General features: G+C 68.4%; 195 protein-coding genes, 3 tRNA genes, 8 pseudogenes and 1 riboswitch (2 of these 207 cut by a window edge). Of the genes and pseudogenes, 92 read left to right on the forward strand and 114 right to left on the reverse strand.

Annotation, left to right across the window (positions count from 1 at the left end):
- On the forward strand, positions 1-1099 hold the 3' portion of the coding sequence (locus tag CCO03_RS12970; RefSeq protein WP_087281674.1) for a citrate synthase. The gene continues 197 nt to the left of window position 1, outside the view; the window shows 1099 of its 1296 coding nt (coding positions 198-1296); the start codon falls outside the window, past its left edge; its stop codon occupies positions 1097-1099.
- Between the two features lie 558 nt (positions 1100-1657).
- Here CCO03_RS12970 and CCO03_RS12975 read toward each other — a convergent pair.
- From CCO03_RS12975 to CCO03_RS12985, 3 genes are all read right to left on the reverse strand, one after another.
- Positions 1658-2665: a D-2-hydroxyacid dehydrogenase family protein gene (locus CCO03_RS12975; RefSeq protein ID WP_087281676.1), complete on the reverse strand. Its 1008-nt coding sequence runs from the start codon at positions 2663-2665 to the stop codon at positions 1658-1660.
- 220 nt (positions 2666-2885) lie between these two features.
- The gene (locus tag CCO03_RS12980; RefSeq protein WP_087281678.1) at positions 2886-4433 is read right to left on the reverse strand and encodes a GTPase/DUF3482 domain-containing protein; all 1548 of its coding nucleotides are present in this window, start codon (positions 4431-4433) and stop codon (positions 2886-2888) included.
- The gene (locus CCO03_RS12985; protein WP_157667678.1) at positions 4430-5896 is read right to left on the reverse strand and encodes a DUF2868 domain-containing protein; all 1467 of its coding nucleotides are present in this window, start codon (positions 5894-5896) and stop codon (positions 4430-4432) included. The genes CCO03_RS12980 and CCO03_RS12985 overlap by 4 nt, the downstream gene beginning before the upstream one ends.
- 576 nt (positions 5897-6472) lie before the next feature.
- Between CCO03_RS12985 and CCO03_RS20180 the strand changes: the two are divergent.
- Positions 6473-6646 (forward strand): annotated as a pseudogene (locus tag CCO03_RS20180) (acyl-CoA dehydrogenase family protein); the annotation flags it as partial.
- A gap of 402 nt (positions 6647-7048) precedes the next feature.
- On the opposite strand, the gene ppa reads toward CCO03_RS20180, so the two are convergent.
- The gene (gene ppa / locus CCO03_RS12995) at positions 7049-7576 is read right to left on the reverse strand and encodes an inorganic diphosphatase (RefSeq protein WP_087281686.1); all 528 of its coding nucleotides are present in this window, start codon (positions 7574-7576) and stop codon (positions 7049-7051) included.
- Positions 7577-7850: 274 nt separating this feature from the next.
- Here ppa and CCO03_RS13000 point away from each other — a divergent pair, with 274 nt between their 5' ends.
- From CCO03_RS13000 to CCO03_RS13010, 3 genes are read left to right on the forward strand one after another with little or no spacing between them, the layout of a single operon-like run.
- Positions 7851-8423 (forward strand): DUF3455 domain-containing protein, encoded by a 573-nt coding sequence (locus CCO03_RS13000; protein ID WP_087281688.1) that lies wholly within the window; start codon positions 7851-7853, stop codon positions 8421-8423.
- Positions 8424-8483: 60 nt separating this feature from the next.
- On the forward strand, positions 8484-9062 hold the full coding sequence (locus CCO03_RS13005) for a sigma-70 family RNA polymerase sigma factor (protein WP_087281690.1): 579 nt from the start codon (positions 8484-8486) through the stop codon (positions 9060-9062).
- On the forward strand, positions 9059-9799 hold the full coding sequence (locus CCO03_RS13010) for an anti-sigma factor (RefSeq protein WP_087281692.1): 741 nt from the start codon (positions 9059-9061) through the stop codon (positions 9797-9799). The genes CCO03_RS13005 and CCO03_RS13010 overlap by 4 nt, the downstream gene beginning before the upstream one ends.
- Before the next feature lie 49 nt (positions 9800-9848).
- Here the strand turns inward: CCO03_RS13010 and CCO03_RS13015 are convergent, their stop codons facing one another.
- The 3 genes from CCO03_RS13015 to CCO03_RS13025 form a co-directional block, all read right to left on the reverse strand.
- Positions 9849-10388 (reverse strand): methylated-DNA--[protein]-cysteine S-methyltransferase, encoded by a 540-nt coding sequence (locus CCO03_RS13015; protein ID WP_087284668.1) that lies wholly within the window; start codon positions 10386-10388, stop codon positions 9849-9851.
- Positions 10389-10792: 404 nt separating this feature from the next.
- The gene (locus CCO03_RS13020; RefSeq protein ID WP_157667679.1) at positions 10793-11569 is read right to left on the reverse strand and encodes a BPSS1780 family membrane protein; all 777 of its coding nucleotides are present in this window, start codon (positions 11567-11569) and stop codon (positions 10793-10795) included.
- Between the two features lie 7 nt (positions 11570-11576).
- Positions 11577-12578: a homoserine kinase gene (locus CCO03_RS13025; RefSeq protein ID WP_087281696.1), complete on the reverse strand. Its 1002-nt coding sequence runs from the start codon at positions 12576-12578 to the stop codon at positions 11577-11579.
- Positions 12579-12844: 266 nt separating this feature from the next.
- On the opposite strand from CCO03_RS13025, the gene phaP reads away from it, so the two are divergent.
- A complete protein-coding gene (gene phaP, locus CCO03_RS13030) occupies positions 12845-13411 on the forward strand; it encodes a TIGR01841 family phasin (protein ID WP_418236025.1) in 567 nt (188 codons plus the stop codon).
- Between the two features lie 626 nt (positions 13412-14037).
- On the opposite strand, the gene CCO03_RS13035 is transcribed toward phaP, so the two are convergent.
- From CCO03_RS13035 to CCO03_RS13045, 3 genes are read right to left on the reverse strand one after another with little or no spacing between them, the layout of a single operon-like run.
- Positions 14038-15105 carry an HlyD family secretion protein gene (locus tag CCO03_RS13035; protein WP_087281700.1) on the reverse strand — a complete coding sequence of 356 codons (1068 nt, stop codon included), beginning with the start codon at positions 15103-15105 and terminating at the stop codon, positions 14038-14040.
- A 24-nt stretch (positions 15106-15129) separates the two neighbouring features.
- Positions 15130-16779 carry an MFS transporter gene (locus CCO03_RS13040; protein ID WP_236903801.1) on the reverse strand — a complete coding sequence of 550 codons (1650 nt, stop codon included), beginning with the start codon at positions 16777-16779 and terminating at the stop codon, positions 15130-15132.
- A complete protein-coding gene (locus CCO03_RS13045) occupies positions 16776-18314 on the reverse strand; it encodes an efflux transporter outer membrane subunit (protein WP_087281702.1) in 1539 nt (512 codons plus the stop codon). Before CCO03_RS13045 ends, CCO03_RS13040 begins: the two co-directional genes overlap by 4 nt.
- A gap of 204 nt (positions 18315-18518) precedes the next feature.
- Here CCO03_RS13045 and CCO03_RS13050 point away from each other — a divergent pair, with 204 nt between their 5' ends.
- From CCO03_RS13050 to CCO03_RS13085, 8 genes and pseudogenes are all read left to right on the forward strand, one after another.
- Positions 18519-19178, forward strand: coding sequence for a TetR/AcrR family transcriptional regulator (locus CCO03_RS13050; protein ID WP_087284672.1), 660 nt, complete (start codon positions 18519-18521; stop codon positions 19176-19178).
- Between the two features lie 166 nt (positions 19179-19344).
- Positions 19345-20388 (forward strand): extracellular solute-binding protein, encoded by a 1044-nt coding sequence (locus tag CCO03_RS13055; RefSeq protein WP_087281703.1) that lies wholly within the window; start codon positions 19345-19347, stop codon positions 20386-20388.
- Between the two features lie 531 nt (positions 20389-20919).
- Positions 20920-21537, forward strand: a complete 618-nt coding sequence (locus tag CCO03_RS13060; RefSeq protein WP_087281705.1) for a CDP-alcohol phosphatidyltransferase family protein — start codon at positions 20920-20922, stop codon at positions 21535-21537.
- Between the two features lie 91 nt (positions 21538-21628).
- Positions 21629-23596 (forward strand): bifunctional alpha/beta hydrolase/class I SAM-dependent methyltransferase, encoded by a 1968-nt coding sequence (locus CCO03_RS13065; RefSeq protein ID WP_236904142.1) that lies wholly within the window; start codon positions 21629-21631, stop codon positions 23594-23596.
- Positions 23593-25041, forward strand: a complete 1449-nt coding sequence (locus CCO03_RS13070) for a phosphatase PAP2/dual specificity phosphatase family protein (protein WP_087281707.1) — start codon at positions 23593-23595, stop codon at positions 25039-25041. The genes CCO03_RS13065 and CCO03_RS13070 overlap by 4 nt, the downstream gene beginning before the upstream one ends.
- A complete protein-coding gene (locus CCO03_RS13075; protein ID WP_205690299.1) occupies positions 25038-25535 on the forward strand; it encodes a hypothetical protein in 498 nt (165 codons plus the stop codon). The genes CCO03_RS13070 and CCO03_RS13075 overlap by 4 nt, the downstream gene beginning before the upstream one ends.
- Positions 25532-26215: pseudogene (locus CCO03_RS13080) on the forward strand (lysophospholipid acyltransferase family protein); the annotation flags it as partial. The gene CCO03_RS13075 and the pseudogene CCO03_RS13080, both read left to right, overlap by 4 nt.
- A 206-nt stretch (positions 26216-26421) precedes the next feature.
- Positions 26422-27375, forward strand: coding sequence for a phosphatidate cytidylyltransferase (locus tag CCO03_RS13085; RefSeq protein ID WP_087281711.1), 954 nt, complete (start codon positions 26422-26424; stop codon positions 27373-27375).
- 10 nt (positions 27376-27385) lie between these two features.
- Here the strand turns inward: CCO03_RS13085 and CCO03_RS13090 are convergent, their stop codons facing one another.
- Positions 27386-28933, reverse strand: a complete 1548-nt coding sequence (locus tag CCO03_RS13090; RefSeq protein ID WP_087281713.1) for a phospholipase D family protein — start codon at positions 28931-28933, stop codon at positions 27386-27388.
- 326 nt (positions 28934-29259) lie between these two features.
- Positions 29260-31698 carry an acyl-CoA dehydrogenase family protein gene (locus tag CCO03_RS13095; RefSeq protein ID WP_087281715.1) on the reverse strand — a complete coding sequence of 813 codons (2439 nt, stop codon included), beginning with the start codon at positions 31696-31698 and terminating at the stop codon, positions 29260-29262.
- Between the two features lie 693 nt (positions 31699-32391).
- On the opposite strand from CCO03_RS13095, the gene CCO03_RS13100 reads away from it, so the two are divergent.
- Entirely contained in the window at positions 32392-33282 is an 891-nt protein-coding gene (locus tag CCO03_RS13100; protein ID WP_418236026.1) for a peptidoglycan DD-metalloendopeptidase family protein, read from the forward strand.
- A gap of 305 nt (positions 33283-33587) precedes the next feature.
- Here the strand turns inward: CCO03_RS13100 and CCO03_RS13105 are convergent, their stop codons facing one another.
- The 14 genes from CCO03_RS13105 to CCO03_RS13170 form a co-directional block, all read right to left on the reverse strand.
- Entirely contained in the window at positions 33588-34889 is a 1302-nt protein-coding gene (locus CCO03_RS13105) for a sugar transporter (RefSeq protein WP_087281719.1), read from the reverse strand.
- 203 nt (positions 34890-35092) lie between these two features.
- Positions 35093-35437 carry a YqcC family protein gene (locus CCO03_RS13110; RefSeq protein WP_087281721.1) on the reverse strand — a complete coding sequence of 115 codons (345 nt, stop codon included), beginning with the start codon at positions 35435-35437 and terminating at the stop codon, positions 35093-35095.
- Positions 35438-35544: 107 nt separating this feature from the next.
- Positions 35545-35619: transfer RNA gene (locus tag CCO03_RS13115), tRNA-Val, on the reverse strand.
- A 103-nt stretch (positions 35620-35722) separates the two neighbouring features.
- Positions 35723-35797 (reverse strand) — tRNA-Val (locus CCO03_RS13120).
- A 149-nt stretch (positions 35798-35946) separates the two neighbouring features.
- Positions 35947-36663, reverse strand: a complete 717-nt coding sequence (gene dnaQ / locus CCO03_RS13125; protein WP_087281723.1) for a DNA polymerase III subunit epsilon — start codon at positions 36661-36663, stop codon at positions 35947-35949.
- Between the two features lie 34 nt (positions 36664-36697).
- The gene (gene fdx, locus CCO03_RS13130) at positions 36698-37036 is read right to left on the reverse strand and encodes an ISC system 2Fe-2S type ferredoxin (protein WP_087281725.1); all 339 of its coding nucleotides are present in this window, start codon (positions 37034-37036) and stop codon (positions 36698-36700) included.
- A gap of 13 nt (positions 37037-37049) precedes the next feature.
- A complete protein-coding gene (gene hscA / locus CCO03_RS13135) occupies positions 37050-38921 on the reverse strand; it encodes a Fe-S protein assembly chaperone HscA (RefSeq protein WP_087281727.1) in 1872 nt (623 codons plus the stop codon).
- Between the two features lie 140 nt (positions 38922-39061).
- Positions 39062-39592, reverse strand: a complete 531-nt coding sequence (gene hscB, locus CCO03_RS13140; RefSeq protein WP_087281729.1) for a Fe-S protein assembly co-chaperone HscB — start codon at positions 39590-39592, stop codon at positions 39062-39064.
- A 33-nt stretch (positions 39593-39625) separates the two neighbouring features.
- Positions 39626-39862: a hypothetical protein gene (locus CCO03_RS13145; RefSeq protein WP_087281731.1), complete on the reverse strand. Its 237-nt coding sequence runs from the start codon at positions 39860-39862 to the stop codon at positions 39626-39628.
- Positions 39855-40178, reverse strand: coding sequence for an iron-sulfur cluster assembly protein IscA (gene iscA / locus CCO03_RS13150; RefSeq protein WP_087281733.1), 324 nt, complete (start codon positions 40176-40178; stop codon positions 39855-39857). Before iscA ends, CCO03_RS13145 begins: the two co-directional genes overlap by 8 nt.
- Positions 40179-40300: 122 nt before the next feature.
- A complete protein-coding gene (iscU, locus tag CCO03_RS13155; protein WP_087281735.1) occupies positions 40301-40690 on the reverse strand; it encodes a Fe-S cluster assembly scaffold IscU in 390 nt (129 codons plus the stop codon).
- 107 nt (positions 40691-40797) lie between these two features.
- On the reverse strand, positions 40798-42018 hold the full coding sequence (locus tag CCO03_RS13160; RefSeq protein ID WP_087281737.1) for an IscS subfamily cysteine desulfurase: 1221 nt from the start codon (positions 42016-42018) through the stop codon (positions 40798-40800).
- A gap of 70 nt (positions 42019-42088) precedes the next feature.
- Positions 42089-42616, reverse strand: a complete 528-nt coding sequence (gene iscR, locus CCO03_RS13165) for a Fe-S cluster assembly transcriptional regulator IscR (RefSeq protein WP_087281739.1) — start codon at positions 42614-42616, stop codon at positions 42089-42091.
- Positions 42617-43098: 482 nt separating this feature from the next.
- Positions 43099-43932: a metallophosphoesterase gene (locus CCO03_RS13170; protein WP_087281742.1), complete on the reverse strand. Its 834-nt coding sequence runs from the start codon at positions 43930-43932 to the stop codon at positions 43099-43101.
- Positions 43933-44237: 305 nt separating this feature from the next.
- On the opposite strand from CCO03_RS13170, the gene CCO03_RS13175 reads away from it, so the two are divergent.
- The 3 genes from CCO03_RS13175 (at position 44238) to CCO03_RS13185 (ending at position 47254) form a co-directional block, all read left to right on the forward strand.
- On the forward strand, positions 44238-44762 hold the full coding sequence (locus CCO03_RS13175; RefSeq protein WP_087281744.1) for an FKBP-type peptidyl-prolyl cis-trans isomerase: 525 nt from the start codon (positions 44238-44240) through the stop codon (positions 44760-44762).
- Between the two features lie 230 nt (positions 44763-44992).
- Positions 44993-46198 carry a lytic murein transglycosylase gene (locus CCO03_RS13180; protein ID WP_236903804.1) on the forward strand — a complete coding sequence of 402 codons (1206 nt, stop codon included), beginning with the start codon at positions 44993-44995 and terminating at the stop codon, positions 46196-46198.
- 177 nt (positions 46199-46375) lie between these two features.
- A complete protein-coding gene (locus CCO03_RS13185; protein WP_205690407.1) occupies positions 46376-47254 on the forward strand; it encodes an EamA family transporter in 879 nt (292 codons plus the stop codon).
- Between the two features lie 243 nt (positions 47255-47497).
- On the opposite strand, the gene CCO03_RS13190 is transcribed toward CCO03_RS13185, so the two are convergent.
- The 3 genes from CCO03_RS13190 to CCO03_RS13200 all read right to left on the reverse strand — a co-directional run bounded on the left by CCO03_RS13190 (position 47498) and on the right by CCO03_RS13200 (position 49794).
- On the reverse strand, positions 47498-48814 hold the full coding sequence (locus CCO03_RS13190; RefSeq protein WP_087281751.1) for a beta-ketoacyl-[acyl-carrier-protein] synthase family protein: 1317 nt from the start codon (positions 48812-48814) through the stop codon (positions 47498-47500).
- Between the two features lie 5 nt (positions 48815-48819).
- Complete coding sequence (locus CCO03_RS13195; protein ID WP_087281753.1) at positions 48820-49074, reverse strand: acyl carrier protein; 255 nt, start codon at positions 49072-49074, stop codon at positions 48820-48822.
- A 72-nt stretch (positions 49075-49146) separates the two neighbouring features.
- The gene (locus tag CCO03_RS13200; protein WP_236903807.1) at positions 49147-49794 is read right to left on the reverse strand and encodes a phosphatase PAP2 family protein; all 648 of its coding nucleotides are present in this window, start codon (positions 49792-49794) and stop codon (positions 49147-49149) included.
- Positions 49795-50133: 339 nt separating this feature from the next.
- Here CCO03_RS13200 and CCO03_RS20445 point away from each other — a divergent pair.
- The 4 genes and pseudogenes from CCO03_RS20445 to cbiB all read left to right on the forward strand — a co-directional run.
- Positions 50134-50901, forward strand: a pseudogene (locus CCO03_RS20445) (ABC transporter ATP-binding protein); the annotation flags it as partial.
- A gap of 517 nt (positions 50902-51418) precedes the next feature.
- Positions 51419-51988, forward strand: coding sequence for a cob(I)yrinic acid a,c-diamide adenosyltransferase (cobO, locus tag CCO03_RS13210; RefSeq protein WP_087281759.1), 570 nt, complete (start codon positions 51419-51421; stop codon positions 51986-51988).
- A 327-nt stretch (positions 51989-52315) separates the two neighbouring features.
- Positions 52316-52888: pseudogene (gene bluB / locus CCO03_RS20450) on the forward strand (5,6-dimethylbenzimidazole synthase); the annotation flags it as partial.
- Between the two features lie 329 nt (positions 52889-53217).
- Complete coding sequence (cbiB, locus tag CCO03_RS13220) at positions 53218-54369, forward strand: adenosylcobinamide-phosphate synthase CbiB (RefSeq protein WP_087281763.1); 1152 nt, start codon at positions 53218-53220, stop codon at positions 54367-54369.
- A gap of 557 nt (positions 54370-54926) precedes the next feature.
- Here cbiB and CCO03_RS13225 read toward each other — a convergent pair.
- Both CCO03_RS13225 and CCO03_RS20460 read right to left on the reverse strand, forming a co-directional pair.
- Entirely contained in the window at positions 54927-55232 is a 306-nt protein-coding gene (locus CCO03_RS13225) for a YkvA family protein (protein WP_087281765.1), read from the reverse strand.
- A gap of 265 nt (positions 55233-55497) precedes the next feature.
- Positions 55498-55689 carry a hypothetical protein gene (locus tag CCO03_RS20460; RefSeq protein ID WP_236903810.1) on the reverse strand — a complete coding sequence of 64 codons (192 nt, stop codon included), beginning with the start codon at positions 55687-55689 and terminating at the stop codon, positions 55498-55500.
- A 124-nt stretch (positions 55690-55813) separates the two neighbouring features.
- On the opposite strand from CCO03_RS20460, the gene coaBC reads away from it, so the two are divergent.
- The 5 genes and pseudogenes from coaBC (at position 55814) to CCO03_RS13250 (ending at position 59952) form a co-directional block, all read left to right on the forward strand.
- The gene (gene coaBC / locus CCO03_RS13235; protein ID WP_087281767.1) at positions 55814-57028 is read left to right on the forward strand and encodes a bifunctional phosphopantothenoylcysteine decarboxylase/phosphopantothenate--cysteine ligase CoaBC; all 1215 of its coding nucleotides are present in this window, start codon (positions 55814-55816) and stop codon (positions 57026-57028) included.
- 399 nt (positions 57029-57427) lie between these two features.
- Positions 57428-58186, forward strand: coding sequence for a glutathione S-transferase family protein (locus tag CCO03_RS13240; RefSeq protein WP_087281769.1), 759 nt, complete (start codon positions 57428-57430; stop codon positions 58184-58186).
- A gap of 224 nt (positions 58187-58410) precedes the next feature.
- A pseudogene (locus CCO03_RS20465) lies at positions 58411-58473 on the forward strand (urease subunit beta); the annotation flags it as partial.
- Positions 58474-58716: 243 nt separating this feature from the next.
- Positions 58717-59166: a dUTP diphosphatase gene (dut, locus tag CCO03_RS20470; RefSeq protein WP_169717504.1), complete on the forward strand. Its 450-nt coding sequence runs from the start codon at positions 58717-58719 to the stop codon at positions 59164-59166.
- Between the two features lie 291 nt (positions 59167-59457).
- Positions 59458-59952 carry an outer membrane lipoprotein gene (locus CCO03_RS13250; RefSeq protein ID WP_087281773.1) on the forward strand — a complete coding sequence of 165 codons (495 nt, stop codon included), beginning with the start codon at positions 59458-59460 and terminating at the stop codon, positions 59950-59952.
- Between the two features lie 137 nt (positions 59953-60089).
- Here CCO03_RS13250 and pgsA read toward each other — a convergent pair whose 3' ends face one another.
- From pgsA to cydD, 3 genes are all read right to left on the reverse strand, one after another.
- Positions 60090-60650, reverse strand: a complete 561-nt coding sequence (gene pgsA / locus CCO03_RS13255; protein WP_087281775.1) for a CDP-diacylglycerol--glycerol-3-phosphate 3-phosphatidyltransferase — start codon at positions 60648-60650, stop codon at positions 60090-60092.
- Positions 60651-61103: 453 nt separating this feature from the next.
- The gene (locus tag CCO03_RS20190) at positions 61104-62957 is read right to left on the reverse strand and encodes an amino acid ABC transporter ATP-binding/permease protein (protein WP_205690301.1); all 1854 of its coding nucleotides are present in this window, start codon (positions 62955-62957) and stop codon (positions 61104-61106) included.
- Positions 62954-64978 (reverse strand): thiol reductant ABC exporter subunit CydD, encoded by a 2025-nt coding sequence (gene cydD / locus CCO03_RS13265; RefSeq protein ID WP_205690302.1) that lies wholly within the window; start codon positions 64976-64978, stop codon positions 62954-62956. The genes CCO03_RS20190 and cydD overlap by 4 nt, the downstream gene beginning before the upstream one ends.
- A gap of 201 nt (positions 64979-65179) precedes the next feature.
- Between cydD and CCO03_RS13270 the strand changes: the two genes are divergently transcribed.
- The 3 genes from CCO03_RS13270 to cydX are packed head-to-tail and all read left to right on the forward strand — an operon-like array spanning position 65180 to position 68057.
- On the forward strand, positions 65180-66766 hold the full coding sequence (locus CCO03_RS13270) for a cytochrome ubiquinol oxidase subunit I (RefSeq protein ID WP_087281777.1): 1587 nt from the start codon (positions 65180-65182) through the stop codon (positions 66764-66766).
- Between the two features lie 18 nt (positions 66767-66784).
- Positions 66785-67936, forward strand: a complete 1152-nt coding sequence (cydB, locus tag CCO03_RS13275) for a cytochrome d ubiquinol oxidase subunit II (protein WP_087281779.1) — start codon at positions 66785-66787, stop codon at positions 67934-67936.
- A 16-nt stretch (positions 67937-67952) separates the two neighbouring features.
- Positions 67953-68057 (forward strand): cytochrome bd-I oxidase subunit CydX, encoded by a 105-nt coding sequence (gene cydX, locus CCO03_RS13280; protein WP_087281781.1) that lies wholly within the window; start codon positions 67953-67955, stop codon positions 68055-68057.
- A gap of 160 nt (positions 68058-68217) precedes the next feature.
- Here cydX and ehuA read toward each other — a convergent pair whose 3' ends face one another.
- The 14 genes from ehuA to CCO03_RS13350 all read right to left on the reverse strand — a co-directional run bounded on the left by ehuA (position 68218) and on the right by CCO03_RS13350 (position 83911).
- On the reverse strand, positions 68218-69033 hold the full coding sequence (ehuA, locus tag CCO03_RS13285) for an ectoine/hydroxyectoine ABC transporter ATP-binding protein EhuA (RefSeq protein ID WP_087281783.1): 816 nt from the start codon (positions 69031-69033) through the stop codon (positions 68218-68220).
- On the reverse strand, positions 69030-69716 hold the full coding sequence (gene ehuD, locus CCO03_RS13290; RefSeq protein ID WP_087281785.1) for an ectoine/hydroxyectoine ABC transporter permease subunit EhuD: 687 nt from the start codon (positions 69714-69716) through the stop codon (positions 69030-69032). The genes ehuA and ehuD overlap by 4 nt, the downstream gene beginning before the upstream one ends.
- Before the next feature lie 2 nt (positions 69717-69718).
- On the reverse strand, positions 69719-70372 hold the full coding sequence (gene ehuC, locus CCO03_RS13295; protein WP_087284679.1) for an ectoine/hydroxyectoine ABC transporter permease subunit EhuC: 654 nt from the start codon (positions 70370-70372) through the stop codon (positions 69719-69721).
- 143 nt (positions 70373-70515) lie between these two features.
- A complete protein-coding gene (gene ehuB / locus CCO03_RS13300) occupies positions 70516-71388 on the reverse strand; it encodes an ectoine/hydroxyectoine ABC transporter substrate-binding protein EhuB (RefSeq protein ID WP_236903812.1) in 873 nt (290 codons plus the stop codon).
- Positions 71385-72332 carry an ectoine hydroxylase gene (thpD, locus tag CCO03_RS13305; protein ID WP_087281787.1) on the reverse strand — a complete coding sequence of 316 codons (948 nt, stop codon included), beginning with the start codon at positions 72330-72332 and terminating at the stop codon, positions 71385-71387. The genes ehuB and thpD overlap by 4 nt, the downstream gene beginning before the upstream one ends.
- A 23-nt stretch (positions 72333-72355) precedes the next feature.
- Positions 72356-72745, reverse strand: a complete 390-nt coding sequence (locus tag CCO03_RS13310) for an ectoine synthase (protein ID WP_087281789.1) — start codon at positions 72743-72745, stop codon at positions 72356-72358.
- A 98-nt stretch (positions 72746-72843) separates the two neighbouring features.
- Positions 72844-74112, reverse strand: a complete 1269-nt coding sequence (ectB, locus tag CCO03_RS13315; RefSeq protein WP_087281791.1) for a diaminobutyrate--2-oxoglutarate transaminase — start codon at positions 74110-74112, stop codon at positions 72844-72846.
- 107 nt (positions 74113-74219) lie between these two features.
- Positions 74220-74738: a diaminobutyrate acetyltransferase gene (ectA, locus tag CCO03_RS13320; RefSeq protein ID WP_087281794.1), complete on the reverse strand. Its 519-nt coding sequence runs from the start codon at positions 74736-74738 to the stop codon at positions 74220-74222.
- A gap of 516 nt (positions 74739-75254) precedes the next feature.
- Positions 75255-76997 (reverse strand): acetyl/propionyl/methylcrotonyl-CoA carboxylase subunit alpha, encoded by a 1743-nt coding sequence (locus CCO03_RS13325; RefSeq protein ID WP_087281796.1) that lies wholly within the window; start codon positions 76995-76997, stop codon positions 75255-75257.
- Positions 76998-77447: 450 nt separating this feature from the next.
- Positions 77448-79082, reverse strand: a complete 1635-nt coding sequence (locus CCO03_RS13330; RefSeq protein WP_087284683.1) for a 5-oxoprolinase subunit B/C family protein — start codon at positions 79080-79082, stop codon at positions 77448-77450.
- Positions 79083-79180: 98 nt separating this feature from the next.
- Positions 79181-79987 carry a putative hydro-lyase gene (locus tag CCO03_RS13335; protein WP_087281799.1) on the reverse strand — a complete coding sequence of 269 codons (807 nt, stop codon included), beginning with the start codon at positions 79985-79987 and terminating at the stop codon, positions 79181-79183.
- Positions 79988-80134: 147 nt separating this feature from the next.
- Positions 80135-80893: a LamB/YcsF family protein gene (locus CCO03_RS13340; RefSeq protein WP_087281800.1), complete on the reverse strand. Its 759-nt coding sequence runs from the start codon at positions 80891-80893 to the stop codon at positions 80135-80137.
- A gap of 38 nt (positions 80894-80931) precedes the next feature.
- Positions 80932-82185, reverse strand: coding sequence for an NRAMP family divalent metal transporter (locus tag CCO03_RS13345; RefSeq protein WP_087284685.1), 1254 nt, complete (start codon positions 82183-82185; stop codon positions 80932-80934).
- Between the two features lie 1093 nt (positions 82186-83278).
- Entirely contained in the window at positions 83279-83911 is a 633-nt protein-coding gene (locus CCO03_RS13350; protein WP_087281802.1) for a response regulator, read from the reverse strand.
- An 83-nt stretch (positions 83912-83994) separates the two neighbouring features.
- Between CCO03_RS13350 and CCO03_RS13355 the strand changes: the two genes are divergently transcribed.
- A complete protein-coding gene (locus tag CCO03_RS13355; RefSeq protein WP_087281804.1) occupies positions 83995-85404 on the forward strand; it encodes a sensor histidine kinase in 1410 nt (469 codons plus the stop codon).
- A gap of 74 nt (positions 85405-85478) precedes the next feature.
- On the forward strand, positions 85479-86825 hold the full coding sequence (argA, locus tag CCO03_RS13360) for an amino-acid N-acetyltransferase (RefSeq protein ID WP_087281806.1): 1347 nt from the start codon (positions 85479-85481) through the stop codon (positions 86823-86825).
- A gap of 326 nt (positions 86826-87151) precedes the next feature.
- Here the strand turns inward: argA and dcd are convergent, their stop codons facing one another.
- Positions 87152-87721, reverse strand: coding sequence for a dCTP deaminase (gene dcd, locus CCO03_RS13365; protein WP_087281808.1), 570 nt, complete (start codon positions 87719-87721; stop codon positions 87152-87154).
- A gap of 275 nt (positions 87722-87996) precedes the next feature.
- On the opposite strand from dcd, the gene CCO03_RS13370 reads away from it, so the two are divergent.
- The 5 genes from CCO03_RS13370 (at position 87997) to CCO03_RS13390 (ending at position 92506) form a co-directional block, all read left to right on the forward strand.
- On the forward strand, positions 87997-88674 hold the full coding sequence (locus CCO03_RS13370) for a hypothetical protein (RefSeq protein WP_087281810.1): 678 nt from the start codon (positions 87997-87999) through the stop codon (positions 88672-88674).
- A 172-nt stretch (positions 88675-88846) separates the two neighbouring features.
- The gene (locus CCO03_RS13375) at positions 88847-89227 is read left to right on the forward strand and encodes a VOC family protein (RefSeq protein WP_087281812.1); all 381 of its coding nucleotides are present in this window, start codon (positions 88847-88849) and stop codon (positions 89225-89227) included.
- A 690-nt stretch (positions 89228-89917) separates the two neighbouring features.
- Positions 89918-90979 (forward strand): tRNA lysidine(34) synthetase TilS, encoded by a 1062-nt coding sequence (gene tilS, locus CCO03_RS13380; protein WP_236904144.1) that lies wholly within the window; start codon positions 89918-89920, stop codon positions 90977-90979.
- 124 nt (positions 90980-91103) lie between these two features.
- A complete protein-coding gene (locus tag CCO03_RS13385; RefSeq protein ID WP_087281814.1) occupies positions 91104-92372 on the forward strand; it encodes an aspartate kinase in 1269 nt (422 codons plus the stop codon).
- Between the two features lie 41 nt (positions 92373-92413).
- Positions 92414-92506 (forward strand) — tRNA-Ser (locus tag CCO03_RS13390).
- Positions 92507-92695: 189 nt separating this feature from the next.
- On the opposite strand, the gene CCO03_RS13395 is transcribed toward CCO03_RS13390, so the two are convergent.
- The 5 genes from CCO03_RS13395 to CCO03_RS13415 form a co-directional block, all read right to left on the reverse strand.
- Positions 92696-92860, reverse strand: a complete 165-nt coding sequence (locus tag CCO03_RS13395) for an integrase core domain-containing protein (RefSeq protein ID WP_236903813.1) — start codon at positions 92858-92860, stop codon at positions 92696-92698.
- A 350-nt stretch (positions 92861-93210) separates the two neighbouring features.
- Positions 93211-94188 (reverse strand): oligopeptide/dipeptide ABC transporter ATP-binding protein, encoded by a 978-nt coding sequence (locus CCO03_RS13400; RefSeq protein WP_087281816.1) that lies wholly within the window; start codon positions 94186-94188, stop codon positions 93211-93213.
- On the reverse strand, positions 94181-95179 hold the full coding sequence (locus CCO03_RS13405; protein ID WP_205690303.1) for an ABC transporter ATP-binding protein: 999 nt from the start codon (positions 95177-95179) through the stop codon (positions 94181-94183). Before CCO03_RS13405 ends, CCO03_RS13400 begins: the two co-directional genes overlap by 8 nt.
- Positions 95176-95985: an ABC transporter permease gene (locus CCO03_RS13410; RefSeq protein ID WP_087281818.1), complete on the reverse strand. Its 810-nt coding sequence runs from the start codon at positions 95983-95985 to the stop codon at positions 95176-95178. Before CCO03_RS13410 ends, CCO03_RS13405 begins: the two co-directional genes overlap by 4 nt.
- An 11-nt stretch (positions 95986-95996) precedes the next feature.
- Positions 95997-96974, reverse strand: coding sequence for an ABC transporter permease (locus tag CCO03_RS13415; RefSeq protein WP_087281820.1), 978 nt, complete (start codon positions 96972-96974; stop codon positions 95997-95999).
- Positions 96975-97274: 300 nt separating this feature from the next.
- On the opposite strand from CCO03_RS13415, the gene CCO03_RS13420 reads away from it, so the two are divergent.
- Positions 97275-98768, forward strand: coding sequence for an ABC transporter substrate-binding protein (locus CCO03_RS13420; RefSeq protein ID WP_157667681.1), 1494 nt, complete (start codon positions 97275-97277; stop codon positions 98766-98768).
- A gap of 7 nt (positions 98769-98775) precedes the next feature.
- On the opposite strand, the gene CCO03_RS13425 is transcribed toward CCO03_RS13420, so the two are convergent.
- Together CCO03_RS13425 and CCO03_RS20690 are read right to left on the reverse strand one after the other, a co-directional pair.
- Entirely contained in the window at positions 98776-99456 is a 681-nt protein-coding gene (locus CCO03_RS13425) for a TetR/AcrR family transcriptional regulator (protein WP_157667682.1), read from the reverse strand.
- A 10-nt stretch (positions 99457-99466) separates the two neighbouring features.
- Positions 99467-100583: pseudogene (locus CCO03_RS20690) on the reverse strand (CaiB/BaiF CoA transferase family protein).
- 166 nt (positions 100584-100749) lie between these two features.
- On the opposite strand from CCO03_RS20690, the gene CCO03_RS13435 reads away from it, so the two are divergent.
- The 9 genes from CCO03_RS13435 (at position 100750) to CCO03_RS13475 (ending at position 110321) form a co-directional block, all read left to right on the forward strand.
- Complete coding sequence (locus CCO03_RS13435) at positions 100750-101127, forward strand: Zn-ribbon domain-containing OB-fold protein (protein WP_087281825.1); 378 nt, start codon at positions 100750-100752, stop codon at positions 101125-101127.
- A complete protein-coding gene (locus CCO03_RS13440; RefSeq protein WP_087281827.1) occupies positions 101124-102266 on the forward strand; it encodes a thiolase family protein in 1143 nt (380 codons plus the stop codon). The genes CCO03_RS13435 and CCO03_RS13440 overlap by 4 nt, the downstream gene beginning before the upstream one ends.
- Before the next feature lie 18 nt (positions 102267-102284).
- Positions 102285-103430: an acyl-CoA dehydrogenase family protein gene (locus tag CCO03_RS13445; protein WP_087281829.1), complete on the forward strand. Its 1146-nt coding sequence runs from the start codon at positions 102285-102287 to the stop codon at positions 103428-103430.
- A gap of 18 nt (positions 103431-103448) precedes the next feature.
- Positions 103449-104978 carry a class I adenylate-forming enzyme family protein gene (locus tag CCO03_RS13450; protein ID WP_087281831.1) on the forward strand — a complete coding sequence of 510 codons (1530 nt, stop codon included), beginning with the start codon at positions 103449-103451 and terminating at the stop codon, positions 104976-104978.
- The gene (locus CCO03_RS13455) at positions 104975-105778 is read left to right on the forward strand and encodes an SDR family NAD(P)-dependent oxidoreductase (protein ID WP_087281833.1); all 804 of its coding nucleotides are present in this window, start codon (positions 104975-104977) and stop codon (positions 105776-105778) included. Before CCO03_RS13450 ends, CCO03_RS13455 begins: the two co-directional genes overlap by 4 nt.
- 66 nt (positions 105779-105844) lie before the next feature.
- Complete coding sequence (locus CCO03_RS13460) at positions 105845-106615, forward strand: crotonase/enoyl-CoA hydratase family protein (protein WP_087281835.1); 771 nt, start codon at positions 105845-105847, stop codon at positions 106613-106615.
- A gap of 36 nt (positions 106616-106651) precedes the next feature.
- Positions 106652-107626, forward strand: a complete 975-nt coding sequence (locus tag CCO03_RS13465; RefSeq protein ID WP_087281837.1) for a Bug family tripartite tricarboxylate transporter substrate binding protein — start codon at positions 106652-106654, stop codon at positions 107624-107626.
- A gap of 147 nt (positions 107627-107773) precedes the next feature.
- Complete coding sequence (locus CCO03_RS13470; protein ID WP_087281839.1) at positions 107774-108739, forward strand: NAD(P)H-dependent flavin oxidoreductase; 966 nt, start codon at positions 107774-107776, stop codon at positions 108737-108739.
- A gap of 28 nt (positions 108740-108767) precedes the next feature.
- Entirely contained in the window at positions 108768-110321 is a 1554-nt protein-coding gene (locus tag CCO03_RS13475; protein ID WP_087281841.1) for a class I adenylate-forming enzyme family protein, read from the forward strand.
- Between the two features lie 398 nt (positions 110322-110719).
- On the opposite strand, the gene CCO03_RS19825 is transcribed toward CCO03_RS13475, so the two are convergent.
- The 4 genes from CCO03_RS19825 to CCO03_RS13500 all read right to left on the reverse strand — a co-directional run bounded on the left by CCO03_RS19825 (position 110720) and on the right by CCO03_RS13500 (position 113073).
- Entirely contained in the window at positions 110720-111130 is a 411-nt protein-coding gene (locus CCO03_RS19825) for a hypothetical protein (RefSeq protein WP_157667683.1), read from the reverse strand.
- 84 nt (positions 111131-111214) lie between these two features.
- Positions 111215-112543 (reverse strand): M16 family metallopeptidase, encoded by a 1329-nt coding sequence (locus CCO03_RS13490; RefSeq protein WP_087281847.1) that lies wholly within the window; start codon positions 112541-112543, stop codon positions 111215-111217.
- Between the two features lie 3 nt (positions 112544-112546).
- Positions 112547-112798, reverse strand: coding sequence for a helix-turn-helix domain-containing protein (locus CCO03_RS13495; RefSeq protein WP_087281849.1), 252 nt, complete (start codon positions 112796-112798; stop codon positions 112547-112549).
- A 92-nt stretch (positions 112799-112890) separates the two neighbouring features.
- Positions 112891-113073 carry a helix-turn-helix domain-containing protein gene (locus CCO03_RS13500; protein ID WP_087284689.1) on the reverse strand — a complete coding sequence of 61 codons (183 nt, stop codon included), beginning with the start codon at positions 113071-113073 and terminating at the stop codon, positions 112891-112893.
- A gap of 128 nt (positions 113074-113201) precedes the next feature.
- Here CCO03_RS13500 and CCO03_RS13505 point away from each other — a divergent pair, with 128 nt between their 5' ends.
- The 3 genes from CCO03_RS13505 (at position 113202) to CCO03_RS13515 (ending at position 115022) form a co-directional block, all read left to right on the forward strand.
- Complete coding sequence (locus CCO03_RS13505; RefSeq protein WP_157667684.1) at positions 113202-113978, forward strand: hypothetical protein; 777 nt, start codon at positions 113202-113204, stop codon at positions 113976-113978.
- Between the two features lie 74 nt (positions 113979-114052).
- Positions 114053-114496, forward strand: a complete 444-nt coding sequence (locus CCO03_RS13510) for a hypothetical protein (protein ID WP_087281853.1) — start codon at positions 114053-114055, stop codon at positions 114494-114496.
- Between the two features lie 154 nt (positions 114497-114650).
- Entirely contained in the window at positions 114651-115022 is a 372-nt protein-coding gene (locus CCO03_RS13515; RefSeq protein WP_157667686.1) for a hypothetical protein, read from the forward strand.
- Between the two features lie 121 nt (positions 115023-115143).
- Here the strand turns inward: CCO03_RS13515 and CCO03_RS13520 are convergent, their stop codons facing one another.
- From CCO03_RS13520 to CCO03_RS13540, 5 genes are all read right to left on the reverse strand, one after another.
- Positions 115144-117552: a DNA polymerase II gene (locus CCO03_RS13520; RefSeq protein ID WP_087281857.1), complete on the reverse strand. Its 2409-nt coding sequence runs from the start codon at positions 117550-117552 to the stop codon at positions 115144-115146.
- 145 nt (positions 117553-117697) lie between these two features.
- On the reverse strand, positions 117698-118354 hold the full coding sequence (locus CCO03_RS13525) for a GIY-YIG nuclease family protein (RefSeq protein WP_087281859.1): 657 nt from the start codon (positions 118352-118354) through the stop codon (positions 117698-117700).
- 2 nt (positions 118355-118356) lie between these two features.
- On the reverse strand, positions 118357-119259 hold the full coding sequence (locus CCO03_RS13530; protein ID WP_087281862.1) for a plasmid recombination protein: 903 nt from the start codon (positions 119257-119259) through the stop codon (positions 118357-118359).
- Positions 119256-119456 (reverse strand): helix-turn-helix transcriptional regulator, encoded by a 201-nt coding sequence (locus CCO03_RS13535; protein ID WP_087281864.1) that lies wholly within the window; start codon positions 119454-119456, stop codon positions 119256-119258. The genes CCO03_RS13530 and CCO03_RS13535 overlap by 4 nt, the downstream gene beginning before the upstream one ends.
- Before the next feature lie 453 nt (positions 119457-119909).
- On the reverse strand, positions 119910-121178 hold the full coding sequence (locus CCO03_RS13540) for a tyrosine-type recombinase/integrase (RefSeq protein WP_087281866.1): 1269 nt from the start codon (positions 121176-121178) through the stop codon (positions 119910-119912).
- 417 nt (positions 121179-121595) lie between these two features.
- Here CCO03_RS13540 and CCO03_RS13545 point away from each other — a divergent pair, with 417 nt between their 5' ends.
- The 3 genes from CCO03_RS13545 (at position 121596) to CCO03_RS13560 (ending at position 124663) form a co-directional block, all read left to right on the forward strand.
- Positions 121596-123050 carry a SulP family inorganic anion transporter gene (locus CCO03_RS13545; protein WP_087281868.1) on the forward strand — a complete coding sequence of 485 codons (1455 nt, stop codon included), beginning with the start codon at positions 121596-121598 and terminating at the stop codon, positions 123048-123050.
- A gap of 462 nt (positions 123051-123512) precedes the next feature.
- Entirely contained in the window at positions 123513-123743 is a 231-nt protein-coding gene (locus CCO03_RS13550) for a hypothetical protein (protein ID WP_087281870.1), read from the forward strand.
- Positions 123740-124663 carry a DNA/RNA non-specific endonuclease gene (locus CCO03_RS13560; RefSeq protein ID WP_236903819.1) on the forward strand — a complete coding sequence of 308 codons (924 nt, stop codon included), beginning with the start codon at positions 123740-123742 and terminating at the stop codon, positions 124661-124663. The genes CCO03_RS13550 and CCO03_RS13560 overlap by 4 nt, the downstream gene beginning before the upstream one ends.
- Before the next feature lie 516 nt (positions 124664-125179).
- Here the strand turns inward: CCO03_RS13560 and rlmB are convergent.
- The 9 genes from rlmB to ndk form a co-directional block, all read right to left on the reverse strand.
- A complete protein-coding gene (rlmB, locus tag CCO03_RS13565) occupies positions 125180-125917 on the reverse strand; it encodes a 23S rRNA (guanosine(2251)-2'-O)-methyltransferase RlmB (protein WP_087281876.1) in 738 nt (245 codons plus the stop codon).
- A 226-nt stretch (positions 125918-126143) separates the two neighbouring features.
- The gene (gene bamB, locus CCO03_RS13570) at positions 126144-127259 is read right to left on the reverse strand and encodes an outer membrane protein assembly factor BamB (protein WP_418236062.1); all 1116 of its coding nucleotides are present in this window, start codon (positions 127257-127259) and stop codon (positions 126144-126146) included.
- Positions 127260-127282: 23 nt separating this feature from the next.
- Complete coding sequence (locus CCO03_RS13575; RefSeq protein ID WP_087281880.1) at positions 127283-127987, reverse strand: YfgM family protein; 705 nt, start codon at positions 127985-127987, stop codon at positions 127283-127285.
- Positions 127988-128046: 59 nt separating this feature from the next.
- The gene (hisS, locus tag CCO03_RS13580) at positions 128047-129360 is read right to left on the reverse strand and encodes a histidine--tRNA ligase (protein ID WP_087281882.1); all 1314 of its coding nucleotides are present in this window, start codon (positions 129358-129360) and stop codon (positions 128047-128049) included.
- A gap of 538 nt (positions 129361-129898) precedes the next feature.
- A complete protein-coding gene (gene ispG, locus CCO03_RS13585) occupies positions 129899-131191 on the reverse strand; it encodes a flavodoxin-dependent (E)-4-hydroxy-3-methylbut-2-enyl-diphosphate synthase (RefSeq protein ID WP_087281884.1) in 1293 nt (430 codons plus the stop codon).
- Positions 131191-132090, reverse strand: coding sequence for a helix-turn-helix domain-containing protein (locus CCO03_RS13590; protein WP_087281886.1), 900 nt, complete (start codon positions 132088-132090; stop codon positions 131191-131193). Before CCO03_RS13590 ends, ispG begins: the two co-directional genes overlap by 1 nt.
- Positions 132083-132943 (reverse strand): tetratricopeptide repeat protein, encoded by an 861-nt coding sequence (locus CCO03_RS13595; RefSeq protein ID WP_087281888.1) that lies wholly within the window; start codon positions 132941-132943, stop codon positions 132083-132085. Before CCO03_RS13595 ends, CCO03_RS13590 begins: the two co-directional genes overlap by 8 nt.
- A gap of 37 nt (positions 132944-132980) precedes the next feature.
- Positions 132981-134183, reverse strand: a complete 1203-nt coding sequence (rlmN, locus tag CCO03_RS13600) for a 23S rRNA (adenine(2503)-C(2))-methyltransferase RlmN (protein ID WP_087281890.1) — start codon at positions 134181-134183, stop codon at positions 132981-132983.
- 36 nt (positions 134184-134219) lie between these two features.
- Complete coding sequence (gene ndk, locus CCO03_RS13605; protein ID WP_087281892.1) at positions 134220-134648, reverse strand: nucleoside-diphosphate kinase; 429 nt, start codon at positions 134646-134648, stop codon at positions 134220-134222.
- Positions 134649-134892: 244 nt separating this feature from the next.
- Here ndk and CCO03_RS19830 point away from each other — a divergent pair, with 244 nt between their 5' ends.
- Positions 134893-135078, forward strand: coding sequence for a hypothetical protein (locus tag CCO03_RS19830; RefSeq protein WP_157667687.1), 186 nt, complete (start codon positions 134893-134895; stop codon positions 135076-135078).
- 312 nt (positions 135079-135390) lie between these two features.
- Here CCO03_RS19830 and CCO03_RS13610 read toward each other — a convergent pair whose 3' ends face one another.
- Positions 135391-136302 (reverse strand): LysR family transcriptional regulator, encoded by a 912-nt coding sequence (locus CCO03_RS13610; protein WP_087281894.1) that lies wholly within the window; start codon positions 136300-136302, stop codon positions 135391-135393.
- Between the two features lie 100 nt (positions 136303-136402).
- Here CCO03_RS13610 and CCO03_RS13615 point away from each other — a divergent pair, with 100 nt between their 5' ends.
- The 4 genes and pseudogenes from CCO03_RS13615 (at position 136403) to CCO03_RS13630 (ending at position 141297) form a co-directional block, all read left to right on the forward strand.
- Positions 136403-138121 carry an acyl-CoA dehydrogenase family protein gene (locus CCO03_RS13615; RefSeq protein WP_087281896.1) on the forward strand — a complete coding sequence of 573 codons (1719 nt, stop codon included), beginning with the start codon at positions 136403-136405 and terminating at the stop codon, positions 138119-138121.
- A 266-nt stretch (positions 138122-138387) separates the two neighbouring features.
- Positions 138388-139383: a Bug family tripartite tricarboxylate transporter substrate binding protein gene (locus tag CCO03_RS13620; protein WP_087281897.1), complete on the forward strand. Its 996-nt coding sequence runs from the start codon at positions 138388-138390 to the stop codon at positions 139381-139383.
- 167 nt (positions 139384-139550) lie between these two features.
- Positions 139551-139994 (forward strand): PaaI family thioesterase, encoded by a 444-nt coding sequence (locus CCO03_RS13625; RefSeq protein WP_087281900.1) that lies wholly within the window; start codon positions 139551-139553, stop codon positions 139992-139994.
- Positions 139995-140131: 137 nt separating this feature from the next.
- Positions 140132-141297, forward strand: a pseudogene (locus tag CCO03_RS13630) (CaiB/BaiF CoA transferase family protein).
- Between the two features lie 476 nt (positions 141298-141773).
- Here CCO03_RS13630 and CCO03_RS13635 read toward each other — a convergent pair.
- Positions 141774-142112 carry a hypothetical protein gene (locus CCO03_RS13635; protein ID WP_087281902.1) on the reverse strand — a complete coding sequence of 113 codons (339 nt, stop codon included), beginning with the start codon at positions 142110-142112 and terminating at the stop codon, positions 141774-141776.
- A gap of 194 nt (positions 142113-142306) precedes the next feature.
- Here CCO03_RS13635 and CCO03_RS13640 point away from each other — a divergent pair, with 194 nt between their 5' ends.
- From CCO03_RS13640 to CCO03_RS13655, 3 genes are all read left to right on the forward strand, one after another.
- Positions 142307-143221: a LysR family transcriptional regulator gene (locus CCO03_RS13640; protein WP_087281904.1), complete on the forward strand. Its 915-nt coding sequence runs from the start codon at positions 142307-142309 to the stop codon at positions 143219-143221.
- A 772-nt stretch (positions 143222-143993) separates the two neighbouring features.
- Complete coding sequence (locus tag CCO03_RS13650; RefSeq protein ID WP_087281906.1) at positions 143994-144311, forward strand: DMT family transporter; 318 nt, start codon at positions 143994-143996, stop codon at positions 144309-144311.
- Positions 144312-144488: 177 nt separating this feature from the next.
- Positions 144489-144983 (forward strand): lysozyme inhibitor LprI family protein, encoded by a 495-nt coding sequence (locus CCO03_RS13655; protein WP_087284691.1) that lies wholly within the window; start codon positions 144489-144491, stop codon positions 144981-144983.
- Positions 144984-145159: 176 nt separating this feature from the next.
- Here the strand turns inward: CCO03_RS13655 and CCO03_RS13660 are convergent, their stop codons facing one another.
- The 3 genes from CCO03_RS13660 to CCO03_RS13670 all read right to left on the reverse strand — a co-directional run bounded on the left by CCO03_RS13660 (position 145160) and on the right by CCO03_RS13670 (position 149192).
- Entirely contained in the window at positions 145160-145747 is a 588-nt protein-coding gene (locus CCO03_RS13660) for a PaaI family thioesterase (RefSeq protein ID WP_087281908.1), read from the reverse strand.
- A 67-nt stretch (positions 145748-145814) separates the two neighbouring features.
- On the reverse strand, positions 145815-146954 hold the full coding sequence (gene apbC, locus CCO03_RS13665) for an iron-sulfur cluster carrier protein ApbC (protein ID WP_087281910.1): 1140 nt from the start codon (positions 146952-146954) through the stop codon (positions 145815-145817).
- 87 nt (positions 146955-147041) lie between these two features.
- Entirely contained in the window at positions 147042-149192 is a 2151-nt protein-coding gene (locus CCO03_RS13670) for a DUF3344 domain-containing protein (RefSeq protein WP_087281912.1), read from the reverse strand.
- A gap of 129 nt (positions 149193-149321) precedes the next feature.
- Between CCO03_RS13670 and CCO03_RS13675 the strand changes: the two genes are divergently transcribed.
- Together CCO03_RS13675 and CCO03_RS13680 are read left to right on the forward strand one after the other, a co-directional pair.
- The gene (locus tag CCO03_RS13675) at positions 149322-150599 is read left to right on the forward strand and encodes a patatin-like phospholipase family protein (RefSeq protein ID WP_236903820.1); all 1278 of its coding nucleotides are present in this window, start codon (positions 149322-149324) and stop codon (positions 150597-150599) included.
- 474 nt (positions 150600-151073) lie between these two features.
- Positions 151074-152051, forward strand: a complete 978-nt coding sequence (locus tag CCO03_RS13680) for a cyclase family protein (RefSeq protein ID WP_087281914.1) — start codon at positions 151074-151076, stop codon at positions 152049-152051.
- Positions 152052-152300: 249 nt separating this feature from the next.
- Here the strand turns inward: CCO03_RS13680 and clpB are convergent, their stop codons facing one another.
- Complete coding sequence (gene clpB / locus CCO03_RS13685) at positions 152301-154895, reverse strand: ATP-dependent chaperone ClpB (protein WP_087281916.1); 2595 nt, start codon at positions 154893-154895, stop codon at positions 152301-152303.
- A 213-nt stretch (positions 154896-155108) separates the two neighbouring features.
- On the opposite strand from clpB, the gene CCO03_RS13690 reads away from it, so the two are divergent.
- The 3 genes from CCO03_RS13690 to CCO03_RS13700 all read left to right on the forward strand — a co-directional run bounded on the left by CCO03_RS13690 (position 155109) and on the right by CCO03_RS13700 (position 158113).
- Positions 155109-155465, forward strand: coding sequence for a glycine zipper domain-containing protein (locus tag CCO03_RS13690; protein ID WP_087281918.1), 357 nt, complete (start codon positions 155109-155111; stop codon positions 155463-155465).
- A gap of 117 nt (positions 155466-155582) precedes the next feature.
- Positions 155583-155897, forward strand: a complete 315-nt coding sequence (locus CCO03_RS13695) for a BON domain-containing protein (protein ID WP_205690304.1) — start codon at positions 155583-155585, stop codon at positions 155895-155897.
- A 524-nt stretch (positions 155898-156421) separates the two neighbouring features.
- Positions 156422-158113, forward strand: a complete 1692-nt coding sequence (locus CCO03_RS13700) for a SulP family inorganic anion transporter (protein WP_087281922.1) — start codon at positions 156422-156424, stop codon at positions 158111-158113.
- Positions 158114-158416: 303 nt separating this feature from the next.
- Here the strand turns inward: CCO03_RS13700 and folE are convergent, their stop codons facing one another.
- The 12 genes from folE to CCO03_RS13760 form a co-directional block, all read right to left on the reverse strand.
- Entirely contained in the window at positions 158417-159148 is a 732-nt protein-coding gene (folE, locus tag CCO03_RS13705; RefSeq protein ID WP_236903822.1) for a GTP cyclohydrolase I, read from the reverse strand.
- 248 nt (positions 159149-159396) lie between these two features.
- Positions 159397-160176 (reverse strand): endonuclease/exonuclease/phosphatase family protein, encoded by a 780-nt coding sequence (locus CCO03_RS13710; protein WP_169717471.1) that lies wholly within the window; start codon positions 160174-160176, stop codon positions 159397-159399.
- Positions 160177-160249: 73 nt separating this feature from the next.
- On the reverse strand, positions 160250-160564 hold the full coding sequence (locus CCO03_RS13715; protein ID WP_087281927.1) for a YqjK family protein: 315 nt from the start codon (positions 160562-160564) through the stop codon (positions 160250-160252).
- On the reverse strand, positions 160561-160932 hold the full coding sequence (locus CCO03_RS13720; protein ID WP_087281928.1) for a phage holin family protein: 372 nt from the start codon (positions 160930-160932) through the stop codon (positions 160561-160563). Before CCO03_RS13720 ends, CCO03_RS13715 begins: the two co-directional genes overlap by 4 nt.
- Before the next feature lie 93 nt (positions 160933-161025).
- Complete coding sequence (locus CCO03_RS13725; RefSeq protein ID WP_087281930.1) at positions 161026-161346, reverse strand: ElaB/YgaM/YqjD family protein; 321 nt, start codon at positions 161344-161346, stop codon at positions 161026-161028.
- A 232-nt stretch (positions 161347-161578) separates the two neighbouring features.
- Complete coding sequence (locus tag CCO03_RS13730) at positions 161579-162364, reverse strand: CsgG/HfaB family protein (RefSeq protein WP_418236063.1); 786 nt, start codon at positions 162362-162364, stop codon at positions 161579-161581.
- A 232-nt stretch (positions 162365-162596) separates the two neighbouring features.
- The gene (gene aspS, locus CCO03_RS13735) at positions 162597-164396 is read right to left on the reverse strand and encodes an aspartate--tRNA ligase (RefSeq protein WP_087281932.1); all 1800 of its coding nucleotides are present in this window, start codon (positions 164394-164396) and stop codon (positions 162597-162599) included.
- 51 nt (positions 164397-164447) lie between these two features.
- Positions 164448-164756 carry an FmdB family zinc ribbon protein gene (locus CCO03_RS13740; RefSeq protein WP_087281934.1) on the reverse strand — a complete coding sequence of 103 codons (309 nt, stop codon included), beginning with the start codon at positions 164754-164756 and terminating at the stop codon, positions 164448-164450.
- Positions 164757-164947: 191 nt separating this feature from the next.
- Positions 164948-166393: a high affinity choline transporter 1 gene (locus CCO03_RS13745; RefSeq protein WP_087284699.1), complete on the reverse strand. Its 1446-nt coding sequence runs from the start codon at positions 166391-166393 to the stop codon at positions 164948-164950.
- A gap of 522 nt (positions 166394-166915) precedes the next feature.
- On the reverse strand, positions 166916-167968 hold the full coding sequence (locus tag CCO03_RS13750) for a porin (protein WP_087281935.1): 1053 nt from the start codon (positions 167966-167968) through the stop codon (positions 166916-166918).
- 142 nt (positions 167969-168110) lie between these two features.
- Positions 168111-169313: a CaiB/BaiF CoA transferase family protein gene (locus CCO03_RS13755; RefSeq protein ID WP_087281937.1), complete on the reverse strand. Its 1203-nt coding sequence runs from the start codon at positions 169311-169313 to the stop codon at positions 168111-168113.
- An 8-nt stretch (positions 169314-169321) separates the two neighbouring features.
- Positions 169322-170287 (reverse strand): Bug family tripartite tricarboxylate transporter substrate binding protein, encoded by a 966-nt coding sequence (locus CCO03_RS13760; RefSeq protein WP_087281939.1) that lies wholly within the window; start codon positions 170285-170287, stop codon positions 169322-169324.
- Positions 170288-170381: 94 nt separating this feature from the next.
- On the opposite strand from CCO03_RS13760, the gene CCO03_RS13765 reads away from it, so the two are divergent.
- From CCO03_RS13765 to cobJ, 5 genes are all read left to right on the forward strand, one after another.
- A complete protein-coding gene (locus CCO03_RS13765) occupies positions 170382-171308 on the forward strand; it encodes a LysR family transcriptional regulator (RefSeq protein WP_169717472.1) in 927 nt (308 codons plus the stop codon).
- A gap of 225 nt (positions 171309-171533) precedes the next feature.
- Positions 171534-171761: riboswitch (cobalamin riboswitch) on the forward strand.
- Between the two features lie 76 nt (positions 171762-171837).
- Positions 171838-173151 carry a nitrite reductase gene (locus CCO03_RS13770; protein ID WP_169717473.1) on the forward strand — a complete coding sequence of 438 codons (1314 nt, stop codon included), beginning with the start codon at positions 171838-171840 and terminating at the stop codon, positions 173149-173151.
- Entirely contained in the window at positions 173141-173812 is a 672-nt protein-coding gene (locus CCO03_RS13775) for a precorrin-8X methylmutase (RefSeq protein WP_087281945.1), read from the forward strand. The genes CCO03_RS13770 and CCO03_RS13775 overlap by 11 nt, the downstream gene beginning before the upstream one ends.
- The gene (gene cobI, locus CCO03_RS13780) at positions 173809-174582 is read left to right on the forward strand and encodes a precorrin-2 C(20)-methyltransferase (protein WP_087281947.1); all 774 of its coding nucleotides are present in this window, start codon (positions 173809-173811) and stop codon (positions 174580-174582) included. Before CCO03_RS13775 ends, cobI begins: the two co-directional genes overlap by 4 nt.
- A 10-nt stretch (positions 174583-174592) precedes the next feature.
- Positions 174593-175366 (forward strand): precorrin-3B C(17)-methyltransferase, encoded by a 774-nt coding sequence (cobJ, locus tag CCO03_RS13785; protein ID WP_087281949.1) that lies wholly within the window; start codon positions 174593-174595, stop codon positions 175364-175366.
- Between the two features lie 55 nt (positions 175367-175421).
- Here the strand turns inward: cobJ and CCO03_RS13790 are convergent, their stop codons facing one another.
- Positions 175422-176156 (reverse strand): cobalt-precorrin-6A reductase, encoded by a 735-nt coding sequence (locus CCO03_RS13790; protein ID WP_087281951.1) that lies wholly within the window; start codon positions 176154-176156, stop codon positions 175422-175424.
- Between CCO03_RS13790 and cbiE the strand changes: the two genes are divergently transcribed.
- From cbiE to cobF, 4 genes are read left to right on the forward strand one after another with little or no spacing between them, the layout of a single operon-like run.
- Positions 176155-177363 (forward strand): precorrin-6y C5,15-methyltransferase (decarboxylating) subunit CbiE, encoded by a 1209-nt coding sequence (cbiE, locus tag CCO03_RS13795; protein ID WP_087281953.1) that lies wholly within the window; start codon positions 176155-176157, stop codon positions 177361-177363. The two genes, CCO03_RS13790 and cbiE, sit on opposite strands and share 2 nt — an antisense overlap.
- Positions 177351-178118 (forward strand): cobalamin biosynthesis protein, encoded by a 768-nt coding sequence (locus CCO03_RS13800; protein WP_157667688.1) that lies wholly within the window; start codon positions 177351-177353, stop codon positions 178116-178118. The genes cbiE and CCO03_RS13800 overlap by 13 nt, the downstream gene beginning before the upstream one ends.
- Before the next feature lie 19 nt (positions 178119-178137).
- A complete protein-coding gene (gene cobM / locus CCO03_RS13805; RefSeq protein ID WP_087284701.1) occupies positions 178138-178947 on the forward strand; it encodes a precorrin-4 C(11)-methyltransferase in 810 nt (269 codons plus the stop codon).
- Positions 178940-179734 carry a precorrin-6A synthase (deacetylating) gene (gene cobF / locus CCO03_RS13810; protein ID WP_087281957.1) on the forward strand — a complete coding sequence of 265 codons (795 nt, stop codon included), beginning with the start codon at positions 178940-178942 and terminating at the stop codon, positions 179732-179734. The genes cobM and cobF overlap by 8 nt, the downstream gene beginning before the upstream one ends.
- A gap of 88 nt (positions 179735-179822) precedes the next feature.
- Here cobF and CCO03_RS13815 read toward each other — a convergent pair whose 3' ends face one another.
- Complete coding sequence (locus CCO03_RS13815) at positions 179823-180263, reverse strand: PaaI family thioesterase (protein ID WP_087281959.1); 441 nt, start codon at positions 180261-180263, stop codon at positions 179823-179825.
- A 689-nt stretch (positions 180264-180952) separates the two neighbouring features.
- Here CCO03_RS13815 and CCO03_RS13820 point away from each other — a divergent pair.
- From CCO03_RS13820 to CCO03_RS13835, 3 genes and pseudogenes are all read left to right on the forward strand, one after another.
- A pseudogene (locus CCO03_RS13820) lies at positions 180953-181551 on the forward strand (flavodoxin family protein).
- Positions 181552-181665: 114 nt separating this feature from the next.
- Complete coding sequence (locus CCO03_RS13825; RefSeq protein WP_236903825.1) at positions 181666-183918, forward strand: ribonuclease catalytic domain-containing protein; 2253 nt, start codon at positions 181666-181668, stop codon at positions 183916-183918.
- Between the two features lie 51 nt (positions 183919-183969).
- Positions 183970-184710: a BON domain-containing protein gene (locus CCO03_RS13835; RefSeq protein ID WP_157667689.1), complete on the forward strand. Its 741-nt coding sequence runs from the start codon at positions 183970-183972 to the stop codon at positions 184708-184710.
- Positions 184711-185052: 342 nt separating this feature from the next.
- Here CCO03_RS13835 and uvrB read toward each other — a convergent pair whose 3' ends face one another.
- Positions 185053-187170, reverse strand: a complete 2118-nt coding sequence (gene uvrB / locus CCO03_RS13840) for an excinuclease ABC subunit UvrB (RefSeq protein WP_087281966.1) — start codon at positions 187168-187170, stop codon at positions 185053-185055.
- A 136-nt stretch (positions 187171-187306) separates the two neighbouring features.
- On the reverse strand, positions 187307-188257 hold the full coding sequence (locus tag CCO03_RS13845; protein ID WP_236903827.1) for an EamA family transporter: 951 nt from the start codon (positions 188255-188257) through the stop codon (positions 187307-187309).
- A 311-nt stretch (positions 188258-188568) separates the two neighbouring features.
- Here CCO03_RS13845 and CCO03_RS13850 point away from each other — a divergent pair, with 311 nt between their 5' ends.
- On the forward strand, positions 188569-189258 hold the full coding sequence (locus tag CCO03_RS13850) for a hypothetical protein (protein WP_087281970.1): 690 nt from the start codon (positions 188569-188571) through the stop codon (positions 189256-189258).
- 13 nt (positions 189259-189271) lie between these two features.
- Here CCO03_RS13850 and CCO03_RS13855 read toward each other — a convergent pair whose 3' ends face one another.
- From CCO03_RS13855 to CCO03_RS13875, 5 genes are all read right to left on the reverse strand, one after another.
- Complete coding sequence (locus CCO03_RS13855) at positions 189272-190606, reverse strand: MgtC/SapB family protein (RefSeq protein WP_236903829.1); 1335 nt, start codon at positions 190604-190606, stop codon at positions 189272-189274.
- A 129-nt stretch (positions 190607-190735) separates the two neighbouring features.
- Positions 190736-191851 carry an NAD(P)/FAD-dependent oxidoreductase gene (locus CCO03_RS13860; protein WP_087281972.1) on the reverse strand — a complete coding sequence of 372 codons (1116 nt, stop codon included), beginning with the start codon at positions 191849-191851 and terminating at the stop codon, positions 190736-190738.
- A gap of 129 nt (positions 191852-191980) precedes the next feature.
- Positions 191981-192169 carry an oxidoreductase-like domain-containing protein gene (locus tag CCO03_RS13865; RefSeq protein ID WP_087281974.1) on the reverse strand — a complete coding sequence of 63 codons (189 nt, stop codon included), beginning with the start codon at positions 192167-192169 and terminating at the stop codon, positions 191981-191983.
- Positions 192166-194310 (reverse strand): NAD-dependent DNA ligase LigA, encoded by a 2145-nt coding sequence (gene ligA / locus CCO03_RS13870; RefSeq protein ID WP_087281976.1) that lies wholly within the window; start codon positions 194308-194310, stop codon positions 192166-192168. The genes CCO03_RS13865 and ligA overlap by 4 nt, the downstream gene beginning before the upstream one ends.
- Positions 194311-194549: 239 nt before the next feature.
- Complete coding sequence (locus CCO03_RS13875; RefSeq protein WP_087281978.1) at positions 194550-195452, reverse strand: LysR substrate-binding domain-containing protein; 903 nt, start codon at positions 195450-195452, stop codon at positions 194550-194552.
- An 84-nt stretch (positions 195453-195536) separates the two neighbouring features.
- Here CCO03_RS13875 and CCO03_RS13880 point away from each other — a divergent pair, with 84 nt between their 5' ends.
- Together CCO03_RS13880 and CCO03_RS13885 are read left to right on the forward strand one after the other, a co-directional pair.
- Positions 195537-196766: a YeiH family protein gene (locus tag CCO03_RS13880; protein WP_236903832.1), complete on the forward strand. Its 1230-nt coding sequence runs from the start codon at positions 195537-195539 to the stop codon at positions 196764-196766.
- A 494-nt stretch (positions 196767-197260) separates the two neighbouring features.
- Entirely contained in the window at positions 197261-197914 is a 654-nt protein-coding gene (locus tag CCO03_RS13885) for a glycine zipper 2TM domain-containing protein (RefSeq protein WP_087281982.1), read from the forward strand.
- A 385-nt stretch (positions 197915-198299) separates the two neighbouring features.
- Here CCO03_RS13885 and icd read toward each other — a convergent pair whose 3' ends face one another.
- The 4 genes from icd to hemN all read right to left on the reverse strand — a co-directional run bounded on the left by icd (position 198300) and on the right by hemN (position 203835).
- Entirely contained in the window at positions 198300-199556 is a 1257-nt protein-coding gene (gene icd / locus CCO03_RS13890) for an NADP-dependent isocitrate dehydrogenase (protein ID WP_087281984.1), read from the reverse strand.
- A gap of 359 nt (positions 199557-199915) precedes the next feature.
- Positions 199916-200560: a glutathione S-transferase family protein gene (locus tag CCO03_RS13895; RefSeq protein WP_087281986.1), complete on the reverse strand. Its 645-nt coding sequence runs from the start codon at positions 200558-200560 to the stop codon at positions 199916-199918.
- 65 nt (positions 200561-200625) lie between these two features.
- Positions 200626-202224: a 23S rRNA (uracil(1939)-C(5))-methyltransferase RlmD gene (rlmD, locus tag CCO03_RS13900; RefSeq protein WP_236903833.1), complete on the reverse strand. Its 1599-nt coding sequence runs from the start codon at positions 202222-202224 to the stop codon at positions 200626-200628.
- 204 nt (positions 202225-202428) lie between these two features.
- Complete coding sequence (hemN, locus tag CCO03_RS13905; protein WP_236903836.1) at positions 202429-203835, reverse strand: oxygen-independent coproporphyrinogen III oxidase; 1407 nt, start codon at positions 203833-203835, stop codon at positions 202429-202431.
- Positions 203836-203984: 149 nt separating this feature from the next.
- Between hemN and CCO03_RS13910 the strand changes: the two genes are divergently transcribed.
- From CCO03_RS13910 to CCO03_RS13925, 4 genes are all read left to right on the forward strand, one after another.
- Complete coding sequence (locus CCO03_RS13910) at positions 203985-204701, forward strand: helix-turn-helix domain-containing protein (RefSeq protein ID WP_087281992.1); 717 nt, start codon at positions 203985-203987, stop codon at positions 204699-204701.
- Positions 204702-204932: 231 nt separating this feature from the next.
- Positions 204933-205556, forward strand: a complete 624-nt coding sequence (gene gmk / locus CCO03_RS13915; protein WP_087281994.1) for a guanylate kinase — start codon at positions 204933-204935, stop codon at positions 205554-205556.
- A 71-nt stretch (positions 205557-205627) separates the two neighbouring features.
- Positions 205628-205828, forward strand: a complete 201-nt coding sequence (rpoZ, locus tag CCO03_RS13920) for a DNA-directed RNA polymerase subunit omega (protein WP_087281996.1) — start codon at positions 205628-205630, stop codon at positions 205826-205828.
- A 100-nt stretch (positions 205829-205928) separates the two neighbouring features.
- Positions 205929-208196, forward strand: coding sequence for a RelA/SpoT family protein (locus tag CCO03_RS13925; protein ID WP_087281998.1), 2268 nt, complete (start codon positions 205929-205931; stop codon positions 208194-208196).
- Positions 208197-208409: 213 nt separating this feature from the next.
- Here the strand turns inward: CCO03_RS13925 and greB are convergent, their stop codons facing one another.
- Complete coding sequence (gene greB, locus CCO03_RS13930) at positions 208410-208976, reverse strand: transcription elongation factor GreB (protein ID WP_087282001.1); 567 nt, start codon at positions 208974-208976, stop codon at positions 208410-208412.
- A 308-nt stretch (positions 208977-209284) separates the two neighbouring features.
- On the opposite strand from greB, the gene CCO03_RS13935 reads away from it, so the two are divergent.
- On the forward strand, positions 209285-210982 hold the full coding sequence (locus CCO03_RS13935; protein ID WP_087282003.1) for an electron transfer flavoprotein-ubiquinone oxidoreductase: 1698 nt from the start codon (positions 209285-209287) through the stop codon (positions 210980-210982).
- A gap of 45 nt (positions 210983-211027) precedes the next feature.
- The gene (locus CCO03_RS20195; RefSeq protein ID WP_205690305.1) at positions 211028-211579 is read left to right on the forward strand and encodes an Imm51 family immunity protein; all 552 of its coding nucleotides are present in this window, start codon (positions 211028-211030) and stop codon (positions 211577-211579) included.
- A gap of 395 nt (positions 211580-211974) precedes the next feature.
- On the opposite strand, the gene typA is transcribed toward CCO03_RS20195, so the two are convergent.
- The 6 genes from typA to CCO03_RS13970 all read right to left on the reverse strand — a co-directional run bounded on the left by typA (position 211975) and on the right by CCO03_RS13970 (position 220893).
- Positions 211975-213801, reverse strand: a complete 1827-nt coding sequence (typA, locus tag CCO03_RS13945; protein ID WP_087282005.1) for a translational GTPase TypA — start codon at positions 213799-213801, stop codon at positions 211975-211977.
- A 306-nt stretch (positions 213802-214107) separates the two neighbouring features.
- The gene (truB, locus tag CCO03_RS13950; protein WP_087282007.1) at positions 214108-215238 is read right to left on the reverse strand and encodes a tRNA pseudouridine(55) synthase TruB; all 1131 of its coding nucleotides are present in this window, start codon (positions 215236-215238) and stop codon (positions 214108-214110) included.
- 2 nt (positions 215239-215240) lie between these two features.
- Positions 215241-215621, reverse strand: a complete 381-nt coding sequence (rbfA, locus tag CCO03_RS13955) for a 30S ribosome-binding factor RbfA (protein WP_087282009.1) — start codon at positions 215619-215621, stop codon at positions 215241-215243.
- A 178-nt stretch (positions 215622-215799) separates the two neighbouring features.
- Complete coding sequence (infB, locus tag CCO03_RS13960) at positions 215800-218706, reverse strand: translation initiation factor IF-2 (RefSeq protein WP_087282010.1); 2907 nt, start codon at positions 218704-218706, stop codon at positions 215800-215802.
- 18 nt (positions 218707-218724) lie between these two features.
- Positions 218725-220209 carry a transcription termination factor NusA gene (gene nusA, locus CCO03_RS13965; RefSeq protein ID WP_087282013.1) on the reverse strand — a complete coding sequence of 495 codons (1485 nt, stop codon included), beginning with the start codon at positions 220207-220209 and terminating at the stop codon, positions 218725-218727.
- 66 nt (positions 220210-220275) lie between these two features.
- Entirely contained in the window at positions 220276-220893 is a 618-nt protein-coding gene (locus tag CCO03_RS13970) for an LSm family protein (protein ID WP_087282015.1), read from the reverse strand.
- Positions 220894-221215: 322 nt separating this feature from the next.
- Here CCO03_RS13970 and CCO03_RS13975 point away from each other — a divergent pair, with 322 nt between their 5' ends.
- The 5 genes from CCO03_RS13975 to CCO03_RS20110 all read left to right on the forward strand — a co-directional run bounded on the left by CCO03_RS13975 (position 221216) and on the right by CCO03_RS20110 (position 225892).
- Entirely contained in the window at positions 221216-221497 is a 282-nt protein-coding gene (locus CCO03_RS13975; RefSeq protein WP_087282017.1) for a phosphopantetheine-binding protein, read from the forward strand.
- Positions 221498-221518: 21 nt separating this feature from the next.
- Positions 221519-222166 carry a COG4648 family protein gene (locus tag CCO03_RS13980; RefSeq protein ID WP_087282019.1) on the forward strand — a complete coding sequence of 216 codons (648 nt, stop codon included), beginning with the start codon at positions 221519-221521 and terminating at the stop codon, positions 222164-222166.
- Positions 222167-222196: 30 nt separating this feature from the next.
- A complete protein-coding gene (locus CCO03_RS13985) occupies positions 222197-223651 on the forward strand; it encodes an AMP-binding protein (protein WP_087282021.1) in 1455 nt (484 codons plus the stop codon).
- 1486 nt (positions 223652-225137) lie between these two features.
- Positions 225138-225263 carry a putative Ig domain-containing protein gene (locus tag CCO03_RS20490; protein ID WP_236904146.1) on the forward strand — a complete coding sequence of 42 codons (126 nt, stop codon included), beginning with the start codon at positions 225138-225140 and terminating at the stop codon, positions 225261-225263.
- On the forward strand, positions 225260-225892 hold the full coding sequence (locus CCO03_RS20110; RefSeq protein ID WP_169717475.1) for a putative Ig domain-containing protein: 633 nt from the start codon (positions 225260-225262) through the stop codon (positions 225890-225892). The genes CCO03_RS20490 and CCO03_RS20110 overlap by 4 nt, the downstream gene beginning before the upstream one ends.
- A gap of 242 nt (positions 225893-226134) precedes the next feature.
- Here the strand turns inward: CCO03_RS20110 and CCO03_RS13995 are convergent, their stop codons facing one another.
- Both CCO03_RS13995 and CCO03_RS14000 read right to left on the reverse strand, forming a co-directional pair.
- On the reverse strand, positions 226135-226887 hold the full coding sequence (locus tag CCO03_RS13995; protein WP_157667690.1) for a helix-turn-helix domain-containing protein: 753 nt from the start codon (positions 226885-226887) through the stop codon (positions 226135-226137).
- A gap of 221 nt (positions 226888-227108) precedes the next feature.
- A protein-coding gene (locus CCO03_RS14000; RefSeq protein WP_087282026.1) for an LssY C-terminal domain-containing protein crosses the window boundary here: on the reverse strand, positions 227109-227762 show its 3' portion. The gene runs 651 nt beyond the window's last position; only the last 654 of its 1305 coding nucleotides appear in the window; the start codon falls outside the window, past its right edge — the gene reads right to left on this strand; it ends in the stop codon at positions 227109-227111.

The following is a 227762-nucleotide window of genomic DNA, read 5'->3' on the forward strand; positions in this document are numbered from 1 at the left end:
CGACAAGGGCGAGCTGCTGTACCGCGGTTACCCCATCGAGCAACTGGCCACCCAGTGCGACTACCTGGAAACCTGTTACCTGCTGCTGAACGGCGAGCTGCCCACGCCCGAACAGAAGAAGGAATTCGACGACCGCGTGACCAAGCACACCATGGTCAACGAGCAGATGCAGTTCTTCCTGCGTGGTTTCCGTCGCGACGCCCACCCCATGGCCGTGCTGACGGGTCTGGTGGGCGGTCTGTCGGCCTTCTACCACGACAGCACCGACATCAACAACCCTGAGCACCGCGAGATCTCGGCCATCCGCCTGATCGCCAAGATGCCCACGCTGGTTGCCATGGCCTACAAGTACGGCGTCGGCCAGCCCTACATGTACCCGCAGAACGACCTGTCGTACGCCGGCAACTTCCTGCGCATGATGTTCGGCAACCCCTGCGAAGAGTACAAGGTGAACCCGGTCGTCGAAAAGGCGCTGGACCGCATCTTCATCCTGCACGCCGATCACGAGCAAAACGCCTCCACCTCCACGGTGCGCCTGTGCGGCTCCTCGGGCACCAACCCCTTCGCCGCCATTTCGGCCGGCGTGGCCTGCCTGTGGGGCCCGGCCCACGGCGGCGCCAACGAAGCCTGCCTGAACATGCTGGAAGACATCCAGCGCATGGGCGGCGTGGCCAAGGTCGGCGAGTTCATGGAGAAGGTCAAGGACAAGTCGAGCGGCGTGAAGCTGATGGGCTTTGGCCACCGCGTCTACAAGAACTACGACCCCCGCGCCAAGCTCATGCAGGAAACCTGCAACGAGGTGCTGGCCGAGCTGGGCCTGGAAAAGGACCCGCTGTTCGCCCTGGCCAAGCAGCTCGAGAAGATCGCTCTGGAAGACGACTACTTCGTGCAGCGCAAGCTCTACCCGAACGTGGACTTCTACTCGGGCATCGTGCAGCGCGCCATCGGCATCCCGGTGAACCTGTTCACCGGCATCTTCGCCCTGGCCCGCACCGTGGGCTGGATCGCCCAGCTGAACGAAATGATCAGCGATCCCGAGTACAAGATTGGCCGTCCGCGCCAGCTGTACACGGGCGCCGTCCGCCGCGACATCAAGTAAGGCGCGATGCGCAGGGCGTGCACCGCCCTGCCGAGTCCCCACAAGCAGGCCCAGGCCTGCTTTTTTCTTGGGCGCGCGTGGCGTGAGCCAGCGGCGTTGAACGCGGTGGTCTGCACATGCCGTGCGCCGCGTTGGTCCTGGCTCAATGGGATGCATGGCTGGCCGCAGCACCGACGCCGCGCTTCAGGCCTGGACTTGTCGAGCCCACGCGCCACTCACCTCAACATCCTGCCCTGCGATGCCAATCTGCATGCATGAAGGATTGGAGTATCCGCCTTTCTCCGTTTTTGATTGAACGAGTGTCAGCCCATACTCCAAGCCATGACCGATTTGTTTTCACACAGAGCAGGCGCGTGATCGCCGGTCTGTTCCATGCGCGCATCGACTGATCTCGGACCCAGGCCGCGGATCCGCCACGGAACGTGAGCGCGGTCTCAGATCAGCTTGAACGGCGGCCGTGCGGGCAATTCACTCGGGCTGAGTTCGCCTACACGCCGATCAACAGATCGCTGCCAGCCGCCGCGCACAGGCCATCGCGCAGTTGCCCGCCGCGTCGCCTCAACGCCGGTACTGCAGGGCCTCGGGGTTGGCCACCAGGCTGGGCTGGCCGTGGATGTAGTTCAGCACGTTGTCGAACGCGGTCTCGAAGTAGTACTCGTAGGTGTCCTGCTCGACAAAGCCGATGTGCGGCGTGCAGATGCAGTTTTCCATGCGCAGCAGTGCGTGGCCCTGCAGGATGGGCTCGGACTCGAACACGTCGATGGCGGCCAGGCCGGGACGCCCCCGGTTGAGCGCGCAGACCAGCGCATCGGGTTCGATGAGTTCGGCGCGCGAGGTGTTGATGAGCATGGCCGTGGGCTTCATCATGCCCAGGTCCTGCAGCGACACCACGCCTTGCGTGGCCTCGCTGAGCCGCAGGTGCAGCGAGAGGAAGTCGCAGTGTTCGAAAAACGCTTGCTTGGACGGCGCCGCCACATAGCCCTGGGATGCGGCGAGCTGGCGCGAGGCCTCGCTGCCCCAGACGACGACGTCCATGCCGAACGCGCGCCCGTACGAAGCCACGAGCTGACCGATGTGGCCAAAGCCCCAGATGCCCAGCACCCGGCCGCGCAGCAAGGTGCCCAGGCTGAAGTTGGGCGGCATGGAAGCCGCACGCATGCCCGACTGCTGCCACGCGCCATGCTTGAGGTTGCCCACATACTGGGGCAGCCGCTTGGCCGCTGCCATGAGCAAGGCCCAGGTCAGCTCGGCCGGCGCAAAAGGTGAACCCACGCCCTCGCTGACCACCACGCCCCGCTCGGTGCAGGCGGTCAGGTCGATGTGGCTGCCCGCCCGCCCCGTCTGCGAGATCATCTTGAGCCGGGGCAGCTTGTCGAGCAGGTTGCGCGTGATGTGGGTGCGCTCGCGGATCAGGACGATGATGTCGGCGTCTCGCAGGCGCACCGACAGCTGGCCCGTGCCCTTGACGGTGTTGGTGAAGACCTTCAGCGGATGGTCGGCCAATTTCTGTGCACACGCCAGCTTGCGCACGGCATCTTGATAGTCGTCCAGCACCACAATGTTCATGGGCCGAGATTGTGCCTGCTTTGCCCCAGGGGGTATGCGCGGCACGGGCGGTTGGCCCACGCTGCAGCCGCGGGTTGCAGACCGGCCATCGCGGCTTGGCGCGCCAGCCGGTGAGTCATCGCCGAGCTGCGCTGCTCATGGTTCGATTCAATTCAAATGACCAGTATCCGCCTGCTGCCGATGTATTCGAATCGGTAATGTGCGCATACTCCTGCCGCCATCACACCTTCGGTTGCAACCCGTGCTGCAGCCAGTCCGTCACGGCGTCGGCCAGCGCGTCGTCCGTCAGGCGCGCGGCCGAGCCCTGGGTCAGCGCCTGCGCCATGGCCGTGTGCAGCAGTTTGAGCAGCTCCCCCGCCCTGTCGCGCCCGGCCTGGGTGCGTGCGACGTCGCCGGCATCCCCCACGATCTGCGGCGTGGCGTTGGCGTGGCCGCGCGTGCCCAGTACGGCGATCAGCGCCAGCCAGCGCTGGGCCAGCAGGCACAAGGCCGCATCGTCCAGCCGCACCAGCTGCTCGCCCTGCAGGCGTTGGCGCAGCACGGTCCAGGCCGGCTTCCACCCCTGGCTGGCGATGCCCCCGACGGTGGCACCCAGCGCTGCGCCGGCGCCCAGCGACAGACCCGCCAGCGCGAGGTCGGCCGCCACTCCGACGGCCGCACCGATCGCCGCGCCGGTGCCCAGGCGCAGGCCCACCTGCTTGAGCACTTCGGGGTTGAACAGGTCGTCGGCCCACTCACCGGCCAGGTTGCCCAGCGCCGCCATGCGGGCGTCGCCGGCGTCAAACCCGTACAGGTCCAGCAAACGGGCCTGCGGGGCCTGCAGCGCCTGCATCACACGGCGCTGAAACCCGTCGAGGATGAGTTGCTTCTGGCGCGGCTGCTTCAGCGCCTCCACCGCCACCACCTCGCGCAGGCCGGCCAGCTCCAGCAGGCTGTGGGCGGCGATCTGACAGGCGGCGCGCTGGCGCAGCCCCGCTTCGTGCCGCAAGGCCTCGCGCACATGCGTCAGCTGCGCGCGCCGGGCCGGCAGCAGGCTGGCCAGGTCGGCGTACAGGGTCTGCTCGGCGCCAGCAAACGGGGCCACGGCGTCGAACACGGCGTGGGCATGCAGGCCGGCCTCGCGCAGGCTCTGCAGCCACTCGCCCGGCCGCGCGCCGGGCGCGCCCGCATGGTTCAGCACCGGGAAGATGGGCTTGGCACAGGCAACCAGCAAGCGGCACTCGGCCCGGTACTTGGGCAGCACGGGTTCGCGGCAGTCGATGACCAGCATGGCGGCATCGAGATCGGCCAGCATGGCCCGGATGACCTTGGCTTCCTGCTCGAACTCGCCCCGCGCCAGGGGCGATTGCAAGAAGGCTTGCAGGCGTTGCGCGGGGGTCGACGTGCCACCCGGGCGAGATACGGCAGACCCCATGGCGCCGGCGCCGACCGTGAGCGCATCGTGCGCACCATGGTCTGCCGCTGGCGAGGCGGGATCGGCCCGCGTGTCCCGCGCGGCACCGGGCTGCGGCTCGGTCAGGGCCGCCTCCAGCGCCACCGCATCCTCCAGTCCCGGCGTGTCCCAGTACTCGATCCAGGTCTTGCCCTGGACCACCAAGTCGACCGCCTCGGTCTGGCGCGTGGCCCCCGGCCGCGCCGACACCTCGCCGAAATCGCGCCGCCGCGTGAGCGTGCGCAGCAACGAGGTCTTGCCCGCGTTCGTGTGCCCCACCACCGCGATGCGCAGCGGCCCAGCGGCCGGTGCCGCGGCCAGGGGCTGGGCGTTCATGCGTCCTCCCCGGGGTTCAACAGGCCCACCGCCAGGCCCTCGGCCTGCAGCCAATCTGCCCAGCGCTGGATGTGCTGCGCCACCTCAGGCGCAGCCAGGCCCGGGGGCCAGCTCAGCCACAACCGCAGCTCGGCTGCCAAGGGCACCAGGCTGCGCAGCAGGCGCGCCACGCTGCGGTCGGGGCTGGCCGACCCCGCCACGGCGACGACCAGCCGGGGTCGGCCCAGGCCGGCCACCGCCGCCACGCAGGCCGCCGCCGATTCGGCGCTGCCGTCGCAATCGCCAGTCCACACCGGGGCGGGCAAGCTGGGCCAGCCGGCCGCACGCTGGGCCGCCTGCACCGCACGCCACAGGGCGGCGTCCTGGCTGTCCAGCCCGGGTTGCTCGTGCACCAGCAGCGCCCACCCCTGACCTGCGACGGCTGATGCCACCGGCGCCGCTGGCGCGGGCGAGGCATCGGCGTCGATCACACGCGACCCTTGCAGTCGGTTGAAACGCGCCAACGCCCACTGAAAACCGGCGTCGTCTTCAGGCAGGCGCACCCGCGCCAGGCGGCGGCGCAGCACGGCCCCGCACAGCCCGGCCAGCAGCACGCGTGGCAGCAGCCCGTAGACCAGCACGCACGCCATCAGCCACCAGGCCCACAGCCCGAGCGGTGCCCCGCCGGCCTGCGCCGCCCCGCTCGGGCTGGCTGCCCAGGCAGCAACGGTGGGCGTGGCCACGCCCAGCTGCGCCGGCAACCAGCCCAGGCCGTTGATCAAGGCCTGCTGCGCGCCCGGTGACAGGATGGTGGTCTCCACCACCGGCTGGTAGGCCCGAAACGCAAAGCCCGTCCCCATCACCAGCAAGATGAGCGCAAACCCCAGGGCCCAGGCACTGTGGCTCACCAGGCCGGTCAGCCAGGGCGTGGCCCGCGCCTGCCCCAGCGTGGCCCAGGTGCCGGCCAGCAAACGCTGCGCCGACGTGCCCAGGCGCGCGGCCCCCCAGGCCATGGCGCGCGGCACCCAGCCCCCCAGCAGCACGGGCGGCCCGCCCACCGAGCGGCTGGGCAGCACCACGCTGAGCAGCCACAGCAACAGCATCACCAGGTTCATGCCCAGCAGGCTGACCAGCGCCCCCAACAGGTTCACGCGCGTGCCTTCGCCCATCACCGCCGCCGACATGCCCCAGGCCAGCAGCACGACCACGGCCACCAGCGCCAGCCACACGCCCAGCCCCAGGCGACGCAGCTGCTGCCAGGCCTGCGGCAGCGCCAGCGCGTCACCCAGCCACCAGGCCCGCGCCAGCACCCGCTCCTGCGGGGTGCTGGCGGCGGCCGCGGCAGCCTGAACGGCCGCGTGGTCATCGAGCGGCTGCGCGGCATCCAGCGCATGCACGGCACGCGCCGTGGCCACGCGCTGCAACGCGCTGGCCGGCGGTGGCCAGGCGCCGTGCCCGAAGGCTACGGGATCAGTATGCGACATGAACGGTCAAAATTTCATCGGCAGTATGGTCTCATTGCCGTTTCATAAACAACAGGAACAGCACCATACTGCCTAACATGAGTCAACGGAATTGGCAGCAGACTACCATGAGCTGGACCAGCAACGGCGAGTTTCTCGGCGCATCCCTGAGCGAGCCCTGGGCCCGTCTCGCAGCGAGCCCTGCGGCGACGCCCGCGCCAAGGGGCCTCGGCCCGTCGAGCGGCGGATCCGCCGATGCGCCACGCGGACCCACGCATCGCCCCCTGCGCCCCTGCGCCCCTGCGCCCCAGCCCAGGCTGCCGGCCCGGGCCGTCACGGGTTGTTCCAGGCAGATCGTCCATGCGTCCGCCAAGGTCCGCCGCCCCGCAGGCCCTGCAGGGCCACCACCTGCAGGCTGCTCGTGCTCGCTGCCGGCTGGCCGGCACGTCGCGCGCGGCGCGCAGCAGGGCATTGGCCGCCTCGGCAAGGCGGCAGCCCGCCCTTGCTTGTCCGCCAGATAAGCACATGCGGAATTCGCAGTTCCCCTGCCATCCACCCTGGGCCAAGAATCGACGCTTTCCGCCACATGCCGCGCCCAGCCTGCTGCTGGACGTGGCCAGCGGCAGCGGCGTCTCCACCGCCGCGGCGCTGGACCGCCACTGGCGCAACCTCAAGGTCGTGGCCTCGCACAACCCGCGCCTCTACAAAGAGCGCATCCTGGGCGACCACTACCTCAACGGCACGGCCCTGCCGCAGGGCGCGTTCTTCTAGGCGGCCCACTGCGCGGCGGCCGGGCTCAGCCGCCACGCCACGTTGGTCTTGGGCAACGCGTTGCCGTTTCCTCCTGGTGCGGCGGCTCGACGCGACCGCGCGTTGCGGGTGGGCTCGGTCGCCGATGCAGCGGCTGCCGATGCAGCGGTCGCCGATGCAGCGGTCGCCGCGGCAGATGAACGGTCGCCCGGGCACGCACCTCGCCGGGCTTGGCAACTGCAAGCAAGCGATCGAGCCACTGGCCCGTTTCGTCGACCACGTCACCGCACTTGAACGCGCACGGCTTCTACGTCCGAAATCGCACCACACAAAGCAGTATGGCCTGGCTCCCGTTCAGTTTTAAACGGGAATCAGGCCATACTGCCATGCAGCTTGCCGATGCCTCACGGCATCGGCGTGGCATCACTTCTTGTAGGCCGCCAGACCGTCGGTGATTTCCTTGTGGGCGGCGTCCACGCCCACCCAGCCCGACACCTTGACCCACTTGCCGGGCTCCAGGTCCTTGTAGTGCTCGAAGAAGTGGCTGATCGCGTTCGTCAACATGGCCGGCACGTCTTCGGGGCGCTTCCAGTCCTTGTACATGGGGCACAGCTTGTCCGTGGGCACGGCCAGCAGCTTGGCGTCTTCGCCCGCCTCGTCGGTCATCTGCAGCATGCCCAGCGCGCGGCAGGCCACGACCGAACCCGGTTGCAGCGGGTGCGGCGTGATGACGAGCACGTCCACGGGGTCGCCGTCACCCGACAGGGTTTCGGGGATGTAGCCGTAGTTCGTCGGGTAGTGCATGGCCGTGGTCATGAAGCGGTCGACGAACAGCGCGCCCGACTCCTTGTCCACCTCGTACTTCACGGGGGCCGCATTGGCGGCGATTTCGATGATGACGTTGAACTGCTCCGGCGTCTTGGAGCCGGCGGGAACGTTTTTCAAAGACATGGAAGGCTTTCAGAGGAAGAAAACGTGACTGGCCAGCGCGCCACGGCCCTGGCCAAACCGGCGATTTTACGGCCGCCGCCCAGGCGGTCGCGGCGCCCGTCACGGACTGCCATCGCCGGCCCGTCGTCGGCGCAGCGCGGCACCCAGATCACGGGCTGAAAAAATATTCTTTCGCACGGTGCATCCAAACGAGGCCCTGGCGGGTAGTAGCGGTAGCAGCATAGAAGTGTCTGCTGCTCCAGCCTCTTCCACCAATCCATTTGGAGAAATCGACATGCAGACCCCTCGTTCCGTATCCCGCCCTGCCGCCGTGACCGCCGCTGTCGCAGCAGCCACCTTGCTCACCGCCTGTGGCTCGATGCACCAGCCGGCCAGCACGTATTCACAGACGTCGCTCCCCGCCGCCATCCAGGTTCCGGCCGGCAACAAGGTTGCGTGGGAAACCGTGGGGCGTGGTGACATCACCTACGAGTGCCGCGAGAAAGCCAACGCGCCTGGTCAGTCGGAATGGACCTTTGTTGGCCCCGAGGCAGTGTTGACGAACCGCGCGGGCAAGCAAGTCGGCCGGTACTACGGCCCTCCAGCGACCTGGGAAGCCAACGACGGCTCCAAGCTCACCGCCACTCAGGTGGCCGTGGCACCGTCTGGTGCAGGCCACCTGCCTTACCAGCTGGTGAAGGCCAATCCGGCCATGGGCAGCGGCGCGCTGGAAGGCGTGAGCTACATCCAGCGCGTTGCACTTCAAGGCGGTGTGGCGCCGGCGGACAAGCCCTGCACCGCCGCCACCAAAGGCCAGAAAACGGTGGTCAAGTACCAAGCCGACTACATCTTCTGGAAGCCCATCTGAGGTCGAAGCGCCCCAGATACACTGGGCAACGGACTTCGCGAAACTCCTCCAACTCATTACGTGCCGCCCGCAGCCACACACACCGACGAAGCGTTCGACCATGACGCGGCCTTGCACGCATGTGCACGCGGCGACCGCAACGCGCTGCGGCGCATTTATGAGGTGGAGGCGCGCTTTCTCCTCGGCGTGGCGCTGCGCATTGTCCGCGACCGTGCCGCGGCAGAAGACGTGCTTCACGATGCGTTCATCTCCATTTGGAGCCGATCGCCCAGCTTCGACGGCCGTCGTGGAAGTGGGCGGGGGTGGATCTACAGCGTTGTGCGGTATGCCGCACTCAATCGAGTGCGAGATGGCGCGCACGAGGTCGTGCAGGATGAATCTGTCCGTGAAGCCCACGATGCACAGGCCGCACTGGTCGCCTGGAACGAACGTGGCAGCGAATGGGAACGGCAAGCAACCCTGGGTCGCCTGGGACACTGTCTGGAGCAGTTGGACCCTGAGCGCCGCACCTGCTTGCTGCATGCCTACCTGGATGGCTGCAGCCACAGCGAGATTGCAACCCGGGTGCAGGCACCACTGGGAACGGTCAAGGCCTGGATTCAACGCGGACTGCGCGCCCTGAGGGAGTGCATGCAATGAGCGGCGACACGGATACCCCTTGGCCTATCGATGAGGGTCCCGAGAACGACCTGCAGGTGCAGGCCGGCGAGTACGTGTTGGGCACCCTCAGTGCGGTTCAGCGCCGCGCCGTCGAATCACGCCTTCCTTATGAACCTGAATTGCATGCCGCCGTGCAAGCGTGGGAGCAACGACTCCTGCCACTGACGCGCCTGGTTCCACCCCTTGAACCCTCCACAACGCTGTGGAGCCGCATCTCAAGCAGCATCCCTCCTGCTCGGTCAGAACCGCTCGCGCATCGCAGGGCATGGTGGCACTGGGACAGCCTCGCTCTCTGGCGCACGTTGGCTGCGGGCAGCTTCACCGCTGCCGCTTTGCTCGCAGCGGTGTTGCTGGTGCGAGAGGCATCTCCGCCTGCAGCTCCGCGTTACTTCGTCGTGCTGACAGCGCCGCAGAATCAGGCACCCGGCTGGGTGGTTCAAGCCCAAGCCGAAGGCCGTCTGCGCCTTGTGCCGCTGGGCAAAGGCGTGATCCCAGCAGAGAACTCCCTCCAGTTCTGGACCAAAGCAGACGGCTGGAGTGCCCCTGTGTCACTGGGGCTGGTCAAGCCGGGCGAGGCCATCGAGGTCCCTGTAGACCGGCTTCCTCCGTTGCAACCCAACCAGTTGTTTGAGCTCACCCTGGAGCCCAAGGGGGGCTCGCCGATCGGACGTCCCACAGGGCCTATCCAGTTCATCGGCCGAGCCGTACAAATCTAGGCCCACACCGCCAAGATGCTCGGCGCCATGGCGACGCAAGGCGCGCCCTTCAGGCGAACAGCGGCGCGTTGCCGCCTTCCAGGTCCAGCAGCACCCGCTTGATGGGCAGCCCGCCCCCGAAGCCGATCAGGCTGCCGTTGGCGCCGATCACGCGGTGGCACGGCACCACGATGGGGATGGGGTTGCGGCCATTGGCGGCGCCCACGGCGCGCACGGCCTTGGGGTTGTCCAGCCGATCGGCCAGGTCGCCATAGCTGCAGGTCTGCCCATACGGGATCGCGCACAGCGCCTGCCACACCTTCAGCTGGAAGGGCGTGCCGCTGGGTGTGAGCGGCAGCTCGAACGCGCGCAGGCGCCCCTCGAAGTAGGCCGCGAGCTGCGCCTGCGTGGCATCCAGCACGGGGTGGCGCGCATCACCCACGGCGTGCCAGGCAGGCCCGCGCGCCACGGGATGGCGGTTGACCTCGAACTCGATCGCCCACAGGCCGGCGTCGCTGGCCGCCAGCATGAGCGTGCCCACCGGGCTGGCGATGTGGCGGTAGGCGATGGCGCCGGGCGGCGTCGTCACGGGCGTGAAGGCAAGGGTCATGGCGGTGGGCAGTGGCACGGTGAGCACCGGCCATTCTGGCGCATTCGCGGGCGGCTGACGGGCTGCGCCACGCGCGCCGCTGGCCCGATTCGGACTCGCGAAACCGCCCCCCCGCAGAAAAAGGCCCGCGACACATGCCCGCCATGTGAACCCGATGCGCCCACTGCGCGAGGCGCCACTGGTGTGTGGATCGTGGGATGCATCGTGAAACCCGCCCAGTCGACATGGGCGGGTTTGACCAGCTTCACCGCCCTGCGGGCCGCAGTGCCCGTGTACCCCATGGCGCGACAGACGCCCACACGAGGCTGCCGCCAGCGCATTGCACGCGCTGACGTCAGCCCATCATGACACCAGCATCAACCCTTTGCCGTTTGCATGACATCGGCAACAGGCTCATACCCCCATCAACCGGGCCGTGGTGTGCTGGGCGGATGGCAATCGAGGAAGGCCTGGAACATGCCGCCCAGGCCGACGCAGCTGACCGCGGCCCAGATGGCAAAGGTCACGGGCACCACCAGGCCCGCGCCGCCCACCATCACCAGGATGAACTGCAGCAGGCTGCCCAGCGCCGAAAACGCCATGAACAGGCACAGCAGCCACAGCAGGTAGGCCGGCAGGCTGCGCACCATGGCCATGGCGCTGGTGCCCAGGGCCTGCAAGGTGGGGCTCTGGTTCCAGTACACCAGCGCGGCCGCGTGCATGAAGACCATGAGCAAGGGCACGTTGCCCACACCGACCATGAGCACCGCCGTCAACAGCTGCGAGTTGCCGCGGATGGCCTCGACGTTGGGCGTGCCGTCGGCGCTCATCAGCGCGTTCCAGTCCAGGCCCGAGAGCCACAGCACCGTCCACGTCAGCATGATGGCGCCATACAGCAGGCCCAGGCGCAGCATGTTGCGCCGGCGCACGGGCGCGCCGCGCAGGCCCTCGATCAGCAGCGCAGGCGATGGCGCGCGGCCGCCGCGCAGCTCGCCCACAGCGGCCAGCAGGCCAAAGCTGACGCAGGGCGTCAGCATCAGCGACAGCGGCAGGCCGACCAGCGGCAGGGCCGCCAGCAGCATCAGGCCCATGAAGCCGAGCAGGAACAGGCTGCCCAGCGCCATCGGACGGCGGAAGAAGCCCACGGCCCCCTCGCGCAGCCAGTACAGCCCCTGGCGCACGGGCACGGTTCGGTAGGTCATGGCCACCTCAGCTCAGGGTGTAAGGCCGGGCGACGCGCTCGCGCAGCACCCGTTCGAAATGCGCGGGATCGTGGGCCTTGAGCATGCTGGCCTCACGCGGCAGGTGAAAGTCCCACAGCCGCGAAATCCAGAAGCGCAGCGCACCGGCGCGCAGCAGCGCCGGCAGCAGCTGGCGCTCGCCCGCCGTGAGTGGACGCACGGCCTGGTAGGCGTCCAGCATGGCCTGGGCGCGCTCGGCATCGTGGGCCCCGGTGGGCCAGTCGATGGCCCAGTCGTTCAGGCACACGGCCAGGTCGAACAGCCAGGTGTCGCAGCCGGCGAAGTAGAAATCGAAGAAGCCCCCCAGCACCGGGGTCGCGTCCTCGCCCTGACGGGCCAGGTCGAAGATGGCGTTGTCGCGGAACAGGTCGGCGTGCACCGGGCCGCGCGGCAGGCCTTCGTAGGCGGCGCTCTGCGCCACGTGGTTCTGGTAGGCCAGCTCGGACTCGATCAGGCTGCGTTGGGCGTCATCGAGGTGCGGCAGCACCACCGGCACGGTCTCGTTCCACCAGGCCAGGCCGCGCAGGTTGGGCTGCTGGCGGTCGTAATCGGCCCCGGCCAGGTGCATGTGCGCCAGCGCTTCGCCCACCACCGCGCAGTGCGCCGCGGCGGGCGCCAGCACGCTTTTGCCCGGCAGGCGGTTGACCACGGCGGCCGGCTTGCCGGCCACGGTGTGCAGCAGCTCGTCCTCGCCCTTGCCCAGGCGCACGCCGGCCAGCTTGGCCTGCGGATCGGGCACGCGCACGCCGCGCTGGGCCAGGTGCTTCATCAGGTGCAGGTAAAACGGCAGCTGCGCGTGGGTCAGCCGCTCGAACAGCGTCAGCACCCACTCGCCCTGATCGGTCGTCAGGAAGTAGTTGGTGTTCTCGATGCCTCCTTCGATGCCCTGGAGTGCCACCACCTGACCCAGGCCCAGGTTGTGGGCAAGTTTTTGAGCTTGATCGACGGAAACTTCGGTGAAAACGGCCATGGGAGCGTGGGAGGAGAGAGCCTTCAGGCGCGATGCGCGCGGGCAAAGCCGCCATTGTGCATTGCTTCATCCCGGCGCCCGTGTGACCGCCCGCCCCAGCCTGGGCGCGCCGGGTGTGTTGCGAGGTTTCACAAAGTTACACATTTCATTGTGCATCGCAGCAAAACCCCTTGCACCGTCACACAGTGGGCCTACAATTCGAGTCATGTTGCAGTGCAACAAAAGAGCTGTACCGACCTCCCCGCCCCCTCCTTGAAGGAATGACCATGCTGACCCCCGAACAACTGCTTGCCCAACAAAAAGCCACCGTTGAAGCCCTGTTTGGTCTGACGACCAAGGCCTTCGAAGGCGTCGAGAAGCTCGTCGAGCTGAACGTGGCCGCCGCCAAGGCCGCCCTGAACGAATCGGCTTCGCACGCCCAGGCCGTGCTGAGCGTCAAGGACGCCCAGGAACTGCTGGCCCTGCAAGCCAGCGTGCTGCAGCCCCTGGCTGAGAAGACCGCCGCCTACAACCGTCACCTGTACGAAATCGCCTCGGGCGCCACAGCCGAAATCGGCAAGGCCTTCGAAGGCAAGGTCGCCGAATCGCAAGCCACCTTCGCCAACCTGGTGGACACCGCTGCCAAGAGCGCACCCGCTGGTTCGGAAACGGCTGTGGCCATGATGAAGAGCGCCGTCGCTGCCGCCAACAACGCCTACGAATCGGTGCAAAAGGCTGTGAAGCAAGCCTCCGACGTGGCCGAAGCCAACATCAACACGCTGGCCAACTCGGCGGTGAGCGCCGCCAAAACGGCCACCAGCACGGCCGACGCCGCTGTGGCCAAAAAGCGCTGATGCGCGGCGGGGTGACCCGCCTGACCAGTTGCCGCTGTTCTGACCGCGGCCCCCACCGAAGCCGGCCCTGTGCCGGCTTCGGCGTTGGTGGGCCAAGCTGCCGGCCTGCTTGGGATCAGCCCGTGTACCCGGGGCCACGCATGTCATTCAATGGGTGAACGCAGTATTCAGCCCTTGTCGTTTTCTGGTCAACGATACCAACCCTATACTGCGCCCAATTTCTGGGCGACGTCCCTTCTCTGCCTCATGACCCCGCCATCACACGCCTGAGGCGATCCGTCCGTCGCCTCGTCTGCAACGCCCAAACGGCTGCAGGTTCCTGCAGGCTCCCCGCCCAAGGCAAGGCACGCTGCTCGCGTGCTGCGCCAGACAGTCCCGTCGGCTGCGCCCACAACAGCTGGACGCGCCGGCGTACCCCTCTGTCACGCAGCACGCGTGTTGGCACGACAGGTCTGGGCCAACGAAAGCCCGCGAAGCCGCAGAACCCACCGACAGCCGGAGCCACCGGAAGACTTCAGCGCCGCCGCGCACCGATCAGGGACGAGCTGAACAGCATTCCCTGGTTGAACGCCCCTCCAGATTGGGACCCACAGTCCGCTGTCCGCCATCCGCCCCTCCACCTCACCTCACAACGCCGCTGCGGCATGGGCCTGGCCGGCACCGGCGGTGTCGATGCGGGGCCGCACCGACATGCCGACGCGCAGCTCGCGCAGGGCCTCCTGTCCGGGCTCCAGCGCAATGCGCACCGGCAGGCGCTGCACGATCTTGGTGAAGTTGCCGGTGGCGTTGTGCGGCGGCACGGCCGAAAAGCTCACGCCGCTCGCCGGCCCCAGGCTGTCGACGTGGCCGCGCAGGGACGTGTCCGGCAGCGCATCGACCTCGAGCGTCACGGGCTGCCCGACGCGCACGTGCGCCAGCTGCGTCTCGCGGAAGTTGGCTTCCACGTACAGGGCATCCAGCGGCACCAGCGTCAGCAGGGGCTCGCCCACGCGGGCATAGCCGCCAACCCGGGCGCGGCGCTGGGCCACGATGCCGGCCACCGGCGCGCGCAGCTCGGCGTACGAGAGTTGGAGTTCGGCCGCCGCCTGCTGGGCCTGTGCGGCCGACAGCGCTGCCCGCGCCTTGTCGAGGTCGGCACGCAGGATGGCGAGCTGTTGCCGCACCGAAGCCAGGGCGGCCACGTCGCGTTCGCGCGAGGCGCGATGAATGCCCCACTGCGCCTCGGCCTGCTGCTGCGCCTGCAAGGTGCCCGAGCCGTCCCGCGCCAGGTTGGCGAAGCGCTGCCGGTCGGCGTCGGCGAGCTTGAGCTGGGCGTCGTCGGCGGCAATCGCGGCCTGGGCCTGGGCGATCAGGCTGTGCTGCCGCTCCAGTTGCCCTTGCAGGCTGTCGATGGTGGCCTGGGCACCGGCCGCCTGCGCCTGGGCGCCGTCGACGGCGATGCGCAGATCGCGCGCATCGATGCGCACCAGCGGGTCGCCGGCGGCCACGCGCTGGTGGTCGGCCACGGCCACCTCGGCGATCACGCCACTGACCTGCGGCACGATGGCGGTGAAATCGGCTTGCACGTAGGCGTCGTCGGTGCGCTGCTCGGTCGCGGCCGATTCCGCGCGGTTGAGCACGAGGAAGGCGCCCACGCCCACGCAGGCGACGACGGCGCCAGCCAGGAGTCGGAAATGACGGGTGTTCAAAGTCATGGAAAGTCTCGAATCGGATGAAGGTCAACGCACGGCAGCGCCCGTGCCGGCGCCCACGCCAGCAAGAGGGCCTGCCAGAGCGACGGGTGCAGTGCCGGACGCGGCAGGCGGTTGGGGTGACGGGGATGGCGAAGGCAGGGTCGCCGTCGCGGGCGCCGGAATGCGCTGCAGGCACAGCACGCAGGGCACGAGCAGCACGGCGACGACGGCGAACAGCCGGTAGACATCGGCCGCCGCGAGGATGCTGGCCTGCTGGGCCACGGCGCCGGCCAGGGTGTGCCACGACTCCGCCTGCGGCAGGCCGGGCCGCAGCAACGCGGCGTGGTCCAGCAACACCTCGCCGTGGAACTGGGTGCGCAGCGTCATCAGCTGGTTGATGACCGCGCTGCCGAACACCGAGCCCAGGGCGCGCAGCGTGTTGATGATGCCCGAGACATAGGCGCCCTCCTGAGGCGCCACCACGCTGGTGCCCAGGAACAGCAGGGGCACCACGGCCAGCGGCTGGCCCACGGCCTGCAGCACCTCGGCCCACAGGAACTGGTCCACCCGCCACTCGCTGCTGACGCCCGAGCCCAGCCAGCAGGCCCCCGCGATGCACACCAGGCCCAGCACGAACAGGTGCCGCGCATCGACCCAGCGCTGGTAGAGCAGCAGCGCCACCACCGAGCCCAGCACCAGCTGGGGCAGGCCCACGATCAAGCCGATGGGGGCGATCTGCGCCATGCGAAAGCCCGGCCCGTGCGCCAGCACGTTCGCCGGCAGGGCCACGGCCGTGGACAAGGTGATCAACAGGCAGAAGAACACGGTGAACCCCAGGCCCAGGTTGCGCCGGCCCAGCAGCTGCAGCCGGACGAAGGGCGCGGGGTGGTGCCACTCGCTGAACAGGAACAGCGCGGTCAGCACCAGCCCGGACGCAAGCGCTGTGACGATCAGTGGCGACTGGAACCAGTCCAGCCGCACGCCCTGGTCCAGCCCCACCACCAGCAGGGCCAGGCCGGGTATGCCCACGGCCATGCCCAGCCAGTTGGCCTGCTTCAGGCGCGACAAGGCCGGCGGCATGGCCGGAACGCCCCAGCTCACCAGGGCCATGGCCACCAGCCCCAGCGGGATGACGTGCCAGTACACCCAGCGCCAGTCCTCCAGCCGGTCCACGCACAGCGCGGCCAGCCACAGCGCCACGTTGGGTGCGAACGTCGCCGTCATCGCATACAGCGCCAGGCCATGCAATCGGATCGCGGGGGGCAGAAAGCGCAGCGCCGACATCATCAGCAGCGGAATCAAGGCCCCCGCGAACAGCCCCTGTAGGGCCCGCAACGCCAGCAGCAGGTGCAGGTTGTGCACCAGCGGCAGCACCGCAGCCAGCAGCAGGGCCACGCCCAGGGCGCCGTTGTGCACGCGGCGCAGCGAGAAGGTGATGGCGAACCAGGTCGCGAACGGCATGGCTGCCAGCTCGCCGGCAAAGTACGCCGTGTTCAGCCACGCGGCATCGTCCGTGGCCAGACCCAGCGCGCCTTGCACGTCGGCCAGCACCAGCCCCGGCACGCGGTTGTTCAGCCCCGACACCATGGCCGCGAGCAGCACGCCCAGCAAGCCCGCCGCCAGGCGCGGGCCGAACACCGGCCCCGCTGCTGCGCCGCCCGCGGTGGCGGTGGCGTTCACCTGCGCCGCGCTCACGAGCGCACGTCCGGTTCAGCCGCGGGCACGGCTTGGGGGCTGCCCGCCTGCGCCGCGTCGGGCTGCAGCAGCTCGGGCGACCAACCGCCGCCCAACGCGCGGTACAGCCCCACCACGGACAGCGCCGACGCCGTGGCGCAGTCGGCCAGCGCGGCCTGGCTGCTCAGCAGCGAGCGCCGGGCCACCAGCACCGCGGTGAAGTCGGACACCCCTTCCTGATAGCCCTTCTGCGCCACGTCCAGGGCAACCTGGCTTTGCTGCTGCGCCTCGCGCAGCTTCACCTCGCGGGCGCGTTCGCTGGCATAGGCGCCCAGGGCGTCGTCGACTTCGTGCCAGGCGCGCAGCACCGTCTGCTGGTAGGCGATGGCCGCCAGCTGGTGGCGGGCCTCGCTCAGCGCCAGCTGGCTCTGCAGCCGCCCGCCCTGGAAGATCGGCAGGTGCAGCGTCGGCCCGACCGAAAACTGGCGCGAGGCCCAGCTGCCCAGGTCCGAGAGCTGGAACGCCTGCACGCCCAGGCTGCCACCCAGGCCGATGCGCGGGTAGAAGTCCGCCCGCGCCGCGCCGATGTCGGCTACGGCGGCCTGCAGCCGGGCGTTCGCCTGCAGGATGTCGGGGCGCGTGCGCGCCAGCTCGGACGACACGCCCACCGGCAGGCGAGCCGGCATCGCGGGCAGCGCGGCATCAACCAGCCGGTCGTTCAGCTCGCGCGGCGGCCAGCCCAGCAGCAAGGCCAGCGCGTTCATCAGGGTGTCGCGCTGGTGCTGCAGCTGCAGCAGGCTGGCCTCGATGCCCGCGAGGTCGGCGCGCGCCGCAGCGGCATCGAAGCGCGTGGCCACGCCATTGCGGGCCCGGCTCTCGGCCATGCGCAGCAGGTCCTGGGCAATGCGCTGGTTGTCCTGGGCGATGGCCGTCTGGGCCTGTGCGCCGCGCAGCAGCAGGTAGGTGCGCGCCACTTCGGCCGCCACCGACACGCGCACCGCTTCCTGCCCATAGGCCACGGCCTGCAGCTGCATGCGTGCCGAGGTTTCGACCTGCCGCAGGTGGCCCCACAGATCCAGCTCCCAGCCGGCCTGCAGGCCCAGCGTCCAGGTGCTGCTGCCCGCCGTGGGGGCACCCAGCCGGTGCAGGGGCGAGTGCTCGCTGAGGCCCGAGCGCGTGTAGCCGGCCGTCGCGGCCAGTTGCGGCGCCCGGTTGGCGCTGACCAGCCCGAGCTGCGCCCGGCTTTCATCGATGCGGGCCACGGCCGCGCGCAGGTCCAGGTTGCGGGTGCCGGCCTCGCCTTCCAGCGCGGTCAGCGTGGCGTCGTTGAACAGCCGCCACCAGGGTGACGGCGGCGCCGATGCGTCGAGCGCGGGCTGGGCGGCCACCGTCGCCGCGCGGGCCTGCAGCGCCGCGGTCGGGGTGTCGAGGTGGGGCGGGGGCAGCTGCGGATCGGTCATGCAGCCGGCCAGCAGCAACGGCACGAGCACCACCGACCACCGGCCTGGCGCAGGGGCGCCAGCTCGGTTGGGGTGAACCAGGGAATCAGTCGTCATGAAGGGGACGCAGGCGCAGCGGGGTGCCTGCTTGAATAAAACCGATCGGTACTATAACGGTTCAGCCTCATCCATGCAAGAGCACCATATCATTCATTAGCCCTTATCATAAGCACTGTGCGCTTGTTGATTTTGATAAAACCGTTCGGTATAGTCTCATCGACAGGCATGATTGCCGCTTTGCCCTGCCCGCCCCTGTCCGACATGCCGCCGCCCCCTGCCGACCCCTCCCCCAAATCGCTGGCCATCCTCGAGGCCGCCTCCCGCGTGTTCCTGGCGCACGGCTTCAGCGCCGCCACCACCGACATGATTCAGCGCGAGGCCAAGGTTTCCAAGGCCACGATGTACGCCTGCTTCCCGACCAAGGAGGCCTTGTTCGCCGCCGTCATCGAGCGCCAATGCGCGGGCACGCACCAGGCCGTCAGCGCCATCGCGGTGGTGCCCGGCAACTTGGCCAAGACGCTGACCGACATCGGCCTGGCCTACCTCCGGATCGTGCTGTCGCCCGAGGGGCTGGCGCTGCTGCGCGTGATCGTGGCCGACGCGCCGCGCTTTCCCGACCTGGCACGGCGCTTTCACCTGGCGGGGCCGCGGGTCATCATCGGCATGCTGGCCGAGCGGCTGGGCCAGGCGGCCCAGGCCGGCGAGGTCAACGTGCAGGCGGTGGGCATCGACGCGGCGGCCGCCCTGTTCATCAGCCTGGTGCGCGGCGAAGGCCAGCTGGAATGCCTGATGCACCCCGAATCGCACCCCTCGGCCGAACAACTGGACCGCTGGGTGCGGCTGGCGGTGACCACCTTCATGGCCGCTTTCGGCACGCCGGGCCGGGGGACCCAGGCCCCGGCATCGCCCGTCATGGCGTAAGGTCTTGCGGCACATTTGACTGCAGTATCCAGGCAATCCCGTTGCCCATAAAACGGTAATCGACCGATACTGACCACGATTCATCCAATGATCGGTGAAGTCACGAATGCGAACCACTCGCACCGCCCGTATCATCGCGACCCCGCCCCAAGCATGAAGGAGAGAGATGACACACCGCTTCGCCATCGCCGCGCTGGCCCTGGCCGCCCTGGGCTCGGCCCACGCCGCCGAGGACAAGGTCCTGAACCTCTATTCGGCGCGTCATTACGCGTCTGACGAGGCGCTCTACAACAACTTCACCCAGGCCACGGGCATCAAGATCAACCGCGTCGACGCCGACGACGCCGGCATCATCGCGCGCCTCAAGGCCGAGGGCAGCGCCTCTCCGGCCGACGTGATCCTGCTGGTCGACGCCGCCCGCCTGTGGCGCGGCGAGGAAGATGGCCTGTTCAAGCCCGTCAAGTCCGCCGTGCTCGAGGACAAGATCCCCGCCAACCTGCGCGCCGACGCCGTCGGCGACCAGGGCTCCCCCTGGTTCGGGCTGTCCACGCGCGCTCGCGTCATCGTCTACGACCCGGCCCGCGTGAAGGCCGGCGACGTCGACAGCTACGAAAAACTCGCCGATCCCAAGCTCAAGGGCATGCTCTGCATCCGCTCCGGCTCGCACCCCTACAACCTCAGCCTGTTCGGCGCCGTGCTGCAGCACATGGGCGCGCCCAAGACCGAAGACTGGCTCAAAGGCATGGTGGCCAACATGGCACGCGCGCCCAAGGGCGGCGACACCGACCAGATCAAGGGCGTGGCCTCGGGCGAATGCGGCGTGGCCGTGTCCAACAGCTACTACTTGGCCCGCCTCATGCGCTCGACCAAGCCCGAAGACCAGGCCGTGGTCAACAAGGTGAAGGTGGTGTTCCCCAACCAGGGCAGCTGGGGCACGCACGTGAACGTGGCCGGCGCCGCCGTGGCCAAGCACGCCAAGCACCCCGACAACGCCGTCAAGTTCCTGGAGTACCTGGTCAGCCCGCAAGCGCAGGACTACTTCGCCAACGGCAACAACGAATGGCCGGTGGTCAAGGGCATCGCCTTCAACAACCCGGCCCTGCAGCAGATGACGGGCGGCAGCTTCAAGAGCGAAACCATCCCCATCAGCGCCGTGGGCCGCAACCAGACCCAGGTGCAGCAGATGCTGGACCGCGTCGGCTTCAAGTGAGCGCCGCGCTGAACGCTTGACGGTTTGAGAGTATGGGCCGGTTGCCGATAAAAATTCATCGGAAGCCGGCCCATACTGCTTCATCCTCCCTACCCAGCCTCTCACGGACGTCGCTTCGCGCCGCCCAGCGAGCCGTGCGATGACCGGGCACCCCATCGCGTGTGCGGCCCCGCTTGCGCCTCCGCCGTTGGGTACAAAGAGCGCCTCGAGGTGATCGCGCGCAGCATGGCCCAATGGCCGCCTTGCACCGGCCGTCGAGCGCTGACCTCTGACCTGTCTGTCGTCCCTCGGCCCCGGCGATGGTGGTGAAGGTCGAGACGCGCCCTGCATCGCCTGCCCCCTGAGTGTTGCCACGCCAAGCCCCCAAGCCGTACCAGGCACACCGCCCGCCCACGCGCGGCCACGCGGTATCGCCTGGCAGCACCGGGCGGCGAGCCTGCCGCCACTTGCGACGCGCGCAGCGGCGGCCCGCGTTGCGGGCGCCTGGCCTGTGCACAATCGCTGGCATCGCAACCACGGCCTCGCGCTCCGGTGTCCATCTACCAACTCAAGCCCCGCTTCCAAGCCCTGCTGCGCCCCCTGGTGCAGCGGCTGGCCCAGGCGGGCGTCACCGCCAACCAGGTCACCGTGCTGGCCTGCGCCGTATCCGTTGCGCTGGGGCTGGGCCTGTACGCGGCGGCCGCGCCGGCCTGGGCCTATGGGCTGATTCCGCTGTGGATGCTGCTGCGCATGGCGCTCAACGCCGTCGACGGCATGCTGGCGCGCGAACACGGGCAACAAACGGCGCTGGGCGCCTTCCTCAACGAATTGACCGACGTGGTGTCGGACGCTGCGCTCTACCTGCCGTTTGCACTGGTAGCACCCTTCAGCGGGCTGTGGGTGGGCGTGGTGATCGTGCTCGCCGGCCTGTCCGAGTTCGCCGGCGCCCTGGGGCCCACAGTGGGCGCCTCGCGCCGCTACGACGGCCCGCTGGGCAAAAGCGACCGCGCGTTCGTCTTCGGCGCCCTGGGCCTGTACGTGGCGCTGGGCGGCCCGCTGCCCGGCTGGAGCAGCGCCCTGATGCCACTGCTGGCGGCCTTGATCGCCTGGACCACCGTGCGCCGCATCCGCCAGGCCCTGATCGAGGCCGCTTCCCATTCGCGTCGATGAATCCCCCGAGAAGGAGCCCCGCATGTTGACCCCCTCGTCTGCGTCAGCCGCTTCAACCGCCCCGGGCGCCACGCGCACCGCCGTCGTCAGCGTGGCGGCGCCACTCACCCAACGCCCGGTGGACGAGCTGCAGTTCAGCACGCACGACGGCGTGTCCCTGTTCTACCGCCACTGGCCGGCCACCTCGGGCCCGCGGCGCGGCGCCATCGTGCTGTTCCACCGCGGCCACGAGCATGGCGCGCGCATGGCGCACCTGGTCGATGAGCTGAACCTGCCCGACTTCGACCTGTTCGCCTGGGACGCGCGCGGCCATGGCCGCTCGCCGGGCCAGCGCGGACACAGCCCCAGCTTCGCCGATTCGGTGCGCGACGTGCAGACCTTCGTGGACCACATCGCCAACCGGCATGGCGTGGCCGAGGCGGACCAGTACATCGTCGCGCAGAGCGTGGGCGCGGTGCTGGTGTCGACCTGGGCGCACGACTACGCGCCCCGCGTGCGCGGCATGACGCTGGCCTCGCCGGCGTTCAAGGTCAAGCTGTACGTGCCGTTTGCGCGGCCTGGCCTGGCGCTCATGCACAAGCTGCGCGGGCTGTTCTTCGTCAACAGCTACGTGAAGCCCCAGTTCCTCACGCACGACGACGCGCGCATCGCCAGCTACCGCACCGACCCGCTCATCACGCGGCCCATCGCGGTCAACATCCTGCTCGAGCTGTACCAGGCGGCCGAACGCGTGGTGCAGGACGCCAACGCCATCGTGCTGCCCACGCAGCTGCTCATCTCGGGCGCCGACTGGGTGGTGCACCACGCGCCGCAGCACCGCTTCTTCGAGCGCCTGGGCAGCGCCGTGAAGGAGAAGATCGAGCTGCCCGGCTTTTTTCACGACACCCTGGGCGAGCGCGACCGCGCGCCGGCCGTGGCCCGTGTGCGCGCCTTCATCCTGCAGCAGTTCGATGCCCCGGCCCCGCCGGTCAACCTGCTGGATGCCGACCAGCACGGCGCCACGGCCGATGAGGCGCGCGCCCTGGCCGCACCGCTGCCGGCGCTGTCGCCGCGCGGCCTGTACTGGGGCGCCACGCGGGCCGGCCTCAAGCTGGGCGGCCTGTTGTCCGACGGGGTGAAGCTGGGCCACGAGACGGGCTTTGATTCAGGCAGCACGCTGGACTACGTCTACCGCAACCAGGCCGCCGGCGCACCGCTGGTGGGCCCGCTCATCGACCGCACCTACCTCGACTCGATCGGCTGGCGGGGCATCCGCCAACGCAAGCTGCACGTGGAAGCCCTGCTGCACGAGGCCATGCAACGCCTGCAGGCCGCCGGCCAAGCCGTGCGCGTGATGGACATCGCCGCAGGCCACGGCCGCTACGTGCTGGATGCGGTGGCCGGCAATCCGGTGGCGGGCAATCCCGTGGCCGGCAGTCCGGTGGCCGGCGGACCGGTCACCCCCGAGTCCATCCTGCTGCGCGACTACAGCGCGCTCAACGTGCAGGGCGGTCAGCGCCTGATCGCCGAGCGCGGCCTGCAAGGCCGCGCACGCTTCGAGCAGGCGGACGCCTTCGACCGCGCGAGCCTGGCCGCCGTCACGCCGCGTCCCACGCTGGCCGTGGTGTCCGGCCTGTACGAGCTCTTCCCCGACAACGCCCTGGTGCGCCGCTCGCTCGCCGGCGTGGCCGACGCCGTGGACGAAGGCGGCTACCTGGTCTACACCGGCCAGCCCTGGCATCCGCAGCTGGAGATGATCGCGCGCGCCCTCACCAGCCACCGGCGGGGCACGGGCGGCCCTTCGGGGGGTGAGCGGAAAGCGGGCGCTGCGGATCGGGATGGGATGCAAGGCGCAAAGCACAGCCATGGCGAGCATTTGCAACGCAGCAGCCCGCCCGAGCCCGCAGATGCCCGCGTCGCGACACCCCCCGAAGGGCCGCCCTTGGCCTGGGTCATGCGTCGGCGCACACAGGCCGAGATGGACCAGCTCGTCGCCGCCGCAGGCTTTCGCAAGCTCACCCAGCGCGTGGACCGCTGGGGCATCTTCACCGTGTCGCTGGCGGTGCGGGTGGCGTCATGACCCCGGGCGCGGTACCTCGGCGCCCCTGGCGACGCGCCGCCGCCTGGCTGGCGCTGCTCGGGCCGCTGTTCTACCTGAGCTACGGCCTGGCCAACTGGTGGGCCGGCACGCGCGCGCAGGTGCCCTCGGTCGTGTTCGACTGGGAACACGGCATGCCCTTCTGGGCCTGGACCATCTTTCCGTACTGGTCCATCAACGCCTTCTACGCGCTGTCGCTGTTCCTGGGCCGCACCAAGCACCTGGTCGACCGGCATGCGGCGCGCTTGCTCACGGCGCAGCTGATCGCCGTGACCTGCTTCGTGCTGTGGCCGCTGCATTTCAGCTTCGGCCAGCCCGAGGTCAGCGGCGCGCCGGCCTTTCTGTTCAACGCGCTGCGCGGCTTCGACCAGCCCTACAACCAGGCGCCCTCGCTGCACATCGCGCTGGCCGTGATCCTGTGGGACGGGTACCGGCGCCTGATTCACGCCCGCTGGGCGCGCGCGGTGCTGCATGTGTGGGCGCTGGCCATCTGCGGCTCGGTGCTGACCACCTACCAGCACCATTTCATCGACATCCCGACCGGCGCGTTGCTGGGCCTGCTGTGCGTGTGGCTGTGGCCACTGGAGCGCCGCGTGGCCCTGCCGCGCGCGTGGCGTCTGACGCAGGACGCCCGCCGGCGCGCGCTGGCCGGCGCGTATGCGGCGGCGGGTGTGCTGTTGCTGGTCGCCGCGCTGGCCCTGGGCCGGCACGGCATGCCGCTGGCGCTGTGGCTGGCCTGGCCTGCCGCCTCGCTGCTGCTGGTGGCGGCCTGCTACCTGGGCCTGGGCGCGCGTGGCCTGGCCATGGACCGCGACGGCCAGATGGCATGGGCCGCACGATGGTTGTACGCCCCCTACCGGCTGGGCGCCGCCCTCAACGCCCGGGCCTGGACGCGCAAGCTGCCCCTCGCTCAAGAGGTGCTGCCGGGCGTCTGGCTGGGCCGCCTGCCCAGCGCGGCCGAATGGCATGGCCATGGCAAGCCGCGCCTGGTCAGCCTGTGCGCCGAGCTGCAAGCGCCGCGTGCCGCGCGGCTGCAGCGCAAGGTGCGCGGCCTGCCGCTGCTCGACCTGGTCACCCCCACGCCGCTGCAGCTGCGCCACGCAGCCTTGCTGATCGAGGGCCAGCACCAGCGCATGCTGGCGGCGCGATGCGCAACACCCGCGCCCGGCGCCCAGCCTGTGGTGCCTGCGCCGGCGGTCTGGGTCTGTTGCGCCCTGGGGATGTCGCGCAGCGCCGTCAGCCTGATGGCCTGGCTGCTGCTCACCGGCCGCGCGGCCACCGTGGACGAGGCTGAACAGGCGCTGCGCGCGGCCCGGCCCGCCATCGTCCTCTCCGCCCCGCTGCGGGCCGCGCTGCAGGCCTTGCTGGACCCACCCACGGGTCCGGGGCGCCCATCAGCCTGGCCCGCTGCAGCAACACCGGCATGACGCCTGCAACGCCGCCCCTGCTGCCGAAGCCCCCGGCCCTGAGCGCCGACGAGCGCGCGCAGTGCGCCGCCTTGGCCGCCCTGCTGCACGCCAGCCGCGGGCTGGCCCACTGGGCGCTGACCCTGGGCGCCATCGCCCTGCTGCTCAGCCTGGCCATGCCGGTGCTGGCAGGCCCTAGCATCAGCGCATGGCAGCAGTACACCCTGATCCTCGTTGTGTTGCTATCGATCATCGAGCGATACCTCGCTTTTCGCCTTCACCTTGATGAGCGCCTGTTCACCCACCTGGCGCAGGGTCACATCGCCAGCCTGACCGCGCTGGACGAGGCGCTGGCCCGGCTGCGACTGCGGCCGCGCCCCGGCGTCACCCGCCCGCTGGACGAGCGCGTGGCCGGCACCCGGCGCTGGATGACACGCCACGCCGCGGTCGTCGGCCTGCAGTTCCTGGCCCTGCTCGCAGGGCTGATCCCCACCCTCATCCGCCCCTGGCCATGAGCCCATCAGACCCCAAGCCGCACCCGACGCTCCCCTCGACACCGCTGCGCCGCGCCGCCGCCGCGCTGGCGGTGCGCCTCATCCTGACCACGGCGCGGCTGCTCACCGGCGTGCGCGGCATCTGGGTGAACGCGGCGCCCAGCGCGCAGCAAACCCTGTACTTCGCCAACCACACCAGCCATGGCGACTTCGTGCTGCTGTGGGCGACGCTGCCGCGCGACCTGCGCGTGCTCACGCGACCGGTGGCAGGCCAGGACTACTGGCTGGCATCGCGCCTGCGCCAGTTCATCGGCCACGACGTGTTCCATGCGCTGATGATCCGCCGCGATGGTGGCCCTGGCGACAACCCGGTGCACGCCATGGCCGAGGCGCTGGCCGCGGGCGACTCGCTCATCATGTTTCCCGAAGGCACGCGCAACACCGGCGACGACACCCTGCTGCCCCTCAAGAGCGGGTTGTTCCACCTGGCCCGCGAATGCCCGCAGGTGCGCCTGGTGCCCGTGTGGATCGCCAACCTCAAGCGTGTGCTGCCCAAGGGCGCGCTGTTGCCGATTCCGCTGGCCTGCACCGTCACCTACGGCCCGCCGCTGACACTGCTGCCCGGTGAAGACAAGGCCAGCTTTCTGGCCCGTGCCCGCCACGCCATGCTGGCCCTGAGGCCGGAGTACGACCAAACTGACAACGCAATGCCAACGGCAATGGCCTCCAACTCCCTTCAAACCTCGCGCCACCTCAGCGATGCTGTGCCTGGCAATTCAACGGCCGCCGACGCCGCACCTGGCGATGTGACGCTTGCAGCTCCAGCGGCCCCCACCGGTGCCCAGCCCCTGCAGCTGGCCGCCGCGCCCGCGCCGGTGCCCGCGCCCGCATCCTCCCGAGGTCCCGCATGAACCTCAGCGACTTCCAGCGCGTGACGCTGCAGCTGTTTGGCGGCGTGGCCGGCGTGCTCATCCTGGCCTCGGCCATTGGCGCCCTGCTCAAGTGGCGCGTGGCTCAGGGCGCGCCGCACAGCGTCATCGACAACCTGAATGCCCGCGTGAAGGCCTGGTGGGTGATGGTGGCGGCCATCGGCCTGGCGTTCGCGCTGGGCAAAGGGGGCGTCATCGCGCTGTTCCTGCTCATCTCGTTCTACGCGCTGCGCGAGTTCATCACCCTGGCCTACACCCGCCGGGGCGACCACTATGCGATTGCGGCCGCTTTCTACATTGGCCTGCCTGTGCAATACCTGCTGGTGTGGATCGAGTGGTACGGCCTGTACTCGATCTTCATCCCCGTGTACGCCTTCCTGGTGCTGCCCATCCTGGCGGCCCTGGGCAGCGACACCACGCGCTTTCTCGAGCGCACGGCCAAGGTGCAATGGGGCCTGATGATCTGCGTGTTCTGCATCAGCCACGTGCCGGCGCTGCTCACGCTGCCCATCCCCGGCTTCCAGGGCCGCAACCTGCTGCTCATCGCCTTCCTCGTCATCGTCGTGCAGGGCAGCGACGTGCTGCAGTACGTCTGGGGCAAGCTGCTGGGCCGGCGCAAGGTCGCGCCCGAACTCTCGCCCTCCAAAACCTGGGAGGGCCTGATCGGCGGCGTGGCCAGTGCCACGCTGCTGGGCGCCGGGCTGTACTGGGCCACGCCCTTCACGCCGTGGCAGGCCGGCGCCATGGCCTTCCTGATCTGCCTCATGGGCTTTCTGGGCGGCCTGGTGATGTCGGCCATCAAGCGCGACCGCGGCGTCAAGGACTGGGGCACCATGATCGAAGGCCATGGCGGCATGCTGGACCGGCTGGACTCCGTGATCTTCGCCGCCCCCATCTTCTTCCACGTCGTGCGCTACGTCTGGGTGCCGTAGCGCGGCTCCGCTACAGCTGCGACTCGATCGGCAGCCAGCCGATGACGCGAGCCAGCGCGCGCTTGAACACGCTGGTCTCGGGGTCGTGGCGCCAGGTCTGCGTGCCGCCCACATCGGTCCAGCGCAGCGCGCCGTCGGCGGTCTGGCTCACGGCATAGCTGGTGGCCCGGGCTGCCGTGAACATGCGGGCCACGTCAGCCGCCAGCCCCGGGTCCTCGAACATCACGCCCATCTCGGTGTTCAACGAGGCCGAACGTGGATCGAAATTGAACGAGCCCACAAAGCCGCGTGCCTGGTCGATGACGAAGGCCTTGGTGTGCAGGCTGGCGCCGCTGGAGCCGGTCAGCTTGTCGTCGGCGCTGCGCGCGCCGGGCTTCAGCTCCCACAGCTGGACGCCCGCAGCCAGCAGCGGCGCGCGGTAGGCCTGGTAGCCGGCGTGCACGGCCGGTACGTCGTTGGCCGCCAGTGAATTCGTCAGGATGCCGACATCGACGCCGCGCGTGGCCATGCCGGTGAACAGCAGGGTGCCCGTGGTGCCCGGCACGAAGTATGGCGAGATCAGCCGCAGCTCGTGCCGGGTCGAGAACATCTTCTGCAGGATGTCGAACAGCAGCCAGTTCTCGGGCGCTCGCCGCGTCGCCACGGCCGAGGCCTTCTCGGGCGGGTCGGACAGCACGCGCAGGTCCGTCACCCACCGCCAGGCCTGCCCCGCCAGGCGCTGCGCGGTCTGGTTTGCGGGGTCCTGCATGGCCTGTTGGTACACGGTGCCCGCGCCGGCCGCACGCCATGCGGCGCGCGCAGCGGCCAGGTCGATGTCGGGCGCGCGCTCATGCAGCGCGGCCAGCGGAATCACGGCAGCGCTGTTCCAGAAGGTGTCGAAGATCTCGCTGGTCTGCGCGACGGCCGGGCCGACCATGAACAGGTCCGCGTCGTGAAAGTTCACATCGGCCGCGTCGAAGTACTCGTCGCCGATGTTGCGGCCGCCCACCAGCGTCACGCGGCCATCGACGGTCCAGGACTTGTTGTGCATGCGGCGGTTGAAGCTGACGAAGCGCAAGCCCATCTCCAGCGCACGCCGCCAGGCCGTGTCCCGGTTGCGCGCCGGGTTGAACAGCCGCACTTCGAGCATCGGGTGGGCGTCCATGGCCAACAGGCTCTCGTCCAGGTCCAGGCCGTTCATGTCGTCGATCAGCATGCGCACACGCACCCCGCGTTCGGCCGCCGACAGCAAGGCATCCTTGAGCAGGCGGCCGGTCAGGTCGTCGTGCCAGAGGTAGTACTGCACGTCGATGCTGCGCTCGGCCTCACGGGCCGTCACGGCCCGCGCCGCGAACGCCTGCAGGTTGTCGGTGATCAGCGTGGCGCCGGTCTGCGCGGGGCGCTCGGCCAGCCACGGTGCCACCTGGCGGTCGAGCCGGGTATCGGCCGCGGCAGCCGGCAGGGCCTGGCTCGCCGCGCCCACGGCACGCTGCGCGAACTGCCCCCAGGACCACAACGCGCCCAGCGACAGCACGACCACCAGCGCCACACCCACGGCGGCCCATTTCAAGATGCGCATGCAAGCCCTCCCCAGCTCGTTCAGCCCGGCGCATCATCGCATCCGCTTCAGGCTGCGCGCCCTGAAGGCCAGCAGATCACGTCATCACCCGGCTCTGGCCCAGCAGGCCGTCGCGCCCGCATCCATCCCAAGCGCATCACGCCATGTCAAACGATGAAGGGGTATGCATCTCATCCCGATGATTTTTGAACGGGACGTCATGCATACTGCCAATCAGCCAAGCCACAGACCTCAATCCGCGGCGCCCAGCGCCCCGCGATGCAGGCCATCCGCCGCGACCCGGTGGGCGGCCGTGCGCACGGGGCGCGGGCCGCGAGGCGGGGTCGTCAGACCCTCGCGCGCAACACGTCGGCCACGCGGCCGGCATGCCAGTCGGGCGAGCCCAGCTGCTGCACCAGCACCGTGGCGCGGCGGAAGTAGTGGCCGGCCGCCAGCTCTTCGGTGACGCCCATGGCGCCGTGCAGCTGCACGGTGCCCTCGCCCACCTCGGTGGCGGCCTGGCTGGCGACCAGCATCGTGGCCGACGCGGTGTAGGCACGCGGGCCGGCGTCGGCCGGCAGGTCACGCAGGGCGCGGCGGGTTTGCGCCATGGCCAGCGCGCGCAGGTTGTACATCTCGGTTACGCGGTGCTGCAGCACCTGGAAGGTGCCCAGCGGCTTGCCGAACTGCGTGCGCTGGCGCAGGTGCGCCAGGGTGTCTTCGATCATGCGCTCGCTGAGGCCCAGCACCTCGGCCGACAGCGCCAGCGTGGCCTGGTCCAGCAGCGCGTCGATCAAGCCCGCGGCCTGGCCGGCTTCGCCGATCAGGTCGCTGGCGGCCACGGACACGTTGTCGAAGGCCAGTTCGCTGGCGCAGGCGCCATCGATGGTCTTGAACGCGCGCTGGCGCACACCGGCGGCCTTCAGCGGCACCACGACCAGGGCCAGGCCAGCGGCCTCGTGGTCCTTGCCCGACACGCGGGCGCTGACCACCGCATGGCTGGCCCAGGGCGCAGCCAGCACCAGGGCTTTGCGGCCCGACAGGTGCCAGCTGCCATCGCCCTGGCGCACCAACCGGGTCTGCACCAGGTGGCGGTCACCGTGTGCGGCGGGCTCGCCATGTGCAAAAGCCACCATGGCCTGACCGGCGCCCACGCGGGCCAGCAGCTCGGCGTGGGCAGGCTGCTGGCTGGCCAACAGCGCGCCGCCGCCCAGCACCACCGAGGCCAGGTAGGCCTGCGCCTTCACGCCGCGGGCCAGCGAATACATCATCTGGCCATGGCCCAGCAGGCCGGCATCGATGCCGCCTTGCGCTTCGGGCCAGGCCACGCTCAGCGCGCCGAGCTCGCCCAGCTGCGCCCACCAGGCCGGCAGCGGCCAGCCGCCGGTTTCGGGCTGCGAGGCCGGCTCGCCACCGAGCTGCAGCTGATCGACCGTGGCGCCCTGGTTGGCCGTGCCCGGCCCGACCTGCAGCAGGCGACAGACCTGCGCATCGAGCATCACCAGCGCGTCGCGCAGATCGGCCTGGTCCTCGCCCAGCAGCTGGCCGTGCAGCAGGTTGACGTCGGTGGGCTTGAGGCCACCGGTTTCCAGGTCCTTCCAGACGATGCCGCGCTGCACCTCGTTCGAGCCGCCATAGATCGAGGCCGCGCGGTCGTTCAGGTAGGCCTTGGTGCCATAGATGGCGTCCTCGGGCACGTCCAGGCCATCGGCGCGGCCCTGGGCGTCTTCCTGGCTCAGGCTGGCGGCCATGGCCGGGCCACCGGCCTCGACCAGCAGCGAGGTGATCAGCTGGCGGCCCTGCGCGCCCAGCACCTTGCCCACCGAGGGCAGCAGCGGCGGCTCTTGCCCGGCCACGCTCGCGTCCAGCGCATCCAGGTCGGTGGCCTGCATCGCGTCCACCCCGGCAGCGGCGCGGGCGATGCGCATCCACAGCGCATCGGCGGCCCGCTGGGCAGCGGCATCGGTGCGCTCACCGAAGGCGAGCTGGGCGCGTGCCATCAGGCGTTCCAGGCGCACGCGCTGCGACGGGCTGCGCAGCCCGGACCGCTCGTGCACCAGCAGGTACTTGGCGACCGTCCAGCCCTGGTTTTCTTCACCCACCAGGGCCGACACGGGCACGCGCACGTCGTCGAAGAAGACCTGGTTCAGCTCGTGATCGCCCGACAGGCTGGGGATGGGACGAATCGTGATGCCGGGCAGGTCGATGTCGAAACACAGGAAGCTGATGCCCTGCTGTGGCTTGCCCTCGGTCGAGGTGCGCACCAGGCAGAAGATGCGGTTGGAGAAATGCGCGTGCGTGGTCCAAATCTTGGTGCCGTTGATCACGTACTCGTCGCCATCGCGCACCGCGCGGCACTGCAGCGAGGCCAGGTCCGACCCCGAGCCGGGCTCGGAGTAGCCCTGCGCCCAGTAGTCCTCGCCGCTGCGGATCGCGGGCAGCCAGCGCTCCTTTTGCTCGGGCGTGCCGTACTTCAGCAGCACCGGGGCCACCATGCTGGGGCCCTGGGGTGCGCGCGCCGGTGCGCCGGCCAGCGTGCATTCGCTGGCAAAGATGTAGTGCTGCATGGGCGTCCAGCCGGTGCCGCCCCATTCCACGGGCCAGTGCGGCACGCTCCAGCCGCGCTTGGCCAGGATGCGGTGCCAGCTGTTGCCCGGGCCGTAGTCGCTGAAGATGCCAGCGTTGCGGCGGCCATCGGCACGCAGCTCCGGCGTCAGCTCGTCCTGCAGGAATTGGCGCACCTCGGCGCGAAAGGCTTCGTCCTGGCTCAGGTCGCGGGCGGTCATGGTTCATCTCCTGGTCAAATCGGCGCGCCAGCGGCATGCGGCTGCACAAGCTTGAAATTGGAGCAGCCCCCGGCACGCACCGCCACCGCGTGCGAGACAGCACGCACCTGCGCCGGCCATACCCCTGCGCCACTGAGCCTGGCAAGCCTGCCAATTCGGGTATGTGCGGGTCACCGGGGCCGCGGCCGCACGCGTTCAAGCCGAGGGACGGGATGAGGGACGCTGCGACCAGCGCTCACACCCCAGAGCCGAAGGCCGTCGACCGCGGCGATGCCGGAACCCGCGCGATGACACGCCCTTGGCGCTGGGAGCATCCTCCAACGCGCTCGCCTGAGGCTGGGCAACGCGCTGGCCGACAGATTCCGCTGCGGAATCGCGCACCAGCGCCATGGCTCAGCCGGTCAGATCGGTCTTGGGCGGCGACTGGCGGCACGGCACGGAGACATGGAGACATGGAGACATGGAGACATGGAGACGTGGAGACATGGAGACATGGAGACATAGAGACACGGAGGCCCCGGTGGCCCGGTGAAAATGATGCGGCTAGGCAAGCAGCCTGAAGGCGCGCCCTGCAGCGAGGTGTGCATCGACCTCACCCACATGCGCAAGCGCCTGTGGGTGGCCCGGGCTGGCGCTGGGGCTACCCGTCCGGTCCGGAACGGCGGCCCTCGGGTGTGCGGGACAATGCCCGCCATGGACTCCCCTGCTTTCCCCCCACTCCCCCCATCTCCGTCCCCGCAGACCTCGCGCCGCACCTGGCTGGCCATGACCGGCGCGCTGGGCCTGACCAGCCTGGCCCACCCGGCCTGGGCTCAGGGCAGCGCCACCGTGCTGCCACGCGCGTCGGCCGTGCCCGGCGGCGTGGTGTTGCTGGAGCTGGGCCCCGGCGCACAAGCCCCGCAGGTGCACACGCGCGATGCGGTGCCGGTGCTGGTCGTGGGCGACCCCTTCGGCTGGACGGCCGTGCTCGGCATTGCACTGGCGGCCCAGCCCGGCAGCGATTCGGTCATCGTGCGCGAGACCCAGGGCTCCACGCGGTCCATCGCGTTCGACATCCGCGACAAGCACTATGCCGAACAGCGGCTGAAGGTGGCGCCCAAGACGGTGGACCTGTCGCCCGACGACGAGGCCCGCTACAACCGCGAGCGCACCCACCAGCAGCAGGTGATGGCCACGGTGAGCGCGCCCGTGCCCCCCAGCCTGCGCCTGGGCGTGCCCGTGCCCGGCCGGCGCTCCAGTTCGTTCGGTCTGCGGCGCGTGTTCAACGGCCAGTCGCGCAACCCGCACAGCGGCATGGACATCGCCGCCCCCACAGGCACCCCCATCAAGGCACCGCTGGCGGGCAAGGTCATCGACACCGGCGACTACTTCTTCAACGGCAACACCGTGTGGCTGGACCATGGTGGCGGCTTTTTGACCATGTACTGCCACCTCAGCGCCATCGACTGCAGGGTCGGCGACACCCTGGCACCCGGCCGTGCCTTTGCCAAAGTGGGCGCCACGGGACGCGTGACCGGGCCACACCTGCACTGGGGCGTGATGCTGAACCGCACCATGGTCGACCCGGCGCTGTTCATCGCCTGACCCGGCCCAGCTGTCCGGGCTGCAGCCGGCCCGGCGCAGATCGCGCTCCGCAGCCGGGCCAGCCGCTGCGGGTCGATGCGGCCTGGGTCGACCCCGAGGACGTGGCCATCTGCATGCAGGCCCGCGCAGAGGGCCGATTCAGCATGCAACCAGCCCCTGCAGCCCGGATGGTCGACGGACTCGGACAGGTGCTCAGCCAATTCCGAACTTGGCTACCAGTATCCACCGGCTGCCGTTGATCAAAAAACGCAGATGAGCCGATACTGCATCCACCTGCACATCAACCGGTCAACAGCTCATCAGCCTCAATGGCCAACCGGCGCGGCCGCCCGTTCGCCGGGTGGCAGCACGAAGTTGTGCGACCAGCGCCACAGGCTGAACGCGCACCAGGCCAGGGCCAGCAGGGCCAGCGCGCCGCCCACCCAGCCGATGTAGGCCATGCCCCAGTGCAGGCTGACCTGGCTGCCGAGCAAGGCGCCGGCACCGATGCCGATGTTGAAGATGCCCGAGAACAGCGACATGGCGACGTCCGTGGCGTCCGACGCCAGGCGCAGCACCTTGGACTGCAGGGACAACGCGAAGCAAATCATGGCCACGCCCCAGATCGAGGCCATCACATACAGCGCCGGCGCATGCGGCGCCACGGCCCGCAGGCTCAGCAGACACAGCGCCAGCACGCCAATCGCCGTCAGCAGGAAGGCACGCGGATGCCCCATGCCCAGCCAGCTGAACAGCAAGCTGCCGATCACGCCCATGCCGCCGAACAGCAGCAGCACCGTGGTCGTCACGCCGGCGCTCTGGCCCGCCACCTCTTGCACAAAGGGCTCGATGTAGCTGTAGGTGGTGAACTGGGCCGTCACGAACACGGCCGTCAACACGTAGAGCGCCACCAGCGCCGGCCGCTTGAACAGCACGGGCACGCTGCGCGCCGAGCCTACGTTCTCGGACGGCAGCCGGGGCAGCAGCACGCGCAGGCACAGCATGACCAGCAAGGCCACCGCACCGATCAGCAGGAAGGTGGTGCGCCAGCCCAGCGCCTGCCCCACCACGCGGCCCAGCGGAATGCCCAGCACCATCGCCATGGACGTGCCGGTGGCCAGCAGGCTCAGGGCCTGCGCCCGCTTGCCGGGCGGCGCAACGCGCACGGCCAGCGACGCCGTGATGGACCAGAACACCGCATGCGAAATGGCCACGCCCAGCCGTCCCGCCATGAGCGAGGTGAAGTCCCACGCCAAGCCCGACACCACGTGGCTGACGATGAACACCGCGAACACCCCGAGCAGCAGCTTGCGCCGCTCGACGTTCTTGGTCAGCAGCATGAAGGGCAGCGAGGTGAGCGCCACGGTCCAGGCGTAGATGGTCAGCATCAGGCCCACGTGCTCGGTCGGCATGCCGAAGCTGGCACCGATGTCGCTGAGCAGGCCCACAGGCACGAATTCGCTGGTGTTGAAGACGAAGGCGCCGAGCGCCAGCGCCACGATGGCGAGCCAGGGCCGCGCCGGGTGCGCCGAGGTATCGACGGCGAGATCAGCCGTCGCGCTCGCCGAATGGCCTGCCGAAGCGCTTGCCGCGGCGAGGCTCAGCGCAGGCGATGTGGAATGGGTCATGAACTGCTGTGCGCGTGACGCGCAATGAAATGAAGTATCCAGCCACATCGTCGACATTGGCAACGACCATGGCTGTATACCCATGCACGAAAAACGATGAAAGCCGACGTCGAACGAAGCAGGCGCCGCTGTGCGCTGACTGGCTTCCACGCCCGGCCTGGCCTTGCACACCCACGACACGGGCCCTGGGCCCGTGAGGCCTGTCAGTGCGAGGCGCCTTGAGCCGAAAGCATGGCGTCGATCTGCTGCAGGCACGCGAGCACGCGCGCGGGCCACGGCGTCAGGGCCTTGCCCTGCCACTCGTACTCGGCCAGCGGGTGAATGTCGCACTTGGCTGGCAAGGCCGCCTGCGCGTCCAGCAGCGCATGCATGCGCGGCACGAACACCCACTGCAGCCACTGCTCGATGCGCAAGGTGTCGAACATGAACGGCACGCTGGACTGCAGGGCCTCATCCGAGGGCGGTGTGGCGTCCCAGAGCCCGGCTGCCTGCATTTCGGCTTCCAGAACGTGCAACTGCGTGCGCAGTGCGGTGTCGATGTCGCTCATGCTGCCTGTCCTCACGCGGCCCACCGGTGAATCGAGGGAGACCCCGGTGGCCCTTTGCAAAAAGCCAAAGCAAAAGGGCTCGGCGTTTCCGCCAAGCCCCAAAAATGTGGTGGGTGATACATGGATCGAACATGTGACCCCTGCCGTGTGAAGGCAGTGCTCTACCGCTGAGCTAATCACCCGGTGTCTTCGGTCGCCGCGCAGCCCTTTCGGGAAGGGCACAGTAACCTGACAGAAACTGTGGGCCTGGCAACACCTGTGTGTCATGCGCCAAACCGCAAAAACTGGTGGGTGATACATGGATCGAACATGTGACCCCTGCCGTGTGAAGGCAGTGCTCTACCGCTGAGCTAATCACCCCATTTCAGCTGGTTGAACGCCGCTTTTGCCTTGCTGGGTGCTCAATTGACAAGTCAACCGGACCCTGCACCGCTCAACTGCTGCAGTGCGTTCATTCAAGGAAGCTTCTCGCTCGCTGAAAGATTGGATTATGGCATAAAAAAGCCGCTTCAAGCAACCGGCTCAAAGATTTTCCAAAGCGTTTGCTGGCCACTGGCCTTGTCGATCTGCGCCAGCACGCTGGCGTGTGCAGCGAGTTCGGCTTCGTTCGCCCGCAGCACGGGCAACACGTACTGGCTCAGGTCCACGCGAACGACGCGCCGTGCTTCGCTGACACTGTCGTCGTCGCCATCGAGCATCAGCGCGTTCTGGCCGCGCGTCATGTTGATGTAGACGTCAGCCAGCAACTCGGCATCGAGCAAGGCGCCGTGCAGGGTGCGGCCCGAGTTGTCCACCTCCAGCCGGTCGCACAGCGCATCGAGGCTGTTGCGCTTGCCTGGGAACAGTTCCTTGGCCATGACCAGCGTGTCGACCACGCCGCTCACGTGGTCGCTGACCCGGCCCAGCTTCAAGCGGGCGAACTCGGCGTTGAGGAAGCCCACGTCGAACGGCGCGTTGTGGATGATGAGCTCTGCGCCTGCGATGTAGTCGACGATCTGCCGCGCCACCTCGGCGAACTTGGGCTTGTCGCGCAGGAACTCGGTCGTGATGCCGTGCACGCGCAGCGCTTCCTCGTGGCTGTCGCGCTCCGGGTTGATGTAGAGGTGCAGGTTGTTGCCGGTGAGCTTGCGGCCCACCAGCTCCACGCACCCCAGCTCGAGCAGGCGGTCGCCCCCCTCGGCGTACAAGCCGGTGGTTTCGGTATCGAGGACGATCTGTCGACTCATGCGAAGCGGCTCCTGCAGGTGACCCGGCCGCGGGTCAATGGTTTTCCTTGGCGTGGTTGACCGAGTACTTGGGGATCTCGATGGTCACGTCCTGCTGGCCCAGGATGGCCTGACACGACAGGCGCGAGGTCGGCTGCAGCCCCCAGGCGCGGTCCAGCATGTCCTCTTCGTTTTCCTCGGGCTCGGACAGCGAGTCGTAGCCCGCCTTCACCACCACGTGGCAGGTGGTGCAGGCGCACACCATCTCACAGGCGTGCTCCATCTCGACCCCGTTTTCCAGCATCGCCTCGCACAGGGATGTGCCGGCTGGCGCTGTGATTTCCTTGCCCTCGGGGCAATACTCGTGGTGCGGAAGAATCTTGATCGTTGGCATGGCGGACGTGGATTTACAGCGACTGGATGGACTTGCCAGCCAGGGCCTTCTGGATGTTCTGGTTCATGCGCTCGGCGGCAAAGGCTTCGGTGCCCTTGGCCAGCGCCTCGCTCGCGGCTTCGATGGCGGCAGCCGTGGCGTCGTCGGCCAGCATGGTCTGCCTCAACTGGGCCAACAGGCGGTCGATGGCCGCGCGCTCATCGTCCTGCAGCAGCTGGCCGTCGGCCGCCAAGGCGCTTTCGGTGGCCATGAGCAGGCGATCCGCATCCACCTTGGCCTCGACCAGGGCGCGCGCCGCCATGTCGGCTTGCGCCGTGGCAAAGCCGTCCTGCAGCATCTGGGCGATCTGCTCATCGCTGAGGCCATACGAGGGCTTCACGTCGATGCGCGCCTCGACGCCGCTGGTGGTCTCGCGCGCATCCACGCTGAGCAAGCCGTCGGCATCGACCGTGAAGGTGACGCGGATGCGCGCCGCCCCGGCCGCCATGGGCGGGATGCCGCGCAACTCGAACCGCGCGAGGCTGCGGCAATCGGCCACCAGGTCGCGCTCGCCCTGCACCACGTGCAGCGCCAGCGCGGTCTGGCCGTCCTGGTAGGTGGTGAAGTCCTGCGCCATGGCCGTGGGGATGGTCTGGTTGCGCGGCACGATGCGCTCGACCAGGCCGCCCATGGTTTCCAGCCCCAGCGACAGCGGAATCACGTCGAGCAGCAACAGCTCGCCATCGGGGTTGTTGCCGGCGAGCTGGTTGGCCTGCACGGCCGCGCCCAGCGCCACCACCTCGTCGGGATTCAGGTCCGTCAGCGGCGGCCGGCCAAACACCTGGGCCACAGCCGCACGGATTTGCGGCATGCGCGTGGCACCGCCCACCATCACCACCTGCGCCACGTCGTCCACGGCCAGATTGGCGTCGGCCATGGCCGCGTGCAACACACGCAGGCAACGCGCCGTGAGCGCTTGGGTCGCGGCTTCGAAGGCCTCGCGTGTGACCTTCAACGTCACGGTGCCACCGTGGCGCGGCCAGTGCATGTCGGTCGCCAGCGCCTCGGTCAGGGCCTCTTTGGCCTGACGTGCGGCAGCCAGCTGGGCCAGGCGTTCGTCCGCCGTGGCCTCGCTCTGCCCGGTCTGCGCCACGGCCCAGTGCCGCAGCGCGGCATCGTAGTCGTCGCCACCCAGCGCCGAATCCCCGGCCGTGGCCATCACCTCGAACACGCCCTGCGACAGGCGGAGGATGGACACGTCGAAGGTGCCGCCGCCCAGGTCGAACACCGCATACACCCCCTCGGCCGCGTTGTCCAGGCCATAGGCGATGGCGGCGGCCGTGGGCTCGTTGATGAGGCGCAGGACATTCAGACCGGCCAGTTGCGCGGCGTCCTTGGTCGCCTGGCGCTGCGCATCGTCGAAGTACGCCGGCACGGTGATGACGGCGCCATACAGCTCGTCGTCGAAACTGTCTTCCGCCCGTTGGCGCAAGGTGGCCAGGATTTCGGCGCTGACTTCGACCGGCGACTTGAGGCCGTGCACGGTGTCGACCGCCACCATGCCGGGCTGGTCCACCAGGCGGTAGCTCAGGTGGCCGCTGGCCTGCTGCACATCGGCCAGGCTGCGCCCCATCAGGCGCTTGACCGAGGCGATGGTGTTGGCGGCTTCTTGCTCATCGCCGGCCGGGGCTTGCGCGGCGTGGCCGATCAAGCGCTTGTTGCCTGGCAGATACCGCACCACCGAAGGCAGCAGCACCTGGCCGGCTTCGTCGGGCAGGCATTCGGCCACGCCGTGGCGCACCGCTGCCACCAGCGAATGCGTGGTGCCCAGGTCGATGCCGACGGCGATGCGCCGTTCGTGCGGGTTGGGGGCCTGCCCCGGTTCGGAGATTTGTAGAAGTGCCATGCAACATGCCAGCGCGTGCCAGGGGCGCGCACAGGCCTTTCAACTGAATTCAAAGGGGCCCGCGCCGCTGCGAGCAGGCCAACCCGCGATTGTCGGTGATCGACTTGGCCGGCCGCTGGCCGGCCAAGCCGCGAGACGACTCAGGCCCGTGCGGCTTGAGCCAGCGTGTGGGCGCGTCCCCGCAGGTCGCGCAGAAACTTGTCCAGAAACATCAGCACCCGCACCTGCGCCGCTGCCGCGGGGTAATCACTCGCCTCGTCCAGCAAACCAGCGAGTTGGGCCAATACCCCTGCACGCGTCTGCTCCACCTCGGCCGCGATCTCCTGCACGGCCGCGGCCGACTCGGCGTCATCCAGCGCCTCTCGCCAGCTCATCTGCTGCATGAGGAAGGCCGGCGGCATGGCCGTGTTGTGCTCGGCGTCGATGGCGGCGCCATGCAGCTCGCACAGGTAAGCCGCCCGCCGTTGCGGGTCCTTGAGGCGCTGGTGCGCTTCGTTCACCCGCACCGACCACTGCATGGCCACGCGTTGCGCCGCTGCGCCCTGCGCGGCAAAGCGGTCGGGGTGGGTTTCGCGCTGCAAGGCCTTCCAGCGCGCATCGATCGCCTGGACGTCTTGCGTGAACCGCTCGGGCAGGCCGAACAGCTCGAAGTCGTTGGATTGCAGGTTCATGCCATCACTTCAGAAAAGGGCTGGCGCGCACGCTCAGGCGTCACAGACGGCGCTGCGCAAGGCCGCCGGCAGGTCGTTCAACGCCTGCCGCGGGCCTTGCACGTCCCACACGTCCAGGCAGCAGCCGCAGCCCTGGTTGTCGGACAAGCGCAGCTTCGGGCCCCAGCGGCCCAACCAGGCGTTGACCGCCATCACATCGCGCTCGTTGTCGATGGTCACGCGCACCGTGGTCTTGGCCAGCGGACCGTCGTCGACGGCCGTGTCAGACACGGAAGCTCTCGCCGCAGCCGCAGCGGTCGCGCTCGTTGGGGTTGTTGAACTTGAAGCCTTCGTTCAGGCCCTCGCGCACGAAGTCCAGCTCGGTGCCGTCCAGGTAGGCCAGGCTCTTGGGATCGATGAACAACTTGATGCCCTGGGTTTCGAACATCACGTCTTCCGGGATCGCTTCGTCCACGTACTCGAGCTGGTAGGCCAGGCCCGAGCAGCCCGTGGTCTTGACGCCCAGGCGCACGCCCACGCCCTTGCCGCGCCTGGACAGGTAGCGGTTCACGTGGCGTGCGGCGGATTGAGACAGGGTGACGGACATGGGAAAGCTCGGCGAATGCAGGCGCTGGGCATGCAGGACATGCGGTTGGCGCGAAAAATCAAATGAAGCAGAGTATCAGCCTGTTGCCGTTCAGCCTTGAACGGCAACAGGCCCATACTGCATCAAGCGGTGACTTGCTTCTTGCGGTAGTCGTCCACCGCGGCCTTGATCGCGTCCTCGGCCAGGATGGAGCAGTGGATCTTCACGGGCGGCAGGGCCAGTTCTTCGGCAATCACGCTGTTCTTCAGCGCTGCCGCTTCGTCCAGCGTCTTGCCCTTGACCCACTCGGTGACCAGCGAGCTCGACGCAATGGCCGAGCCGCAGCCGTAGGTCTTGAAGCGTGCATCTTCGATGACGCCGGTCTGCGGGTTCACCTTGATCTGCAGCTTCATCACGTCGCCGCAGGCGGGCGCACCCACCATGCCGGTGCCGACCGTGTCATCGCCCTTGTCGAACGAGCCGACGTTGCGGGGGTTTTCGTAGTGGTCAACCACTTTGTCTGAGTAAGCCATGACGGGCTCCTTTGCTGTGTCGTGAGTTCGTGTTGTTTGGATGCCGTTGCGGGGCGCCAGGTTCAGCGCGGGCAACGGCTGGTGTCAGTGTGCGATCCTGAACCGCGTCAGTGGGCGGCCCACTGGATGGTGGACAGGTCCACGCCATCCTTGTACATCTCCCACAGCGGCGACAGCTCGCGCAGCTTGTCGACGTTGGCGCGGATGGCCTCGATCGCGTAGTCGATGTCCTGCTCGGTCGAGAACCGGCCGATGGTCATGCGCAGGCTGGAATGCGCCAGCTCATCGCTGCGGCCCAGGGCGCGCAGCACGTAGCTGGGCTCCAGGCTGGCCGAGGTGCAGGCCGACCCGCTCGACACCGCCAGGCCCTTGATGCCCATGATGAGCGACTCGCCTTCGACGAAGTTGAAGCTCATGTTGATGTTCTGCGGCACGCGCTGCGTGGCATGGCCGTTGAGGAACACCTGCTCCACATCCTTGAGGCCGTCGACCAGGCGGTTGTGCAGCGCCCAGGCGTGTTCGTTGTCCTTGGCCATTTCGAGCTTGGCCAGGCGGTAGGCTTCGCCCATGCCCACGATCTGGTGCGTGGGCAAGGTGCCCGAACGCATGCCGCGTTCGTGACCGCCACCGTGCATCTGCGCCTCGATGCGCACGCGCGGTTTGCGGCGCACGTACAGCGCGCCAATGCCCTTGGGGCCGTAGATCTTGTGCGAGGCCAGGCTCATCAGGTCGACGGGCAGGTTCTTGAGGTCGATCTCGACCTTGCCCGTGGATTGCGCGGCATCGACGTGGAAGATCACACCGTGTTCACGGCAGATCTTGCCGATGGCGGCGATGTCCTGGATGACCCCCGTCTCGTTGTTGACGTGCATGACGCTGGCCAGGATGGTGTCTGGACGGATCGCGGCCTTGAAGGCCTCGAGGTTCAGCAGACCATCTTCCTGCACGTCCATGTAGGTGACCTCGAACCCCTGGCGCTCCATCTCGCGCATGGTGTCCAGCACGGCCTTGTGCTCGGTCTTCACCGTGATCAGGTGCTTGCCCTTGGTCTTGTAGAACTGGGCCGCGCCCTTGATGGCGAGGTTGTCGGACTCGGTCGCGCCGCTGGTCCAGATGACTTCACGCGGGTCGGCCCCGATCAGGTCGGCCACGTAGCCCCGCGCATCTTCCACCGCCTTCTCGGCTTCCCAGCCCCAGGCATGGCTGCGGCTGGCCGGGTTGCCAAAGTGCTCGCGCAGCCAGGGGATCATGGCGTCCACCACGCGCGGGTCCACGGGGGTGGTGGCGGCGTAGTCCATGTAAATGGGGAAGTGAGGGGTGTCAGACATCGTGTGTGCTTCTTGTTTTGCTGCACTGCAGCATTACCATTGCGAATGGGCCGCGTGGATCACAGCCGACTCAAAACTTGCCACCCAGGGCAAACACCGAATTGGGGGCGTTGACCTGGATGGGTTTGATCACGGGCTCGGCCGAGATCGCGCGTTTGACCAAGGGCTTGGCCTCGACCTGCACGCCGCTGGCCAGCTGCTTGTCGACCAGCTGTTGCAGGGTGACGGACTCGAGGAACTCGACCATCTTGGCGTTCAGCGCGGTCCACAGGTCATGCGTCATGCAGCGGCGGCCGTCGCCCAGGCAATTTTCCTTGCCGCCGCATTGCGTGGCGTCCAGGGGCTCGTCCACCGAGCTGATGATGTCGGCCACGGTGATGGAATCGGCGTCACGACCCAGCGAATAACCGCCGCCGGGGCCACGGGTCGACTCGACCAAGGCATGGCGGCGCAGCTTGCCGAACAGTTGCTCGAGGTACGACAGCGAAATCTGCTGGCGTTGGCTGATGGCCGCGAGCGTGACGGGGCCACCGGCCTCGCGCAAGGCGAGGTCGATCATGGCAGTCACGGCAAAACGACCTTTCGTGGTCAGGCGCATGAAGGCTCCTTGAAGACCTGATTGCCGCCGCGCAACCACGCACGGCGGCAATCATGGGAAAATCCCAATATCGGGCTGACTCAATCGGTGAGCGAGTTCCCGAGCGATTTACTCAAGTATACACCAAGTCCCACCAAATCGCTCAAGTATTCGGTGGGTCGAATCGTTGAGCCATGCGGCGCCAGGCCGTCGCCTGGAGATCAACGCTCGGAACAGCCTGCGATGCGAGCGCCTGTGGCATCCACAACCGCAGACCCTCTGGTCGACGCTCGAAGGCTGAGGCTTTCGCACCGCGCCTCGATCCACACATCACCCGAATGACACCCGATGCCGCTGCGCCACTGCGGCGGCTGGAAGGCTGCCGCCGCCCCATCGGATCGTGCCTGCAGCGATTCAGCGGGATGGCCGACAAGCGCCTGAGGGTCGAAGACCTCCTCTCACCAAGCCGTGCCTGACAGGTGCAAACGGAGAAGGCACCCAGGCTACGCGGGCAGCATGCTGCTCCGCGTGACGCGCGCGGCGGGCGCCAGGCGCTCGAGGTCGAGCAGCGTGAAGTAGCCATGCGGGCGCCAGCCCCCGGTGTCGATGAAGTGCACGTTGCCCAACACCAGGTGGCGGCCCACGGTGGTGTGGCCGTGGATCACGGCGTGGATGTTGCGCACCCGGCTGCTGTCCGCCGTCAGGGCACGGCGTGTGGACCACATGCACTGGCCTGCATCGCTGTGCGGGCTGTCCAGCTCTGCCAGGTTCAGCCGCCGTAGCTCGTGCCAGTCGTTGCCGGGGCAACTGGCATGCACCAGGCCCACCCAACCCGCCGAAGTCGCCACCTCGATGGCTAGCGGCAGCGCCTGCAGGCGCTGCGCCACAGCCTCGCGCTCGGTGGCGCTCAGCGCCGACAGCCATTCGCCGCCTTGGCGCCGGTGGTCCACCGGCGAAAACGGCTGCCCCACCGCCGCACGCCAGGCCATGTAGTCGTGGTTGCCGCACACGGAAAAAAACCAGGGCTCATCGAGCCAGGCCAGCACCTCATGGGACTGCGGCCCGCGATCGACCAGGTCGCCCACGGCAAACAAGCGGTCACATTGGGTGTCGAAGCCGATCTCGTTCAACGCCGCTTGCAGCTCGTCGAAGCAGCCGTGGATGTCGCCGACCGCAAAGTCACGGCCCCGGATGTTGGCGGGGATGCGCTGCACCGCCTGACCGGCGGAGTACACGGGCTGGGCGGCATCGGCGGACGCGGGCGGCCAGCGGCCCGACACCCGATGCGGCCAACCCAGCAGCAGGCGCCAGCGAGACAACGACTGTGACAATTTCATGCAGTGACGGTGGCAGGTGGCACACACCCGGCGGGTGCGACGGAAGTTCTAAATCAGCATAGGCGCCGCACCCCACGGTGTGGGCCTGACTCGCGCCAGTAAGCCCTTCGCGCTACCCTAACGTGTCAATTTGTCACAGAAAAGAAGCAACCAGGCCACACCGCCTGCTCGCCCACGCCGCCTGCCGAGCAGATCGCGCAGCTCACGCAAGGCATGCCGCACGCCCCGCCGGACACCCAGGCTGCACCGGCCGGGCGCCTGACCAAGGTCTGCCGGACAGGCGCCCTGCTGCGACAATCCAGGGCATGGACATTCACACCCCCTGCGTGGTCGCCCTGAGCTGGCGACTGCAAGACACCCTGGGCGACACCCTGGACGAAACCGAGGAGCCCGTTGAATTCTTCGTCGGCGGCGACGACCTGCTGCCCCGCGTTCAGGAAGCGCTGCAAGGCCATGCCAAAGGCGCCGAGCTGCACCTGCACCTCGAGCCCGAAGAGGCTTTCGGCGATTACGACGAAGAGCTGGTTCAGCTGGTGCCACGCGCCAGCCTGCCGGCTGGCATCGAAGAAGGCATGACCATCGAGGGCATCGCCCTGCCTGCGTCGATCGACGCCAGCGTGCCGCGCGAAGGCCTCTACACCATCACCGAGATCTACCCCGAACACGTGGTGCTGGACGCCAACCACCCACTGGCCGGCATCGCGCTGCGCCTGCACCTGCGGGTGGCGAACGTGCGCGAAGCCACAGAAGCCGAAGTCGGCCATGGCTCGACGGGCACCGGCTTCTTCACCGTGGCGCCCACCGCACCCGGCAGTTCGCAGCTGCACTGAGCCACGCAGGGCGGGCCGTGGGCGCGGCGGAACCGGCCCATCGCTCCACGATCCACGCCCATGCAGGACAAGCCACTGCGGTGGGCCGCCGGGTCGGGCAGCCGCCTCTGCGGGCCACGCCCGCCTGACCATCGGTGCATGCCCACTCCCGTATAGTGCCGCGCATGCGCAACCGAGCCCTCTTCCCCACCCGCCGTTCCCTGAGCCTTCACCGTTTCTGGGCACCCGCCGTGCTGGCCGCCGCCCTGGCCAGCGGCGCCCACGCGCAGACCGCCGCACCCAGTCCCGAGGCCCCACCGGTGCTGAGCCAGGCCGAATTCCAGGCCTGCCTGGCCCGGCTGCAGGACACCCAGGCCTTTGCCAACCTCTCGGACGACACCTTCCGCCGCTACACGGCCACGCTGACGCCCGACGCCACCGTGCTGCCGCTGCTCAACCGCCAGCCCGAGTTCAGCCTGCCCGTGTGGGACTACCTGGCCATGCTGGTCGACGAGCAGCGCGTGGCCGATGGCAAGGCCGGCTACGCCCGCTGGCAGAACGAGCTGCGCCAGATCGAACAACGCTTTGGCGTGCCGGCCGACATCGTCGTCGGCGTCTGGGGCGTGGAGAGCAACTTCGGCCAAAACCTGGGCGGACGCTCGCTGGTGCAATCGCTGTCCACGCTGTCGTGCTTCGGCCGCCGCCAGGCTTACTTCAGCGGCGAATTCGCGGCGGTGCTGCGCATCCTGCAGGAAGGCCACATGACCGAGGACAAACTGCGCGGCTCCTGGGCTGGCGCGTTCGGGCAGACGCAGTTCATGCCCTCGACCTTTTTCCGCAGCGCCGTCGACTTTGACGGCGACGGCCGGCGCGACATCGTCGACTCGGTGCCCGACGCCCTGGCCTCGACCGCGCAATTCCTGAAAAACGCCGGCTGGCGCACCGGCCAGCCCTGGGGCTGGGAGGTGCAAGTGCCCCGCGGCTTCGACACCCGCGGCGCGGGCCGCAAGGCCAAAAAGCCCCTGGCGACGTGGCGCGCCGCCGGCTTCACGCTGGTGAACGGCCAGCCCCTGCCCGACACGCTGGACAGCGCCGGCCTCATGATCCCGGCGGCCGGGGGCCCGGCCTTCCTCGTGGGCCGCAACTTCGATGCGCTCTACAGCTACAACGCCTCGGAAAACTACGGGCTGGCCATCGCGCAGCTGGCGAACGTGATCGGGGGCCGCAGCGCCCAGGTCGGCTTCGTCACGCCCTGGCCGACCGACGACCCGGGCCTGTCGCGCGCGCAAAACCGCGAGCTGCAGATTCGCCTCTTGGGCCTGGGCCACGCCATCGGCGAGCCCGACGGCATGATCGGCGCCAAGACCCGCGAGGCCATCCGCGCCGAGCAGCAGCGCCTGGGCATGACCGTGGACGGCCGCGCAGGCCAGAAGCTGCTGCGCGCCTTGTCACAGTAAGCATGCAACAGGGTATTCAGCCACTGCCGTTTTGATGTAAACGGCGACTGCCTGATACCCCATCTTCAATCACCCAACCCACCGCAGCCAGGCAACGACACCCAGGCCACCTCACCGCCTCGTTCGCTGCCGCCGCGCCCCCGCCCTATGCCTGCATCGCCTGCCCCCGTTGCCAGCCTGCCGCTTCGGCACGCCCTGCTGGCGCTGCTCGTGGCGTTCATCTGGGGCACCAACTTCGTGGTGATGAAGCTGGGGCTGGCCAAGCTGCCGCCGTTCCTCTTCGCCACGCTGCGCTTTGCACTGGTGGCGTTCCCGCTCGCGTTCGTGCTGCCCCGGCCCGCCGTGCCGTGGCGCAACCTGGCGCTGTACGGGCTGCTCATCGGCGTGGGCCAGTTTGCGCTGGTGTTCTTCGCGCTCACGCGCTTCATCTCGCCCGGCATGGTGGCCGTGGTCGTGCAGACGCAGGTCTTCTTCACCATGGGGCTGGCCGTGCTGCTGGCGGGCGAGCGCATCCGCGCGCCGCAGGCGCTGGCCACGGCCATTGCCGCCGTCGGCATCGGCATCATCGCGCTGCACACCGACGGCCACACCACGGCCCTGGGCGTGACGCTGACCCTGATCGCGGCCGCCTGCTGGGCCATGGCCAACATCGCCAGCCGGGCCGCCGCGGGCGCCAACGCGCTGGCCTACGTGGTGTGGTCGGCCCTGTTTGCGGTGCCGCCGCTGCTGGGCCTGTCGCTGTGGCTGGACGGCTGGCCGGCCATCGTGCATGGCCTGCACGCGGCCGACGGCTGGACCTGGCTGGCGGTGCTGTGGCAATCCGTGGGCAACTCGATGCTGGGCTACGGCGCCTGGGCCTGGCTGATGGGCCGCTACCCGGCGGCCAGCATCAGCCCGTTTGCGCTCACGGTGCCGATCTTCGGCCTCGCGACCTCGGTCTGGGTGCTGGGCGAGCCCCTGCCGGGCTGGAAGCTGCTGGCTGCGGCCCTGGTGCTGGGCGGCCTGGCCCTGAACCTGGTCTGGCCCCGGCTGGCCGCACGCTGGCACGCGCGCTGACGGGGCTGATCGCCACGCGCGCCCTGTCGGCGCCGTCGAAGCGGGTGGTTCTGGGCGTCGATCAACACCTGCTGAAGGATGCGTGGGCGGTCGCCGCTGGGCGCCGTGGACCTGTGTGCACACCCGGCGGCGGCGATGGGCGAACCCGATATCTCATGCAAGCTTTAACAGAGTATCCAGCACTTCCCGTTGGCGACTCATCGGGATTCAGCCCATACCCCGATTCACCCCCATCACCCCAGCTCAGGCGCGTTCGAACACCAAGGCCACGTTGCTGCCGCCAAAGGCGAACGAGCTGCTGACCGCCGCGCGCACATCGGGTGCCGCCTGATCGCCGAGTTGCACCAGGTTCAAGGGGCAGTCGGGGTCGTTGGGGCTCAGCCGGGAAAGGTCCTCGCCCCCCGCGGGCTCGCCCGCTGCGGCGGTGGCGCGGTCCGTCCCGGGCTGGGCCGACGCGCCGGCGTTGTCGCCAGCCACAGGGCCATTGACGTTGGGCGGCAGCTGGCCGCGCACCAGCGCGCCTATGGTGATGACGGCTTCGAGTGCGCCGGCCGCGCCCAGCAGGTGGCCGTGCAGGGCCTTGGTGCTGCTCACCTTCAGACCGGGTAAGGCATCGCCCCAGACCTGCTGCAGGGCCTGCCACTCGACCACGTCGCCCGCGCGCGTGGCCGTGCCGTGTGCGTTGCAGTAGCCGATGTCGGCGGGCTGCAGCCCAGCCTGGCGCAGGGCGGCGCGCAAGGCGCGGGCCTGGCCCTCGGCATCGGGCTTGGTCAGGTGGGTGGCGTCGCAGCTGTGGCCCCAGCCGGCCAGGCGCGCATGGCTGCGCGCGCCCCGGGCGGCGGCCCGCTCGGCCGACTCGAGCACGACGAAAGCCGCGCCCTCGCCCAGCGCAAAGCCACTGCGCGCCTGGGCAAAGGGCCGCACACAGCGCGCGGCCTCGCCCGCGTCAAACGCGGCCAGGGTCATCATGGCCTGCCAGGCCAGCACCACGCCCGGCACGATCAGCGCCTCGGCGCCACCGGCGATGGCGACGTCGACCTCGCCCAGGGCCACGGCCTTGGCGGCCTCGGCCAGCGCCGCTGCGCCCGAGGCGCAGGCCATCGAATAGGTGAGCACCGGCCCTTTGGCGCCATGCCGCATGGCCACGTGCGACGCGGGCGCGCTGGGCATGAAGGCGGGGATGGTCAGCGGCGGCACGCGGCCGTTGCCGCCCATGCCGCCGCGGTAGGCGTTTTCCAGCGCCACGGCGCCGCCCATGCCGCAGCCGCCATACACGCCGATGCGTTCGGGCGCCACGTCACCGAGTCCGCCCGCGTCCTGCACCGCCAGCGAGGCCGCCGCCACGGCCATCTGGCTCACGCGGTCTAGCCCGACCAGCTGCAGCTTGCTGAGCCAGGGCGACGGATCGAACGCGATGGTGGCGGCCGCCGCCGGCTTGGCCAGCTCGGGAAACACGGGGCGGATGGCCGACTCGCCGCGCAGCACGGCGGCCATCAGGGTGTCGAGGTCCTGCCCATGCGGCGAGATGACGCCCAGGCCGGTGATGGCAACGCCTGCCATGCGGTTCAACCTTGCCCTTCGCTGGCGGCCTTCTCGGCCAGGGCCTTGTCCACGGCGTTGGCCAGGCCTTGCAGCGTCTCGATGTCGTCACTCTGGTCGGGCAGCGAGATCTTGTAGCGGTCTTCCACGTCGAACACGAACTCCACGATGGTCAGCGAGTCCAGGCCCTTCTCGCGCAGCGATTCCTGGGGATCGATGGCGGCGGCGTCGATGTCGAATTTGTCCTGGATCAGGGCCTGAAGTTCTTGAAGCGTGCTCATGAGGCGGTGAAGTCTGTCGTGCTTGGCGGGGATGATAGCGGCACGCCCTGCAGGGTTTTGCGTCAGCGCGGCTCAGTCGGGCCGCGGGTGCCAGCGCAGCGATGCCCAGGCGTACACCGCACCCAGCGCCGCGCCGGCCAGCACGTCCAGCACCACGTGCTGGCGCACCGCCAGCGTCGAGTAGGCGATGGCCACGAACCACAGCCAGTTGAGGGCCGCCAGCCAGCCCGGCGCCCCGATGCGGCGCAGCAGGTGCGCGACCCAGGCCGCGGTGAACATCGAGATGGCGACGTGCATGGACGGGCAGGCGTTGCCGGCCGCATCCACGCCCTTGAGCACGGCCATCAGCGCCGGCGCGTCGGCCGGCACGCCCAGCGCCGGAATCTGGGTGGGCCAGAGGGCGAACAGCGCCAGCCCGGTGAGGCACAAGGCGCCCGACCACAGGCCGTAGGCGAACAGGCTGCGGAAGTCGCGCAACAACCCCGGCGCCACGCCCACGTAGACCCACAGCGAGAGGTACGGCACCAGCGCCCAGCCCTGAAAGCTCACCCAGTGGTCCAGTGGCGTCAGCGGCACCAGGTGCACGGGCCCGGTCGGGTTGCGCAGCAACTCGAAATAACCCACGAAAAACAGCCAGGTCCAGGTGGTGGTGCCAATCAGCTTGAGCCAGAACAGGCGGCGCAGGCGCTGACCCAGGTCAGCGGTCCAGGAAGAATCCATGTGGGCAGGGTGGGCGCAGGCCATCGGTGCGGGCGCCACCAGGTGACGGGCCGGACGAGGGCATCGCGCCCGCAGGTCGGGCAAAGCGCGCATCTTGCCTGAAGCCCCCATGGCCGCTGCCCCGCGGGGGCGACTGCACGAACCCGGCTGCTGACGCCACCGGAAACCGACCACGCCGAGACACGCACCTCACCACAGGCGACCTCGCGCTGCGCGCCCCTCGGCACAGCGGCGACAATCGCCGGCAGCATGTGCTGCTCGCCCCCGGCGGCGTGCCTGGTCCCCAGGCCGCCCCCGGCCTGACCCGCGCGCCCGTGCTGCCCGACCTGTCTCCGCGCCATGCCCCTTGTCCCGACCTCCTCTTCCGTTGCTGCGGCGCCCGCCCTGCAGGTGCATCGCCTGCACGTGACGCTGGGCGGTGCGCGCCATGGGCGTGAGGTGATCCGCGACCTGGACCTGGCACTGCCCGCAGGCCGCTGGACCGCCATGGTCGGCCCGAACGGCGCGGGCAAATCGACCCTGCTGGCCACCCTGGCCGGCCTGCGCCCCGCCCAGGGCGCCATCCACTGGCAGGGCCAGCCGCTGGCCGACTGGCCGGAGCGTGCGCGCGCGCGCCACCTGGTCTGGCTGGCGCAAGGCCAGGGCGGCGCCGAAGACCTCACGGTGTGGGATGTGGCCATGCTGGGCCGCCTGCCGCACCAGCCTTGGCTGGCCCCGCCCAGCGCGGCCGACGAGCGCGCCGTGGCCCAGTCGCTGGCCGCCGTGGGCGCCCTTGCCTGGCGCGACCGCGCACTCAGCCAGCTGTCGGGTGGTGAACGCCAGCGCGTGCTGCTGGCCCGCGCCCTGGCCACCGAGGCCCAGGTGCTGCTGATGGACGAGCCGCTGGCCAACCTGGACCCCCCGCACCAGGCCGACTGGGTGCAGATCGTGCGCCGCCTGGTCGCCCAGGGCAAAACCGTGGTCAGCGTGCTGCACGAGCTGAACATCGCCCTGCTGGCCGATGAGCTGGTCGTGCTGCGGCAGGGCCAACTGCGCCACCAGGGCCCGTGTGGCGACGCCGACACCCACCGCGCGCTGGAGGCCGTGTTCGATCACCGCATCCGCGTGCAGACCGATCCCGGCCACGCCGGTGGACATGTCGTCAGCCTGCGGCTTTCGCCCGATGCCACGCCCGCGCCGGGTGGTCTGCCCCACGCGGACAGCCTGACGCCAGACCGCTTGCATCAGGACGGCCCGGCCAGGAACGGCCCGGCCAGGAAGGGCCCGGCCAGGAACGGCCCGGCCAGGAAGGGCCCGGCCAGGAGCGGCCCGACGCAGGAGGCGCTGCCCCGTGGCTGAGCGACTTGCCACCGTCGCCCACCCGAAGCGCGCAAGCCCCTCGGCCCATCGGACCTGCCCAGACCCGGGCGCGCCAGCACAGCTGCGCCAACACGGCCGTCCCCGCGCCACGCCACCGGGCCGGCCTGCCGCAGCGTCAACACAGGCCCTCGAACACCCGCGGGCACGCCCGCCAAGCGGGCGCCAGTCAGCCCCACTTTTCACACAGTATGCAGCCATCCCCGATTCAATTTGAACGGCGAATCACCCATACTCCATTCACCAATTCTTTCCGACACAACACCCCATGCAGATTGAAACGCCTCCCGTGGACCGCGACGTGCCCAAGCCCGATGGCGAGCGCCGTGGCCTCATCCTGGTGAACACCGGCAACGGCAAAGGCAAGAGCACCGCGGCCTTCGGCCTGGCCCTGCGCGCCACTGGCCGGGGCAAGGCCGTGAAGATCTTCCAGTTCATGAAGGTGCCCACGGCCCGTTTTGGCGAACACCGCATGTTCGACAAGCTGGGCCTGCCCATCGTCGGCCTGGGCGACGGCTTCACCTGGAAGAGCCGCGACCTGGACCAGTCGGCCGAGCTGGCGCGCCACGGCTGGGAACAGGCCAAGGCCGCCATCCTGAGCGGCGAGTTCTTCCTCGTCGTGCTCGACGAAATCACCTACCCGCTGATCTACGGCTGGCTGCCGCTCGAGGAGGTGATCGCCACGCTGCACAGCCGGCCCAAGGACGTGCACGTCTGCCTGACGGGCCGCCGCTGCCCACAGGAGATCGTGGACATCGCCGACACCGTGACCGAGATGACGCTGGTCAAGCACGCCTTCAAGGCCGGCATCCCCGCGCAGCGCGGCATCGAGGATTGACACCATGCGACGGATCGCCTGGGGTATGCATGCATTTTCGATATCGAATCATCGGGTTTCGACGGATACTGTTCAGTTGATCACCCCGGCCACAGGCATGCCCGCACATCCCGCTCCGACGACCCGCGTGCGCATGACCCGCCCCGCCCAGCCGGCCCCTGCCCCATGACCCTGAGCCCGCCCCCCAATCCGCAGGCCCCCGGTGCCGAGCCGGCCGCTGCGTCGCCCGACCCCGCGCAGGCGCCCAACGCACCCGGGGCTGGCGCCCACGCCTTCAGTGCCGCCGAGCGCGAGGCCGTGTACCGCGCCATCCACGAACGCCGCGACATGCGCCATTTCGCCGGCGGCCGGGTCGATGACGCCACCCTGCAGCGCCTGCTGACCGCTGCGCACCATGCCCCCAGCGTCGGCTTCATGCAGCCGTGGCGCTTCATCCGCGTGCGATCGCGCGAGCGGCGCGCAGCCATCCACGCCCTCGTCGAGCAGGAACGCGTGCTGACCGCACGCGCACTGGGCGAGCGCGAGGACGACTTCATGCGGCTCAAGGTCGAGGGCGTGCTGGAGTGCGCCGAGCTGCTGATCGTGGTGCTGCCCCCGGGCCGCGAGGCACACGTGTTTGGCCGCCGCACGCTGCCCGAAATGGACCTGGCCTCGGCCGCCTGCGCCATCCAGAACCTCTGGCTGGCCGCGCGCGCCGAAGGGCTGGGCATGGGCTGGGTCTCGCTGTTCGACCCGCAAGCCTTGTCCGAGCTGCTGGGCCTGCCCCCCGGCAGCCGCCCCATCGGCGTGCTGTGCCTGGGACCAGTGCCGGCCTTTTACGCCCAGCCCATGCTGGCCGAGGTGGGCTGGGCGCAGCGCCAGCCGCTGGCCGCGCTGTGCTTCGACGAGGGCTGGCCCCAGCCGCCTGACCCGTGTTCGCAATCCATGGCAACGGGCGATGTGGCCAATCGGGATGCGCCTGCGACAGGCGCTGCGCCCGCATCCGGGTGTGCGCCTGGGGCGGAGCCTGCCCCCGTGTCGGCGCCTGGGCGCACGCCGGCCGCTGCCCCGGCCTGCGCCCCGAAAGCCGACGCTGCAGGAACGGGCGACCGCCACCTGCGCGCGTCGGGCACATCGCCCACACCCACACCCGAGGCCATGCCAGCCCGCCCGGCGCCGACAAGCCCCACGCCTCGCCCGGTCGCAGCGGCTGCCAGTGGACCGACACCATCGCCCGACGGGAGCCCCGCATGAGCGCCGCCACCGACACCGCGCCGCTGCACCCCGTCGCCTGGCCCACGTTCGGCGGCGAGGGCTGGTGGCCGCTGGCCCCGCACGGCCAAGGCCACGACGCCTGGTCCTGGCTGCCGACCTGGGCCGAGCTGGGCGCGGCCGCCAGCTCGCCGGCCCTGCCGGTGAACGCGTCCTGGGCGCTGCTGCTCGCTTGCGTGCCGGCCCTGGCGCTGCTGATCGACCGCATGCTGGGCGAGCCCGGCCTGCGCTGGCACCCCGTGGTCTGGATGGGCCACTACCTGGCCGCGTTGGGCCGGCGCATCGCGCCCGAAGCGGCCCATCCGGCCGACCTGTTCCAGAACCGGACCCAGCCCACCGCCAAACCCTTTGTGCTGGGCGCGCTGGCCTGGTGCGGCGGCGCGCTGCTGGTGATGGCCGTGGCCGCCGGGCTGCAGGCGCTGGCCCTGCACCTGCCGATTGCCGGCGCGGTGCTGGTGCTGGCCCTGCTGCTCAAGCCCCTGCTGGCCTGGGCCATGCTGCACGACGAAGTGCTGGCCGTCGAAACAGCGCTGGGCCAGTCGCTGCAAGCGGGGCGCGAGCAACTGTCGCGCCTGGTCAGCCGCGACACCAGCATGCTGGACGAAGCCACGGTGCGCGAATCGGCCATCGAAACCCTGGCCGAGAACCTCTGCGACTCGCTGGTCGCGCCCTTGTTCTGGTTTGCGCTGCTGGGCCTGCCGGGCGCGGCGCTGTACCGCTTTGCCAACACCGCCGACGCCATGTGGGGCTACCCCGGGGCGCGCGGCGGGCGCAACTGGGCCTGGGCCGGCAAGTGGGCCGCCCGCGCCGACGACGTGCTGAGCTGGCTGCCGGCGCGCATCACGGCCGGGTTGCTGATGCTGGGCGCGCCCGGGCTGCTGTGGCGCGCCCTACCCGGCGAAGCCGCCAAGACGCCCTCGCCCAACGGCGGCTGGACCATGGGCGCCATGGCCCTGCGGCTGGGCGTGCGCCTGCACAAGCCCGGCGCCTATGCCCTGCACGACCAGGCCCCGCCGCCCCAGGCCGTGCACACCCTGCTGGCCGCCCGCCGCGCCGGCCTGGCCTGCGCGCTGGCCACCGCGCTGGCCAGCGCCTGTGTGCTGCTGCAGCTGGTTGGCGGGGGTGCCTGATCGTCCAGGTCTGCACGCCGCCTTGCCTCCCGCTCTGGTCGATCACGTCGTGGGCACGGGGGATGCCGCCGGCCACCACGCGCGATCTCGGTCCAGGGGCCGCCGACGTCATCTCGAACGCCGGTCTCGCCGCTCAGGGCTCAAGGGCAGGCACGCTGGTTTGACTGGGCCGGGTCTGTGCTGATGGCAGCCTGACGAGGACGATGCGGGTATAGCCCCCACCCGTCATGGCATCAACGAGAATGAGTGGATACCCTGTTTTCCTCGATGCACCTGCGGCGGCTTTGTCCGTGATGGCGGCGGCCTGGGCCTCGGCCGCTGGCCCAGCGCACCACAGACGACGACAGGAACCACAGCGCTTGTGCGAGGCCACACAAGCCGCCCCATTCCCTCGCCAGGCTTGTTCGTGTTGACGGTCGCCCTGGCGCGACGCACGGGCGAGCGCCAGCGCGCGCCCAGGGGGCCTTTGAGCAGCTGGGGCTGATCCGCACCGTCACGGTTCGCGGGCCTCAGCAAGCCGTTCTGGGCAAGCGGCGCGCAGCCACCCGCCCGCGTGCTCACACCGGGCCGGCAGCGCCCTTCTTGCCCTGGCGGGCCTGCACCTGTGACCGCAAGGCGGCATGCAGGTCGGGCGGCAGAAAGCGCATGGCGAGCTTGAGCAGGAAGAACGCGATCAAGCCGTCATCCAGCCAGCCCAGCACGGGGATCAGGTCCGACACCAGGTCCACCGGGCTGACCACGTAGAGCACCGCGAGCACCGCCACCAGCTTGCTCGCCCAAGGCGCGCGCGGATCGCGCAGCATGGCCCAGATGAGCCTGCCTTCGGTGCGCAGCAGCGCAAACAGCCGTCCCAAACGCCACATCGCGAAGTCCTTTCAAAACCAACCCGGCATGCGCCGAACCCAGCAGGGCCGCACATGATGACGCAGCCGCGAAGTTCAAGGGGCGCGCAAGGGATAGTCTGGTCCGCGTGGGTCCGCCTGTCGATCCGCTGCGGTGCAGCGCACCAGCCACCGCGCCATGGTTCAAGACGGCTTGCCGCGAGCCCAACCCGACTGGCGCATGGCCGAGAGCCGGTGCGCCGAACGGTGCGGTCATGCGGCTCCGAGAGCACGGCAGACGCTGCGTTCACGCCCATGGGTTGTGCGGCGCGGAGCGCGCGTCGCCCCAACGGGTCTGCACAGCTTGCGCCGGCATGTTGGCGTTGATGAGCGCCATCAGCAAGCCGAAGAACGCCAGGAACACCAGGCCCGCGGTGCCCAGCGCCTGCGAGTTGAAAACGCTGATCAGGATGGCGAAGAAGCTCAGGAAGAACACCACGTAGGCGTCTCGCCGCCCACGCCCGTCAAGCCACGCGTGCGGAGCAACCCCATCGTGAACGGCCACGGCGCATGTCGCGTTCGCGCCTGGGCGCGCCCCGGGGGCCTCTGCTACATTGCGCGCCATGACGGATCTGGCAGGCAAACACATCGTGTTGGGGTTGACGGGCGGCGCGGCCTGTTTCAAGGCGGCGGCCCTGTGTCGGCTGCTGACCAAGGCAGGCGCGACGGTGCAGGTGGTGATGACCGAAGCGGCCGAGCAGTTCATCACCGCGACCACCATGCAGGCGCTGTCGGGCCGCACGGTCTACACCTCGCAGTGGGACGCGCGCGAGCCCAACGCCATGGCGCACATCAACCTCTCGCGCGAGGCCGACGCCATCCTCATCGCGCCCACCAGCGCCAATTTCATCGCCCGCCTGGCCCAGGGCCGCTGCGACGAGCTGCTGTCGCTGCTGTGCGTGGCGCGACCGGCGCACCGCGTGCCGCTGCTGCTGGCGCCGTCCATGAACCGCGAGATGTGGGCGTTCCCGGCCACCCAGCGCAACCTGAAACAGGTGGTGGCCGACGGTGCACGGGTGCTGGGCGTGAACGCCGGCGACCAGGCCTGCGGCGAGGTCGGCGATGGCCGCATGCTCGAACCCGAAGAGCTGCTGCAGGACCTGGTGGCCGCGCTCACCCCGCAAACCCTGGCCGGCAAACGCCTGCTGATCACGGCTGGCCCCACCTACGAGGCCATCGACCCCGTGCGCGGCATCACCAACCGGTCCAGCGGCAAGATGGGCTTTGCCATCGCGCGCGCCGCACGCGAGGCCGGCGCCCAGGTCACGCTGGTGGCCGGCCCTGTCAACCTGACCACGCCCCACGGCGTGAGCCGCCTCAACGTGACCTCGGCGCGCGACATGCTGACCGCTGTGCAGGCCCAGGTCGATGCGGCGGACCTGTTCATCGCCACCGCGGCCGTGGCCGACTGGCGCCCCGCCAACGCCGCCGACCAGAAGATCAAGAAGGACGGCTCGGGCCAGGTGCCCGAGCTGGCCTTCGTCGAAAACCCCGACATCCTCGCGACCGTGGCCCACTCGCCGCGCGCCCAGTCCGGCGCGCTGTACTGCGTGGGCTTTGCCGCCGAAAGCCAGGACCTGCTGGCCAACGCCCAAACCAAACGCGCCCGCAAGCAGGTGCCGCTGCTCGTCGGCAACATCGGCCCGCAGACCTTCGGCCTGGACGACAACGCGCTGCTGCTGGTCGACGCCCACGGCCACACCGAGCTGCCACGCGCCGACAAGCTCACGCTGGCGCGCCAGCTGGTGGCCGAGGTGGCCAGGCGGCTGGCGGCCTGAAGTGCCTGGAGCGCCTGACGCCACCCGACGCGCTGACGACCGGCGAGGACGCGGTTGATGCCGCCGGGCGGGCATGGCCGGCCTCCAGCGTCACCCGCACGCCCCGCATCGGCAGGCGCCGGGTTGCCCTCAGATCATGGCGTGCGCAAGAGGATCGGGTGGCCAGCGCGCGACGGCTTCGCTGGCTGGCGGCTATCCGATGAGCGGATACGAGGATCCAACGTCAAAGCAGTATCCCACTCTTGCCGTTGACAACATAACGGCAACCCCGTGATACTGCCACACTCATCGCCACAGAGTCAGCCAGGTGCAGGCTGCCGCCCGCCAGTGCCGCCCCACGCAGCCAGCGCCGATGCGCGACAGCCGTCAGCCACCGGCCGGCGTTCCGAGGAGCCCCCCATGTTGATCATCGGCAACCACATCTCGCCCTATGCCCGCAAGGTGCTGATCGCGCTCGCCATCAAGGGCATCGCCTTCGAACTCGATCCCGTGGTGCCCTACTTCGGCAACGACGCCTTCACGCGGCTGAGCCCGCTGCGCCGCATCCCGGTGCTGGTCGATGGCGACTTCGTGCTCAACGACTCCACCGTCATCTGCGAATACCTGGACGAGGCCTACCCCGAGCCGCCGCTGCTGCCCGCAACGCCGCGCGACCGGGCCCAGGCGCGCTGGATCGAGGAGTACTGCGACAGCCGCATGGGCGAGTCCATCGTCTGGAAGCTGTTCTTCCAGCGCGTCATCGGCCCCTTCGTCTGGAAGCAGCCGACCGACGAGGCGCTGGTGGCCCAGGCCCTGGACCACGACCTGCCCGCCATCCTCGACTGGCTCGAGGGCGTGGCGCCCGCCAGCGGCTTCCTGTTCGGCGAGGCGCCCCTGATGGCCGACATCACCCCGGCCTGCTTCCTGCGCAATGCGGCCATGGCCGGCTGGACCGTGGACGCCGGGCGCTGGCCGCGGTCGGCCGCCTGGATCGCCCGCGTGTGGGCCACGCCGGCCTTCGCCGCCACGCTGCCACTCGAGCACATCCAGCGCACCACACCGCGCCGCGACCTGCGCGCTGCCTTGAGCGCAGCCGGCGTGTGCATCGCCAGCGTGAGCCACGACGACCGCACCCCGCGGCGCGGCGTGCTGACCAGCGGCGCCATCCTGGCGCCTTGATCACTGAGCATTGACTACTGGGTCGATTGGTCGACTCGGCTGCCTCAGCCGGCCTGGCCACGACGCGCTGCAAGAACGGCACCAGCGACCACCCGCAACGGTTCATGCCCAACCAAGCCGTTGCAGGTCGAGCCCATGGCGCGCTGCGGATCGATCGGTTGATCGGGTCTGCACGGATTCGCCGATTTCAGCGCATCTGGTCGAGCGCACCAAGGCCTGGGGGCATGCGGCTGGACATCGCCGCCGGCACCGCCGTGCGTTTCGAGCCTGGCGAAACCCGCGAGGTGACGCGGGTGACCTTGGGTGGCAACGCCGAGGTCTACGGCTTCAGCCGCCTGGCCCAGCGCGCCACGACCGACGACCCCAGCAGCGGCCCGTCAGGGTCGACGTTGCCGGCTCTGAGCATGAACCGCCTGGGCTCTGCACCGAGCCCCTCCACCGCTTCAGACAGGTCTGGGTATGCCGCCTTGTTCATTCAACAACCAACGGGGCTTGAGGCATACTTCGCCATTTTTTCAGACACACCTCCCATGCACCTCGACGTCAAGATCCTCGACGAACGCCTGCGCGGCGCCCTGCCCGCCTACGCCACGCCGGGCAGCGCCGGCCTGGACCTCAAGGCCTGCGTGGCGACGCCCCTCACCCTGGCGCCCGGGCAGACCGAGCTCATCCCCACCGGCCTCGCGATCCACCTGGCCGACCCGGGCTACGCGGCCCTGATCCTGCCGCGCTCGGGCCTGGGCCACAAACACGGCATCGTGCTGGGCAACCTCGTCGGTCTGATCGACAGCGACTACCAGGGCCAGCTCATGGTCAGCGCCTGGAACCGCAGCGCCACGCCGTTCGTGATCGAGCCGCTGGAGCGCCTGGCGCAGCTGGTCATCGTGCCGGTGGTGCAGGCGCAGCTGCGCGTGGTGGAGGATTTCGAGCAGGCCTCCGTCCGCGGCGCAGGCGGCTACGGCTCGACGGGCAAGCTCTGAGCCGCTTCGCCAGCGGCGACGTTCACGCACCAAAGCACACATGCCCGAACGGTTTGCCAAAAGACTTGCCGAACGGCTGGCCGGACAGCTTGCCAAACGGCTCGCCGAGCAGCAAGCGCGCTGCTCCCCCACCCCGCGGCTCAAATCGTTACGAATGCGTGCCTTTGTTGCCGCTACAGCGTTTTGACCTACGCAATTCTTGACATGAATTGGGTACAAACGGTGCCACGCCCCGGCTCGGTCGGTGACCTGGGTTGGGCGCACAGATTCAACCCTCAGAAAGGACAACCCATGTTTGCATTCCAACGCGCCGCCTCAATGGCCACGGTCGTGATCGCCGTGGCGGGCCTCGCCGCCTGCGCCGCACCCTATCAGCAAGGTGGCTATGGCAATCAGGGGGGCTACAACCAGGGCTCCAGCCAGGGTGGCTACAACCAAGGCGGCTACACGCAAGGCTATGGCCGCGTGACCAACGTGCAGCTGGTGCGCGGCCAAGGCGGCAGCGGCCTGGCCGGTGCCGTGGTGGGTGGCGCCGTGGGCGGCCTGGCCGGCAACCAGGTGGGCGGCGGCTCGGGCCGCACGGCAGCCACCATTGCCGGTGTCGCAGCGGGCGCCTTGATCGGCCGTGCCGTGGAACAGAACGCCACGCGCTCGCAGGGCCGCGACTACTACCGCGTGACCGTGCAGCTGGACAACGGCCAGATGCACAGCCTGGACTACGCCGATGCGCCCAGCGTGCGCATCGGGGACCGCGTGCGCCTGGATGGCAACCAGCTCTACCGCTGAGTCGCCCCGCTGACGCAAAAGGCCTGTCGTGCAGACAGGCCTTTTTTCATGCGGGTCATCGCCGCGGGGTTAGGCGGATTTCATGCAGTATGAGCCGATTGCCGTTGTGATTCAAACGACAACAGCCGCATACCCCATCAGCCGTGTTGCCGGATGGCCGGCAGGGCTTTTTGCAGGTAATGCAGCATGGACCAGACGGTGAGCACCGCGGCCAGCCAGATCAGCACCGTGCCCCACAGGCGGCTGTCGACGCCGAACAGCACGCCGTTGTAGAGCAGGAAGGGAATGGCCACCATCTGCACCGTGGTCTTGAGCTTGCCGACCATGTGCACCGCCACGCTGCCGCTGGCCCCGATCTTGGCCATCCACTCGCGCAGGGCCGAAATGGCGATTTCGCGGCCGATGATGATGAGCGCCGCGAACACGTCGCAGCGCTGCAGGTGCACGAGGATGAGCAGCGAGGCACAGACCAGGAACTTGTCGGCCACCGGATCGAGGAAGGCCCCGAAGGCCGAGGTCTGGTTGAGGCGCCGCGCCAGGAAGCCATCCAGCCAGTCGGTGAACGCGAAGAACACGAACATCGCGGCGGCGATGACATTGCGGGCTTCGATCGGCAGGGGCAGGTAGAACACGGCCATGATCAGCGGAATCGCGACGATGCGCGACCAGGTCATGATCGTGGGCAGGGTGAAAAACATGCGCGGATTGTGGCACGGGCCTGTGACCGCGCCGGTGGTGATCCCCGCAGGGCGCGCTGCGCGGAACCGGGCTTGGGCGGCCTGCCCTTGTGGCGCGCGGGTCAGCGCGGGGATCCCGTCCAGCCGCCAGCGCCCTGCGGTTGGGCGCAACCGGTGTTCCCCTCTTCCAGCCGCGCGACCGTGGCCGCCCGAGCACACCGCGGGCGGCCACGGCGCCTGCGGGTGGCGCCCAGGCCCAGGCCAAGTGCTCGACGTGCACGCGGTGGCGGCTCGCCCCCAGCCCCGGGCGGTCAGGCCCCTGTGCGCCACCCCAGCACGTGCACTGGCCGCGGCTGACCGGCGCATCGGCAGGCCACTGACGCCGCGGTGAGCACGTGGCGAATCGCGCTGGCGCAGGACATTGCCCCGCGACCACAGCGAGCGTCCATGCGCGACAGCGATGGCTTGGCGGGCTCACGCCGCCTGCGGCGACAGCCGGCCGTCCCGCAGCCACAGCTCGCGCTGCACCACGCCGGGCGGCAGCGGCGCGTGGGTGATGACGAGGAGGCTGCGCCCGGCCAGCGCGACCGTCAGGTCCTGCATGACGGCCGCGGCGGTGTCCACATCCAGGCCTTCCGTGGGCTCGTCCAGCACCATCAGCGGTGCGCGGCGCAGCAGCGCACGCGCCAGGGCCAGGCGGCGCGCCTGCCCGGCCGACAGCGTGGCGCCGTTCTCGCCCACCCAGGTGGCCAGGCCCTCGGCCTGCCGGGCCCAGTCGGCCAGGTTCACCTCGCTCAGGACCTGCCACAGCCGCGCGTCGCTGGCCTGGGGGTCGCCCAGGCGCAGGTTGTCGGCCACGGTGCCGGCAAAGACGGGTGCGCCCTGGGGCAACCAGGCGATCTGGGCGTGCCACCACCCCACGTCCAGCTCGCGCAGGTCGGCGCCGCCCCAGCTCACGCGGCCCTGCTGCGGCGGCCACAGGCCCAGGATGAGTTCGCTGAGCGTGGATTTGCCACAGCCGCTGTCGCCCCGGATGGCCACGCGCTCGCCGGGCGCCAGGCACAGCGACAGCCCCCGCAACACGCTCGGCTGGCCAGTGTGGCCGAAGGTCAGCTGGCTCAGGCACAGCGGGCGCGGCAGGTGTGTTTCACAGTATCCATCGGTGGTCGATTTCGATTCATCGGATGCATGGCCATACTCCCGACTCATTTGGATTTCGGCATTCCACTCGGCCTGGGCGATGGTGTGCGGGGCACCATCCTGCCCGGCGCCGTCACGCGACGCCAGCCGCGGTTCAACGCCGGGCTCGGCTGCGTCGCCCCGCCCCGCCGGCGCCAGCGGCGGTCCGCACGCGTCCGCGTCCGCGTCGGTCAGCTCGCGCAGGCGCGTGGCCGCGGCCCGCGCGGCGTGCCACGCTTGCCAGGCCTGGCTCACGCCCGCCAGCAGCTCCAGCGTGGCCACGGTCAGAAACACCAGCGCCGCGGCCTGCGGGGCCTGCAGCTGCCCCGCCTGCACGCCCGCCAGCCCCACGGCCAGCATGGCCACCACACCCCAGCCGGCCAACAGGCCATGCAAGCCCTGCGCCACCAGCAGGCGCCGCCGGCGCTGGCCATCGTGTTGCGCCAGCTGCCGGGCCTGGGCCACCACCCGGTCGTGCCAAGCCGCCCGGGCATCCAGGGCGGTGAGGTCGGCCAGGCCCTCCAGGCCTTCGAACACCTGGGCCCGCCAGGCCCCGCGCGCATTGGCGCGCTGCCGCTCCTGCTCGGCCGCGCGGCGCTGTGTCCAGCACGGCAGGGCCAGCCCCAGCGTGGCCGCCCACACCGCCAGCACCGCGCCCGCCGGCGCATGCAGCCACGCCGCGGCCACCACGGCGCACGCCGTCAACGCCGCCAAGGCGCACAGCGGGCCCCAGGCGCGCACCAGCGTGCCGTCCACCTCGGCGATGTCGGACATCACGCGGGCCAGCACATCGCCCATGCGCTGGCCGCCCAGGCGTTGCGGCGCCAGCGGCAGCGCCCGCGCGAAGAACCAGACCCGCAGCGCACGCGCCAGGCGCAGCGTGGTGTCGTGGCTGACCAGCTTCTCGACGTAGCGCGACACGATGCGCACCAGCGTCAGCGCGCGGATGCCGGCTGCCGGTGAAAAGAAGTTGAACCCGCTGCCCAGGCCCACCGCGCCCGCCAGCGCCGTCGCGGTCAGGAAGCCGCCGGACAGCCCCAGCAAAGCCACGCCCGCCACGGCGGTGATGGCCATCAGCAGCACCGCCAGCGCGATGCGCGAACGCTGGCGCCGCAGCACATCGGTCAACTCGTCGCGCGGGCGGGTCATGCGGGCTCCAGCATCGGGGTGGGCCCGCGGTTCGGCGCGTGGGCAGCCCCGAGGGCGTGTGGCTTGGCGGGCGCTTGGGCAGGCCGTTCGGCGAATCCATCGGCAAGCCCATCGGCAAGCCCATCGGCAAGCCCATCGGCAAGCCCTTCGGCAGGCCCTTCGGCGAGCGCTGGGGCGGGTGCGTCGGCAAGCCCTTCAACGAGCGCTTTGACGGGTCCATCCGTGACCGCCTCGCTCCCGGCCGACTCGGTGCCGGCGTGGACACCGTCGTGCGCGTCGCCCGCCATCGCCGGATCGGCGCGGGGTACCGCCAGCGATCCCGCGCGCACCACGTCAACCACGCGATGCGCCCAGCGCATGGCGGCCGGGCTGTGCGTGGCCACGATCACGCTGCGGCCGCGCGCGAACTCGCCCAAGGCCAGCAGCAGCGCGGCCTCGGTGTCGGGGTCGAGGAAGGCCGTGGGCTCGTCCAGCAGCAACACGTCGGGCTCGCGCAGCAGGGCGCGGGCCAAGGCGATGCGGCGCGCCTCACCGCCCGACAGGCCAAAGCCCCGCTCACCGATCACGGTGTCCAGCCCTTGCGGCAGGCGGCGGGCAAAGCGCAGGACCTGCGCCGCCTCGGCCGCGGCCTGCACGGCCGCGTCGCTGGCCTGCGGACAGGCCAGCCGCAGGTTGTCGGCGATGGTGCCGTGGAACAGGTAGGGGCGCTGCCCCGCATAGGCCACGCGCGCGCCGGGCGCCAGCGTGCGCGTGCCCTCGCGCGGCACCAGCCAGCCGGCCGCGGCCTCCAGCAGCGTGCTTTTGCCGCTGCCGCTGGGGCCGACCAGGGCCAGCCACTCCCCGCGGCGCACCGCGAGCGAGGCGTGCTGCAGCACGTCGCGGGTTGCGCCCTGTGGCCGCAGCGTCACGGCATTCAAGGCCAGTATCGGGTCATGGTCGTTGGATGCGAATCGGCCATTCCCACATACTGCACCCTCCTCAGCAACCGGCAGCGCGGCTGACGGCGCAGCCGGCAGTTCACCCAGCAGGCGCTCCACCTCGGCCACGGCGGCGAGGGCATTGGCGCGGTCGTGGTAGTGCGCGGCCAGGCGACGGAACGGGGCGTAGAACTCGGGCGCCAGCAGCAGGCAGAACATGGCGACGCCCAGGCTGGGCACCTGCGCGCGCAGGTGCAGCAGGCCCAGGTGGCTCAGGCCGAAGTACAGCGCCACCAGCGCCACGCTGATGGAGGCAAAGAACTCGAGCACGGTGGACGACAGGAAAGCGATGCGCAGCACCCGCATGGCCCCCTGCTGCACGCCATCGGCCGCGCGGGCCACGCCGGCCAGCTCATCGGCCCCGCGGCCGTAGACGCGCAACAGGCCCAGGCCCTTGAGGCGATCGGCAAAGTGCGCCCCCAGGCGCGCCATGGCCTGCAGCTGCTGGCGGCCCGCGGCCTCTGCGCCCCAGCCCACCAGCATCATGAACACGGGCACCCAGGGCGCGGTGATGAGCAGGATCAGCGCCACCACCCCATCGACGCTGGCCACCGCCAGCGCGATGAGCAGCGGCACCGCCAGCAGCTCGGCGCGCGCCAGCTGGTAGCCGGCGTGGTGACCGTCGAGCGCATCGGCGTGGCTCACGAGCAGCTCGCTGAGCTCGCCCGTGCGCTGGCGGCGCAGCCACAGCGGACCACGCTGCTGCACGGCGGCGTGCACGCGCGTGCGAAACGCCAGCTTGGCGGCATCGGCCACCCGGCCCGCGCAGGCCTGCGCGGCCGTGACCAGGCCGCTGCGCGCCATGGCCAGCACCGTCAGGGCCAACAACGGCGCCACCAGCTCGGCCAGCGGCCGTTCGCGGGCCAGGGCCTGGTCCAGCAGCCAGGCCAGCACGCCCATCTGCGCGACCAGCACGGCGCCCGCCGCCCAGGTGGCCAACGTGGCGGCGCGCTGGGCCGGCCGCGCGCCCTGCGCCAGCGCCTGCAGCCAGGCCAGGCGGCGTTGGCGCTCCAGGCGCGTGTCGGAAGCAGAAGGGATGGGCATGCCGGCGAAGGGTGGCGTGCCCGCAACAGGACACGATGGGGCAGAGCTTCGCCCGAATCAGCGCTTCCCCGCTTGACGTAGATCAATGGCTGGTGTTGGCCGAAGTCGGATCATCGCGGCGTGAGGACGGGAAGCCCGGACCCTCACACCCAAGAGGCCTGCCTGCCGCAGGCCGCAACAACGAACGTGTGAGGAATCGCCATGTATGACTCGACAGTCGTGGAGCTGTCCAGGTTGCAGTTCGCGCTGACCGCGATGTATCACTTTCTCTTCGTGCCGCTGACACTGGGCCTGTCTTTCATGATCGCGATCATGGAGAGCGTCTACGTCATGACCAACAAGGTGGTCTGGCGGCGCATGGCCCTGTTCTGGGGCGTGCTCTTCGGCATCAACTTCGCGATGGGCGTGGGCACCGGGCTGGTGATGGAGTTCCAGTTCGGCATGAACTGGTCGTACTACAGCCACTACGTGGGCGACATCTTTGGCGCCCCGCTGGCCATCGAGGGGCTGATGGCCTTCTTCCTGGAGGCGACCTTCATCGGCCTGTTCTTCTTTGGCTGGGACCGCCTGTCCAAGGTGCAGCACCTGACGGTGACCTGGCTCATGGCCCTGGGCACCAACCTGTCGGCCCTGTGGATCCTGATCGCCAACGGCTGGATGCAGAACCCCGTGGGCGCCGTCTTCAACCCCGACACCATGCGCATGGAGGTGGTGGACTTCGCCGCCGTGCTGTTCAACCCCGTGGCGCAGGCCAAGTTCGTGCACACGGTGTCGGCGGGGTATGTCACGGGCGCCATCTTCGTCATGTCGATCAGCGCGCTGTACCTGCTGCGCGGCAAGCACCAGGACGTGGCCCGGCGCTCGTTTGCCGTGGCGGCGGCCTTTGGCCTGCTGTCCTCGCTGTCGGTGGTCGTGCTGGGTGACGAAAGCGGCTACGCCGCCAGCGAACACCAGAAGATGAAGCTGGCCGCCATCGAAGCCATGTGGGAAACGGAAGCCGCGCCGGCCGACTTCACGGCCTTCGGCATCCCCAACCAGGCCGAGCAGAAGAACCACGCCGAAATCAAGATTCCCTTCATGATGGGCCTGATCGCCACGCGCTCGTTCAGCGAGGAGATCCCCGGCATCCTCGAGCTGGTGGAACGCGCCGAACACCGCATCCGCGGCGGCCAGATCGCCTATGGCGCGCTGCAGCGCATCCGCGCCGACAAGGCGGACACCGAGGCCCGCCAGGTGTTCGAGCGCCACTGGCAGGACCTGGGCCACGGCCTGCTGCTCAAGCGCTACCGCGACGACATCGGCAACGCCACGCCCGAGCAGATTGCGCAGGCCGCGCTGGACACGGTGCCGCGCGTGGCGCCGCTGTTCTGGACCTTCCGCATCATGGCCGGCCTGGGCTTTTACCTCATCGCCTTCTTCGTGGTGGCCTTCTGGTACGCCTGCCGCAACAACTTCGAGGACAAGCGCGGCTTCCTCAAGGTGGCGCTGTGGTCGCTGCCCGCACCCTGGATCGCCATCGAGTGCGGCTGGTTCGTGGCCGAGTACGGGCGTCAGCCCTGGGCCGTGGATGGGGTGCTGCCCACCTTCTACGCGGCATCGGGCCTGGCGCTGTACGAGATCCTGCTGACGCTGGTGGGCTTCACGCTGCTCTACACGGTGCTGCTGGTGGTCGAGGTCAAGCTGATGCTCAAGGCCATCGGCAAGGGGCCCGACGCGGTGCTGCCCTCGCTGCAGGCCCCTGCCTCCGAACCCGACCGCACGGGCCAGGCCATCGCCGGTCATGCCTGAACGACACAGGAGCCCCTCATGGATTTCATCTTGCTCGACTACACCGCCTTGCGCGTGATCTGGTGGCTGCTGCTGGGCGTGCTGCTCATCGGCTTTGCCGTCATGGACGGCTTCGACCTCGGGGTTGGCACGCTGCTGCCCTTCGTTGCCCACACCGACGAGGAACGCCGCCTCGTCATCAACACCGTCGGCCCGGTCTGGGAAGGCAACCAGGTGTGGCTGGTGCTGGGCGGCGGCGCCATCTTCGCCGCCTGGCCGCCGCTGTACTCGGTCAGCTTCTCGGGCTTTTACCTGGCGATGTTCGTGATCCTGTTCGCGCTCATCCTGCGGCCCGTGGGCTTCAAGTACCGCAGCAAGCTGGAGAGCACGCGCTGGCGCGCCACCTGGGACGCGTGCCTGTTCATCGGCGGCTTCGTGCCCGCGCTCATCATGGGCGTGGCCGTGGGCAACGTGCTGCTGGGCGTGCCCTTCCACATCGACGACACGCAGCGCATCTTCTACACCGGCCACTTCTTCGGCCTGTTGCGCCCGTTTGCGCTGCTGGCCGGCCTGCTCAGCGTGGCCATGCTGGTGGCACACGGTGCGGCCATGCTGGTGATCAAGACCGACGGCCCCGTGGCCCGGCGGGCCGCGCGCATCGGCAGCGTGGCCGCCATCGCCAGCTTCGTGCTGTTCGTGCTCGGGGGTTTCTGGCTGTCGTTCGGCTTGCCGGGCTATGCCATCGGCTCGACCGTGGTCAGCGACGGCCCCAGCAACCCGCTGCTCAAGACCGTGACCGTGACGGCCGCCGGCGGCTGGCTGGCCAACTACCAGGCGACGCCGGTGCTGTGGCTGGCGCCCATCGTGGGCCTGGTCGGGGCGCTGCTGGCGGCCGCGTGGCTGCGCGCGCAGCGCGGCGGCCTGGCCTTCATCGCCTCTGGCGCCAGCATCGCCGGCATCATCCTGTCGGTCGGCTTCGCCATCTTCCCCTTCCTGCTGCCGTCCATCAGCCAGCCGGGCTCCAGCCTGACGGCCTGGGACGCCTCGTCCAGCCACCTGACGCTGTGGATCATGCTGATCTGCACCGTCATCTTCCTGCCCATCATCCTGGCCTACACGACCTGGGTCTACCGCGTGCTCAAGGGCAAGGTCACGGTGGCCGAGATGGGCAGCAACCCCAACGCGTATTGACTCAAGGAGGTGTTCGATGTGGTATTTCGCCTGGATCCTGGGGGTTGGCTTGGCCTCGACCGTGGCCATCCTGAACGGCATGTGGTTTGAAGCGCGCGAGGACCGCCGCAGGGCCGGCTGACGCCGGCCAGCCACCCGTCGCCACCCGCGGCGCATGCAGCCCTCATGTCGGGGCTGCATTTTTTGGGGTATAGAGCCATTCTCTTTTTTTATAAAACGGGAATTGACCCATACCCCATTACCTCACGCACCGCTTGCGATGGCGCCCACGCGCCGCCGGCTCAGACCGCCTCCATCACCGCGCGCAGGAACTGCCGCGTGCGCGCCTCGCGCGGCTGGGCAAACAGGGCTTCGGCCGGGCCCTGCTCCAGGATGCGCCCCTGATCGAAGAAACACACGCGGTCGGCGAACTCGCGGGCGAAGCCCATCTGGTGCGTCACCATCAGCATGGTCACGCTGTGGGCGCGGCCCAGGTCGCGGATCACGCTGAGCACCTCGCCGCACAGCTCGGGGTCCAGGGCCGAGGTCACCTCGTCGAACAGCAGCACCTGCGGCCGCATGGCCAGCGCGCGGGCGATGGCCACGCGCTGCTGCTGACCACCCGACAGCTGGGCCGGGTGGTGATCGAGCTTGTCGGCCAGGCCCACCATGGCCAGCAGCTCGCCCGCGCGCTCGCGCGCCTCGTCGCGGTGCAGGCCCAGCACGGTGACCGGCGCCTCCATGCAGTTCTGCAGCGCCGTCATGTGCGGAAACAGGTTGAAGTGCTGAAACACCATGCCGATGCGGCCGCGCATGCGCCGCAGGTGAGCGCGGTCGGCCCGCACCAGCTGACCGTCGCGCACCATGTGGGTCAAGGGCTGGCCGTCCACCTCGATGACGCCGGCATCGACCTCCTCCAGCGTCATCAGCAGGCGCAGCACCGTGGTCTTGCCCGAGCCCGAGGGGCCGATGATGGCCACCTTTTCGTGCGCGGCCACCGCCAGGTCCAGCCCGTTCAGCACCGTGAGCGGGCCATAGCGCTTGGTCACGCCGGCAAAGCGCACCATGGGATGGACGGGCGCCGCAGCTTCGCCCGCCGGTTGCAGCGTGTCGTTCATGTGCGCCTCCTCGTGCGCGCGTTGAGGGTTCGCTCCAGCCCGCGCACCAGCGCCGAGGCGATGAGGCTGAACGCCAGGAAGAAGCCGCCCACCAGGGTGATGGGCTCGGTGTAGCGGAAACTTTCCGAGCCCAGGATCTTGGCCGTCTGCATCAACTCCATCACGGCGATCACCGACAGCAGCGGCGTCTCCTTGAACAAGGCCACCAGGTAGTTGCCCAGCGCGGGCACGATGGGCGGCAGCGCCTGCGGCAGGATCACGCGGCGCAAGGTGCGCCAGGGCGAGAGGTTGAGCGCCAGGGCCGCCTCCCACTGGCCTTGGGGCACGCCTTGCAGACCGGCCCGGTAGACCTCGGCGCAGTAGGCGCCGTAGTGCAGCCCCAGGGCCAGCATGCCCGCGGGCAAGGCCGCCAGCGTCAGGCCCACCTCGGGCATCACGTAGTACAGGAAGAAGATCTGAATCAGCAGCGGCGTGGAACGCAGGAACTCCACCACGGCCGCCACGGCGCAGCGCAACCAGGTGGGGCCAGCCAGCCGCCCCACGGCAAACAGCAACCCCACGACCAGCGCCAGCGCAAACCCGGCCAGCGTGGCTTGCACCGTGACCAGCGAGGCCTGGCCCAGCACGGGCAGCACCTCCCACGCGTAGTCCGAGTCCCAGATGAGGGTGCCGGTGGTGCTCATCGTCAGCCCCGCCCCGCTTGGCCCAGGCCGCGCGCGGCCCGGCGCTCCAGCGCCCGCATGCCGGCCGTGATCAGCAGCGACATTGCCAGGTAGATCAGCAAGGTGGTGCCGAACACCTCCACCGTGCGCAGCGTGTTCTGGTTGAGCTGCTGGGCCTGGAAGGCCAGGTCCGACAGCGTGATCAGCGACACCAGGGCCGTGGCCTTGAGCAGCTCGATGAACAGGTTGCCCCAGGGCGGCAGCATGGCCACCCAGGCCTGGGGCAGCACGACCCGGCGCACGGCCTGGGCGCGGCTCATGTTCAGGGCCAGGGCGGCTTCCCACTGTCCGCGCGCCACCGACGCGATGGCCCCGCGCACCACCTCGGCGCCATAGGCGCCGATGTTCAGGCCCAGCGCCAGCATGCCCACCAGCAAGGGCGGCAGCAACACGCCGAATTGGGGCAACACGTAGAATAGCCAGAACAGCTGCACCAGGGCCGACGTGCCCCGGAACACCTCGATGTAAGCCACCGCCAGCCAGCGCAAGGGCGCGGGTCCATACAGGCGCGCCAGCGCGGCCAGTGCCGCCAGGGTCACCGCGATCAACGCGCCGCCCAGCGCCACCGACACCGTGACCTGCGCCCCCTGCAGCAACCGCGGCAGCAGCTCGGGCATGCCGGCACCCCAGGCCGTCTGGCCCAGGCCATACCCGGCCGCGGCCGCGGCCACGGCAGCCACGCCCAGCGTCACGCGTGTGCGACGCCGCATGTCAGCCCGCCCGCCGCAGGCAGGCCGCCAGCGCATTGCGCCCGGCCACCTCAATCCGCCGCACAGTGCTGGGCCGCCGTCTGCTCGGGCAGGTTGCTGTCGTCAAAGCCGAAGGGCTTGACCAGGGCCAGGTGGTCGGGCGTGCCGATGAAGCGGGCCAGCTCGGCGTTGACGGCATCGCGCAGCGCCGTGTCCTCGGGCCGGAAGGCGAACGCGCCCTCACCGCGGTAGCGCTTGCCCGCGTGCTCGAAGGTGAACGGTGTGGCCCGCTCCAGCGCCTCGTCCTTGCTGGCCAGCTGCTGCGCCGTCAGCGCGGTGAACGCCGCGGCGGCCGTGCGGCCGGCCTTCACGTTGGCCACCGCCGCGGCGAAATCGGGCACGACGACCTGCTGCTCGCGCTGCATGCCGGCCAGGCGGGCGTGCTCGATCTCAGCCGTGCCCGCGACGAAGGCGATCTTGGCGCCCGCCTTGGCCGCATCGGCATAGGTCTGCAGGCCCTCGGGGTTGCCCTGTTTGACCACCAGCGCCTCGCCCACGCCATAGGTAGGGTTGGCGAAGATGACCTGCTTGCAGCGCGCCGGCGTGATGTACATCGAGGCCACGATGGCGTCGAAGCGACCCGCGCGCAGACCCGGTATCAGCGCCCCCCACTCGGCCAGCACGCCGTCCACCCGCCCTATGCCCAGCTTCTGCATGACGTGGCGGAACACCGCGGGCGATTCGCCCGTCAACCCACCCGACGCATCGGTGAAGGCATAGGGCGCCTCGTTGGCAAAGCCCACGCGGATCACGCCCTGCTCGCGCAGCTTGTCCAGCACGGTCTGGGCCTGAGCGCGCCCGGGCACGCCCGCCAGCAGCAGCGTCGCGCCACCCACCGCATACAGGGTATGGCGCCGAGATGTGATGAGTCGATCGACAGTCAAGGTGTACTCCCAAACGAATCAGCCGGGAACGGCACCGGCGTGAAGTCCTCGCGCTCGGCGATGAAGTTGGGGCGCGGCGCCAGCCCGCAAAACGGCGCCTCGGGCCGGTTGTCCACGCTGTTGTAGACCACGAACACATTGCTGCGCGGCAGGGGCGTGATGTTGGAGTTGGAGCCATGCATCACGTTGCACTCGAAGAAGGTCACGTGGCCAGCCAGGCCGGTGGGCGCGGCGATGCCGAAGTCCTCGACCAGGCGCGCGAGGCTGGCGTCGTCGGGCACCCCGACCTCCTGGCGCCGCAGCGACTCGCGGTAGTGGTTGTCGGGCGTGGCGCCCACGCAGGCCACATAGCGCTGGTGCGAGCCGGGGATCAGCATCAGCGGCCCGTTGTGCGGCGTGTTCGCCGTCAGGCTGATGGAGCAGCTGACCAGGCGCATGGCGGGAATGCCGTCCTCCACATGCCAGGTCTCGAAGTCGGAATGCCAGTAGAACGCCTGGCCCCGAAAGCCGCCCTTGTAGTTGATGCGCGACTGGTGGATGTAGACCTCGCCGCCCAGCAGCTGGCGCGCGATGGCCACCAGCTTGGGGTGCTGACACAGCCGGCGCAGCACGTCGCTGGAGCGGTGTACGGCAAAGATGGAGCGCAAGGCGCGGCTGCCCGGCTCGATCACGGCCTCATCGGCCTGGTGAACGCGGTCGTCGTCGCGCAGGCGCTGCAGCTCCTGCTGGCACGCCCGGATGGCGTCCGGGTCCAGCAACGCATCGAAGCTGAGGTAGCCGTTGTCCTGAAAGAACAGCAGCTGGGACGGCGTCAACGGGCCGTCGCCGGCCTCGCCGTGGACCACGGGGTCCTGGCGAGGCGTCACGCTGGCTCGAGACGCATGGCGCGACGGGTAGCGATCGTCCTCGCGAACCCGCGCGGTGTGGATGGCACTGTGCATCATGGCCGGAACCCTCCTTGGTGCGGTCAGTCGGACAGCGCGTAGGCGCCGGTCTCGTCGTGCACCTCGCGGCCGGTCAGCGGCGGGTTGAACACACACACCATGCGCATGTGCGTGCCCTTGTTGGCCCGCAGCACGTGGCGGTCATGGTCGTTGAGGGCATACAGGGTGCCCACGCGGATGGGGTGCGTGATGCCCGTGGCCAGGTCGGTGATCTCGCCCTCGCCCTCGATGCAGTAGACGGTCTCGAAGTGGTTGGCGTACGCCATCTCCAGCTCGGCACCGGCCTTGATGACGGTGTCGTTGACCGAGTAGCCCATGCCGGCATCCTTGTAAATCAGGCGGCGGCTGGTCCAGCCTTCGGTGTCGACGTCGGCATCGGTGCCCAGGACGTCGTCCAGGTGTTTGACGATCATGTTCAGGTCTCCTGTGAGTGCAGCGCGCTTCACCCGGGCGCGGCGGCGCGCGCCGCCCGGCCCTGCCGATGAAGCCGCAGGGGATGAAAAAAGGCGGATCAGGCGGCGCGGCGCAGGCCGTCGTCCAGGGCCTGCTGCAGGCCTTGGTCGATGATGTCCAGGCCCTGGGCCAGCTCGCCCTCGCGGATCGTGAGGCTGGGCAACAGCTTGAGCACCTGGTCGTTGATGCCGGCGGTCTCGATGACCAGGCCAGCCTCGAAACAGGCCTTGGACACGCGCTGAGCCAGACCGGCGTCGGCGAACTCCACACCCTGGATCAGGCCGCGACCGCGCACCGTGCCCTTGATGCCGTGCTGCTGCAGCATGCGCTGCAAACGGGTCTGCACCAGCGTCGCCTTGCTGGCCACCGCCTCTTGCAGCTGCGTGTCGCGCCAGTACTCGAGCGCCGCCGTGGCGGTGACGAAGGCCGGGCAGTGGCCGCGGAAGGTGCCGTTGTGCTCGCCCGGCGTCCACTGGTCCAGCTCGGGCTTGATCAGCACCAGCGCCAGCGGCAGGCCGTAGCCCGACAGCGATTTGGACAGCGTGACGATGTCGGGCACGATGCTCGCTTCCTCAAAGCTGAAGAAGCCCCCCGTGCGCCCGCAGCCGACCTGGATGTCGTCGACGATGAGGACGATGCCGTGGCGCTGCGTGATCTCGCGCAGGCGACGCAGCCAGTCTGCGCTGGCCACGTTCACGCCGCCTTCGGCCTGCACCGTTTCCAGGATCACGGCCGCGGGGTGCTGGGTGCCACTGCCGTTGTCGGCCAGCACCGATTCAAAGTAATCCAGCGTGTCGGTGTCCGAGCCCATGTAGCCGTCAAAGGGCATGAAGGTCGCGTGGTTCAGCGGCACGCCAGCCCCCGCGCGCTTGAAACTGTTGCCCGTCACCGCCAGCGAGCCCAGCGACATGCCGTGGAAGGCGTTGGTAAAGCTCACCACCTGCTCGCGCCCCGTCACCTTGCGGGCGAGCTTGAGGGCCGCTTCGACCGCGTTGGTGCCCGTCGGCCCCGGGAACTGCAGTTTGTAGCTCAAGCCGCGCGGCTGGAGCACCAGCTGCTGGAACCGTTCGATGAACTGACCCTTGGCCTCGCTGTACATGTCCAGCGTGTGGGTGATGCCGTCGCGCATCAGGTAGGCCATCAGGGCTTGCTTGAGCCGGTCGGGGTTGTGCCCGTAGTTGAGCACGCCGGCGCCGCAGAAGAAGTCGAGGTAGCGCCTGCCCTCGGTGTCGGTCATCCAGGCCCCTTTGGCCGATGCGAAAACCGCGGGAAAGCTGCGGCAGTAGCCGCGAACCTCGGATTCGTGTTCCTCAAAGATGTGTTGCATGGGGAGGCTTCTCCTTTCTCTGGTGCAAGAAAACATGCGGGCCGAATGCCGGCCCATGCCAGGCAGATCCACGCCGGATGGCCTCTGAAGCCATCACAGGCAGGGGCTTACTGCGGGCGCGAAATGGGCCCGATCAACAGCAGGGGCTCGGCCGGATGGGGCACGGGAAACTGCTCGGGCGTGAAGTGCGGCTGCACCTTCAACGTGGTGCCCAGCCGCTGCGCAAACGCGTGGAACAAGGCCTGCGACGCCGCGTTGTCCGGGTCCACGGTGGCCGTCACCCAGCGCGCATGGCGGTTCGCGGGCAGCGCCTGCCAGGCCTGCAGCATGGCGAGGCCCAGGCCGTGGCCGCGGTAGGCCGGCAACACGCCGATCTGCCAGACGAAGGCGGCGTCAGGCTCGCTGGGCGGCCGGTAGCCAATGACCAGGCCGGCCGGCTCCCCGTCCTGCTCGGCCAGCAGGCAGGTGCCCCCGAAATCGGTGGCCATCAGCAGGTAGAGGTAGGGGGAATTGAGCTCGAGCGTGCCCGTGGCCTGAACCAGGCGCCACAGCGCGGCCCCATCGGCAGGGCGGGCAGATCGGAACGAAAAGGAACAAGTGGATGCGGATGGGCCTGTGTGGGTCATGCCATGGGTTGTTTGTGGTGAAGCATGGCCTGCGCGAGCAGAACGGCTTCTGGCGACGGACCGGGTGCGCGGGTGGCGCCTCACTCGGCCAGTCGGCCCCCTCAAGCAGGGGACCTACAAAAAAACTCAAGCGACCCAAAGCGTGCGGAGCACAGCGGCCGTTGAACGAGACACAGCGGTGGCGAGGGGTCCGAAGGACGCGCCGATCCGCTGCTGGCAGGGCAGCGACTGGGCCGCCTGCATACTTTCAGTCTAGTTCCATCGCGGGGATGACGCAACCCCCATTCGGCCCGCAGGCCATTTCACCTGTCATGACATGCGGCGCATGGCAGGTGACGGCGGGGTTTGCGGGGGGAGTATCGGCGCCGCGTGGTCCACACTTTTCCACACGCCCTCGTCCCACACCCCACCCCGCGTCGTCGGCACCGTTTCAGCCGCGTCAAGCCACCTCAACCCATGCACGAGTATTCGATGCTGTCGATGAGGTGACCATCGGTTGACCACCCATACTGGTCATCAATTGACCACACCCAGCACAGCGCCCAGGCGCAGCGCGTCGCCCACCGCGGCCCGCTGGGTCAACACGCCCGCGCATGGCGCCGTGACCTGCATTTCCATTTTCATGGCTTCCATCACGGCCACCGGTTCGCCGGCCTCGACGCGGGCACCCTCGTCCACCAGCCATTTCTGCAGCGTGCCTGCGCTGGGCGCCGCGACAGCGCCTGGTTCGGACTCGGGCTCGACGGGCAGCACCGCGCCCGTGCCGCCGGCACCCGCGGCCAGCGCCCCGAGCAAGGCCGCGGGCAACCCCAGGCTCACGCGCCGGCCGTCGACCTCGATCGCGGTGCGGGTGAGCGCCGGCGATGCCAGCGGCGCCGGCCGCGGGCTGGCCTGCACGGCCTGGGCCAGGGTGTCGGCGAAATCGGTTTCGATCCACCGCGTGTGCACCGCGAACGCGCCATCGGCCGCGACGAAAGCAGGTGCCGTCACCACGGCATCGTGGAACGGCAGCACGCTGGGCACGCCGTCGATGCGGAACTCGGCCAGGGCGCGGCGCGCGCGGCGGAGCGCCTGCTCGCGCGAGCTGCCCCAGACGATGAGCTTGGCCATCATCGAATCGAATTGGCCCGCCACCACCGAGCCCGCGACCACGCCGGCATCCACACGCACGCCCGGGCCGCTGGGCGCCTCGAACACGGTGATGACCCCGGGCGCGGGCAGAAAGCCGCGCGCCACGTCTTCGGCGTTGATGCGGAACTCGAGCGCATGACCCTGGGGCGCCGGGGCATCGGCGAAGGACAGCGGCAGGCCATCGGCCACGCGCAACTGCTCGACCACGAGGTCCACGCCTGCCGTCACCTCGGTCACCGGGTGTTCGACCTGCAGCCGGGTGTTCACCTCCAGGAACGAGATGGTGCCGTTGCGCGACAGCAGGAACTCCACCGTGCCGGCGCCCACATAGCCGGCCTTGGCGCACACGTCGCGGGCGGCCGCGTGGATGCGTTCGCGCTGCTCGTCGCTGAGGAACGGCGCGGGCGCTTCTTCGACCAGCTTTTGGTTGCGGCGCTGCAGCGAGCAATCCCGCGTGCCGACCACCACCACGCGGCCGTGTTGGTCGGCCATGACCTGCGCCTCGACGTGGCGCGGCTGGTCGAGGAACTGCTCGACGAAACACTCGCCGCGGCCGAAGGCCACCGTGGCCTCGCGCACGGCCGATTCGTACAGCTCGGCCACCTCGTCCATCTGCCACGCCACCTTCATGCCGCGACCACCGCCGCCGAACGCGGCCTTGATGGCGATCGGCAGCCCATGCTCGCGCGCGAACGCCACCACGTCGGCCGCGCTGGTCACGGGGTCGGCCGTGCCGGCCACCAGGGGCGCGCCCACCGACAGCGCGATCTTGCGCGCCTGCACCTTGTCGCCCAGCGCCGCGATGGCGGCCGGCGGCGGGCCGACCCAGATCAGCCCGGCGTCGATCACGGCCTGCGCGAACGCCGCGTTCTCGGACAGGAAGCCGTAGCCCGGGTGCACCGCGTCGGCGCCGCTCTGCCGCGCAATGGCCAGCAGCTTGTCGACGTTGAGGTAGGTGTCGGCGGGACGTTCACCCTTGAGCGCATGGGCCTCGTCGGCGACGCGGGTGTGCAGCGCGTCCAGGTCCACGTCGGCGTACACGGCGACGCTCTGGATGCCGTAGTCGGCGCAGGCACGGGCAATGCGGACGGCGATTTCGCCACGGTTGGCGATGAGGAGTTTTTTCATGGCGTGGATCGGTTCAATGGGTGAGGGGCGCCTGGGGCGCGGCGGGCGCAGCAGTCGGACACGGCGCGGTGCGCCGCCAGCGGGCCGGCCGGCGCCTCAGCCTGGACAACGGGCCGCAAGCGGCGGTGGCAGCGGGGTGGCCATGCGAAGGATGACATGCAGGTGGTATGCCTCCAGGGTCGTTTGAAAGACATCGAGGACAGGGTGTTACCCCATCCAACCTGAAGAGCAGCTTCAGCGGCGACGGGGAGGCGACGGGTCCAAGAAGGCCTGCCGGCATGCCCCGCCCGCAGCAGCCCAGGCGACGCCCGGCGTTCGCGCCTCGGCGCGCGGTGGGGGTCAACGCGGTGTGGGCGTTCCAGGAGCCCTGTGCCCTCGCTGCGTCACCCCGGCACGCGGGGTGACGGATGCGGTGCAGGGCATCCACGGCGTGAGCAGCAGGCGGGCCCATCAGCCCACCTCCGCAAACGGCGCCACAACGCGGAACCGCACCACCGCCCCCACAGGCAACTGGGCCGCCAGGTGCAGGTGATGTGTGGCCACGCAGCCGATCACGGGATACCCCCCCGTCAAAGGGTGGTCGGCCAGGAACAGCACCGGTTGGCCGTTCGGCGGCACCTGCAGCGCACCCAGCGCCGTGCCTTCGCTGGCCAGCTCGGCCGTCACCATCTCGGGCTTGCGCTGCAGGCCTTGCTCGCCGATCAGGCGCACGCCGACGCGGTTCGACTGCGGGCTCACGCCCCAGTCCTGCGACGTCAGCAGGGCCAGGGCATCGGGCCCGAACCACTCGGTGCGCGGGCCCAGGTTCACATCCAGCGTGACGGGCTCGCCGCGCACGGGCAGTGCCGTTGCGGGGTCGACGGCGTGCATGTCGACCGCCGACTGCACCGCCTGCCCCACGGCCAGGACCTGCCCGGCACGCAGCGCTTCGGGGCCCACGCCGGCCAGCGTGTCGGTCGCGCGGCTGCCCAGCACGGGCGCCACGTCGAAACCGCCACGCACGGCGACGTAGCTGCGCAGGCCCGCCTCGGCTTCGCCCAGGCTCAGCACGTCGCCGGGGTCCAGCGCCAGCGGTGTGCCGCGCGGCACGGCCTCGCGCACGCCGGCCGCCGAGCGGCGGGTCAGCGAGCCGGCCGCACCGGTCACGGCCACCACCACGGGCTGCAGGGCGCGCAGGGTCAGGCCGCCATCCACCGCCTCGATCGCCGTCGCGTCGGCCGCGTTGCCGACCAGGCGGTTGGCGGCTTTGAAGGCACGCACGTCGAGCGCCCCCGACACGGACACGCCCTGCCCGGCCTGGCCCGTGCGGCCCAGGTCCTGGCACAGCGCCTGCAGGCCCGTGGCCTGCACCTGCAGACCGGCGTCTGCGGGTGCGGATGCGGGTGCGACGGCCTCTGGCGCGGCGGACGGCGCCACGGCAACGCTCACGCGCGATGCGGCCACGAGGCGCTCGCGCAAGGCCTGGCCGGCCGCGCTGGCCTCGTCGACGAAGCGCACACGCTGGCCAGGCTGGAAAAACGCCGGCGGCACGCGGCCCAGGTCCCACATGGGCACCGCGGTCGTGCCGATGAGCTGCCAGCCCCCCGGCGACTCGCGCGGGTAGATGCCGCTGTAGCGGCCGGCCAGCGCCACCGAGCCAGCCGGGATGCGCGTGCGCGGGCTGGCACGGCGCGGCACGTCGAACACGGCGTCGCCCCCCGTCAGGTAGGCGAAGCCGGGCGCAAAGCCGGTGAAGGCCACGTCCCAGGTGCCGCCGGTGTGGCGGGCGATGACCTCGGCCGGCGTCAGCCGCAGGTGCGCCGCCACCTCGGCCAGGTCTTCCCCGTCGTAGCGCACGGGCACCTCGACCAGTGCGCCTTCGGCGGTCGCGCGCTGGCTGCGGTCGCGCCGTGCCACCTCGGCCGCGACCCGGGCCGGCGTCGTGGCCCAGGGCGCGAACTCGATCAGCAGGGTGCGCGCAGCGGGCACCATCTCCAGCACGCCGGCCACGGGCTCGCGCTGCAGCGCATCGAACAGCGCCAGGGTTTCGGCCAGGTCGGCCAGCTCCACCAGCACGGCGTTGTCGTTCACAGGCAGCACACGCACGGCGTCCTCCACATCTCAATCCATTGATACACACCGAGTATGAGCTGGTTGCCGTTCATCATGAAACGGAAAACATCCCATACCCACCCCTCACCTCATCACACGTGGTAGTGCTCGTCCGGCACATCGGTGATGAACATGTGGCCGGGCGCATGGGTGACCGCGAACGGCACGCCCGAGGCCATGACGGCCGCCTGCGGCGTGACGCCGCAGGCCCAGAACACAGGCACCTCGCCGGGTTCGATGCGCACCGGGTCGCCGAAATCGGGGCAACCGATGTCGGCGATGCCGATGGCGGCCGGGTCACCGACGTGGACCGGCGCGCCGTGCACGGACGGGAAGCGGCCCGAAATCAGGCAGGCGTCCGAGACGCGGTCGGCCGCGATGGGACGCATGGACACCACCATGTTGCCGCGCAGCCGGCCGGCGGACCGGCAGGCGCGGTTGGTGGTGTACATGGCGACGTTGCTGCCGTCGGTGATGTGGCGCACCTCGATGCCGGCCTGCTGCAACGGCGTCTCGAAGGTGAAGCTGCACCCGATCAGGAAGGTGACCAGGCCCCCGTGTTCGGCATAGAACGGCGTGGCGTCGGTCACCTCGTCGACCAGCTGGCCATCGCGCCAGATGCGGTAGAGCGGGATGTCGGTGCGCACATCGGCGCCCGCCGCCAGCAGGGTCTGGTGGGCGCCCGCCTCGACCACGTCGAGCACGGGACAGGGCTTGGGGTTGCGCTGTGCGTACAGCAGAAAGTCCCAGGCCCAGTCGCGCGGCAAGGCGATCATGTTGGCCTGGGTCATGCCGGGTGCCACGCCTGCGGTGGGCGTCACCTTGCCGGCGCGGTAGTCGGCCCGCGCGGCCTGCGCCGCCGCCACGGCGGCCTGGTGTTTGGCTTGAAGGGGGTTCATGGGTGCTCCTGGCGCGGCGGGCGTTCAGGCGACCTGCCGCGCATCAATGTCAAGGGTATGTGCGCATCGCCGATGTCCAGTGATCGGCCGTGTCCTCATACCCCAAGCGAATCATCTCAACCCCGGCCAAGCCGGGGCTGCTGGGGCTCAGGCAAAGGGCTGCAGCGTGACGCCGGCCTGCGCGAGTTCATCGCGCACGGCCCGCGCCATGGCCACGGCGCCGGGGCTGTCGCCATGCACGCAGATGGAGTCGGCCTGCACGCGGGTCAGGCTGCCGTCGATGGCCTCGACCACGCCTTCGCGCACCAGGCGCAGCATGCGCTGGGCCACGGCCCGCTCGTCGTGCAGCACGGCACCCGCTTCGCGGCGCGACACCAGCGTGCCCTGCGGGGTGTAGGCGCGGTCGGCAAAGGCTTCCTGGATCACCGTCAAGCCGGCGTCGCGCGCCCAGGCCACCAGCGGCGAGCCCGCCAGCACGACCAGCGCCAGCGAGGCATCAACGGCGCGGATGGCCTCGATCACATCGGTGGCCTGGCGCTGGTCGTGCGCGATGGTGTTGTAGAGCGCACCATGCGGCTTCACGTAGCGCACCGTGGTGCCCGCCACGCGCGCCAGCGCCTGCAGGGCGCCGATCTGGTAGATGACGTCGGCGCGCAGGTCGGCGCTCGCCACATCCATGCTGCGGCGGCCGAAACCGGCCAGGTCCGGGTAGGCGACGTGAGCACCCACGCGCACGCCCTGGGCTGCGGCGGCTTTCAGGGTGCTGAGGATGCCGGCGGCGTCGCCCGCGTGGAAGCCACAGGCCACGTTGGCGCTGGTGACGATGTCCAGCATGGCGGCGTCGTCGCCCATGGTCCAGGCGCCCAGGCTCTCGCCCAGGTCGCTGTTCAGGTCAATGTGGGGCATAGGGAATCACTCCAGTCGAACGTTGCAAGGCGCCGGGCTCACAGGCCGATGAAGGCGAAGATGGGCTTGATGGACACCGCTGCCATGTACCACGACAGCAGGCACACCAGCGAGCCCAGCACCAGCAGCCACTTGGGGTAAGGCACGCCGCCCAGCAGGTCGGCGCGCGTCCAGCCGATGTACATGAAGATGGTCAGGCCCAGCGGCAGGATCAGGCCGTTGAAGCCGCCGGCAAACACCAGCAGCGCGGCGGGCGCCGTGCCCATGGCCAGGTAGACGACGAGCGAGATCAGGATGAAGACCACCGTGGCCCAGTTGCGGCCGCGCTCAGTGATGTTGGGCTTGAAGGCTTGCAGGAACGACATCGAGGTGTAGGCCGCGCCGATCACGCTGGTGATGGCCGCCGCCCACAGCACCACGCCGAAGGCACGCAGGCCGAAGCTGCCGGCCGCCGCCTGGAAGGCCTGAGCAGCCGGGTTGGCGTTCTTGTTCGCCAGGTCGATCGCCACGCCGCTGCTGACCACGCCCAGCACGGCCAGGAACAGCACGTAGCGCATGAGCCCGGTGACGGCGATGCCACTCAGCGCGCCCTTGTTCACGGCGTTGATGTTCTCCAGGCCCACGGTGCCTTTGTCGAGCAGGCGGTGCGCGCCGGCGTAGGTGATGTAGCCGCCCACGGTGCCCCCGACGATGGTGGTGATGGCGGCGAAGTTGATGCTGTCGGGGAAAACGCTCTGGCGCAGGGCCTCGGCCACGGGCGGGCCGGACACGAAGGCAACGTACACCGTCAACACGATCATCAGGATCCCGAGCCAGACGATCATGCGATCGACGGCCATGCCGGCGCGCTTGGAGCCGAAGATGAACAGCGCAATGGCCGCGCTCACCGCGCCGCCGATCTTGGGGTCCACATCCAGCATGGCGTTCAGCCCCAGGCCCGAGCCGGCGATGTTGCCGACGTTGAACACCAGGCCACCAAAAATCACCAGCACGGCCAGCAGGTGGCCGCTGCCCGGCAGCGCTTTGTTGGCCAGGGCCGACGCGTTCAGGCGCGAGAGCGCGATCATGCGCCAGATGTTCAGCTGCACGACGAAGTCGATCAGGATGGACGCCAGGATGCCGAACGCGAACGCCGAACCGAGGTTCACCGTGAACGTCGCCGTCTGGGTGATGAAGCCCGGCCCGATGGCCGAGGTCGCCATCAGGAAGATGGCCGCAATGAGGGACGAACGCCGCGACTTGGCGAAGTCGGTCGCGGAACGGTCTGCCCCGGTGGTCAGGGTTTCAGCCATGGTGAGCCTCTGGAAAAAGATGCAAGGAGCACCGAGCCATGCAACATCGATGCCAATTTGCTTGAACACACGATTCTCATATGTTCAATACAAGGATTTGTATTGTTGAACAATTATTGAGTTTTGCCGTACGGGATATCCCTCGGTGTCGGGCTGTCGTTTTGGGTGCAGCCTGCATGGATGCGGTGCATGAGGCCCCATGTTGGCGCGTACAGGCGGCCGGTGCGCGCCAGCCGCAGCGACACAGCACGCGCCCGCCAACGTCAGGGGCCGGGGACCTTGCCAGCCCGTCGGGCTGGGTTGGCATCCAGCCGTGCGGCGCCGTTCGGTTGGACGTTCAGGAGGACGGCCAAGCGCGCGAGCCGCGAGCAAGAAGCGGCCAGCAACTGCCCTGCCCTCCACTTGAGCGCACTGGGTGGCGCTTTTGGGGAGCCGCGCAGGCCCTCAAGCGCTGCGCACGGGCGCGAGGGGGAGCGTGGCTGAGTCACGCCACTCTGCGCGTGCCCTGAAGTGGCCCCTCAGCCGCCAGCCGCATCGGGCTCGCGCCGCCACATCGGACGGCCCGGGGGCAAGGACCGGAAGAATGGGGAATTCGCCTGGTGAGCCGATGGGCGCCGCGCGTCAGCCCTCGGTGGGTGTTTTTGGACCAGCCCGCAGCCGTCGCTCGCCTGCGTCGGGCCGGACGGGCCTCGTCCAACGGCCCTCCAGCACCGGATTCACCGTCTGGGCGGGGTGCAAGCGCCCCACGAGCACGGCTGGCCATCGGGGTCATGAGCGGTGCGTTGACTGGTTGAGGCCTTGGGCCAGCACGCTGGCTCCGTCCACGCCCGCGACCCACGGCGGGCCAAGCCGCCTGGCGGAAGCACCTGCGGCACCCCCGCGCGACTGAGCTGGCGTCGCGCCTGCGGCTTGGCATGGACACGCCTGCGCCGCATCGCCATGCCAGCGCGGCGCAGGGCCGGTCTGCAGCGCATCGCGTGCGGCACCGAGGCGACAGGGCGGGCGGGGGATGACGCAGCGCCGTCGCCCATTCGTCAATGGAGTATGGTCGGCCTTCCGATACTTTTGCATCGGCAATCAGCCCATACCCCGCTCAGTCGATGAGTTGCTGCTTGAGGGCGTAGTACGTCAGGTCGCTGTTGCTGGACAAGCCCATTTTTTCCATCAGGCGTGTGCGGTAGGTGCTGACGGTCTTGACACTGAGCGACAGCTCGTCGGCGATCTGGCTGGCGGTTTCTCCTTTGGCCAGCTTGAGGAAGACCTGGAACTCGCGTTCGGACAGCTCCTCGTGCGGCGCCGAGCTGCCCTTTTTGCCCAGTTGCTGCGCCAGCAGCTCGGCCACGGTGGGCGTGATGTAGCGCTTGCCCAGGGCGATGGTGCGCACGGCGTCCACGATCTCCAGGGGCTCGCAGTCCTTGTTGAGGTAGCCGCTCGCGCCCTGGCGGATCAGCTGCACGGCGTAGTGCGCCTCCGGGTAGCCGCTCAGCACCAGGATGCCCATGTCGGGCGCCTTGGCGCGCAGCATGGCCAGGGCGTCGATCCCGCTCTGGCCCGGCATGGACAGGTCCATGATGAGCACATCGATCTCTTCCTTGCGCACCAGGTCGATGGCCTCGCGCCCCGATGCCGCCTCGCCCACCACCCGCAGGTCGATGTGGTCGGCGAAAAACTGCCGCAAACCCGAACGCACGATGGCGTGGTCGTCAACGATGCCTACTTTGATCATGTTGGAGTTCCTCTGCCTTGTGGCATGTCATACGTTTGGATCATATCCAGTGCAGGACGAGGCCTGTGCTAGGCTGTTTACCCATGAAGCGGCTTGCCCTCGCCATGCGCAAATACCTGGCTGCAGCTGCCGTCGGGCTGGCTGTCGCCGCCAGCCTCGTCGCGATCAGCGAGCTGGGCTACCACCGATCCCGCAATGCCTTGGATTCCCTCGGGTCCGTACGCGCTTTGCAAAAGTCGGCCGACCAGTTGGGAGGCGCCTTGCGCGCCGCGGAATCGGCACAGCGCGGCTACCTCCTCACCGGCGACGATTTTTACCTGCAGCAGTTCGAGGCCGAAAGCACGCGTGCGTCGGCCGGACTGACGCACGTGAAACAGGCGCTGATGTCGGTGCCCGACGCCGACGTGAGCCTGTCGGGGCTGGAATCAACCATCGCCACCAAGATGTCGGAGATGAGCCTGGCCGTGCACCTGCGCAGCAAGGGGCACCTGGACGCGCTGGAGTTCGTGACCAGCTCCGACGTGGGCCGCACCCAGATGAGCACCATCGCGCAGCTGCTCGACCGGCTGGACCAGACCACGGAACGCCTGGTCAGCGACAGCCAGGCGCAGATCCGCACCGCGCAGGACTACAGCCGCGTCGGCCTGACCCTGGCCGCCTTCACCGGCTTGCTGGCCTTTTTGCTTTACCTGCGCCGCAGCCACCAGCTCGAGCAGTCCGTCGTCAAGACCAATGCCGCCCTGCAGCAGGAGCGGGAGCGGCTGGAAGACCTGGTGCGCGAACGCACGCGCAACCTGCGCGAGCTGGCCACGCACCTGCAACAGGTCCGCGAGGTGGATCGCGCCAAGCTGGCGCGTGAACTGCACGACGAGCTGGGTGCCCTGCTCACGTCCGCCAAGCTGAGCATGGCACGGCTGAAGCCCAAGCTGCCCAAGGACGACGACACCATTCCGCCCCTGATGGCCACGCTGACCGACACGCTGAACCAGGTCATCGCGCTCAAGCGCAACATCATCGAGGACTTGCGCCCGTCGTCGCTGGACAATTTCGGCCTGCTGACGGCGCTGGACATCCTGGCCCGCGAGTTCCAGGAGCGCTCGGGCGTGACGGTGGAGACCAACATCGAACCCGCCACCCTGGACGCCAATGCCCAGCTGTCGCTCTACCGCATGGTCCAGGAGTCGCTGACCAACGTGGCCAAGTACGCCCAGGCCAAGCAGGTCTACATCGGCTTGCGCGTGTACCGCCAGCACGTGGAGCTGACGGTGAAGGACGATGGCGTGGGCTTCGACCAGTCCGTGACCCAACCCAAGTCGCACGGCCTGGCCGGCATGCGCCACCGCGTCGAGTCGCTGGGCGGCCGGCTGGACATCCAGTCGGCACCCGGCAAGGGCACGACGGTGTTCGCCGCGTTTCCGGCGGCGCAACGTCCGCCCCCTGCCCCGGAACCTGCTGCGCAGCCCGCCAAGCCCGATGCGCCCGACGTCGCCTGAGCAGGGCCTGCGCAAGCTGACACCGCTCGGCCCTACACTTGCGCTCCCACGCGTTCCCCGTCCTGACGTCACCCATGTCCGCCGTTTTCAACTTCACCTTCGTGCCCTGGTTCCGTTCGGTGGCGCCCTACATCCACATGCACCGGGGCAAGACCTTCGTGATCGGCGTGTGCGGCGAGGCGCTGGCCGCCGGCAAGATGGGCACCCTGGCGCAGGACATGGCGCTCATCCAGTCCATGGGGGTGCAGATCGTGCTGGTCTACGGCTTTCGCCCGCAGGTGAACGAACAACTGCTGACCAAGGGCATCTCGCCGCAGTTCTCGCACGGCATGCGCATCACCGACGCGCAGACGCTGGATGCGGCACAAGAGGCGGCCGGCCAGCTGCGTTTCGAGATCGAGGCCGCCTTCAGCCAGGGCCTGCCCAACACCCCCATGGCCGGAGCCACGGTGCGCGTGATTTCGGGCAACTTCGTCAGCGCGCGCCCGGTCGGCATCGTCGACGGCGTGGACTTCAAGCACTCCGGCCTGGTGCGCAAAGTGGACGTGGCCGGCATCACGCGCGGCCTGGACATGGGCGCCCTGGTGCTGGTGTCGCCCTTCGGGTTCTCGTCCACGGGGGAGGCCTTCAACCTCACCATGGAAGAAGTGGCCACCAAGGTGGCCATCGACATCCAGGCCGACAAGCTGATCTTCCTGACCGAGATCCCCGGCATCCGCGTCAAGCCCGATGAAGCGGCCTCGCCCGACAACCCCATCGACACCGAACTACCGCTGGACGCGGCCCGGCGCCTGCTCGCCAAGTCGCCGCCCGGCCACAGCCCGACCGACACCGCGTTTTACCTGCAGCACTGCGTGACCGCGTGCGAGCACGGCGTGGAGCGCAGCCACATCCTGCCCTATGCGCTGGACGGCGCCCTGCTGCTCGAGATCTACGTGCACGACGGCGTGGGCACCATGGTGGTCGACGAGAAACTCGAAAGCCTGCGCGAAGCCACGCACGAGGACGTGGGCGGCATCCTGCAGCTCATCGAGCCGTTCGAGAAGGACGGCACCCTGGTCAAACGCAGCCGCACCGAAATCGAGCGCGACGCGGACCACTACACCGTGGTGGAACACGACGGCGTGATCTTCGCCTGCGCGGCGCTCTACCCCTACCCCGAAGCCAAGACCGGCGAGATGGCCGCCCTCACGGTGTCGCCCGCCTCGCAAGGCCAGGGCGATGGTGAGAAGGTGCTCAAACGCATCGAGCAGCGCGCCCGCGCCCAGGGCCTGCGCAGCATCTTTGTGCTCACCACCCGCACCATGCACTGGTTCCTCAAGCGGGGCTTCGAACCCGTCAGCCCCGAATGGCTGCCCGAGGCGCGCAAGAAGAAATACAACTGGGACCGCAAGAGCCAGATCCTGGTCAAGATGCTCTGAGCAGCCGACCGGCCGACGCCCGTGGGGCAACCGCAGCCTGCCCAGCCTCGGCCACCCGTGCGCGGCGACTGTGCTCGTCGCCCTGGCCGTCACCTCGGTTCATTCAAGACGCGCTGCCCGATGCGGCTGCGCCGGCAGCCGTTGGCAGGCCAGCCCAGTCTGGCCATGCTTGCCGATCTTGCTGATGAAAAGCAGTATGGCGCCATGCTCGATGAGCATGCATCGGCCATGGCGCCATACTGGCTTGTGTCTTCAGATGAGCACTGGTCAGCACGGTGGGACGGTCGGCAGCCCTGCCAGTCCCCCCGCGCTCGCATCAAGCCCCATCAGGTCTTGGGCAGCGTCACGCCGTGCTGGCCCTGGTACTTGCCGCCGCGGTCCTTGTAGCTGGTTTCGCACTCTTCGTCGCTCTCGAAGAACAGCACCTGGGCACAGCCTTCGCCCGCGTAGATCTTGGCCGGCAGCGGCGTGGTGTTGCTGAACTCCAGCGTCACGTAGCCTTCCCATTCGGGCTCGAACGGCGTCACGTTGACGATGATGCCGCAGCGTGCGTAGGTGCTCTTGCCCAGGCAGACGGTGAGCACGTTGCGCGGGATGCGGAAGTACTCCACCGTGCGGGCCAGCGCGAAGCTGTTGGGCGGAATGATGCAGACGTCGCTCTCGATGTCGACAAAACTCTTTTCGTCGAAGTTCTTGGGGTCGACCACCGTGGAGTAGATGTTGGTGAACACCTTGAATTCACGCGCACAGCGGATGTCGTAGCCGTAGCTGGAGGTGCCGTAGCTGACGATTTTCTGCCCGGCGGCATCGTGGCGAATCTGTCCGGGCTCGAACGGCTCGATCATGCCGTGTTGCTCGGCCATGCGCCGAATCCATTTGTCGCTCTTGATGCTCATTGCGCGTCCTGTGCCTGCAGCCGGCCCGATGCGGCATCGAAGACGCCGCCGATCAGCCAAGCCGCCATTGCTTTGATATTGATAGCGTCTACGGCTTGAGGAACAAGCACGTTTACGCCATTTTAGCGACCATCGGGCGTGCAAATGTCACCCTTTGGGCGCCTGTCTGCCAGCGAGCAAGGCCATGCACACGCCCCGCTTCCTATACTGACTTTGGCTCGGCGACATCTGGAGACACAGACGCCGGGCTTTCGTTTTTCAGGGAGCTCATTCACATGATTCACAAGCAGGCGCTTGCGCTCGTCTTCGCCACCACGGCAGCCACCTGGGCCCAGGCCCAGTCCGCCGAGGTCCCCTTGAACCAGCCGGCCCTGGCCGCCGCGCCACAGTCCGGCGCCCTGTCCAACGGCGTGACGTGGAGCGTCGACATCGGCGGCCCCTGGACAGAGATCACGGGCGTGGTGGCCGGCGGCATCCCCTATGCCCACTACCTGATCGACCAGGGCGGCCGGCAAGGCGGCCTGCAGACCTGGACGTTCAGCGAGGCGGTGGACATCGAATTCAGCGTCGCGGGACTCAACTGCCTGGGTGAAGGCCTGCGCCTGCCCGCCGGCACACAGGCCGTCACCGTGTCGCCCGACCACACCTGGGACGCCACCGCGTTGACCGTGACCCGCGCCGGCCCCGCCAGCCAGGCGGCCGGTGCCAGCACCTCCACCTTCACCCTGAGCGACACCCAGACCTTGACCCTGGACGGCAACGGCCTGGCCTCGCTCAGCGGTTGTCGGCGCGGGCTCACCAGCCTGCGGGTGACGCCCCACGTGACGCCACCGCCACCGCCACCGCCCGCCACCGTGGCCCCGGTGCCCGTCGCCTCCCCCTGGGGCCTGGCGGGCCTGGGTCTGGCGCTGGCGGGTGTGGCCGGCGCGGCGGTGCGGCGACGCTCGCATTGAGGCCCCGCGCCGTTGGTGCTGGGCGCGTGTTCGCCAGCCTGTGGCGCATGAGCCGACCGCGCGTTGCCACCTGCGCGACTGGCTTCGTCCCCCGGCGGGGCGCGCTTGACCTAGCATGGACCATGGGCCGACTCGATTCGAGCCCGGCGTTCACCGACACCCAGGAGACCCCATGTTCAGTCACATCATGATCGGGACCAACGATCTCGACAAAGCCAAAGCCTTTTACGACGCCGTGCTGGGCACGCTGGGCGCCAAGCCCGGTTTCGTGGATCGCCACCGCGTGTTCTGGCGCCTGCCGTCCGGCACGTTCAGCGTGTCGCTGCCCATCGACGGCCAGCCGGCCACGCACGGCAACGGCACCACGATCGGCTTTGCCATGGACAGCACCGAGCAGGCCAACCAGTTCCACGCCACGGCCGTGGCCCAGGGTGGCATCGCCATCGAAGACCCGCCCGGCTGGCGCGGCGGCCCCAATGGCCTGTACCTGGTGTACTTCCGCGACCCGGACGGCAACAAGATCTGCGGCCTGCACCGCCCCGTCAAGGCCTGATGGCGATGGCGGCGCCGTGACGCCGCAACCGTGAGGCAGACGTCAACGCCAGGCAGGGGGTATCCCCAGCCTGGCGTTTTCTTATTCTGCATTCAGTGACCATACTGCACAAATGATGAACAACGCGTGGCGTGTCCATGCGCTCAACAGGCCTCGGTGCAACGGGGGTAAAGGCGTCTCGCCGTTCACGCGGCTGAATCGGGCCTCGTGCCCCGCGATTGAAGCAGGCCTTGCGCATGGCCGCACCAACCGTTGAATGCCGTCCAAGCGCGGCGCCTGGCCCACGCGCAAGGCCGCTGGAGCGCCCCTCGGCCGAGCGCCGCATCGGCGTGCAGGCCAATCCATCGCCAGCCGCCGTCTCGTCGCCTTGCAACTCGAGAGGCCACTGACCGAACCCGACCCGGCCTGTGGCGCAGGCTGGACTGGAACCCGACGCAGACCCGACCAACCCTGGCGGCAGCTGTATGCAGCTCGCGACCCAGGCGCTGCCTGCCGATACGATCGGGCATGGCCTCCCCCCGCTCTGCCAACCGTCACACCCAGACGCGCGCCGCCGCGCAGGTGCGCGCCCCTCGCACTGACCACCCGCCCGCGCCCGACCCGCAGGCCGTGCCGCCCGCACACCGTCGGGCAGCGCCCCGCACGGGCGCCGGCAGCACCGGGCACGCCGTGCAACTGCAGGCCCAGTTGATGGCGGCGCTGGCGCCGTTCGATGAAACCGCGCAGGCCCACCCACTGGCCGTGGCGCTGTCGGGTGGCGCCGACTCCACCGCCCTGCTGCTCGCTGCGGTTCAGCGCTGGCCCGGTCGTGTCCAGGCGGTGCACATCCACCATGGCCTGCAAGCTGCCGCAGACGACTTCGTCCGCCACTGCGAACGGCTGTGCGCCCGGCTGGCTGTCCCGCTGACCGTGCTGCGCGTGGACGCGCGCGCTGCGCGCGGTGAAAGCCCCGAGGCGGCTGCCCGCGACGCCCGCTACGGTGCGCTGACCGCCTGGGCGCGTGGCCATGACAGCCGCCAGGGCCAGCCCGGCGGCCCGACCACCCTGCTGCTGGGCCAGCATGCGGATGACCAGCTTGAATCGGTGCTGCTGGCGTTGACCCGGGGCGCGGGCGTGGCGGGCCTGGCCGGCATGGCGCCCTGGTTTGAGCGCGGCGGCGTGCAATTCGCACGCCCCTGGCTGCGGCTGCCGGCGCAAGCGCTGCGCGACTGGCTCTGCTGTCAGGGTGTGCATTGGATCGAAGACCCCAGTAACGATGATTCCCGATTCACCCGCAATCGAATTCGGCGGTTACTCCCCGTCCTGCTGGCGGCGTTTCCGGCCTTGCGCGACACCGTGGCCCGCAGCGCCCGCCTGTGTGCGCAGGCCGACGCGCTGCTGGCCGAGCTGGGGCAGCAGGACGTGGCCGCGTTGTCGCCGCAGGCAGACGCGCCTCCAGGCACAGACCCGGCTGGCCAGCACCAGGTCGATGCACGACCTGACGCCGAGTTGGGTGATGAACGCGCCCTGCAACGCAGGGCACCGGACGCTGGCCTGCGCCTCGCCGGCTTGCAGGCACTGAGCCGCGCGCGGCAGGCCAATGCCGTGCGCGCCTGGCTGCGCACGGTCCACCAGACCGCCCCCAGCGAGGCCCAGCTCGACGCCCTGCTCGACCAGGTCGCGGCCTGTCGCACCCGCGGTCATCGCATTCACCTCAAGGTCGGTCGCGGCCACGTGCGACGCGCAGGAGACGCGCTGCAGTGGCAAGCCTGACGCTGGCCCCGACGGCACGCCTGAGGCAGGCGGTAAAATAGAAGGCTTTGTCAACGCCTGCAGCCCTGGCGCCCGCCAGACGCCTGCCGACGTTGGTTCACCCTTCCCAATCTGCTTGCATTCAATGGCATTGTTTGTTCACAAGTACGGCGGCACCTCCATGGGGTCGACCGAGCGCATCGCCAACGTTGCGCGCCGCGTCGCGAAGTGGGCGCGCGCGGGTCATCAAGTGGTGGTGGTGCCGAGCGCCATGAGCGGCGAAACCAATCGCCTGCTGGGCCTGGCCAAAGAGCTGGCCCCCAGCAAATCCCAGGCGTCGTACCTGCGCGAGCTGGACCAGCTGGCCGCCACGGGCGAACAGGCCTCGTCCGCCCTGCTGGCCATTGCGCTGCAGGCCGAGGGCCTGCAGGCCGTGAGCTACACCGGCTGGCAGGTGCCCGTGAAGACCGACAACGCCTACACCAAGGCCCGCATCGAGTCGATCGACGACGTGCGCATCCGCAAGGACCTGGATGCCGGCAAGGTCGTCATCGTGACCGGCTTCCAGGGCATCGACGACGTCGGCAACATCACCACGCTGGGGCGCGGTGGCTCCGACACCTCGGCTGTGGCCATTGCCGTGGCTCTGAAGGCCGATGAAGCCCTGATTTACACCGACGTGGACGGCGTCTACACCACCGACCCGCGCATCGTGCCCAAGGCCAAGCGCCTGTCCACCATCAGCTCGGAAGAGATGCTGGAAATGGCCAGCCTGGGCTCCAAGGTGCTGCAGATCCGTTCGGTCGAATTCGCCGGCAAGTACCGCATGCCGATCCGGGTGCTGTCGAGCTTCACGCCCTGGGACATCGACCTGACCGAGGAAGCCACGTCTGGCACGCTGATCACATTTGAGGAAGACGAAAACATGGAAAAAGCCGTCGTTTCGGGCATCGCATTCAGCCGCGATGAAGCCAAGATTTCGGTGCTGGGCGTTCCCGACACCCCCGGCATCGCCTACAAGATCCTGGGCTCGGTGGCCGACCTCAACGTCGAGGTCGACATGATCATCCAGAACATCGCCAAGGACGGCAAGACCGACTTCTCCTTCACCGTGCCGCGCGGCGAACTGGCCCGCACCGTGGAGATGATCAACAGCAAGCTCGTGCCCGAACTGGGCGTGACCGAGGTGCGCAGCGATGACCGCATCTGCAAGGTGTCCATCGTCGGCATCGGCATGCGCAGCCACGTGGGCGTGGCCAGCAAGATGTTCAAGACGCTGTCCGAAGAAGGCATCAACATCCAGATGATCTCGACCTCGGAGATCAAGACCTCGGTCGTCATCGACGAAAAGTACCTCGAGCTGGCCGTGCGCGCGCTCCACAGCGCCTTCGGCCTCGACAACGACGCCGCTTGAGCGACGAAACCGCCAAATTCTGTGGCATAATCTAGGTCTTCGGAGCGATGACCGAGTGGCCGAAGGTGCTCCCCTGCTAAGGGAGTATGGGGTGTAGAGCCTCATCGAGGGTTCGAATCCCTCTCGCTCCGCCAAATGGATAATTAAATCAATGACTTGCAAATAGTTTTTTGATTTGTACCACATAAAAGCCCACATCAAGCAAACGCTGATGTGGGCTTTTCTTTGCGTGGAAGGCCTGACTGCACCTGCTAACCAGCCGGCAAGGTGCTGCCAGAGAGCACGAAGGCCAAGGTGTATTGACCCAGCAGAACCTGCACAGGTCAGGCTACTAATGCGAATGCCTCAGCGGAGGTTCTCATGTTCAGCGCCTGATGCGGGCGCCGGTGGTTGTAGAAGTGGATCCAGTCGCCGATCAGGCGGCTGGCGTGCTGCAGCGATTCGAAGCGGTGGCGGTGCACGCATTGCTCCTTGAGCGTGCGGATCACCCGCTCGACCAGGCCGCTCTGCTCGGGACTGTGCGGCGTGATTCACAAGCCTGTAAGACGCCCATTGGAACAAAGATGATGGTGCGACTCGACCTCACGCTTGCTGCGTCGTCTTCCACCACCCGCGGCCAGCAGGAGAATCACCCCAGCCACGCCTACTGAGCGCCAGCAGCCGCTCAGATCGCGTCCACGCTGCGTAACCGGACATCTCCCACGAGGCCAGGACCACATAGGCCGACGCGATCTCCTCGGGCTGGGCCGCCCACTTGCCCGCTTCATGTCTTTGTCCTTGCCGAACTGAGCCAGCTTCTTGGCCGGCAAATCTGCGCGGATGCGCCGGCCAGCCAGGGTCACGCCGGCAGGGGGTGGTGGCAGGCCACCAGACGCCCGGGAGCCTGCGGCAGCTCCCGCAACTCCGGCACCTCGCTGCGGCAACGTTCACTGGCCTGGGGGCAGCGTGTGTGGAAGCGGCACCCCGAGGGCACGTTGAGCGGTGATGGCATGTCCTGGCTGCTGGGCTTCAGACCGCCCTCGGGACGCGCTTCGACGGTGGGAATCGCCGCCAGCAGGATGGCGGTGTAAGGGTGCAGTGGCGCGTCGTACAGGCGCGCCGTGTCGCCCAACTCGCACACGCGCCCCAGGTACAGCACCATGACGCGGTCGCTGATGTTGCGCACCACCCCCAGGTCATGGGAGATGAACAGCATGCTGGTGCCGAGCTCGGCCTTCAGATCTTCCAGCAGGTTCAACACCTGCGCCTGCACCGACACATCGAGCGCGCTCACGGCTTCATCGCAGATGAGCAGCTGCGGCCGCCCCACCAGCGCCCGGGCGATGCTGACGCGCTGACACTGCCCGCCCGACAGCTCACGCGGCCTGCGCCGGCCATACACCTCGGGGGCCAGTCCCACGCGGGTCAGCATGTCGTTCGCCTGCTCGATCTGGCGATCCATGGGCTCCCGCGTCAACAGCGGCGTGCGCACGGCATCCAGGATGCTGTGGCTGGGATTGAGCGACGCCAGCGGGTCCTGAAACACCATCTGCACACGCGACCGCAAAGGCCCGAGGCCTGCGCCCTTCAGCTGCGTGATGTCGTCGCCGGCCAGCGTCATCTGCCCGGCCTGCACCGGCGTGAGCCGAACCATGCACTTGGCCAACGTGGACTTGCCGGATCCCGACTCGCCCACCAGCCCCAGGGTTTCGCCCTGCAACAGGTCGAACGTGACCCTATGCAGGGCATCGACACGCTGGCCACTGGCCGCGATGTAGCTGCAGCACAGGTTCTGTGCGCGGAACAGCGCGGGGGGCAATGGCGCGGCGTCAGTCATGGCATTCTTGAGTCGAGGTGATGGGCAACCAGCAGCGGTAACCACTGCGGGCGGAGATGTCCTGCCAGGGCGGTGCCTCGAGGCAGGCCGCCCGCGCGCAGTCGCAGCGCGCCTGAAAGCGGCAACCTGTCGGCAGCTGGTCCAGCTTAGGCGGTGCCCCCGAAATGGCGGCCAGCCGCGCATGGATGGGACCGTCCAGCCGCGGCACAGACTGCAGCAGCTTGCGCGTGTAGGGCATGTTTGGTGAGGAGATCACTTCGTCAACCGTTCCTCGTTCAACGACTTGACCGGCATACATCACCACCACGTCGTCGCAGACTTCCCGCACCAAGCCGAGGTTGTGGGTGATGAAGACCATGGCCATGCCCAGGCGACCCTGCAAGTCGCGCAGCAGGTCGATGACCTGGGCTTGCACGGTCACATCCAGCGCCGTGGTCGGCTCATCGGCGATCAGCACCGCGGGACGGCAGGCCAGCGCAATCGCGATGACCACACGCTGCCGCATGCCCCCCGACAGGCGATGCGGGTACTCCCGCAGGCGGGCTACTGGATCGGGGATGCCCACTTGCGCCAGCAACTCGCTGGCGTGCGCCAAGGCTTGCGCACGGCTCAGCGACTGGTGTTGGCGGAGCACCTGCACCAGGTGCTCACCCACCGTCAGCACCGGGTTCAACGAGGTCATCGGATCCTGAAAAACCATGGCCACCTCGCGCCCGCGCACGGCGCGCCAATCCGCTGGGCGCGCATGGCTCAGGTCGCGGCCATTCAGGTGAATCTGGCCTTCGACGTGGGCCGTGGGCAACTCATGCGTCAACCCGAGGAGGGTGCGCGCCAGCACCGACTTGCCCGAACCCGACTCGCCGACGATGCCCAGCGTCTTGCCGGGCGCCAGGGTGAGGCTGACCTGATCCAGCACCTGGACTAGGCCTGCATGCGATGCGAAACGAACGCTGAGCTGGTCAACCGCCAGGGCCATGTTGGCATTGCTCATCGCCGAGCTCCTTCCGAACCTGCGTTGAAGCGCTCGCCCACGATGTTGATGGCGAAAATGGTGAGGAAAAGCACCAGCCCTGGGAAGAACACCGCGTGGGGCGCATCGAGGATGCGTGCCTGTTCGGCCGCCATCATGCCGCCCAGGGTGGGCACGGACGGCGGCATGCCCAGCCCCAGGTAGCTCAGGCCGGCTTCGGCCAGCGCCCCGATGCCCAGCAGCAGGAAGGCATAGGCGAGCAGCACCGGCAGCACGTTGGGCATCAGTTCGCGCGTGATGATCCGGTGGTGCGACAGGCCCGCGACCTTGGCGGCGGCCACGAAGTCCAACCGTGCGAAACGCAGCGTGGACGCCCGGGCAATGCGGGTGATGCTGGGCACAAAGACCAGCGCCAGCGACGCGATGATCTTGATCAGCATGTTCCCCGGGTAGGCCACCAGCGCCACGATCAGCACCAGCGGCGGAAACGCCAGCAGCACATTCAGGCCCAGGCTCAGGCCGCGGTCGTACCAGCCGCCGATGTAACCCGCGCTGATCCCGAGGCAGGTGCCGATAACCAGCGCCAAGCCCACAGAGGCAAAGCTGACCAGGAAGGTGAGCCGCAGCCCATGCACCGTGCGCGCAAGGATGTCCCGCCCCAGCGAGTCGGCCCCCAGCCAGTGGCTGCCGCTGGGCCCGGCCAGCATGTTGTTGAGGTCCTGCGCATCGGGAGAAGGCAGGGGCAAACCGTCCGCCAGCAGCGACAACAGCGCCATCAGCGCCAGCCAGGCCACCGAGAATTTGAACGCAAGGGAATGGTGTGGCATGCCGGGCCCTCTCAGTGCTTGAGCCGCGGATCGACCCACGCGTACAGCCAGTCGGTCAGCGTGTTGATCAGGATGAAGGCCACCGCCACGAACAGCACGATGGCCTGGGTCAGCAAGTACTCCTGCTGGAAGATCGATTCGACGAGCAGCAGGCCCACGCCGGGCAGCACGAACATGGTTTCAATGATGAGCGCCCCGCCCATCAGCCGCCCCATGTTCAGGCCCACCAGCGTGATCAGGCTCAGCGACGACGGACGCAGAGCATGCTGAAACAGTGTTCGGCTCAGCGACAGGCCCATGCCCTTGGCCAACAGGATGAAGTTCTGCTGCAGCGTGGTCAACATCTCGCTGCGCAGCAGCCGCATGTAGACCGGCACCTCCATCAGGGCCAGCGTGGTCACGGGCAGCACCATGTGACGCAGGTTGGCCCACAAACCATCGCTGAGCGGCGCGTAGCCGTTGCTGGGCAGCAGCGGCACCTTCAAGGCCACGGCATAGACCAGCAGCAAGGCGAACACGAAGGTGGGCATGGACAGCAACGCCAACGACACCGAGAGGCTCAGGCGGTCGAACACCGAGCCCGCCTTGTAGGCCGTCCACACCCCCAGCGGAATGGCGATCGCCAGGGCCAGCAATTGGGTCAGCAGGATCAGCTCCAGCGTGACGGGCACGCGCGCGAGGATCATGTCGCTGATCGCTTCCCCAGAGTTGAAGGTCTGCCCCAGATCACCCTGCATCACCTTGCCGAGCCAAGTGCCGTACTGCCGAGGCAGGGGTTGATCCAGTCCCAGCTCCTTGCGCAACTCGGCCGATCGCTCGGGCGTTGCCGAGTCGCCCAGCAAGGTGGTGGCCACATCGCCCGGCAGCAAGGCCACGAGCAGAAAGCTGAGCACCGACACGGCAAACAGCGTGAGCAGCAATGTGAGCGAGCTGGCCACCCACCGCCGCAGGGCCGGCACTTGGAGTCGCTTGGGCTTGGAATCAATCATTGACCAAATGGTCGGTATGTTTGAATGAATCGACAACAGGGTTTGTCCTGCATTGCCCCAAATCGGCTTTGACTCTGTGACTTCAATTGACCCAGTATGGTGATTTATTCTATTTTCATGAAACGATATTGACTCATTACTCCCATTTTTAATAAACCTACAACTCGGGGCTCACCCAGAGGGCAGCCCATGGCTTGGGGTTAGCCTCAATATCAACATACCGACCATATGGTTAATTTGTTGATTGCATGAGCAGCCCTTTGCTGCGCGACGCCTTTCATGACTTTTTGGAGACCTCCCATGATTCAGCGACCTTTGGCTGTCCTGGCGTTGTTGGCCAGCTTCACGGCACACGCCAACCCCGTGACCCTGAGCGTGGCCTTGTCGCAAGACCCACCCAGCCTGGACCCCCTGCGCATCGGCAGCTACACCGAGCGGCAGTTCGCCATGCCGGTGTATGAGGCGCTGTTTGCCATCAACCCGCAGGGCCAGCCGGTGCCACACCTGGCCACGTCCTACACCGTCAGCGACGACCTCAAGACCTGGCGCTTCACGCTGCGGGACGGCGTCAAATTCCACGACGGCACGCCCCTGGATGCGGCCGCCGTCGTGGCCAACCTGGCGCGCGCCAAGGATCCCGCCAACCGCTGCCGCTGCACGGCAGAGATGGAAACCATCGCCGGCTTCAAAGCCATCGACGGCAAGACCGTGGAGATCACGCTGAACCAGCCCAATGCCGTGCTGCCGGTGGCGCTCGCCGGCAGCGTGGGCACCATGGCCTCGCCCACGGCCTTCAAGGCCGACCCGGCCAGCCTGGCGAACAAGCCGGTGGGCACCGGACCCTTCCGCTTCGTCGAATGGATCAAGAACAGCCGTTACGTGCTCGAAAAAAATCCCGACTACTGGCAACAAGGCAAGCCCCAGATCGACCGGCTGGTGCTGCGCGGCATGCAGAACACCGAACCCCGCGAGGCGGCCTTCAAATCAGGCCAGGTCGACATCGTCCTGCAACCCAGCCGCAACTTCATCGCGCAGGAGCAGCGGACAAAAACCTCAGTGGTGTACGCCACATCGGGCCCGGGCACCGAAGGCGTCTACTTCAACGGGACCAAGCCGCCACTCGACGACCTGAACGTCCGCAAAGCCGTGGCGCACGCCCTGGACCGCGACCTGCTGGTCAAGACCCTGGGCTTCGGGCTGCCCACGCTGGCCTACAGCCCGTTCGGACCGACGCTCAAGGTGGCGCAGCCGATTCAGGATTACCCGGCTTACGACCCCGCCAAGGCCAAGGCGCTGGTGGCAGCCTACGGCAAGCCCGTGCAGTTCAAGTTCATCGTCACCAACCGCCCCGAAACCCGTCTGCTGGGGCAGTCCATCCAGCAGATGCTGCAAAAGGTCGGCATGCAGGTCGAGCTGGTGCCCCTGGACGAAAACCGCATGATCCAGAGCATGGTGACCAAGGACTTCGAGGCATCGGCCTTCAAGTATTCGGGGGCCAGCGACCCACACTACAACGTCTACGCGTTCTACTACTCCAAACGCAAATCGCCCTCTCAGTACGGCAGCTTCGTCAACGCCCGGGTCGATGCGCTGATCGAGCAAGGCATGTCCACGCGGGACCCTGCCACCCGCGCGGCCGTCTACAGCGAACTGGCCAAGGTGCTGGCCACCGACGTCATGCCCATTGCCTACACCTACAACAGCCTGGACCTGACGGCCATGAAAAAGAACGTCAAGGGCTACACCCACCACGCCGACGCCCTGGTGCGCTTCGGCGACCTGCGCAAGGAATAACGCCTGCTCAGCGCCGGCGCTTGGGGGGCTGCTTGGCCTCCGGCGCCGGCCCGTCGATCAGGGCCGCGAGGGTTTGGTCGATGAGCGCGAGCATCGCGTCGCGGTCGACCGGGGCGGCACCCGCCACCTCGTTGATGCAGTGCATCTGGATCACACCCCGCACCCACGACATGATGAAGGTGGCCAGGGCATCGAGGTCGCTGGACGCTAGGCGCTTGCCTTGGCTTTGCTCTTCCTCCAGGCACTCGCGCACGAACTGCTTCGTGGCGTTGTTCATGGCCGCGACTCCTTCCGCGAAGGCACGGTCCTGGAACAGGGCTTCAGACAGCAGCGCCGAAAACAGCCGCGAACTGGAGTCCTTGTGAGCCAGGCCGACGAAGATGCCGTGCACGTAGCGGCGAATGCGCTCGATGCCCGGAGCGTGGGGGTCCTGGGTACCAAAGCGCCTCGTGAAGTCCATCCGCAACCGCGCCAGCGCCGCCAGCTGCAAGCCTTGCTTGTTGGCGTACAGGTGCACCACCAGGCCCTTGCTGACACCGGCCACGCTGGCCACCTCGGCCAGGGTCAGTCCAGCCACCCCCTTGGCCTTCATGACCTCGATCGCCGCCTGGACCAGCGCTTCCTCGGACGTGGCGCGGCGTTCTTCTTGCGTTCGGCGAAGGGGGCGTTTGGAGGCGGTCGTGGTCATGGTCAACAAATCAGGCGCTCAGCAGCTGCTTCAACTCGGTGGGTGAAAAGCCCAGGGTACGCAACAGGGTATCGCTGTGCGCCCCTGCGGCGGCAACGGTCCCCATCTCGGCCTCGGAGACCGAAAAGCGGGGGGCGGGTGCGGATTGAAGCACACCCAGAGGGCTCCGATAGGTGTCACGTTCCGCCAGGTGCGCATGCAAAGCCGCTTCGTGTGGATTCAGCACAGGGGCCCAGCATGCGTCGCTGCCGGCGAACACCGCTTCCCACTCGGCCCGCGTGCGGCTGGCCATCAAGCGGGTCAGCACCTCGGTCAACTCAGGCCAGCGGGCGGGGTCGTTCTGCCCCTGCACGAAGCGCTCGTCCCGGTCCAGCCCCAGCCGCACCAGCATCTCGGCGTAGAACTTCGGCTCCAGCGGTGCGACATTGATCCAGCCGCCGTCCTGGCAGCGGTAGCTGCGCCCCGCCCAGTGCGCGGCCTCTTGCCGCTCAAAGCCTGTGCCTCGCCGCTGCAACGCCCCCAGCAACAGGTTCAGCATGTGGGCGCAACCGTCCACGATGGCGGCATCGGCCACCTGCCCCTGCCCCGTGGCACGCGCGTGGTGCAAGCCAGCCAGCAAACCGATGGCCAGGTACAGTGCGCCGCCCGCCACGTCGCCCAGCACGGTGGACGGTGCCACCTGGGGCTCGCCCGGCGGGCTGGCAAACACAGCGCGCCCGACAAGGCCGTGTAGTTGCTGTCGTGACCCGCGCGCTGCGCCCAGGGCCCATATTGGCCCCAGCCCGTCATGCGGCCATAGACCAGCGCCGGCTGACGCCGCAGGCACACGTCGGGCCCCAAGCCCAGGCGTTCCATCACCCCGGGGCGCATGCCCTCGATGAGCAGGTCGGCACCTTCGCACAGGCGCGCACCGCTTCCACTGCCAGCGGATCTTTCAGGTTGAGCACCAGCGACTGCTTGCCCCGGCTGGTGATGGCCGCTTGCCGCTCCCCCTGCTGCAGGCGGTCGGGAGGCTCGACGGCGATCACCGTTGCCCCCAGATCGGCCAGCACCATGCCGCGGAACGGGCCTGGTCCGATGCCGCTGATTTCGACGACGCGAACGCCCGTCAAAGGTCCTGATGTCATGCCATGCCTCGCGGTTCAGGCGATGCCGCGGCCACGTCAGTGAAAGCGCCGTGCTCGCGACCTGAGGTCCGCGCAGGCGACACGCCCGCGTGAAAACCCTATTGCCTGGATCAATCAACTTACTGACCATATGGTAAGTATGAATGACCTACACCCCTCTTCTTCCTTGGGAAAACCCGGCCTCGTCGGCCAGGACGACCACCACCGCCCCATGCTCAAAGGCGTGCGCTGTCAAGCGTGTCACGAGGTGGCCTTTCCCCCGCAGCACCACGGCTGTGAACGCTGCGGCGCCACCCACCTGACCGATGTCGACCTGAGCGCCGATGGCGCGGTGCTCGGCAGCGCAGCGGTGCACATCCACGCCAAGCCTTACCCGCCTGTGCCGTTCACGGTGGTCGAAGTCAGGCTGGATGCCGGCCCCGTGGTGCGCGCCTTGTTGAACGGATCCGGCCCGGCACCGCGGGCTGGCCAACGGGTGCACGGCGTGCTGCGCGAAGGCGCCGAGGCCGGCGTGCTGGACTTTCAATTCGAGATGACCGCATGAAGACGCTCAAAGACCTGCGCCCGGTCTATGTCGTGGGCATCGGGTGGCACGGCTACCAGGACCGGTCCGACACCCCGTACGTCACGCTGGGTCTGACGGCCGCCCGTGCCGCTCTCCAAGATGCAGGGGTTCCATTTTCTGCCGTTGATTCTGCTTATATCGCCCGGGCCTTACTGGGCATGGCCTGCGGACGCCCCATCTTGCGCCACCTGGGCGCGACGGGCCTGCCCATCACGCATGTGGAAAACGCCTCGGCCTCGGGGTCGACCGCCTTCCGCAACGCCTGCACCGAGGTCGCCAGCGGCCTGGCCGACACCGCCCTGGTACTGGGTGTGGACAAGCCCGGCGCCGTGGTGCGCGCCGAGTCGCAAAGCGGCATCGAACAGCTGGCGAACGACTACATCGTCCCCTTCACGCACTTTGCACTGCTGGCCGACAAGTACGTGGCGCGCTCGGGCGCTGACATGCGCGACATCGCACAAGTGGCCGTCAAGAACCACAACAACGGCGCCCTCAACCCCCACGCCCAGCGGCAAAGGCCGCGCACCCTCGACGAGGTGCTCGGGGCGCGCCGGGTCTCGGGCGAGTTGACGGTGCTGCAGTGCACCCCCGTGGGCGAAGGTGCTGCGGCCGTGGTGGTCATGTCGGAAGACGCGATCCGGGCCCACGGCATTGATCCCGGCCGTGCGGTGCGCGTGCTCTCGTCCGCCGCCAAAAGCCAGGCTGTATACGACGACGCCACGGCGTTCGACGAACTGCTCACCCAGGCGACCTGCCTGCAGGCCCTGGCGGAGGCGGGCGTGGCCCCTTCGGCGCTGGACGTGGTCGAGCTGCACGACGCCTTCTCGATCGAGGAAGTGCTCTACGTCGAAGCCATGGGCCTGTGCAAGCCCGGCCAGGCCATTTCAGCCCTCAAGGCCGGCGAGTTCCACATCGGCGGCCGGGTCGCCGTCAGCCCCTCGGGCGGGCTCATCGCGATGGGCCATCCGATCGGTCCCACCGGCGTCGGCCAGATCGCCGAAATCGCCCTGCAGCTGCGCGGCGAAGCCGGCCCACGCCAGCACCCCAACGCCCGAACAGGCCTGGCCCACATGGTGGGCGTGGGCGCCGTCTGCTACGCCCACGTCCTGAGCATTTGATCCAACTGGAGACCTCCCATGATCGACTACATGGTCGAATTCGATGACGACACGCGCGCCGTCATTGAGCTCACACGCAAACTCAGCGAGAAGTACCAGAAGCCCCTGGAGCAGCGGAAGCTGCAGGGCCACGAGATCACGCTCGACGACCTGCAGCCCGGCGTGCGCGCCGCCAAGGAGGTCGGTCTCTGGGGCCTCACGCTGCCCGAAGCCTATGGCGGCGCCAACCTGACCATGACCCAGCAGCTGGCCGTCATCGAAGAGAGCTTCCGCTGCCTGGTGCCGCTGCGTTTTGGCGGCAACGTGCCGTCCTTCCTGCTGGGCGCCACGGGCGTGCAGAAAGAACGCTACCTCGACCCCTGCCTGCAGGACCAGCTGCGCTACGCCTTCGCGCAGACCGAGCCGTCGGGCGGCGCCGATCCCGGCAACGCCATCCAGACCAAGGCGGTCAAGCGCGGCGACACCTGGGTGATCAACGGCACCAAGGTCTTCATCTCGGCCGTGGCGCACGCCCAGGTCATCTTCGTCGTGGCCGTGACGGATGCCGAGAAGCGCGCCCGCGGTGGCATTTCCATGTTCGCGGTCGACAAGCACAACCCCGGCCTGAAGATCTCGCGCGATATCCAGATCCTCGACGGCATGGTCATCAACGAGCTGATCTTCGACAACTGCGAAGTCACCGAGGACGCCATGATCGGTGGCGACGGCCAGGGCTTCCGCAACGCCCAGATCATCCTGTCGCTGGCCCGCTTCGGGGTCGGCGCGCGTGCGCTGGGCATTGCCATGCGGACGCTGGAAATGATGGTCGACTACGCCAACCAGCGCGTGACCTTCGGCTCCGCGCTGTCGCAGAAGCAGGCCGTGCAAGGCATGGTGGTCGATTCGTGGATCGACATCAACCAATGCCGCCTGATGATGTATGCGGCAGCACGCAAGGCCGAGCAAGGTCATGACACGCGTACCGAAGCCAGCCTGGTGAAGATGCAGGCCACCGAGGTCGTCGGCCGCGTGCTCGACCGGGGCATACAGGTTTTTGGCGCCGCCGGCGTGTCGCTGGACAACCCCATCGCGCACTGGTGGCGGTCGCAACGTCCGGCCCGCATCTATGAAGGCCCTACCGAGGTGCACAAGTACCACGTGCTGGCCCGCAAGCTGTTTGCCTGAAGCGGCAAAGGAATCGCCATGACCACCCCCACTTTGGTCGAACACTGGGCCACACAGCAGCCTGACCGGTTCGCCGTCATTTCGGATGAGCTGAGCCTGACCTGGGCCGAGTTGAACACCTGGGCCGACCAGGCGGCCCACCGCCTGGCCGCGCACGACATCGGCCTCGGCGACATCGTCGCGTTGCGCCTGCAGACCACGCCCCACTGGGTGGTGATGATGCTGGCCATCAGCAAGCTGCAGGCTCGCCTGCTGGGCGTGAACTGGCGCCTGGTGGCCGATGAGGTGAACTTCGTGCTGGAAAACTCCCGCGCCAAGCTGCTGGTCCTCGACGACGACGAAAAGCCCGAACTCGTGCAGGGCATCACTACCCTCGGTGCCCATCGCCTGGTTCGGCTCTCGGCCATCTGTGAGCCTGACGCCATCCAGGCCTCTTTGAGCGAGGTGCCGCGGCGCACCATGCCCGAGCTGTGCGCCCAGGTCATCTACACCTCGGGCACCACGGGCCGGCCCAAAGGCGTCGAGCTGCTCGCAAAACCCCAGCCGGGCAACCAGCGTCTGAACACCTACCTGGCCGACCTGGGCGGCGCGCACCGCCAATATGGCCTGGACGACGTGATCCTGGTCTCCATGCCCATGCACCACGGCTCCGGTCCCGGGCAGGTGAAAAACGCCATCAAGAACGGCGCCACCCTCGTCATGCAAAAACGCTTTGACGCGGCGAACTGGTTCGACCTGGTTGAGCGCCACGGCGTGACGCACTGGACCGGCGTGCCCACCATGTACAAGCGGCTCAAGGCGCATCACGACGCCACAGGCCGCAGGGCTCCCGCACTGAAGACCCTGGGCATTGGCGCGGCACCGGTGCCCATGGCCATCAAGCACTGGGTGCGGGAGCAGTTTGGCGATGTGCTGCACGAGGGCTACGGCTCAAGCGAGACCGGCATGATCACCACCATGTCGCCGGCCGACCACTTCCGCAAGTCGGGGTCCAGCGGCAAGCCCTACGCCGGCGTGCTGATCGAGATCCGCGACGACGGTGGCCAGCCCTGTGCAGTGAACGAGGTCGGCGAGATCTGGGTCAACACCCCGGTCTGCATCACCCATTACCTCAACGCGCCGCCGCTGGGTGACGACACGCGCGATGCACGGGGGTATTTCAGAACGGGTGACATGGGCAGGATGGATGACGAGGGATACCTCTTCATCACCGACCGAGCCAAGGACATGATCATCTCGGGCGGCGTGAACATCTACCCGGCAGAGATCGAATCCGCCTTCTACCAGCACCCGCAGGTGCTGGACATCGCCGTCATTGGCCTGCCCGACGAGGAATTTGGCGAGCAGGTCATCGCCTACTACGAAAGCAAAGGCGGCCAGCCGATCGCCGACGACGAACTGGCGGCCATCGGCCAGAGCCAGCTCGCGTCGTACAAGCGACCGCGCCAATTCATCCACGTCCACGAGCTGCCGCGCAACGCGGTCGGCAAGATTTTGAAGCGCGAGCTTCGCCAACCCCATTGGGACCACCAGGAGCGCAACGTATGACTTTCACCATCACCGACCTCAGCGGGCGAATCGCCGCCATCACTGGCGCAGGCCAGGGCGTGGGCCGCGAAGTGGCCTTGCACTTTGCCAAGAGCGGCGCCAAGGCCGTCATCGTCAACGACTTCTATGCCGAGCGCGCCAACGCCGTGGTGCAGGAGATCGAGGCACTGGGCCTGGGCACCCGGGCCGTGGCTGCCGTGTTCGACGTCACGCGGCTGGACGACGTCAAGACCGCCCTGGCCGAGGCCGCGCAGGCCGCCGGCGGCCCCATCGACATCCTGGTGAACAACGCGGGCAATGCCGGCGTCAACCCCGACCCCGATGCGCGCAAGCATTTCTGGGAGGTGGGCGAAGCCGCGTGGGACAGCTTCATCCGCGTGAACTTCTACGGCGTCATCAACTGCACGGCCGCGGTGGTGCCCGGCATGATCGAGCAAAACGCTGGCCGCATCATCACCATCATCTCGGACGCTGGCCGCGTGGGCGAGCCCAACCTCGAGATCTACTCCGGCGCCAAGGCCGGCGCGGCCGGGTTCATGCGCGGTGCGGCCAAGGCCCTCGCGCGCCACAACATCACGGCCAACTGCGTGGCGATTGCAGCCACGGCCACGCCAGCCATCTCGGCGCGCATGGAGGCCAACCCCGACGCCAAGAAGAAGATGCTGTCGCACTACGTGGTGCGGCGCATGGGCGAGCCCACGGACATCGCCAACATGGTGCTGTTCCTGGCCTCGGGCGCCAGCTCCTGGATCACCGGGCAGACCTACCCGGTCAATGGCGGCTATTCCTTCAATCTTTGAGCAGTATCCACTTTTTGCCGTTTTCTTGAAAACGACATTTCACCCATACTCCATAAAGAATAATCCATGAGCACCCAACCCGTAGCATTGCTCGACAAGCGCGATGGCGTCGCCATCGTCACGCTCAACCGCCCCGAGGTGAAGAACGCTTGCAACAACGCCCTGGGGGTCGCGCTGCAGGAAATCTTCGACGACATCGAAGACGACAAGCGCTGCTTCGTTGCCGTGATCCACGGCGCGGGTGGCAACTTTTCAACCGGTGCCGACCTGAAGGAAGCCGCCAGCGGCGTCAAACGCACGCGGCTGCACCGCGGCGGCTTCGGCTGCTTCAAGTACCCGCTCAAAAAGCCGACCATCGCCGCGGTCGAAGGCTACGCCGTGGGCGGCGGCTTTGAGCTGGCGTTGACCTGCGACCTGGTGGTGGCGGCTTCCGATGCGAAGTTCGGCCTGCCCGAGGTCAAGCACAACCTGGTCGCCATCGGTGGCGGCCTGTTCCGCCTGCCCAAGAAGATTCCCTACAACATCGCCTTCGAAATGGCCTTGACCGGGAAGATCCAAGGCGTGGACTTCCTCCAGCCCTACGGCATCCTGAACCGCGTCACCGCGCCCGGACAGGCGCTGGACGCCGCGCTGACCCTGGCGCAAGAGATGCTGGCCAATGGCCCCACGGCCCTGGCCGCGACCAAGCAGATCATGAGCAAGGCCTTCGAGTGGCCTGAGCTGGACGCCTGGGACCTGCAGATGCCGGTCGCCGTCGCAGCCCTGCAGTCGCGCGACCGCGTCGAAGGCCTCAAGGCCTTTGCCGAAAAGCGCAAGCCCGTCTGGTCGGGTGAGTGACCGCGCGCCCTGCCCCAACCCCACAGGAGACACACTATGCAACGACGCGACGCATTGCGGGCTGCCGCCCTGGGCACTCTGGGCGGCTTGGCCTCGGGCTGGCTGACCCCGGCACAGGCGCAGGCGAGCGCCCTGAACGTCATCATGCCGATTGGCGGCGGCACCGGCGCCGACACCAGCACGCGCCTGCTGGCCGATGTGATCGGCCGCGAGCTGAAGCGCTCGGTGGTGATCGAGAACAAGCCTGGCGCCGACACCATGATCGCCACCCAGCATGTGCTGTCGGGCAGCAGCGACGGCAGCCGCGTGCTGTTCACCTCGCCCAGCAACATGGTGATCGTGCCGTTGGTCAACAAGCGGCTCAACTTCAACCCGGCCGCGCAGCTGCAACCGGTCATCACCGCCATGCGCGGCGGCACCTCGCTGGTGGTCAAAAGCGGCCGCTTCAAGGATCTGGCCGAGTTCGTGGCTGCCGCCAAACGGGCGCCCGGCCAAGTCTCGCTGGCCACGTATGGCGGCCACTATTACAAGCTGCTGGGCCTGATGATCCAGCGTGAACTCGGCATCGAGCTCAACCTGGCGCCCTACAAGGATCCGGCCCCGGCCGTGAACGACGTGGTGGGCGGCAACGTGGACGCCATGCTCAGCGATGCCAGCGGTGCGCGCGAGTTCTTCCGCGCCGGCAAGACCCACATCCTGGCGCAGACCCACGGGCGCCGGCCCCAGGCCTTCCACGACGTGCCCACCTTCCAGGAGTTGGGCCACCCTGGCCTGGTCGCCTACATCTGGACCGGCTTTGCTGTGAAGGCCGGCACACCGCCTGAGGTGGTGGCCCAGCTGTACCAGTCGTTTTCCCGCGCGCTCAAGTCCAAGGAGTACGTGGACTACATGGCGGCCAACAGCTCGGGCGCCGAGGTGGTCGACCTCGACCCCGAACAGACGCGCCAGTACCTGGACGCCGAACGCAAGCGCTTTGCCGCGCTGATCGACAAGACCGGCTACACGGCCTGACTGCCCGCCTGTTCGACGTCAGCCGGCCTGTGGTGATTTCTCGGCCACGGCCAGCTCTAAGACAAAGCTGTATCCATCGATCGTCGATGTACAGATATCGACCATCCGCCCATACCCCACGATGCCTTGCATCGCCTGGAACCCGCCATGAGTTTGTCTCCCGCCTTGGCCGCACGCCTGCGCCTGCCGCTGATTGCCGCCCCCATGTTGCGCGTGTCCGGCCCCGACCTGGTAGCCGCCGCGTGCGCCAGCGGCGTGATCGGCGCCTTCCCCACCGTCAACGCCCGCGGCAGCGCCGAGCTGGATGCATGGCTCACACGCATCCACGCCCGGCTGGCCGAGGTGCCCGGCCCCGTGGCGCCCGTCTGTCCCAACATCATCATGCGGCGCCAGACCACCCTGGCCGACGACCTGGCGGTGCTGCTGCACCACCGCGTCGAGATGGTGATCGCCAGCGTGGGCTCGCCCGAAGCGGTGATTCAGCCGCTGCACGACATCGGCTGCCAGGTATTTGCCGACGTGGCCTCGATTCGCCATGCCGAGAAGGCGCTGGCGGTAGGTGCCGACGGCCTGGTGCTGCTGACGGCCGGCGCCGGCGGGCAGACCGGCTGGGCCAACCCCTTCGCCTTTGTGCGCGCGGTACGCGCCATGTTCGACGGGCCCATCGTGCTGTCCGGCGGCATGTCCGACGGCGCAGCACTGTGGGCCGCACGCGCACTGGGTTGTGACCTGGCCATGATGGGCACCCGCTTCATCGCCACGCCCGAAAGCATGGCAGGCCAGCCCCACAAGGCCATGCTGGTCGACAGTCGCCTGGACGACGTGATGCTGACCCAGGCCTTCACAGGCCTGGACGCCAACATGCTGCGGCCGTCCATCGTGGCAGCCGGCCTGGACCCCCGGGGGCTGGAAGGCAAGGTCTCACCCGAACGGGCCCGCGAGCTGTTCAGCGCACACGGCCAGGAGGCCACCGGCCCCAAACGCTGGGTGGACATCTGGAGCGCCGGCCACAGCGTGTCCGGGGTAACCGGCGTGCAGCCCGTGGCCGAGCTGGTCGAGCAGCTGGCCCACGAATACCAGGCCGCCCGGGCTCAGGCCCACGCCTTGGCTTGACCTGCTCCATACACCCAGGAGACCCCGCATGAGACTGGCCGACTACTTCGACAAAGCCGTGCGCACCGGCACGCGCGAACACGCCCTGGTGGAAGGCGATGTGCGCATCAGCCACCTCGAGGTGCAAGCCCAGGTGCACGCCATCGCCAACGCGATGGATGCCGATGCCGACATCCGCCCCGGCGCCCACGTGGCCATCTACTGCCCCAACCACTGGCGGGTGCCGGTGCTGCTGCTGGCCATCAACCGGGCCGACCGCGTCCGCCTGCCCGTGCACACGCGCAACCCGCTGGCCGTGAACCTGGAGGTGCTGGCCTTCATGGACTGCGAGGTGCTGTTCTTCCACAGCCGTTTCGAGCACGAGGTGGCCGAGATGCGCGCCGCGTTGCCCCGCCTGCGCCGCGTGATCTGCATCGACGCCGAATCGGCCCATGGCCCCAGCCTGGCGGCCTGGAGCGCGCCGCACCAGCGGCCCTACCTCTCACAGATGGAAGACCCGATGGCGCCGGCCTTTCTGCAGCCTACCGGCGGCACCACGGGCCCGTCGAAAGCCGCCATCCACACCCACCGCAGCGCCGAAATGATGCTGATCGGCAACCGGCTCAGCGGCGATCACGATGCCCACCACACCTACCTGGCTGTGGCCCCGCTGACCCACGCCGGTGGCACCGCAGCCCTGCACACGCTGTGCGCGGGCAACACCGTGGTGGTGCTGGACGACACCTCTCCCGCCGCGATCCTCGACGCCATCGAGCGGCATGGCGTGACCCATTTCTTCCTGCCGCCCACGCTGTTCTACCTGCTGCTGGCCGAGCTGGAGCGCGCCCCCCGCGCCCTGCCCTCGCTGCGGCAGCTGGGCGTGGGTGCGGCGCCTGTGTCCCCCGACAAGGTCAAGCAGGCGACGCGCATGCTGGGGCCCATCGTGGCCGAGGGCTATGGCCAGACCGAATGCGGGGCGCCAGTCACGCGCAAGGTTCCCGCCGACTACATCCACGCCGATGGCCGCTTCGACGAGGTCGCGCTGCGGTCCGCCGGCAAGGCCGTGGACACGGTCTGGGTCGAAATCATGGACGACCAGGGCCGGCTGCTGCCAGCCGGCGAACGCGGCGAAATCGTGGTACGCGGGGGCTCGCTGATGCTGGGCTACTACAAGAACGAGGCCGAGACGGCCCGCATCGACGCCTTCGGCTGGCGCCACACCGGCGACGTGGGCGTCAAGGACGAGCGCGGCTTCCTCACCATCGTGGACCGCGTGAAGGACATGATCGTGACCGGCGGCTTCAACGTCTACCCGGCGCAGGTCGAGCGCGTGATCCTGGAGTTCGACGCCGTGCAGGAATGCGCCGTGGTCGGCGTGCCCGACGACACCTGGGGCGAAGCGGTCAAGGCCGTGGTCGAGCTCAAACCCGGGCAGACCCTCGACGAGGGCGAGGTCATCGCGCTGTGCAAGGCCAGGCTCGGTGGTGTCTACGCCCCCAAATCGGTGGAGGTCTGGCCCAGCATCCCGCGCAGCGCCGTCGGCAAGACGCTGCGCCGTGAGGTGCGCGAGGCCTTCTGGCGTCAGCACTGGCGCGCGGTCTGAGGCCTGGGCGACCCCGCGCAGATCAGGTGAAACTTGCCACCTCGCCCTGGGCGAAAGATAGAGCTCGCGCAGCTTCCGCCCTCGGCCCCAGCGCCGGTGTACTCCGTCCAGGATGGAACGGGATTCACACAATTGGATGCGCGTGGTCTACCCCAGAAATTTGAGCCGTCGTCTAGGCCTCGCCGGCTCAAAGCTGCCGCAGCAGCGCCCGCTGCTCCCTGAGCACCTGGTTGACCTCCCGCGAGAGTGCCCGCAGGCGAGGCCTCAGGCCCCCTTTGAACGCGTTCAAGGCCGAGCGCTGCTTGCCCTCAACGCTTCTTGGACCGGTGGATTGGCGCCAGGGCTGGGTCTCGCGGATGCGCTGCGCCTGCTGCCGTCTTTGCTCGTCGCTCCACCGCCTAGCCGCCATGGGCTTGCTCCACTGTCAGTTCGTTTGGCGTCTTGGCCTCATTTCCCACGTGCGAGGACGCGACGCCGTTGTTCACCTGCTGGGTGTGCGCCACGTTGGCCTGGCGCACAAAGGCCACTTGCTTGGGCTGCTTGGCGTTGATCAACGCCTCCAGGGTCGCTCGGCCGTTGCTCTGGGCCTTCAGGGCGAGCTGGAGCAAGGCCTGCTGTTGAAGTCCCCTCGAAAACCTGAACCATCCGGAAGTAGAGAATTCCCCCAGCAGGACTTCATGGTGAATGTCGGCTTGCTGGCCCAAACTGGTATCCGACATGCGAGCGGCGAACGACCGCAGCCGCTGCTCAGCAGACATTGCCGATGACAACTCGAAGAACCGCAACGGCACATTGCGGTCAGCATTCATCCTCAGCCCTACTGTGACCTGATTCGAAGGTGTAGAGGTGTAGCCCACAGCAGAGCCTGCCACACACAGGGCCGTTACTGCACCTCAGGCTCCTTGGGCTTGCGCCAAGCTCACCGCCAGTTGCCGCGCACGCTTGGCACTCGCCCCCTTGCCCGTGATCGCCAGCGCGGGCGCATGGGCCAGCATGCGTTCGAAGACGGCGCGCACTTCGTCGGCGTTGATGTCCTCGATCATGGCCAGCGCATCGGCCATGGGCAGCACGTTGTCGCTGGCCAGCAGCTCTTCCACGGCCTGCTCCATCGTGGCGTAGGGGCGTTCCGCGGCACGCACGCGCGACACGGTCAGTTGGTTCCTGGCCCGCTCCAGGTGCACGGGGTCGATGGCGGCCGCCTGCGCACGCAGCAGCTCGCCCGTGGCCGCGACCAGCGCATCCAGCTTATCGGGCGTGGTCACCGCATGCACGACGAAGTTGCCCCAGACGTCGCCCTTGTCGATCGAGGCATTGGCGGTGTAGGCCAGGCCGAGTTGCTCCCGGATGGTGTCGACCAGGGGCGAGGACATGCCACTGCCGAAGAGGTTGGCGGCCAGCGCCGCCACCAGGCGCCAGCGCTGCTGGGGCAGCGCATCGGGCTGCGCCGGCGCCACGGGATAGGCGATGTTCAGGAACACCTGCGAGACCTGCGTGAAGCGCCGTGCGACGGTCTGGCCGACGTAAGCAGTGGGCGCCGGGGGCTGGGCCACCGCTGCATCGGGCGCAGCCGGCATGGCCCCGAACAGCTCCGCGGCCAGCGCCATCCAGGCCTCGACGTCGAAGTTGCCGGCCGCAGCCACGACCGTCTTCTGCGCCACGTAATGCGTCTGCACATGGCGCACCAGGTCGCTGCGCGTGAAGCCCTCGATGTTGGCGAGGGTGCCGATCACGGGCATGCCCATGGCGGCATCGCCCCAGATGGCGCGGTCCAGCAGGTCGTCGGCGCTGTCCTGCGGGTCTTCGTCGTACTCGATGGCTTCTTGCCGGATCACTTCCAGTTCGCGCTGTAGCTCACTCTCCGGGAAGGTGCTGTTGAGCACGATGTCGGCCGTCATGCGCAGCAGCTGGTCGGCATGCCAGCCCAGGCCGGTCATGAAGTAGGCCGTGCTGTCCTTGCCGGTGAAGGCGTTGACGTCGGCGCCCAGCCGCTCGGCGTCCAGGTTGATCGCCTGCACGGTGCGCGTGGCCGTGCCCTTGAACGCCATGTGCTCCAGCACGTGGCTGATGCCGTTGGTGGCCGGCGTCTCGTCGCGCGAGCCGACTCGCAGGAAGACCCCCACGCTAACGCTTTGCACATGCGGCATCGGGACAGCCAGCAGGCGCACACCGTTCGCAAGTTGACGCAGGACCGCAGCACCGCGGTTGTCAGGAGGCTGCACCATGACTCAGCTGGCTTGCTGCGGCAGGACGCCGACGCCGTAGAGCGCCAGCAGGCCGACCAGGTGGCCGACGGAGACGCCGGGCTCGCCCGCTTCGATGCGGCCAATGGTCTGCACGTGCACGCCCAGGCGCGCGGCCGCGGCGGCCTGGCCCTCACCAGCGGCCAGGCGTGCTGCCTTGGCTGCCGCGCCCAGGACACGGATGCTTTGCAAGGCGTCCTCGCCGATGTCTGTGGAAATGCGCTTGCCTTGGGTCATGCGGGAGATTGTCGCGTGAGGCTTCTAGCCGTGGAGCGAAGGTCAGGCCGTTCCAAGACGAGCGGACTTACCAGCAGGTCCGGGCACAAGCCTCAGCCTTCGTCGGTCTGCATCTGTGCAACCCGCTCAATCAACTCAAAGAACGTCAGATTCAGCGTCTTGGCAATGACTTCCAAGGCATTGATGGTGGGGTTCGCAAGGCCACGCTCCACTCGGCTGAGATAGGTCTGATAGAAGCCGCACCGTTCTGCGAACTCGACCTGACTCAACCCCATGGCCTGCCTTTGCACGCGGATGCATTGGCCAATCTGCGCTGACAAGGGGCGTTGCGACACCCAATGACTATCACTTTTATGCTCTAATTCACATAAACACTAATTCGTATATTTCACTGAGGAGCCCCATGCGAAACACCGCCCTTCCCATCCTGGCCCTGGCCGTTGCCCTCACCGCCTGTGGCGGCGGTGGCGATGACGACGATGTCGGCACGCCTTCTCCAACACCTTCTCCCGCACCCACGCCGGTGCCTGCGCCAACTCCCTCTGCGTCCGCCAGTCCCTTGAGCGGTGCCTGGCAGGGCACGGCCACGGATGGGAGTTCGCTCAATGCCGTGGTGCTGGATGACGGCAAGCTGTGGCTGGTGGGGCTGCGCGGTGGTCAGCCTTCGATTCAGGTGCATGGCGCCACTCAGGCGTCGTCTGGGCGTCTGTCGTCGAGCGTGCGTTATGTGGACTACGGCGCCCCCCTCTTCATCTCGGGTTCGCTGCAGGGCAGCTATGTGCCGGGCAGCTCGATCTCGGCGACGCTGACCGCTGGCGGTGTGGTGACAGGTCCGCACACCCTGACGCCGATGCCCAAGGCGGTGTTCGATTACGACCGGGCAGCGTCGCTGTCGGATGTGACGGGGTCGTGGGTGGCCCAGGGGACGCAGATCACGGTGCGCGCCGATGGTGCGTTCGAGACGTTGAGCAATGGGTGCCGCAACACGGGGACGGTGAAGCCGGATGCCCGCAAGAATGTGTTTGCGTTGAACCTGACGATGGGCGCTGCACCGTGTGCGTATCCGGGCCAGCGCCTGACGGGGGTGGTGGTGACGTTCTCGTCGGCGGGCAAGCCCACGCTGCTGGCCACGGCGCTGAATGATCAGCTGAGCTTGACGCTGCCTGCGGTGCGGCCATGACGCTGATGTCTCTTTCTGTGGGCGCTCCCGTCGTACGGGGCACGCGCACTCTGCGTCCCATTCGTTCATCCCGCTTGCGCTGGACCACGGCTGCGGTGATCGCGGTGGGTTTGCTGGGTGGGTGTTCTCACACGCAGTCGATGGCACCGGTGGGTGGCACGGGAGCGGCGTTGATGTATCCGCTCACCGATGCGCAGGCCGATCGGGTGTTGGCCACGGCGATGGCGAGCGAGTTCTCGGGCTCGCCCATCTCCCGGGTGGAGTTCCCGAACAAGGGCTACACGGCGACGATGCGCTTCTTGCTCGATTCGCACCAGATCACGGCGGTGCGGGTGCCAGCCCGGGGGAAGGCGCCAGAGCCATCCGCAGCGGGTGAGGCCCTGGTCGAGGGCTTTTACTTCGAGGTCAACGATGCGGGAACGATGCTGATCTCGGGACGCAACCGGGCGAGCAAGGTGTACGAGCGGATCGTGCACGAGGCTGGGCTGTTGACCAAGCCGTTGACTCAGGGGCGGTAACCTGGCTTGAAGGCCTGAACATGGCCTGAATCCGAGGCGGCTCCCGGATGCGGCTCCAGGATGGGGGCCGCTACACTTTGCGCCTTGTGGCTTGGTCAGCCGGTCTTCGGACGAGACGACTGGGGGGATTTGGTCCAGCTTGCAGCCCCCGGGCATGACGCCCAACGCTGCTAAAGAGGAGGAGCTCGTGATGAGGCTCAAATGCAAGCCAGGGGATCTGGCGATCGTGGTGCACGATGAAGAGGTCTGCAGCGCCAACATCGGGCGGCTGGTGCGGGTGGAGGGTCCACCCGAGGTCCACGCGCATTACGGCCGGGTGTGCTGGCTGATCTACCCGGTGGATCCCAGGCCCTGGTGGGTGATGCGATCAAGCGGCCCGGTGCAGCTGGTGATCACGGCCAGGCACTTCATCGATCACCCGGATGCTTGGTTGATGCCGGTGGGCCCGGAGGGTCAGGCGCTCAAGCGCAGGCGCCGGGCGGTGAAGAGCTCGCACGCGGCCGAGGACTTGGTGGTGGCTGTTTGAGGGGGGTGGTACGCACCCGTGCGTGGGGTGCGTACTGTGTGCGTATCGGGTGACTGGGTGGCAGCGGATACTGCCCTACAACGCCGGTCAATGCACCCGCGCCATTGAACTCAAGGCACCGCTAAAACAGCACCTCTTGTGCCGTCATCAGCGTCAGAAAGCTCTCCCCAAGGGGTTGGAGGATGGCGTCGGCGATGGGCTTGAGCTGCTTGATGAGGTAGTGGTTGTGATCGATGCGGGCACGCCGGGCCTCCAGCGGCTCGGGGCCGCTCACCGTCATCACATAGTGGATCCAGCCCCCGCGCTGGTACTGCTGGGGGCGGTTCAGCCGCGCGTTGTGCGCATCAGCCAGGCGCGCTGCCCGAACCTGGGGTGGCACGTTCACCTGGTAGGCGTCCAGCCGGTGACGCAGCCGTTTGCGGTAGACCAGCAACGCATCCATCTGGCCGGCCAGCATCGCCTGCACATAGTCGGCGATGTACGCCCGGTAAGGCTCACCGCGGAAGATGCGCAACAGCAGGCCCTCCTGAAACTGCCGTGCCAAGGGTGTCCAGTCGCTGCGCGCCATCTCCAGCCCGCGGTACACCATGGCCTCCTTGCCGCTGGCATCGACACTGAGCCCCGCATAGCGCTTCTTGCTGCCGACATCCGAGCCCCGGATGGTGGGCATGAAAAACTTCGCATAGTGGGTGTCGAACTCAATTTCCAGGAAGTTCTCGAGCTGCTCCTCTTCGCGCAGCTTGCGCGTCCACCACGCGTTGATGCGCTGCACCAGATCCGCTGCAATGGCGTGCGCCTCTTCGTTGGGGTGGGCGCGTTTGAGCCAGATGAAGATGGAGTCGGTGTCGCCGTAGATGACCTGGTAGCCGCGTTGCTCCACGAACGCACGGGTCAGCTTCATCACCTCGTGACCCCGCAAGGTCACAGCAGACACCAGCTTGGGGTTGAAGAAGCGGCACTCGGAGGCCCCCAGCACGCCCGCGAACGAATTCATGAGCAGCTTCAGTGCCTGGGACAGCGGTTGATTGCGTGCTCGCTTGGCGTCATCGCGTGCGAGCGAGAGCGTGGTCACGATGCCTGGCAGGCCGTGCTTCTCGCGCGAGAACAGCGTACCCTGGGGGCCCCGCACCAATCCTGTCTGCGCATCCACACTCGCATTTGCATTTGCATTTGCATTCGCGCCCTCCGCCAGACCCACCGGGTCCACCAGGAAAGTGCGGATGATGGAGGGGTACAGGCTCTTGTAGTCCAGGACCACGACGCAGTCGTAGAAGCCCGGCGTGGAGTCCATCACATAGCCGCCGGGAAAGGCTTTGGCCGCAATGTCTCCCACGTTCGGTGCCACATAGCCCAGGCGGTGCATGCGCGGCAGGTAATGGTGGCTGAAGGCGGCAATGGAGCCGCCAAAGCGATCTGCTTGCAAGCCTGTCGTCTGAGCGCGCTCGAGCACAAATTGCAGCAACTCCAGCTTGTCGAAGATGCGCAGCACCAGGGCGCAGTCGCGGATGTTGTAGCGGGCCAGGGCCGGCTTGTCTTCCCGGTAGCGCCGCTCGATCTCGGCCATCTTGTCGTAGGCATCGCCGATGTCCTTGCCCTCACCGAGCAGCTCCTGCGAGACCGCTTCCAGGCTGAACGACGGGAAGCTCCACATGCCTGCCCGCAGTGCCTCGATGCCGTCAATGACCAGGCGTCCAGGCATGGGCGCAAACAGGTAGCCCTGCCGGCCCGGGTGCGTGCGCCACGCGATGGGGCGTCCTTCACGACCGAGCAACAGCGGCACGGCGACCGCATCGGCGGTCTTTTGCAGCACCCGCAGGTCGAACTGGATGACGTTCCAGCCGATGATGACGTCGGGGTTTTGCAGCGCGAACCATGCATTGAGCTGCTCGATCATCTCCTGGTGGCTTGGACAGTACTGCAGCCTGAAGTCCACCGGAGCGGCTGCGTCCACCGGTGTCTCTCCCCACATCAAGACCACCCGGTCGCCGGCACTGTCCAGCGCGATGGAATAGAGGTCACCTGTGGCGCTCGTCTCGATGTCCAGCGACACGACCTTCAACATCGGACGCCAACTGGGGGTGGGCGTTAGCCTGCCATCGGTGATGGTGCTGCCCTGGTGCTGGCCTCCTCGGACCACCACGCCCGCCGTGATGAACCGCTCCATCAGGTAACGGTCGTGTGGGCGCACATCGGCTTCGTAGAGCGCAATCCCCAGTGGTTGGAGTGCACGCGCGAGCTTGCCGAGGTCACGGAACCTGCGCACGTAGATGCCGACGATGGGTTCCTGCTCAAACGTCTTCAGCCCCAGCTCTTTGACCTCCAAGCCCTGCAGCGCTGCCAACGGGGCTCGGGCTGCAGCCAGATGGCGCGCGGGCATGAAGGCCACCGAGATCTGCTGGGTCAGCACGACCTTCTTCGGCCCGTCCTCGGTGGCCAGCCAGAACTCAAGCTCGGTGCCATCGGGACCATCTCGCCAGTGGCGGGTGAGGATGAACCCCTGTAGGTCTGTGGGGGCAAGCGTAGGAGGCATCGGGTGAAACGCAGGGTGCACCGATTCAGATGCCTTCGGCGGGTTGGGCAGGGGCGAGCTTCAGGGGTACTGGTTTTTAACACAGCATTCAAGGCGTTGCCTTGGCTTGCTGGTCAGTCCGCCTGAAGCTCGTAGCTGTAGCTCATCAGGGCTCCCGGCCGATGGACTTCGTTGAGGCGGCGATGTTGCCCAGCGCACGCTCTCTGGCCACCACATTCCACACCGTCCGCTCGCAATGCATGTAGAGCTCGCCAGGACAGTCGAGCGCCATGGTGGCCAACTCAGCCGATTCGAGCGGCGTGTCGTGAAGCGTCATCCAGATGGCCAGCTCTGCGTACGTGAGGTCGCCCGCGATTGCGCGCGTCATCTCGCACGGCCCAGAGTTCTCCTTGGCCAGATCGGCAATCGACTTCGCGACAGGCCACAGGGCGAGCCAGCGCGCACTGTTCACGCTGTCCTCCATCCAGTCCAGGTGATCAGCGAGCACGTGTGGCTCTCGCTCTCGGACTGGCTTGTCGCACGGGGTGTCGAGCCAGTCATCAACGAAGCGGACAAGGTCGTCCACGTTGACGCCCGAGAACCATTCTCGAGTGATCCCTATCGATTGCTTTGAGAGGCGCTCAATGAGGGCGCGCTCGAGAGCGCTGGCATTGCCACACGCTCGAACAACCTGGCGCACAACATGAGCACCGGCAACGTGAATGAGCTGGGCGTGAGCCGCAATCACCCCCTTCGGGTCTTGCGTGCTGTAGCCGACCTTCACCAGCCCACTGCTGGCCTCGATGATGTAAACGAACGACATGTTCATGCCTCCAAGCGGTTTGCGGTTTGGGTGACGATGGCCTTGCTCTCGCGCACCACGTCGTTGAAGCATTCGAAGTCGCACAGGCTTCGCGTGGCATTGCCGAGCGCGTTGGACAGCCCTGTCAGGTTGATCTCTCCATTGCTCTGTCCTCCCTCGATCCCTACACAGGATGAATTCGTGTGAGCGAGGCGCTCCGCGACTCCCCCTTCAAACAGCTCAACCAGGGGCACCGGGTCTCTGCGGACTTGTTCGTCGATCAAGGGCCAGATGAGCTCGTGACGACTGGGGAGGTCCAGCCTCCGCAGGTGCGACAGCACCCAGTCGGCTGCCGCCCGTTTGGCCCCTGGCGCCATCTTCGGGGCCAGATGCCGCAGTCCGTGGCGCACCGCCACTTCTGAGCTGAACGCGGCCCTGAGCTGCTGCATGTTGGCCTTGTTGATGGGCGCGCTGCCCATGTAGCGGCCGTCACGCGCGGGGCTCAGGAGGATGTGCATGTGCGGGTGCTCCTCATCGTGGTGAACGACGGCGGAGAGCACGGGCAGGGCCATGCGCTGGCGGAGCCAAGCCAGGCTCGCTTCGAAGTAGCCCATGACGTCGATGCCACTCCAGGAGGGGACGCTGATCACGAACTCGATCGCCTGGCAGTGGTCGCGCCGCTTGAAGCGTTGGGCGTTGTCGCAGGCTTGCTTGAGGCGCTCGGCTTGCTCAACCACCTCGCACGCCCGGCTGGGGCCTGCCAGGACGCGATTGGGCTCAGTTGCCGGGTTGAACGACCGCAATGGACCGGACGGCAGCTCTCGCAAGTTGTGTTGGGCCGCGGCCAGCAGGCTTTGGGGCTTGCGGTTGCCGCAGCGAGACAGGCCGATGCTCTTTCCAAGGAAGCACATGGCTGGCGACTTCATACGCCCTCCTGCTGCTGGGACGCAGAGGCGATCAGGCGATCGATGTCGGCGGAGCGCCAGCAGGTGGTGCGTGGCCCCAGCTTCACAGCTTGGGGGAAGCGGCCTGACTTGACGCCGGCCCACCAGGTGGCACGGCTGACGGGGACGCGCTTGAGCACGTCGGGCAAACGCAGTAACGAATCGGGTTGATCCAGCATGGATGTTCTCGGTCAAAAAGGACAAGAACACCGGGGCGCGGGTGGACTCGAATTGCGGGTCGCAATTTTGGGTCCACCGCGCTATGATTCAAATGCTTATCCGTCGAAAGTAAAGCACTTGCATCGGTCTCCGGTGCATCGGACCCCGTTGGTTGCATTTGCAGCCAACGGGGTTTGTCTTGGCAGGACCTTATTGGACCCGCATCGACGTAGATGACTTTACGTGAGGCTGAGATGCCCGCGAGCTTGATTTCACTTGGCATGATCTCATAAGTTATTGATTTCACGGCTATTTTTGAGATGATTTGCGCAACAATCTCCAGGGCTTCCCTGAGTAAATGCGGTCGCTTGAATTTGAGTCCGAAGGCCGGCCCATCGGCGTGACGATGGGTCGTGTGATGAGGATCGGCCCTTGGCCCATGGAGTCGATCAACTGCGCGGCGGCCCACGTCTTCAGGTATGGGCCGATCTGGACGACCCACAGTAGCTGGCCCAATCCGCCATCAGGCCGGCACGCTTGGCCAGCAGATCCCCGCGCTGGTACGCGGCTTCCACCCCGTCGGCCAGCTTGTGCGCCAGCGCATGCTCACACACCTCTCTGGGGTAGGTGGTGGTCTCGCCCGCCCAGTCTCGAAACGTCGATCGAAAGCCATGCTGGGTGAGATGGCCTCGGCCCATGCGACGCAGGACTGCGGTGAGGGACATGTTCGAGAGTTGCTTGCCTTTGGGGGCGAGGAAGACGTGTTCATTCCCGACTTGTCGTGGCAAGGCCTGGAGCAAGGTGATGGCGTCGTCGGCCAGAGGGACTCGGTGTTCCTTGCCGGCCTTCATGCGCGAGGCGGGGATGGTCCATGTTCGGGCTTTGAAGTCGATTTCTGACCACTGAGCCCCTCGGACTTCGCCAGAGCGTGCGGCCGTCAGGATGGCGAACTCCAGGGCACGGGCTGAGACGCCGTCGCGGGTGCGCAGCTCGGCCATGAAGGTGGCCATGTCGGCGTAGGCCAGGGCTGGATGGTGCTCGACCTTTTGCACCTTGCTGCGGGCGGGCAGTTCGTGTTCGAGGTGGCCTTTCCACCGCGCAGGGTTCTCGCCTTGGCGATAGCCTCGGAATGAGGCCCAGTCCAGGATGACTTCCATGCGCCCACGCAGGCGGCTGGCGGTCTCGGTCTTGTGCAGCCACAGGGTTTCCTGGGCACCGGACTCACCGATGCGTTGCTGCAAGACGTCCAGAACAAGGCCGGTGTCGATGGCGGCAATGGGCAGGTGTCCCAACTTGGGGTAGACGTAGCTGGCCAGGGTGTTCTCCCATTGCTGGGCATGCTTGGCATTCTTCCAACCGGCTCGGTTGGCAGCGATGTAGGCTTGCGCGCATTCTTCGAAGGTCTTGGCCTTGGTCGATGCAAGGGCCGCCTCGGCTTTGCTGGCCTGGCGCTTGAGCACGGGGTCTTCGCCGTCACGCACTTGCCGGCGCATCTCGCGCGCACGCTCCCTGGCTTCGGCGAGGGAGACCTCCGGGAAGCTGCCCAGGCCCACGTCACGGCGGTGGATGCGGGGCTGGCCATCGGCGCCTGGCCGAGTGCCTACGGCGATGCGCAGCACCCAGGCTCTGGAGGCGCCCACGACCCGCAAGTGCAAGCCATCCACACCGCCCACGGCATGGCGCCCATCCTCCTTGATCTTGGCGACGGCCAGGGCCGACAACTCCTTCGCTTTCTTGGGCATGAGACTCTCCGCCTAACTTTCTGACCCACATCTTAGCCCACATCAGGTGCTGGATTTTGGCAGAGTTGGTTGAATGAGGTTGGACAACAACACAACCCAAATCATTGATATTGCTGGCCAATTCATACCATCTTGGACATTGCTGGATGTTTGAATGGCGGACTCTCGCTCCGCCACTACACTGAAAAAACCACCCTCACGGGTGGTTTTTTTTCGCCCCGTGCGGGCAGCCGCCTGGCCACCCCGCGCGATCGCAGGCGGGGCGACGCCACCGTCGGCCACCCGTCCTGCCGCCCGGACGGTGCGCATCGCTCATCGCCACACCCGATCAGGTCAGCCAGTATCCAGCCCTTAGCGATACTCATCAGACGCAAACAACTGCATACCCTTTGGGCACCCTCTCCCCTGTCCTGCACCATGTCTTCTCACCCGTCCTTGCGCGCCGATTGGGCGCCCAGCATCCCGCGCGAACTCATGGCCGGCGCGGTCGCCACGTTTGCGTTGATCCCCGAAGTCATCGCCTTTTCGTTTGTGGCCGGCGTCGATCCGGCGGTCGGCCTGTTCGCCTCCTTCGTCATCAGCATCGTGATCGCGTTCGCGGGTGGGCGGCCCGCCATGGTGTCGGCCGCCGCCGGTTCGGTGGCCTTGGTGGCTGCGCCCCTGGTTCAATCGCACGGCGTGGCCTACCTGTTCGCGGCGGGCTTGCTGGCGGGCGTGGTGCAGATCCTGTTCGGATGGCTGCGGCTGGGCGTGCTGATGCGCTACGTGTCAGGTTCGGTGCGCACGGGTTTTGTGAATGCGCTGGCCATCCTGATCTTTGCCGCGCAGCTGCCCCACCTCACCGGTGCCAACGGCGCGACCTGGGCCATGCTGTGCGCAGGCTTGCTCATCATCTACGGCCTGCCCAGGCTCACCACCGCGGTGCCGTCGCCGCTGGTCTGCATCGTCGTGCTCACGGTCGCCGCCAGCACGCTGAACCTGCCGGTGAAAACGGTGGCCGACCTCGGCCTGCTGCCCGATGGCCTGCCGAGCTTCGCCTGGCCCCAGGTGCCCGTGACACTGGGCACGCTGCAGATCATCGCCCTGCCCGCGCTGGCCATCGCCATGGTCGGCCTGCTGGAGTCCATGATGACGGCCAGCGTGGTGGATGAGCTGACGGACACGCCCAGCAACAAGAACCGCGAAGCCAGCGGCCTGGGCCTGGCCAACATCGCCGCCAGCCTGTTTGGCGGCATTGCCGGCTGCGGCATGATCGGCCAGACCGTGGGCAACGTGCGCTATGGCGGGCGTGGCCGCCTGTCCACGCTGTTTGCCGGCGCCTTCCTGCTGATCCTGATGGTGTTGCTCAAGCCCTGGGTGTCTCAGGTGCCGATCGCGGCCCTGGTGGCCATCATGGTCATGGTGTCGGCGTCCACCCTCGACTGGGGCTCGGCCCGCGCGCTGCTGCGCCATCCCAAGCTCTCCAGCGTCGTGATGCTGGCCACGGTGGTGGTCACGGTGGCCACGGACAACCTGGCGGCCGGGGTCGTGGTGGGCGTGTTGCTCAGCGGGGTGTTCTTCACCTTCAAGGTCTCGCGGCTGTTGGCGGTGGACGTCGACGACCGGGGCGCGGACAGCCTGAGCTACCGCGTGAGCGGGCAGGTGTTCTTTGCCTCCGCCGACCTGCTGGTCGATGCCTTCGACGTGCGCGACGTCGCCGGCCGGCCAGTGCGCATCGACCTGACCAACGCCCATTTCTGGGACATCACGGCCGTCAACGCCCTGGACAAGGTCTGCCAGCGCCTCCGCAAACACGGCAGCCCGGTCGAGGTCATCGGCCTGAACGCGCACAGCCGCGCACTCGTGGCCCGGCTGGACCTGGGCATCGAGTGACGGGTGAAACCGGGCGCCAGAGCCAGGCCAGGGCGCAGCACCTGCTGGCGCACCGGGTCGCGCCTGAGCGGCACTCGTTGCCGCGCGCATGGACGCTCCAACCTCTGACGGCAAAGCCAACCCGACGCGTGGTCGATGGCCCATCGGCATCTGACACCTCGCGGCGGCGGCCACACCTGCGCTTGCGCGTCGTGGCTCAGGGCAGCGCCGGCTGATCAGGTGCATCCACCTTGGATCAGGTCGACACACTTTCATGCAGTATGAGCCTTATGCCGTTTGAAAAACCATCGGAGTGGGTCGATACTGCCCATCTGTTGGCTTCATCCTTTGCGCGCATCGCCTGCCAATCCTTCCCTGTCTCCGCCAGAGGCATTCTGCTGCTACCCGGCCTGCAGCCCTGAAAAACACCCCAAAAATTACTGTATATTTACACAGTTCAAACAGGCCATCCTCTCCGCAGACATGCAACAGATCACCCTCTACTTCTGGCGCGTGCAAGACCCACGCACCGGCAAGTGGTACACCACCCCGCACCGCGCCACGGAGGCGGACATCCGGCGCGAACACCCCGAGGCCGAGTGCATGCCGGCCGAGAGCCTGACGCTGGACCTGCCCGAAACGCCGGAAGACCTGGCGCAGCGCCTGCGCGTCGAACGCATCCACTACCCCACCACACCCGGCATGGGGGGTTGAGCGTGGCGTCATCCCCAAGCGCCGGCGCCCGCAGCCGGACCTCAGCCCGGCGTTCGCCCGCTGCCCGGCGGTCGGGTGGCCGCACCCGTCAACAGCTTCAGCTGGCCAAGGGCAAGGCCCAGCGGTTCTGGACCAGTTTCACCAGCAGTGCGCTGGCGGCGTTCACAGCGGTCAGCTGCGTGCTGCACCCCGAGCTGCTCACGCCGCCCATCAGCACCAGCGCGAACCGGCCCGGCGCGCAGGCCGTCGGCTTCGACAAATGCCCCGGCCTGTTCCCGGGCGGCAGGCCGCCGCCCATGCCGTCGTCCAGCGCCTGGCGCGAACTGTGCTTCAACAGCTTTGCCGTGCTGCACAACGCCGACACCAAGACGCCGGTCTTCGTCGTCGAGCGGCTGAACAAGGCCTCGCTGCGCGCCGCCCAAAACCAGCAGCGCACCGACCAGTTCTACCCCGAAGCCCGCCTGCCTTTCAGCCATCGCGCCCAGCTCGACGACTACAGGGGCAGCGGCTATGCCCGCGGCCACCTGGCCCCGGCCGCCGACATGAGCAGCCCGCAGGCCATGGCGCAGAGCTTCTCGCTCGCCAACATCGTGCCGCAGGACCCGGCCCACAACGCGGGCGCCTGGCTCAAGATCGAGCAGGACACGCGGCAGTATGTGAAGCGCGCGCGAGGCGATGTGTTCGTGTTCTCAGGCCCGGTGTACAGCGGTCGCAGCCGCGCCATCGGCCCCGGTCGCGTGGCCGTGCCCACGCACCTGTTCAAGCTGGTGTACGACGCCAGCACCGGCCGCGCCTGGGCCCACTGGCAGGCCAACGACCCCAAGGCCCGTGTGACGGCGCCCCTCAGCTACGCCGACTTCGTCCAGAAAACCGGCCTGCGCTTGCTCGCATCGGCCCAGGCCGCGCACGCCCTGCCTTAGCGTTTGCGTCGGGCGGTCGCGCCATGCCAAGCGTGCACGGCGCGGCCTGAAAGACGCTGGGACGCGTCCGAACCCGGACTGTCCCGGCAGCGGCAAGTGACACCTTGCCCAGATTGCTCGCCGCTGTCTGCAGCATCACGCGTGCACCCGTGGGCGCTGCCCGGCAACCACGGGCAGGTGCGATTCGGCCACGCCTGGGGGAGCTGCCCCGCAACATCCCCAGCGCGTCTGTTGGCACGGGCGAGCAGCCTGCTCGCGTCATCAACGGAGTCCGCTGGACGGATTCAAGGCGTGAGGAGTATCAGGCCATTTCCGTTTATTAGAAAACGCCAGACCCCAGATACTCCATCATCAAAAATCAAATGCCGGCGGCACCTCTGTGATCAACGCGGACTCACACTGCCCTGCGCACAGTCCTCCGTCGCAAGCTGAACAAGCTCGACGCCGGGCCGCTCGACCTCCACGCGTGGCCCAGGCCATCAACCCGTCAGGCCAATGCGCCGGTGTTTGCGAGCTTCAGGCGCTGCGTTGGCGCAGGGCCTCGAACAGGCACACGCCGCTGGCGACGGAGACGTTGAGCGACTCGACGGCGCCCTGCATGGGGATGTGCACCAGCACGTCGCAGGTCTTGCGCGTCAGCTGGCGCATGCCATCGCCCTCGGCGCCGAGCACCAGGGCAGCCGGACCGCGCAGGTCGGTCTGGTACAGGCTTTGCGTGGCCTCGCCGGCCGTGCCATAGACCCAGATGCTGCGCTCCTTGAGCTCGCCCAGCGTGCGCGCCAGGTTGGTCACCATGAAGTACGGCACCGTGTCGGCCGCGCCGCTGGCGACCTTGGCCACGGTGGCGTTGATGCCGGCAGCATGGTCCTTGGGCGCAATCACGGCATGCGCACCGGCGCCGTCGGCCACCCGCAGGCAGGCGCCGAGGTTGTGCGGATCGGTCACGCCATCGAGCACCAGCAACAGCGGCGGGCCGCTCAGCTGATCCAGCAGGTCGTCGAGCGACCGCGCCATGGCCACGGGCTCCACCCGCGCCGCCACGCCCTGGTGGCCGGCGCTGCCGGCCAGTTTGGCCAGGCGCGGGCCATCGGCCTCGATCAGGCGCACGTTGGCTTCGCGCGCGCGCGCCAGAAACTGCTTCATGCGGGCATCGCGCCTCGTGGGGTCGACGTAGACCTCGATGACCGATTGCGGCGCCGTTTTCAGGCGCACGCCCACGGCATGGAAACCAAACAGGACTTTTGCTGAACTCATGGCGCGATTATCGGTGGCCGCGAACACGGGCCGGATGGGCGTGTGCCCCGGACGCTGCCGGGCGCAGACTTTGGAGACAAGGTTGCGGAGCCCGCCCCGATGTACGCGGTGGCCCTGTGCGCCGCGTGCGCTGATGACGGAGTGCACGCTGAATCGCGTTGCTGATGCACCGTTCGATCAAGTCGGCGAGCCCACCGCCTGGCCCGCCTTCACGGGCGCGTCAGCCTCACTGCGGCTGGAACGCGAACACGCCGCCTTTTTGCGTCACCACCACCAGCCTGCCGGCAACACGCACCGGGGCAGCCACGATGGGCGAGCCGTCGGTACTCAGGCGGTTGAGCGGGCTGCCGTCGGCGCGCGACAGCATGTGGACCAGGCCGGTGTTGTCGCCAAAAACGACCGAGCGCCCCAGCACCAGCGGCGCACTCAGCTGGCGGTAACGCAGGCGCGAACTGCTCCAGCGGTTCTCGCCGCCCTTGCGCGACCAGGCCTGCACCACGCCATCGGCTTCGGCGCCGAACACGAAGTCCTCGTCCATGGCCACGCCGGTGGCGCCGTTGGCCGACTTGGTCCAGCCGATCTGGCCCGTGGCGGCATCCACGCAACCCACGCTGGCCTGGAATGCGCGCACGCACAGGTCGGTGCCATCACGCGCCACGGGCGCGATCAGGTCGGCGAGCTTCTCCACGTCGTTGGCGCCGCGAGGCGTGGCCACCGGGGCCTCCCACAGCAGGTGGCCGTCGCCCGGGTCCATGGCCGTCATGCGGCCGCCCTGCCCCACGAGCAGGGTGTTGCCCACCGGCATCAGCAAGCCGGACTGGCGCAGCACCAGCGGGTCCTGCTGGCGCGACTCCTGGTCCCACAGCAGCTGGCCAGAGGCGCCGTCGTAGGCGCGCACCGAGCGATCGCCGCCGAGCACGAACACGCGCCCGCCGGCCACCAGGGGCGCCGTGTAGGTCTGCGCGCCCAGCTTGCGGCGCCAGATTTCCTTGCCGCCTTCGACCACGACCAGCTGCGCGGCTTCGGTGACCACAGCGGCACGCTTGCCATCGCTGCCCACGCCGGCCACCAGGCCGGCCTTCAGGCTCACCCGGCCCAGCTCGCGCCCGCTGGCCCCGTCCAGGCTCACGACATCACCGGCCGACGAGGCCAGCCAGAGCTGATCGCCCACCACATGCACCTGCAGGGGGAACTGCACCGGGCCCACGTTGCTGGACCAGGCCTGGCCCACGGCGATCAGCGCCACGTTCGGGCCCAGCTCGGCGGGCTTGGGCTTGCTGGTGCCACAGGCGCTCAAAACCACGGTGGCTGCGGCCAGCGCAGTCCACGACAGGTGACGCATGCTCATGGTGATGCTCCTTGTGCTCAGTTGCCGCTGGCAGGCTTGGCGGCAGCCGGGGCGCCATCCGGCCCCACGCCGATGTTGCCCAGGGCGTCCGCGCCCAGGGCCGCCAGCTTGACCTCGACCAGGCGGCGGTAGTCGTTGCCCTCGCCCAACTGACGGTAGGCCTTGCGGTAGGCCTCGATCGCCTCGCTCGACTTGCCCTGCAGGTTCAGCGCATCGCCCTGCCGGTCGGCTGCCAGGGCCTGGAAGTCCAGGGGAAAGCTGCCCGACACGGTCTTGATCGCCTCGTCGTAGGCCTTGTTGCCGATCTGGATGGCTGCCAGGCGCAGCTTGGCCATGGCCTGCAGGCCGGGGTCCTTGCCCTCGGCCGCCACCCACTGCAGCGCAGCCTGGGCCTTGTCGGCCTGGCCGCCTTCGTACAGGGCCCGGGCCGCCATCAGGGCCGCCTGCTGGGCATAGGTGGTGCTGCCGTAGTTCGCCTTGACATCGCTGTAGGCGCGCTCCACGCGGGTGAGGTCCTTGGCCTCGGCCGCGCGTTCGACCTCTTCATACAGCGCGCCCGCCTGGGCGCCCTGCTTGGCCTGCCAATACTCGTAGGCCCGCCAGCTGCCAAAGCACAGGCACGCCACGATGATGACCGAGCTGATCAACGTGCCCCAGCGGTTCCAAAAGTGCTTGAGCTCGTCCAGCTGTTCCTGTTCCTGGAGGTCGTAATGTGCTGCCATGCGGTTGCTGTGCTTGCCGGTGAGAAAAACGGACGATTGTAGGCGGGCGGCAGAAAGCCTCAGCCGCGCAGGTGCTGGGCCAGCGCGTCCAGCGCCGCCAGCGCAAAGCGCGTCTGCGCTTCGCCCTGGGCCTCGCGCTCGCCCCGCAGCGGCTTCACGGACAGCTCGCCCGCCGCCAGTTCATCGCCACCGAAGATGAGCGCGTGGCGCGCCCCCGATGCATCGGCCTTTTTGAACTGCTTCTTCATGGCGCCGAAGCCGTCGGGGCCCGCCGCGTGCATCTGCACCTTGACCCCGCGCTCGCGCAGGCCGGTCAGCGTCTGCAGCACCAGCGGCATCAGCGTGGCGTCCTGCACCACGGCAAACGCATCGGACACCGGCGCCTCGATCACCTGGCCTTGCTCGCTCAACAGCTCCAGGATGCGCTCCATGCCCAGCGCCCAGCCCACGGCCGGTGCGGACTTGCCGCCGATCTGTTCGATCAGGTGGTCGTAGCGGCCGCCCGCACACACCGTGCCCTGCGAGCCCAGCTGGTCGGTCACGAACTCGAACACCGAGAGGTTGTAGTAATCGAGCCCGCGCACCAGACGCGGGTTGAGGGTGTAGGCCACGCCGTTGGCGTCCAGGATGGCGCGCAGGCCCGCGAAATGCGCCAGCGAGGCCTCGCCCAGAAAATCCATCAGCTTGGGGGCGCCGTTCACCAGGTCCTGCATGGCGGGGTTCTTGGTGTCCAGGATGCGCAGCGGGTTGCTGTGCAGGCGGCGCTTGGCGTCTTCGTCCAGCTGGTCGGCATGCGCCTCCAGGTAGGCGATCAGCTCGGCGCGGTGCGCAGCGCGCTCGTCGGGCTGGCCCAGGCTGTTGAGTTCCAGGCGCACGCCGGTCAGGCCGATGGCCTTCCACAGCGATTGCGCCAGCAGGATCAGCTCGGCGTCCACGTCGGGGCCGGCAAAGCCCAGCGCCTCGGCACCGATCTGGTGGAACTGGCGCTGGCGACCGCGCTGCACGTTCTCGCGCCGGAACATGGGGCCGGCGTACCACAGCCGCAGCGGGCCTTCGCGCAACAGGTTCTGCTCGACCACGGCCCGCACCACGCCGGCCGTGCCCTCAGGCCGCAGGCTCACGTGGTCGAACTCGCCGTGCTTGTCGGCGCGGTCGGCAAAGGCGTACATCTCCTTTTCGACCACGTCCGTCACCTCGCCGATGCCGCGCACGAACAACTCGGTGCGCTCCAGGATGGGCAGGCGCACGTTCTGGTAGGCAAAGCGCGCCATTTGCTCGCGCACCTGGGCCTCCAGCCATTCCCAGCGCGCCGTCACCGGCGGCATCAAATCGTTCATGCCCTTCAGGGCCGTCAAGGTCGCGGTCTTCGCCATTCGGTCTGCTTTCAATCAATCAACAAGGAGTATGGACTGGCATCCGTTCATGCACGAACGGCAATCAATCCATACTCCATCCATCCTTCAACAAGGCGGCTGGCCTCACTGGCAAGCAATCGTCGCACGGCCCCACCCCAACCCTCCCCCCAGAGGGGGAAGGGAGCAAGACCGGGGGCAAGCGTCGCTTACGCCAGCACCCGACCGTTCCGGGCGAAACGCTTCTCCCCTACCCCCTTCTGCCCGTGCCTGGTTTTTGGCCGTTTGGGCGGAAAAGGGCCGCGCTTGTTTGAGCGAAGCGAGTTTGCGCGGACTCGCCCAAACAGCCAAAAAACCAGGTTGCCCCAAAGGGGTCACGGGAAGTAGGGGCCGCCTTTTTTGCTCACTTTTTGGCGGAGCAAAAAAGTGAGTGCGCCGCCGGGCGCATGTCCCGGCTCCCCAACTCCTCACACCACAGGTGGTGATTCAGCCCACAAAGTCGGGCATCTGCAGCATCAATCCATCACCGTTATCACATCAACGGCAATCAACCCATACCTCACCCAAACCGCCGCTCGATGTACTCCTCCACCAGCACGTGAAACTCTTGCGCGATGTTCTCGCCGCGCAGCGTCATCGCCTTCTCGCCGTCGATGAACACCGGCGCCGCGGGCGCCTCGCCCGTGCCCGGCAGGCTGATGCCGATGTCGGCATGCTTGCTCTCACCGGGGCCATTGACGATGCAGCCCATGACCGCCACCTTCAGCGCCTCCACGCCCGGGTACTTGGCCCGCCACACCGGCATGTTGGCGCGCAGGTGGTCGTCGATCTGCTTGGCCAGCTCCTGGAACGTGGTGCTGGTGGTGCGGCCGCAGCCGGGACAGGCTGTCACGCTGGGCACGAACACGCGCAGGCCCAGCGCCTGCAGGATCTCGGTGGCCACCACGACCTCTTGCGTGCGCGCTTCGCCGGGCTGCGGCGTCAGGCTCACGCGGATGGTGTCGCCAATGCCCTCCTGCAGCAGCACGCCCAGCGCCACGCTCGAGGCCACGGTGCCCTTGGTCGCCATGCCGGCCTCGGTCAAGCCCAGGTGCAGCGGGTAGTTGCAGCGGCGCGCCAGCGCGCGGTACACGGCGATGAGGTCCTGCACGCCGCTGACCTTGCACGACAGGATCACCTGACCCGGTGACATGCCCATTTCGACGGCGCGGTTGGCAGAATCCACGGCCGAGGTGATCAGCGCCTCGTACATGACCTGGCGCGCCTCCCAGGGCTGGGCACGCTGGCTGTTGGCGTCCATGAGGCTGGCCAGCAGCTCCTGGTCCAGGCTGCCCCAGTTCACGCCGATGCGCACAGGTTTGTCCCACTTCAGCGCGGCGTCGATCATCTGGCCGAACTGCTTGTCCTTCTTGTCGCCCTTGCCCACGTTGCCGGGGTTGATGCGGTACTTGGACAGGGCTTCGGCGCAAGCCGGCACCTCGCTCAGCAGGCGGTGGCCGTTGTAGTGGAAGTCGCCCACCAGCGGCACGTCGATGCCCATGCGGTCCAGCTGGTCGCGGATGTGCGGCACGGCCTCGGCCGCCTCGGGCGTGTTGACGGTGAGGCGCACCAGCTCGGAGCCAGCCAGGGCCAGCTCCTTGACCTGGATGGCGGTGCCGATGACGTCCACCGTGTCGGTGTTGGTCATGGACTGCACGCGCACCGGCGCGTCGCCGCCGATGGTCACCACGCGCTGGCCCCAGACCGCCCGGGCCTGCAGCGAGCGGCGTGGCCGTGCGCCGGCCAGGGCGATTGGCTGGTCCGGATCGGACGGCAGGAGGACCGACAGGCCGGTCAACGGTTGTTGCGACATCACTGCACCTCGAATCGCGCCGTGGTCGTCTTGGTCACGGTCGAAAAATCAAACGGCTGGCCGCGCACCTGCAGGGTCAGACCCTGGATGTTGCCCACCACCACGCGGTAGGGCGCCTGGCCGGTCAGGCCCAGCGTCTCGCCAGCCTTGATCGTGCGGCTCAGCAAGGTCTTGCCCGAGGCATCGCGCACCTGCACCCAGCTGTCCTGGGCGGCCGTCAGGTGCAGGTCGTCGCCGCTGGTCACGACAGCCGAAGCGGCCGAGGCCGGCGCTTGCGCCGCGACGGCGGCACTGCCGGCTGCGGCCGGCGCGGCGGCTGCCGACGCCACCTCGACCGGCGCTGACGCGATGTCGGTCGCCGGAGCCGCGGCCACCGAAGCCGCCGGCTGGGCCGCCACGGCGCGCGTGTCCTGGCCGGCGTCCGGCAGGCTCAGGCGGTCCAGACTGGGCAGCAGGGCCAGCACCACGGCCGCCAGCAAGATGGTGAACACCAGCCAGATGTAGCGGCTTTGCAGCACCGAGCCCGTGCGCGCCGCCACCGTGGATTCGCTTTGCGTGCGGTAGGGCGCGTTGATGGGCGCATGCCCGCGCCCGGGCAAGGCACCGGCCTTGGTGCCCTGGGGCAGCAAGGCCAGCACAGGCGCCGGCTCGATCTGCAGCGTGCGGCAGACGCTGGCCGCGAGGGCGCGCGCAAACGTCAGGTCGGGCAACTGGTCGAGCTGATCGGCCTCGAGCGCGCGCAGCTTGTGTTCGGGCACCTTGAGCATGGAGGCCAGCACGGCCACGTCCACGTGCATGCGCTCGCGCGCCTCGCGCAGCAGACGGCCCGCGGTCACAGGCCCCGCATCGGTCACGGACTCTTCCGCCGGAACGCCTTCCGGCATCTGAGAATCACTCATCAAAAGCCCCTTGCTCCAACAGCTGGTATTGCGGGGACGACGCAAAGCGTCGGCGCATTTGCTCGATCAGGTCACGCATGGTGCGGCCATCGCCGGCCTTGCGCGCAATGCGGATGCCCAGCCACATCGACTCGGCATTCGCGCGGTCGCCATTGTTGAGCACGCGGACCGACGCCATGGCCTCGGGATAGGCGCCTCGCTGGTACTGCAGCAAGGCGAGGTTGTAGGCCGCCAGCGGGTTGCCGGGGTCGGCCTGCAGGGCCCGCGCCAGGCTGGCCTCGCCGCCGTTACGGTCGCCCAAGCGCACCTGGCAGATGCCCATGGCCAGCAGCGTCTTGCCGCGGTCACGCTGGCGCGCGGCGGCCACGGCCTGGTTGAACTCGTCCACCGCCTGGGCCAGCTGGTTGTTCTGGCAGTACATCAGCGCCAGGTTGTGGCGCGCATCGGCGTCGGATGGCTTGAGCTGCAGGGCGCGCCGGAAGCTCGCCTGGGCCTTGGGAAACTCGCCCTGCCGCTGGTAGATCAGGCCGCGCAGGCTGTAGGCATCGCTGAAGGTGTCGTCGATGTCGAGCACGCGGCTGGTTTCCTCCAGCGCCACGTCGTACTGCCCTTCCTGGAAGTAGCTGGTCGCCAGGGTCAGCCGGATGGTGGCCCGTTCGCGGTTGGGCTGCACCTTGCGGTCGGCATCGGCCAGGTCGGTCGAGTTGGTGCTGGAGGTGGTGCGGGTGCTCGTGCACCCCACCAGCAACGCCGCCCCCACAAGCACCGCCACCGCCCCTTGCCGGGTCCAGGACCGCCAGTGCGCCTCCATCGGGAAGAGCGGGCGGTGGGCGCTGCGGGCAAAGGCGTTCATGGTGTCTCCAGTGCAAACGAATGGGGGCACAAATCCGTCAAGGTCGTGCGGCGCGCGGTGCAGGCTCGGTCTGCATCATCACGACGCGCCGCTCGGCCATGCGGCTGGCGGCACGTGTGCGGTCCTTCACGTCGCCAGCCAGCTGGCCGCAGGCCGCGTCGATGTCGTCGCCGCGCGTCTTGCGCACCGTGGTGACGATGCCGGCCTCGTTCAGGCGGCGGCCGAAGGCCTGCACCACCGCATGGGGCGAGCGCGTGAGGCCGGAGGCCGGAAACGGGTTGAACGGGATCAGGTTGAACTTGCAGCGCACGTCGTGCGTGCGCACCAGGTCGATCAACTGCTGGGCATGCTCGGGCTGGTCGTTCACGCCATCGAGCATGCAGTATTCAAACGTGATGAAGTCGCGCGGCGCATGCGCCAGGTACGCCTTGCAGGTGGCGAGCAGCTCGGCCAGCGGGTATTTCTTGTTCAGCGGCACCAGGTGGTCGCGCAGCGGGTCGTTGGGCGCATGCAGCGACACCGCCATGGCCACGGGGCAATCCTGCATCAGGCGCTCCATCATCGGGACCACGCCCGAGGTGGAGACCGTCACGCGGCGGCGCGACAGGCCGTAGCCGTGGTCGTCCAGCATGACCTTGAGCGCCGGCACCAGGGCGCGGTAGTTCTGCAACGGCTCGCCCATGCCCATCATGACCACATTGGTGATCACGCGCTCTGCAGCGCCAGCAAGGGGTATGCCAGGTTTTCCGTTGTCTGTGGAACGAGGATCGGCTGATACTGCCTGCAGCCGAAAGCGCTCACGCAAGGTGTGTTCGGCCCACCACAGCTGAGCCAGGATTTCGCCGGTGCTGAGGTTGCGCGAAAACCCCTGATGACCCGTAGAGCAGAAGCGGCAGCCCACGGCACAGCCGGCCTGCGACGACACGCACAGCGTGCCGCGGTCGTCCTCGGGGATGAACACGGTTTCGATGGCGTTGCCATCGCCCACGTCGAACAGCCACTTCACCGTGCCGTCGGCCGACGTGTGTTCGCTGATGACGGGCAACGCGGCCATGGTGGCGCGCGTGGCCAGCTTGTCCCGCAGGGACTTGGCCAGATCCGTCATCTGCGAAAAGTCGCGCGCGCCCCGCTGGTGAATCCAGCGGAACAGCTGGGTGGCGCGAAAGCGCTTTTCCCCCAGCTGCTCGCAATACGCAGCCAAACCATCGAGGTCGAAATCCAGCAGATTCGTCATGGTCATGGCAACACCTCCAGGCGCACGCGGCTCATGTGCCGATCAACGGCCCGAGTAAACGGCCAGACCGGGGAAGAAGAAAGCGATTTCAACGGCGGCGGTTTCGGCAGCGTCCGAACCGTGCACGGCGTTGGCATCGATGCTGTCGGCGAAGTCGGCGCGGATCGTGCCCTTGTCGGCCTTCTTGGGGTCCGTGGCGCCCATCAGCTCACGGTTCTTCAGGATGGCGCCTTCGCCTTCCAGCGCCTGGATCATCACCGGGCCCGAGACCATGAAGTCCACCAGGTCCTTGAAGAAGGGACGCTCTTTGTGCACGGCGTAGAACTGCTCGGCCTCTTGGCGCGACAGGTGCTGCATGCGGGCAGCGATCACCTTCAGGCCGGCGCCTTCGAAGCGGGCGTAGATCTGGCCGATCACGTTCTTGGCAACGGCGTCGGGCTTGATGATGGAGAGGGTTTTTTCAATGGCCATGATGACTTTCTAGGGGTAAAGCGATGGTTTTGCCCGATCCAACCGAGCAAAGCCCTCGATTTTAACGGTGGTGGCCGCACTGCACATGACAGTTTGGCCTTGGCGCGTCGTTCGGCAAGGCCTTCGCGGCCGCCACAGCGGCCAAAACCCCATGCGGGGCCGCAACCGGGACGCTGTTCGCGCCCCGCAGGGCCGCGCGCCACCGCATGAAAAACGGGGCCCTGAGGCCCCGTTCCTGCGCTGAGTGGTCAGCCGCCTGTCACTCGCTGGCGATGGCCAGGTGAGCGCGACGGGCTTCTTCGATGAAATTCAGCAGTTCGTGGAATGCGTGCAGCATGGTGGTCTTTCCGATCAATCAGATGCGATCAGGTCCTGGAGTCTCGGCACGCATCTGTTGCGCCGGGAATCTGGTGGTTTTCCCTATCAGTGAAAACCCTTAGGACTAAGTATAAACCACATGCCGTTTTTGTGCACTGCACAACCCACGCCACGGTGTGGCTTTGTGCCGGTTTGCGCTGCCCAGTCGCCTGGACGCCGCCACCTCGGCAAGCCATCAGCCCCGCTGGAGGACAGCCTTCATGCCATCTGAAAAGGCAGTATCCATGCATTGCTGTTGAATGAAAAACGGAATGGCAGCCATACTCCGATTTTTTGTGCACCTCCACCCTGCCCAACGGATCGGTCATCTGCGGGGCACCGATGCGTGCAGCCCGCGCTGACGCCCCGCGCGTCCCTGTTGCACTCACGCCTCAGGTGGGGCCGGCGAGCGCACCTCGTCGCCCGGCCGCGAGGTCAGGTGGCCCAGCAGGGCCGCCACGGCCGGGTCGCTCTCGGTGCGCCAGGCGGCAAAGGTTTGCGAGGGCGACACCCGGTGCCGCAGCGGCAGGTAGGCCACCCCCGGCAAGCCGGCCTGGCTCAGTGACTGCGGCACCAGCGCCACGCCCATGCCCTGCGCGACCATGGACACCACCGACAGCCAGTGCCGCACTTCGTGGCGGATGGCGGGGTTCAGGCCCGCCTGCGCACACAGGTGCAGGATCTGCACGTGGTAGTCGGGCGACGCCGTGGCCGAGAACAGCACAAAGGCCTCGTCGGCCAGCTGGGCCAGCTCGATGCGCGGCTGCCCCGCCAGCCGGTGCCCCTGCGGCAGACAGGCCACGAACTGCTCGCTGGCCAGCAGCTGCACCTGCAGCCCGGGCTGGGGCGGCGCGCTGTGCACGAAGGCGAGCTCCAGCCGCCCCTGGGCCAGCGCCAGCAGCTGGTCGTGCGTGTTCATCTCCGTCAGGTGCACCTCCAGCAGCGGGTGGGTGTGCGCCAGCTGCTGCAGCGCCTGGGCCAGGCCACGGAACAGCATGCCGCCGACGAAGCCCACGCGCAGGCGGCCCGCCTTGCCCTCGCCCACGGCGTGCGCCAGGCGCTTGGCCTCCTCGGCCTGCTCCAGCACCTGCCGGGCCGACACCGCCAGCGCCTTGCCGGCCGCCGTCAGCCGCACCGACTTGCTGTTGCGCTCCAGCAGCCGCGTGCCCACCGCGTCTTCGAGCTGGCGGATGGCGACCGACAGCGGCGGCTGCGACATGGCCAGGCGCTCGGCCGCGCGGCCATAGTGCAGCTCCTCGGCCAGCACCAGAAAGTAACGCAGATGGCGCAGCTCCATGGATTCGCAATTCCTATGAAACAAGATATCAACAATATTAGACAGATATCTTCGGCCGACCAAGAATCTCGTCATTCGCCGCAGTCTTCGGAGACACCCCATGACGACGTCCCCCGCCCAGCCCCCCGTCAACCCCGCGATTCCCGATCGCCAGGGCCAGAACTTCTACACCAGCGACGAGCAACTGGCGGCCGTGCTGCGCCTCTACCTGCCCCCCGCCGTGCTCGACAAGCTCACCCCGGTGTTCACCCGCCTGGGCGCGCTGGCCGGCGGCCCGCTGGACGAGCTGGCCAGCATCTCGGACAAGAACCCGCCGACGCTGAGCCTGCGCACCCGCACCGGCCTGAATCAGCAGGTGATCCACAAGCACCCCGCCTACGTCGAGATGGAGCGCCTGGCCCTGTCGGAATTCGGCATGGCGACCGTGTCGCACCGCGAGGACATGTTCGGCGTACCCGGCAAGCTGCCGCCCGCCGTCAAGTACGTGCTGTTCTACCTGTTCGTGCAGGCCGAGTTCGGCCTGTGCTGCCCGGTGTCCATGACCGACTCGCTCACGCGCACGCTCAAGAAGTTCGGTGCCCCCCAGCTGGTCGAGAAGTACCTGCCGCGCTTGACCAGCCTGGACTTCGACGAGCTGGCGCAGGGCGCCATGTTCATGACCGAGCAGGCCGCGGGCTCGGACATCGCCGCCACCGTCACGCGCGCCGAGGCCCAGCCCGACGGCAGCTGGAAGCTGTTTGGCGACAAGTGGTTCTGCTCCAACCCCGACGCCGACTTCGCCATGGTGCTGGCGCGCTCGAACACCGAGCAGCCGGGCATGAAGGGCGTGTCGCTGTTCCTGCTGCCCAAGACACTCGACGATGGCAGCGCCAACGCCTACCGCATCATCCGCCTCAAGGACAAGCTGGGCACCCGGTCCATGGCCAGCGGCGAGATCACACTGGAAGGCGCGACCGCCTACCTGGTCGGCGAAGAGGGCCGCGGCTTCGTGCAGATGGCCGACATGGTGAACAACTCGCGCCTGTCGAACGGCGTGCGCGCCGCCGGTCTGATGCGCCGCGCCGTGGGCGAAGCCGAGTTCATCGCCGCCAACCGCCAGGCCTTCGGCAAGAAGCTGGCCCAGATGCCGCTCATGCAGCGCCAGCTCGACAAGCTGCGCGTGCCCGCCGAGCAGGCGCGCACCATGGTGTTCCAGACCGCCCAGGCGCTGGCCCGCTCGGACGCCGGCGAACCGGACGCCTATGCCCTGGCCCGCATCCTGACACCCATGATCAAGTTCCGCGCCTGCCGCGACGCGCGCAAGGTGGCCGGCGACGCCATGGAGGTGCGCGGCGGCTGCGGCTACATCGAGGAATGGAGCGATCCCCGCATCCTGCGCGACGCCCACCTGGGCTCGATCTGGGAAGGCACCAGCAACATCGTCGCACTCGACGTGATTCGCGCCACCAAGCGCGAGGGCTCGCTGCCCGTGCTGCAGGCCCACCTCGCCGGCCTGCTGGACGGCGTCAGCGGTCATGCCCTGCTCACGTCCGCCTACGAGCAGGCCCTGCGCGACGGCCTGAACCGCGCGGCCGCGCTGGTGGCCACGGCCGCACGCGACGGCGGCGATGTGCTGGCCCGGCAGGCCGCGTCGGCCCTCTACCACGTGACCACGGCCATCGCCATGGCCTGGGAGGCGGCCCGCATCGACTCGCCCGAGCGCATGCGCTGGTCGCAACTGGCGCTGTGGCACCGCGTGCTGCCGCGCGACCCGCTCTCGCCCGATGGGCTGCCCGAGCACTGGCAGGCGGCCCAGCCCGCCGCCGTGGCGCAGGGCTGAGCCTGAACTCCCAGCCCGCCTGCGTCCAGCCGGCCTGAACCGCTCGCCTGGCTGATCGGCTTGCCTGGCTGATCGGCTTGCCCCGCAGCGTGCGCAGGTCGGCTGACGCCCCCCACATTCCCCCTCCGCCTCGTTCACCGCCAGGCGGCGGCTTACCAACGCCCGGCGCTGGCGGAGTCAGGCAATTCCAAACAGCAGTATCAGGCCATGCTCGATTCACTGCAAACGGCAGCCACCCCATACTGCTTAAAAATTAAGAGACAAGCATGAACAATCTCATCACCCTGTCGCGCCGCCTCGTTGCCGGCCTGGCCCTGGCCTCGCTGGCCACCTGGGCCGCCGCGCCGGCCTGGGCCGAAACCTTCCCCAGCAAGCCCGTGCAGTTCGTCGTGCCCTTCCCGCCCGGCGGCCCGACCGACGCTATGGCCCGCACCCTGGCGGCCGAGCTGAGCCAGCTGCTGGGCCAGCCCGTGGTGGTCGAAAACAAGGGCGGTGCCGGCGGCAACATCGGCGCCGACTACGTGGCGCGTGCCCAGCCCGACGGCTACACGCTGATGTTTGGCACCTCGGGCCCGCTGGCCATCAACAAAAGCCTGTACCGCAAGCTGAACTACGACCCCGCGACCAGCTTCACGCCCATCATCTACGTGGGCTACCTGCCCAACATCCTGGTGGTGAACCCCAAGCTGCCGGTCAAGACCGTGCCCGAGCTCATCGCCTACGCCAAGGCCAACCCGGGCAAGCTCAGCTACGCCTCGTCAGGCAACGGCGCCTCGTCGCACCTGGCGGGCGTGCTGTTCAACGGCATGGCCGGCACCGACCTCATGCACGTGCCCTACAAAGGCACCGGCCCGGCCCTGAACGACCTGTTGGCCGGCCAGGTGGGCATGACCTTCACCGACATCCTCACCGCCAAGCCCTATGCTGAAGCCGGCCGCGTGCGCGCGCTGGGCGTAGCCACGCTCAAGCGCTCGCAGGCACTGCCCCAGGTGCCCACGATCGCCGAACAGGGCGTGAAAGGCTACGACGTGAGCGTGTTCTTCGGCGTGGTGGCGCCCAAGGGCCTGCCGGCAGACCGCCAGGCCACCCTGAACCAGGCCTTTGCCCGCGTGCTGGCCTCGCCCAGGGTGAAGCAGGCCTTGGCCGACCAGGGCCTGGAAGCCTCGCCCGACACCCGCCCCGCCGCCCTGGCCCAGTTCATCCAGGACGAGAGCGCCAAGTGGGCCAAGGTGATGAAGGCCGCCGGGGCCATGCTGGACTGATGCCGAGGGCATGAACGGCGGCACGCGGCGACAAGGCCCGCACGCCCTGCGTGCGACACTTGCGCGCCTGCCGTCGGGCCCCGTTGTCGCACCCACCGTGCGCCTTGGCGCGGCGGCATTCGTTGACCTTTTCCAGCAGCACCCCAGCAATACCCCCGCAATATCCCATGCCTGTTGTTCCCGACCTGCCCCTGTTCACCGAAACCGCCGACAACGAGTTCTTTGGCTTGCCCATGGAGATGGCGCGCACCATCCGGCTCACCGGCGAAGCCATTGCCGGCCACCACTGCCGTGTGCGCCTGCCCTACAACAAGGCCTTCACCAACAGCCGCGGCGACATGCACGGCGGCATGATCGCCACGCTGTTCGATGCCGGCCTGTCGGCCGCCTGCCGCGCCCACGACCCGCGCAAGTACGGCGTGGTCACCATCGACCTGACGATCCACTTCATGGCCCCTGCGCCGGGCGACATGATCTGCCACGCCGTGTGCGAGCGCCGCGGAAAGAGCATCTCCTTCGCGCGCGGCGAAATCCGCAACGACGCGGGCGAGCTGCTGGGCATGGCCACGGGCACCTTCAAGCTGCTCGAGCGCGGCGTCGCCCAGCCCTGAGCGCGCTGCGGGCGGTCCATCCGCCCCTTTAACACCTGGGTATAGACCCATCCCCGTTGTCAACGCAACGAGGACAGCCCCATACCCTGCACCTCCATCACTTCACCCGCCCCTGCTGGCCGTTCCGGAGTTTCGCCATGAGCCTTGTCCCCACCCCACCGCCCCAGACCGGCACCGTCGGTGCCCTGGCCGGCCTGCGCGTGCTCGACATTTCGCGCATCCTGGGGGCCCGTACTGCGGCCAGATCCTGGGCGACCATGGCGCGGACGTGCTCAAGGTGGAGCCGCCGCAGGGCGACGACACGCGCACCTGGGGCCCGCCCTACTACCCCAACGGCGTGGCCTCGTACTACTACGGCCTGAACCGCAACAAGCGCGTGCAGACGCTGGATTTTTCGCAAGCCGAGGGCCGCGAGCGCCTGCTCGAGCTGATGGGCGAGGCCGACGTGCTGATCGAGAACTTCAAGACCGGCACCATGGAGAAATGGGGCATCGGCTACGAGCAGGTCCGGGCGCGCTTTCCACGCCTAGTCTGGTGCCGGGTGTCGGGCTTCGGCGCCGACGGCCCGCTGGGCGGCCTGCCGGGCTACGACGCCGCGATCCAGGCCATGGCCGGCCTCATGAGCATCAATGGCGAGGCCGGCGGCGACCCGCTGCGCGTGGGCCTGCCCGTGGTGGACATGATCACCGGCCTGAACGCGGCGCTGGGCGTGATGCTGGCGCTGGCCGAGCGCGACCGCAGCGGCCAGGGCCAGTTCGTCGAGTCGGCGCTGTACGACAACGGCCTGGCGCTGCTGCACCCGCACGCGCCCAACTGGTTCACCAGCGGCAAGGTGCCGGGCCGCACGGGCAACGCCCACCCCAACATCTACCCCTACGACGCGTTGAAGACCGGCACCGACCCCATCTTCATGGCCGTGGGCAACGACCGCCAGTTCCAGACCTTCTGCAAGCTGATCGGCGTGCCCGAGCTGGCGCAAGACCCCGACTACGCAACGGCCGGCGCGCGCTCGTCCAACCGGGCCGTACTCAAGCCGCTGCTCGAAACAGCGCTGGCCAAGTTCGAATGCGCCCAGCTCGTCGACGACCTCATGGCCGCGGGCGTGCCGGCCGCGCCCGTGCTCAACGTCGAACAGGCGCTACTGCACCCGCACACGGCGCACCGCCAGATGGTGGTCGAGATGGCCGATGGTTACAAAGGCCTGGGCGCGCCCATCAAGCTCAGCCGCACGCCCGCCACCTACCGGCTGACCCCGCTGACGCCCGGCAGCGCGTTCCTCGATCGTCCGGCCGCCAACGAATGAACGGGGTATGCACCGATTGCCGTTTCATTTGAAACGGTAATCCATGCATACCCCCGAATCGCTGCTGCCTCGCATGCGGCATTCCGCAAGGCGTTGACGCGCCAAGGCACACGCGCAACACCCGTCCAGCGTCGAAGCGCCCTGACTCAGGGCGATCAGGCCGTCGCACCCGATCCCAGCAGGGCCTGCGCGATGGGACGGCAGCGCCGCGTGGCGACGCGCACAGCGAACGCCTGGACAAGGGCGGCCACCCGCAACGACGACCGGCAACCCTTGGCCCGCAATGGCTCACGCTGGAGCGGCTGGACCGGCATCGGCTCGGTCCACCGCGCCGCCAGCCGACTCCGGCCATGACGTGCGCCGCACCGGCTCCCCCACACCCCACACCAACGCAAAAAAAAGCGACACCCCATCGGGGTGCCGCTGTGTCTGGCGCCGCTGCGCCCGCCAAGCTCCGCCCGGGGCGGAGCTGGCCATCAGCTGTGTTGGCCGTAGGCCTTCAGGGCCGCGCGGGTCTGGGCGTTGTTCAACGCACCACCCTCGCCGGCGCCGTATTGGCGCAGGCCATCGTTCAGCCAGCGTTGGGTGTCGGCGTTGACGGCCTCACGGCTCAGCTGACCGGCCGGTGCCGTCAGGTAGTCGGGGCGTTCACCGGCTTCGATCTGGGCCGCGGGCGACACATGGGCCGACTGGCTTTGGCCCACGGCCACCAGCTGCGCCGGGTTGGGGCTGGCCCACTCTTCCTGGCTGGCGGCCTGTGCGCCGGCAGCAGCAAACAAACCCAGGGCGGCGATGGCAACGATGCGATTCAACATGGTGTGATCCTTTCGGTGATCTTGGGCGAACGTGGCCGGGCGATGCTGTCCGGTCTTGTGCGGTTCAGGCAGAACCTCGTTCGTCGTGATTCGAACTATAGTGACCATGAATTCACATTTAAACCGTCATTTCGGCAATTGATCGTTGTTGAATTGACAACAATTCTCAAGAACCATTCTGGTAAACCCTGATCGTGGACCTCTTTCGCGCCCTGCAAGCCTTCGTCGCCGTGGTGGACCAGGGCAGCCTCGTCAAAGCCGCTGAACACCTCGCGCGTCCCACGGCCGTGGTGTCGCGCCAGCTCTCGGCCCTGGAGGCTCACCTGGGCACCCGCCTGCTGCAGCGCACCACACGCCGCCAGGCCCTGACCGAAGCCGGCCAGGAGTACTACCAGCGCGCCACGCAGATCCTGGCCGAGCTGGAGGAAGCCGAAGCCGTGGTCAGCCAGCAGACGCTGCGGCCCGAGGGCCTGCTGCGCGTGGCTGCACCGCTGTCGTTCGGCATCCACCAGCTGCCCGGCCTGCTGCCCGAGCTGTGCGAGCGCTACCCCCAGCTGCGGCTGGACATCTTCGTCACCGACCGCGTGGTGGATCTGTTGCACGACGGCATCGACCTGGCGCTGCGCACCCACCTCGAGGCCGACGAGAACGTGGTGGCCCGCGAGATCTGCCGCCTGCCGCTGGTGGCCTGCGCGGCGCCGGCCTACCTGGCCCGCCGCGGCACGCCCCGGCATCCCCGTGAGCTTGAGGCCCACCAGACGCTGAGCTACACCTACCTCAGCTACCAGGACCGCTGGACCTTTTCCGACGATGTCGGCAACACGCAGCAGGCGCCCATCCAGCCCACCGTGCGCGCCACCACCGGCGACCTGCTGCGCCCGCTGGCCAGCGCCGGCCACGGCATCGTCGCCGTGCCGCGCTACATCGTGCAGGACCTGCTGGACAGCGGCGCCCTGCAGCCGGTGCTGGCCGGCTGGCACCTGCAGCCGCTGCCGCTCTACGCCGTGTTTCCCAGCCGCAAATTCATCTCGGCCAAGGTGCGGGTCTTCGTCAACCACCTGCTGGACCACCTGGGCGCGCCCGACCCGCATCGGCTGGACCTGCGTTAGCGATTTGGCAGCATGGGGTTGCTGCCGATCATCAGTCATCGCAAGCATGGGGATACCCATGACCAGGTGTGACGATGCGGTGTGGCCGATGGCTGGCTTGGAACCGGTTCGGATGCCGCCCGCGGGACAAACTTGGGCTTCAACCGTCAGGCCGCCCCGCGACCATCGGACACTGCCCCTGCCCTGCCGCCGAAGCGAACACTGAACCCGCGGGCGACGGTGGCCCTGCCTGACCCCATGCCCGGTTCAGCGCGCACAGGCGCGGCGGCACAGCGACGGAGCACGCAGCACGGAGCACGGAGCACGCAGCACGGAGCACGGAGCACGGAGCACGGAGCACGGAGCACGGAGCACGGAGCACGGAGCACGGAGCACGCAGCACGCAGCACGCAGCACGCAGCACGCAGCACGCAGCACGCAGCACGCAGCACGCAGCACGCAGCACGCAGCACGCAGCACGCAGCACGCAGCACGGGGCACGGGGCACGTCAGCCCGAGGCACCGCAGCCGTGGCGCACAGCGGCGGCCGCCTGTCCAGTGTGGCGCGGCAACCTCCCACGCGCCGCTGGGGCATTGGCCGGCGGCTTGCCCCGCCACCGGGCCGTCACTAGACTTCACCCCGTTCAAGCGGATCGACCCTCATCCCAGGCCCTTGGACACCCGGCGACAGCCGGACAGGAGGACGACCTCCCTCGCGTTGAGCACCCCTTCAGGACGGCCTGAGCACACGGATGCGCCTGCAGTCGGCATCGCACCCGCATGGAGTTCCCTCATGGCATGGATCTATCTCTTGTTCGCTGGCTTGCTCGAGGTCATCTGGGCCTACACCATGAAGCTGTCCAACGGCTTCACCAAGCTGGGCCCCAGCGCCATCACCCTGGTCGCCATGATCGCCAGCTTCGGCCTGCTCAGCGTCGCCATGCGCAGCCTGCCGCTGGGCACGGCCTACACCATCTGGACCGGCATCGGCGCCGTGGGCGCCTTTGTGCTCGGCGTCACCGTGCTGGGCGAAGCCCTCACGCCCATGCGTGTGCTGGCGGCGGTGCTCATCGTCACCGGCCTGGTGCTGATGAAGCTCAGCAGCAGCTGACACCGCCGGCCTCTGCGCGATGCATGCAGGGGTATGCAGCCCTTGCCGTTCTTTTGAGAACGACGATGGCCGCATACTGACCTTGAAGCGAGGTGCCGATCTGGCCACCCCCGGCATCAGGCGGCCACCGCCACCGCGTCGGCGGCCCCCGCAACCCCGCTGCGTATGATCGCGGCCATGCCGTTCCGATCCTGCCTTGCCCCCTGGTTCCAGCCGCCGGCCCTGCGCCAGCTTCGTCGCCGCGGGGGTGCCCCGCGCGTCGGCGCCCTGTCGCCGCCTCACGCCTGGGTGCTGGCCGCCGTGGGCGCCCTGTGCCTGGCGTGGACGGCCCCGGCAGCGGCGCAAGCGGGCGCCCGCTGCAACCCCCAGGGCAGCGTGGACGAGGTGAACGCCTGCTCGGTGCGGGATTTTCAGCAGGCCGACACCGCCATCCAGGTGCTGTATGGCGACGTGATGCGCATCCAGCCGGCGCACGAACGCCCCGCTTTGCGCAAGGAGCAAACGGCCTGGGCCCGCGAGCGCGAGGCCCGGTGCCGCCAACAGACCGCCGCGCAACAGGCACGCCCCGAGTGGCCACGGCTGCTGCACGAATGCCTGACCCGCGTCACCCAGGAGCGCCGCGCCGGCCTCATGCGCTGGATGAGCGCGGACACCCCTGCCGCTGCGCCTTGATTGCAGGAGTATCTGGCCATGTCCGTTTCTGAGACAACGGAATTCAGCCCATACCCCTGCCAATTCTGAACGCCACGCTGTCGAGGCCGAATCCAATCCATCCCCGGCCAGGACAACTGCCGCGTTGCGCTGAAGATCCCTCCAGCCTGCCGCCTGGAGCGACGCGCAGGCCCGGTTCAGCGATCGCCTGATCGGCGGGCGATGGGCCGCATCGCGATGCCGGGCAGGCCGATGTCGGCGTCAACACCGATGACGACCGCGGCGCACGGGCGACCGATGCCTGCCGGTGCTTGCCCCCGGTCGGCCCATGCCTGCGCCGGCTCGCGACTCACGCGGCCAGGAAGCTGGCGCGCGCGATCGCCAGCACACCGGCCTCGTTGCGCACGGTGCAGTGCGCAATCGCCCAGGGCTTTGCCGTTTTTCACCGGGGTCACCTCCACGGTGATCCAGTCGCCAATGTCGCCGCCGCCGACGTAGTCCAGCGTCAGCCCGGTGGTGACGAGCTTGCCGGGCAGCGTGCGCGCGGCCGTGAGGGTGTAACCCATGGCCACATCGGCCACGGTGGCGAACACCCCGCCGTGCAGCTTGCCCCGCGCATTGGCGTGCTTGGGCAAGGCCCGAAAACCGATCAGAAAGCCCTGGCTCAGCGCCTGGTCCGGGCTGTGAGGCTGGTAGAAAAACGGGCCGTTCAGGTCGAGGTAGGGGCTGGTGCGGAACAGCGGCAGCCAGCCCGGCGGGGGCGCAGCGTCGTCGTGCAGGCTCATGGCGGGGCTCCAGGTGCGGGCTTGAGCCACCTGCCCGCGCCGGTCTGGCGACGGGCGGCCGGCGGCCTCAGGTGTTGCTCACCGTGATGGTGGGGAATTTGTTCGAGTAGTCCTTGGCGGTGCTGGCCACGGCCACCGCCAGCTGGCGCGCGGCGGCCCGGTACAGCGCGGCGTTGGCCGAATCGGGGTCGGCCGCCACGGTGGGCGTGCCGCCATCGGCCTGCTCGCGGATCGAGAGCGACAGCGGCATGGACGCCAGCAGCTTCACCCCCATCTCGCCGGCGATGCGGGCACCGCCCCCGGCGCCGAAGATGTGCTCGCTGTGGCCGCACTGGCTGCAGACGTGCACGGCCATGTTCTCGATCACGCCCAGGATGGGCACGTTCACCTTCTCGAACAGGGTGATGCCCTTGCGCACGTCCAGCAGCGCGATGTCCTGCGGCGTGGTGACGATGACGGCCCCCGTCAGCGGCACGCGCTGCGCCAGGCTGAGCTGGATGTCGCCGGTGCCGGGCGGCAGGTCGACGAGCAGGTAGTCCAGGTCGCGCCAGCGGGTGCCGCGCAGCAGCTGGTCCAGCGCCTGGGTCGCCATGGGGCCGCGCCAGATCATGGCCTGGCTCTCGGCCACCAGAAAGCCGATGGAGATCACCTGCACGCCGTGGGCCTCCAGCGGCTCCATGGTCTTGCCGTCGGTGGTTTCGGGCTTGTGCCCGGCCAGGCCCATCATCAGCGGCTGGCTGGGGCCGTAGATGTCGGCGTCGAGCAGGCCCACGGTGGCGCCTTCGGCCGCCAGCGCCAGCGCCAGGTTGGCGGCCGTGGTGCTTTTGCCCACGCCCCCTTTGCCCGAGGCCACGGCGATGATGTTTTTCACGCCCGGCAGCAGCTGCACGCCGCGCTGGGCCGCGTGCGCCACCACCTCGCTGCGCACCGACACCTGCACGGCCGTCACCTCGGGCAGCGCACGCACGGCCGCCTCGGCGGCCTCGCGCAGCGCGTCAAATTTGGATTGCGCCGGGTACGGCAGCACCAGCTCCAGGCTGACCTGGCCGCGGTCGATCTGCACCTGGCGCACGAGCTTGGCCGCCACCACGTCGCGACCCAGGTCGTCGTCGACCACCGTGGCGAGAGCTTGCAGCACCGCCTCACGGGGCGGCACGCTGGCGTCGGGCGCCTGGCCCGACGACTTTTGAAAGAGGGAGAACACCATGGGCGCCGAGTCTAGCGAGGCCGCAATGCCCCAGGTGGCGGCATTGCGAACGCCCGCGACGCGGCGGCGCCCCGGTATCCCATGCCGTCAAGCGCGGCGGCGGCGTGCGGCCAAGCCCGCCAGCACACCAGCTAGGCCCAGCAGGCCCCAGACCGAGCTGGCCGGCACCGGCAGCGCGACCGCCTGGGTCAGCTGCACGCTGCGCGTGGTCTGGGCCGGCAGGTGGTCGGCATCGCCCGCCTGCGCGGCCACGATCACGCACTCGCCCACGGCCAGCATGGTCACCGTCGTGCCCGAGACGCTGCACACCGCCGGGTCTTGCGACGCGTAGGTGATGGGCAGGCCCAGCGACGAGGTGGCCGGATCGACGTCAAAGGTCTGGTTGGCCACGAACACACGGCTGGCCGGTGTGGGCTGCGGGAAGTCCACGGTCTGCGTCAGCTGGAAGAAGGCATCCGCCGCCAGATCCGCCGCCATGACGTGGCTGAGCGGGTTGACGGTGCCCGACACGCCGCCACCCCACTGGCCAAAGACCGCGGGCGCCACGGGCACCGCCTGCAACTGCAGCGGGGTGCCGGTGGCCACGGCCCATTGGCCGGCGCCCTGGGCGCGCAGCTCGGTCGCGGGTTGCACGTCGATGCTGCCAGCCCCCAGGCCCGAGGTGCTGAGCGTCAGGCAGCGCACGCTGACGGCGGTGTCCGTGGTCTGGCTGCCGGCGGTTGCGGCATCGCCATCGGTCAGCATGGTGACGGGCAGCAGCGAGAGCGTGCCCGTGGCGCTGAGGCTGGCCTGGTTGGCAATCTGCACATCGCCCGAGCACAGGGGGTCCACCGTCACGCGGTAGCCCACGGACAGCGGGGGCGCGCCCACGGCCATCGTGCCGCCTTGCACGGCGTTGGCGCCGGCGCCCAGGCGCACGGTCAGCGTGCGCGTGGCGGCGTTGTAGTCGGCCGCGTCGTCGCCGGCGGCGTCGGTCAGCGGCGCGCCGCCCACCTGCAGCGAGCCCGGCACGTAGCTCACGCCCGCGGGCAACGCGTTGCGCAGCACCAGGTTGCTGGCGCCGTCTTCGCCGGTGTTGCTGACGCTGACGGCGTAGGCCAGTTCGTCGCCCGGCAGCACCGCCGTGCCACCACCCTGCGGCGTCACCGTCATGGTGCTGGTGTTGAACGAGGGCACGTAGGTGTCGATCGAGGTGATGAAGGTGGCCAGGCCGTAAACGTCGTACGTGCTGGTCGCCGACACGCTAGCTGTCGTGGCCCCCTGCGACAGGCGCGGCGTGATGTCCACCACGTCGAAATCCAGGCCTGCGAGACTGCGTGAGGCCCCCGTCAACCGCGGCAGATCGCCGGCGTTGGACACCGGCATGCCCAAGTAACTGCGCGAGCCATTGAAAAAGTTGTCAACTGGATTCTGCGCATCGAACAGCTGCCCGCCATTCACACGCAAGCCATCTCCAATGTAGGCGGCATCCCCCTCCAGGGCCACCACGCCCAACTTGGCTGAAAACGGGCCGTTGGGCACTTGAAACCCCGAGATGGTGGCGTTGGCAGGCGAACCGTATTGCACCAAGTCCATGCCATCGAACAAGGTCAGGTTGCGCAGCGGGTCGCTGGGCCGTTCGTAGAACACCACCATCCACCAGCCTGCATAGGCATAGGAGTCGTTGAGGTTGCGCACATCCCGGGTCGGGATGTTGCCCACCCGGTAGGCACCCGCACCGTGGGCCTGCACCAGCTGTGTCACATCGGCCCGGGCACGGTACCAGTTGCTGCCCAGCGAGGTAGTGGCCACGTTGCTGGCCGCCACCACCTGGCTGCTGCCACTGGCCGGCACCTCCAGCGTGGCCGTGACGGTGCCCGGCACTGGCGCAGTCCTCAGGGTGGCGCTCCAGTACAGCCACGCGTGCGTGACGGTGGCGCCGGCCGGCAGGTTCAGCACGGCCGTGCTGCGAGCCTGGCTGGGCGTGATGCTGGTGTTGGCCCACGCCGTTCCCTTGTCTTCGGCCCGCCAGAACACGTCGATTTCATTGGCCGCGATGCCACTGCCGCAAGCACCCGCCGTGCTCACCGTGCCCACCACCGGCGCTGGCGTGCCCGCCGTGCACGATTGCCCCAGCGTGTTGCCCATCAACACGAAATCACCCCGCTGGTTGACCTGCGCCACCTGCACGGGCGCCGCCCACGCCAGTTGCGCCAATCCACCCATCGCCAACCCGACCCACCACGTTTGCCACCGCATCGCCTTCTCCACGTCAAGTTTGAAACACCGTGTTTCAACGCGCGAGACGATACGGCCCGGGACGGGCTTTGCCCATCACTGAAATTCGGTATTTTGCAGACCCCGTGCGCGCTGACCGAGAATGCAGCGGTGACCCCGGCAAGCCTCCCCTCCCCGACAAAAACCGCGCTCGTGCTCTCGGGCGGCGGTGCGCGCGCCGCCTACCAGGTGGGCGTGCTGCAAGCGCTGGCCTGGCTGCAGCGCGCCAACAACCGGCACGACCACGCCTCGCCCTTCAACATCCTGGTCGGCACCTCGGCCGGCGCCATGAACGCTGCCGCCGTGGCCTGCGGCGCCGATCACTTCGGCCTGACCGTGGGCCGCATGGCGCGCGCCTGGCGCAATGTGCACACCGATCAGGTCTACCGCACCGACTCGCTGGCCATGCTGCGCTCGGGCGCGCACTGGGTCAGCGTGCTGTCCGCGGGGTGGATGCTCACGCGCTGGCTGCGCCTGCACCCCAAATCCATCCTGGACAACGCGCCGCTGCGCCGCGTGCTGCACGAGCTGGTGCCGCTCGAGCGCCTGCCGCTGCAGTTTGCGCAAGGCCACCTCCAGGGCCTGGCGGTCACCGCCTCCAGCTACGCCATGGGCGACCACGTCACCTTCTACCAGTCGGCCTCGCCCATGCGGCCCTGGAGCCGCACGCAGCGCCGGGCCGTGTCCGAAGCCCTCACGCACGAACACCTGCTGGCCTCGACAGCCATCCCGTTCATCTTTCCGGCGCAGGCGCTGAGCCTGGGCGGCCAGACCAGCTGGTTCGGCGACGGCACCCTGCGCCAGATGTCGCCCATCGCGCCGGCCATTCACCTGGGCGCCGAACGCGTGTTCGTGGTTGGCGTGGGCCGGCAGAACGAATCGGGCACCACCTGGCCGACCACGGCCAGCCGCTACCCCAGCCTGGCCCAGGTGGCCGGGCACGCGCTGTCGGGCATCTTTCTGGACGCGCTGGCCATGGACGTGGAGCGGCTGCAGCGCATCAACCACACACTCAGCCTCATGGACCCCGCCAAGCGCGCGCACAGCGAGCTGCGCCCCATCGAGCTGCTGCTCATCTCGCCCTCGCAGCGGCTGGACACCCTGGCCGCGCGCCACATGGCGGACCTGCCGCTGTCGGTGCGCACCCTGCTCAAGGTGCTGGGCGCCCCGGTCGAGGCCGCCGTGGCCAACGCCGACACGCTGGAAGGCCGAAACGCCGCCGGCGCCGCCCTGGCCAGCTACCTGCTGTTCGAGGCCAGCTACACCCACGAGCTGATCAACCTGGGCTGGCGCGACGCCATGGCCCAGCGCGACGCGGTCTGCGCCTTTTTCGGCTGGACCCTGCCGGCCGCGCGCGGCGATGCGCCCCACGCCAGCCACACCGCCTGAGGCCGGGTGCTTCGGCGGCCCACGTCAGAAGTCGCCATTGATTGGCACAGTATCACCATGCTGCCGTTTTCATGACAACGACAGCAACCGCATACTGCAACCCAAGATCACTTAAACCAGATCGTCTATCCCCAGGCAGCCGCGCCACCCCGTGTGCCGGCGCGTGGGTGAACGCGCCCTTGCGGTCTGCAGCCTGGCCGCTCGGCACCTCGCCGGACTCAGCCGCGTCAGCACCCGAACCGCGCGTTCGGCAGAACGCGCTGAAAGCCGCGCGCGAGGCTGAGCAACTGGCCGAGCTGGACGGGCGCGCGAACCCTGCCCACCCGCGCGCGAACGGCCTGCGAAATCCGCCTGCGAATCGGCGGCGCTTCGGGCCGCCAGGTCGGCCCACACGCGACAGGCCCGTGCCCCCTGGGCCGGCACGATGGCCCCGCAGTTCATCGCGAGCGATCGCCCACCCTTCAGGAGACACGCATGACACGATTTCCCGGCGCCTGGCTGGCCGGCCTGTGCCTGGCGTTTGCCGGCCACGCCCACGGTGACCATTCGGCGGCCACCCTCAGCGCCAACAACGGCAGCCCCTGGTTCCCCTCTGTCTGGGGCCCAAGCGACGAAATCGGCGCGGCCAACCGCCTGACGCCGGACAAGGTGCTGGCCGCCAAGGACCTCATCCGGACCGGCAAGACCTATTCGCTGGGCATCACCGTGGGCGCGGACACCCCGGCTTACGGCGCCGTGCGGCGCTGCTCGGTGTACGTGGTGGCGGGCCGCATGGGCGCGTCCAAGGGCGCCGGCCCCAACGAACTCATCTCGAACGACGACATGCTCAACTGCTGGAACGGCGTGGGCACGCAGCTCGACGGCCTGGGCCACATCGGCATCGGCGAGCACTACTACAACGGCCACAAATGGGGCGACATCACCGCCATCGACGGGCTGAAGAAGCTGGGCACGGACAAGGTGCCCCCGATGGTGACGCGCGCCGTGCTGCTGGACATGGCCGCCCTCTTCGGCCAGAACCCGGTGAAGGAAGGCACGGCCTTCAACCGCCCGGAGATCGACGCCGCCCTGAAGCGGCAGAACGTCAGCATCCGCGAAGGCGACGTGGTGCTGTTCCACACCGGCTGGCTCGATGTGGCGGCCACCGACCCCAAGCGCTACAGCACCGTGGAGCCCGGCCTGGGCCGCGAGGGCGCGCACTACCTGGCGAGCAAGGGGGTGGTGGCCGTGGGCGCCGACTCGAACGCGCTGGAGGTGATGCCGTTCGAGTCCGGCGCGGGCGCCTTCGAGGTGCACCAGATCCTGCTGGCCCGCAACGGCATCTACATCCTGGAGAACATCCAGACCCGCGAACTGGCGAAAGACGGGGTGAGCGAGTTCCTGTTCGTGCTGGGCCAGAGCAAGTACAAGGGCGCGGTGCAAACCATGATCAACCCGATCGGCATCCGCTGATCGGACCGGGATCCGCGGTCCCTTGACGGCCGCCTGACGCCGGGCGTGCGGCACCTTCGGCCGCTCGGTGGTCAGGCCCGCCTGCTCGGGCCTCGGTCTTTCACTCAGCAGTATTCAGCCATTCCCGATCATCTACGATCGGAGATAGACCCATACCCCATGAAAAAGCGCCACATGCCGCACAGGCATGTGGCGCAGGGGCCGGTTGTCAGCGTGGGGCGCCAGTGCTCGGGGCACCGGGCCACCGCCTCAGCGGGCGTGGAACTGGAACACGCCCGGTTCCTGGATGGGATCGACCGTCACCTCGATCACGCTCTTGGGCGGGAAGCGCCCTTCCAGCAACAGCCGCGACAGCGGGTTCTCGATGCGCTGCTGGATCGCCCGCTTGAGCGGCCGCGCGCCGAACACCGGGTCGAAGCCAACCTTGGCCAGCTCCGCGATGGCGGCCGGCTGCACGTCCAGCGTCAGCTCCAGCTTTGCCAGCCGCTGCGTGAGCTGGGCCAGCTGAATCTGGGCGATGGCGCCGATCTGCGTCGAATCCAGGCCATGGAAGACCACGATCTCGTCGATGCGGTTGAGGAACTCGGGCCGGAAATGGTCCTTGAGTTCGCCGAACACCGCGTCCTTCACGTCGTCGTAGGGCTGGCCCGCCATGGCCTGAATCATCGGCGAGCCGATGTTGCTGGTCATGATGATCACGGTGTTCTTGAAGTCCACCGTGCGGCCCTGGCCATCGGTCAGGCGGCCATCGTCCAGCACCTGCAGCAGCACGTTGAACACGTCCGGGTGCGCCTTCTCGACCTCGTCGAGCAGCACCACGCTGTAGGGCTTGCGGCGCACGGCTTCGGTCAGGTAGCCGCCTTCCTCGTAGCCCACGTAGCCCGGGGGCGCGCCAATCAGGCGGGCCACCGAGTGCTTCTCCATGAACTCGCTCATGTCGATGCGGATCAGGTGCTCTTCGCTGTCGAACAGGAAGCCGGCCAGCGCCTTGGTCAGCTCGGTCTTGCCCACGCCGGTCGGCCCCAGGAACAGGAAGGAGCCCGTCGGCCGGTTCGGATCGGACAGGCCCGAGCGCGAGCGGCGGATGGCGTTGGCCACGGCCGAGATCGCTTCTTCCTGGCCCACCACGCGCTCGTGCAGCTTGACCTCCATGTGCAGCAGCTTGTCTTTCTCGCCCTGCATCATCTTGGCCACCGGGATGCCGGTGGCGCGGCTGACCACCTCGGCGATCTCCTCGGCCCCCACCTGTGTGCGCAGCAGGCGGTGGCCTTGCAAGGCGCCGGCGTCGTTTTCCTTGGCTTCGGTTTCCTTGAGCTGTTTTTCAAGCGCCGGCAGCTTGCCGTACTGCAGCTCGGCCACCTGGTTGAAGTCGCCCTTGCGCGTGGCCTCCTGAATCTGGAAGCGGATTTGCTCGAGCTCCTTGCGGATCTGCTCGGAGCCTTGCGCGCTGGCCTTCTCCGCCTGCCACACCTCGTCCAGGTCGGCGTACTCCTTCTCGGCCTGGCGCAGGTCTTCTTCGATCAGGGCCAGGCGTTTTTGTGACGCCTCGTCCTTTTCCTTCTTCATCGCCTCGCGCTCGATCTTGAGCTGGATGATGCGGCGGTCGAGCTTGTCCATCACCTCGGGCTTGGAGTCGATCTCGATCTTGATCTTGGCCGCGGCCTCGTCGATCAGGTCGATCGCCTTGTCGGGCAGGAAGCGGTCGGTGATGTAGCGGTGGCTCAGCTCGGCCGCGGCCACGATGGCCGGATCGGTGATGTCCACGCCGTGGTGGGCCTCGTACTTCTCCTGCAAGCCGCGCAGGATGGCGATGGTGTCTTCCACCGTGGGCTCGCCCACCAGCACCTTCTGGAAGCGGCGCTCGAGCGCGGCGTCCTTCTCGATGTACTTGCGGTACTCGTCCAGCGTGGTCGCACCGATGCAGTGCAGCTCGCCGCGCGAGAGCGCCGGCTTGAGCATGTTGCCGGCATCCATGGCGCCTTCGGCCTTGCCCGCGCCCACCATGGTGTGGATCTCGTCGATGAACAGGATGATGCGGCCATCGTCCTTGGCCACTTCCTTCAGCAGGGCCTTCAGGCGCTCTTCGAACTCGCCGCGGTACTTGGCACCGGCCAGCAGGCCCGCCATGTCCAGGCTCAGCACGCGCTTGTCCTTGAGCGTATCGGGCACCTCGCCCGCCACGATGCGCTGCGCCAGACCTTCGACGATGGCGGTCTTGCCCACGCCGGGCTCGCCGATCAGCACCGGGTTGTTCTTGCTGCGGCGCTGCAGCACCTGGATGGCGCGGCGGATTTCGTCGTCACGGCCGATCACGGGGTCGAGCTTGCCCAGCCGGGCGCGCTCGGTCAGGTCCAGCGTGTACTTCTTCAGCGCCTCGCGCTGGCCTTCGCCTTCGGCCGAATCCATGGTCTGGCCACCACGCACGGCGTCGATCGCGGCTTCCAGCGCCTTGCGCGTGAGGCCATGGTCCTTGGCGATGCGGCCGGCCTCGCCCTTGGCGTCGGTCAGCGCCAGCAGGAACAGCTCGCTGGCGATGTACTGATCGCCGCGCTTGATGCCTTCCTTCTCGGTCGCCTGCAACAGCCGGGCCAGGTCGGGCCCGACGGTGACCTGGTCCTGGCCGGTGACCTGGGGCAGGCGCTTGACGGCCTGCTCGGCATCGGCCGTCAGCGCGTTCACGTTGACGCCGGCGCGCGCCAGCAAGGACTTGGGGCCCTCGTCCTGGCGCAGCATGGCGGTCAGCACGTGCACCGGCTCGATGTAGGCGTTGTCATGGCCCAGGGCCAGCGACTGCGCGTCGGCCAGGGCTTCCTGAAATTTGGTGGTGAATTTGTCTGCTCGCATGGGTGGTGTGTTCTCCAATGCGGGATATCTGGGACGCTGCCGCGCCAATTCAAGCCCGTTCGCGCGCTCAATGTCCCCATTTCCTGACATGGGGCGCCGCCGGGGGCTGTTAGGCTGCGACTATATTGATGGTTTGCCCTGGGCCGGAGCGGCTACTCACACCTGGGGTAAATTTGATTCAGGCCCCGGCTACTTGAAAGAAAGGTTTTTGACATGAGCGAACAAGCCAACAACGCCAAGGATTTCGTGGACGACGTCGCCGAGAAAGCCCACGAGGCCGTCGACAAGGCGCACGACAAGACCCAGCAGGCCATCGACGACGCCGACGACAAAGCCCGCACCATCCGCGACGAACTGCGCCCCGCCATCGACGCCCTGAACGCCCGCGTGCAGGACCTGGCATCGCGCACGCGCCAGGCCGCCTGCGACAAGCGGGACCAGACCAAGGAAACCGTGCAGGCCTACGCCGACCGGACCAGCGCCTACGTGGTCGAGCAACCGCTGAAGTCGGTGGCGATTGCCGCCGCCGCCGGCGCGGTGCTGGCCTTGCTGCTGGGCCGCCGCCACTGATTGCCGCCCGCCCCCAAGCTTGATGCAGTATGCCTGCATTGCCGTTCAACGTTGATCGGGAATGCAGGCATACTGCCTTTCTAATCCCCTGATTTTCCATCGTTCAAAGGACGCTTCATGAAACGCATGCACACGCTGGCCCTGGCGCTGACCCTGGGCCTGGCTGCCGTGGCCACCACCGGCTGCTCGGTGGCGCGCAACCAACAATCTGCGGGCGGCTACGTGGACGACGCCGCCATCACCACCAAGGTGAAGTCCAGCTTCGCCACCGACCCCACCGTGTCGGCCATGGCCATCAAGGTCGAAACGCTGAACGGCGAGGTGCTGCTCTCGGGCTTCGCCAAATCCGAGGCCGAACGCAACCAGGCGGCCGAACTGGCCCGCAACATCGCCGGCGTGAAGCTCGTGCGCAACGCCATCGCCGTGCGCTGAGCGACAGGGGCGACCGAGGGCGCCGCGCCAGTCCGGCGCGCCGGACCCTCCCCGATGGCGGGGTCCCCCTCTTCACGCGCCGGTGCCCAGACGAGACCATCGAGCGGCGCACCGCTGGTGGCAACCATCCGGGGGCTTTGCAACCTGACCAGCGGCCTGATGGCGTGCGGCACAGGCTCGCCCCCTCCCGCTCCGCCCGCTCCTTCAACCCAGCGGGCCGCCCTGAGTCTCCAGACCCTCGCGTCGGCCCGACGCTGCAGCGGCCACGCTTTTGCCGCGATCAACCACGCCAATCGTGCGATGCGTGGCGTGCAGCGGGCGAGCGGCTTGGGCGGCTGAACGCACCTGAAAACCCGCGGACAGCCCGCCTCACGGATGGCGTGTGCGTTTCGCCAGGCGAGACGACAGGGTCTGGGACAGGGCCTACACCGCGATTCGCCGAGAATCCTGCGCATCCGTCGCTCCGCCCATGCCGGCTGAGGGCCTGACCGCAGGTCCGCCCCCGCCCGAGGTTTTTTCGCGCCATGCCTGTTTCGCTTCGCCTTGCCCGGGCCCACCTCCCGTTTCTGGACTGGCCGCGCCTCACGGCCGCCCAGGCCCGCCAGGAAATCCTGGCCGGCTTCACCGTGGCCCTGCTGGTGGTGCCGCAAAGCATTGCCTACGCCACGCTGGCCGGCATGCCGGCCATCACCGGCATCTACGCCGCCCTGATCCCGGCCTTCATCGCCTTGCTGTTTTGCCGTTCGCAACGCCTGGGCGTGGGGCCCACGGCGCTGACCAGCATGCTGATCGCGGCCTCGCTGGCCCCGCTGGCCCAGCCCGGCAGCGCGAACTGGGTCAACCTGGCGCTGTGGCTGGCCCTGCTCAGCGGCCTGATGCAGCTGGCCATGGGCGTGTTGCGCGCGGGCTGGCTGATGAACCTGATCGCGTCCCCGGTGATGATGGCCTTCACCCAGGCCTCCGCCCTGCTCATCGTGTGGTCCCAGGTGCGGCCGCTGGTGGGCTGGACGCCGCCGCCCAACGGCCAGCCGTTCTGGACCGGCGCACATTGGCAGGCCTGCGCCATGGGGCTGGCCAGCCTGGTGCTGATGGTGGTGCTGCGTCGGCTGGCGCCGCGCCTGCCGGCCATCCTGGCGGCCGTGGTGCTGGCCGGCCTGGCCAGCTGGGCGCTGGGGTTCGAACAGCTGGGCGGCGAAGTCGTGGGGCCGGTGCCGTCGGGCTTTCCGGCCCTGGCCCTGCCCCACTGGCCGGGCTGGACCGAACTCGGCACCCTGATCGTGCCCGCGGCCGTGATTGCGCTGGTCAGCCTGCTGGAGACGGCCTCGAGCGCACGCGTGGACAACCAGGACAAGGGGCTGCCCTGGGACCAGGACCAGGACATGATCGGCCAGGGCCTGTCCAAGATCGCGGCCGCGTTCAGCGGCAGCTTTGCCACCAGCACTTCGTTCTCGCGCTCGGCGCTGAACCTGGCGGCCGGCGCCCAGACGGCCTGGGCCAACGCGGTCTGCATCGCGGGCGTGGCGCTGACGCTGCTGTTGCTCACGCCCCTGCTGGCGCCGGTGCCACAGGCCACATTGGCCGCCATCGTCGTCATCACCGTGGTCAACCTGCTCAAGCCCAGCCAGTGGCGCGCGCTGTGGCGCATCTCGCGCACCGAGGCGCTGACCGCCGCCGTCACCTTCGTCGTCACCCTGATCACGGCGCCACGCATCTACTGGGGCGTGGTGGCGGGCATCGTGCTGACGCTGACGCACCTGCTGTACTGGCGGCTGCACCCGCGCATCATCGAAGTCGGCATGCACCCGGATGGCAGCCTGCGCGACCGCCACCTGTGGCACCTGCCGCCGCTGGCCCCGCACGTGCTGGCCCTGCGCATGGATGCGCCGCTGGACTTTTCCACGGCGCCCGCGTTTGAAAAAGGCGCGCTGGACGCCCTGCGCCGCGCCCCGCACACGCGGCATTTCTTCTTGTTTGCCCAGCCCATCAACCGCGTCGACGCCTCGGGCGTGGAGGCCTTTGCGCGCGTGCTGGCCGATTTGCGGCGCCAAGGCATCACCCTGCACCTGGTGGGCCTGAAGCTGCCCGCTCAGCGTCTGCAACAGGCCGATCCGACGGGGCGCGAGCTGGTGCAGTACCGGACCGAGGCCGAAGCGCTGCACGCCATCAGCCGCCTGCCCGGCGACCACGAACCGCCCGCCTGGGGGGATCACATCTGAGGCGAGGTCGCGGTGGGCTGTTGCGGACCCGCTGCGCGCATCCACGGCGCCCTGCTCAAAGGCCGAACGCCAGGGTGCAAGCGCGTGGATCGGCCATCGCCAGGATTGGCGCGATGGGCCTGGGCGTTCCGCCCGCCCTCGCTGTCCGCTTACCGGTGGCCCGCAGGGGCCGCCTGTTCACAACCGCGTGCGGCGCCAATTGAACAGACAGTATGGGCCTGTTTGCGCTGAATTGACAACGGCAGACAAGGCATACTCCACAGGCGAAGCCATCGCATCGGCAGCGAACCACCAACCCGGGACTCAGTTCGTGCTGCGCGGCAGCAGCGCCAGGAACTCGCGCCGCAGGCTCATGTCCTTGAGGAAGACGCCGCGCATGACCGAGTTGATCATGCGGCTGTCCAGGTCCTTCACGCCGCGCCAGGCCATGCAGAAGTGCGTGGCTTCCATCACCACGGCCAGCCCATCGGGGCGGGTCTTCTGCTCGATGAGGTTGGCCAGCTGGATCACGGCCTCTTCCTGGATCTGGGGCCGGCCCATGACCCATTCGGCCAGGCGCGCGTACTTGGACAGACCGATCACGTTGGTGCCCTTGTTGGGCATGATGCCGATCCACAGCTTGCCAATGACCGGGCACAGGTGGTGACTGCAGGCCGAACGCACGGTGATGGGGCCGACCAGCATCAGCTCGTTGAGGTGCTCGGCGTTCGGGAACTCGGTGATGCTGGGCGGCGTGACATACCGCCCCTGGAACACCTCGTTGATGTACATCTTGGCCACGCGGCGCGCCGTGCTGGCGGTGTTGTGGTCGCCCTGGGTGTCGATGACCATGCTCTGCAGCACGGCCTCCATTTTTTCCGTCACCTCGTCGAGCATGGCCTCGAGTTCGCCGGGCTCGATGAACTCGGCGATGTTGTCGTTGGCGTTGAAGCGGCGTTCGGCGGCCTTCAGGCGTTCGCGGATGCGCACCGAGACGGGAATGCCTTCGTCGGAGGCGGGGTCGGGAAGGGAGGGACGGTCCTGCTTGTCGTTCACGGCGGGTCTGGACGGGGTCGGGGAACAGCCGGCCATGGTAACAGCGCAAGCCCGGCCATCTGGTCGCTGGGACTACTGGGCTCGTCGAGCACCCTGGGCAGCAGCCCTCGCGCCGGCCTCCGTCGTGGTCGGGGAACCCGCACCGGCCGCCTGGCAGCCGACGACCCGTGTCGGGCCGGCCATCGTCTGCGCCAGCTGCTCGGGGCCTGGCCGCCGTGCACGCGCACGACCAAGCCGCTGCCGGCAACTCAGGCCTGCATCGCCCCACGCCAGCTGAACTCGCCGATGAGCGGCAGGTGGTCGGACATGCGCGCCCACACCTTGCCCTGCGGCACCATCAGGCTGCCGGGGCGCAGGCCGCGCGAATAAATGTGGTCGAGCTGCACCACCGGCAGACGCGACGGGAACGTGGGCCGCTTGAGGTGGCGCGGCAGGGTCTTGAGCCGCATCTCGGCCATCATGGCGCGGATCTGCACGCCCCAGTCGTTGAAATCGCCGGCGACGACGATGGGCGCATCGGGGGGAATCTCGCGCGCGATGTAGCGCTGCAGCTGCGCCACCTGGCGCAGCCGGCTGGCCCCCAGCAGGCCCAGGTGCACGACGATGACGTGCAGCGGCCGGTCGTGCACGCGCACCTCCACGTGCAGCAGGCCGCGCTGCTCGAAGCGGTGGTCGGACATGTCCTCGTGCCGCTGACTGACGACGGGCCAGCGCGACAGCAGGGCGTTGCCGTGTTCGCCATGCTTGGTGATGGCGTTGGTGGTGTAGACGGCCTGGTAGCCCAGGGGCGCCAGGAACTCCGCCTGCGGCTGCTCGGGCCAGGTGGCAAAGCGCAAGGCCTCGCGGCGGTTGACGCTGCGCACCTCCTGCAGGCAGATGAAATCGGCATCGAGCTGCTCGATGGCCAGGCCCAGGTCATGGATCTCCAGCCGCTTGGCCGGACCGATGCCCTGCACGCCCTTGTGGATGTTGTAGGTGGCCACCCGGATGGTGTCGGGGGCCATGGTGAGCACGGAGTCCTGGAACATCTTCAACCTCCCGCTGCGGGTACCCCGGACGAGGGGGCGGCGCTGATCTGCACCGCGTGCAGCGTAGCCGGCCTCAGCGACGCAGCTCGCGCAACACGCGCAGCACCGGCCACACGCGCGTGCCCACGCGCCACAGGCCCCAGGCCCGCAGGCTCAGGCCCACCATGCGCTTGGGCCGCAGCACGAACAGCGTGCCCAGCACCGCCGCGACAACGCCGGGGTTGGCCTTGGCCCAGCCCACCGCGTCGAGTGCCGTGTCGGCCAGCCGGACCCGAGGCTTGAGGCGCAGCGACTCGCGCGCGATCTGCTCGCGCAAGAGCATGGAGCGGCGCATCAGCACCTCGCGCTGCAGGGCGAGACGCTGGCGGGTAGACGTGTGTCGGCTCATGGCTGCAGGCGCTCCACGTCCTCACGCAGCTCGTGCAGGCTGGTGGCAAACAATTCGGTGCCGCGGTTGAAACGCGACCAAGCCAGCAGGCCCGACAGGCCGCCCAGGGCAAAAAAGCCCAACGTCACGTAGAACACGGTCCACAGGCGGTTCGGGGTATCCCACTGGTAGGCGATGATCCAGAACGCGGCAAACACCAAGCCCATGCACAACAGCGCGATGGCCACGGCACCGAAGGCCACCATGCCCAGCAGGCGCAGCAATTCTTCGCGGGCCTCGATGGTCAGCAGCTGAAAGCGCACCTGCACCAGCTCGATCACCGAGCCCAGCAAGCCCTTGAGTTTGGAACTGGTGCGGGAAGTCGCCATGGCGGGAGGGGTCCGGAGGGGTTCAACAACAGGCGATCACGGCGCGCGGGCCGTGATCGCGGATTCGCGCAGCGCCGCTCAGCGGCGCCCGGCTCAGCGGCGCGTCAGCAGGCAGCCGATCAGCAGGCCCACGGCGGCGGCCACGCCGATCGAGCGGTACGGGTTCTCGTGCACGTAGTCGTCCGTCACGCGGGCCACTTCGCGACTCTTGGCGCGCAGGGCCACTTCGGCGTCGGTCAGCGTGTCGCGGGCCGCGCGCAGGCTTTCGCGCATGCGGGCGCGCGCGTCGGCAAAACGCTCGTCGCCGCTGGCAGCCAACGAATCGAGCACGGCTTCCGCGTCATGGATGTTCTTCTTCAGGCTGGAGACGGTGGCATCTTTGGCGTCGGCCACTTGATCGCGGAAATTGAACATGGGATGAACTCCTTTGGGGTGATTGAACGGGCAGACCCGATGGGCAAAATCGTAACAGACGACCCAATGCCCCCTGTAGGACGGCCTCTTGTTCAGCTCTGGTCGAAACGCCGAGTTTCAAGCGGTGGGCGACGGCTCCGGTGTCGGACAACGCCGCTCATCGCACCACGCAGTATCACGGCATGTCCGTTGACAGTTGAACGGGCGTCCCTGGATACCCAGCAACCAGACTTCAAGACCCGGCCGAATCGGCCCCGGTCCGCACCGTGGGCACGGCTGGCGGCAGCGCCTTGGCCTGCAGCAGGCGCAGCTGCTGCACCAATTGGTTGTGGTTGTGCAAAAAGGCCGCGGCGATGACCTTGCCTTCGTTCGTGTTGCTCCAGCCCATGCCCGCCCCGCCCCCGACGCGACCCAGGATCACGCCGCCCACACCCAGGTCGGTGGCCCGCGCCGAGCCCGTGGCCGCCGCCACCTGCTCGGTGGTTTCGTTGTCGACCAGGAACAGCGCCGTCTGCGCCTCCTTGAACTTCACCTGCTCGGCGACGCCAGCCAGCCCGGCCACGTCGCGCAGGATGGGCACCATGGCGATGAGGCCCGCCAGGCCGCGGCCTGCGTCCTGCTCGCTGAAGGTCAGGCTGGGCGTGAGCGTGTACTGCGCCTCGTAGCCCTTGCCCTTGTCCACGGTGCCGTTCTGGCGCAGCACGCCGGCGTCCCGCAGTTCACCCTCGCGCAGCGTGCCCTGCAGCCCGCCCGAGCGGTCGACCACGCGAAAGCAGCCACTTTGCTGCGCCAGCAAGCGCACCAACGGCACCGGGGTGGGCGGCAGGGTGACGTTGGCCGGTATGACGTAGCCGCGCGGGTTCTCGAGCAGGGCGACGGTGGCGATGGGCCGCTCGCAACGCTCCAGGCTGGGCGCGGCCTGCTGGGCCCCGGCCGGGCCGGCCGACCCCGAGATCTCGGAGCCGCCCTGCCCCAGCTCGGTCTTCTGCTCGCCACAGCCGGCCAGAAGCAGCACCAGGCTCAGGCCCAGCGCGCCCAGACCCGTTCGCAGGTGCGTCGGTTCCTGGGCCTGCGTGCGCTCAATACAACATGGAGTACCACCAAATTTTCGTTTTTCACACAACGGACACACATGCATACTCCACCCCCTGATTGAGCGACTGCCTGCAAGCATACCGAAAAAACGCCAGACGGCCGAGGGCGGTCTGGCGTGGGTTCGGCCGGCCGCAGCGACCGACGGGGCCGGGCGATCAGGCCTCGGGCACGGGGTTGCGCAGCTTGATGTGCAGCTCGCGCAGCTGCTTCTCGTCGACCGGCGACGGGGCCTGGGTCAGCAGGTCCTGGGCACGCTGGGTCTTGGGGAAGGCGATCACGTCGCGGATGGAATCGGCGCCGGTCATCAGCGTGATCAGGCGATCCAGGCCAAAGGCCAGGCCGCCGTGCGGGGGCGCGCCGTACTGCAGCGCATCCAGCAGGTAGCCGAACTTGGCGCGCTGCTGCTCGGGCGTGATGTTCAGGGCCTCGAAGACCTTGGCCTGCACGTCGGCGCGGTGGATACGCACCGAACCGCCGCCCAGCTCCCAGCCGTTGAGCACCATGTCGTAGGCCTTGGCGATGCACTTGCCGGGGTCGGTGGCCATCAGTTCCTCGTGGCCGTCCTTGGGCGAGGTGAAGGGGTGGTGCACGGCCACCCAGCGGTCGTCTTCCTCGTCGTGCTCGAACATGGGGAAGTCCACCACCCACAGCGGCGCCCAGCGGTCTTCGAACAGGCCGCTCTTCTTGCCGAACTCGCTGTGGCCCACCTTCAGGCGCAGCGCGCCGATGGCGTCGTTGACGACCTTTTCCTTGTCGGCACCGAAGAAGATCAGGTCGCCGTCCTGCGCGCCCGTGCGCTTGAGGATCTCGGCGATGGCCGCGTCGTGCAGGTTCTTGACGATGGGCGACTGCAGGCCGTCACGACCCTTGGCCACTTCATTGACCTTGATCCAGGCCAGGCCCTTGGCGCCGTAGATCTTGACGAACTCGGTGTAGCCGTCGATCTCGCCACGGCTGATGGCCGCACCGCCGGGCACGCGCAGGCCGACCACGCGGCCGCCCTTGGTCGTGGCAGGGGTCGAGAACACCTTGAAGTCCACGTCCTTCATGACTTCAGTCAGCTCGGTGAACTCGAGCTTGACGCGCAGGTCGGGCTTGTCCGACCCGAAGCGATGCGCCGCGTCCTGGTAGGTCATGATGGGGAATTCGCCCAGGTCCACGCCCAGCTGGGTCTGGAACACCTCGGTGATCATGCGCTGGAAGATGGCGCGGATCTCTTCCTCGTTCAGGAACGAGGTTTCGCAGTCGATCTGCGTGAACTCGGGCTGGCGGTCGGCGCGCAGGTCCTCGTCGCGGAAGCACTTGGTGATCTGGTAGTAGCGGTCGTAGCCGGCCACCATCAGCATCTGCTTGTAGAGCTGAGGCGACTGGGGCAGCGCGAAGAACTGGCCATCGTGCACGCGGCTGGGCACCAGGTAGTCGCGCGCGCCTTCGGGCGTGCTCTTGCCCAGCATGGGCGTTTCGATGTCGACGAAACCCAGGCCGTCGAGGAAGTTGCGGACCTGGATCGCAGTCTTGTAGCGCAGCATCATGTTGCGCTGCATGTAGGGGCGGCGCAGGTCCAGCACGCGGTTGGTGAGGCGCGTGGTTTCCGACAGGTTGTCGTCGTCCAGCTGGAACGGCGGCGTGACCGAGGCGTTCAACACCACGAGCTCCTCGGCAAAGACCTCGACCTTGCCGCTGGCGATCTTCTCGTTGATGGTCTCGGCCGTGCGGGCCTTCACCACGCCCTTGACCTGGATGCAGAACTCGTTGCGCAAGTCTTCGGCGCGCTTGAACTGGTCCTTGAGCAGGTCGGGGTCACACACCACCTGCACCAGCCCTTCGCGGTCGCGCAGGTCGACAAAAATCAGTTGGCCGTGGTCGCGGCGGCGGTTCACCCAGCCGCACAGGCTCACGGTTTGGCCCAGCTGGGCTTCGGTCACTTGACCACAGTAGTGGCTACGCATGGACATGGAGGATTCGCTTTCTGGAGAGGGCTCGCGCCGCGATGGCGCAAAAACGGGTCAGTTCGCCGCAGGCGCCGGGCTGGCCGCGGGCGCAGGCGCCGGAGCGGCTGGTGCCGCTGCAGGCGCGGGACTGGCCGCGGCAGCGCTCGACGTGCCTTCGGCCGCAGGCGGTGCGGCCGGCGCCTTGCCGCTGAAATCGGTGGCATACCAGCCATTGCCCTTGAGCTGGAAGCCAGCGGCCGTGAGCTGCTTGTGCAGGGCCTGGGCGTGGCATTGCGGGCACTCGGTCAAAGGGGCATCGGAGATTTTCTGCAACGCGTCAAACGCGTGGCCGCAATCCGCACATTTGTACGCGTAAATGGGCATGGTGAAGGGAAAAATCAGGCCGCCGACGGCGTCGGAAAAAGCCTTTGATTATAGGGCGAGCCCCCTGCGCGCCCGCAGCCCGCGCATTGCGCCTGGCCTGCCGGCGGCGGACGCTCGGGCCGTGACCGCGACCGTGCTGCGTCCCGCATGCGGCGTGGACGGCGGTCGGGTGCGCCGGCCTGGGCCGCCCGTCAGGGCTGGGCTTGCAGGTGGTTGACGGCGGTCACGCCGCCCGGCTTGATCCACTGCGGCGCCAGCGAGCCCGCCCACATGCCGATCAAGGCACCGATCACGCCGGCCAGCTGGGCCGGGAAGGCCTCGTCCAGCCCCAGCACCATGAGCCCGATCCAGGCCAGCATGCCCAGCGCGATGGACAGCAAGGCCCCTTGCGAGGTGGCGCGCTTCCAGTACAGGCCGAACACCAGCGGCACGAACGACCCGACCAGCGTCACCTGGTAGGCGGCGGACACCATCTCGTAGATGCTGCGCTCGCGGTACACGATGGCATAGGCCAGCACGCACAGGCTGAACACCAGCACCGTGATGCGCATGGTGAGCAGCTCATGGCGGTCGGACTGTTTGGGCACGAACTGGTGCCAGATGTTCTCGACGAAGGTCACGCTGGGTGCCAGCATGGTGGCCGACGCACACGATTTGATGGCCGACAGCAGCGCGCCGAAGAACAGCACCTGCATCACCAGCGGCATCTGGGTCATCACCAGCGCCGGCAGCACCTTCTGCGGGTCGTCGGCCAGCAGGCTGGCGGCTTCGGTCGGCATGATGACCAGGGCGCTGGTGACCAGGAACATGGGCACGAAGGCGAACACGATGTAGAGCGAGCCGCCGATGACAGGTCCCCACGTCGCCGCTCGCACGCTGTTGGCCGACATCACGCGCTGGAACACGTCCTGCTGCGGGATGGAGCCCAGCATCATGGTGATGGCCGCCGCGAAGAAGAACACCATGTCGTGGAAGGTGGGCGGCGGGAAGAAACGGAACATGTCGCGGCTGGTCGCCAGCTCGATCACCTGGCCGGCGCCGCCCGCCATGTCGCTGGCGAACACTGCCAGGGCCATCAGGCCCACCACCAGGATGATCATCTGGATGAAATCGGTGATGGCCACCGACCACATGCCGCCGAACACCGTGTAAATCAGCACCGAGGCCACGCCGATCGCCATGCCGGCTTCGATCGACAGGCTGCCGCCCGACAGCAGGTTGAACACCAGGCCCAGCGCCGTCACCTGCGCCGCCACCCAGCCCAGGTAGCTCACGATGATGAACAGCGAGCACAGGATCTCCACCGTGCGGCCATAGCGCTCGCGGTAGTAGTCGCTGATGGTCATCAGGTTGAGCTTGTAGAGCTTGGCGGCGAAGAACAGGCCGACCAGGATCAGGCACATGCCCGCCCCGAACGGGTCTTCCACCACGGCCCCCAGGCCGCCCTCGACGAACTTGGCCGGCACGCCCAGCACGATCTCGGAACCGAACCACGTTGCGAACGTGGTGGTGATGATCATGAACAGCGGCAGGCTGCGGCCTGCCACCGCATAGTCCGATGTCCCCTTCACCCGCCGGGCGGCCACCAGGCCGATGCAGATCGTGACCACCAAATACGCAATGACAAGGACAGGCAGCGTCACGCCAGACTCCAACGGTGAGGGGTTGAATCAAAACGCGCGATTCTAGGGTGACCCCAGGCCGGCCTGTGGAGCCGCCGCGACGGGCGGCGAGCGGGTTGGCGTGCCGGTTGGCAAGCCAGCCCGGCTGCCGTCGACCGCCTCGGCCACGGCTCAGGCGTCGGGCGACGCCGCAGGCCGCACGTTGCGCGCCTGGACCCGGGGCACACGCCTGGACCCTGGACCCTGGGCCCTGGGTTGTGCGCTGCGGTCGCTCGCGACCCGGGAGTGCAAACCTCCGGGTTCGCCACGGCATCCGCAGCCCCGGCCAGCGGCCGCTTCCGCCTCACGGCACTGGCCAACCTTCGCCCGATCAACCATGAGGTATGGCGCTGCTCCCGTTTGCATGCAAACGACAACAGCGCCATACCTCGGACATCAAAACCAAATGGCGTTCGCGTCATCGCCGCAGCGCGTGGCCATCACCCCTGGCCGGCGTGCCGCCCTGCGCGGTGCGAACGTGGGTCAAGCGCCCACGCGTCAGAACTGGTGGCGCAAGCCGACGCCGAACACGCGCAGGTTGTGCCCGCTGTCGGCCACCACGGGCACGCCGCCCAGCGTGGCCGAAGCCTGGCCGTCGTTGGCCAGGATCAGCAAGCGTCCGTACACGGCCGTGCGCTTGCTCAGAGCGTGGTCCCACCCCAGCGTCAGCACGTTCTGGCGCCGCGGGCTGTGCGCCACACGCCGGTGCAGCACCTCGGCCAGCAGCGTGTTGCTCGGGTTGACGGCCCACGAGGCGCCCAGGCTGAACAGCTGCGCATGGGGCACGCCCGCCGGACCACGGTTGCGCATCACGTTGCCCGAGAGCTTGAACTGCGCCCACTGCCGGGCCACGCTCAGGCTCTGGTGCAGCGAGGCGCCCGTTGCCCCCGACCCATCCGCAGGTGGACTGGCCCACCCGTCGCGCGTGCGTTGAAAGCCATAGCCCACGTACCAGCCCTGGTGCGTCCACGCCAGGTTGCCGCCCAGGAACTGGCTGCGCCGGCCCGTCTCGTCGCCGCGCGCATGCGCCAGGCTGGCCGTCACCGGCCCCAGCGCGGGCGCGTGGTAGCGCACCAGGTTGCTGGCGCGGGCCGAAAACGCCCGCAGCCCGGTCTGGCCGTCGGTCAGCGACACCGCGTTCAGCGGCGAAAACAAGGCGTTCATGCTGAACGGGTCCGTCTTGAGCAGCGACAGGAACATGGGCGTATACATACGCCCCATCTCCAGGCTGCCCCAGGGCCCGCTCAGGCTCAGGTAGGACTGGCGCGTGAACGCCGCCGTGGGCCCGGGGATGGTGCCCTGGCCGTTGGCCGCGTTGATGCCCATTTCGAGCACAAAGCCGGCGCGCCAGCCGTCGCCCAGGTCTTCGCTGCCGCGAAAGCCCAGGCGCGAGGCGGCATGGCCGCCATCGACCAGGGTGGTGCTCCGGGTCGGCCCGGATTGCACGTGGCGCAGCATGAGGTCGGCCGTGCCATACAGGTTGACCTGGCTTTGGGCGGACGCGAGCGGGCATGCGGCAGCGCAGGCGGCTGCCAGAACGAGGTGTTTCATGGGGCGTGGCGAGTTGGAAGCGGGCGCGTGGCGCCCGGGGCTGCCACCGGTTCACCGGCGGCAACGAAGCTCAGGGGTATTGGCCGATGGCCGATATCAAATGAACGGCAAGGGACTCATACTGCTTGCACCTGGCCGCTGATCAGCGCACCACGCCGGCCGCCTGCAGCGCGGCCAGGGCCTGGGCGTCCAGGCCCAGCTCGTGCAGCAGCGCCTGGGTGTCGCGCCCCAGCGCGGCCAGGTCGGCCTGCTGCGGCAGGGGCTCGTGGCGGTAGCAAAAGCCCAGGCCCGCCGTGCGCACCTGCTGGTCGCCCGCCTGGTAGCGGGTGGCGGGCAAGGCCAGTTGCCCGCCCTCGGCCACCTCGGTCAGGAAACCGTCCAGCGACCGCACGCGCGCGGCCGGCACGCCCCGCGCATTGAGGCTGGCCTCCATGGCGGCGGCCGACTGGGCGGCAAAAGCCTGCTGCAGCACCTGCTGCAGGCGCTGCGCATCGCGCGCCTTGACGAACCCGCGCTCGCCCTCGAAGGCCGCCAGGTCCAGCAAGGCATCGTCGCGGCACAGGCCGGGCAGGTCCAGCACCTCGGTCAGCGCGCGAAACTGCGCCGGCGTGTTGGCCGCCGTGGACAGCCAGCCATCGGCACAGCGGAAGGTGTCGGCGCCGGGGCTGCCGGTGTAGCCGCGGTTGCCCACGCGCCGCGGCGCCTCGCCCTCGGTCAGGAAGGCGTTCACCTTGGGGTACATGAGCATGAGCGCTGCCTGCACCATGGACACGTCCACGTGCTCCCCCTGCCCGCAGGCCTGGCGGCGGTGCAGCGCCGCCGTGATGGACAGCGCGCCCAGCATGCCCACGGCCACGTCGACCACGGGAAAGCCCACCTTCACGGGCGGCGCCGCCTCGTCGTCGCCCGACATCATCATCATGCCGGTCAAGGCCTGGATCACGTGGTCGTAAGCGCCCCGCCCCGACCACTCGCCCTGCTGGCCGTAGCCCGAGAGCGAGGCGTAGACGATGTCCGGCCGGCAGGCGCGGAGGTCCTCGTAGGCCAGGCCATGGCGGGCCACGGTACCGGGCCGGAAGTTCTCGATGAACACGTCGGCCGTGCGCGCCAGCTGGCGCACCAGCTCGGCGCCCTCGGGCTGGCGGATGTCCACCGCCAGCGAGCGCTTGCCGGCGTTGAGCGCGGCAAACCCGGCCGACTGGCTGTTGCGCATGACCTCGCCGCCATCGGGCGGCTCGATCTTGATGACTTCGGCACCCAGCTGCGCCAGGTACATGGAGGCCAGCGGCCCCGCGATGACGTGCGACATGTCGATCACGCGCACGCCGTTCAAGGGTTGGGTCATGGGGCGTCCTAGCTGGTGTGGGCTTGCGACAGCGCGATGATTTCGGCCATCTTGGTGTTCTCGGTCTGCACGAAGCGCGTGAAGTCCTGCGGGCTCGGGCTGGTCGCCAGGTCGCTGCCGGTCAGGCGCGCGTACTCGGCCATGCGCGGCTGCACGGCGGCGTGGTTGAGCGCGGTGTGCAGGCGCGCGACGATGTCCGGCGGCGTCTTGGCGTGCACCCAGATGCCGGACCAGGCCTCCAGCACGGCCTGGTCGGACTTCAGGGCCTCGACCAGTGTCGGCACCTCGGGCAGCACAGCGACCCGCTTCGCGCTCGTCACGGCCAGCGCCCGCAGCTTGCCGGTCTTCAGCGCCTGTTGCGCCGTGCCCAGGTTGGGAAAGGCGAACTGCGTGTCGCCGCGCATCAGCGACAGCGGGATCTCGACCGAGCCCGTCAGCGGCACGTGCACGGCCTTCATGCCGCCCAGCACGCCCAGCGTCTCGCCCGCGATGTGCGCCGGCGTGCCGATGCCGCCCGAGCCGAAGTTCAGCTTGCCGGGCTCGCGCCGCGCCGCGTTCACCAGGTCGGCCACGGTCTGCCAGGGGCTGGACTTGGCCACCATGAGCACGGCGCACGAGGTGGACAGCAGGCCCACCGGCGCGAAGTCGCCCAGGGCGAAGCGCAGCTTGGGCTGCAGCAGCTTCTGGATCAGGTGGGCATTGGTCGCCAGCATCAGCGTGTAGCCATCGGCCGGCTGGCCCACCAGGTACTGCGCCGCCAGCACACCGCCCGCGCCCACCTTGTTTTCGACGTACACGCTTTGCTTGAGCGCCCCGCCCAGCAAGGGGGCCAGCTCGCGGCACAGCAGGTCGGGTCCGCCGCCCGCGGCATAGGGGCAAATCAGGCGCACCGAGCGGTCGGGATACGGGCCGGCGTGCGCGGCGGTGGCCAGGCCCACGCTGGCCAGCCCCCCCAAAAAGTGTCGTCTCTGCATGTCTGTCTCCTGTGGTGTGGGCCGCACTGTAGGCAGGCGTCAGCATGATGAAAAGCGAAATAAACTCATCCATCCATCACCTTTTGGAATACTCATGCGCGACGATGCCCACCTGATGCGCCTGCTGGCGCGGCTGCGGTTTCGCCACCTGCAGATGCTGGTGGCGCTGCGCGACTGCGTGACGCTGAGCGCGGCCGCGTCGCAGATGAACCTCTCGCAATCGGCGCTGAGCAAGATGCTGCACGAGGTCGAAACGGCCTTCGGCTTCGCCCTGTTCGAGCGCGCCCCCAAGGGCCTGGTGCCCACCGAGCGCGGCGCCCTGGTCATGCAGCTGGCGACCTGGATGCTCAACGAGCTGGGCCACGCCACCGAGCAGCTGGCGCGCGAAGCGCAGCACAGCATCCTGCGCCTGGGCACGCCACCCTTCATCGCCCAGGCCCACCTGCCCCCGGTGATCGAGCACCTGCTGCTGCACCACCCCTGCGAGTTGCGGCTGACCGAAAGCGGCGTGCCCCGCCTGTTCGACCTGCTGCAGCAAGGCCGGCTCGACGCGCTGCTCACCAGCCTGCCCAGCCGCAGCACGCTGCAGCGGGCGGGCGTGCAGGCGCAGGCCCTGTTCACGTCGGCGATGACGGTGATCGCGCCGCGCCACCATGCGCTGGCCACGGCCCGCCCCGCCCGCTTTGCCGAGCTGCGCGCCGAGCGCTGGATCGTGCCGGCCGAATCCACGCTGGGCCGCAGCGCGTTCGAAGACATGTTCAGGCGCGCCGGCGTGTTCGCGCCCGACCGGCTCGTGATCTCGAACAGCCCCGCCACCAACGTGGAGCTGGTGGCCGCCGGCGTGGGCCTGTCGTTCGTGCCCAGCCTGTCGCTGGCGCGCGCCACCTCGGCCACGCGCGTCCGCGAGGTGACGCTGGAGGCGCCGCTGCCCGCCTCCACCGTGGCGCTGGTCTACCGGCGCGAGTCCGACGCGATCCAGTGGCTGCGCGACAGCATCCAGGCGCAGGCCGGCGATTCGTGAGGGGCAGTATGGGCCTGCTGCCGATTTTCATGAATCGGAGACGACGCCATACTGCAGGCGCCATGATGGGTCAGCGTGTCGGTTGAGCGCCTACGCCCGCCAGGCGCGCGAGCGCTGGCGGCCCCGCTCTGCATGGCGCAGGTGCAGGGCAGCGCCCAGCCCGCGCACCGCCGCCGTGGGCCGCCGATGCGCCCCTCCCGCCAGGCGGACGCCGGGCGCGGCGCGATTAGAATGCGCCCCGTTGGTGCCGCGGCGGCCTGTCTGGCCAGCGGTTAAACGGGAAGCAGGGAGTGCGGTGCCAAGCCGCTTCAGCCTGCGCTGCCCCCGCAACGGTGAGCAAGCCGACCCCATTGGGTCAGGCGGTGTCGAACATGCCACTGCCGTCAGGTGACGGTGGGAAGGCCACACCGCCGTCTTGCCAGCCCGGATACCGGCCAACACGGTTGCGATGCCGCTTCAGGCATGGTGTTTGCGTCTGAGGGCCTGCGGGGATGCAGTGCAGGCGCGGTCCTGGATTCTTCCCCCCACGATGGCGAGCGCATTCCTGGTGCAAGGCTGGTGTCCCACGGCATGGCAGCCCATGCGGGCCCACGACGGCTGGCTGGTGCGCGTGCGCCCGCAGCAGGCCACGCTGCGCGTCGCCCAGTGGCGGCAGCTGGCCGACCTGGCCGAGTGCCACGCCAACGGCCAGCTTGAACTCACGCGCCTGGGCAACGTGCAGCTGCGCGCCGTTCCCGATGCCGCCGTCGCCCCCCTGCGCCAAGGCCTGGTCGCGGCCGCGCTGGTGCATGGCGACCCCGAGGCCGATGCCGCGCCGGCCGTGCACTGCAGCCCGTTTCACCACACCGGCGACCGCACGCACCAGCTGGCGCAGGCCCTGTCCCAGGCGGTGGCCACGGCGCTGCGGCCCGACGTGCTGCGCGCCGCCGGCCTGACGCCGCTGCCGAGCAAATTCAGCCTGCTGGTCGACAACCCGCAGCAGCACCTGCGGCGCCTGCAGGCCGACCTCCGCATCTGGCCGCTGGCTCAGGGGTATGCGCTGGCGCTGGGCTCGGCACCCACGCCCACGCCTGCACCCTCTGCCGGGTCTGGCCCCGTGTGGCTGCCCGAGCTGCCCGAGGTGGTGGCCGCCGCCGTTGGCGTGGCGCGCTGGTTTGCCCAGGCGCGCCTGCAGCGCCAACCGCATCCCACGCGCCTGGCGGCGCTGCTGCCCGACCACCCGCCTCCGCTACACGGCTCGCCGTACAGCGGGCCCGACCACCCGCTGCCGACCGCCCCCGAGCCCCCGCAGCCCGGTCAGGCAACCGCGTGGGGCCTGCTGGCCGGCGCGCCGCTGGGCCGCATCGACACCCGGCACCTGCGCCGCGCACTCGGCGCCTTGCCCCCGGCGGCCGAGGTGCGCGTGACGCCCTGGCGCTCGCTGCTGTTCTGCGGCGCCGACCGGGCCGCCCTGCAGCTGACGCCTGACGACGCCCGCGCCTGGATCCTCGACGCCGACGACGCGCGGCTGCGCGTGTCGGCCTGCACCGGCGCGCCGGGCTGCACCCAGGCCCTGGCCACCACGCAGGCACCGGCCTTGCGCTGGGCGCCCCAGGTGCCCGCGGGCAAGCACCTGCACGTCAGCGGCTGCGCCAAGCGCTGCGCCCTGCCCGCCGACGCCGATGCGCTGGCCTGCGCCACCTTGGCTGAATCAGACACAGTATCCAGCCCTCCCCGTTCATCAAAAAACGGCGACAACCCCATACTCCATGACGTCCACTGGACCGTGGACACCCCGCATCCCGGCAGCCGATTCACACCCGACGAGATCCGCGCCTTTCAGACCTTGACCCATGCAGCATGAGTACATCACCGACGGCGACGCCATCTACCGGCAGTCGTTCGCCATCATCCGCAGCGAAGCCGCGCTCGAGCGGTTCACGCCCCTCGAAGAGCGCGTGGTCTGCCGCATGATCCACGCCGCGGGCCTGGTGGAGCTGGCCCCGCAGGTGCAGTTCTCGCCCGATTTCGCCACCGCCGCAGAAGCGGCCCTGCAGCGCGGCGCGCCCATCCTGTGCGATGCGCGCATGGTCAGTGAAGGCATCACGCGCAAGCGCCTGCCGGCCGACAACGCCGTCGTCTGCACGCTGCAGGACCCGCAGGTGCTGGCCCTGGCGGCCGAGCTGGGCAACACGCGCAGCGCAGCGGCGCTCGAGCTGTGGCGCCCCCGGCTGGCGGGCGCACTGGTGGTGATCGGCAACGCCCCCACGGCCTTGTTCCACCTGCTCAACATGCTGCAGGACGAGGCCTGCCCGCGCCCTGCGGCCATCATCGGCTGCCCGGTGGGCTTCGTCGGGGCCGCCGAGTCCAAACAGGCCCTGGCGGACTGGGGCCAGGTGCCTTACGCCATCGTGCGCGGCCGCCTGGGCGGCTCGGCCGTGGCCGTGGCCGCCGTCAACGCCCTGGCCAACCCGGCCGAATGGGGACCGGTGTCGGCGCCGCAGACCCAGGGGGTGGCGGCATGAGCACCGGACAGATCATCTGCGTCGGCCTGGGGCCGGGCGACCCCGACCTCATGAGCGTGAAGGCCGACCGCCTGCTGCGCCAGTCGCGGCACGTGGCCTACTTCCGCAAGCGCGGTCACCCGGGCAAGGCGCGCCAGCTGGTGAACGGCCTGCTGCACGCGCAGGTCACCGAGTACCCCATGGAGTACCCGCTGACCACGGAGATTCCGCACGACGACCCGCGCTACGTGGCGCAGCTGTCCGACTTCTACCGCGACTGGCAGCAGCGCCTGACCGATCTGGCCCGCGAGCAGGACGTGCTGGTGCTGTGCGAAGGCGACCCCTTCTTCTACGGCTCGTTCATGCACCTGTACATCCGCCTGCGCCAGGCCGGGCAGGTGCCCGTGCACGTGCTGCCGGGCATCCCCGGCATGGTGGGCTGCTGGCACGCCACCGGCGTGCCCATGACCTGGGGCGACGACGTGATGACCGTGCTGCCCGCCACCCTGCCCGACGAGCGGCTGCGCGCCCACGTCGCCGGCGCCGAAGCGCTGGTCTTCATGAAGGTGGGCCGCCACCTGCCGCGCATCCGCGCCGTGCTGCAGGCGGCCGGCAAGCTCGACCAGAGCTGGCTGGTGATCAACGGCACCATGGCCGACGAGCAGGTCATGCCGCTGCGCGAGGCGCCCGAGCGCTGCCCGTACTTCGCCATCGTCATCGTGCACGGCCAGGGCCGTCGGCCGGCCAACGACCTGCAGGCCGCGGGCAGCCTCGTGGCCCTCGACCTGTGAGGGGCGCTGCATGACCGAGCGCCCCACCGCCTCAGCTGCCGGCCGATTGAGCGTGATCGGCATCGGCCCCGGTGCCGACGACCTCATCACCCCCCAGGTTCAGGCCGCCATCGATGACGCCACCGACGCGTTGGGCTATTACCCCTATGTGGACAAGCTCGCCACGCGGGGTCACCTGCAATTGCACGGCAGCGACAACCGCGAAGAGCTGGCCCGGGCACGCAGCGCCCTGGACCTGGCGGCCCAGGGCCGCCGCGTGCTCGTGGTGTCCTCGGGCGACCCGGGCGTGTTCGCCATGGCCAGCGCCGTGTTCGAGGCGCTGGACCACGCGCCCGCCGCCGACCAGGCGCGCTGGGCCGGGGTCGAGGTGCAGGTGCTGCCGGGCATCACCGCCATGCTGGCCGCGGCCGCGCGCCTGGGCGCCCCGCTGGGCCACGATTTTTGCGTCATCAACCTGTCGGACAACCTCAAGCCCGCGGCGACCATCACGCACCGCATCCGGCTGGCCGCGCAGGCCGACCTGGCCATGGCGTTTTACAACCCCAGCTCCAAGTCGCGGCCCGAGGGCTTTGCGCGTGCGCTGGCCGTGCTGCGCGAGGAATGCGAGCCGGGCCGCCTGATCTGCTTCGCCCGCAACGTCAGCCGCGCCGACGAGCGGCTGGCCGTGCACCGCCTCGATGCCGTGCAACCCGACATGGCCGACATGCGCACCCTGGTGATCGTGGGCAACAGCCTCACGCGCCAGGTCGGCCGCCACGTCTACACGCCGCGCAGCCATGGCTGAGGGTCGGCCTTCCCGTCCATCTCCCGCACGGGGCGCTGCCACGCCCGGGCGTGCTTCAGCGCCTGCGCAGCCAGGCCATGGCCTGCTCGGGGGTCTGGCACACCGTGCGGGGCGGTATGGCGGGTCTGGCGACCATCACCACGGGCAGGCCCAGCTGACGGGCGGCCTCGATCTTGGCGTAGGTGTCGGCACCGCCCGCGTTCTTGCTGACCAGGCAGGCGATGCGGTGCCGACGCAGCAGGTCCACCTCGTCGGCGAGCGAGAACGGCCCCCGCGCCACGACGAGGTCGTGCGCCGGCAGCGGCAGCGGTGCCTCGGGCGCATCGACCACGCGCAGCAGAAAACGGCGGTGCTCGCACGCCGCGAACGCCATCAGCTGCTTGCGGCCGATGGCCAGGAACACGCGCTCGGCGCCCATGGGCAAGGCCGCCGCGGCGGCCGCCATGTCGGCGACGTGAATCCAGTCGTCACCAGGCTGCTGCGGCCACGGCGGCCGCTCCAGGGCCAGCAGCGGCAGGCCCAGCGCGGCACAGGCCTGCACGGCGTGCCGGCTCATCTGGGCAGCGAACGGGTGGGTCGCATCGATCACGTGGGTGATGCCGTGCGCCGTCAGGTAGCGCGTGAGCCCCTGCACCCCGCCAAAGCCGCCCACGCGCGTGGGCAGCGCCGGCAGGCGCGGCTGCTGTGTCACCCCGGCGTACGAGTACGTTGCCGGTACGCCATCCTGCTGCAGGAGCGCGGCCAATACACGGGCACCGTGGGTGCCCCCTAAAAGGAGTATGTGGGTCATGGCCACACCGTGGCTTCATCTGGTTGGGATTCATCCGGCTGGCTTGCCGGCCTTGACGGCCGCGGCACGCCAGGCCCTGGACAGCGCCAGCATCGTGTTCGGCAGCCCGCGCCACCTGGCGCTGGCGCAGGTGGGCGACCGGGGCCGGGTCTGGCCGGTGCCGTTCGACGTGGCCCCGGTGCTGGCCCATCGGGGTCAGGCCACCGTGGCCGTGCTGGCGTCGGGCGACCCCTTTTATCACGGCGCCGGCGCCTCGCTGGCCCGGCACCTGGTGCGGGGCGAGTGGCGCAACCACCCGCAGCCGTCCAGCTTTGCGCTGATGGCCGGCGAACTGGGCTGGCCGCAAGAGGGCACGCACCGCCTGGGCCTGCACGCGCGGCCGTTCGAGCTGCTGACCCCGCTGCTGGCCGAGGGCGAGCGCTTCCTGTGCCTGCTGCGCGACGCGGCAGCCGCGCCGGCGCTGGCCGACTGGTTGACGCAGCGCGGCTGGGGCGACAGCCCCATGAGCGTGTTCTCGCAGCTGGGCGGGCCCACGCAGGCCGTGGCCGATGGGCTGGCCCGCGAGCTGGCGCACACCTTGGCGCCCGACAGCAGCCCCCTGCCCGCGCCGCTGGCGGCAGCGTTTGAGGCGCGCGGCGGCGCGGGCCTGTCGCGCACGCCCGGCCGCCCCACGGCCGCCTTCGCGCACGACGGCCAGATCACCAAGTCGCCGGTGCGCGCCATCACGCTGGCCGCCCTGGCGCCGCGCGCGCGCGAATGCCTGTGGGACCTGGGCGCGGGCTCGGGCTCGGTGGCCATCGAATGGGGCCTGGCCGGCGGTGGCCCGGCGGTGTGCGTGGAGCAGCACCCCAGCCGTGCGGCCCACATCGCCGACAACGCTCGCCGCTATGGCGTGGCCCTGCAGGTGCACCAGGGCCTCGCGCTCGACCTCTTGCCCACGCTGGCCCCGGCGCCGCAGGCGGTGTTCGTCGGTGGCGGCTTCGACGCCGCGCTGTTCGACGCCCTGCGCCAGCGCCTGACCACGCCCTGGCGCCTGGTGGTCAACGCCGTGGCGCTGGACACCCAGGCCCTGCTGATGCAGTTGCACCGCGTGCACGGCGGCCAGCTGCTGCAGCTGCAGTGGAGCGAGGCCGCCCCGCTGGGCCGCTTGCAGGCCTGGCAGCCGGCCCGCGCCGGCCTGCAATGGAGCTGGGCATGCACGGACTGACCCGACCCGCCCCGCCGCGTGGCGTGTCGCCGGCCAGGCCTGCCGCCCTGGTGCTGGGCTGGGGTTTTCGCGCCCAGGCCCAGGCCAGCTCGTTCGCCAGCTGCTGGGACCAGGCGCAGGACCTGGCGAAAAACGCGTCGACAGACAAGTCGGCAAACAAGTCGAAAGACGCGTCAACAGACCCGGCCCAGCTCAGCCCCTGGGCCGCGCTGCTGCAGGCCCCGGCGTCGCTGTGCCTGGCCGTGCTGGACCACAAGCTCGCCAACCCGGCCGGCCTGCAGCTGCAAGCCTGGGCCGCCGCTACCCTGCCCGGTGCCCCCTGCCTGCCGTGTGACGAGCGCCGGCTGCGCGGCCTGGCCACCCCCCACCAGTCACCCCGCATGATGCAGCGCTTTGCCACCGGCAGCCTGTGCGAGGCCCTGGCGCTGCACGCCGCCGGTTTGAACGCCGGTTCGCAGCCGGATGCGCGCGGCGACGTGCAGGCCGCTGCACGTGCCGAGGCGTTCGCCGAAGCGTTCGCCAAACCGTTCGCCGAAAGGCACGCCACCCCGCTCACCCCCGCGTCCGCTGACCCGGCCTGCCGGCACCGCGCTTCGGTGCGGCACGATGGCCCAGGTGACCCGCATCCCGCCACCGTGGCTCCGGCTTCGCCCCCACCGGGCGCCACCGGGGTAGCCCGGCTGCTGATCCCTCGCCTGGTGTCCAGCGACGGCCTCGCCACCCTGGCGCTGGCGCACGCTTTCCAAGATTCATGATGTCCACAGGAGTTTGACCGTGACCGTTCACTTCATTGGCGCCGGCCCAGGCGCCGCCGACTTGATCACCTTGCGCGGGCGGGACCTGCTCGCGGCCAGTCCGGTGTGCCTGTACGCCGGCTCGCTGGTGCCGCAGGCGCTGCTGGCCCACTGCCCGCCCGGTGCGCGCATCGTCAACACCGCCCCCCTGTCGCTCGACGACATCGTGGCCGAGATGGTGGCGGCCCATGCGCGCGGCGACGACGTGGCCCGCCTGCACTCGGGCGACCTCAGCATCTGGTCGGCCATGGGCGAGCAACTGCGCGCCCTGCGCGCACAGGGCGTGCCCTACACCGTGACGCCGGGCGTGCCGGCCTTCAGCGCCGCTGCCGCTGCGCTGGGCGCCGAGCTGACGCTGCCGGGCTCGAGCCAGTCGGTCGTGCTCACGCGCACCTCGGGCCGGGCGTCCAGCATGCCCGCGGGCGAGGACCTGGCCAACTTCGCCGCCACGGGCGCGGTGCTGGCCATCCACCTCTCGGTGCACGTGGCCCAGCAGGTGCAGGACACGCTGCTGCCGCACTACGGCCCCGACTGCCCGGCGGCCATCGTCTGGCGCGCCTCGTGGGACGATGAACAGGTGGTGCGCACCCGCGTGGCCGACCTGGCCGCCACCGCGCAGACCAACACGCTGCAGCGCAGCGCGCTGATCCTGGTCGGCCCCACACTGGCGCAGGAGGGCTTCGGCTTCAGCCGCCTGTATGCCGACGACTACGACCGCCGCTACCGCCCGCGTGGCGACGAGCCCCGTTTCCCGCACAGCGTGCCGTCCGGCGAGCCGTCCGATGCGTGAGTTGCTGCTCATCGGCATCGGCACCGGCAACCCGCGGCACCTCACGCAAGAAGCGATCGACGCCATCCACCACGCCGACGTCGTGCTGCTGCCGCACAAAGGCCGCGGCAAGTCCGAGCTGGCGCAGGTGCGACTGGGCATCCTGCAGACGCTGGGCATCGCGCCCGAGAAGCTCGCCCACTTCGACATGCCGCTGCGGCGCCAGACCGGCGACGACTACGGCCAGCAGGTGCAGGAGTGGCACGCGGCCATCGCCCGGCGCTGGGCCGACACCCTGGCCGCGCACACCGCGGCCACGCCGGGCGCAGCCGCCCCGCACCGCGTCGCGCTGCTGGTCTGGGGCGACCCCGCGCTGTACGACAGCACGCTGCGCATCGCCGCCCTGCTGGGCCTGGCACCGGCGCAGGTGCGCGTGGTGCCGGGCATCACCGCCATGCAGGTGCTGTGCAGCGCGCACGGCATCGCGCTCAACGACGTGGGCGCGCCCTTCCAGGTCACCACGGGGCGGCAGCTGGTGGAGGGCGGCTGGCCGGCTGGCGTGGACACGCTCATCGTCATGCTCGACGGCCAGCGCGCCTACGAGCAGGTGACCGAGCCCGAGGCCGACATCTTCTGGGGCGCCTACCTGGGCATGCCCCAGCAGCTGCTGATGAGCGGCCCCCTGCAGGCGGTGAAGCCTCACATCAGCGCCGAGCGCGCCCGCGCCCGCGAGCAGCACGGCTGGATCATGGACATCTACCTGCTGCGCCGGCCCCGCACGACGCCGCCCGGCGATGCCGCGGACTGACGCCATCGGTTCTTCAAAAAACATGGGGTATGGCCCAATCTCCGTTTCACATCAAACGGACACCCAGTCATACTCCCAATTTTTCCTTTCAACGTGCAGGCTTGGGCGCCAGCAGCATCTGCGTGCAGCGGAACAGCGCCAGCGTCCGGTCACCGGCCATCACCGTGGCGTCCCACAGCTGCGTGCTGCGGCCGCCGTGCACCAGGCGCGCCTCGCAGTGCACGCGGCCCTCGCGCGCCGTGCCCAGGAAGTTGGACTTCAGCTCGATGGTGGTGAAGTTGACGACGCCCTCGGGCAAGGACGCCACGCAGCCAAAGCCGCAGGCCGAGTCGGCCAGTGCGATGACCGAGGCCGCGTGCAGGTAGCCGTTGGGCGCCAGGTGATGCGGCGCGATGTCGAAATGCCCGGCCACGTGGCCGGACGCCACCGTGTCCCAGACCAGGCCCAGGAAATCCGGCAAAGTGCCTTTCACCGCGGCCTGAAAGCGCTGCACCAGCGCCTCGCGCGAAGGGTGTGTCTCGTCGCTCATGTCCCTGCTCCTCGATGCCATGGCCACCACGTGGCCGAGCAGGCAGCATAGCGCCAGCGGCGGGCGCAGCAGGCGGGTGACGCCTGTTTGGCCGCCACAGGTGTGGACTCGGCTGGACCGGTGCAGCCCGGCGGCCATGCCACCCTCGGCGGCGCCGCGCCAGGCGTTACCGACACGTTGGGCCAGGTGAAGCAGTCGTGATGCGGTGGCCAACTTTGCCGCGCGCCAAATCCGGCCGGTTGCTCAAGTGCCCGACGAAGGCGCAGAACTGGCGGCGCGGGCGTGGCGCATGGCGCATGGCGCATGGCGCATGGCGCATGGCGCATGGCGCATGGCGCATGGCGCCCAAAAGTCTTCAACGGGTATGGGCCTGCCGCCGATTCAAGGTCAAAGAATTACCCACCATACCCACGATTGCCCCCTGACGCACCGCGCCCCTGTTCAGCGCCGAGCACCCGCCACCCGGCAGCGGCGTGGCGACCAACGCCTCCCGCATCGTGGGCCCCTTGCTGGCGGGGGCGCTGATCGCCAGCCTGGGCAGCGAATGGGTGTTTGCGCTGAACGCGTTACCCGCTTGCAGGACAAGCGCCCCATCCGTTGCAGGGCCCGCCAAAGCCGCGGCGCCAAGGCCCTGTTTCGGCAGGGGCCATGGGCCCTCGCCGCGCGACAAAGCCCGCCACAATGCACGCATGAAAACCCTGCTCATCGTCTACCACTCCATGACCGGCGGCACCCGGCAAATGGCGCAGGCAGCGCATGACGCAGCCCTGCAGGCCGCGCGTGAGGTTCAGGGCCCTGCCGATGCCGGCTCCCCCCATCCGCCAAGGCCAGCGCGAGCGACGCGCCTGCCGAGCACCCGGCGCCCCCGCACGAGGCTGCGGACACCCCGGTCAGGGTGCGCCTGTTGCACGCGGCCGAGGCCGGCCCCGATGACGTGCTGGCGGCCGACGCCTATCTGTTTGCCACCCCGGAAAACCTGGCGGCCATGTCCGGCGTGATGAAGGACTTCTTCGACCGCTGCTACTACGCCGCGCTGGACCGCGTGAACGGCCGCGCCTACGTGACCCTGATCTGCGCCGGCAGCGACGGCAGCAACGCCATGCGGCAGATCGACCGCATCGCCACCGGCTGGCGGCTCAAGCAGGCCGCCCCCGGGGTCATCGTCTGCACCCACGCGCAAACGCCGGAACGCATCCTGGCCCCCAAAACCATCGGCGAGGCCGACCTCGCCCGCTGCGCCGAAGTTGGCGCCGGTCTCGTGGCCGGCCTGGCCCTGGGCGTGTTCTGAGGGCGTCCGGCACGGCGCGGCGCGCTTCTTGGGGCCCCCAGCTGACACGCAACCGGGCGCGAGCGCCGCGCACACCCAGGCCACACCCCGTCGCAACCCAGGCACACTTGGCCCATGAATGCCACCCTCAAAGCCGAACTGACCGAGCTGGCCATCGCGGCCATGCAGGAGCGCGGATTGCGCACCGACTTCTCGACCGCCAGCCTGCGGCAGCTGGACACCCTCACCGCGCCAGGCCTGCCCGACAGCCCCGATGTGCACGACCTGCGCGCGCTGCTGTGGTGCTCGATCGACAACGACGACTCGCGCGACCTGGATCAGCTCAGCGTCTGCCAGGTGCTGAGCCAGGGCGCCGTGCAGGTGCAGGTGGCGGTGGCCGACGTGGACTGCCTGGTGGCCAAGGACAGCCCCATCGACGCCGACGCGCAGCTCAACACCACCTCGGTCTACACCGGGCCGCGCATCTTTCCGATGCTGCCCGAGAAGCTGTCGACCGACCTCACCTCGCTCAACCCCGGCGTGGACCGGCTGGCCGTGGTGTGCGACATGGTGTTCCGCGCCGATGGCAGCATCGCCTCGGCGCGCGTGCTGCGCGCCTGGGTGCACAACCACGCCCAGCTGGCCTACGACGCGGTCAGCACCTGGTTGCTGGGCGAGGGACCCTTGCCCGAGGCCGCGGCCGCCGTGCCCGGCATGGACCAGCAGCTGCGCACCCAGGACAGCGTGGCCCAGCAGCTGCGCGCGCGGCGCCTGGAGCACGGCGCGCTGGAGTTCCAGACCTTCCAGCCCAAGGCCGTGTTCGAGGGCGATCAGGTGGTCGACATCGTGCAGCAGCCGCAGAACCGCGCCCGCCAGCTGATCGAGGAATTCATGATCGCCACCAACGGCGTGGTGGCCGGCTACCTGATGCGCGAGGGCCGGCCGGGGATCCGCCGCGTGGTGCGCTCGCCCGAGCGCTGGGCGCGCATCGTGCAGGTGGCGGCCGAGCTGCACCACACCCTGCCGCCCGAGCCCGACGGCCCGGCGCTGGAAGATTTCCTGCGCAAGCAACGCGCGCGCGACCCGGTGCGCTTTCCCGACCTGTCGCTCACCATCGTCAAGCTCATGGGCTCGGGCGAATACGTGGTCGAGCGGCCGGGCGACGACAAGCTGGGCCACTTCGGCCTGGCGGTGCGCGACTACACGCACGCGACCGCGCCCAACCGCCGCTACCCCGACCTCGTCACACAACGCCTGGTCAAGGCCGCGCTGGCCGGACTGCCACCGCCCTACAGCGTGGACGAGCTGGCGCAGATCGCCACCCACTGCTCGCGCCAGGAAACGGCGGCCGACAAGGTCGAACGCCAGCTGCGCAAATCGGAGGCGGCCGTGCTGCTGCGCGCCCACGTGGGCGAGCTGTTCAACGGCGTGGTCACCGGCAACAGCAAGGGCAACGTGTGGATCCGCACCTTCACGCCGCCGGCTGAAGGCAAGCTGGCCACCCCCAGGGCGTGGCCGTGGGCCAGCTGGTGCAGGCCCGGCTCGAGGCCACCAGCGTCGAGCGCGGCCACATCGACTTCAGCCTGGTCAAGCTGTTGGACCGCGCGCCGCGCAACGGCGCATGACGCGCGCGCCAGCCATGGCATCGCGCTGGCTGGCCTTGATGGCCAGCAGGCAGTATGGCACTGTCATCGATCATTCTTGAACGCGAATACAGCCATACTGCGCCATGCCGTTCACATCGCCCACCAAGCCGTACAAGGGCACATGGACGTGATCCGTGAAGCCCGGGGCCGCAGCTGGGGCCCGTGTCCACTGGCACCGTGCTCGCACCGGTGCCCCGCAGACGCCGTGCGAACGCCGCGGCCCAGTCACCCGCCCGATGCCCCGCCCATCGCCACCACATCGCCCGCCGCCCGCCATGCCCCTCCACCCTGCCCCGACCGGCCTGACCACCCAGCCGTCAGCGCGGCGCCTGTATCTGGGCCTGCTCGCGCTGGTGGGCAGCGAGGGCTTCTTCCAGGGCTGGGCCTCGGGTGTCGGCGGCCAGCTGCCGCCCGCCATGACGCTGGCCTACACCGTCGCCCAGGCGGTGCTGGTCTACGCCTGGTGGCGGGCCGACGCGGCGGCGCACCGCGGCCGGCCGCGTCCGCTGTGGCTCAGTGGCCTGGTCATCGTGGCGCCGGTGGTCGGGGTGCCGCTGCACCTGTGGCGCAGCCGCCCGCGCGGGCAACGCGGGCGCGCCCTGCTGGTGGGCACGGGCGGCGTGCTGGCGCTGGCGCTGGCCTACCTGCTGGCCGGCGCCCCCATGGCCTACTGGCTGGGCGGACGCTGAGGGGCCGTTGGCCGGCCCGATCCCGGCCCCGTGACCAGCTGGGCGGACGCTGAGGGGCCGTTGGCCGGCCCGATCCCGGCCCCGTGACCAGCTGTGACGGGCCCATGACACGTTACATTCAGGGCTTGCCGCAGAGCCCCGCTGCGCCCGCTTTTCGCCCCCATTCCAAGATGCCCCAGGAGATCGCCATGCCCACGCCACCCACCGCACCAGCCCGGCCTGCACGCCTGGGCCAGTCCTTGACCGCCCTGGGTCTGGCCGTGGGGTTGCTGGCTCTGTCTGCCTGCAGCAAGCCCGAGGAGCCCACGCCGGGGCAGCAGCTCGATCAGGCGATTCAGCAGACCCAGGACGCCGCCAGCCAAGCCGCTGACGCGCTGCGCGACCTGGCCGGTGACGCCGCGCGCGCGGCCAGCGACGCGGCCCGGGCCGCGAACGAAGCCGCCGCATCGGCCGGCGCCGCCATCGAGACCACGCGGCAGGACACCGCATCGGCCAGCGGCAAGGCCGGCGATGCGCTCAAGCAGGCCCAGCAGGACGCCCTGGCCGCCGCCACGGCGCTGCGCCAGAGCGCCAGCCAGGCCGCGACGGCTGTGAGCCAGGCGGCCTCGGAAGCCGCTGCCGCCGTGGGCGACGCGCTGACGGACTCGGCGATTTCGGCGCGCATCCGGGCCGATTTCGCCCGCGACAGCGAGCTCAGCAGCATCGACATCGGCGTGGAAACCCACGACGGCGTCGTCACCCTGCGCGGCACGGTGCCCACCGCGGCTGCCAAGACCCGCGCCGACAACCTGGCCAAGACCGCCAAGGGGGTCAAGTCGGTGAACAACGTCTTGAACGTGCAATGACAGCACACTGTATGCAGCCATTCCCGTTCAAAATTCAACGGCAATCAGCCCATACCCCCTCTTGAAAGCGCCCGCCCCGGGCGCTTTTTGCTGGGCGGCTGAAGCGTGTTCGCGGGCGCCCGAATGGGCCCGACGGCAGTCGCCCATCGGCTGACCGGAGCGGGCAAACCATGCGCCCGTGTGAGGACGGACCCATGGTGGCCGCCGGCGCGCATGCCTCGCACAGCTGCACATTGCGGTCGACCATTCGTGATTCGGCCTCGGCCTTGAGGGCGCCATCAACCCACCTGTGCGCGCCCAGGCCCAAGCGCCCCATCCGCTTCGCCAGGCGACGACAGTCCGTCAGCCGCGTCCGGCCAGGCTGCTCAGCGTGTCGTCGCCCGCCGCGCCAAAGGCCTGTTCCTTGAGCAGGTGCAGCTGATCGCGCACGGCAGCGGCCTGCTCGAACTCGAGGTTCTTGGCGTGCTCGATCATGAGCTTCTCCAGCCGCTTGATCTCCTTGGCGATGTCCTTCTCGCTCATGTCCTCGACCTGGGCGCGGCGCAGCGCCAGGTCCTCGGCCTGCGCTTCGGCGGCGCTGGCCTTCTCGCTGTAGACACCGTCGATCAGGTCGCGCACCTGCTTGACGATGCCGCGCGGCGTGATGCCGTGGGCCTCGTTGAAGGCGATCTGCAGCGCCCGGCGGCGCTCGGTCTCGCCCATGGCTTTTTTCATCGACTCGGTGATGCGATCGGCGTACAGGATGGCCTTGCCGTTCACGTTGCGCGCCGCGCGGCCGATGGTCTGGATCAGGCTGCGCTCGGCGCGCAGAAAGCCTTCCTTGTCGGCATCGAGGATGGCGACCAGCGACACCTCGGGGATGTCCAGCCCCTCGCGCAGCAGGTTGATGCCGACCAGCACGTCGAACAGGCCCAGGCGCAGGTCGCGGATGATCTCCACCCGCTCCACGGTGTCCACGTCCGAGTGCAGGTAGCGCACCTTCACGCCGTTCTCGCTCAGGTACTCGGTCAGCTGCTCGGCCATGCGCTTGGTCAGGGTTGTGACCAGCACGCGCTCGCCGACGTTGGTGCGCAGGCGGATTTCAGACAGCACGTCGTCCACCTGGTGGGTGGCGGGCCGCACCTCGACCAGCGGATCGACCAGGCCCGTGGGCCGCACGACTTGCTCCACCACCTGGCCCGCGTGGGTCTTTTCGTAATCGGCCGGCGTGGCCGACACGAACACGACCTGACGCATGCGTTCTTCGAATTCGGCGAACTTCAGCGGCCGGTTGTCCAGCGCGCTGGGCAGGCGAAAGCCGTACTCCACCAGCGTGGTCTTGCGCGCCTTGTCGCCGTTGTACATGGCGTTGAGCTGGCCGATCATCTGGTGGCTCTCGTCCAGGAACATGAGGGCGTCCTGGGGCATGTAGTCCGTCATGGTCGGCGGCGGATCACCGGGCTTGGCGCCCGACAGGTGACGCGTGTAGTTCTCGATGCCCTTGCAATGCCCGACCTCGCTGAGCATCTCCAGGTCAAAGCGCGTGCGCTGCTCCAGCCGCTGCGTCTCGACCAGCTTGCCCTCGTCCAGCAGCTGCTTGGTGCGCTCGACCAGCTCGAGCTTGATGGTCTCGACCGCGTTCATCACCTGCTCGCGCGGCGTGACGTAGTGGCTGCTGGGGTAGATGGTGAAACGCGGCACCTTCTGCCGGATGCGGCCGGTCAGCGGGTCGAACAGCTGAATGCTCTCCACCTCGTCGTCGAACAGCTCCAGCCGCACGGCCAGCTCGCTGTGCTCAGACGGGAACACGTCGATGGTGTCGCCGCGCACGCGGAAGGTGCCGCGCGTGAAGTCCATGTCGCTGCGCTTGTACTGCATGCGCACCAGCTGCGCGATGGCGTCGCGCTGGCCCACCTGATCACCCACGCGCAGGATGAAGCGCATCTTGGTGTACGACTCGGGCGAGCCAATGCCGTAAATCGCCGAGACGGTGGCCACGACGATGGTGTCGCGGCGCTCCAGCACGCTCTTGGTGGCCGACAGCCGCATCTGCTCGATGTGCTCGTTGATGGCGCTGTCCTTCTCGATGAACAGGTCGCGCTGCGGCACATAGGCCTCGGGCTGGTAGTAGTCGTAGTAGCTGACGAAGTACTCGACCGCGTTCTTGGGAAAGAACTCGCGGAACTCGCTGTACAGCTGCGCGGCCAGCGTCTTGTTGGGCGCGAACACGATGGCCGGCCGACCGGTGCGCGCGATCACGTTGGCCATGGTGAAGGTCTTGCCCGAGCCGGTCACGCCCAACAGGGTCTGGAAGGCTTCGCCATCCTCGATGCCCTCGACCAGCTGCGCAATGGCCTTGGGCTGGTCGCCCGCGGGCGGATAGGGCTGGAACAGCTGAAACGGCGAATCGGGAAAGCTGACGAACTGCCCGCCTTCCGGGGCGGACTCGGCGGGCGCGGGCGAGGAGGTTTCAGAGGACATCCGGCGATTGTGCGCCAGGGCCGCCGAAGCGCCGACCGGCCCGGTCGATGCCGGGTCTCGCATCGCGGTCATGCGGCGACTGGGTGATGTGAACAGCAGAGTATGGCCACCATCCCGTTTTCACATCATCGGCAACTCACAGATACTGCCAACACAGGTAAACGATGCCCACCCCCATCAGCGCCAGACCCAAGGTTTCGGTGCGGCGCAGGCGTTCGCGGAACACGCGGCGTGACACCACGAGGCTGAAGACCACCTCGACCATGCCCACGGTGCGCACCGCCGAGGCGCTTTGCATGGCGTAGGCCGCGAACCACAGCAGCGACGCCATGGCCCCCATGGAGCCCGCCAGCAGCGACACGCGCCACGAGCGCAGCACCGGCATCAGCCCCGCGGGCTCGCGCCAGGCGATCCAGGTCCCCAGTGCGATGGACTGCATGAGCTGCGCCAGCGTCACGCCCCAGGCCGCGGACAGCCACGGCGTGGGCGCGTCGAGCGCCAGCGCGCCGCCCCGGAAGCCCACCGTGGCAATCGCAAAGCAGGCGCCGCACAACAGGCCATAGCCAGCCGAGCGCGACAGCCAGGTCCGCGGCGACAGGCGCGTGCCGGCGCCCGCTGGCGGCACGCTGAGCAGCATCACGCCGGCCGTCGCCACCCCCATGGCCAGCCACATGTTGGCGCTGGGCCATTCGGCCAGGAAGACGGCGCCGAACAGCGCCACCTGCAGCACCTCGGACTTGGACAGCGTGACCGCAACGGCGAAGTTGCGCTGCTGCATGGCCAGCAGCAGCGCTGCCGTGGCGCCGATCTGAAACGCGGCCCCCAGCGCAATCCAGCCCACATAGGTCCAGCTCAGGCGCGGCGCCGCCGGCATCTCGGCCGGCAGCAGGTACAGCAAGGCCAGGCAGCCCAGCGCGAAAGGCAAGCCGTACAGAAACCGCACCAGGGTCGCCGCCCAGGTGCCCAGGCTGCCCGTCAGCGAGCGCTGCGCGGCGTTGCGCACCGTCTGCGCCCCCGCGGCCAGCAGCACCACCGGCACCCACAGCCAGGTGAACGTCGTGCCCCAATCCATCGTGTTCGTGGTCATGCGGCGAGTGTGTCAGCCGCAGCACCCGCGGCCCTCGTCACGCGAGAGTGCTGCGCACGCCACGCCCGATGACCAGCACGTGAGCATCATTAATCCAAACATCAACAACACAATCCATTCATAAATTTATGGAATACACTGGATTAAATACACCTGAGCCCGAGACTGACAGGAGACATCGATCTCGACAACAGCATGGGTGTCTGGTTTGGACTGGCCCGCTCGTTGTCAGCACGGCTTCAAACGCTTCCATCGCGGCCAGAGCATTTTGAAAGCACCGAAAGCCCAGTCATTTGAAAAGAGGAGACGCCATGCACATCACCCTTCCCGCACGCCCCAGGCCCCGTTCACTGGCCGCTGCTCTGCTGTGCGCCAGCAGCATCGCCAGCGCTGCACCGTACGCCACCACGTATCAGGGCGTCATCGCCAACTCCAGCTTTCCCCAAATCCTCGACGGCCAGGCCTACACACTCACCCTGGTGCTCGACAACGGCGGCGCCAGCCCCAATGCGCAAACCTGGGGCACCGCCGACAACGTGACTTGCGCCATCTTGCGCATGAACAACGCCGGCAACGCGCTTTTCGTCGCCGATCTGGTCACCGGATCAGCCGCGAACACCATGGGCGCCGCCAGCACCGATGGCAGCGGGGCATTGACGGCCATGTTCAGCCAGGGGCATTTTCAACGGCCCGACGAGCTACACCTTCAGCGGTTTCACGTCACCAGAGGCCTATTGGCTGGCCACCGGCAGCAACCCTGTCTTTTTGGCGACAGCGTCATCAGCGATCCGTCTTTCGACGACGCCAGCGGCGGCGTTCAGATGGCGTCTGCCGCCTGGAGCAATCCGGTGCCTTTCACCGGTGCATGCGACACCACGACGACCTTTGGCCAACCTCGCCTCATCGCCACACCCACGCCTGTGCCCACGCTCGGTGCCTCGGCCTTGCTGGCGCTGGGTCTGCTGTTGGGTGTGCTGGGTTGGCGGCGACGAAGCACCTGACTCCAGCCCCGCGTCAGCGCCGCGGTAGATCGGGCAAGCCCGTGAGCCGGGGCACCCAGTGCATGATCCACGGCTCGGCCAGGTGGCTGAGCAGCACACCGGCCACACCGGCCAGCGCCACCCAGCCCATGGACCAGACCATGCGGGACATGAGGGCCTTGTTCCGGGCGCGCGTGATGAAGACGAGCGTGAAGGCGATGCTGGTGAACGAGGCGATCACGGCGCCCGTGCCCGCCACCGTGGGCGTGATGCTGCCCTGCGCCGACAGGGCCGCCGCGGCCGCCACGGCGCTGGCACTGGAAAGCGCACCGCCCACCACGCAGATGAAGTAAAAGCCCAGGTCGCCGAACTGACGCTCCGTCATGCCGCCCAGGACGTGCAGCACCAGGAACAGGAAACCGTACTTGAGGGCCTGCGGCAGCGAGAACGGCAAATCCAGCGTCAGCGCTGGTGCCCCGGCCTGTCCGGCCAGCGGGGTGCGGTAGCTGATGACCACCAGCAGCACGCAGGCGGCCAGCATCAGCGCATACGCGGGCACCGACCCCACCAGCGCCATGGGCGCCAGCAGCAGCAGCAAGGTGGCGTTGCGCACCACCATGGCGGTGACGGCCAGCAGGATGCCGCGGTAGGCCGTCTCGACGAACGAGGCGCCGATCTGGCGCACGCGCGTGGTCAGCTCGATCACCGTGAACGTGGAGTTGACCAGGCCACCGAAAAAGCCCGAGATCTCGGTGCCGCGCGCGCCGTAGATCTTCCAGATCACGTAATTGAAGAAGCCGATGGCCGCGATGAGGATGACCGTGACCCAGGCCGCACGCGGCTCGACCAGGCCCCAGGGGCCCACCGCGCCCACAGGCAGCGCGGGGTAGATGACGATGGCCAGGATGGCCAGCAGCAGGGCCGAGCGCAGCTCGCTCTCGGTCAGGCCCATGGTGAAGCCCGAGAGCCGCTCCTTCCAGGCCAGCAGCGCCGTGGACAGCACCATGATGGCGGCCGGCGCGATGGTGTGGCCCAGTCCCACCAGCACCCCGCACAGGGCGGTGACCAGCATGGCGGCCGAGGTGGTCAGCTCGGTGCCTTGGTTGGTCCGCAGCGACTGCACGTTGAGGATGATGAGCAGGATGGCCGTGAGCCACAGCACCGACACGGCATACGGCGTGCCCAGCGCGCCGCCGATGGTGCCCAGGATGCTGACGAAGCCGAAGGTGCGCAGCCCCGCCTCCTTGCCGCGCCGCTCGCGCTCCAGCCCGATCAGCAGGCCCAGCGCCAGCCCCAGCACGCAGCGCACGATGATTTGCAGGTACGGCCACTCGGCATGCGGCAAGCCCGCCGACACATTCACATCCACGATCTCACACCCTCACGGTCATGCCGACGCACGCTGGCGCCGCCAAACCGCCATTCATACCACCTTCACCAGTATGGGGCAACACCCGTTCTGCAGAAAACGGGAACTTCCACATACTGGGCCAGGCACTCAGCGCAGCAGCTCGGCCACGTGTTCGCCGATTGCCAGCGCGCTGGTCAGCCCCGGCGATTCGATGCCGAAGAGGTTGACCAGGCCAGGCACGCCATGCAGCGCCGGGCCGTCGATGCGCCAGTCGGGCGCGGGCGTGCCGGGCGCGTGGATCTTGGGGCGCACGCCGCTGTAAGCCGGTTGCAGCGCGCCATCGGGCAGGCCGGGCCAGTAGTGGCGCACGGCCGCGTAGAACACCTCGGCGCGCTCGGGCTGCACGCGGTAGTCGATGGCGTCGGGTTCGTCGGTGTCCAGCCACTCCAGGTCGGGGCCGAAGCGCGCCTGGCCGCCCAGGTCCAGCGTGACGTGCACGCCCAGCCAGGCGTCAACGGGAGCCGGATAGACCAGGTGCGTGAACGGCGATTTGCCCGCCAGCGTGTAGTAGCTGCCCTTGGCGTAGTGCGGCGTGGGCACGTGCTCGCGCGCCAGGCCCTCGAAGCGCGTGGCCAGCTGGCAGGCGTGCAGCGCCGCCGCATTGACCAGCCGGGGGGTGGCGAGCTGGGTGCCGTCGGCCAGCGTCAGCACGTGGGCGTCGCCGGTCACGTTGGCCAGCTGGGCGCCGTGCAGCGCGCTGCCCAGCGCCACCACGCCGCCGGCGTGCTCGAGCTCGGCCTGGATGGCCAGCATGTAGGCGTGGCTGTCCACGATGCCGGTGCTGGGCGACCACAGCGCGCCCGAGGCGTTGAGGGCCGGCTCCAGCGCCCGCGTCTGGTCGCCCGTCTTCCACTCGACGGGCACGCCGTTGGTGGCCGCCGTCTGCGCGATGCGGTCCAGCGCCGCGTGCTGCGAGGCGTCGGTCGCCACCACCAGCTTGCCGCAGCGCTGGTGGGGCACGTGGTGGCGCTCGCACAGCGCGTACAGCATGGCCTTGCCGGCCACGCACAGCCTGGCCTTGAGCGAGCCCGGCGCGTAATACAGGCCGGCGTGGATGACCTCGGAGTTGCGGGAACTCACGCCCTGGCCGATGGCGGTGTCTTTTTCAAGCACCACCACCTCGTGCCCCTGTTGCGCCAAGGCCCGCCCCACGGCCAGCCCCACGGCGCCCGCGCCCACCACCACTGCGTCTACCCGGTCCATGTCGTCTCCTGTCGGTTGTTGGATGTATCCGGCCCTTGCCGTTCACATAAGAACGACAACCGGCCCATACCCCTTGATTGCTTCAGCTCGAACTGCGCCGTCCGCAGCGGCACCCCAGCGGACGCCCCATCAGCGCGCCTCGGGGTGCCGCTCCAGCCAGCGTGCCAACTCCTGGCGGTAGTGCGCCAGCTCCTGGTTGTAGAAGTCCCAGACGCAGGGGTCGCAGCCGCTCTCGCAGCATTCGCCGGGCTGCGGCTCGTCGGGTGGCACGGGGCGCGGGTCGTTGGCGGGGGTGGATGTCGTGGGCAGCGCGCTCATGCCTGGGCTCCGCCGTCATCGGCCGCAGCCACACCCGCGGCGATCAGCGCCAGCATGGCGTCTTCGTCCAGGATGGTCACGCCCAGGTCCTGGGCCTTGGTCAGCTTGCTGCCGGCTTCGGCGCCGGCGACCACGTAGTCGGTCTTCTTGCTGACCGAGCCCGACACCTTGGCGCCCGCGGCTTCCAGCATGTCCTTGGCCTGGTCGCGGCTCAGGGTGGGGAAGGTGCCGGTCAGCACAAAGGTCTTGCCGACCAGCGGCTTGGGCGCGCCGGCATCGCCGCTCGACTCGTCCCAGCGCACCCCGCAGGCGCGCAGCTGCGCCACCACCTCGCGGTTGTGCGGCTGGGCGAAAAAGGTGTGCACGCTCTCGGCCACGATGGGCCCGACGTCCGGCACGTCCAGCAGCTGCGCCACGCTGGCGTCCATCACGGCATCCAGGCTGCCGAAATGGCGCGCCAGGTCCTTGGCCGTGGTCTCGCCCACGTGGCGCACGCCCAGGCCGAACAGAAAGCGCGGCAGCGTCGCCTGTTTGGACTTGTCCAGCGCATCGACCAGGTTCTGCGCCGAGCGCGTGCCCATGCGCTCCAGGTTGGCCAGCGCGCTCAGGCCCAGGCGGTACAGGTCGGGCAAGGTGTTGACCAGGCCCGCGTCCACCAGCTGTTCGACGAGCTTGTCGCCCAGGCCTTCCACGTCCATGGCGCGGCGGTGGGCGAAATGCTTGATGGCCTCCTTGCGCTGCGCCGGGCACGAGATGCCGCCGCTGCAGCGCCAGTCGGCCTCGCCGGGCTCGCGCACGGCCTCGGCGCCGCAGATGGGGCACTGGTGCGGCATCTGGAACGGCAGCGCACCGGCCACGCGCTTGTCCACCAGGGTGCTGACGACCTCGGGGATCACGTCGCCCGCGCGGCGCACGATGACGGTGTCGCCGATGCGCACGTCCTTGCGCAGCACCTCGTCCTCGTTGTGCAGGGTGGCGTTGGTGACGGTGACGCCGCCGACGAACACCGGCGCCAGCTTGGCCACGGGCGTGAGCTTGCCGGTGCGGCCGACCTGGATGTCGATGGCCAGCACCGTGGTCATCATCTCCTGCGCCGGGTACTTGTGCGCCACGGCCCAGCGGGGTTCGCGGCTGACGAAGCCCAGCCGGCGCTGCAGCGCCAGCGCGTTGACTTTGTAGACCACGCCGTCGATGTCGAACGCGAGGCGGTCGCGCTGGCCGGCCACGTCGGCGTGAAAGGCCACCAGGCCAGCCGCATCGGGCACGGCCCGCACCAGCTCGGACACCGGGAAGCCCCAGGCCCGCAACTGCTGCAGCATGTCCCATTGCGTGGCGAACACCGGGCCGCCGTTGGCGGGCGGCGAGACCTCGCCCAGGCCATAGGCGAAAAAGCTCAGCGGCCGCTGGCGCGCGATGCCGGGGTCCAGCTGGCGCACGGCGCCAGCCGCCGCGTTGCGCGGGTTGACGAAGGTGCGCTCGTTCTTGGCCCCCTGGGCGATGCGCTCGCGCTGGCGTTCGTTCAGGCGCTCGAAATCGTCGCGGCGCATGTAGACCTCGCCGCGCACCTCGACCACCGGCGGCACGTTCGCACCCTGCAGACGCAGCGGAATCTGGCCGATGGTGCGGATGTTCTGCGTCACGTCTTCACCGGTTTCGCCATCGCCGCGCGTGGCGGCCTGCACCAGCACGCCGTGCTCGTAGCGCAGGCTCATGGCCAGGCCGTCGAACTTGGGCTCGGCGACGTAGCCGCCCTCGACCGGCGCGCCCTCGGGCAGCTCCAGCTCGCGGTGCACGCGCGCGTCGAAGGTGTAGGCGCCCTGCTCGCTGGTGTCGGTTTCGGTGCGGATGCTGAGCATGGGCACGCGGTGGCGCACCGGCGTGAAGCCGTCGAGCACGGCGCCGCCCACGCGCCGCGTCGGCGAGTCAGCCGTCAGCAAAGCGGGGTATTGCCCTTCCAGCGTCTGCAGTTCAACGAAGACACGGTCATACTCCGCATCAGGAACCGTGGGCTGATCGAGCACGTAATACTGATGGGCCCACTGGTTGAGCTGGGCGCGCAGCTGCAGCGCGCGCGCGGTGGCCTCGGCCAGTTTGCTGGCGATCAGGTCTGCGCCAGGCGCCTGGGTGTGTGGATCGGACATCTGGCTGTTTCCCCTGTGGTGGTGTGCATGGCGTGTGGGGCCCGCGCACGCGCGGCGGCGCAGCGGCCTGGGTGGGCGGGCGAGGCGTGATTCTAAGAAGTCCACCGTCCTCATCGGCCCGGCGGACAGCCGGCGCCCATCCGGCCGACGGCGCCCCGGTAGACAGCGCCTTGGACCGGCCCCTGCCAGGTTGCGCTGCACAGCGGCCGTGCATGGCGCGCTGGCCGCCATCGGGCACATCAGGCGGCCTCGGGCGCCAGGGCCAGGTCGACCAGGTGCTGCAAGGCCGGAGTGAGTTCGGTGCCCTGGCGGCGCACGATGAACAGGTCGCGCCGCACGGGCTTGAGGGCGTTGGCCAGCACCACCAGCTCGCCGCGCGCCACCGCGTCCTGCACCAGCAGCTCGGACAGGCAGGCCACGCCCAGGCCCGCCGCCACCCCCTGCACGATGGCCACGCCACTGCTCAGCGTGCAGGCCACGTCGATGCGGCCCAGCTGCGAAAACAGGGCCTGGTCAACGGCCTCGCGCGTGCCCGAGCCGGCTTCGCGCAGCAGCCAGCGCGCCTCGCGCAGGTCGGCCTTGGTGAGCGGGCGCCGCTGCGCCGCCTGGCTCAGCGGCGACTGAGGCGAGGCGACCAGCACCAGGTTGTCGCGGCGCCAGAACTGCACCTGCAGGCCGGGCTCATGACAAGGGCCTTCGATGAAGCCGAGATCGGCCTCGAACTGCATGAGCGCACGCACCACCTCGGCCGTGTTGCCGATCACCACGTCGGCCTGCGCACGCGGGAACGACGCCGACCAGCGGGCCAGCAGCTGCGGCAGCAGGCAGTTGCCGACGGTGGAGCTGGCCGCCAGGCGCAGCTTGACCGCCTGCAGGCCGGCCGCGGCGCCGAAGTCGGCCTCGATGGATTCGGCCTGCAGCACCAAGTTCTGCGCCCGCGGCAGCAGCGCGCGCCCCGCTTCGTTGAGGACCAGGCGCTGGCCCGCGCGCTCGAACAGGCGGATGCCGAGCGCGTGTTGCAGGTCGTTGATGGCGGCGCTGGTGGCCGATTGCGACAGCGCCATGGCCTCGGCCGCCGCCGTGGTGGTGCCAGTGCGCGCCACAGCGCAAAAGAGTTGCAGTTGCCGCAGGCTCAGGCGCACGGTGGCCTCCTATGCATATAACTGGTAGATATTAGCTTATTTATTTGTTTTACTTGTGAATGGACGCAGCCTAGAGTTCACCGCATGAACGCTGCCGCCACGCCCCTTTCTGCCGCGCCCGCCACACCCGGCCCGCCGGTCACACCTGCTGCCCTGCCCGGGCCCAGCCGGCTGCACCGGCGGATGCAACAGGTGCCCGGGCTGGCGCTGGCCGCGGGCCTGGCCGCGCTGGCGGTGGGGCTGGGCAGCTCGCCCTGGATGCGCGCCCACGGTCTGGGCGCGCTGACCCTGGCCGTGGTGCTGGGCCTGGTGGTGGGCAACACCGTGTACCCGCGTCTGGCCCGCCTGTGCGAGCCCGGCATCCAGCTGAGCAAATCGCGCCTCCTGCGACTGGGCATCGTGCTGTTCGGCCTGCGCATCACGCTGGCCGACCTGGGCGCCGTGGGCCCGGGCGCGCTCGTGGTCGATGCCCTCGTCATCGCCTCGACCTTCGGCCTGGCCTGCTGGCTGGGCATCCGCGTACTGCGCCTGGAGCCGCGGCTGGCCCTGCTGATCGGCGCCGGCAGCAGCATCTGCGGCGCCGCCGCCGTGGTGGCCACCACGCCGGTGGTCAAGGCGGACAGCGATCAGGCGGCGGTCGCCGTCGCCACCGTGGTGGTGTTCGGCACGCTGGCCATGTTCCTCTACCCCGCGCTGTGGCTGGTCGCGCGCGACGGCTTGGCGCTGGCGCCCCAGGCATTCGGCGTCTACATCGGGGCCACGGTGCACGAGGTGGCCCAGGTCGTGGCGGCGGGCAACATGATCGGCCCGCTGTTCACCGAAACCGCCCTGGTCACCAAGCTGGCGCGCGTGATGATGCTGGCGCCTTTTCTGCTGGGCCTGTCGGCCTGGCTGGCCTGGCGCGACACGTCGGTGGCGACGGCTCCGCGGGGCCAGCCGCTGCCGGGGCACGGCGCGGCCACCCACAGCCACACCGTGGCCCGCACCGGCGGCCCGTCGGGTCGGCCCTCGGCGCCAGCCGGCAGTCGGCTGGGAACGCTGCTGGCCACCATCACCATCCCGTGGTTCGCCTTCGGCTTTTTGGTGGCCGTGGCCGTGCACTCAACCGGGGTGCTGCCGCCCGCCGCAGTGACCGCGGCCAACGGCCTGGCCGACGGCCTGCTGGCCATGGCCATGGCGGCGCTGGGCGCCACCACGCACCTGCGCGCGATTCGCCAGGCCGGGCCACGCGCCGCGCTGCTGGCGGCGGCCTTGTTCGCCTGGCTGGTGCTGGGGGGTGGCCTGCTGAGCGTGCTGGCGTACGGCCTGGGTTGAGGCGTTTCGTGCCAGGCGAACACCTCGCGCGCCGAACAACAGGCGGTCGCGCTGCCCGTGGGCGTCTGCGGAAATTGGAATTCAGACTTATTGACCAGTATTCATCAATTGTCTTTTCATATTAGTCGAGTGTGACCTGATACTCCAACACACACCCTCTGCATCGAGCGTCCAAAGAGGCCAGGAACACCGAATTGCACGGGGCCTGGTGACGCGGAAGCCGCTTCAGCCGAGCGAGGTCTTCGTCAGCCGCATGGCGCCCGGAAACCGCCCCGGGCTTCAACCGATGTGAAGGGCGGCGTGATCCCTGCCCCGTCGCCCTCCGCACCGCCATCACCCGCAACGTGACCGCAACTTCCTCACCCTCTTTGCAGACCAGACACATTTCTTCGCACGCCCCTGCCGCAGGTGGGCCTACAGTGCGCAGCTGAGCATCCGGGTGACCTCGTCGTGCGGCGACACCCCCGGGCGCCGTCTGGAAAGGACACCTCACCATGTTCACCCCGCATCGCACCGCCGTGGGCGCCTTGGCCGGTTTGCTGTTGGCCAGCCTGGGAGGCTGCGCGGTCTATCCCCTGCCCTATGCGCCGCCGTATGCCTCGCCGGCCCACACGGTCAACAACGTGAACCCCGCCCTGGCCGGCCAGGCCATCTACGCCCCGGCCTACTCGGGCTATGGGGTGCCGGATGGCCGCTACGCCCCGGCCTACTCCGATCCTGGCTACGCAGGGGGCTATGCCGGTCAGCCCGCCTACGACTACCGTGCTGACGAGAGCCGCGCCTACGGAGGCCAGGCCTACAGCGACAGCACCGGCCAGGTGGTGGACGTCCGCCGCATCGGCTACCGCGCCAACCCGCAGGCCAGCGCGGCCGCGGGCACGGCCATTGGCGGCATCGTGGGCGGCGCCATCGGCAACAGCAGCGGCCACCGCTGGAACCGCGGCTCCAACACGCTCGCCGGGGTCATCGCCGGCGCGCTCATCGGCAGCGCCATCGGCACGGCCGCGTCCTACCAGACCACGGCCGTGATGTACCGCGTCACCGCCCGCATGGATTCGGGCAGCGTGCGCACGGTGGACTACGCCAACCCGCCGGCCATCCGCATCGGCGATCGCGTGGCCTTCGACGGCCAGCAGTTCTACCGCTGAGTACCGCGGGCGGCAGCAGCGGCCCGGTTCTGGGCACGCCCTGGCCTGGCAGCAGCCGGCACCCAAGAGGCCACACACCTTGCGCGCACAACGGGTGCGCCTCCCATCGGGACCCCCATGCCTGCATCGCGCCGCACGAAGTCACAGGCCTGACATGAGGTAGACGCCGTGGCGGGTTTGGCTTTTTCGCTAAGAAGGCAGTATGCATTCATTGCCGATGACATCAAAACGGAAATGAGCAGATACTGCCACCAATCTTACTTTTCCTGATGCGTCTTGGCTGGGCCAACGGTGGATTCAGAAACGGCCCGATGGGACGAAAAAAAGCCGCCTCCAGAGGGAAGCGGCTTGTTGGATGGACTGGGCGAAACGCCCAGAGACCTCATCACATGTGGTCGATCATGACCTGGCCAAAGCCCGAGCACGACACCTGGGTCGCACCGTCCATCAGGCGGGCGAAGTCATAGGTGACCTTCTTGCTCTTGATGGACTTGCCCATCGAGCTGATGATCAGGTCGGCCGCTTCGGTCCAGCCCATGTGACGCAGCATCATTTCGGCCGACAGGATTTCGGAACCGGGGTTCACGTAGTCCTTGCCAGCGTACTTGGGTGCCGTGCCGTGGGTGGCTTCGAACATGGCGACGGTGTCGCTCAGGTTGGCGCCCGGGGCGATGCCGATGCCGCCCACTTGCGCGGCCAGGGCGTCGGAGATGTAGTCACCGTTGAGGTTCAGCGTGGCGATCACGCTGTACTCGGCCGGACGCAGCAGGATCTGTTGCAGGAAGGCGTCGGCGATCGAATCCTTGATCACGATGTCCTTGCCGGTCTTGGGGTTCTTGACGTTGAGCCACGGGCCGCCGTCGATCTCCACGCCGCCGAACTCGTTCTTGGCCAGGTCGTAGGCCCAATCACGGAAGCCACCTTCGGTGAACTTCATGATGTTGCCCTTGTGCACGATGGTGACCGAAGGCTTGTCGTTGTCGATGGCGTACTGGATGGCCTTGCGCACCAGGCGCTCGGTGCCTTCCTTGGAGACCGGCTTCACGCCGATGCCCGAGGTTTCGGGGAAGCGGATCTTCTTCACGCCGAACTCATCTTGCAGGATCTTGATGAGCTTCTTGGCCTTGTCGGACTGGGCTTCGAACTCGATGCCAGCGTAGATGTCTTCCGAGTTCTCGCGGAAGATGACCATGTTGGTCTTCTGCGGCTCCTTGACGGGCGACGGCACGCCGTCGAAGTACTGCACGGGGCGCAGGCAGACGTACAGGTCCAGCTCTTGACGCAGGGCCACGTTCAGCGAACGGATGCCACCGCCCACGGGCGTGGTCAGCGGGCCCTTGATGGACACCACGTAGTCCTTGACGGCGGCCAGGGTTTCTTCGGGCAGCCACACGTCGGGGCCGTAGACCTTGGTCGACTTCTCGCCAGCGTAGACCTCCATCCAGTGGATCTTGCGCTTGCCGCCGTAGGCCTTGGCCACGGCAGCGTCCACCACCTTGAGCATCACCGGCGTGATGTCACCACCCGTGCCGTCGCCTTCGATGAAGGGGATGACGGGCTGGTCGGGCACGTTCAGCGAGTTGTCGGCGTTGACGGTGATTTTTTGCCCTTCGGCAGGCACTTTGATGTGCTGGTACGACATGTGTAAGGGTCTCCAAAAGAGGGGGATTGAGCGCAGTGCGCCAGGGCGCAAAACCTGCCCATTTTACTGAGAAAAAATGCCCTTTCCGGCACGGCAGGCCTTGTCAGCGCTGAAACGGCGGGGATGCACCCGTGCGCCGGTTCAAGCCGCCGGAAGCCGGACGCCAGGGGTGCGCACACCCTGCGCGCGCCGACCTCGGGCGCCTGGCCTGCCAGGTGCGCTGGCCGAGTCACCCCACAGTGCGCACCGCCTGCGCAGGCCGGGACCGACACGTGTCGAAGACAACTCGCTGACCGCCTTCATCGCGACCTGCGACAGAAAGCCTTGGCGCGTGGCGCGACAGTCGCACCCTTCCTGTCTCAGACGTGGGCCACCAGCTCGGCGGCGTCGAGCTGGGCCTGGGCCTGCTGCACCGATGCGCGGCCCAGCATGCGCGCATGGTGCGCCGCGATGCGCGGGAACTCGGCCATGTCCACGCCATCGCCGGCCAGCCAGCCCGTCATGGTGAACAGGTAGCCATCGGCAACGCTGAAGCCCTCCTTCATCACCCAGTCGCCCTGCAGGTGGTTGGCCTCGATGAAGGCGCAGCTGTCGCGCATGTTCTGCGGCACCTTGGCCTGCATGGCGCGCTGGGCGGCTTCGTCGTCGGCCCAGCGCACGGCGCGCGGCCGGTGGGCGTGCGAGACGTGCATGGTCGAGGCCAGGTAGGCGTTGAAGGCCTGCAGCTGGGCGAAGGCGAACGGGTCACGCGGCGCCAGCCCGGCCTGTGGAAACGCCTGCGCCACGTAGGCCAGCAAGGCCACGGTTTCGGTCAGCACGCCGTGGGGCGTGCGCAGCGCCGGCACACGGCCCTTGGGGTTGAGGGCGAGGTAGCGCGCATCGCGCTGGGCCTGCTGGGCAAAGTCCAGCAGCACCAGCTCGAAATCGGCCTGCGCCTCGATCAATGCAATGTGGGTGGCGAGCGCGCAGGTGCCACGCGCCGAGTAGAGTGTCAAATCAGCCATGTGTGAAGTCCTTGCGGCAGTATCAGTCCATCGCCGTTATCCATAAGACGGCAACAAGCCGATACTCAGTCAGTTTTAATGCGTTCGAACACCGCCATGCTTTCCACGTGGGCGGTGTGGGGGAACATGTTGACCACGCCGGCCGCCGTGCAGCGGTAGCCCGCGCGGTGCACCAGCAGGCCGGCATCGCGCGCCAGCGTGGCCGGGTTGCAGCTCACGTAGACGATGCGGCGGGGCGGCTGCCAGCCTTGCGCGGCCTGGGCCAGGCGGTGCAGCTCGGCTTGCTCGTCGGCATCGGCGTCCACGGCCTCGCCGCGTGCCAGCCGCTGCGCCTGGTGCAGGTCGGCCAGGGCCTTGGCCAGGGCGAACGCCCCTTCGCGCGGGGGGTCGACCAGCCATTTGCCGGCCACGCCATCGGCCACGATGCGCTCGCCCGTCATCTCGAACAGATTGCGCGCCAAGAACCCGGTGGGCGCCAGCGCGCCCAGCCCCTGCGTGTCGCGCGCGGCGCTGTTGTGCGCCCAGTTGGCCTTGGCGCGCTCGACCAGCGCATCGCTGCCCTCGATGCCCAGCACCTCGCGGCCCTGCGTCGCCAGCGGCAGCGTGAAATTGCCCAGGCCGCAGAACCAGTCGATGACGCGTTCGTCGCGCTGCACGTCCAGCAGGCGCAGCGCGCGGCCCACCAGCACCTGGTTGATGAAGGGGTTGACCTGGGTGAAGTCCGTGGGCTTGAACGGCATGCGGATGCCGAATTCGGGCAGCGCGTAGCTCAGCGGCTGCGCAGCGGCGGCGGCCTCGTCCATGGGATGCACAGTGTTCGGCCCCTTGGGCTGCAGCCACCATTGCACGCCGTGCTCGGCGGCAAACGCGCGCAGGCGTTCCTGGTCAGCGGGCGACAGCGGCTCGAGGTGCCGCAGCACCAGCACCGTCACCTCGTCGCCGCAGGCCAGCTCGATCTGCGGGCAGGTCTCGCGCGCCTCCATGCCGAAGATCAGCGCGCGCAGCGGCAGCAGCAAGGCGCTGACGTGGGGCGGCAGCACCTTGCACGTGCGGATGTCGGCCACGTAGCGGCTTTTGCGTTCGTGAAAGCCGATCAGCACCTCGCCCTTTTTGTGCACGTGGCGCACGGACAGGCGGGCGCGGAAGCGGTAGCCCCAGGTCGGCCCCTGAATCGGTGCGAGCACGCGCTCTGCCTTGACCTTGCCCAGGTGCCACAGGTTGTCTTCGAGCACCCGCTGCTTCACGGCCACCTGCGCCCGCGCTTCGAGGTGCTGCACCTTGCAGCCGCCGCAGGCGCCGGCGTGCAGGCCGGCATGCGGGCAGCCCGGCGTCACGCGCTGGGCCGACTCGCGGTACACGGTGGTCACCGTGCCGGCTTCCCAGGCGTTTTTCTTGCGGTGGATGTTGGCCTCCACCCACTCGGTGATCAGCGCGCCGTCGACGAAGGCCACCTTGCCATCGGGCTTGCGCGCGATGCCCTTGCCCTCGATGTCGAGCGAGGCGATGTACAGCGCGGACTCGGGCACATTGGCCGGGCGCGGGGGCAGGTCGACCGGCAGCGTGGGCGCATCGGCCGTCTGCTCGGTCGACAAAGGGGCTGAAGCCGCCGCATCGGGGGCGGACCGGGACGCGCTCTCGGGCGCGGACGTCATCGTGGCACTCATGCCCCGATTGTCGCAGCGGCGAGGCCGGCGAAGCGTGCCGCCCTTGCCGCAGGCCCCGGCGCGGCGGGGGCGCACCCCAGCCGGGCCGCGGGCACCGCGACGGGCAAAGGCTGGTCGTCACGCCTTCACGCTTCTGAGCAGTATTCGTTCATTCTCGTTCACATATAAACGGCCATGCATCCATACTGCATCACACCACAGCCATCAAATGATGCGCGAGAAGCGCGCGCGGTCGAGATCGGTCTGCAGGTGCTTGTCGAACACCATGGCGATGGCCCGCACGAAGTACCAGCCCAGCGGGGTCACGCGCAGGGCGCGGGCATCCAGCGTCACCAGTCCCTCGGCCACCAGCGGCTGCAGCCGCCTCAGTTCGGCGTCGAAATGGCTGGCAAAGCGCACGCCGTGGCTGGTCTCCAGCGCCTCGATGTCCAGCTCGCCCTGGCACATCACGGCCATGATGACGGCGCGGCGCAGCAGGTCTTCGCGCGTCAGCGCCAGGCCGCGCACCACGGGCAGGTGCCCGCGGGCGATGGCGTCGGCGTACGCCTCCAGCGTCTTGGCGTTCTGGCTGTAGGTGGCCCCCACGCGGCCGATGGCCGACACCCCCAGCGCAATGAGGTCCGAATCGGGCTGGGTGCTGTAGCCCTGGAAGTTGCGCTGCATGCGGCCCTGGCGCTTGGCCACAGCCAGTGCGTCGCCGGGCAGCGCGAAGTGGTCCATGCCGACGTGCTCGTAGCCCAGCTCGCCCAGCTGCGCGATGGCGTTGGCCAGCATCTGCAGCTTGTCGGCCGGCGACGGCAGGTCGCCATCGGCAATGCGGCGCTGCGGCTTGAAGCGCTGCGGCAGGTGGGCGTAGGCATACAGCGCCACGCGGTCGGGCCGCATCTGCCCCAGCTGTTCCAGCGTGCGCGCGAACGAAGCCGGCGTTTGCTTGGGCAGGCCGTAGATCAAGTCGGCGTTGATGGCGTCGAAGCCCAGCTCGCGCGCGTCGGCGGTCAAGGCCAGCACCTGCTCGGCCGGCTGCACGCGGTGCACGGCCTGCTGCACCGCGGGGTCGAAGTCCTGCACGCCAAAGCTCAGGCGGTTGAAGCCCAGCTGCGCCAGGTGCGCGAGCCGCTCGCGCGTCACCGTGCGGGGGTCGATCTCGATCGCGTACTCGCCGCCGGGCACCAGCTCGAAGTGGGTCTTGAGCGCATCCATGAGCTCGGCCAGCTCGGCGTCGCTCAGGAACGTGGGCGTGCCGCCCCCCAGGTGCAGCTGGCTCACGCGCGGGCGCACCGGCCCGGCGGCGTCCGCCAGGTGGCGCACGTGCAGGGCCAGCTCCGCCTTGAGCAACTGCAGGTACTCGGCCCCGCGCGACTTGTGCCGCGTGACGATTTTGTTGCAGGCGCAGTAGTGGCACAGCTGCTCGCAGTACGGAATGTGCACGTAGACCGACAGCGGCCGGACCGCGCGCGGCCCGGCACGGCGCGCCAGGCGCAGGGCCGCCACGTAGTCGGCTTCGCCGAAGGCGTCCACGAAACGGTCCGCCGTGGGGTAGGACGTGTAGCGCGGCCCGGACACATCGTGGCGGCGCAACAGGTCGGGCGTGGGCATCGGAGCGGCTGGCATGGTCACACTGTCGCGCAGCCGATGAGCGTGCGGTTTGACCCAGGTCAAACCGGCCGCAATGAAGGCCCCCGCCCCGCGGCGGGCTGGGTCAAAATGACCTGCACCTACACCCCCCGGAAGTCAGCCCTCTGACTTACACTGAATCGGCCATGACCCTTCCCGCCACCCACGTCGCCTGCTCCAACTGCAACCTGCGCGACCTGTGCCTGCCCGTGGACCTGAGCCCGGAGGAGATGTCGCGGCTGGATGCGCTGGTGACGACCCGGCGCAAGGTGCTGCGGGGCGGCCACCTGTTCTCGAGCGGCGACCCCTTCAGCTCGCTGTTCGCCGTGCGCACGGGGTTTTTCAAGACCGCCGTCACCACGCCCGACGGCCGCGATCAGGTGACGGGGTTTCAGATGGCGGGCGAAATCATCGGCCTGGACGGCCTGGCCCAAGGCCACTACTCGTGCGACGCCATCGCACTCGAAGACTCCGAGGTCTGCCTGATGCCGTTCGAGCGCGTGGAGGAGTTCTCGCGCGCCATCCCCGCCCTGCAGCAACACGTGCACCGCGTGATGAGCCGCGAGATCGTGCGCGAACACGGCGTCATGATGCTGCTGGGCAGCATGCGCGCCGAAGAGCGCCTGGCCACCTTCCTGCTCAACCTGGTGCAGCGCCTGCACGCGCGGGGCTTCTCGCAGTCCGAGCTGGTGCTGCGCATGACGCGCGAGGAAATCGGCAGCTACCTGGGCATGAAGCTCGAAACCGTGAGCCGCACCTTTTCCAAGTTCGCCGAAGCGGGCGTGGTCGAGGTCAAGCAACGCCACGTGCGCATCCTGAACACCGATGCGCTGGAGCGCATGACCCAGGCCATCACCCAGTGACGATGGCGGGTACGCCGGGGGCCACGGCCGTGTTCACGCCGGGGCGACCGCAGGCAGCTGGCATACTCTTGCACCTTCCAGCCTGAGCGGGTTTGTCTCGCACAGGCTGTTCCCCGAACAACCCGCAACGGGAGTATGGGCAGATCGGCGTTTAAGCATGAACGGGCATCAGCGCATACCCCAACCAACGCTGTGTAATCCGGCCCCGGTGCCGGCCTGGCGATCGCGCCCATGAAAAACTACCCCGGCAACCTGTACGTCGTCTCGGCCCCCAGTGGCGCGGGCAAATCGAGCCTGGTCAAGGCACTGATGGAAGTCGACCGCGGCATCAAACCCTCGGTGTCGCACACCACGCGCGCGCCACGCGGCCAGGAAAAGCACGGCCGCGAGTATTACTTCATCTCCGAGGCCGAATTCGACCGCATGGAAGGCCGCCAGGCCTTCTTGGAATACGCGGAAGTGCATGGCAACCGCTACGGCACCTCGCGCGAGGGCATCGAACGGTGCATGAACGAGGGTGACGACGTGATCCTGGAGATCGACTTCCAGGGCGCCCTGCAGGTGCGCAAGCAGTTCGACAACGCCAACCTGATCTTCATCCTGCCGCCCAGCTGGGACGAATTGCGCGCCCGCCTGATGCGCCGCGGCGAGGATTCCCCCGAGGTGATCGAGAAGCGCCTGGCCAATGCCCGCCAGGAAATGGCCCAGGCCAACCGGTTCGACTTCGTTATAATCAATGAGTTATTCGAGCGGGCCCTGTTTGACCTCAAGGCCATCGTTCACGCGCAGCGGCTGCGCTACGCCGCACAGCGTCAAGCCCGCGAGGACGTGTTTGCCGGACTGGACATTCCCTGAGTGCCCGGCTTCGAGCGCCCTGCCAAACCGCCTCATCTCGACTCCTCAAGTCCTTCCAAGCAAAGCACACCATGGCCCGCATCACCGTTGAAGACTGCCTCGACAAGATCCCCAACCGCTTTCAGCTGGTGCTCAGCGCCACCTACCGCGCCCGCATGTTGAGCCAGGGTCACACGCCCCGCCTCGAGAGCCACAACAAGCCCGTGGTGACCGCCCTGCGCGAAATCGCGGCCGGCAAGGTCGGCGTCGAAATGCTCAAGAAAGTCCCCTGAGCAACACTGCGGCGTTCTCGCCACAAAAGCACCTGTTGAAGGTGCTTTTTTGTTGCCTGCACCTACGATGCGCCTTTGTTTGGCGCGTTAAAGTCTCTGAATGAGTGCCCTTTCCCCCCGTCTGACCACCCAGCCCAAGCCGGAACAAGGAACCGGTGAGCGGCAGGCTGTGGCCAACGCGGCCGCCGCCAGCTTTGCTGCACTCGTCAACAAGATCAGCTACCTGAACGACGCCGACATCGACCTCGTGCGCCGGGCCTATCGCTTTGCCGATCAGGCCCACCTGGGGCAGTGGCGCAAGAGCGGCGAGCCTTACATCACCCACCCCATTGCCGTCGCCAGCCAGTGCGCCGAGTGGAAGCTGGACGCCCAGGCGCTGTCGGCCGCGCTGCTGCACGACGCCATGGAGGATTGCGGCGTCACCAAGGATGACCTCATCGAGCAGTTCGGCCCGCAGGTGGCGCACCTGGTCGACGGCTTGACCAAGCTGGACAAGGTGCAGTTCACCACGCGCGAAGAAAACCAGGCCGAGTCTTTCCGCAAGATGCTGCTGGCCATGGCCAAGGACATCCGCGTCATCCTGATCAAACTGGCCGATCGCACGCACAACATGCGCACCATGGGCGACATGCCGCGCAGCAAATGGCAACGCATCGCCACCGAGACGCTGGAGATCTACACGCCGCTGGCCCAGCGCCTGGGCCTGAGCCAGACCTACCGCGAGCTGCAGGACCTGTCGTTCAAGTACCTGCGCCCCTGGCGCTACAGCGTGCTGGCCAAGGCCGTGGCCAAGGCGCGCAACCGCCGCCAAGACCTGCTGGCCCAGGTGCAGCAGGCGGTCGAGGCCTCGTTCGGCCGCAGCAAGCTCATGGTGCAGGTCAGCGCGCGCGAGAAATCGCTCTACTCCATCTACCGCAAGATGGAAGACAAACACCTCTCGTTCGCCCAACTGCACGACGTCTACGGCCTGCGCATCGTCACCCACAGCGTGGCCGACTGCTACGCCGCCATCGGCGTGCTGCACCAGACCTACAAGCCGGTGCCCGGCCGCTTCAAGGACTACATCGCCATCCCCAAGTCGAACGGTTACCAGTCGCTGCACACCACGCTGGTGGGGCCGGCCAACGTCAACATCGAGTTCCAGGTGCGCACCCAGGCCATGGACGTGGTGGCCGAAACCGGCATCGCCGCGCACTGGCTGTACAAGGCCACCCACCAGCCCCTCAACGCCGATGACGGCGGCGAACCACTGGGCGCCAGCTGGCTGGACTCGCTGATGAACATCCAGAGCGAGACCCGCGACGCCACCGAGTTCTGGGAAAACGTCAAGGGCGATCTCTTCCCCGATGCGATCTACGTGTTCTCGCCCAAGGGGCGCATCGTCTCGCTGCCGCGCGGGGCCACGGTCATCGATTACGCCTACGCCATCCACTCGGACCTGGGCGATCACTCGGTGTCGGCGCGCATCAACGGCCAGCAGGTGCCCCTGCGCAGCGAAATCAAGAACGGCGACGTGGTCGAGATGACCACCGACGACGACGCCATGCCCAACCCGGACTGGCTCAGCTTCGTGCGCACGGGCCGCGCCCGCTCCAGCATCCGCCACCAGCTCAAGAACCTGGCGCAATCGGCCTCGGTGCGGCTGGGTGAACGGCTGCTCGCGCGGGCCATGCGCGCCGAGGGGTTTGCCGACATCCCCACCCCCGACCACCCGGCCTGGGCGGCCTTGCTGCACCTGACCGGCAACCGCGACCGCGACGAGCTGTTTGCCGACATCGGCATGGGCAAGCGCATCGCCAACCTGGTGGCCAAGCGCCTCGTCGAATCGCTGACCGCGGCCGGCGACCGACCCGATGCGCTGGTCATGTCGCGCGAACGCTTCACCGCGCACGAGGCCCCGCAGAGCACCATCACGCTCGATGGCAGCGAAAGCTCATCGGTCAAGTACGCGAGTTGCTGCCGCCCCATTCCGGGCGACGCCATCGTGGGCTACCTGGGCCGTGGTGAGGGCCTGGTCATCCACACCGAAGACTGCGCCGTCGCCCGCCGCCTGCGCAGCCGCGACGCCGAGCGGTTCGTGCCCGTGGTCTGGTCCGAGAAGCCCACGCGCACCTTCGATGCCGGCATCGTCGTCACCGTGGCCAACCACCGCGGCGTGCTGGCCAACGTGACCACGGCCGTGACGCAGGCCGGCGCGGACATCGAGCACCTCAGCATGACGGATGGCTCGCGCCAGGACGCCGGCGAGCTGCGCCTGGTGCTGGCCGTGGCCGACACCAGCCAGCTCGACCACGTGATGCGCCAGGTCAGCCGGCTGCCCTCGGTGCTGCGCGTGCAGCGCATCAAGCCGGCGGCCGCGGGCGACTGACCCTCACGCGGGCGCGCGATCTGGCGGCCGTTCGGCCGCCTCGGCGGGCCCCTTGTGGCTTCAGGTGCTGGGCCGCGGACCGATGCTTGGTCCATCCTGGGCTGACGCCAACCGTTGTCGCGCCGACCGTCAGCCGGGTCGCATCCTTGCCCAGCTGTGCAGACCTCACAGTCGACCACCAAAACTCAGGCAGTATGCTGCCTTTCCCGTTGATCAGTCATCGGAAGTATCGGGATACTCTACCTCCAACACTTCAATCTCCTTCACCCCAGCCGGCGTGAGCAGCTTGAGCACGTCGCCCACCCGGCTTTTGAGCAAGGTGCGGGCGATCGGCGAAATCCAGCTCACCTGGTGGGCGCTGGCGTCGGCCTCGTCGATGCCCAGGATGGTGACCGTGCGCGCCACGTCGTCCTCGTCGACGTAGGTCACCGTGGCGCCGAAGAACACCTGGTCGTTGCCATGGTGCACGGCGGGGTCGGTCACCTCGGCGGTCTCCAGGCGTTTGGTCAGGAAGCGGATGCGGCGGTCGATCTCGCGCAGGCGCTTCTTGCCATACAGGTAGTCGCCGTTTTCCGAGCGGTCGCCGTTCTTGGCCGCCCAGTGCACGGTCTCCACGATCTTGGGGCGCTCGTCGTCGATGAGGCCCAGCAATTCGGCCTTGAGGCGCCGGTAGCCCGTCGGCGTCATGTAATTGCGCGCACCCTGCGGTAACTGGGGCAAGCTGACGTCGCCGTCCTCGTCGTCTGCGTCGTCGCGCTCTTTGACAAATGCTTTGTTCATGTGGTCTGCTGCCCCACTTCGGGGCGTTCGTGCTGGTCAGCGCCTCCAACGGGCGAGAACATGTCCCGCACTGCAGTTTGGAGGGCGACCGAAACGGTTGGTTATCGAGACGTGCGTCTCACAAATCAAATTACAATGCCCGAAAATCCGATTGAGAGACATTGCGGATAAAATCGCGGGTTGATCTTTTGTCACGCGATCGACACACCTGACACGGCCCGCCGTGCGCACGCTTTAGAGTGACAGCGTAGACCTGATGGCCCAGCCCAGCACCACGTTCGACCTTCATTTCAAAAAGAGAGTAACCCATGACGCCTGAAGCCATCCTTGAACAGTACGGTCCGCGCGAGGCCATGGAATACGACGTGGTCATCGTGGGCGGCGGCCCCGGTGGTCTGGCCACGGCCATCCGTCTGAAGCAGCTGGCGGCCGAGAAAGGGCAGGAGATCAGCGTCGTCGTGCTGGAAAAGGGTTCCGAGCCCGGCGCCCACATCCTGTCGGGCGCCATCATGGACCCCAAGGCCATCACCGAGCTGATCCCCGACTGGAAGGAAAAAGGCGCGCCGCTGAACCAGCCGGTGACCGAGGACGCTTTCCTCATCCTGAGCGAAACCGGTGCCCTGCGCACGCCCGGCTTTGCGTTGCCTCAGTGCTTCGACAACCACGGCAACTACATCGTGCGCCTGGGCGAAGTCGTGAAGTGGCTGGGTGAGCAGGCTGAAGCCCTCGGCGTGGAAATCTTCCCGGGCTTTCCGGCCACCGAAGTCGTCTACAACGACGATGGCTCCGTCAAGGGCGTGGCCACCGGCAACATGGGCATCGGCAAGGACGGCGAGCCTGGCCCCGAATTCCAGCTCGGCATGGAGCTGCACGGCAAGTACACCATTTTTGCCGAGGGCGCGCGGGGCCAGCTGGGCAAGCAGCTGATCGCCAAGTTCAAGCTCGACGAAGGCCGCGACCCCCAGAGCTACGGCATCGGCATCAAGGAACTGTGGGAAATCGACCCCTCGCGCTTCAAGGCTGGCCTGGCCCTGCACAGCGCCGGCTGGCCGCTGGACACCGACACCTACGGCGGCGCCTTCATGTACCACCTGGGCGACAACCTGGTCGCGCTGGGCTACGTGGTGGGCCTGAACTACAGCAACCCCTACCTGAGCCCGTTCGAGGAATTCCAGCGCTGGAAGACGCACCCGAACATCAAGTACTACTTCACCGACGACGAAGGCAACGTGACCGCCAAGCGTCTGCAGTACGGTGCCCGCGCCATCACGGCCGGCGGCCTGTTCGCCCTGCCCAAGACCGTGTTCCCGGGCGGCGCGCTGGTCGGCTGCGATGCCGGCTACCTGAACGCCAGCCGCATCAAGGGCAGCCACGCCGCCATCAAGACCGGCATGCTGGCCGCCGAAGCCGCGTTCGAGGCCATCCAGGCCGGCCGCCAGGGCGACGAGCTGACCGCCTACCCCGAAGCCTTCGAAAAGAGCTGGCTGTACGCCGAGCTGCGCAAGGACCGCAACTACAAGAACTGGTTCAAGAAGGGCCTGTACACCGCCATCGTGATGACCGGCATCGAGCAAAAGCTGCTGGGCGGCAACATCCCCTGGAACCTGCACCGCGACAAGCCCGATCACCTCTACCTCAAGCCCGCGGCCGAGAGCAAGAAGATCGAGTACCCCAAGCCCGATGGCAAGCTGACCTTCGACCGACTGTCCAGCGTGTTCATCAGCAACACCAACCACAGCGAGAACCAGCCAGCTCACCTGACGCTGAAGGATGCCTCGGTGCCCGTGCGCATCAACTACGCGAAGTTCGCCGGCCCTGAAGCACGCTACTGCCCGGCAGGCGTCTACGAATTCGTGACAGACGAGTCCGCCGAAGGTGGCGAGCGCCTGCAGATCAACGCCCAGAACTGCGTGCACTGCAAGACCTGCGACATCAAGGACCCGACGCAAAACATCGTCTGGGTGGCGCCCGAAGGCGGCGGCGGCCCCAACTACTCCGGCATGTGATGTCCCGCCCGCCACCACGGCGGGCCTGCATCCCACCCAAGCGAGGTGCCGCAAGGCACCTCGCTTTTTTGCGGGCGCAGCCCGGTCGCCACAGCCGGTGAAGCCATCGGCCTCATGCCGGTTCTGCCAGAATCATGCCGCGACCGCCGTTGCGCAGGCTTCGCCGGCCCGATACTGCACGATGACGCTAACCAGACCCGCTCCGGAGCAACCATGACCATCGAAGACCGCATCAAACCCTTTGTCCTCGTACGAGGCAGCAAAAGCACCTCGGTCATCCTCGGTGCTGGCCGCTGGCAACAGGCGATCTTCGATGAGCGCGCGGCAGACGGTTTTCAGGGCAGCGGTTACGACTGGGCGTCTGTCGCCGACGTCTTTCTGGACGACACCCAGCCCGCCTGGCGCGCCGACATCCGCTTCGACCCCGAGGCGGACATGTTCTGCGCCTACTCGACCGAGGTCACATCCCTCGAAGCCTTCGCCCTGGCGCCTGCGCCGACATCGCTCGCCTGCGCGACATGCTGGCCCGCGCCGAGCTGGACTGAGGCGGCCGGCGCACGGCTCACGCGCTCGGGTTTGCTGCATCACGGCTCGTGATTCGATCGGCATGAGGCCACTCGCGTGCCGAGAGCCCACCACCCGCTCCGTCATCCCGGGCAGATCAACCGTGTCCCGCGCAAGCCCACCGCCAGGCCGCATCCGGTCGCACAATCCGCGTCAGACGTCCACGCAGGCTGCCATACCCCCTCAGTTTCGCGATGCCTTGCACAGACGACCGACCAGCGCTCAGGTCCGCATCATTCAGTGCCGTGATGTCAGGGACGCTCATGGGCCGCGGGCGATGAACGACAAGATTCACGGGCTCAGGAAGACCATGAATTCTGAGTCGCCACCCCATGAAAAAACCCGCCGAAGCGGGTTCTCTTGGGTATGCCAGCGCGGCGAACAAAATGGCGACGGGAATCGCCGCATACTGCCCAGCCGCCTGTTAATCACGCTTCGCGCGAAGCGCGCTTGCGCTCGTGTTCCTTCAGGAAGCGCTTGCGCAGGCGGATGCTCTTGGGGGTGATCTCGACCAGCTCGTCGTCCTCGATGAACTCGACGCCGTACTCCAGCGTGAGGTCGATGGGCGGCGTGATCTTGATCGCGTCTTCCTTGCCGCTGACGCGGAAGTTGGTCAGCTGCTTGGTGCGCGTGGCGTTCACGATCAGGTCGTTGTCGCGGCTGTGGATGCCGACGATCATGCCTTCGTACACGGGGTCGTTGGCCTTCACGAACATGCGACCGCGGTCGTCCAGCTTGCCCAGCGCGTAGGTGAAGATCTCACCGTCATCCATCGAGATCAGCACGCCGTTCTTGCGGCTGGCGATCTCGCCCTTGTGCGGCTCGTAGCTGTCGAACACGTTGCCGATCAGGCCAGAGCCGCGGGTCAGGTTCAGGAACTCGTTCGTGAAGCCGATCAGGCCACGCGCCGGAATGCGGTACTCCAGGCGCACGCGGCCGCGGCCATCGGGCTCCATGTTGACCAGCTCGCCCTTGCGCTCGCCCAGCGCCTGCATCACGCCGCCTTGGTGGCTTTCCTCGATGTCGGCCGTCACCAGCTCGATGGGCTCGCAGCGCACGCCATCGATCTCGCGGAACAGCACGCGCGGCTTGGAGACGGCCAGCTCGTAGCCTTCACGACGCATTTCTTCCAGCAGGATGGTCAGGTGCAGTTCACCGCGGCCGGCCACTTCGAAAATGCCGTCTTCGTCGGTTTCACGCACGCGCAGGGCGACGTTCGAGCGCAGCTCTTTTTGCAGGCGGTCCCAGATCTGGCGGCTGGTGACGAACTTGCCTTCGCGACCGGCCAGCGGGCTGGTGTTCACGCAGAAGTTCATGGTCAGCGTGGGCTCGTCGATCTTCAGCATCGGCAGCGGCTGCGGGTTGTCGATGGACGTCAGCGTCACGCCAATGCCCAGGTCTTCGATGCCGTTGACCAGCACGATGTTGCCGGGACCGGCCTCGGTCACCTGCACGCGGTCCAAGCCCTGGAAGGTCAGCACCTGGTTCACGCGGCCCTTGTACTGCTTGCCCTCGGGGCCTTCCATGACCAGCACATCCTGGCCGGGCCGGACCACACCGGCGTTCACGCGGCCCACGCCGATGCGGCCCACGAACGTGGAAAAGTCCAGGGCCGAGATCTGCAGCTGCAGCGGCGCGCTCGCGTCCCCACTGTGCTCGGGCACGTGCTTCAGGATGGTTTCGAACAGGGCGGACATGTCCTTGCCCCATTGCTCACCCGGCGCACCCTCTTCCAGCGACGTCCAGCCGTTGATGCCCGAGGCATACACCACGGGGAAATCGAGCTGCTCGTCGGTCGCGCCCAGCTTGTCGAACAGGTCGAAAGCGGCGTTGATGACCTTGTCGGGGTTGGCGCCGGGCTTGTCGACCTTGTTCACGACCACGATGGGGCGCAGGCCGAGGGCCAGGGCCTTCTTGGTCACGAAGCGCGTCTGCGGCATGGGGCCTTCCTGCGCGTCGATCAGCAGCACCACGCCGTCCACCATGGACAGCGCGCGTTCCACTTCGCCGCCGAAGTCGGCGTGCCCCGGTGTGTCGAGGATGTTGATGTGCGTGCCCTGCCAGCTCACGGCGCAGTTCTTGGCCAGGATGGTGATGCCGCGCTCGCGTTCGATGGCGTTGTTGTCCATCACGGTGTCGACGACTTTTTCGTGCTCGGCAAAGGTGCCGGACTGGCGCAGCAGCTGGTCGACCATGGTCGTCTTGCCATGGTCAACGTGCGCGATGATGGCGATGTTGCGAATCGGGGTGCTCATTGTGAAACGTGCCTTCGATGAAATGGGTACGCGGTTGCGAAAATGGGATGTATCGAGTTGCGTCGGTTTGAGGGCCAACGACACATGCGGTGTACTGCCTGAGAATTCGAATGATGATGCGTCAGGCTCATCGCAGGCGGTGGCGCTTTCGGAGGGCGGTCGTCACGGTGCTCAACTCCCGTCGAAGGTGAAGAGCGCCGTGCGGCTGCGAGGCTCGAACACCTCAGCGGCGTCCGGACAAGCCAAGAAGCCAGGCTGCACTGTGCGAATGTCGGACTGCTCAAACATGGTCTGCTCCTGCCCGTCTCAGCGGCCCGTCGCCGGTGCGTCCTGACCGGTGGGCTGCGCGGCGTGTCCATGGCCTGGCTCACCGGCTTGCTGCATCCCCCACGCCTGCACCAGCGTCTGCTCGACCTCGGCCGGGCTCAGCAAGCGATCGGGAATCAGCTCACCTGAGTACACATGGGCGACACCCAGCAGGGCCACGGGATTTTGCCCATACACCGCCACCGCGTCGCTGTTGGCCCAGGGGCCACGACGGCGCATGCCGGACAGGAAGCGCCCCGCGTCATGCGCAGGCAGATCGACGCGCGTGTGGCCCGCCAACAGGCAGTCGGTGGGCTGCACGGCAGCCAGACGCTGCGCCTCGGACATGGTTTCGAGCTGTTCGATGGTCACGCACTGCGCGGCCAGCAGGCCGCCCGTCTCCACACGGCGCAGGCGCGTGAGGTGGCCGCCGCAGCCCAGCGCCAGCCCGATGTCTTCGCCCAGGGTGCGGATGTAAGTGCCTTTGCTGCAGCGCACGGTCAAATGCAAAACGGGTTCACCTGCGTCATTACAGGCCAACTGCATGTCCAGCGCGTGAATGTCGACCTGGCGCGGCGCGCGCTCCACCTCGACGCCCGCACGCGCGTACTCATACAGCGCCTTGCCATCCTTTTTCAGCGCGCTGTGCATGGGCGGCACCTGCGCAATCGCCCCGGTGAACCGGGCGCGCACGGCAGCCAGGCGCTCCGGCGTCAACATGTCCGGTGTGACGGTGACGCGCGCGACGACCTCCCCTTCGGCATCGGCGGTGGTGGTGCGCACGCCCAGCAGCACCGTGGCTTCATAGGTCTTGGGCGCATCGAGCTGCAGCTGGCTGAATTTGGTGGCGGCACCAAAGCACAGCGGCAGCACCCCCGTGGCCAAGGGGTCCAGCGTGCCGGTGTGGCCGGCTTTTTCCGCGCGCAGCAGCCACTTCACCTTTTGCAAGGCCTGGTTGCTGGACCAGGTCAGCGGCTTGTCGAGCAGCACGACGCCATGCACGGGGCGGCGCTGGATGCGCGCACTCGGCGCGCGGCGCGCATCCTGCGCCGGGGTCGCAACACCGTCGAGGTCGGTCCGGGACTCGGCCCCCCCCACGGGGGCACGTCCCCCTGGGGATGGCCCTGTCATCGTCATCCTTGCTCGTCGTTGTCCTTGGCGCGCGACGACACCGCCTTGGCGATCAAGGCGTTCATGTCGGCCGCGTGCTCGGTCGTGCGGTCGTACACGAAGTGCAGCGTGGGCACGGTGTGGATGTGCAGGCGCTTGAACAACCCGTTGCGCAGGAAGCCTGCGGCCGCGTTCAAGCCCTCGGCGCTGGCGTCCGGATCGCCCACGAGCAGGCTGAAAAACACCTTGGCATGCGCATAGTCGGGCGTCAGCTCGATTGCATTGATCGTGACCATGCCCACGCGCGGGTCCTTGAGCTCGCGCGCGATCAGCTCGGACAGATCGCGCTGGATCTGGTCGGCGACCTTGTAGCTGCGGTTGGTGGGAGACTTCTTGGTGGCCATGTCAAACACGCGAAAGGTGAGACGGTGCAGGCGCAGGACGCGGGCGCACGTGCGCCCATGATGGAACGGAGTATGAGGCCATTGCCGTTCAGCACTGAACGGCAACCACCGCATACTCCTGATCATGCCATCCACCCTTGTGCATGCAACGGGTGAATGCATCCCATGCGCCTGACGATCACAGGGTGCGCGCGATCTCCTTGATCTCGAAGATTTCCAACTGATCGCCTTCGGCGATGTCGTTGTAGTTCTTCAGCTTGATGCCGCACTCGAAGCCTTCCTTGACTTCCTTCACGTCGTCCTTCATGCGCTTGAGCGATTCCAGCTCGCCCGAGTAGATGACGACGTTGTCGCGCAGCAGGCGGAAATGTGCATCGCGCTTGACGACGCCCGAGGTGACCATGCAACCGGCCACGGTGCCGATCTTGGTCGCCACGAACACGGTGCGGATCTCGGCCATGCCGATGACTTCCTCGCGCCGCTCGGGGGCCAGCATGCCCGACATGGCCGACTTCAGCTCATCCACGGCGTCGTAGATGATGTTGTAGTAACGGACATCCACGTCGTTGCCTTCGGCCGTCTTGCGTGCCTGCACGTCGGCACGCACGTTGAAGCCGATGATGATCGCGCCCGAGGCAATGGCCAGGTTCACGTCCGACTCGCTGATGCCGCCCACGCCGGCATACACCAGCTGCACACGCACTTCCTCGGTCGACAGCTTGAGCAGCGAAGCGGCCAGCGCCTCTTGCGAGCCCTGCATGTCGGCCTTGATGATGATGGGCAGCGTCTGCACGTCGCCCGCCTGCATCTCGGCAAACACGTTCTCGAGCTTGGCCGCCTGTTGCTTGGCCAGCTTGGTGTTGCGGAACTTGCCAGCGCGGTAGGTCGCGATTTCGCGCGCCCGGCGCTCGTCCGACAGCACCACGAAGTCGTCGCCCGCCTGCGGCACGTCGCCCAGACCCTGGATTTCGACCGGAATCGACGGGCCAGCGGTCTTCACCGGCTTGCCGTCTTCGTCCAGCATGGCCCGCACACGACCCGAGGTCTGACCGGCCAGCACCACGTCGCTGACGCTCAGCGTGCCGGATTGCACCAGCACTGTGGCCACAGGACCGCGGCCCTTGTCCAGACGGGCTTCGATCACGATGCCCTTGGCAGCGGCCTCGACCGGTGCCTTGAGCTCCAGCACTTCGGCTTGCAGCAGCACCTGTTCGAGCAGCTCGTCGATGCCCATGCCGGTCTTGGACGACACGGCCACGAACGGCGAATCACCACCGTACTCTTCGGGCACGACCTCTTCACCCACCAGCTCCTGCTTGACCTTGTCGGGATTGGCATCGGGCTTGTCGGCCTTGGTGATGGCCACCACGATCGGCACCTTGGCCGCCTTGGCGTGCTTGATGGCTTCCTTGGTCTGCGGCATGACACCGTCGTCCGCAGCGACCACCAGGATCACGATGTCCGTCGCCTGCGCACCACGGGCACGCATGGCCGTGAAGGCTTCGTGACCCGGGGTATCCAGGAAGGTGACCGCGCCACGCGGCGTGGACACCGAATACGCACCGATGTGCTGCGTGATGCCGCCGGCTTCGCCCGCCGCCACTTTCGAGCGACGGATATAGTCCAGCAGCGAGGTCTTGCCGTGGTCGACGTGACCCATGACGGTGACCACCGGCGCGCGCTGCAGCGCCTCGCCTGCAGCCGCCTGTTCGTCTTCGGCCGAGAAGGCTTCGGGATCGTCGAGCGCAGCCACCTTTGCCACGTGGCCCATTTCCTCGACCACGATCATGGCCGTGTCCTGGTCCAGCGGCTGGTTGATGGTGACCATTTGACCCAGCTTCATCAACTGCTTGATGACCTCGGAAGCCTTGACCGACATCTTGTGCGCGAGCTCGCCCACGGTGATGGTCTCGGGCACATGCACTTCGATGGCGCGGTGTTCGACCGGTGCCGCTGCATGCTGCTGGTGATCGTCGCGACCACGACGGCCGCGGCCGGAACCACTCTTCCAGTTGTTGCCACGCGAGTTGCCTGCGTCGCCACCGCGAGTGGGCAAGCCCTTCTTCTTGGCAGGCGAGTCGCCGGCCCAGCTGGACGACAGCTTGGACGACTTGACTTCCTTGGCACCACCTGCGGGCGGACGCGCACCACCGGCCGCAGGGCGCGCACCGGCAGCCGGTTTGGCCGCAGCGGTCTTGGCCTCGGGCGTCGCAGCCTTGGTCTCTTCGGGACGCTTGGCCACGAGCACCTTGCGGGGCGCGTTCATCATGTTGCGGATGGCTTCGGCCTCGGCCAAGGCCTTGCGGCGGCGCTCTTCCAGGTCCTTGGCACGGGCGGCTTCCTCGTCGGCCTGCGCCTTGGCGGCGTCGGCCTTGGCCTGGGCTTCGGCCGCGACCTTGTCCTCGGCTGCCTGCTTGGCCTGGCGTTGTGCGTCCTGTGCCTTGGCCACTTCCTCGGCACGGGCGCGCTCCAGCGCCTGCAAGTCTTCCACCAGGTTCACGCGCGCTCCCACTTTGGGCTTGGGTGCATCTTTTTTGGCCTGAGCGGCTTCGGCATCCGCCTTGGCTTTGGCCGCAGCCTGGGCTTCGCGCTCGGCTTGCTCACGCGCAGCCTGCTCGGCAGCGGCTTTGGCCCGCTCAGCCTCGGCCGCTTCGGCGGCTTCGCGTTCGCGGCGGCTGCGCTCCAGCGCTTCTTCCTGCTTGCGCAGCTGTTCGGCCTGTTCGCGCGCGGCTTCCTCACGGCGCGCCAATTCGGCCTGTTGCTGCTCGGAGGTGTTGGCGCCCTCGTCCTCGTCGCGTTTGACGAAGGTGCGCTTCTTGCGCACCTCGACCTGAATCGTGCGGGCCTTGCCGGTGGCATCGGCCTGCTTGATCTCGCTGGTGGACTTCTTGGTCAGCACAATCTTGCGACGCTCGCTCGTGCCATGTGCAGCCTGCAGATGGTTGAGCAGCTTTTGCTTGTCGGATTCGGTGAGCAAGTCATTGGCCGAGCGCTTGGGCACACCGGCCGCTTCAAGCTGCTCGATCAACTGCTCGGACGTTTTCTTGAGTTCATTGGCGAACTCGGCAACCGTATTGCTGGACATATTGTGTGCGATCCTCCATCACGCGTTGTCGCCGAACCAGTGCTCACGGGCCTTCATGATGAGGGCTCGGGCTTCTTCCTCGGACTGGCCGGTGATGGCGGTCAGTTCATCAACCGCGAGATCGGCGAGGTCGTCACGGGTGTGGATGTTGTTGTCGGCCAATTTGGCAATCAGGTCAGGCGTCACGCCATCCAGGTCCCGCAGGTCCTGGGCTGCGCCCACCACGCTTTCTTCGCGCGCAATTTCCATGGTCAGCACAGCTGCCTTGGCACGCGAACGCAATTCGTTGACGGTTTCTTCGTCGAAACCTTCGATTTCCAGCATTTCCTGCAGCGGCACATAGGCCACTTCTTCCAGGCTGGTGAACCCTTCCTCGATGAGGATGTCGGCCACTTCCTCGTCGACGTCGAGCTTTTCCATGAACAGGCTGCGCATGGACGTGGTTTCTTCGGCCTTTTTCTGGGCCGATTCCGCCGCGTCCATGATGTTGATCTTCCAGCCCGTCAGGTCAGAAGCCAGGCGCACGTTCTGGCCGCCCCGGCCAATCGCGATGGCGAGGTTTTCCTCGTCCACCACCACGTCCATGGCGTGTTTTTCCTCGTCCACCACGATGGACGAGACGTTGGCCGGCGCCAGGGCGCCGATCACGAACTGTGCCGGGTCTTCACTCCACAGCACGATGTCCACCCGTTCGCCCGCCAGTTCGTTGGTGACGGCATTCACACGGGTACCGCGCACGCCCACGCAGGTGCCGATCGGGTCCACGCGCTTGTCGTGCGAGATCACGGCGATCTTGGCGCGCGACCCCGCATCACGGGCGCAGCTCTTGATCTCCAGCAGACCTTGCTCGATTTCGGGCACTTCCTGACGGAACAGCTCCACCATGAACTCGGGCGCCGCACGGGACAGCAGGATGGGCGCGCCACGCAAGGTCGAATCGACCTCCATGATCATGGCCCGCACGCGGTCACCCGTGCGCAGGTTTTCCTTCGGGATCATCTCGGAGCGACGCAGGCGGCCTTCGACACGGCCGGACTCGGCAATGATGTCACCCTTGTCCATGCGCTTGACCGTGCCCACGAAGATCTTCTCGCCACGCGAGAGGAAGTCGTTGAGCAGCATCTCGCGCTCGGCATCGCGGATCTTCTGCAGGATGATCTGCTTGGCCGCCATGGCACCGATGCGGCCAATCGGCAGCGACTCGATGGGCTCCTCGATGACGTCACCCACCTGCACGCCAGGCTTGTCTTCCTCAGCCTCGAACAGCAGGACTTCCTGCTCGGGCAGTTGCAGACCCGCTTCGCTGGGCACCACGTGCCAGCGGCGGAACGTTTCGTAGTCGCCCGAGTCGCGGTCGATGGTCACTCGGATATCGGTCTCGCCTTCGTAGAGCTTCTTGGTGGCCTGAGCCAATGCCGATTCCACGGCACCAAACACCACATCGGCTTCCACATTTTTTTCGCGCGAGATCGCTTCAACCAGCATCAGCAGTTCGCGATTCATGACAAAGACTCCTCTTGCTGCGCACGCCCATGCGTGCGCGAACCCGTTTCAACATGCATTCCTTGCTCACGCCTCATCGTCTGCGGCATCCGCCTCGCCAGACGCGGGGCTGGCCTTGCCCGGTTGGGCACGGCCCTGAAAATCCACCACCGCCGCCAAGCGAATCTCGCGCACCTCATCGAGCGTGAAGCCCAGCGCATGCACCGGCGCTGCGGCCAGCCGCTTGGCACTCACACGTTGGCCGGGCTTGGCCTGGACCTTTTCCTGCCACACGATGTGCCAGCCAGCGCCGTCGTCGGTTCGCTCCAGCGTGCCGCGGAATTTCTTGCGCAAAGGGCTGACCTTGCCGTCGGCAACGTCCATCCCGATCGGGGCCTTGAGGGTGACATCCACCTCATAGCCTGTGAAGCGCTGCAGATCGGCTTCCCCGCGCAGCAGGCGATCGATGCCCGGCGACGAGACTTCCAGACGCGAGTAATCGGTGCCTTCGACCTCAAGGGCGAACTGCAGCTGACGCGTGACCACTTCGCAATCTTCGACGGTGATCAGGCGTGCCTCTGCTTCGGCGCCCGCCCAGGGCCAGTCAATCGTGATGCGCAGCAAGCCGCCTTGCGAGCGTTCAATCTCCACCAACTCGTAGCCCAAGCCGGTGACCGTCGTTTCAACCAATTGCTGCAGTGACACGCGCTGTTTCGCCCTGAAAATTCGCCTTGAGAATCAAGCACCAAAAATCAAAAACACATAAAAAAAGGGCGGATGAAACCCGCCCTTTTGGTCGTGAGAGAGCGATTCTAGCATGTTGGCGGGCGGTATTCAAGTCAGATTCTGGACCTGAACGCCGTGTGTGACTGCTGCCGCAGCGCCCATCCCCGAGCCGGCCGCGCCAGAGCCATGCACTAGAATTTGCACCGCGTCTGCCAGGCCTTTGAACGGCCGTGGTGGGCAGCACATCGCCCCAAACGCACGGCAGCCATCGCCGGCGCGCTGCACCTCTCCCGCTTCGAACATGACCGACACACACAACCAGCCCGCCGATGACACCCTGATCCGGGAGCTGGCTGAGCTGATGGTTTCCTCCCTCAACCTGGAGATGGCCGCCGAAGACATCGACCCCGACGCCCCGCTGTACGGCGACGGGCTGGGCCTGGATTCCATCGACATCCTGGAAATCGCCCTGGCGGTCTCGAAACAGTACGGCTTCCAGCTCAAGGCCGACGATGACAACAACGCCAGGATCTTCTCCAGCCTGCGCCACCTGGCCAACCACGTCGCCGCGCAGCGCGTCTGACCACCCATCCGGACACTTCCCATGACGGCCTGGCGACTCGCGGCCAAGCTGCTGGGCATCGGCCTCGTGGCCGCGCTCGTGGTGTGGACCAGCCTGCACCCCTCGCGCCTCACCGTGTGGGTGCTGGCCAGCCCCTTGCTGCTGCTGGCCTGGGCTCAGCGGCAGCGCTGGCCAGCCACGCATCCCCAGCACACGCGGGCGCGGGCGCTCTCGGCCCTGTGCGTCCTGGGCTTCGCCCTCCTCGTCCTGGCCAGTGACGCCCTGGTCACGCGCTTTGGCTGGCTGTACCTGACCCAGCATGTGGGGGCCCATGCCGCCCTGGCCGTGGCGTTCGGGCGCACCCTGCTGCCGGGGCGCACCCCGCTGTGCACGCAGATGGCGGCCTGGGTCCACGATGACGTGACCGAACCACCCCTGTGGCGCTACACCCGCGGCGTCACCCTGGCCTGGACCCTGTATTTCACCGCCATCTGCGGCCTGTCGCTGCTGCTCTTCTTTGGCGCCTCGTTTGCCAGCTGGACCTGGTTTTCCACCATCGGCACGCTGGTCTGCACGGGGCTGATGTTTGCCCTCGAGAACTTCGCGCGTCGCTTCTTCCTGCCGGCCAAGGACCGCATCGGCCTGCTGCGCACCATCGAAGTGGTCAGCCGGCAGCTCTCGCGCCCGTAAAGCCCACCCTTTGACGCCTCCGCCCCTGCCATGACCGACTCCACTTGGCCGCTGTGCACACACGCCGCCGACCAGGCCCTGATCGCCAGCGAACACGGCGCGATCACCGCCGGCGATTTCGTGGCGCGCGCCCGCGCGCTGGCCGCCCACCTGCCCGTCGGGGCGCCCGTGCTCAACGTGAGCCAAAGCCACTTCGGCTTCAGCCTGGGGCTGGCGGCCGCCCTGCTGCGCGGCTGTATCAGCCTGATGCCGCCCAATTTCGCCCCCGAAACCGTGCGCCTGATGCAACGCGTCGCACCGCAGGCGCAGGTCGACCTGCATCATTGGTCTGGCCGGCAGGCCACGGGTGCCCTCGCCCACGTTGCACCGGGCGACATCGTCTGCCTGCACGACGGGGGAGACCACCCCGCCGACCTGCCCACGCTGGACCTGCGGCCCTGGCTGTCGACCCGGCCCCAGCCCTGCACCGGCCCGTTCACCATGCCCCGGATCGCCGGCGACCAGCTCGCGGCACTGGTCTTCACCTCCGGCTCCACGGGCGAGCCCAGCGGCCACCGCAAGACCTGGGGCAAGCTGGTGCTGAACGCCCGCAGCGCGCAAACCCGACTCGCATGGGCCCCGGGTAGCCTGGTGGCCACCGTGCCACCGCAGCACATGTACGGTTTCGAGTCCAGCGTGCTGCTCGCGCTGCACGGCGGCCATGCCATGTGGCACGGCAAACCCATGCTGCCGGCCGACATCGCCCACGCCCTGGCCGCGGCACCGGCGCCGCGCTGCCTCATCAGCACCCCCTGGCACCTGTCGCTGGTGCTCGAAGCCCTGGACAACGGCCTCAGCCTACCCCCGGTGGCCGATGTGCTCAGCGCCACCGCGCCCCTGTCGGGCGAGCTGGCGCAGCGCATCGAAGACCGCCTGGGCGCGCCCGTGCATGAAATCTATGGCTCGACCGAAACGGGCCAGATCGCCACCCACCGCACCGTGCGCAGCAGCGATTGGCAGCTGCTGGATGGCGTGCGCCTGTCGCTCGAGCACCAGGACGGCGAAGACGTCGCCTGGGTCAGCGACGGGCACATCGAAGGCCGCGTGCCGCTGGCCGACATGGTCACCCAGCTCGACGACGGGCATTTCCGCCTCATTGGGCGCCGCGCCGACATGGTGAACATCGCCGGCAAGCGCCACTCCATCGCCGCGCTCAACGCCATCGTGCAGCGGCTGCCGGGCGTGAAAGACGGCGCCTTCTTCGACCCCGGCAACCAGCCCGATGCCGCCGGCGCCGACACCCAGGTCCAGCGCCTGTGCGCCTTCGTCGTCGCGCCCGGACTCGACGCCAAGGCCGTCACCCAGGCCTTGCGGGCCCACATCGACCCGGTCTTTCTGCCCCGCCCGCTGTGGCTGCTGGACAGCCTGCCCCGCAATGCCACCAGCAAGCTGCCCCGCTCGGCCCTGCAAGCCCTGCACGCCCGCCTGACTCAGCGCCCTGGTTGACCAATGGCAAGCAGTATCATCCACCTACCGATGACAAATCAACGGAATCAGGTGGATACTGGTCAATTCATCGCATTCAACGCCGCAGTCGCGGCCTGCATCAGCGCCCATCACGCGTCGGACCACGTGGGGCGACGCCAACACGCTGCGCCTGCCTGCCTGCCTGCCGTCCGCCGCAACGGGTAGCCGCTCACGCCGTGCCGCCGGCTGCGGGCTCCCAAGGCATCCCTGCGACCCGCGGCGCGGCGTCCGATGCAGGCCTTCGCCACACCGCCGAGTCGCGTGGCGTGGCCTCGGGCCAACCGCCCACAGCGTGCTCCAAGTGAATCACCGCGGCATGCGGCCTGGCGCGACGGGCCCCTCAGCGGGGTGAAGGGCCATGACGTCAACACCCTTCACATTCACCAATTTCAGGGATAGACCGCGCGCATCCCATCGTGTGAAAGTGTGTTTTTTTGTACCCATCGAAAGGCACACATGGACCTCGCCCCCACCCGCCCCCCGCGCTTTCGCCTTTTGTTCGGTCCCTTGGCCCGCCCCCTGGCCGGGGTTGGCCTGACCCTGGCCACCCTCGGCGGCGCGCAGGCCCAGTCCGCTGCAGACCTTCGACTACACCGGCGCCATCGTGTCCTACAGCGTGCCCAGCACAGGCGACTACTGGATCGAGGCGGCCGGAGCTGAGGGCGGGAACAGTCCAAATTCGAGCGTTCGCCCAGGGCGAGGCGCGATCGTGGGTGGCAAGTTTCACCTCGCGGCCGGCACCCTTTTGAGCGTGTTGGTCGGTCAGCAGGCTCCCACCTCCGGTTTCCAGGGCAACGGCGGCGGCGGCGGCAGCTTTGTCGTGCTCACGGGCACCAGCCCCCTCCAAGCCTTGGTGGTGGGCGGCGGCGGTGCAGGCTCCGCATTCACCGACAGCCCAGACAAGCACGGGCAAGCGGGCCAAAGCGGCGCAGCAGGCACCAACGCCGGTGGGGCCGGGGGGAGCACAGGCAGTGGGGGTGGCGCGGGGACCTCGTCTCAGGCCAGCGCAGGCGGTGGCGGCTTGCTGGGCAACGATGCAGATGGAACGTGGTGGGGGCAAGAGGCGGTCAGGCCTTTGTCCATGGCGGCAGCGGCGGTACGAGCACAAACAATGCGCCTGGCGGCTTTGGCGGCGGCGGCGCAGGCTCCGCGGTCACCACCAGCGGCGGCGGGGGTGGCTACTCGGGCGGGGGTGGGGGGAACGATCCCACGCCCGACTCAGCAGACGAAGGCATGGGCGGCGGCGGCGGCTCCTTCAACGCCGGCACCGACCCCATCACGCTGACCGGTGCCACCGATGGCCGCAGCGGCAACGGCCAGGTGCGCATCTGCACCGACCATGCCCCAGCAAGCTTGACCATCACCTCTGCTGCGCCCAGCGCCGGCGTGGCCGGCAGCGCCTACGCGCCCCATCACCCTCACGGCCACCGGTGGCCTGGCCCCCTACATCTGGAGTGCCGCCAGCCTGCCCGGCGGCTTGAGCCTCAACCCCAGCACCGGCGTGCTCTCGGGCACCCCTGCGGCGGGCAGCCAGGGCAGCTACACGATCACGGTGACGGACAGCCATCAGCCCACGCCGCAGACAGCGTGACGCTGCAGATCCTGCCGGCCCTGGCCGCCACGGCACCCGCCCCAGCCACAGTGGGCCAGGCTTACACCGGCGGCCCTGCCGCCACCGGCGGTGTGGCGCCCTACACCTGGACCGCAGCCAGCCTGCCCACGGGCTTGACGCTGAACCCCAGCACGGGCGCGCTCACCGGCACACCCGCCGTGGACACGCACGGCGACTACCCCCTGACGGTGGCGGACAGCCAATCCCCAGCCCGCACCGCCACGGTGACGCTGCAGGTGCTGCCTGCGACGCTGGCCATTGGCACGAGCAGCTTGCCCGCTGCCAACCAGGCCCAGGTCTACAGCGCCGCCTTGCTCGCCACCGGCGGCGTCGCGCCCTACACCTGGATGGCCACCGGCCTGCCCACGGGCTTGTCGCTGGTGAATGGAGAGATCACCGGCACGCCCACGCAGTCGGGCACGTTCGCTGTGGTGGTGTCGCTCAGCGATGGGGCCACCCCGGCGCAGACGGCGAGCGTGACGCTGGTGTTGAGCGTGACGGCCGCTGACGTGAAACCAGTGCCCACGCTGGGCGGGTGGGCCATCAGCCTGCTGGGCGCCTTGGCGGCGGCACTGAGGGCGCGCAGGTTGCGGCGGCGGCGACGCTAAGCATGTAGCCTTGGCCAAGGTACGGAAGCTGGGACTGCAGGTGGGCCTTGCTCTGGGGCAGCTGACCTGAGGCTGAGGCCGCAGCGGCGCGGGCGTGCGGCCGCACCGCCATGACAAATCACGCTGCGGGTTCTGCCGCGCCCATTGAACGGCGAGACGCTATCGTGTCTGTGGTGATGTGGCGCTGGCCGCTTTGAACCTTTCAACAAAAGCCACAGGACGATCCAACTGTGAACCATCCTCTAGATGGCAACCCGCTTCTTTCGAACGTCGCTTGGGGTCGCCCCTAGAAATCGCTTCATCACGGCGGTCATGTGACTGTTGCTGGCGAATCCAGAGATTCGGGCCACCTCGGAAAAGGAAACGTTTGGCTTTTCCAGCAAGCCTCTGGCCAAAGACAGCCTCATGTTCAAAATGAACTGATGCGGTGACATTCCCGATGTTTCTTTGAAAGCCCGCGAGAAGTGTCCGGGCGAGAGCGAGACCTCGACCGCCAATGACTCAATCGTCATCTTTGCGGAGATGTTTTCTCGAATGTAGGCTTCTATTTTCTTCCATTTTTGCGGCGAAAGCCCGCCCTGGGCCCGCCTTGCACTGAATCCCGATGACAGATTCGAATAATTTCGGATGATGTGAACGCCAAATGCAGTCAACAAAGCATCCAAGTATTCGGCTCGGCCAATCTCCTGAAGCGCGAGCTCTTTGCCGATCGCGCGGGAAATGGCATAGGCCTTTCGATCAGAAATGGCCAGCCCGAGGGGATAAATTTCAAGGTTTTCCTCACCGCACTCCAAACCAGCCAACGACCTCAACCGCTCATTCGGTAAGGCGATCAACATGTTTTCCTTGGGAGTGAGCCACATCGAGGAAATATCCGACCCCTGAGGAACGATCTCCAACCCTCCCGCGGGAATGATGCTTTGGATTTTTTTGTCGGAATTGAGTGCAATGGTTCGATTTTTCTGGATCGACTGAAAAATCAAAAACAAATTCACTCCAGATGTGAAATGAAGCGATCCTGGAGGTAAGGAGAAGTATCCAGCCGAGCCCCGAGAACTCTCAAACCGGACGCCCCAATGGCTCGGGGCGAATCCAAAATGTTTTCCAACCATGGGCCTTCATGTCCACCTGAACTTGACAAGGCCGCCACTTATACCTTTTGCGTACACACCTGGCAACCTTAGACACGCCAAACACAAAGCGCCCAAGCAAACACTCATCGGTCATGCCATTGGACATATTCAGCGTCTTGCATCGCCCGCTGGCCGCGCGAGACGAACAGGACCAAGCGCCGCCCGTCCGTGAAATAGGGATCTCCAGTCAGGTTCATGCGGGGACGATCTGGGTGGGCTGGACCCACACCAGCTGTGTAGCCCCAGCGAGCGACGTTGCTAGTCATCAGCATGTCTTGAAGCAGATAGTCCCGTGATTCGTCCACATCCGGATCGATGACATGGGTCGTCCACGTCGGCGAATGCAGGGTCACTTTCACACCAATGTCGCGGCTGATTTGGCCAATCCACACGGGCGTGCCATCCACCTGGATGGGGGTCAGCCAAAGCCGCAAATGATTCCGCTGCGAAATGCTGTTGCGCGCTCGCTGCATGGCGAAATCCTGTGGCCTCCCCGCAAAATACAGGGCGCTGACGGGTGAATTGCGGTAGCTGTGACCGAACGTGAAGGCACCGATCATTCGGCCCACGCTCAACGCGTTGATGGTTTCCGTGAAATCCCAGCCCGCCCGCACCAGCGCAACCAAAACCTCATGCTCCGATCCCACCATCACCAAGTTAAGGGGGTCGCCTTGAGCCGTACCTTGGGCATTGGCCGTGCAACAAGCCAGTTTTTCCAACGCGGTCCCTAAGGCGTT

The organism is Comamonas serinivorans (assembly GCF_002158865.1).
Lineage (GTDB): Bacteria > Pseudomonadota > Gammaproteobacteria > Burkholderiales > Burkholderiaceae_C > Comamonas_E > Comamonas_E serinivorans.

Bases quoted from the DNA above. Each gene is read 5' to 3' on its own strand.
- CCO03_RS13980 (WP_087282019.1), top strand. From the start codon at position 221,519: ATGACGGCCTGGCGACTCGCGGCCAAGCTGCTGGGCATCGGCCTCGTG.
- apbC (WP_087281910.1), bottom strand. From the start codon at position 146,954: ATGGTGTTCTCCCTCTTTCAAAAGTCGTCGGGCCAGGCGCCCGACGCC.
- CCO03_RS13160 (WP_087281737.1), bottom strand. From the start codon at position 42,018: ATGTCTGACACCCCTCACTTCCCCATTTACATGGACTACGCCGCCACC.
- CCO03_RS13700 (WP_087281922.1), top strand. From the start codon at position 156,422: ATGCCTGTTTCGCTTCGCCTTGCCCGGGCCCACCTCCCGTTTCTGGAC.
- CCO03_RS13175 (WP_087281744.1), top strand. From the start codon at position 44,238: ATGGACATTCACACCCCCTGCGTGGTCGCCCTGAGCTGGCGACTGCAA.
- ppa (WP_087281686.1), bottom strand. From the start codon at position 7,576: ATGTCTTTGAAAAACGTTCCCGCCGGCTCCAAGACGCCGGAGCAGTTC.
- CCO03_RS13025 (WP_087281696.1), bottom strand. From the start codon at position 12,578: ATGGCCGTTTTCACCGAAGTTTCCGTCGATCAAGCTCAAAAACTTGCC.
- CCO03_RS13895 (WP_087281986.1), bottom strand. From the start codon at position 200,560: ATGGCTGATTTGACACTCTACTCGGCGCGTGGCACCTGCGCGCTCGCC.
- rlmN (WP_087281890.1), bottom strand. From the start codon at position 134,183: ATGACCATGACGAATCTGCTGGATTTCGACCTCGATGGTTTGGCTGCG.
- CCO03_RS13440 (WP_087281827.1), top strand. From the start codon at position 101,124: ATGAAGACGCTCAAAGACCTGCGCCCGGTCTATGTCGTGGGCATCGGG.
- truB (WP_087282007.1), bottom strand. From the start codon at position 215,238: ATGACAGGGCCATCCCCAGGGGGACGTGCCCCCGTGGGGGGGGCCGAG.
- CCO03_RS13740 (WP_087281934.1), bottom strand. From the start codon at position 164,756: ATGCCCATTTACGCGTACAAATGTGCGGATTGCGGCCACGCGTTTGAC.
- hscA (WP_087281727.1), bottom strand. From the start codon at position 38,921: ATGGCACTTCTACAAATCTCCGAACCGGGGCAGGCCCCCAACCCGCAC.
- ehuC (WP_087284679.1), bottom strand. From the start codon at position 70,372: ATGCCCGAGCTGCTGCCGCGGTTGCTGCAGGGGGCGCAGGTCACGGTG.
- CCO03_RS13345 (WP_087284685.1), bottom strand. From the start codon at position 82,185: ATGGCTGAAACCCTGACCACCGGGGCAGACCGTTCCGCGACCGACTTC.
- CCO03_RS13470 (WP_087281839.1), top strand. From the start codon at position 107,774: ATGAGTTTGTCTCCCGCCTTGGCCGCACGCCTGCGCCTGCCGCTGATT.
- CCO03_RS13850 (WP_087281970.1), top strand. From the start codon at position 188,569: ATGCACATCACCCTTCCCGCACGCCCCAGGCCCCGTTCACTGGCCGCT.
- iscA (WP_087281733.1), bottom strand. From the start codon at position 40,178: ATGTCCGTCACCCTGTCTCAATCCGCCGCACGCCACGTGAACCGCTAC.
- CCO03_RS13690 (WP_087281918.1), top strand. From the start codon at position 155,109: ATGAGCGAACAAGCCAACAACGCCAAGGATTTCGTGGACGACGTCGCC.
- CCO03_RS13655 (WP_087284691.1), top strand. From the start codon at position 144,489: ATGCCGTTCCGATCCTGCCTTGCCCCCTGGTTCCAGCCGCCGGCCCTG.
- CCO03_RS13880 (WP_236903832.1), top strand. From the start codon at position 195,537: ATGAACGCTGCCGCCACGCCCCTTTCTGCCGCGCCCGCCACACCCGGC.
- CCO03_RS13825 (WP_236903825.1), top strand. From the start codon at position 181,666: ATGAATGCCACCCTCAAAGCCGAACTGACCGAGCTGGCCATCGCGGCC.
- CCO03_RS13410 (WP_087281818.1), bottom strand. From the start codon at position 95,985: ATGCCACACCATTCCCTTGCGTTCAAATTCTCGGTGGCCTGGCTGGCG.
- CCO03_RS13725 (WP_087281930.1), bottom strand. From the start codon at position 161,346: ATGTTCAATTTCCGCGATCAAGTGGCCGACGCCAAAGATGCCACCGTC.
- CCO03_RS13195 (WP_087281753.1), bottom strand. From the start codon at position 49,074: ATGAGCACGCTTCAAGAACTTCAGGCCCTGATCCAGGACAAATTCGAC.
- CCO03_RS13750 (WP_087281935.1), bottom strand. From the start codon at position 167,968: ATGAAACACCTCGTTCTGGCAGCCGCCTGCGCTGCCGCATGCCCGCTC.
- cobO (WP_087281759.1), top strand. From the start codon at position 51,419: ATGCAGATTGAAACGCCTCCCGTGGACCGCGACGTGCCCAAGCCCGAT.
- CCO03_RS13755 (WP_087281937.1), bottom strand. From the start codon at position 169,313: ATGACCCAACCCTTGAACGGCGTGCGCGTGATCGACATGTCGCACGTC.
- CCO03_RS13445 (WP_087281829.1), top strand. From the start codon at position 102,285: ATGATCGACTACATGGTCGAATTCGATGACGACACGCGCGCCGTCATT.
- CCO03_RS13775 (WP_087281945.1), top strand. From the start codon at position 173,141: ATGCAGCATGAGTACATCACCGACGGCGACGCCATCTACCGGCAGTCG.
- CCO03_RS13090 (WP_087281713.1), bottom strand. From the start codon at position 28,933: ATGCGCATCTTGAAATGGGCCGCCGTGGGTGTGGCGCTGGTGGTCGTG.
- CCO03_RS12975 (WP_087281676.1), bottom strand. From the start codon at position 2,665: ATGAACATTGTGGTGCTGGACGACTATCAAGATGCCGTGCGCAAGCTG.
- uvrB (WP_087281966.1), bottom strand. From the start codon at position 187,170: ATGTCCTCTGAAACCTCCTCGCCCGCGCCCGCCGAGTCCGCCCCGGAA.
- CCO03_RS13545 (WP_087281868.1), top strand. From the start codon at position 121,596: ATGTCTTCTCACCCGTCCTTGCGCGCCGATTGGGCGCCCAGCATCCCG.
- cobF (WP_087281957.1), top strand. From the start codon at position 178,940: ATGCGTGAGTTGCTGCTCATCGGCATCGGCACCGGCAACCCGCGGCAC.
- ectB (WP_087281791.1), bottom strand. From the start codon at position 74,112: ATGCAACACATCTTTGAGGAACACGAATCCGAGGTTCGCGGCTACTGC.
- CCO03_RS13110 (WP_087281721.1), bottom strand. From the start codon at position 35,437: ATGAGCGACATCGACACCGCACTGCGCACGCAGTTGCACGTTCTGGAA.
- cydX (WP_087281781.1), top strand. From the start codon at position 67,953: ATGTGGTATTTCGCCTGGATCCTGGGGGTTGGCTTGGCCTCGACCGTG.
- cydD (WP_205690302.1), bottom strand. From the start codon at position 64,978: ATGCCCATCCCTTCTGCTTCCGACACGCGCCTGGAGCGCCAACGCCGC.
- CCO03_RS13075 (WP_205690299.1), top strand. From the start codon at position 25,038: ATGACGCCTGCAACGCCGCCCCTGCTGCCGAAGCCCCCGGCCCTGAGC.
- ndk (WP_087281892.1), bottom strand. From the start codon at position 134,648: ATGGCCATTGAAAAAACCCTCTCCATCATCAAGCCCGACGCCGTTGCC.
- CCO03_RS13420 (WP_157667681.1), top strand. From the start codon at position 97,275: ATGATTCAGCGACCTTTGGCTGTCCTGGCGTTGTTGGCCAGCTTCACG.
- CCO03_RS13550 (WP_087281870.1), top strand. From the start codon at position 123,513: ATGCAACAGATCACCCTCTACTTCTGGCGCGTGCAAGACCCACGCACC.
- CCO03_RS13270 (WP_087281777.1), top strand. From the start codon at position 65,180: ATGTATGACTCGACAGTCGTGGAGCTGTCCAGGTTGCAGTTCGCGCTG.
- CCO03_RS13450 (WP_087281831.1), top strand. From the start codon at position 103,449: ATGACCACCCCCACTTTGGTCGAACACTGGGCCACACAGCAGCCTGAC.
- CCO03_RS13490 (WP_087281847.1), bottom strand. From the start codon at position 112,543: ATGGTGCAGCCTCCTGACAACCGCGGTGCTGCGGTCCTGCGTCAACTT.
- CCO03_RS13800 (WP_157667688.1), top strand. From the start codon at position 177,351: ATGCACGGACTGACCCGACCCGCCCCGCCGCGTGGCGTGTCGCCGGCC.
- CCO03_RS13095 (WP_087281715.1), bottom strand. From the start codon at position 31,698: ATGACCGCCCGCGACCTGAGCCAGGACGAAGCCTTTCGCGCCGAGGTG.
- hemN (WP_236903836.1), bottom strand. From the start codon at position 203,835: ATGCCAGCCGCTCCGATGCCCACGCCCGACCTGTTGCGCCGCCACGAT.
- ispG (WP_087281884.1), bottom strand. From the start codon at position 131,191: ATGTCGCAACAACCGTTGACCGGCCTGTCGGTCCTCCTGCCGTCCGAT.
- CCO03_RS13625 (WP_087281900.1), top strand. From the start codon at position 139,551: ATGCCTGTTGTTCCCGACCTGCCCCTGTTCACCGAAACCGCCGACAAC.
- CCO03_RS12980 (WP_087281678.1), bottom strand. From the start codon at position 4,433: ATGAACGCCCAGCCCCTGGCCGCGGCACCGGCCGCTGGGCCGCTGCGC.
- CCO03_RS13595 (WP_087281888.1), bottom strand. From the start codon at position 132,943: ATGAACGCCTTTGCCCGCAGCGCCCACCGCCCGCTCTTCCCGATGGAG.
- CCO03_RS12985 (WP_157667678.1), bottom strand. From the start codon at position 5,896: ATGTCGCATACTGATCCCGTAGCCTTCGGGCACGGCGCCTGGCCACCG.
- CCO03_RS13650 (WP_087281906.1), top strand. From the start codon at position 143,994: ATGGCATGGATCTATCTCTTGTTCGCTGGCTTGCTCGAGGTCATCTGG.
- CCO03_RS13975 (WP_087282017.1), top strand. From the start codon at position 221,216: ATGACCGACACACACAACCAGCCCGCCGATGACACCCTGATCCGGGAG.
- dnaQ (WP_087281723.1), bottom strand. From the start codon at position 36,663: ATGAGTCGACAGATCGTCCTCGATACCGAAACCACCGGCTTGTACGCC.
- CCO03_RS13615 (WP_087281896.1), top strand. From the start codon at position 136,403: ATGACGACGTCCCCCGCCCAGCCCCCCGTCAACCCCGCGATTCCCGAT.
- CCO03_RS13170 (WP_087281742.1), bottom strand. From the start codon at position 43,932: ATGAAATTGTCACAGTCGTTGTCTCGCTGGCGCCTGCTGCTGGGTTGG.
- CCO03_RS13520 (WP_087281857.1), bottom strand. From the start codon at position 117,552: ATGCCTCCTACGCTTGCCCCCACAGACCTACAGGGGTTCATCCTCACC.
- CCO03_RS13250 (WP_087281773.1), top strand. From the start codon at position 59,458: ATGTTTGCATTCCAACGCGCCGCCTCAATGGCCACGGTCGTGATCGCC.
- CCO03_RS13370 (WP_087281810.1), top strand. From the start codon at position 87,997: ATGATTCACAAGCAGGCGCTTGCGCTCGTCTTCGCCACCACGGCAGCC.
- dut (WP_169717504.1), top strand. From the start codon at position 58,717: ATGCACCTCGACGTCAAGATCCTCGACGAACGCCTGCGCGGCGCCCTG.
- CCO03_RS13325 (WP_087281796.1), bottom strand. From the start codon at position 76,997: ATGAAAAAACTCCTCATCGCCAACCGTGGCGAAATCGCCGTCCGCATT.
- cydB (WP_087281779.1), top strand. From the start codon at position 66,785: ATGGATTTCATCTTGCTCGACTACACCGCCTTGCGCGTGATCTGGTGG.
- cobJ (WP_087281949.1), top strand. From the start codon at position 174,593: ATGACCGAGCGCCCCACCGCCTCAGCTGCCGGCCGATTGAGCGTGATC.
- CCO03_RS13350 (WP_087281802.1), bottom strand. From the start codon at position 83,911: ATGATCAAAGTAGGCATCGTTGACGACCACGCCATCGTGCGTTCGGGT.
- CCO03_RS13575 (WP_087281880.1), bottom strand. From the start codon at position 127,987: ATGGCAGCACATTACGACCTCCAGGAACAGGAACAGCTGGACGAGCTC.
- ehuA (WP_087281783.1), bottom strand. From the start codon at position 69,033: ATGAACGACACGCTGCAACCGGCGGGCGAAGCTGCGGCGCCCGTCCAT.
- greB (WP_087282001.1), bottom strand. From the start codon at position 208,976: ATGAACAAAGCATTTGTCAAAGAGCGCGACGACGCAGACGACGAGGAC.
- CCO03_RS13225 (WP_087281765.1), bottom strand. From the start codon at position 55,232: ATGTGGCGTTTGGGACGGCTGTTTGCGCTGCTGCGCACCGAAGGCAGG.
- nusA (WP_087282013.1), bottom strand. From the start codon at position 220,209: ATGAATCGCGAACTGCTGATGCTGGTTGAAGCGATCTCGCGCGAAAAA.
- hscB (WP_087281729.1), bottom strand. From the start codon at position 39,592: ATGAACCTGCAATCCAACGACTTCGAGCTGTTCGGCCTGCCCGAGCGG.
- CCO03_RS13925 (WP_087281998.1), top strand. From the start codon at position 205,929: ATGAGTGCCCTTTCCCCCCGTCTGACCACCCAGCCCAAGCCGGAACAA.
- CCO03_RS13460 (WP_087281835.1), top strand. From the start codon at position 105,845: ATGAGCACCCAACCCGTAGCATTGCTCGACAAGCGCGATGGCGTCGCC.
- CCO03_RS13015 (WP_087284668.1), bottom strand. From the start codon at position 10,388: ATGACCCTTGCCTTCACGCCCGTGACGACGCCGCCCGGCGCCATCGCC.
- CCO03_RS13070 (WP_087281707.1), top strand. From the start codon at position 23,593: ATGACCCCGGGCGCGGTACCTCGGCGCCCCTGGCGACGCGCCGCCGCC.
- typA (WP_087282005.1), bottom strand. From the start codon at position 213,801: ATGAGCACCCCGATTCGCAACATCGCCATCATCGCGCACGTTGACCAT.
- CCO03_RS13680 (WP_087281914.1), top strand. From the start codon at position 151,074: ATGACACGATTTCCCGGCGCCTGGCTGGCCGGCCTGTGCCTGGCGTTT.
- aspS (WP_087281932.1), bottom strand. From the start codon at position 164,396: ATGTCCATGCGTAGCCACTACTGTGGTCAAGTGACCGAAGCCCAGCTG.
- argA (WP_087281806.1), top strand. From the start codon at position 85,479: ATGTCCGCCGTTTTCAACTTCACCTTCGTGCCCTGGTTCCGTTCGGTG.
- CCO03_RS13400 (WP_087281816.1), bottom strand. From the start codon at position 94,188: ATGACTGACGCCGCGCCATTGCCCCCCGCGCTGTTCCGCGCACAGAAC.
- CCO03_RS13505 (WP_157667684.1), top strand. From the start codon at position 113,202: ATGCGAAACACCGCCCTTCCCATCCTGGCCCTGGCCGTTGCCCTCACC.
- ehuD (WP_087281785.1), bottom strand. From the start codon at position 69,716: ATGAGCACCACCGGCACCCTCATCTGGGACTCGGACTACGCGTGGGAG.
- infB (WP_087282010.1), bottom strand. From the start codon at position 218,706: ATGTCCAGCAATACGGTTGCCGAGTTCGCCAATGAACTCAAGAAAACG.
- coaBC (WP_087281767.1), top strand. From the start codon at position 55,814: ATGACGGATCTGGCAGGCAAACACATCGTGTTGGGGTTGACGGGCGGC.
- gmk (WP_087281994.1), top strand. From the start codon at position 204,933: ATGAAAAACTACCCCGGCAACCTGTACGTCGTCTCGGCCCCCAGTGGC.
- iscR (WP_087281739.1), bottom strand. From the start codon at position 42,616: ATGCGCCTGACCACGAAAGGTCGTTTTGCCGTGACTGCCATGATCGAC.
- CCO03_RS13105 (WP_087281719.1), bottom strand. From the start codon at position 34,889: ATGACCCATTCCACATCGCCTGCGCTGAGCCTCGCCGCGGCAAGCGCT.
- rlmB (WP_087281876.1), bottom strand. From the start codon at position 125,917: ATGAGTTCAGCAAAAGTCCTGTTTGGTTTCCATGCCGTGGGCGTGCGC.
- CCO03_RS13865 (WP_087281974.1), bottom strand. From the start codon at position 192,169: ATGAGCGCGCTGCCCACGACATCCACCCCCGCCAACGACCCGCGCCCC.
- CCO03_RS13200 (WP_236903807.1), bottom strand. From the start codon at position 49,794: ATGGATTCTTCCTGGACCGCTGACCTGGGTCAGCGCCTGCGCCGCCTG.
- CCO03_RS13540 (WP_087281866.1), bottom strand. From the start codon at position 121,178: ATGCCCAAGAAAGCGAAGGAGTTGTCGGCCCTGGCCGTCGCCAAGATC.
- CCO03_RS13695 (WP_205690304.1), top strand. From the start codon at position 155,583: ATGAAACGCATGCACACGCTGGCCCTGGCGCTGACCCTGGGCCTGGCT.
- CCO03_RS13405 (WP_205690303.1), bottom strand. From the start codon at position 95,179: ATGAGCAATGCCAACATGGCCCTGGCGGTTGACCAGCTCAGCGTTCGT.
- cbiB (WP_087281763.1), top strand. From the start codon at position 53,218: ATGAGCGCCGCCACCGACACCGCGCCGCTGCACCCCGTCGCCTGGCCC.
- CCO03_RS13985 (WP_087282021.1), top strand. From the start codon at position 222,197: ATGACCGACTCCACTTGGCCGCTGTGCACACACGCCGCCGACCAGGCC.
- rbfA (WP_087282009.1), bottom strand. From the start codon at position 215,621: ATGGCCACCAAGAAGTCTCCCACCAACCGCAGCTACAAGGTCGCCGAC.
- CCO03_RS13835 (WP_157667689.1), top strand. From the start codon at position 183,970: ATGACACGTTACATTCAGGGCTTGCCGCAGAGCCCCGCTGCGCCCGCT.
- CCO03_RS13635 (WP_087281902.1), bottom strand. From the start codon at position 142,112: ATGTTGAATCGCATCGTTGCCATCGCCGCCCTGGGTTTGTTTGCTGCT.
- rpoZ (WP_087281996.1), top strand. From the start codon at position 205,628: ATGGCCCGCATCACCGTTGAAGACTGCCTCGACAAGATCCCCAACCGC.
- hisS (WP_087281882.1), bottom strand. From the start codon at position 129,360: ATGGCGAAGACCGCGACCTTGACGGCCCTGAAGGGCATGAACGATTTG.
- CCO03_RS13100 (WP_418236026.1), top strand. From the start codon at position 32,392: ATGGACTCCCCTGCTTTCCCCCCACTCCCCCCATCTCCGTCCCCGCAG.
- CCO03_RS13845 (WP_236903827.1), bottom strand. From the start codon at position 188,257: ATGACCACGAACACGATGGATTGGGGCACGACGTTCACCTGGCTGTGG.
- bamB (WP_418236062.1), bottom strand. From the start codon at position 127,259: ATGCGTCACCTGTCGTGGACTGCGCTGGCCGCAGCCACCGTGGTTTTG.
- CCO03_RS13375 (WP_087281812.1), top strand. From the start codon at position 88,847: ATGTTCAGTCACATCATGATCGGGACCAACGATCTCGACAAAGCCAAA.
- CCO03_RS13415 (WP_087281820.1), bottom strand. From the start codon at position 96,974: ATGATTGATTCCAAGCCCAAGCGACTCCAAGTGCCGGCCCTGCGGCGG.
- CCO03_RS13885 (WP_087281982.1), top strand. From the start codon at position 197,261: ATGTTCACCCCGCATCGCACCGCCGTGGGCGCCTTGGCCGGTTTGCTG.
- icd (WP_087281984.1), bottom strand. From the start codon at position 199,556: ATGTCGTACCAGCACATCAAAGTGCCTGCCGAAGGGCAAAAAATCACC.
- CCO03_RS13455 (WP_087281833.1), top strand. From the start codon at position 104,975: ATGACTTTCACCATCACCGACCTCAGCGGGCGAATCGCCGCCATCACT.
- CCO03_RS13910 (WP_087281992.1), top strand. From the start codon at position 203,985: ATGACCCTTCCCGCCACCCACGTCGCCTGCTCCAACTGCAACCTGCGC.
- CCO03_RS13530 (WP_087281862.1), bottom strand. From the start codon at position 119,259: ATGAAGTCGCCAGCCATGTGCTTCCTTGGAAAGAGCATCGGCCTGTCT.
- CCO03_RS13035 (WP_087281700.1), bottom strand. From the start codon at position 15,105: ATGACTTTGAACACCCGTCATTTCCGACTCCTGGCTGGCGCCGTCGTC.
- CCO03_RS13335 (WP_087281799.1), bottom strand. From the start codon at position 79,987: ATGAACCCCCTTCAAGCCAAACACCAGGCCGCCGTGGCGGCGGCGCAG.
- CCO03_RS13500 (WP_087284689.1), bottom strand. From the start codon at position 113,073: ATGGGGTTGAGTCAGGTCGAGTTCGCAGAACGGTGCGGCTTCTATCAG.
- CCO03_RS13535 (WP_087281864.1), bottom strand. From the start codon at position 119,456: ATGCTGGATCAACCCGATTCGTTACTGCGTTTGCCCGACGTGCTCAAG.
- CCO03_RS13055 (WP_087281703.1), top strand. From the start codon at position 19,345: ATGACACACCGCTTCGCCATCGCCGCGCTGGCCCTGGCCGCCCTGGGC.
- CCO03_RS13935 (WP_087282003.1), top strand. From the start codon at position 209,285: ATGACGCCTGAAGCCATCCTTGAACAGTACGGTCCGCGCGAGGCCATG.
- CCO03_RS13475 (WP_087281841.1), top strand. From the start codon at position 108,768: ATGAGACTGGCCGACTACTTCGACAAAGCCGTGCGCACCGGCACGCGC.
- CCO03_RS19825 (WP_157667683.1), bottom strand. From the start codon at position 111,130: ATGAATGCTGACCGCAATGTGCCGTTGCGGTTCTTCGAGTTGTCATCG.
- thpD (WP_087281787.1), bottom strand. From the start codon at position 72,332: ATGATGCACAGTGCCATCCACACCGCGCGGGTTCGCGAGGACGATCGC.
- CCO03_RS13495 (WP_087281849.1), bottom strand. From the start codon at position 112,798: ATGACCCAAGGCAAGCGCATTTCCACAGACATCGGCGAGGACGCCTTG.
- ectA (WP_087281794.1), bottom strand. From the start codon at position 74,738: ATGACCCACACAGGCCCATCCGCATCCACTTGTTCCTTTTCGTTCCGA.
- CCO03_RS13715 (WP_087281927.1), bottom strand. From the start codon at position 160,564: ATGAGCCGACACACGTCTACCCGCCAGCGTCTCGCCCTGCAGCGCGAG.
- CCO03_RS13670 (WP_087281912.1), bottom strand. From the start codon at position 149,192: ATGCGGTGGCAAACGTGGTGGGTCGGGTTGGCGATGGGTGGATTGGCG.
- phaP (WP_418236025.1), top strand. From the start codon at position 12,845: ATGCTGACCCCCGAACAACTGCTTGCCCAACAAAAAGCCACCGTTGAA.
- CCO03_RS13000 (WP_087281688.1), top strand. From the start codon at position 7,851: ATGCAGACCCCTCGTTCCGTATCCCGCCCTGCCGCCGTGACCGCCGCT.
- CCO03_RS13765 (WP_169717472.1), top strand. From the start codon at position 170,382: ATGCGCGACGATGCCCACCTGATGCGCCTGCTGGCGCGGCTGCGGTTT.
- CCO03_RS13515 (WP_157667686.1), top strand. From the start codon at position 114,651: ATGACGCCCAACGCTGCTAAAGAGGAGGAGCTCGTGATGAGGCTCAAA.
- CCO03_RS13085 (WP_087281711.1), top strand. From the start codon at position 26,422: ATGAACCTCAGCGACTTCCAGCGCGTGACGCTGCAGCTGTTTGGCGGC.
- CCO03_RS13240 (WP_087281769.1), top strand. From the start codon at position 57,428: ATGTTGATCATCGGCAACCACATCTCGCCCTATGCCCGCAAGGTGCTG.
- CCO03_RS13310 (WP_087281789.1), bottom strand. From the start codon at position 72,745: ATGATCGTCAAACACCTGGACGACGTCCTGGGCACCGATGCCGACGTC.
- CCO03_RS13610 (WP_087281894.1), bottom strand. From the start codon at position 136,302: ATGGAGCTGCGCCATCTGCGTTACTTTCTGGTGCTGGCCGAGGAGCTG.
- CCO03_RS13620 (WP_087281897.1), top strand. From the start codon at position 138,388: ATGAACAATCTCATCACCCTGTCGCGCCGCCTCGTTGCCGGCCTGGCC.
- cobI (WP_087281947.1), top strand. From the start codon at position 173,809: ATGAGCACCGGACAGATCATCTGCGTCGGCCTGGGGCCGGGCGACCCC.
- CCO03_RS13385 (WP_087281814.1), top strand. From the start codon at position 91,104: ATGGCATTGTTTGTTCACAAGTACGGCGGCACCTCCATGGGGTCGACC.
- CCO03_RS13525 (WP_087281859.1), bottom strand. From the start codon at position 118,354: ATGTCGTTCGTTTACATCATCGAGGCCAGCAGTGGGCTGGTGAAGGTC.
- CCO03_RS13465 (WP_087281837.1), top strand. From the start codon at position 106,652: ATGCAACGACGCGACGCATTGCGGGCTGCCGCCCTGGGCACTCTGGGC.
- dcd (WP_087281808.1), bottom strand. From the start codon at position 87,721: ATGAGCATCAAGAGCGACAAATGGATTCGGCGCATGGCCGAGCAACAC.
- CCO03_RS13770 (WP_169717473.1), top strand. From the start codon at position 171,838: ATGGCGAGCGCATTCCTGGTGCAAGGCTGGTGTCCCACGGCATGGCAG.
- CCO03_RS13710 (WP_169717471.1), bottom strand. From the start codon at position 160,176: ATGTTCCAGGACTCCGTGCTCACCATGGCCCCCGACACCATCCGGGTG.
- CCO03_RS13045 (WP_087281702.1), bottom strand. From the start codon at position 18,314: ATGACGACTGATTCCCTGGTTCACCCCAACCGAGCTGGCGCCCCTGCG.
- CCO03_RS13010 (WP_087281692.1), top strand. From the start codon at position 9,059: ATGAGCGGCGACACGGATACCCCTTGGCCTATCGATGAGGGTCCCGAG.
- clpB (WP_087281916.1), bottom strand. From the start codon at position 154,895: ATGCGAGCAGACAAATTCACCACCAAATTTCAGGAAGCCCTGGCCGAC.
- rlmD (WP_236903833.1), bottom strand. From the start codon at position 202,224: ATGAGTGCCACGATGACGTCCGCGCCCGAGAGCGCGTCCCGGTCCGCC.
- pgsA (WP_087281775.1), bottom strand. From the start codon at position 60,650: ATGTTTTTCACCCTGCCCACGATCATGACCTGGTCGCGCATCGTCGCG.
- CCO03_RS13355 (WP_087281804.1), top strand. From the start codon at position 83,995: ATGAAGCGGCTTGCCCTCGCCATGCGCAAATACCTGGCTGCAGCTGCC.
- CCO03_RS13760 (WP_087281939.1), bottom strand. From the start codon at position 170,287: ATGCAGAGACGACACTTTTTGGGGGGGCTGGCCAGCGTGGGCCTGGCC.
- CCO03_RS13860 (WP_087281972.1), bottom strand. From the start codon at position 191,851: ATGGACCGGGTAGACGCAGTGGTGGTGGGCGCGGGCGCCGTGGGGCTG.
- iscU (WP_087281735.1), bottom strand. From the start codon at position 40,690: ATGGCTTACTCAGACAAAGTGGTTGACCACTACGAAAACCCCCGCAAC.
- CCO03_RS13815 (WP_087281959.1), bottom strand. From the start codon at position 180,263: ATGAGCGACGAGACACACCCTTCGCGCGAGGCGCTGGTGCAGCGCTTT.
- CCO03_RS13340 (WP_087281800.1), bottom strand. From the start codon at position 80,893: ATGCCCCACATTGACCTGAACAGCGACCTGGGCGAGAGCCTGGGCGCC.
- CCO03_RS13050 (WP_087284672.1), top strand. From the start codon at position 18,519: ATGCCGCCGCCCCCTGCCGACCCCTCCCCCAAATCGCTGGCCATCCTC.
- CCO03_RS13790 (WP_087281951.1), bottom strand. From the start codon at position 176,156: ATGACCCACATACTCCTTTTAGGGGGCACCCACGGTGCCCGTGTATTG.
- CCO03_RS13590 (WP_087281886.1), bottom strand. From the start codon at position 132,090: ATGAGTGATTCTCAGATGCCGGAAGGCGTTCCGGCGGAAGAGTCCGTG.
- CCO03_RS13020 (WP_157667679.1), bottom strand. From the start codon at position 11,569: ATGACCTACCGAACCGTGCCCGTGCGCCAGGGGCTGTACTGGCTGCGC.
- CCO03_RS13660 (WP_087281908.1), bottom strand. From the start codon at position 145,747: ATGAGCCTGCACGACGACGCTGCGCCCCCGCCGGGCTGGCTGCCGCTG.
- CCO03_RS13720 (WP_087281928.1), bottom strand. From the start codon at position 160,932: ATGGCGACTTCCCGCACCAGTTCCAAACTCAAGGGCTTGCTGGGCTCG.
- CCO03_RS13190 (WP_087281751.1), bottom strand. From the start codon at position 48,814: ATGGCAGGCGTTGCCATCACCGGCCTGGGCGTCATCTCGCCGCATGGG.
- CCO03_RS13425 (WP_157667682.1), bottom strand. From the start codon at position 99,456: ATGACCACGACCGCCTCCAAACGCCCCCTTCGCCGAACGCAAGAAGAA.
- fdx (WP_087281725.1), bottom strand. From the start codon at position 37,036: ATGCCAACGATCAAGATTCTTCCGCACCACGAGTATTGCCCCGAGGGC.
- tilS (WP_236904144.1), top strand. From the start codon at position 89,918: ATGGCGGCGCTGGCGCCGTTCGATGAAACCGCGCAGGCCCACCCACTG.
- ligA (WP_087281976.1), bottom strand. From the start codon at position 194,310: ATGTCCGATCCACACACCCAGGCGCCTGGCGCAGACCTGATCGCCAGC.
- CCO03_RS20190 (WP_205690301.1), bottom strand. From the start codon at position 62,957: ATGACCCGCCCGCGCGACGAGTTGACCGATGTGCTGCGGCGCCAGCGT.
- cbiE (WP_087281953.1), top strand. From the start codon at position 176,155: ATGGCCACACCGTGGCTTCATCTGGTTGGGATTCATCCGGCTGGCTTG.